The following is a 230,686-nucleotide window of genomic DNA, read 5'->3' as shown; positions in this document are numbered from 1 at the left end:
CAGCCGTACGTCTCCAAACGAAGATAGACAATGCCGGTGAGAAAACAGCCATCCGTGTAGAGACGGAAATTATTTCTCCGGAAGGTAAAGTTGTTACCCGCAAAGAGAATACAAGCCGCATCAATCACGGACAACCTTTTGAACAAAATTTTATTGTAAACGCGCCCGAACTCTGGTCGCCGGAAAGTCCGTCGCTTTACAAGGCTATCTCTAAAATTTATGCGGATGATAAACTGGTAGATACTTACACCACACGTTTCGGTATCCGCAGCATTGAATACATTGCTGACAAAGGGTTCTACCTGAACGGGAAGCACCGCAAATTTCAGGGTGTATGCAATCACCACGATTTAGGTCCGTTGGGCGCCGCTATCAATGTTGCAGCACTGCGTCATCAGCTTACGCTATTGAAAGATATGGGATGCGACGCGATCCGTACTTCTCATAATATGCCGACTCCCGAACTCGTTGCGTTGTGTGACGAAATGGGATTTATGATGATGATCGAACCGTTCGATGAATGGGATATCGCCAAATGTGAAAATGGTTATCACCGCTACTTCGATGAATGGGCGGAACGTGATATGATAAATATGCTTCATAATTACCGGAACAACCCTTGCGTCGTTATGTGGAGTATCGGCAACGAAGTACCGACTCAATGCAGTCCTGTCGGTTATAAAGTGGCCAAGTTCCTGCAGGATATCTGCCATCGTGAAGATCCTACCCGTCCTGTCACTTGCGGAATGGACCAAGTGACTTGTGTACTTGCCAACGGATTTGCAGCGATGATTGACATTCCGGGACTTAATTACCGTACGCAACGCTATCAGGAGTCATACGACCAACTCCCGCAGAATCTGATTCTGGGAAGTGAAACGGCTTCTACTGTCAGCTCACGCGGCGTATACAAGTTCCCGGTAGAGGATAAGAAAGGGGCAAAATATGAAGATCATCAATGCTCTTCATACGATGTGGAGGTTTGTCCCTGGTCGAATATTCCGGACGAGGACTTTGCATTAGCTGACGATCATCATTGGACCATCGGACAGTTCGTATGGACCGGATTCGATTATCTGGGCGAACCGTCACCATACGATACGGATTCATGGCCTAACCACAGTTCAATGTTTGGTATCATCGACCTTGCCAGTTTACCTAAAGACCGCTATTATCTTTACCGTAGCGTGTGGAACAAGAAAGCGGAAACCTTGCATATCCTGCCTCACTGGACCTGGCCGGGACGTGAAGGTGAAGTGACTCCCGTTTTTGTGTACACTAATTATCCTACTGCCGAATTGTTTATCAATGGCAAAAGTTATGGAAAACAAAGCAAGAATAATAGTTCGCTAAAGAACCGCTATCGTCTGATGTGGATGGATACAAAGTACGAACCAGGTGAAGTGAAAGTAGTAGCCTACGACAAAAACGGAAAAGCGGTAGCTGAAAAAGTAGTCCGTACTGCCGGAAAGCCTCATCACATCGAACTGGTAAGCAACCGTAACGAACTGACTGCAGATGGAAAAGACCTGGCTTATGTGACTGTTAAAGTAGTAGACAAAGACGGTAACCTCTGCCCTACCGATAATCGTCAGATAAATTTCTCGGTAAAGGGAACAGGTAAATATCGTGCTGCCGCCAATGGAGATCCGACGAACCTTGAACAATTCCATCTTCCGAAGATGCATGCTTTCAACGGTATGTTGACAGCTATTCTGCAAGCCGGTGAAACTGTCGGAGAGATTGTGTTTACAGCAAAAGCAAACGGAGTGAAAGCCGGAAATATTCGTATTCAGACGAAATAAGGCATACGCTTCAGCATATAACAAACCCACCGGATTTCTTCACTGAAAAGAAGTCCGATGGGTTTCTTCATACAACTATCTCTGAAACTTGCTCACTTGTGCTCAATAAAAGCGACGTTATAAGTACTCTAGCTAAATAGCTTTCCAGAAGGCCTGAAAATCACGATACCTGCCGTAGCAGACCAATTCGTCTCCTTCTTCCACTTTCTCATTTTCCGGTAATTCATTCTTCACATGAAGCTCGGTCAGAGAGATACCCAGGCAGTTGGTGACCTTATTCGCCCGTTTCAAGCCTATCATTTTTAAATGAAACTCTTCATCCAGGTTTAACTCATTCACAAAATATCCTACAAATTTCTCCGGAACCGTGAACTTCACCACATAATAATCCTGATCGATGCGGAATCCTTCCATGTTAGTACCGAAGTCGAGCAGTTGTACCAGGCTGCGGGCAGCATCTTCTTCCGGAGTCAGGATTCGTTCCAGATCAAAAGCTTCAAGCACTGCTTTATGTACGGCATCAATAGCACGGGCAAAAATACGGGGAACCTTTTTCTGCTTCAACAGGGCAACGACTCGTATCGACGCACCAAAATTCTCTCCAATCGCTACAATAACTATATCCACACTATTCAATGGCAACACTGATAATGATTGTTCGTCAGTGGCATCAATGACAAAAGCTGTAGCAACCTTATCTTTGATGGAGTCTACACGACTTTCGCTTATATCCGCACCTATAATTTCGTGCCCCAAGGCGGACAGTTCTTCCGCCAACACATGGCCGTAATTTCCTAAACCAATAATAATATACTTCATAGCTTTAGTTTATTATGATGTTATCACTCGGATAACGGTATTTTGTATTCTTTTTCTGTTTAACTATTCCTAGCATCAATGTTATTAACCCCACACGACCAATAAACATCAACAAAGACACCAATAGTTTGCTCGCGTCGCACAAATGAGGGGTCAGATTCAGACTGGAACCCACGGTACTAAGCGCAGAGACACATTCGAAAGTTAATGCCATAATGGAAACACCCGGTTCGAGTATGCTCAATGTAAAAATAAAAATGAATAAGACTCCCAATGACATGACTACTGTTGCATTGGAACGCCGGATTGAATCGTAAGACAATTCTCTGCCAAACACTTCCACTCGTTCAGTGCCACGCAATACGGCTACAAGATTCAGAACTACGACCGCAAAAGCATTCACTTTCACACCACCTGCCGTGGACTGTGATCCACCGCCCACCCACATCAGGAATAGATAAACCAACAATGTCTGCACACTCAATGATGCTAAGTCGACACTGCTGAAACCGGCTGTTCGCGGACAAGTGGCATTAAAGAAAGCTTGTGTCCACTTATCTGCCACAGGCATACCGGCAAAAGAACCATTCCACTCAAAAGCAGCAATAGCCAATGTGCCGATTAATAAAAGCAGAAAAGTCATGATTAACACGATTTTCGTATTCAGGTTATAGAGGTGCTGCATTTTATGCCGATCCAGTTTGCGGGTACGAATCAATTTCCAGAAACGACGGAGGTGATACAATACAATATCCTTGAAATTGACAAGGATGGGGAAACCGATACCACCAAAGATAATCAATAGAGAAACAGTAATAAACAGCCAATTGTGGTTAGTCATCACCATCGGATTTCCTAAATTGCCGGAAAGCGTAGAAAAACCCGCATTGCAAAAAGCTGAAATAGAATGGAAAGCAGCAAAACCCAACTCTCCTTCCAGGGTCATTCCCAACGTTCCGTGAATACTAAACCAAATCGAAACCATGCCGATCCCTTCAATCACTAAGGTGAAGCCTAATATATATAATAAAGTAGACAGCAAAGAACCTAATGAATTGGAACTAACCATATCACGCACAACAAGCTGATTGTAAATGGAGGTATTCCCCATAAAGAACATGGCGAAGAAACTGGTTAATGTCATCACTCCCAATCCGCCAATCTGAATCAACAGGATAATGACAACTAATCCCGAAGTGGTGAATGTAGTGGACACGTCTACCGGTACCAAGCCTGTAACGCATACGGCACTGGTAGCCGTAAATAAAGAGTCTACCCAGGTGATACCATTTACCGTGCAGCGCGGAAGCATCAACAAGCCTGCTCCAATCAGAATAATAGCCATAAAACTGACTGCCAATATCAAAGACGGATTGGTACGCCGTCCCAACAGACGCACCAGCCCATTAGACAGATTGAGGAAAGAAAGAACTAACAATAACAAAAGATGATAAAACTTCCCATGTAAGAATTCCCAAATATGCAGAATGGCTCCTTCTTCTTCCGGACGATGGAATATAACAGGTACTAAAGTGAGATATAACAACCCACTCAAGATCCAAGCTAATCGCCGGTATTGTTTTTTGGTATTCCGGTATTCCAGCGAGATATGTAAAGTTACATCAATCAGAAAGATGATCCAGACAGTTTTATACAATGTCTGTAAATTCGCCACTTCATCAATAGACAAGGGAAAGCCATGTTCATATACTACTCCGACAATCAATAATAATGACGCCAGATAGGTGAGTGCTTCTACCAGCCCTAACAAGATACGTACATAGGGTTTTAGCAGTTTATTCTGATACAATAAAAACTTATGATAAATCTTCATATCATCTTTTTTAACGGGGTCGTGCAAACTTAACTAAAATAACAATCAAATGCGATTCTTTGTTGACAAAATTTTCCGAATATTAAAAATTTGAGTACTTTTGGCAACAGAAAACTAAAAAACTACAATATTATGAGTGAAAAAAGAAAACGGTATATTCTACCGGAAGAAGAAATTCCACATTACTGGTACAACATTCAGGCTGATATGGTGAACAAGCCTATGCCTCCGTTGCACCCGGGAACCAAACAACCGCTGAAAGCAGAAGATTTATATCCGATTTTCGCAAAAGAGCTGTGTCATCAGGAGCTGAATCAGACGGATGCATGGATCGAAATACCGGAAGAAGTGCGTGAAATGTACAAGTACTATCGCAGCACTCCGCTGGTTCGTGCTTATGGTTTGGAAAAAGCACTCGGCACTCCGGCTCATATCTATTTTAAGAACGAAAGCGTAAGCCCTATCGGTTCGCATAAATTGAACTCTGCATTGGCACAAGCTTATTATTGCAAAGAAGAAGGGGTGACCAACATCACCACTGAAACCGGTGCCGGACAATGGGGAGCCGCTCTTTCTTACGCAGCCAAGGTTTTCGGCCTGGAAGCTGCCGTTTATCAGGTAAAAATCAGTTATGAACAAAAACCATACCGCCGCAGCATCATGCAGACTTTCGGAGCACAGGTCACTCCTTCTCCATCTATGTCTACCCGTGCCGGTAAGGATATTCTGACTAAACACCCCACTTATCAAGGTTCATTGGGAACTGCTATTTCGGAAGCTATCGAACTGGCACAAATGACTCCCAACTGTAAATATACGCTCGGTTCCGTACTTAGCCACGTGACTCTCCACCAGACTATTATCGGACTGGAAGCTGAAAAACAAATGGAAATGGCAGGCGAATATCCGGATATCGTGATCGGTTGTTTCGGAGGTGGTTCCAACTTCGGAGGTATCTCTTTCCCGTTCATGCGCCACACCATACAGGAAGGGAAAAAGACTCGTTTCGTTGCTGCCGAACCTGCTTCTTGTCCGAAACTGACACGTGGTAAGTTCCAGTATGACTTCGGTGATGAAGCCGGATATACTCCATTGCTGCCGATGTTCACTTTGGGACATAATTTTGCTCCTGCTCATATCCATGCCGGTGGGCTTCGTTATCACGGCGCAGGTGTAATCGTTTCACAGTTGCTCAAAGATAATCTGATGGAAGCGGTAGATATACAGCAACTGGAGTCTTTCGAAGCCGGTTGTCTGTTTGCGCAGTCTGAAGGTATTATTCCGGCTCCCGAATCCAGCCACGCTATTGCAGCGGCTATCCGCGAAGCTAACAAATGCAAGGAAACCGGAGAAGAAAAAGTGATTCTGTTCAATCTTTCGGGACATGGTCTGATCGATATGGCTTCTTATGACAAGTATTTGGCAGGTGATCTGGTGAATTATACATTGAATGACGAAGATATTCAGAAGAATTTAGACGAGATAGGAGATTTAGCTAAATAATAAATTACCTACCAGTTTCAAGTTTCACCACCGATTACACAGATTAACACAGATTTAATTGTAATTCGAAGATTGTCGATATAAAAATCCGTGCTAATCTGTATAATCGGTGGTATTTTTTCATTCCCTATATTTACTTTCTCTCTATTGAATACCTCCATATAAAAGATTTTGCTATCTTTGATGCCATTATTAATCTTATGAACTAATAATGAACAGCCTTAAAAAAACAACAATCTGTCTACTCTTTCTATGTATAGGGGTTAATTGCGTTTTTTCTGAAGTTCCGGAGCAAATTAACTTCTCTTATATTTCTATTAACGAAGGATTGTCACAAAGCACCGTATTTTCTATCGATCAGGACCAAAGAGGTAATATGTGGTTCGCGACCTATGATGGAGTAAACAAGTATGACGGGTATTCATTTACAGTTTATCAACATAATGAAGAGGATCCGAACAGTATTGCTAATGACATTTCACGAATCGTAAAAACTGACAGTCAGGGACGTGTCTGGATCGGTACGCGGGATGGTTTGTCATATTATGACGAAGAAAAAGACAAATTCAGAAATTTCTTCTACGAGAAAAAAGGCAAACGGCAACAAATCAATGGTATTGCAGAAATCTCACCGGAACAGTTGCTTATAAGCACACAAGAAGGTCTGACTATGTTCGATATTAAAGAATCACGATTCGTTGATGATTCTTTTAGTACCGCTATGCACAAGCTTATAGCTTCAGCTCTTTACAGACAGGGGGATATTATCTATATCGGTACCCCGGTTGACGGGCTTTACAGCTATTCCATTCCTCAAAAGAAACTGGAAAAAATTACTCCGATAACGGAAACGAAACAGATTCAGGCCATTTTGCAGCAATCTCCTACCCGTATATGGGTAGCTACCGAAGGAGCCGGTCTGCTTCTGCTCAATCCGAAAACGAAAGAGGTCAAGGCTTATCATCATTCTTCTTCCAATCCTAAAAGTATCAGTTCCAATTATATCCGCTCCCTGGCACTGGATTCGCAAAATCGCTTATGGATAGGAACGTTCAATGATCTAAACATTTATCATGAAGGAAGCGATTCTTTCGTTTCCTACAGTAGCAGTCCGGTAGAAAACGGCAGTTTGTCACAACGTTCGGTTCGCAGTATCTTTATGGATTCGCAAGGAGGTATGTGGCTTGGAACCTACTTCGGGGGATTGAACTATTACCATCCTATCCGCAACAGATTCAAGAATATCCAGCGTATTCCCTATAAGAATTCTCTAAGCGATAACGTAGTCAGCTGCATTACGGAAGATAAGGATAAGAACTTATGGATAGGAACGAATGATGGTGGTTTGAATCTGTATAATACAAAGACACAACAGTTTACGCACTATATCTTACAGGAAGACGAACGGGAAATCGGTATTGGTTCCAACAATATCAAAGCCGTATATGTAGATGAACAAAAATCACTTGTATATATAGGGACACATGCCGGCGGACTGACTGTCCTCCATCGAAACAGTGGAAAAATGGAAAGTTTCAATCAGCTGAACAGCCAGTTGGTGAATGAGAATGTATATGCTATTCTTCCTGACAAAGGAGGGAATCTCTTATTGGGGACATTAAGTGCTCTGGTTAGTTTTAACCCGGAAAAAAAGAGTTTTACCACCATTGATAAGGAAAAGGACGGTACTCCATTTACTTCACAACGAATCACAATCCTGTTCAGAGATTCCCATAAACGGCTTTGGGTCGGGGGTGAGGAAGGTATATCTGTCTTTCAGCAGGAAGGAATCGAGATAGAAAAGGTGCCTATTCTGCCGGAATCATCTGTAACAAAGACGTTTACCAATTGCATTTACGAGGCTGCCAACGGTATCATTTGGGTAGGTACGCGTGAAGGCTTCTACTGTTTTAATGAGAAAGAAAAGAAAATCAAACGATATACTACGGCTAACGGTTTGCCTAATAATGTGGTATATGGTATTCTGGAAGATACTTTCGGACGTCTTTGGGTAAGTACCAATCGTGGTATTTCCTGTTTCAATCCGGAAACAGAGAGGTTCCGTAATTTTACGGAATCCGACGGATTACAGAGTAATCAGTTTAATACTTCTTCGTTCTGTCGCACTTCGAGCGGTCAGATGTATTTCGGAGGTATCAACGGGATCACTACTTTCCGCCCGGAACTGTTGCTGGATAACCCTTATACGCCTCCGGTAGTTATCACTAAACTTCAACTGTTTAACAAGACAGTTCGCCCGGATGATGAAACCGGTATCCTGACTAAGAATATCAATGAGACAGAAAGTATCACCCTGAAATCATGGCAAACTGCTTTCACGATTGAATTTGTAGTATCCAATTATATTTCCGGACAACATAACACTTTCGCTTATAAACTGGAAGGATATGACAAAGAGTGGTATTATCTGACAGATAAACGTACTGTCTCCTACTCCAACCTACCACAAGGCACTTATCACTTTTTGGTAAAAGCTGCCAATAGTGACGGAAAATGGAATACTGTACCTACAATGTTGGAAATCATAGTTCTCCCTATCTGGTACAAGACCTGGTGGGCAATCATGATTTTCCTCGCCACTTTTATCGGGTTTATCACTTTCGTCTTCCGCTTCTTCTGGATGCGTAAGAGTATGGAAGCGGAACTGGAACTTGAACGCAGGGACAAGGAGCATCAAGAAGAAATCAACCAGATGAAGATGCGTTTCTTCATCAATATTTCGCACGAGCTTCGCACGCCATTAACTCTCATCTTAGCTCCTTTACAAGAAATAATCAATAAGATTAGTGATCGCTGGACTCGTAACCAACTGGAATATATCCAACGCAACGCCAATCGTCTGTTGCATCTTGTCAACCAGTTGATGGATTATCGCCGTGCCGAATTGGGAGTTTTCGAGCTGAAAGTAAAGAAAGAGAATGCGCATCAACTGATACAGGATAATTTCTTGTTCTACGATAAACTGGCACGCCACAAGAAGATTACTTATACTCTCCACTCCGAACTGGAAGAAAAAGAGGAACTTTTCGATCCGAATTATCTGGAACTGATCGTTAATAACCTGCTTTCAAATGCTTTCAAATATACAGAAAGCGGGCAAAGCATTACTGTTACGTTGAAAGAGGAAAACAATTGGCTGGTACTGCAAGTTAGTGATACTGGCATTGGTATCCCTATCAACAAACAGGGGAAAATATTCGAACGTTTCTATCAGATAGAGAGTGAGCATGTAGGAAGCGGCATCGGGCTGTCATTGGTACAGCGTTTGGTGGAACTGCATCACGGACGTATTGAGTTAGACAGTGAAGAAGGCAAAGGCAGTACTTTCTCTGTTTATCTGCCACAGGATATAAATATCTACAAACCTTCCGAATTAGCTTCTAATGACGCTAAAAATGAGGAGGACCAAGTTTATTCTACCAACTCGAAAGAGATGTATTTCATTGATACGGAAAAAGTAGAAAACGAAGCGATCGAAACCGGTGACAAGAAACGTGGTACGATTCTTATTGTAGAAGACAATAATGAAATCCGCCATTATCTCAGTAGCGGACTTTCCGAACTTTTCAATACATTGGAAGCCGGAAATGGTGAAGAAGCCCTGGAAAAGCTGAAAGAGAATGAAGTGGACATTATTGTGACTGATGTCATGATGCCTGTGATGGATGGTATCAAGCTATGCAAGAATGTGAAGCAGAATATCCGTACCTGTCACATTCCTGTGATTATCCTGTCTGCCAAAAGCGAAACCAAAGATCAGATGGAAGGTCTGCAAATGGGCGCGGATGATTATATCCCGAAACCGTTCTCTCTTGCCATACTGACTACGAAAATACAGAACATGATGCGCACCCGCAGGCGTATGCTTGAACGGTATTCCAAATCTCTGGAAGTGGAACCGGAAAAGATTACATTCAACGCCATGGACGAAGCTTTATTGAAACGTGCCGTAGCCATCGTAGAAAAGAATATGGATAATATTGAATTCTCCACCGACGAGTTCGCCAGAGAAATGAATATGAGCCGTTCTAATCTGCATCTCAAATTGAAAGCTATCACAGGTGAATCGACTATCGACTTTATACGTAAGATTCGTTTCAATGAAGCGGCAAAATTACTGAAGGACGGACGTTATACAGTAGCAGAGGTCAGTACGATGGTAGGATTCAACACACCGTCTTACTTTGCTACGAGTTTTAAAAAGTATTTCGGATGTTTGCCTACGGAGTATATCAAGAAAGCAAAGGGATAAATAAACAACCATAATGTATAAGACTGTACTTTTCTTATTGACGGATTTGAGCCAAAATATAATCTCTCCTGAAAATTAAAAAGTGAAAATCTGCTGTCATCTGTCACCTGTTTGCATTTAAATATTTGATTATAAGTATACTATAATGTGACAGCAAGCGGTGACAGCACGGTGACGGCATTTTTGCTGTCACCGAATAAAGTTCCAAGGTAGTTTCTCCTAATTGAAACTTTAGTTTCAACAAGAAGAAACTTTTGTTTCATAGGTAAAAAACTAAAGTTCCAAGCTGGTGAAACTTTTGTTTCAAGCCTTGAAACCGGAGTTTCTAAGGCAGGAAACAAAATGTTTCCCTACAGCTAAGAAATAGGAACAAGGTAGGTTGTGATTCTTAAGTAACGTAAGAGAGAGATTATGAGATTATATTTCGAATCATTCCGATTAGTTACACTTATCCTTCTTATTTCTCCAATCCACCATGATTCCCCCAATCATTATGGACTAAAATTCATCCAATAGAACACCTAAAAATGTACAAAACCAACGCTACAAATACAATTGGATTAGATTACATTATGATATATAAAAAGCCTGATATCAGATATATAACAGTCTTTTTAGACAGAAATGATATACGATTCAACAAATTTAATATCAAAAAAATCATTTTTGAACAAAGCTTGAACAAGACAGCTTAATGAATAGGAATAAACAGATTACATTTGCAAACAGTAAAATATAACTTTTAATAATTAAAACCTAATAAAAGCATGAAGAACATCTTCTTTATTACTTGTATGTTCACAGCCATCACTTTTACAGGATGTGTGGACGACGACGATGATTTATTATCTGGTGAAATTAGTTCTGGTGTAGAAATACTCCCAGAAAATAAGCCTAATGATGTCGTCGAGCCTAAACTCTTTGATATTATCAATCTCGATTACCCCGGATTGGAAAAGGTTAAATCTTTCTACGAAGCAGGCGAGCACTATTATGCAGCTCACGCACTATTAGAATATTATAGAAATAGAACGAATGTAACGAATCCGAACATCAATTTAATCAATCCCACAATCTCGGTAAAAGATCAACGTATTGCCGACCAAGCACTCGAATATCGTTTCTATGTCAGAGGTTTCTATGAAAGCATTGATGAAAACAAAGTTGAAACTTACTATTCTTTCTTTGATAACAACACAAAAAAAATAGACTGGACAGCTCATCAAGACACGGAAACTGATCAAGAATTTAGATATCAACGTCACCGTCACCAGTGGATGCTTCCTCAAGCGAAAGCATACCGTATCAGCAAAGATGAAAAATATATTCAGTCATGGATTGAAACATATAGTGATTGGTTGGCTACTTATCCATACGAACCAGGAACTCAATTTCCACCAGCAGGCGGTTCTGAAAACGATAAAGATTATGAATGGAAAGGACTACAAGTAGCCGAACGTGTACTTTCACAAATAGACATCATGGCATACTTTATCCATTCCCCCAACTTTACTCCAGAATGGTTGTCTACCTTTCTCACTGCATTTGAAAAAGAAGTTGAATGCATGCGTTTAAATTATTATCAAGAAGGAAATATTCTTTTAACTCAAGCACAGGCCGTAGCTACAGCAGGGATATTGATGCCAGAATTCAAAAATGCAGAACAATGGACAAATGAAGGATTACAGAAAGTAGGCGTACAATTGGATGAACAGTTCAATAATGACGGTGTACAATTTGAATTAGATTTAAGTTATCACATCGGTGCTGTCAGCGATTTCCGCTCTATTTATTTGTTGACGCAAGCAAATGATAAAATGAGTTTATTGCCCGGTAACTTCACCGATAAACTAAAAGCAGCGACGGAAGTTGTCATGAATACAATTTATCCAGACTACTCTCTCGACAACTTCAATGATACACGTTCAAGCTCATATGCAAAAAGTACCTTATTAAACAGATTGAAAGAATATGTAGCCATGTATCCGAATGATCAAGAATTATTATGGATGGCAACCGAAAGAAAGTCTGGGAAAGAACCCACACACCTGACACAATCTTATGATAATTCAGGATACTACATTCTACGTAATGGATGGAAAAAAGAATCGACTATGATGATTCTAAAAAACCACAATTATAAAGAATGGCACAGTCAACCAGATAATAATACATTCGGCCTCTATCACAATGGGCGTAATTTCTTCCCGGATGCAGGTGTATACGCTTACAGTGGTAACGACCGCACAAAATTCGCAGCAACTGTGAACCACAATACGCTAACCGTAATGAGTAAATCCATAGGCGGTGAACAAGGTGGAAAAGTTGAAGGAAAATTACTCAAATTAGAAACAAAAAACAATACAGATGTTCTTGTAACAGAAAACCCTTCTTTTGATAATGCAACTCATCGTAGAACTGTATTCTTTGTGGACAAGAAATTCTTTGTTATCGTTGACGAAGGCTATGGAAAAAATGCAAAAAGCCTGAAAACCAATTTAAATTTCCACATACTTGATGACGAAGAGACTCCGTCTGTATTTGAGCCACATACAACAGAACAGCCATATTGTCAAGCATATACAAATTTTGCAGACAACAAAAATATGCTAGCCAGAACATTTGCTGAAACCAAAATTCAAGAAAGCAAAAGCTTGTCATCAAGCCAAGCCACAGATATATCTAATGCGATGGGAACAATTTCCGGTTTACGTTTAGGCTACCAGATAACAGTTAACCAGCCAGCATCAAAAGACGATGTAACTATGGCAGCACGCTACATTTCCGTTATTTATCCTTTCGGAACGGAGGAAGATCGTAAAGCATTGGATATTGATGCCCAATTCACTGATAACGAGGACGGAACAGCAGGTATCTTCCATCCAGAAGGGGTATCCATCCAAGTAGCAGTAAATGGTACAAAATATACACTTTCTTCAAAATAAAATTAATAATCATATAATATGGAATCTAAGTTACTAAAAAACATTTCACAGTTTTTAGGTGCCTTGATGACAGTTGTATTAGTTATGACTTATACATCCTGTTCAGATGAGGATACCACTGACACTACCGGTTTTGCACTTTATTATTTAGGCATGACCGATATAGGCCCATCCATGAGTGGAATAATTTCAGAGCCTTCTTACAAAGGAAGCGTACCGTCTGACTTCACAATTACAGGTATCACATTAAATGGTGAGTCCTATACTGGCAATGACTTTATTATCAATAAAGAAACAGGCGCAATTGAAATCAACAGTGCAAAAGACACACCTGTTGGTTTATATAAGATATCAATATCATGCATGGCTGGTGGTTCATACCACGAATATAAGGATATTGTAGTAGTAAATATGATGAAGTCGGTCCCTGATGGCATTATAATAGAGCCCAATGAAATTCAAGTGGAGTACAGCATCGTTTCAGATGCAAAAAGCACAGAGGAGCTTCCTACTGCACAAGTAAAAACCGACGGTAATCATGTATCGATTACCAAATATGAAATTGCAAAAAGTGAAATATCATCATTCTTTAAAATCTCTCAAACTGGAGAAATTACTATTGTAAGAGGAAGCGATATCGCACCTGGTATCCACACTCTTTCTTTAAAACTGACTACAGGTGCATCCTCTGAAGATGAAGGTATCTTCGAAAATGCCTTAACGGTCAATATCACTTCCAAACCGCTAGGATTAACTTATGAGCAAAATGAAGGATTGATTGAAGTTGAATCACCTGAAGAACCAGAAACTACTTTCACAAGCGAAACACCTACTCTTAAAGGGTCATTAGAAAATATTACTTATTCGATCCAAAGCATTGAACCATCTACTGACAAAATAAAAATAGACCCGACAACCGGGGTTCTGTCTGTGGATAAGCATCATGGATTTGAGATAGGACAAAAGTATGTTATCTCAGTCAAAGTAGCCAACCAATTCGCACCTGATGGTATTTTATTTGAGGATATATATACCCTGAATGTAGTGAACCGAATTGTCCCAGTGGCAAACTTCGAATATCCAGCCATCTGTGAGATCTATGAATCATCTCCATTCACCGTTACACCTAATGAAGGATTGGAGGGTGATGCAATTACGTTCTCATTGAAAGATGACTTAAACAAACAGTTATCTATTGACAATAATGGAGTTGTGACTGCTAAGAAAGGACATAACATACCTGAAGGCAATTACACTGTCACAGTGATAGCATCGAATACTAAAAATTCAAAAGAAGCTTCATTTAATTTGAAAGTAAAGAATAATCCAAACAAGTTTACCTACATACGTTATGGTAACAATATAGGAGTAGATGATGCAACCAATGCAAATCAGTTTAGAATCACTGTAGATAAAGCAGCCAATGCTAATACAATTTTAAATAAATTTACAATTAATGCACCAAGCACCGATATTACAGGAAACAACGTACGTTGGAGCATTAGAAACGGAAGAAACTGTGACAAATTAGAAATTGACGAAAATGGTAAAATAACATTTAAGAATGCAGTTTGGTCTGTAGATAAAGACGGTTCCCCGGTAAATACTTCAGGTTTCTTCTTTGTAACAGCTACTGTTGGTGAAGATAAAGACTCTGAATTTTCATTGGAAGTACCTGTATTCATACATTATGATTTGGTTATTTCTGGTGTTCACGTATTGTATAACCCGTTTGTATTCCACGTAAATCCTAAAACGATTAGTAACAGTACTTATTCTGTTGCACCTAAAATCACAAGCAATGATTCTGAATTTGATGTATCCAAATTCACAATGGATTATAGACGTTCAGTCAATTATACAGCTCTAAGCGGTTCATTTACAAATGGTGATTCTAAAACCTCTAGCTTCTTGAATCCTCTTTGGGTTAAATATGTAGATGAGTCCGGTGTTAAAGGAGCAAATACCGGTTCCAGACACGCTATGTCCTATTATGCAAATATATCTGGTACTAATACCCTACATTATACATTAGGATATGCAGATCCTAGCAACGGGTTGGCATTTAAACTGAATCCGAACAAATGGGTTCTGAATGGAGAATACCCACATGGCATAGTAAGTTTCCAAATGACTATTAATAAAGAGAATAAAGATCCGCAATCAGGGCCAGGAGTATTCCCATTGACAATTTGGTTTGACCCTAACTTCTAAACACTAATTACGTAAAAAAAGAAATTATGTATAGCATAAACAATCTAATAAAATCAATAAGCATAAGAGGGTGGATTACCCTCTTAGCACTGATAATCACTGTCAGTGTACATGCTCAAGAATCTACACTTAAAGGTGTTATTGTAGACGAAACAAATACTCCTCTTATCGGAGCAACCATACAGGTAAAAGGCGGTTCCACAGGTGCAATTACCGATTTTGACGGCAATTTCACTTTAAAAGTAAAGAAAGGAGCTACTATTTCCATCTCTTATATCGGATATAAGACGCAAGAATTGAAATTCAATGGTCAGGGTTCTATCAATATAAAGATGGTTCCTGACAATCAAGCATTGGATGAAGTTGTGGTAGTTGGTTACGGTGCAATGAAACGCAGTGATTTGACAGGTTCCGTGGCTTCTGTAGCTGCTAAAGATATCGAAGGATTCCAAACAAGTTCAGTAGCAGGAGCACTGGGTGGTCAAATTGCCGGTGTTCAGATCACATCTACAGATGGTACACCAGGAGCTGGATTTAATATTAACATTCGTGGTGTAGGAAGTCTGACGGGAGATTCAAGCCCTCTTTATATTGTAGACGGCTTCCAAGTAGATGATATTGATCATTTATCAAATTCAGATATTGAATCAATCGAAGTGCTCAAAGACGCTTCATCATCTGCCATTTATGGTGCACGCGCTGCAAACGGTGTTGTAATGATTACAACAAAATCAGGGAAGAGCGGTAAGCCACAAATTAGTTATAACGGCTCGGCAAGCTATCGCAAAATCTCTAAAATGTTAGACGTATTGTCTCCATATGAATTTGTAAAGTTGCAAGGTGAAGTCAATACAGAGCTTTTAAAAAGCTACATTTCCGACAAAGAATACGATAATGACGGCAAATTTATGAAATATCGTTCGTTAGAAGATTATATTGGTGTAAATGGAGTAAACTGGCAAGAGGAAACATTCAATCCTACTTGGTCTCAAGACCATAATCTCTCTCTTAGAGGCGGTACTAATGACTCTCAATATAATGCAGCATTCTCACGATATGTAGAAAATGGTATTTTTAATAACAGTGGCTTTGATAAAACAACAGCCAAACTTCGTATCGATCAAAAAATCAGCAAAAGCGTGTCATTCAATGCTACTATCAACTATGCTTTAACTAACCGCAAAGGTGTTGGTACAACTGCCGATTCAGGTCGGTTCAATATGTTGGCTCAGATTCTTAGTGCACGCCCAACCGGCGGAAACAAACTAACTGATGAAGAGTTGTTGAATTCAGCTATCGACCCGGAAATGTTAGAAACGGGTGAAAGTCTGGCACAAGTTAATCCTGTAATGCAAACTCAATCGGTCACTAACAATAAACGTGCAGAAATGTGGTCGGGTAATGCATCTGTAAGCTGGCAAATTATCAAAGGACTTACTTTTAAAAGTGCTGGTACTTATAATACAACAAACAGCCGCACCAACATATTCTACAAGAATGGTTCTAAAGAAGCATATCGTAATGGTGAGCAACCATACGGACGCACAACCATGCAACGCGATGTACGCTGGACTAACTACAATACTTTATCTTGGAAACAAAAAATCAAGAAGCATAATTATGATGTTATGCTAGGTCATGAAGTTTCATACAAAAGTACAGAATATTTGCTGGGAGAAGCGATGGGATTCCCTTTTGACCAGATGGAAAATGACAATATGGGGATAGGTGCCACACCAAGTAAAGTTGAAAGTACTTATTACGATAAAACTTTATTATCATTTTATGCACGCGGAAATTACAACTATGACAACCGCTATTTATTTACGGCAACAGTACGTGCTGATGGTTCCACCGTGTTTTCTGCAAATAAGAAATGGGGCTTTTTCCCTTCTTTTTCTGCCGCATGGCGTGTGTCTGAAGAAGCATTCATGAAAGATATTCATTGGATTTCAAACTTCAAGGTTCGTTTAGGCTGGGGTACTGTAGGAAATGATAATATACCCAACTATTTATCACTGGATTTGTATGAAGCAAACAAATATGGTTTAGGTAATAGCAGCGTAACAGTATTGAATCCCAAACAACTTAGAAATAAAAACCTGAAATGGGAAGGCTCAAATACCATCAACTTGGGAGTTGATTTAGGATTTCTTGACAACCGTTTAAATGTTACAGCCGAATTCTTTATCAAGAACACCAAAGACCTATTGTTGTCTCAATCACTGGCACATATTACCGGATTTGATTCACAAATGCAAAATGTGGGAAAGATTCAGAATAAAGGTATTGAATTAAGTCTGAACAGCACCAATATTCAAACCAGAGATTTTACTTGGCAAACCAACTTCAATATTTCTTTCATCAGAAATACATTAAAGTCATTAGCGTCCGGAGTAGATTACATGCAGGCACGCTCTGGTTTCGACAGCAATTTTACCTCATACGATTATAGAGCTATTGTTGGTCAGTCTCTTGGTCTGATCTATGGATATGAGTTTGATGGAATCTATCAATATTCTGACTTTTATTCAGTTCCGGGTTCAAGCACATTGCAGTTGAAAGAGGGCGTAACAAGTAATCCGAGTCTTGGCAACAGATTAGCTCCGGGAGCAGTGAAATACAAAGATCAGGATGGTGACGGAGTAATTACGACCAATGACCGTACGGTTATCGGTAACGCTTTGCCTAAATGGTATGGAGGTATAACTAATACTTTCAACTATAAAGGTATTGATTTAAGTTTCATGCTTCAATTCAATTATGGCAATGATATTTATAATGCAACCCGCCTGTATGCAACCCAGACTAATACACAACGTAGAAACCAATTGGCAGAAGTAGCCGATCGGTGGAGTCCGACCAACGCATCGAACAAAGTACCTAGCTACAATGGGTATGTAGTTAATGACGTATACTCAAGATTTGTTGAAGATGGCTCGTTCCTACGCTTGAAGAATGTGACGTTAGGATATACACTTCCCCACAAATGGACTCGCAAGTTCCTCGTATCCAAACTTCGTATTTATGCTACGGGACAAAATCTATTTTGCTTGAACAACTACAGCGGATATGATCCAGAAGTTAGTACAGCCAGCAAGAGTCCGATGACTCCCGGACTGGACTGGGGTGCGTATCCTAAGAGCAAAGTATTTACATTTGGTGTTGATATACAATTCTAATTTACGAGAAAAATAATATGAAAAAGATAATATATTACATAGCAATGTCTATCCTGTGCATTCTACCATTTTCATGCTCGTTAGATGAAGAGGCAAGAAGCGAAATGGAAAAGAAAAACTACATGAATAATGCGAAAGAAGCAAAAGATGTTTTGCTGGGAGTATACCGCACAACTATTGAAGACGCAGCTTACGGATACCACTTGTCGCTCTTGTTCAACATGGGAACAGATATATCCCAGGGAGAAGGTTCCGATATAACCAATTATCGTATCATCGCTAATAATGCTTTCCCTACTACTCAAGTAGAAATTCAACAAACATGGCAAGTTCTCTACAAAGGTATCTACAGAGCAAACGATTTTTTGGAACGTATCAGTAGAAAAATTGATAATTACAATGATACAGATAAAAAATTAGCAACTCTTTATATTGCTGAAGCCAAAGCGCTAAGAGCTATGTTCTATTTCGAATTAGTACGTCGTTATGGACATATACCTTTGATTACTAATACAGAAATGTCCTATCAAGCTCCTACTACTTATACCCAAGCTAGTCCCGATAAAGTATATGAGTTTATTGAAGATGATCTTCTATATGCAAGTGAAGTTCTGCCATACGCTGTTGACGATCAACTTCGTGAAAGTACAGCATATCGTTTCAGTAAAGGGGCAGCACTTGGCCTCTTGGCTAAAGTATATGCTACATGGGCGGGATATCCTGTACAAAACACTGCAAAATGGGAAAATGCAGCTAAAACAGCCCGCATTCTCATAGAGTCAGGAAAGCACTCATTACTTCGTGATTATGACAAATTATGGGATAATACTTGCAGCGGTGTATGGGATCCGAGCGAAAGTTTAATAGAAATATCATTTTACTCTCCTACTGTGTCAGGCTCAGGAGACCCCGTGGGACGTATCGGTAAATGGAATGGAGTAAAAACTACATCAATCGCTGGTGTACGAGGTAGTTGTGCCGGAAATATGAAGGTGGTGCATACATTTGTACTTGATTGGAGAGACAGTAAAAACGCTAATGATAAACGTCGTGACTTATCAATTGCAAATTATAAATACGATGATGATTACATATTATGGGTGAAAAACAAAGATAAAGATACAGAAGAATCTGCCAAATTAAAAGATCAAGATCCTACTCAAGGACAAAAAGAAAAACAAAACTATACCCCCGCAAAATGGGATCTTATTAAACATCAAAAGACTGGCGGTATTATCAATAATGACAAATCAAATGCAAACTGGTATTTCTTACGCTATGCCGATGTACTACTTATTTACGCCGAAGCCTTAAATGAATGGAAACATGGTCCTACAACGGAAGCGTATGCAGCTATTAATGAGGTTCGTCGTCGTGGATTTGGATACCCAAGTAATACAGGTAGTTGCGATCTTTCAAACCTAAATGAAGAAAGTTTCCGTGAAGCCATCAGAAAAGAACGCGCTTATGAATTAGCTTTCGAAGGACACCGCCGAATGGACTTAGTACGTTGGGGCATTTATTATGAAACAATACAAAAGACGAATACCGCACTAGCTAATTGGTGGGATTCAGCAGATACCTACAGATATCTGTTGTACAAATATACAGAAAAGAACAAACATGAGTTATTGCCTATTCCACAACGAGAAAAAGACTTATGTATTCAATTTAAACAAAACCCAGGCTGGGGTAAATAAGTAATTTCTCTTTAAAATAAAAGGCTTAATCCTCTCCAATATGCCTTAATTAGGGCATATTGGAGAAAATTAAAACCTTTTTCAACAAAATCAAAACTTGAAAAGCAGAGTTCAAACTCCTTTTGGACAATCCTGCAACACAAAGTTAAGCCTTTCCACTACTTTTGCATCAGTTACAAAACTTCTAAAAACAATCACTTAAAATGAATAACATGAAAAAGAAACTTGTTCTCTTTGCTTCGGTTAGTATTGCACTTGCATCGTGCCAGACAACCCCAAAGGAAGACTACAGTTGGATAAAAAAAGGACTGGATGTAGCTTCTGCCCAATTACAACTTTCTGCAGAAGAGGTTAGTGGTACAGGAATGTTGCCACGCTCCATCCGTACCGGTTATGACATGGATTTCCTTTGCCGTCAGTTGGAAAGAGATTCATCAACATTCAAAGATTCACTACGCGCACAACCCACTGCTGACCAGCTAGGCAAACGTCGCCTCTGCAACGTTTATGACTGGACGAGTGGTTTCTTCCCCGGCTCATTGTGGTACGCATACGAACTGACAGGAAACGATACACTGAAGACTCAAGCCATCCAATATACAAATCTGCTGAATCCGGTACGCTATTATAAAGGTACGCATGATTTGGGATTCATGGTCAACTGCAGCTATGGCAACGCAGAACGTCTTTCACCCAACGACACCATTGCCGCTGTGATGAGAGAAACTGCCGATAACCTCTGCGGCCGTTTCAACGATTCTATCGGCGCTATCCGTTCATGGGATTTCGGAACATGGAACTTCCCGGTTATTATCGACAATATGATGAACCTCGATCTTCTGTTTAATGTAGCAAAAGCGACAGGTGACAATAAATACAAAGACATTGCTATCAAGCATGCTATGACTACCATGAACAATCACTTCCGCCCGGATTATACTTGCTGGCATGTAGTAAGCTACAACAACGACGGAACTGTTGAACGCAAGCAAACTCACCAAGGCAAGAATGACGATTCTTCATGGGCACGTGGTCAAGCATGGGCTGTATATGGCTACACAGCTTGCTACCGTGAAACAAACGACAGTACTTTCCTGAACTTCGCTATCAAAGTAGCTGATATGATTATGGATCGCGTTAAAACAGACGATGCTATCCCCTATTGGGATTATGATGCACCTGTGACTGAAGAAACTCCACGTGACGCTTCTGCCGCTTCTGTTACCGCTTCAGCATTGATCGAACTAAGCACCATGGTTCCCGACGGACAGAAATACCTGGATTATGCGGAAAAGATTCTGAAGAGTTTGTCAAGCGACGCATATCTTGCAAAAGTGGGTGACAACCAAGGATTCATTCTGATGCACTCTGTCGGTTCACTGCCCAACGGTTCTGAAATCGACACTCCACTGAACTATGCTGACTATTACTATCTGGAAGCATTGAAAAGATTCATGGAATTAAAGAAGTTGAGAGTTGAGCATGGAGAGTTGAGAATGATCCAATAATACAAAAGCAAGAGTGTTCTCAATCGTAAATAGTAAATCGTAAAATCGTAAATTATATCATGAATAAAACTTTAAAGTATATCGTTCTGCTGGCAATCGCTTGTTTTGTAGGCAAAGCTAGTGCCCAAGAACTGAAAAGCGAAGTATTTTCGCTTCTTAACCTGGACTATCCGGGATTGGAAAAAGTGAAAGCTTTGCATCAGGAAGGTAAAGATGAGGATGCTGCCAAAGCATTATTAGACTATTACCGTGCGCGTACCAATGTAAAAACTCCGGATATCAATCTGAACAAAGTGACTATCAGCAAAGAAGAACAGCAGTGGGCAGATGACGGATTGAAACATACATTCTTCGTACATAAAGGTTATCAGCCTTCTTACAACTACGGAGAAGACATCAACTGGCAATACTGGCCGGTGAAAGACAATGAACTCCGTTGGCAATTGCACCGCCACAAATGGTTCACTCCGATGGGAAAGGCTTATCGCATATCCGGTGACGAGAAATATGCTAAAGAATGGGCACATCAGTATATCGACTGGATTAAAAAGAATCCGTTGGTAAAGATGGACAAAAAAGAATATGAGCTGTTAAGTGATGGAAAAATCAAAGGTGAAATAGAAAACGTACGTTTCGCATGGCGCCCGCTGGAAGTTAGTAATCGCCTGCAGGACCAGACTTCACAGTTCCAGTTATTCCTTCCTTCTCCTTCTTTCACTCCGGACTTCCTGACAGAATTCCTGGTGAACTATCACAAACATGCTATACACATCCTTGCCAACTACTCTGATCAAGGTAACCACTTGCTGTTTGAAGCTCAACGTATGATCTACGCCGGTGCTTTCTTCCCTGAATTTAAAGATGCTCCGGCATGGAGAAAAAGCGGTATCGATATTCTGAACCGTGAAATTCATGTACAGGTATACGAAGACGGCGGACAATTCGAACTCGATCCACATTATCATCTGGCATCTATCAACATTTTCTGCAAAGCATTAGGTATTGCGGATGCGAACGGATTCCGTAAAGAATTCCCGCAGGATTACCTGGATACAATCGAAAGCATGATTATGTTCTATGCAAACATTTCTTTCCCTGATTATACCAATCCATGTTTCAGCGATGCTAAGTTGACAACAAAGAAAGAAATGGTGAAAAACTACAAAGCATGGGGTAAACTATTCCCGAAAAACCAAGCTATCAAATACTTCGCAACCGAAGGTAAAGAAGGCGCATTGCCGGATTATATGTCTAAAGGTTTTCAGAAAACTGGTTTCTTTGTATTCCGCAATTCATGGGGAATGGATGCCACTCAAATGGTAGTAAAAGCCGGCCCGAAAGGAGAATGGCACTGTCAGCCGGATAATGGTACATTCGAACTTTGGTTCAACGGCAAGAATTTGTTCCCGGATTCAGGTTCGTATGTATATGCAGGTGAAGGCGAAGTGATGGAACAACGCAACTGGCACCGTCAGACTTGTGTTCACAACACGGTAACGCTGAACAACAAAAACTTGGAAACTACAGAATCCGTTACTAGATTGTGGCAACCGGAAGGTACTATCCAAACTTTAGTGACCGAAAATCCTAGTTACAAAAACTTGAAACACCGTCGTTCCGTTTTCTTCGTTGACAACACTTACTTTGTCATTGTAGACGAAATGATCGGTAGCGCCAAAGGTTCCATCAATCTTCACTATCAAATGCCAAAAGGAGAAATTGCCAACAGCCGCGAAGACATGACGTTCCTGACACAATTTGAAGACGGCAGCAACATGAAACTGCAATGTTTCGGTCCCGACGGTATGTCGATGAAGAAAGAACCGGGTTGGTGCTCAACTGCTTATCGCAAACGTTACAAACGTATGAATGTATCTTTCAACGTGAAGAAAGACGGCGAAGAAGCTGTTCGTTACATCACAGTTATCTATCCAGTTAAGAAAAGCGCAGATGCCCCTAAATTTGCAGCTAAGTTCAAGAACAAAGCGTTCGATGAAAACGGACTGGAAGTAGAAGTGAAAGTAAACGGAAAGAAACAGTCATTAAAATACAAACTATAATAAAGCTGACTAAAAAGTCGGTCGCATCTCAATTTCTCCTCCTTCCGGAAGGAAGGGAATTGGAGATGCAACCGACTTTTTAGTCACTCTCCTTCATCATTATGGAAAACTATTACACCCCCTCTGCCCTACTCCTCCCACTAGCTGCACTAAGTCTCGCTTCCTGCGGCAATCAAAAGAAAGAAGAGACCAGACAACCGAACATCATCTTCATGATGACGGATGACCATACCACTCAAGCAATGTCCTGCTACGGAGGAAATTTGATTCAGACTCCTAACATGGACCGGATTGCCAACGAAGGTATCCGTTTTGACAACTGCTACGCTGTCAACGCTCTTTCAGGACCTTCACGTGCGTGCATCCTCACCGGTAAGTTCAGCCACGAGAATGGTTTTACCGATAACGCAAGTACGTTCAACGGAGATCAGCAGACATTCCCCAAACTGCTTCAACAAGCCGGATATCAGACTGCAATAATTGGTAAATGGCATCTTATCAGTGAACCGCAAGGATTCGATCATTGGAGCATCCTTAGCGGCCAACACGAACAAGGTGACTATTACGATCCTGATTTCTGGGAAAACGGGAAGCATATTGTAGAAAAAGGATACGCTACGGATATTATCACTGATAAAGCCATTGAATTCCTCGAAGGTCGCGACAAGAACAAGCCTTTCTGCATGATGTATCATCAGAAAGCTCCGCACCGCAACTGGATGCCTGCTCCCCGTCATCTGGGTATATTCAACAATACCACTTTCCCGGAACCAGCTAATCTGTTCGACGACTATGAAGGCCGCGGAAGAGCAGCCCGTGAACAGGATATGTCTATCGAACATACACTGACAAACGACTGGGACCTCAAATTGCTGACTCGTGAAGAAATGCTGAAAGATACCACCAACCGTCTTTACAGTGTATACAAACGTATGCCTGTTGAAGTTCAGGATAAATGGGACTCTGTATATGCCGGACGCATTGCCGAATACCGCAAAGGTGACCTGAAAGGCAAATCATTAATCAGCTGGAAATATCAGCAATATATGCGTGATTATCTGGCAACAGTTCTGGCAGTAGACGAAAATATCGGCCGCCTGCTGAATTATCTCGAAAAAATTGGTGAGCTGGACAACACAATCATTGTCTACACCTCCGACCAAGGTTTCTTCCTTGGCGAACATGGCTGGTTTGACAAACGCTTTATGTATGAAGAATGTCAACGCATGCCGCTTATTATCCGTTATCCGAAAGCAATTAAAGCAGGAAGTACCAGTAATGCCATCAGCATGAATGTGGACTTTGCTCCTACTTTCCTCGACTTTGCCGGAATAGAGATCCCATCAGATATCCAAGGAGCCTCCCTGAAACCCGTATTGGTGAATGAAGGCAAAACTCCTGCCGATTGGCGCAAAGCTGCTTATTATCATTACTACGAATACCCTGCTGAACATTCTGTGAAGCGTCATTATGGTATTCGCACACAAGACTTCAAATTGATTCATTTCTACAACGACATCGACGAATGGGAAATGTATGACATAAAAGCTGACCCAAGAGAAATGAACAATGTCTTCGACAAACCGGAATATGCTGAAAAGCAAAAAGAGCTGATGCAACTGCTTCAGGAAACTCAAAAACAGTATAAAGATACAGACCCGGATGAAAAGGAAAAGGTTCTTTTCAAAGGTGACAGAAGACTGATGAAAAATCGCTAAATGATTATTTTGCGGAGTGCGCTGAAAGGGCTTAATTATATAGCGTAGGGCAACGCCCTACGTAAAAACGACAATCTGAATTTGCGCCCTGAAAGGGCATAATTGTATACAGTTCTGCCCTTTCAGGGCTTGTGGCTGGTGTGCTTTTTTCGTAGGGCGTTGCCCTACGCTATATAATTAAGCCCTTTCAGGGCACCCCAATAAATATATAATTGTAAGAACCGATAAATTCTTATTTAACCGATAAATTCCCATTTATATAAATAAAGATTAACCAAAAACAATTATATCATGGATAGAAGAAAGTTTTTAAAAAACACAGGCTGGTCTTTCCTCGGACTGGCAGCTTCGGGCAGCTTGCTCGGTTCTTGCGCAGCAGGAAGCAAAGAGGCTAAGAAAATTATGCCATCAGCCAGCAACCTCAAAATGTATTGGGGCGACTTACACAACCACTGTAACATCACATACGGACACGGCGACATGCGCGATGCTTTTGAAGCAGCGAAAGGACAATTGGATTTTGTTAGTGTTACTCCTCATGCTATGTGGCCGGATATTCCCGGAGCAGATGATCCCCGCCTGAAATGGGTGATCGATTACCACACGGGAGCTTTCAAGCGTTTGCGTGAAGGCGGTTATGAGAAGTACGTAAAAATGACAAATGAGTATAACAAGGAAGGTGAATTCCTGACTTTTGTAGGATACGAAGCTCATAGCATGGAACATGGAGATCATGTTGCGCTGAACTATGATTTGGACGCACCACTTGTAGAATGTACTTCAATCGAGGACTGGAAAGAAAAAGCAAAAGGACATAAGGTATTCGTTACCCCGCACCACATGGGTTATCAGGGTGGTTATCGCGGTTACAACTGGAAATGCTTTACCGAAGGAGATATTACTCCATTCGTAGAAATGTATTCCCGTCACGGTCTGGCAGAAAGCGATCAGGGAGACTACCCCTATTTGCATGATATGGGACCACGCCAATGGGAAGGAACCATTCAATATGGTCTTGAATTGGGCAATAAGTTTGGTATCATGGCCTCCACCGACCAACATTCCGGTTATCCGGGAAGCTATGGAGACGGACGCATCGGTGTTTTGGCTCCGTCACTGACTCGCGATGCCATTTGGGAAGCTCTACGTACCCGTCATGTATGTGCCGCAACCGGTGATAAGATTATTATCGACTTCCGCCTCAACGATGCTTTCATGGGTGATGTAGTTCGCGGTAACAGCCGTCGTATCTATCTGAATGTCACAGGTGAAAGCTGTATCGACTACGTAGATATTGTAAAGAACGGGCAGATTTTAGCTCGTATGAACGGTCCGTTGACTCCCGTTGCTCCGGAAGGTGATACGGTACGTTGCAAAGTTAAAGTTGATTTTGGTTGGAATCGTGAAGAGAAATACGTACATTGGCAGGGCAAACTGTCGGTAGACAAAGGACAGATTCATAGTGTAACTCCTTGTTTCCGTGGCGCAGCATTCACTTCTCCGCAAGAAGGTGAAACTGAATTCCACACACATGTCAACCGTATTGTATCCGTTGGCAACAAGGAAACCGAACTGGATATGTACAGCAGCAAGAATCCGAATACGACTACAGCAGCCATGCAAGCTGTAATCCTTGATGTGGAAATGCCAAAAGACGGTAAGGTCATTGCCGAATTCAATGGCAAGAAGTTTGAACATACGTTGAGCGAGTTGCTTGAAGGTTCACGTTCACACTTCATGATCGGTTGGTTGAGCGAGGCTATTCTCTTCAATCGTGCCATGCCGGAAAGCTGTTTCACTCTGGAACATTACATGGAAGATAAAGAGCCGCAGCGGGATACGGATTACTACTATGTACGCGTTCGCCAACGTGACGGACAATGGGCTTGGAGTTCACCGATTTGGGCGGAAAGAGTGTAGTTTTTAAGTATTAAGTATCAAGTATTAAGTATTAACGTGGTATGGAGAAAGAATACGCTATAGGAATTGACCTTGGCGGAACTTCAGTAAAATACGCCCTTATTGATAATGAAGGCGTATTTTACTTTCAAGGGAAGTTACCGTCGAAAGCCGATGTTTCAGCAGAAGCTGTCATCGGACAGTTGGTTACTGCTATCAATGAAGTGAAAGCCTTTGCACAGGAAAAAGACTACAAAATTGATGGTATAGGAATCGGAACACCGGGCATTGTGGATGGTACGAACCGTATTGTTTTAGGAGGTGCGGAAAATATCAACGGCTGGGAAAACATTCACTTGGCAGACCGTATTGAAACGGAAACCGGACTTCCGGCTTTATTGGGAAATGATGCCAATCTGATGGGACTGGGAGAAACAATGTACGGAGCCGGTCAGGGAGCCACTCATGTTGTTTTCTTGACGGTAGGAACGGGTATTGGCGGTGCAGTAGTCATCGACGGCAAATTGTTCAACGGTTATGCCAACCGGGGAACGGAGCTGGGACACGTGCCTCTCATTGCCAATGGCGAACCGTGTGCTTGCGGTTCTGTCGGCTGTCTGGAACACTATGCTTCCACTTCTGCTTTGGTACGCCGCTTCAGTCAACGAATAATAGACGCAGGCATCTCCTACCCGAATGAAGAGATTAACGGTGAATTGATTGTCCGCCTTTATAAACAAGGAGATCCGATTGCAAAAATATCATTGGAAGAACACTGTGACTTTTTGGGACACGGAATTGCAGGCTTTATCAATATCTTCAGTCCGCAAAAGATTGTGATTGGTGGAGGACTCTCCGAAGCAGGAGACTTTTACATTCAGAAAGTAAGCGAAAAAGCACGTAGTTATGCCATCCCCGACTGTGCTGTGAATACTCAAATCATAGCTGCCGCTCTTGGAAACAAGGCCGGAAGTATTGGAGCTGCGTCACTTGTATTTACTCAATTATCTGCTCCAAACCTGATTAAATTATGAAAAAGAATTTAGGAATGTTGGCGCTGATTATGGCGTTCTGGTTCACCATTTCGTTTATTACTAATATTCTGGGACCACTTATTCCGGATATTATCCACAACTTCAATCTAAGTGACCTGGCGATGGCGGGATTTATCCCGACCTCTTTCTTCCTGGCATACGCCATCATGTCTATCCCTGCCGGATTACTGATTGACCGTTTCGGTGAAAAACCGGTATTATTCGGTGGCTTCCTGATGCCGTTTATCGGCACCATCCTGTTTGCCTGTATGCATACGTATCCGATGTTATTAGCTTCTTCTTTCATCATCGGATTAGGAATGGCCATGTTGCAAACTGTATTGAATCCGCTCCAGCGTACTGTAGGAGGAGAAGAAAACTATGCATTTATAGCCGAACTGGCACAATTCATGTTTGGCATCGCTTCTTTCCTAAGCCCTCTGGTATATACTTATCTGATTCGTGAACTTGACCCGGCAACCTACACAGCCGGTAAAGGTTTCTTTATCGACTTGTTGGCCGATATCACCCCACGGGAAATGCCATGGGTATCTCTTTACTGGGTATTTACCATCCTGTTGTTAGTCATGCTGATTGCTGTCGGTGTCTCCCGCTTTCCCAAGATCGAACTGAAAGAAGATGAGAAAAGCGGGTCTAAAGATTCATATCTGGCTTTGTTCAAACAGAAATATGTATGGTTGTTTTTCCTGGGGATTTTCTGCTACGTAAGCACGGAACAGGGAACTTCTATCTTTATGAGTACCTTCCTGGAACAATACCACGGAGTCAATCCGCAAACTGATGGTGCGCAAGCCGTGAGCTATTTCTGGGGATTGATGACAGCCGGCTGTCTCGTAGGTATGATTCTACTCAAGTTGATTGACAGCAAGCGATTGCTGCAAATCTCCGGAATCCTGACCATCATCCTATTATTATCGGCATTGTTCGGAAGCAAGGAAGTATCTATGATCGCTTTTCCTGCTGTCGGATTCAGTATTTCCATGATGTATTCCATCGTATTCTCATTGGCTTTGAACTCCGCTTCACAGCATCACGGTTCATTCGCCGGTATTTTATGTTCGGCAATCGTCGGTGGTGCCGGTGGTCCGATGATTGTGAGTACGTTGGCAGATGCAACATCACTCCGCACAGGTATGCTGTTTATCCTTGTTTTCGTAGGATACATCACCTTTATCGGTTTTTGGGCACGCCCACTGATTAATAACAAGACCGTTCGTCTGAAAGACTTGTTCAAACAACGTTGAACGCTGAACAACAAACGACGAATAAAAAAATGCAAAGTTATATGATGAAACAACGAATATCTATTTTTCTCTTGTTCACCATTCTGCTATCCGCCAACGGGTATGCGCAAAAAGGAATCATGCGCCTGACTCAACAGACTTTGATGCATGAGGTCCGCGAAACGCCTTCACCACTGGACGGGCAGCATATCACTGTCAATCCTCCTCGTTTCATGTGGCCGGACAAATTTCCTCACTTGGGGGCCGTATTGGACGGAGTGGAAGAAGAAGACTACAAACCGGAAGTGACTTACCGCATCCGGATTGCACGCGACCCGGAATTCAAATCGGAAGTGATAACCGCTGAAAGGAAATGGGCCTTTTTCAACCCATTCAAACTGTTTGAAAAAGGAAAATGGTATTGGCAATATGCCTACGTTGACAAAGACGGAAAAGAAGAATGGTCGCCCGTTTCTCATTTTCATATAGACGAGCATATACGTACATTCAACCCGCCTTCCCTACAAGAGGTGTTAGCCAAATTACCCAAGACGCATCCCCGCATCTTGCTTGATGCCGAAGATTGGGACAATATCATCGAACGGAACAAAAACAATCCGGAAGCACAGGCTTACATCCGGAAAGCCGATAAATGTCTGAATCATCCGCTGAAACATTTGGAAGAAGAAATTGATACGACCCAGGTTGTCAAGCTGACAAACATCGTTCAATATCGTTCCGCTCTGATTCGGGAAAGTCGTAAGATTGTAGACCGGGAAGAAGCGAATATCGAAGCCATGGTACGTGCTTACTTGCTAACGAAAAACGAGGTATACTACAAAGAAGGTATAAAGCGTCTTTCCGAAATTCTTTCATGGAAGAATAGTAAGTACTTTGCGGGAGATTTCAACCGTTCCACCATTCTGTCTATGAGTACTTCCGCGTATGACGCATGGTATAACCTGCTGACTCCGGATGAAAAGAAACTACTCTTAAGAACGATTCGTGAAAATGGAAAGAAATTCTATCATGAATATGTCAATCACTTAGAAAACCGTATTGCTGATAACCATGTTTGGCAAATGACTTTCCGTATCTTGAATATGGCTGCATTTGCTACGTATGGCGAACTGCCGATGGCTTCCACCTGGGTGGATTATTGCTACAATGAGTGGGTATCCCGTCTGCCGGGCCTCAACACGGATGGAGGTTGGCACAATGGCGATTCTTATTTTCAGGTCAATCTCCGCACATTGATTGAAGTTCCTGCTTTTTATTCCCGTATCAGCGGATTCGATTTCTTTGCTGATCCCTGGTATAACAACAATGCGTTCTACGTCATCTATCAACAGCCTCCATTCTCGAAATCCGCCGGGCAAGGAAACTCACATGAAAGTAAGCTGAAGCCAAACGGTACACGAGTTGGGTATGCAGATGCCTTGGCACGCGAATGTAACAATCCATGGGCAGCCGCTTATGTACGCACCATTTTGCAGAAAGAACCGGATATTATGGAAAAGACTTTCCTCGGAAAATCCGGAGACTTGACCTGGTATCGCTGCACAACAAAGAAAACGCTCCCCAAAGAAGGTCCTACTCTTGCAGAATTACCGATGGCAAAAGTATTCAATGAAACGGGAATCGGTACGATGAATACTTCTTTGGGAGATACAGACAAGAATGCAATGCTGTCGTTCCGTTCCAGTTCCTACGGTTCCACTTCCCATGCACTAGCCAATCAGAATGCTTTCAATACATTCTACGGAGGTAAAGCCATTTTTTATAGTAGCGGACATCGCACTGGTTTTACAGACGATCATTGTATGTACTCTTACCGTAATACTCGTGCGCACAACAGTATTTTGGTGAATGGAATGACGCAGAAGATCGGGACGGAAGGATATGGCTGGATTCCACGGTGGTATGAAGGAGAGAAAATCGCTTACATGGTAGGAGACGCTTCCAATGCTTATGGTAAAGTGACTTCTCCCCTATGGTTGAAACGTGGCGAATTATCCGGTACGCAATATACGCCCGAAAAAGGATGGGATGAGAACAAGCTGGATATGTTCCGCCGTCATATCATCCAATTGGGAACTACCGGAGTTTTTGTGATTTATGATGAACTGGAAGGAAAAGAAGCCGTCACATGGAGTTATCTTTTACATACCGTAGAACTGCCTATGGAAATACAGGAACTGACGGATGAAGTGAAAGTTATTGGTAAGAATAAAGCCGGGGGGGTCTCTGTTGCCCATCTTTTCAGTTCGGCAAAAACGGAACAAGCGATGGTAGATACTTTCTTCTGTGCGCCAACCAACTGGAAAAATGTGACGAACGCACAAGGGAAAGCGTTGAAATATCCTAATCACTGGCATTTCTCTTCTACAACAGTTCCGTGTAAAACCGCCCGTTTCCTGACAGTGATGGATACGCATGGAAAGAACCGCCCGGATATGCAGGTAGTTCGCAAAGGTAATACCATTCAGGTAGGCGACTGGACTATAACTTGTAACCTGACAGAAAAAGGGAAAGCCGCCATCTATGTAAGCAATAAAACGGAAAAAGTTTCTTTAAACTATGATGCCGGTAAAAAGGAAGGTGCAACGATAGTCACAGATCAGGTAAAAGGCAAACAGGTTAACAAAGTCCTGACAGACTATTTACCGGATTTTGAGATTTAATTTCTCCCCGCTTTAGATGAAGAAACATATACTCCTATAAAAACGTTATATTTGCAGAGTAAAATTAAATAAAGAAGTAACCATGAAATATATCGGAGCACATGTAAGCGCGTCCGGGGGCGTAGAGTTCGCCCCCGTTAATGCGCATGAAATAGGAGCAAATGCTTTTGCGTTATTTACCAAGAATCAACGCCAATGGGTAAGCAAACCTTTAACAGAAGAAAGTATCAGTCTCTTTAAAGAGAATTGCGAAAAATACGGTTTTCAGCCGGAATATATCCTGCCACATGACAGTTATCTTATCAACTTGGGACACCCGGAAGAAGAGGGACTTCAAAAAAGCCGTGCCGCTTTTCTGGATGAAATGCAACGTTGCGAACTGCTTGGATTGAAACTTTTAAATTTCCATCCAGGCAGTTCTCTCAACAAAATTTCAATAGAGGATTGCTTGTCGCTCATCGCAGAAAGCATTAATATCGCTTTAGAAAAAACAAAAGGCGTAACAGCCGTTATTGAGAACACTGCCGGACAAGGAAGTAATCTAGGAAGCGAATTCTGGCAACTGAAATATATCATCGACCGGGTAAACGACAAGAGCCGGGTGGGTGTTTGCCTCGATACCTGCCATACTTATACCGCCGGTTATGATATTGTCAATGAATATGATAAGGTATTTGATGAGTTTGACAAGGAAGTGGGATTCAATTACCTTCGAGGTATGCACTTGAATGATTCAAAAAAAGCACTGGGTACCCATGTAGACCGTCACGATAGTATTGGTGAAGGATTGATCGGAAAAGCATTTTTTGAAAGATTAATGCAAGATTCGAGATTCGATAATATGCCGTTGATATTAGAAACGCCGGATGAAAGTAAATGGAAAGAAGAAATTGCATGGTTAAAGAGCATGGAATAATGTTTTCACCACAGAGGACACGGAGGACACAAAGGTGAATTTGGTTTATGACTTACGGTTGTGACCCTAATTTTGATGCGTAATCCTCCTCTATAAAGTTGAAAAAACATGAAAACATCTGCCACCTGCAACCAGACGCGTGTAATGCACTAGTTGATAGATAGTTGGAGCGTGGCAGATACTGTTGCAGATAGGTTGCAGATCAAAGTATCTGCAACACAGTATAAGCCTTGCATAAGCCAATTCGCCAGGAGGGCAAAAGTTTATTGTATACATTAACCTCCCGTTTCCAGGCGGGGAACTGTCGTTTCCGGCATTAGAAATTACAGTTTCCACGGTAGGAAACGAGAGGTTCTAAGGCGGGACACTACAGTTTCTACGTAAGGATACTGTCGTTTCCCCGTAGAGACACTATCATTTCTCCATAGAGTCACCCCAATTATCCCATAGCTTTGCATAAAGGAATCAAGGCTTTTTCTTTGATTATATAACGTGTTGCAGATACTTTATCTGCAACCTATCTGCCACAGGTATCTGCAACGTTACAACTATCTATTAACTAGTGTATTACACGCGTTTCGTTGCAGGTGGCAGATGTTTTTATGTTTTTCAACTTTATAGTAGGAAAAACTTTCGTTCATTTCTGCACCGTTTCATTCTTTTTTATACTGTTCTGAATTTATACTGCCAACACCTATACTCAATAAATATTCGCCATACTCACTAAAGGTTCATACAGTTTCTCTATATCCTGTGAGTCCATCTCTATTTGGACCTGATCTCCAGGCATTAATGTCTGTCCTTTGGGAGACCAATTCTTACGGTCACGATGCACATTTATAATTACGCAACGTTCCGGTAAACGAAGTTCATCCACAATCTTGCCATCTAAATAAGACCCGCTCATTACTTCTACAGACAATGTATAACGGGGCTCTTCCTTAAAGGCAGGCGAATGAATCATATCATCATATAAAATTACATTGAACGGTTTTATCTGAAGCATTTCCGTAAAGTAATAGGTTAATCCACCTACAACAATGGAAGGATAAAAGACTTCCAAATGTCCCGTAATCTCGGTTATTAAGACAATAGCCGTCAGAGGTGTACGAATGACTGCTACAAGAAATGCCGACATACAAATCAACATGATATAACTGATATTCTCATAAGCAATCACACCCTGTTGAACCATAATCAATCCCACTATTTGCCCCAAAAGTCCTCCTGTCACCAGTGTAGGGATAAAACTTCCTCCCGGTAAACCCGAAGAAAAAGAAAAGGTACTAAAAACGAAATGCAGCAACATCATGCCGACAATCCAAAGAATATGTGTATCCGGATGCATGGCCTGTGATAGCAAGAACTGTTCCCCTCCTCCCGTCAGATTAAACTCGGCCATAGAAATCAAAAAAGCAATAAAAAGCAAATACAGCATCTTCACGTATTCAGGATGCTTAATAGCGGGATAAATACGTTTCATCTGAAGAGTAGTGACAGAAAAGAATTTTCCAAAAACAGAAACTACTGCCGCCAACAAAAGAAACAGTTTCACCTGCCCCCAAAAAGTCATTCCAGGCACAATGGCATCTATATGAAAATAAGGATTGATGGGAAAAATCCAACTGGCAACCCCGCCTGCCACGACTCCTGCCAAAAGCGTGGTAATGGCTGTTTTAGGTGCATCGAACCGCTCAATAGATTCGATAACCAACAATGAGGAAGCTAATGGGGCAGCAAAAGCAGCCGCCAATCCGGCACCTGCACCGGCAGACAATAATTGTTTCCGTTCGCCACTAAGCACCCTCCCCCATTTTGATACCAAATATCCGACATACGAACCTATCTGTACGGAAGGTCCTTCACGCCCCAAAGACAATCCGGTACTTAATGCAAGTATCCCACCCACAAACTTCGCAACCAATTCCAGAAAAGGATGCTTATAATCAACCCTCCCATTAATTACTCCACGTGTTTGCGGAATCCCCCCGCCGGTAATAAGCGGCATTTTCTTCACCAGCCAGGATACAAATACAAGTATTCCCCACATCAACAGGAAAAGAGGGATATACCAATACCACTTGGGATGAGAATCAAAAAAATCATGGCGGAGATTAAAGAAGAACTGTAACAGGTAATGATAAGGCACGGCAACAAGCCCCGTCAGTAATCCTACGAAGATACTGACAAAGTAAAGCCGCGCATCAATTAACTTCAATTTAAAGATTCGCCAACGGCCTTTATCCTTCAATCTACTAAAGAAATCAAACATTCGACAAAGTTTTCATTGTTTACGTACGACACAACAACAATCAAAACTCTATTGTGGTTTCAAGCAGACGAAAATTTAATCTTTAATTATCGCCCCATCATATTCAGACGAAGTATAGCGTGTACCATAAAGTATGAACCCAGTGCATTATAGTCTGTGTCGCGAATGGCAGTAGCAGTAATTGTGCGTATCATTGAAACGTCCTGACGGAGAATATCGTATATTTTGAAGCGGAGAAGTAATTGTTTCCGCTTCAGAAAAGCTTTCGACAACTGACAGTTCCACATCAGGTTTTCGCGGGCATAACCACTATAACCATAACCGGAACGTTGAAAACATGTAAGATCACTGAACAGTTCTATGTTCCACGGAAAATAATACTGCATTTCTGTTCCAAAACGATAATCATAAGTCTCCGTACGTGTCTCTTTTACATTATTATGGGAATTATTATAAAGTAACTCCGCACGGGCACTGATTTCCATTTTTTTTGTCCGGTAAGTTAATTGCAGGCGTTGGCGGGCTGTCAAATGTTTCACTGTGCTTTTCACAGGAGCTTCTTTGTTTATTGTGCTATATCCGTTCTGATTTCTGCATTGCAAATATGAATAAGTACGAAACCTCCAATTCCGGTTCTTAAAAGGAGTATTAAGAGAAAAAGACCCCATAATACGCCAGTTTCCGTTCATATTAAGGGGAGTAGTGGTCCGCACACCAGATTCACTGTCATAAGTCACCTGATTGGTAACACTATTAATAGTGTTCTCCGCCAAAACAGAAGCAACCATATTCCGTTGATGCTTGGCATTATATGAATTAAAGTTCAGCGTAAACGTATTCGTATAGGAAGGTTTCAATGAAGGATTACCAACCCTGATATTTAACGGATTGGTGCGGTCTGTTATCGGTTGAAGATCGCGTATATTGGGCTGGCGACTTTTCCCCCGATATACAATCTGCAAACGGGTACGCTTGGAGAACTTATAGCGGAAATTGACGGTAGGAGAAACATTAAAGACTGATTTTTCCAATGGTTCTTCCAACGATTCTTTTTTCTCTAAAAGAGAATGGCTGACAGACTTTTGGGGTTCAAAGTCAGCACCTATATTATAGTTGTATTTCTTCCGGGAAGTGCGGATAGCAAGATTAAACAGGTGATTGCTGTACTGATTCTCAAAACAGTTACTTGCGTCTTCGTCATAATCAGGAGCAAATTCTTCCGCCTTCTTATCCCAGTTATAAACAAACCGGTCGGAATTGTTAATCCGATGCTGATAACTGTAACGAAACTGAAGAAAATGAAGCCAGGGCAAAGGTTCCACGTACACCAGTTGTAGTCGGTAGTTATAACCGTCTACCTTATCTTCAATCCTTTGATTCTTAACATTCTTCGTATTATTCTTAAAGTAATGCGTAGTAGAAAGATTCGTTCTATCGGTTGAAGAAGCATTTGTTCCATAATCAACTTTCAAAGCGATGTTTCTTCCCATCCGGCTAAGTTTCCGGCTAAGCTGAAGCATCATGGTCATGTTATAAGAAGAGCTATGAGTGGTTCCGGATGATTTCCTTTCATTCAGCAATACGTCATTGCCCCACCCTTGCTGGAAGCCACTACTGCCTCTGTCATTAACAGCCGTACGATATTGAGGACGGAAAATCAATGTTGTAACGGAGTCCATTTTCCATTCTAAAAAAGCATTTGCTACGAGATTATCATTTCCCTGGCGATTGTGTCCGGTACTTTCAGTAATAGATTTGTCTTTACGAAGATAATTATCGACTGTAGTACGACTATCCTCCAGCCGGTCTGTTCCCACATATTGAATGTTCGACCGGAGTTTGACACGCTGCCAGTCATAAGTGACGTTCACTCCCAAAGAACGGGAAGTGGTCAGTCCTTTTTGAGTGCGAAGATTACCGGAGGAACTGGCAGATTCTCCTTGCATCTCCGAAAATCCCTGATTGTTTGTATTATTCAGATTCCCGATAACCGTCAATTGAGAGTTACTCCGGAAACGATTTAAAGTATTAGCTAGTTCATAACGGTCTTTGCTTCCATATCCGCCCATGAAATTCTCCATCCAGCCCCGTTTCATATTTTTCTTGACCGACAGGTCAAGAATCATTTCCTCTTCGCCATCATCAATACCAGTAAGACGGGCAAGATCGGACTGGCGTTCGTAAGCTTTCAGTTTCTCTACCATCTCTACAGGGAGATTTTTAAGTGCTGCCTTCGGGTCGTCGGAAAAGAACTCCTTCCCATCCACCAGAATCTTTTTCACTTCCTTTCCATGAATCAACAGTTTGCCATCCTCGTCTATTTCGCCGCCGGGAAGTTGTTTCACCAATTCTTCCAGCATAGAGCCTTCAGGAGTACGATAAGCCGAAGCATTAAAGACGGTAGTATCTCCTTCGGTCACAACCATCGGTGCTTGTCCCACAACAACGGTTTCTGTTAATGAAATGCTCTCCGGAGTCAAAGAAATATCGCCTAAAATCGGTGTTTTGTTATCTGTTGAAGCTGATATAGTCCGAAAAACAGGGGTATATCCGATATAAGAAATATGTAACAGAATGGATTTACTTTTAGGAATAACGACGGCTAACTGAAATTTGCCTTGTGCATCTGTTGCCCCACCCGCCAGTAAGGTACTATCCGGTAAAGCCAAAAGCCGGACCGTAGCAAACGGTACCGGCTGATTGGTTTCAGTTTCAATCACACGACCGGAAAAACGCTCTTTGCCGGACTGAGCAAAAACAGTCAAACTAATCAGTAACAAGACATAACAAGTAATCAAACGGTACTGAAAAGAATAAATATGGCTGCCTATGTTCAAATTGTGTTGATTTAGTAAAATAAAACTATAATAAAATAAACCTAATCTTTATTTCGGGGCTTGACGCGGAGCACGAGTTTTTTGTCCCTGGTGGTGTCCTTGTCCCGGTTTCTGACCTTTTCTGCGGTCAAATTCCTTTCTGAATTTATTAGCATTCATCTTTTCCTGCTGATAAATTTTCAAAATCTGTTTCTGCGAAAGTATCTTGCTGAATTCATTGTAATACTTTTCACGAATATCCAGCATTTTACGGCTTTGAGTAAACTGGTTCCGCAACATGGTTGCAATCTCGTCGTCAGTCATGGACGGACGTTCTTTCTTAGCATTAGCGTCTGTGCCTTGTGCTTTAGTTTTCTCTGTTCTCGCCTTATGAGTCATCATACGACATTCACGCAATTCTTTCAGATACTTCTCGTATACCGGAGTAAACTTAGCTGCCGTTGCATCATCCAACATCAACGTATTTACTATTTGTTTAGTCTGCATCTGCACCATTTGTTCTGGTGTAGGACGCTGTTTTTTTTGTTTGTTATCCGTATTCTGTGCAGACAAAGTCATCTGGCTTCCCATCAGGAGAACGGCCATAATTACATAAATAAATTTAGTCTTCATAATCTTCACGTTTAAAATAATTAATTGAGTTACTTAATTCAAAAATATATCATTTTCAGAGAAGCTGACGAGCTCTTCCAACTCCTCATCTGATAGTTCTTTAATCCATTTATCTACCGGTTCCGTACCATTGGCTAATACTTTCGAAGAAGACGACGTTACCTCATCTGCCTGTCGCAAAGACGGAACAAACAGAAATCCGACCCATACGGCTGCTATGGTAATCACCGTAGAAATAATCAGCTTCGTATGAGACTTCCGCTGTTGCTTCACTCCGGCACGTTCCATCACCTTTCGTTGCACGTCCTCGAAGAATCCATCGGGGGTACGGTAAGGTGTCCGTTTTCCAATATCATCAAAATCAAAATCCTTTTTCATCGTTCTATCTGTTTAATATATATTCCTTTATCTTCTCTTTCGCATAGTGGTAATTCACTTTTAGTGTATCCACTTTACTATCCAGTACACGGGCGATCTCTTCATATTCAAGTTCATCGTAATAACGCAAGTTGAATACCAGCCGTTGCTTTTCCGGCAGACTTAAAATAGCTTCCTGAAACTTTACTGCCAACTCATTCTCATAATCAATGTAATCGGAAGCCTTCAACTTGCCCATCAACTCTTCCTGAACATCTTCTGCGGAAACAACTCCCTCATCTTTACGTCCGTTAAGCAAGCGTAAACTCTCATTCGTTGCAATCCGGTAAATCCAGGTTGACAGCGAACTTTCTTCGCGAAACTGATCGATATGCCGGAATACCCGGATAAAGACTTCCTGAAGCACATCTTCCGCATCTTCATGAGATACAACCAGTCTACGGATATAATTATATATCGGCATCTGAAAAGAGTCCATCAGCATCTTGAATCCCCGGTCGCGATTCGAGGCACAAGCTTCACGAATTTTATTCTCGTTTATCATCAATTCTTTTTCTGAACTTTATTAGTTAGAACGCGGAAGGCAGGTGAAGTTAAATATGGGATTTGGTATTTTGCTTTTATTAACAAGAGAGGGAGAACTGGCGGAAATCATTGTCGGTATATACGATAGGAATAAACGCATGATTCCTGATGACGTTTTGATGAAGGTAGAAAATTATAGTGACGCTATATGCTCGGGATAGTGACGGCATCATTGTCTCATACCGTCACTATCTTTGCCGGATAGCGTCACTATGTTTTTTTAGTAGAAATACTCTATTTATAAGCTGTAAACAAGGAGATGATTACCAGAACTTATTGTGTTCCGCACTATATTCAAAGCCTGCGGCTTTCAACTGATTCACTAATTCATCCTTGTTCACATTCATATCTTCACAAAGTTCGTCAAGTGAAGAATAGCAATCGCGCAACTTCATATTGATGACGCTGAACAACATCATCGGATCTTTCGGTAATTCCATAACATACAATCTTTTAAACCGGGTGCAAAGGTACAGCAATCCCGTTGAATAGCAAAACAAATCAATCACCTATTTCTTCTATCTTCAAAGAGATTTTTTCTATTAGTTTGCTGATTTCTTCTTCCAATGGGATCACATTGAAGTCTTTCCAAAAGTTCTCATCGTATTTGAAATATGTGTCGGAGAAGATTGTACGAGTAGGCAATCTTTCTGTACGGGGAAACGCGACTACCTGTCCGGTTTCCACCTTGCAAGTAATCATCTCAAACCAGATATGAAGATCACGACTGCCAAACAGCATTTTTGTACGTTTCACTTTGAGATGAAGATCGCCCCGGATATGATGTATGTAATAAGTTCCTTGCCACGGTTTATAAGAAATGGTATATACCACTTTTTGAGGAATCATGCGTATGTTGCGTGCGCGCCTTTCGACGAACATACCCGCCGCATTTTTCACATATACAGGATGAACTTCCAGACGGGCTTGCAATAAGGCGCTCGTTTCAGAATCAAGGAATAGTTCTCCGCAAAAAAGAGGTTCACTGATTCCTTTTTTCTGTTCAAAATGCACCACATTTACAAACCGGTCTTCTAAAAATGTCACGCCCTCCGAAGTATAGGTATAAATGCTATTCTCTATATTGGGAATCAGGAATTCGGGCATATCTTTTATAATATCCATCTGGATACAAGCCTGAATACCCGACTTTACTTTTACCAATAAGCTATCTTTCGCTTCCACATTGCTTAGTCGACTCATTTTCAACAGCTTCACTTGATCTGGCACTGCTGAATGTGAGGATGTCTTATAAACCTTGAACACTGCTTCCGACAAGTTTTGAAATTTTTTTTCAACTGAACTCCTTCACGATAAAAGGTAGTCAGATACACGGGAGTATGCGAATAGTTCTGTTCCCTCCGTTCAATCATTTCCCGCAAAAGTTTCTTTGGTTCACTTCGACGAATCACTACTTCCTGCAAAGGAACCACTTTAGGTTCGAGACTAAGTATATTGTGCCGTCCAATCAACAAAGCAAACTCTATATCTTGTGAAAGATAACCTATATGAGAAAAGGTAATCGAATCGTTTTTTAAAGAATCGGGTAAGGACAGTTTAAAATCTCCATTCTGATTTGTTATGCTGCCGATAGATGTCCCCCTCACTCCAACAGTAGCTGAAGAGATGGGCACACCCGTCTCCTTATCCAGCAAAGTGCCGGTAATGGAAAAGTTAATAGGCTGCTTCGGAATGGAATCCTGTTGTATATGAATCTTTTTCTCCGAAGGGAGAGTAATCAGAATATGAGTACCAATCACTTGAAACTCCAAACCGGTATCTCCTACTATATCATACACTGCTTGGCGAATAGATCGTTCTCCTCCCTTTATCTTCACGACAGCATCATTATCAATGACTTTACTGTCATAAATAAACATATATCCCGACTGTTGGGAGACATTACCTAATAATGAATAAACAGTGCCTTTTGTCTTGGGAAGCCGAACTATCCGTTCCAATACATCGCCCCCATCCGCTCTCATCGTATCGACTACGAAAAAGAGTATGAATAGAATGGATAGATAGCGATAAGCCTGTTTCATTTTCTCAAGTTTAAATGAGTTTTATTCTGATAACAAAAGAATATCCCCTTGCTGGACACATTGCAGACCAAGTGCGCTAGCTATCAGAGTAGCTACGACTTCAGAAGACTCGTCAGAAAATTCAACCGTCAGTCTGCGTTCCTCCAATGCAGGTGAAGCCACTTGAATCTGCAAACTATCCGAATTCAGGTTCATCACTTTCAGAATGTTCGCCAAAGATTCATCTTTAAAACGTATGTGTTTAAAGAAACTCCCCCACTCTTCATTCTCTTTATCCGCATCGAGAACGACTAATCGTTGCGATTGCACCACTACTGCCTCTCCCGCTTTTACATAACATTCCTGATTTCCTTTTTTTAGAGTAACTTTCACAATCCCTCTTTGTACAGATAAGCGGAACGGAGCATGTTCATCGCTCTGTACACTGAAAGCGGTTCCCAAAACTTCAATTTTAGCTTGTTCCGTATCAATCCAAAAGGGTTGTCCCTGCTTCTTTGCTACGTCGAAGAAAGCATTTCCCTGCAAACTCACTTCCCGTTTATCAGCAATAAAATGCTTCGGATATAATAAGGAGGTTTCCTTTGCCAAAAGTACCACAGAACCGTCTTCAAGAGTCGTTGCCAAAGTGGAAATGCCTTGATTTTCCTGTGTAAGAAAATTCTGTGCCGGTTCTCTTTCAGAACCGGTCATCCAATACAAAGCTCCCCAGATGACGCCTATCAAAACGGCGGCAACTGCTCCGTATCTGATCCATAGTGAATGTTTGCGTATAGGACTTCTCTCATCAACTTTCGCAAGTAAACGGTCATTGTCCAGGCGATTATACAATCGGTTCCATGCCTGATCTGTCTTTATTTTATAAATTTCTGTTTTCATCACTTCATGTGAATATAAGTTTCAACTTCTTCTCGTAATGTCCGGAGGGCTTTTGTCATTTCAGCTTCTACTGTTTTTACTGAAAGAGAAAGCTGTGTCGCTATCTCCACATATTTCCGCCCCTCCAAACGGTGCATCTCAAAAATCTGTCGTCTGCGGACCGGCAGCTTTTCAAGAGTGTTATTTATGAATTTCTGTAATTCCTCATACTCCATCTGTTGATGAGGATCTGTCGACTGCTCCGGATTGGAAGTGTTCAATACTGCTTCACGGTATCTATTCCTAACTTCTTCGTGTTCACAATACTGCAAAGATTGATTGCGAGTCGCCCTGTACAGATAGCTCTTAACGGACTGGAAAATCTGTAAGCGCTCCCTTTCTTTCCAAAGTACATAGAAAAGCTCTTCCACAATTTCTTCCGCCACCGCCATCTGCCCGGTAATGCCTGCCGCATAACAGCAAAGAGGAAAATAGTAACGGCGAAAGAGTTCCTCAAACGCTTTTATATCACCTTCCTTTATCTTTTTTAGTATGAGCAGTTCATCCAGCATACTTGCTTTTCTTTATGATTGACCTCAAATATAAGAAAACTATCCCTGTTTCAATTCGATTGCTTTTTCAATTTATCCACTGCGTGCTCTAAAGATTCCGTAGGTTCGATAATATTGTAGTTTCCCCAAAAGTCAGGATTCCAGTATTCGTCTACCTTATCATAAAATATCTGATTCAGGCTAAAAGCTTCTTTGTTGGGTATATTCTCCAATACTCCTTCTTTTCTATCGGTCACTACCATTTCGGAAGCTACCGTATAGCTCGTGGAAAACAACTTCCGCTTCCAGTCACATTTAAAACGGATTGTGTTATGAATATAGTTCAGATACGTTTTTCCATCTACATCTTTATAAGTGACCAGATAAGAGAGTTCTTGCGGTTTGAATCTTAAACCGAGAGGTTTCTTATACAGAATTGCGGTAGTCGCCTTCGATTTATTCTGCATATCCAGACTCATTTCTATACGGGTGAATGACAACCGTTCACGATCGATATACAATTTACCGTATAATAAAGCGTACATGAGAATGACTTTCGGGCGGAAATTAATAACATACTGCATACGATTATCTATAAGCATGGATTCTGCCATCCAGAATTCGTAATTATTCAATTCTTCAAAATAGAGTAACGCTCCCTTGTTCTTCACGACATCCAAAGTGACGCCCAGATTAGGACCACCCACAACTTTGACAGCTAATGTGTCACTCGCTTTCTGACTAAGCAGACGACGTCCCTTCTCCACTCGCACTTTGTCATAGTTTATATTTCTATTGGTATAGGCTGTTTTGGACACATCGAGCACAGCTTCCGATATACCGATATATCGACGCCCTTTCTGTACGGTTTCCCGGTAAAATCCCGTCAGCATATCACGCTTATCACTATAATTTAAAGGGATCTTATTGATTGCTTTCTCTACAATCATACGTGGATTTTCGGCAAATACCACCACTTCATTCAACAGATTGGAATGAGGCGTCAGCCAAACTGTCAACATAGCAGCTGTTTCTTTCTCCAAAGAGATATGAGTATTTACATAACCGATATGTGAAATGTCCAGTTCACGCGGGGTTTCCGTTTTTTTTATCTTCAAAGCAAATTCTCCTTCCGCATTGGTCACAGTACCGATATTGCTACCATGCACCGATACATTTACGTTCTCCAGAGCTTTTTTATTTTGCTTGTCTTTCACCATACCAACGATCGTAAGATAATCTCCGGCATCTCCTTGCGCCCACACTGGAAAGCTACAAAGCAGCAAACAAACTGATAGCCATCCAACCAAGTGTTTTTCTACATTCTTCATACTGATGCTTTTTAAAGGTAAATAAATTGCGTTTCTACTAATAAGAGCGCTCAAACCGGAAATACCCTACAGCTTTTACAAAAAAAAGAAAAAGAAATCAGATTTCAATACCATATCCGGAAATTAATAGTAATTTTCCCGGCAAATTAATGATAAAAGCAATCGCCATGATACGCAAATTAGACAAGACCGAATACGCCCTGGCTGCATCGTTAGCATTGGAGGTATATATACAATGTGGAGCGGAAGACTTCGATGAAGAAGGTTTGAATTCATTTAAAAGCTTTATCTCCAGCGAGCAACTGATGAATGAATTAGTGATTTATGGTGCTTTTGAGGATAAGAATCTGGTCGGCATCATGGGGACAAAGCATGAAGGGAAACATCTTTCTTTATTCTTTATCCGAAAAAAGTACCAATGCAAAGGTATCGGCAAACAGTTATTCTGTTTCGCTATCAATGATTGTCCGGTAGATGAAATGACTGTTAATTCATCCACGTACGCTATTCCTTTTTATCAAAGTCTGGGATTTGAAAAGACTAAAGAGAAGCTATGTACTAACGGGATAACTTATACGCCAATGATATTCAAGAGGACAGTCAGAATCAGTTCCATCGCACCTTGTGGAATGGACTGCGCATTATGTTATGCTTTTCAAGATATAAAAAAGCCTTGCCCCGGTTGTAGAACCCAAACAGGAAAAATTCGGGAAAGTTGCCAAAACTGTATTATTTTCTCATGTGATAAGAAAAAGTATTATTGTTTTGAATGCACAAATTTCCCTTGCAAACGATTAAAAGCACTAGATGCAAGATACCAAAACAAATACAAAATGAGTATGATTATGAATCTTACATTCATAAAAGAACAGGGAGAAGAAAACTTCTTAATATGGCAAAATCATAAATACACCTGCCCCAAGTGCGGAAAACTGCGAACTGTGCATTACGACTACTGTATTCACTGTAAACAACAGAAGTTAACATAACTATAATGAATCCCTCCCGATAGAGCTACAATTATAATTGTTAATTATGCTTGTGAATATGTATTTCATATAAAAATAGTTTCTACCTTTGCGACCGTTATGATGAAGTACATATTCTGTATACTATTAGGCGTATTTCTGAATTGGGGATTCCATCTGATTTCCGATGAAGCACAGGAGGCATACCGGTTAGAAACCGGTAGTACCAGTATACAAACCTATACCAAATCATACACCTCCAAAACTAATATCATACAGCTGGATAAAGAACAGAAACTAGTCAAAACAAAAGAATACACCGGAAAGCAAGATTACAATAACGATAATGGCGTTTTAAATCCATTTTCTTTCCGACACCTCTCTCCTTTAAAGATACTACGATTCAATATTCCTTCTGTCACTATCCGTATACTAAGCTCTCTGAAGATTCAGCTTCCTCAAAACCAATGGACAGGTTTTTCATATTATACCAATCTTTTTAAATATTCTGATAGATATCATATCTATTCATTAGGTCACATACTCATTTAGCCATTTTATATTTTTTCCGGCATAAGACTATTCCAGTCTTTGATGCCTCACTTTCTGTTTGCGTCCTCCATTTAAGTGAAAAGAGTATTCACTATGGTCCGGAAGCCAATAACATTCTTTTTTTACCATAACAACCAAAGTATATAAAATGGACTTTTTATTGGATTTCATCCTTCATATCGATCAATATATGGTTATGATTGTGCGTGATTATCATGCCTGGACGTATGCCATTTTGTTTTTTATAATCTTCTGTGAAACCGGATTAGTGGTCACTCCTTTTCTTCCCGGTGATTCTCTACTCTTCGTTGCAGGAGCTATTTCTGCCTTACCTGACATGCCTATCAGTGTGCATATACTCGTTATCATTTTATTTGCCGCTGCCGTATTAGGCGATTCCTGCAATTACATGATCGGACATTTCTTCGGTCGAAAGCTTTTTAATAATCCCAATTCCAAGATATTCAAACAAAGCCATCTGGAGAAGACACACGAGTTTTATAAGAAATATGGTGGGAAAACAATTATTCTTGCCAGATTCGTCCCGATAGTACGCACGTTTGCTCCCTTCGTAGCAGGAATGGGAAAGATGAACTATTACTATTTTATGATGTATAATTTAGCGGGTGGTGCGGCTTGGGTCGGCATATTCTGCTACGCCGGTTATTTCTTCGGAGACCTTCCGTTTGTACAAGAGAACTTGAAACTGCTGATCGTTGCCATCATATTCATCTCTATATTGCCTGCAATCATAGAGGTAGTACGAGCCAAACTAAAGTCTTAAAACGCCAAACTATAATCTGTATTCATTTGTTACTAATATAAATAGAGAAGAAAAAACAATTTAAAGTTTTTACACTTATGAAAAATTCTTTTTTTAGCCGGTTTACTCCAAAGGAGCCCAAATTTTTCCCATTGCTGAAACAACTTTCAGAAGTGCTTTGTGAAGCATCCGTTGTTTTAACAGAAAGCTTGCAACATGACTCACCTACAGAACGTGCAGACTACTACAAGAAAATCAAAGAGCTGGAACGTGAAGGGGACAAACTGACGCATCGGATTTTTGATGAATTGGGCACTACATTCATCACTCCTTTCGACCGTGAAGATATTCATGACTTAGCTTCCTGCATGGATGATGTCATCGACGGAATAAATAGTTGTGCCAAACGAATCTCTATTTACAATCCCCGTCCTATCTCGGAGAACGGCAAAGAATTGAGCCGTTTGATTCAGGAAGAAGCGACCTACATCTGTAAAGCCATGGACGAACTTGAAACATTCCGTAAGAAACCGACTCTTCTCCGGGAATATTGCTCAAAATTACATGAAATCGAAAATCAGGCAGATGACGTATATGAATTCTTTATCACCAAGCTATTTGAAGAAGAAAAGGATTGCATTGAACTTATCAAAATTAAAGAAATCATGCATGAACTGGAGAAAACAACCGATGCCGCAGAGCATGTAGGCAAGATTCTGAAAAACCTGATTGTAAAGTACGCATAAAGTAAGCCGGAACACATGGAATTATTAGTGACTATCATTATTCTGGCTCTGATATTCGATTATATCAACGGCTTTCACGATGCAGCAAACTCAATAGCTACAATCGTATCTACCAGGGTGCTTACCCCCTTTCAAGCTGTACTATGGGCTGCTTTCTTCAATTTCGTTGCTTTTTTCATTGCCAAATACATTATAGGCGGATTCGGTATTGCCAACACAGTATCCAAAACGGTGGTAGAACAATATATCACTTTACCTATTATATTGGCAGGAGTAATAGCAGCCATCACCTGGAACCTGGTAACATGGTGGAAAGGTATCCCGTCTTCATCCTCACATACGCTTATCGGAGGATTTGCAGGAGCTGCCATTATGGCAAACGGGTTTGAAGCAATTCAACTTAATATCATTCTTAAAATTGCAGCTTTCATCTTTCTGGCTCCTTTTATCGGAATGGTGATTGCTTTCGGTTTCACTCTGTTTGTTCTTTACATCTGCCGGCGCGCACATCCTCATACAGCTGAAGTCTGGTTTAAGAGGTTGCAGCTCGTTTCTTCTGCTCTCTTCAGCGTCGGACATGGTTTGAATGATTCACAAAAAGTAATGGGTATCATTGCCGCTGCCATGATAGCCGCCCATTCTATGGGATTGGGTATGGGTATCAACAGCATCAATGACCTTCCCGACTGGGTTGCTTTTTCGTGCTTCACCGCCATCTCACTCGGCACCATGTCCGGAGGTTGGAAAATAGTAAAGACAATGGGAACCAAAATCACCAAAGTAACCCCATTGGAAGGAGTAATTGCCGAAACAGCCGGTGCTTTCACTCTCTACATTACGGAAATGCTGAAAATCCCCGTTAGTACTACACATACTATCACAGGTGCAATCATCGGAGTAGGTGCAACCAAACGCCTCTCTGCCGTTCGCTGGGGAATAACAAAAAGCCTCATGACTGCCTGGATTCTTACAATTCCGGTCAGTGGACTCCTGGCAGCAGCTATCTATTATATTGTTTCCTTCTTTTTATAGAGGAAAACAATATAATGAATAATTGACTGCCGACACTCTCGAAAAAGAAAAGAGCTGAACATCCATGTCCCTTGGCTCTTTTCTGTCTAACTATCAGGAAGAAAAAAATGAATAAATCCATCACTAAATGTCACATTTACCAACTTTGATTGCCGACCTTGCGCTGATATTAATATCGGCCAGTGTAATAACCTTGCTGTTCAAATGGATGAAACAACCTTTAGTCTTAGGTTACATCATTGCCGGATTACTAGCGGGGCCTTATATAAATATTTTCCCCACCGTGGGAGATATCGAAAATATCAATATATGGGCGGAAATAGGTGTTATTTTCCTGCTCTTCGCACTTGGACTGGAGTTTAGTTTTAAAAAGCTCATGAATGTAGGTTCCACAGCTTTTATCACGGCCACCACCGAAGTCGTCAGTATGTTGCTCATAGGTTTTCTGGTAGGACAATTATTAGGATGGGGCACGATGAATTCCATCTTTCTTGGGGGAATGTTGTCTATGTCGTCTACCACAATTATCATCAAGGCCTTTGATGATTTGGGGTTACGCAACCAGCGTTTCACGGGCATCGTATTCGGTACTCTGGTAGTGGAGGATTTGATTGCCATTTTAATGATGGTACTTCTTTCTACAATGGCAGTAAGTCAGGACTTTGTGGGTGAAGATTTATTGATTAGTGTTCTCAAAGTCGTTTTCTTTTTAATCCTGTGGTTTCTCATCGGTATTTTCGTTATTCCGGCTTTTCTTAAAAAAGCAAAGAAGCTGATGAATAATGAGACGCTTTTGATTGTTTCGATCGGTCTTTGTCTGGGAATGGTGGTATTGGCCACCTATACAGGCTTTTCAACGGCGTTAGGTGCATTTATCATGGGATCTATCCTTGCCGAAACCATCGAAGCCGAGCACATCGAACATATCATACAACCGGTAAAAGACCTCTTCGGAGCTATTTTTTTCGTATCAGTCGGTATGCTGGTGAATCCGGCTGTATTGGTAGAATATGCCTGGCCTGTTATCATCATTACTCTGGTTACCATTATCGGTAAAGCCATTTTCTCTTCATTTGGCGTACTCTTATCCGGAGAACCGCTAAATACTTCTATCAAATCCGGATTCAGCCTGGCACAAATTGGAGAGTTTGCTTTCATCATTGCCGGACTGGGTGTTTCGCTCAAAGTGCTCGATCCGTTTATTTCACCAATCATTGTGGCTGTATCTGTTATCACCACTTTCACGACTCCTTATTTTATCCGTTTGACCAATCCTTTTGCCGAATGGCTTTACAAAATATTGCCTACTAAAATACAGGAAACATTAGATCGTTATGCTTCCGGCAAGAAGACCATGAACCACGATAGTGACTGGAAGAAATTACTAAAAAACATGATTGGCAGGGTTATTATTTATAGCGTATTGCTCACTGCTATCTGGCTGCTGTCTATACAAATCATTTATCCCGCCATCAGTGAAATGTTTGCTCCTGTTACCCTATGGATTAATCTGGTGATGTGTCTGGGTACCCTTTTGCTTATGACTCCTTTTTTGTGGGCACTTATCTCCAACAAATACAACTCTTACGAATTATTCCTGAAGCTATGGAGAGATGAGAATTACAATCACGGACGACTGGTTTCTCTCGTTCTAGGCCGTGTATCTGTTGCTCTTTTCTTTATCACTAGCGTAGTTATCAGCTATTTCAAGCTGAACTGGGGAATAAGTGTGATCATTGCCATAGCTGTTGTGGCATTGATTCTTATTCTTAGGGAAGACCTCACGCAATATTCACGATTGGAAACGAGATTCCTAGCCAATCTTAACCGACGGGAAGAGGCTGCTAAAAAACGACACCCGCTAAAAACAAGTTTCAATAGCGAGTTCAATGACAAGGACCTTGATTTGACGTCTGTCGTAGTATCGCCTTATTCCGATTACATCGGCAAGTCTTTAGGAGAACTTTCATTCAGGCAAAATTTTGGAGTGAATGTGGTTGCAATCACGCGTGGTGATTTGAATATATACATTCCGAAAAGTTCTGAACCTATTTATCCGCAGGATAAACTGACTGTAGTCGGTACGGATATGCAATTGCAGGAGTTCAGAAATAGAATAGAAGATGTAAAAAACACAATAGATACGGACGCAGTGGATAAAAAGATGACTCTCCACTCTTTCACTGTAGATGATGAATTCCGTTTCTTAAATAAAACCATTGCGCAGTCTCATTTGGGAGAAAAGTACGATGGTATCGTTGTGGCTATTGAACGGAATGATGAATTGATTCCTTTGGATAAAGATACGGCTTTCCAATTAGGAGATCTCGTTTGGATTGTGGGTAACCGCGAGAAGATTAGAGACATACTGTAATAAAGTCCGGGGTCAAATAAATCACATTACATATAAAACAAAAGAGAGCTGTAAACATTTAATCTACAGCTCTCTTATTTTGATTTATTGTATATTCAGTGATCTTTACTTCACTTCCTCAAAATCAACAGTATCTCTGTATGAGCAACTTGCGTACACGTGTTGCAATTATATCGCAAATCCGAAAATAAGCATCCATAAGCAACCACAGCTCTTGACTGCAAAAATATAAAATTTTCCAATAAATATCGTGATATAAACGCATAATAATCAAAAGTATGGCACGAATTTAACAGAATCTCCACTTTTATCCTTACCTTTGTACATGATATTGGGGAACTATACCCTAACAATTATAAGGAAACGATGCAAATTCAAAACAATACATTGATAGCGGAATGCTCAGCTTACGATTTCAAGGAAATGTTGGAACGTAAGAAAGTGAAGTCATGGCTCAAATCCGTGTCGGCTTTTGCCAATACAGAAGGTGGCAGTCTGTTCTATGGAGTGAACGATGATGGAGTGATTGTAGGTTTGGAGAATCCACAATCCGATGCTGATTTTATCAGTGAAATGATGAAGGCACGACTTGACCCTGTGCCGGAAGTTCAGCTTATTCCGATAGAACACGAAGGGCATACCCTGCTTGAAGTGAAAGTAAAGGCAGGAACGCTTACACCTTATTACTATTATCAGGATGGGACACGTACCGCATATGTACGAGTTGGCAATGAAAGTGTAGAATGCAACTCCCAACAATTACTTTCGTTGGTATTAAAAGGCACGCACATGACATGGGATTCTCTTCCTACCCAAGTGGATGCCGGCAAACATTCTTTCATCATCCTTGCCAATACTTTCCGTGAGCAAACCCATCAAGAATGGAACGACAAGTATCTGGAATCATTCGGACTAGTAACTCCTGACGGCAAACTGACCAATGCAGGATTGCTGTTTGTGGATAATTGCACGGTATTTCAATCGCGTATTTTCTGCACCCGTTGGACTGGACTCTATAAGGATGATGCCATCAGTTCCGTAGAACATCGGGCTAACCTTGTGCTGCTCTTAAAATATGGTATGGATTTCATCAAAAACTATACCATGAGCGGCTGGGTGAAGATGCCAAACTATCGCCTTAACCTCCCCGACTATTCCGACCGTGCCATCTTTGAAGGACTGGTAAACCACCTTATCCATAGAGATTATACTATAATGGGCGGTGAAGTACATATCGACATTTATGATGACCGCGTAGAACTGGTATCACCTGGTGCTATGCTTGACGGTACACAAATTCAAGACCGTGACATATACAAAGTGCCGTCCATGCGTCGTAATCCTGTCATTGCAGATGTGTTCACACAGTTGGATTATATGGAGAAACGTGGTTCCGGTTTACGCAAAATGCGAGAGCTTACAGAGAAATTACCTAATTTCTTGCAAGGCAAAGAACCGCAATATCAAACGGAAGCGACCTCTTTCTACACCACGTTCTATAATTTGAACTGGAACGAAAGCGGAAGAATACCTGTAGAGGAAGTAGCCAACAGGGTAAATAGTACCCTCGAAAAGTACCCTGTAAACGAAGAAAGTTCGGTCGAAAAGTTCGGTGTAAACACAAAAGAGTTCGGTGTAAATGAAGAAAGTTCGGTCGAAAAGTTCGGTGTAAATGCGGATAAGTTCGGAGATACATCGGAAACACAGAAGAAAGTCAGTAAAACTGCACAAAAGATAATCGACCTCGTTATTTCAGATCCTTCAATCACAGCTGATAATATGGCCAACAAGATTGGTGTAACTAAACGCGCTATAGAGAAAAATATCAAGAGCCTTAGGGGTATGGGAATTTTGGTTCACGAAGGTTCAGACAAGGCTGGTTATTGGCGCATTATTGTTAAACCATAAACAGAACAACAAACCTATGGAGACCTCTTTCATACCACTCTTTGCAATCATAGCCGTTTTGATTATCGCCTTTTTGTTTGCCTCTTTGCCACAGGTAAACCATAAAACGCGATACCGAGTGCTTTATGCAATAGCCATTATCATGCTATTAGCTGTTATCCCTATTAGTGAATATATGGCTGGTGGCATACAAAACTCAAGTAACAATTATCTGCTTGTCCTAATATTCGATATTGCAGTAGGATATTTCTGTATGTACATTGCTGCTTTGCTAAAATTCAACGTTCTTAAACGAAAGAACCAAGCATTAGAAAACGCCTTGACAGAAAAGCAACAAGAAAATGTAGCAATCCTATTGGAGCATCAAAACGAAAAACAACAAGCACTCCGGCAAAGAGAGCTTGAATGGTTAGCTGGGAAAATAAAGATGTTTACCGAAGAAGAACAGGAAGCTATTCTTGCCAGTGCTCTATCATTTGCTGAACATGACTTGATAGTTGCTCCCTCAATAAGCATACAACCTAAAGAAACATGTAGTCAGCAAGAACTAATGTACTTTGTCTGCTCTGCTTTTTACAATATGGATAAAAGTCGTAGTGAAGTTGTGGGTTTCTTATATAAAGTTTTTCCTCTCTATTTTCCAGCAGGAGAAAGTGCATTGGCTAAAAAGATGCCGGGATTGGAAAAAGTAAAAGAGAGGAGAGAGAAAGAATGTAATTAGCGCATATTTTCAAACCATAGAATAGAATTAAAATGAATAATACACTTATAGATAATTCCATAGAAGCACTTTCAATGACAACAACATTGAGAAAATGCTTAGCCATTGATGGTATTAAAACAGTTAGTATTGCCACAGGCTATTGGGATATTCCCGGTTTAGCTATACTACAAGAAAATTTGAGGTCTTTCATTGAAAAAGAAGGAACAACGCTTCGTTTACTTATAGGAAAAGACCCTTATATATACGTAAATCAATTAAAGTCACCTAAATATAAAGATGCAAATTATCCGCTGGACTTCATAAAAACTGATATCCACGAACTTAATGTTACTGAGGAATATAAAGATGCTATACGTCTGCTTCTTGATTATTGTACGGAAAACAATGATTCAAAGATTCAGATTCGTGTATTTCGAAAAAATGAAAATGACGAAACTCAATTTTTACATTCTAAGTGTTACATCTTTGACGGAAAGTCAAACGGCATTGGTATTGGTATCGTGGGTAGTACAAATTTTACACAAAAAGGATTACAAGGTAACGCTGAATTAAACTATATTGAAACAGCTCCAAATCAAGTGTTATCGCTTGATGAAATACCTGGTAATAAATCTCATTTGATATGGTTTAATGAAAAATGGGAAATATCTGAACCTTGGAACAAACAATTCTTAGAACAAATCCTTAAATCTGCACCTATAACAGATGACGTGGAAAAAGAACGCAAAAGTGAACAACAATCATTCACTCCATACGAACTATATATCAAATTGCTACAAATTAAGTTTGGTGACATTGTAGACAAATCACTCGGACAACAGATAGAAACTTATCTGCCAGCGAACATCCACAAACTGGAATATCAAATAGAAGCTGTTAAGAGGTGTATCGGCATTATGCACGAACATGGTGGCTTTATGTTGGCAGATGTGGTGGGACTTGGCAAGACGATTATTGGTACGCTCATCATCAAGCGTTTCTTGTCCGTACCAGAAGACGATGGACGAGAACGTAAAGTATTGGTCATTACTCCTCCTGCCATTCAATCGGGTTGGAAGAAGACTATAGCCATGTTCGACAAAAATTCTGACGAGAAGATTGCGCCATACATTGACTTCATTACAACTGGACGCATCGGAAATGTTGCCGAAGATGAGAGCTGCGAAGATGACGATGACGACAGCCGCGATTCTGGCGATTTTGGTGGAACACTCCAAGAAAAGAATTATGGCTTTATTGTCATTGACGAAAGCCATAAGTTCCGCAACAGTGCCACATTGATGTACCAGTCTCTTGATGAACTGATACAGAAGATTTGTTCTAATACAGGGGTATATCCATACGTGGGTCTTCTTTCTGCCACACCGCAGAACAACCGACCAAACGACTTGAAGAATCAGATTTACCTTTTTGAGAGAAACCACAATGACAGTACATTGAAGAAGGCTGAAAGTGGTAATATCGAAAGGTTCTTTGCAGATGTCAACCGAGAATATGAATTGCTGATAGATAGAAGCAACGACATACCAGCAGATGAGCGCCGCCAACGCTTGGATGCCGTGTCAAAGAGACTGCGTGATTGCGTGTTAAGTGATATTCTAGAACGCCGAACAAGGACTGACGTTGAGAAATATTACAAGGATGATATGGAATCACAAGGCTTGATATTTCCAAAAATTGTTGGACCTAACAATCTTGAATACATCATGGATGACGAGTTGGCTCAACTGTTCTCTGATACTATGACAATCATTGCTCCAACGGAGGCAGAAAAGTTGCAGACTGACGAGTGGCTAAAATATTTCCGCTATCGTGCCATTGAATATTTTACTGACCCTGCCAACGAAAGAAAACATACAGGTCGAGGCAATCGTGGTGTCAACGACGTTGCCAAGCAGCTTGCAACCATCATGCAGATTCTTCTTGTGAAGCGTCTTGAAAGTTCGTTCACTGCTTTCACCCAATCCCTGTTGAACCTGCGACGTTACACAGAGAACATGATTAAGATGTGGGAGAACGACACAATTTTCGTTTGTCCGCAAATTGACGTGAACAAAGAACTTGACTATGAAGCCAAAACATTGAAACGTGGTAAACGTGTTTCGTTTAATGATTGTGTAGAAGACATCAGAGCCAAGATAACAAAATTGACGGAACAAGGGCGTAACGAGAAGGGACAGAATGCAGAATATAACCGCAAAGACTTCAAGGAGGAATACTATATCCAACTGAAAGAAGACTTCCGACTCATTTCTAATCTCTATGATCGATGGGCGAAAAACCCACAAGACCCGAAATTTGATGCTTTCAAAGAGAACATCAAGCCAGAATTGTTTAATCCACAAAAGAATACCTCTGGAAAATTGGTTATCTTCTCGGAAGCTATAAACACGGTACAATCGCTTGCGAGAGCGGTAAAGGCAAAGGGCTATAAGGCACTTGTCATTACTGCTGCCAATCGTGATGAGATGGAACATACGATTGAGGAAAATTTCGATGCCAATTACGAAGGTGTCTGGAAGGATGACTACAATGTTATCATTACAACAGAGGTCTTGGCTGAAGGTGTGAACCTCCACCGTGCCAATGTTATTCTGAACTATGATACTCCTTGGAACTCCACTCGCCTGATGCAGCGCATAGGTCGTGTAAACCGTATCGGCAGTAAAGAGCCTTTTGTCTATGTCTATAACTTCATGCCAAGTGCAGAAGGCGATGCGCAGATTCAGTTGGTTCGCAAGGCACATACCAAGTTACAATCCTTCCATGTCCTGTTTGGTGAAGACAGTAAGATTTTCTCGGAAGAGGAAAGTGTGGTACATTACGATATTGCCAAAGCTGTTGACGGTGAAGAATCACCTTTGCAGAAGTATGTATATGAACTGAAACAATACAAGGATACTCACCCTGAACGTTATCTGCAAATAGAACAAGCTGATAAAGACTGGCAGATAGCACAGGCTGCAAGTGGAACGGCATATTTCATAGTAAAAGCACCACACTCTGCAAGGCTTGCAATTAGAATACGTACAGAAGCCGAGGGTCTGTATAACGCCAAAATAATTTCTTTGCTTGAACTGCTTGAAGATATGCGTGTGAAAGAAAATGCCAAACGTGTTCCATTACCAGATAACTGGCGACAGCTTTCGGCAGAAGCCATAAAGACTTATAACCAATACTTTGTCCGCATCAACAAGTCAAGGGCTGGTGACAAGGCTACGGCTGCAAAAGAAATGTTGGTGAAAATTAACAACACACCTAGTTTATCACTACAATCCAAGATTTTGCTGAAAAATGCTCGTAAGTTTATTGACCGAGGAAGTTTTGATATTATCAAAAAAGTATTGGCTATTGGTCAAGAATTAGAAGAGCGGGGGTTACGTCTCTTTGCCATAGAGCAACAAGATATAGACGAGATTCTGGAGCGAGAAATCGGCAAACTCGTAGCCCATGTGGAAAGTAAACAAGGCGAAGCATCTATTGTATTAGGAACCATCAAGTAAACAAATACCCCCATGAATAAGGAGTCATTAAAAGAATATTTAAGCAGCCGATATCAAGGCTGGAGTTCGTTCCTCAACAATGTTATTTTTCCCATTTTCGGTGAAGATGACTTTGAGGATGGTTTTGAAACAGAGCTTTTGGAGAGTCAGCCCGAACGAAGACAACTGGCAGAAGCGACGGGAATACGCAGCATCAAGCAAGTTGGAATGATGTATGTTGGCGTTGAACCTTTACAGATTTTCGATGTGACAGTCAGCGACCGGGTTATGATGGAGCATAACCGTGTGAACATCCAGCGGCTCATCCGTGCTGTCATGGATCAATTCTCTTGTGCCTTCATGCTGTTCCATTACGAGGATGATACTCGTTGGGATTGGCGTTTCACCTATTGCCGAAAGAGTGGCAACAAAGAAGAATCCACCGACAGCAAACGCTATACGTTCCTGCTGGGGCCTGGTCAGTCATGCCGCACGGCAACTGACAACTTCATAGCTCTATACGACAAAAGGAATTCTCTTGAAATTAAAGACATCGAAAATGCATTCAACGTTGAAGCTCTTTCTAAAGAGTTCTTTGGGAAGTACAAGGCTCAATACGAAGCTTTTGTCAATTACATGGTTGACCCTACAAACGGAATGCGTCAACACTTCATTGATACAGGCTTTGACCATACGGGTATGGCTGCTGACAAAATTCGTGACCGTGAGGAAAAACCCATTCGTGACTATGTGAAGAAACTTCTTGGACGCATTGTGTTCCTGCACTTCCTCCAAAAGAAAGGCTGGCTTGGCGTTCCTGCAAGCAAGGAATGGGGCGAAGGCGATCGTGATTTCATGCTGAATATTTTCAAGAATGCAAATGAACGTCAAAAGGAAAACTTTCTTGATGACATATTAGAAGACTTGTTTACAGAAGGTTTAGACCGTAACCGTTCAGATCAGGGCGACCTTTACGACACAAAAGTAGAAGGCTTCCGCAACTGTCGTATTCCATATTTGAACGGCGGTCTGTTTGAACGTGACATTCTTGACAAGAAGCCCAGTCATTTTCCTGCCAGCTATTTTAATGGCCTGCTGACAATGCTCTCGCAGTACAACTTTACCATCGATGAAAATGACCCAAACGATGCAGAAGTGGGCGTTGACCCAGAAATGCTTGGACGCATCTTTGAAAACCTGCTGGAGGACAACAAGGATAAGGGTGCATTCTATACGCCGAAAGAGATTGTGCAGTACATGTGCCGAGAAAGCTTGATAGCATATCTGCAAACAGACATGAGGGAAGAAGACAAGGAGTGTATACGTCAGTTTGTGACAACTCACGATGCATCCCAGCTGGGCGAATTAAAGGAATACATTGATCAGAAACTGTACGATGTGAAGATATGCGACCCTGCAATTGGCTCTGGTGCTTTTCCAATGGGATTGCTGCGCGAACTGTTCTTCTGCCGTTCTGCTATTGAGCCAAACATTGTAGAGAATGCAGCTAACATTAAACGTCACATTATCCAAAACAACATTTATGGTGTTGACATTGAACGTGGAGCAGTGGATATAGCCCGACTTCGTTTCTGGCTCTCACTGATTGTTGACGAAAAGTCACCAGAGGCTCTGCCTAACCTTGATTTCAAGATTATGCAGGGGAATTCCCTTCTGGAGCAATATAAGGGTGTTGACCTTTCAACGATGACAGAAAAGAAAATAGGAGCTGGTGAAAGTCTAACTTTCTTTGATAGCATGTTAGATGTTTATCGCAAAAATCTACGCGACAAACTTACTGAATATTACGCTTGCCCTGAACATGACAAGAAAATGCAGCTGAGAAAGGACATTGCAGATATTGTAAAGCAGGAACTCGTTGAGCAAGGTATTCATATTGATTTTGAAGATATGGACTTGTCTGCAAACAGTCAGTTCTTCCTCTGGCATACCTGGTTCCATGATGTTTTCTCACGACCCTCAAAAGAGGGCTTCGATATTGTCATTGGCAATCCACCGTACGGTGCTAAAATTTCATCTATAGACAAAGCATGCTTCAAACATATATTTACATCTGCTCAAACTATACCTAATATACAAAAAGGATCTTTAGATACTTTTTCGCTTTTCATTGATTTAGGTTACCAAATATTACACACTAAAGGAAATGCAATCTTTATTGTTCCACTAAGTGTTACTGCTTCCGATGCAATGTCAGGACTTCATAGACTACTAATAAATCACTGTGACGAAATCTATGTCAGTTCATATGGAGACAGACCACGCCGTATATTTGAAAGTGCAGAACAACAAGTATCCATTATTAGTTTTAAAAAATCCAGCAACAAGGCCACAAGAATTATGACTACGCATATCAACAAACGCTATTCTGATGAATCTCTGTGGTTACTCTTAGATGACCTAAAGTTTGTAAATGCCCTTCATCATATTCGCAATGGGAGAATTCCAAAGATAGGCAATGAAATAGAATTAGGAATATTATGCAAATTAGAGCGTTGTGTCACAACAATAAAAGATGTGTATAAACGAGAAGGTTTACCTATTTATTACCGGAAGGCAGGTGGTAGGTACTATAAAATAATAACTAAGATTCCTACTCATTCTTCTGCAGAAGGGGAATTGAAAGTCAGAGAAAAATATCAAAGTCTTGTAGGAGCAGCCTTGTCAAGTAACCTTTTCTATTGGTTTTGGCTGATACACTCAGATTGGCATAACCTACGATCATCCGAATTAGAAATGTTTCCTATCCCATTCGAATCATTTTCAGATGAAGAACTTGATAAAATAAATACTTTATATGATACTTATCTTAATGATTTATATTCAAAGAGCCAGACAACTAAAACGGGACTGAAATGTTTTTTTGCAAGACAATCTAAAATGCATATTGATGCAATTGATAAATTTATTGGAGAAAAATATGGTTTATCTGAGATTGAAATAAAATTTTTAATCAATTATGACTATCAATATCGAAATGCTGAATAAGCATTAATTCTGAAAGGAAAGATTATGATAATTGGAGGGATTATCCTCCAATTATCATTCATTCTCCAGCCAACCTAAATTCTAATTCGTAATTTTTGATAAAATCGGTTTCCTCCTGCGTCAATCCGTATAGCGGACAGATGTAGTCATCTATCTCATCAATGATGGCTTTGGAGCGTACAATTTTGTATTCCTTGAATGAATCAACATTATAGGTGGACTCTCCAGAAGTTATTCTGATATTAGCTTTTGCCTCTATGTCAGAAAGATAACGAGAATACAACTTGTCAAGATAGTCAATATCCTCAGCTGAGAGCTGTGGAACTGTGAAATTCTCTATCTCGTATGTCTTCCAATTTAAATTATCAGAAAAGATCTGATAGAACCAAAATGACAAACTGCTACTGAGTATGCAGCCAACAGCATCTGCGATTTTGGAATTAGCGAAATAGATAGTTCTCTCTGCTGATGAACCGGTACTATAATTTGTTACGACTTTGAAATATCGCCCTCCTGCAAACCTATATATGATTGGACTCCCTGAAGTCTTGATAAGAGATCCTAACTTTGTATAGTTGAAGAGTTTGTTTAAGATGGTTTTCTCTATTTCAGAACCTATCTTTGGAATACGACCATAAAGTGTTTGCCCTTTCACATCAACAAATTGCAAATTATCAATGAGCCTTTGTAATTCAAACTCATTCCCTCTTCTGTGCATCTTGGTTGAGAAAAGATACTGACATGGCGTTTCAGTCTTCTTAAAAAGAAGTATCGAAGTGTTTACTACAGCGTTCTCAAAAACAGGCTTAGGACGTACTGCATACGATGATATGTATATGGTATCACAGTTTCCCATCAAAAGACGGTGTACGCCTGTTAGGGAATCACTTGATGTCAAGGATATTGGAACGATATAGGCAAAACTCCCATTCTTCCTAAGCAGATTGTATCCCAATTCTATGAATAGTGTATATGTATCAAGAGACCCCTTCTGTAATCCTCGGATGCTATTTGCCGTCACATAGGTATTCTTATAATACCTCTTTGTTTGGTTGTCGTATTTCGCTCCGTACGGTGGATTGCCAATGACAATATCGAAGCCCTTTTTTGAGGGTCGCTTCTGTAGTACATAGAAATCAATGATAGATACCATACTCTTCCCATCCTTCTTGTTGACAGTTTATAGGCAAATGAAGCCCCGTATAAACGAGATAACGATATAATGTAGTTTTTGATACTTTCAATCTTTTAGATATAACTGTTTTTTCTGTTCCTTTAGCCAATTCTTTTACAATATAATCGTGCTTGTTGGCACATTTGGGATTAAGTCTACAACGAAAGCCACGACAATGTCCGAGCATTGCCCCTTCTGCTTTTTTTCTCGCTAACGCCTCTTTTGTACGTTGACTGATAAGATTGCGTTCAATCTCAGCTGACAATCCGAAAGCAAAGGCAAGGACTTTACTTTGTATATCTTCCCCAAGTCTATAGTTATCTTTAATTGTCCATACCTTACATTCTTTTGTCATACAGATATTCAAGATTTCCATAATCATAAAAAGATTGCGTCCAAGACGTGAAAGCTCACTACAGATGATAATATCATCTTTGCGTACTTTACGCAGTAAACGTCCAAGCTGTCGTTTTGTGTAATTTTTCGTTCCACTAATAGTTTCTTCAATCCAATCGCCAATTGTCAACTCATTATTATTACAGAAATTACTTATCTCAAAACGTTGGTTTTCTACAGTTTGTTTGTCACTGCTTACTCTAATGTATCCGTAAATCATAACTCTTAAAATTATATTAATATACACCAATATAAAAAATTCCTTCACAATTGATTAAAATGTAAAGGGATAAATTGGAGCAAACAGTATATACGTAGAAGCATATACTAATTTTCCCCTTTTATTGCTATCTGCTTTTCTATCAAGTTCTGATTCTGTTCCTTCACTGCCCTATACATAGAATAATACGCAAAGCTCTCTTCCTTATACTTCATACTACTAACAGAAACAGCAACGGCCCATATCATAATAACGACAATGAAGACCATGACATATCGTAGCTTAATATGATAGCCATATATAAACAACCCACTGATATTAGGTGGAATAACGGTTACAGGGCTTTTCAATTCATTGATTTTTGCTAATATCTCATCCTGCCGTTTCAATATACATCGGGTATTAGTTTCGATAGTTATACGATTCTGATTGTAATCGCAAACGTGCCGATAAAGATATTCAAGAAGTTTGGACTTCTGCTTGAATAAATCAATGAGTTTCGGAAACCATAGCGAAAACGGCAATGTGTTAGGCTGCTGTTGCCAGATATGTTTCTTGATCACAGACAAGGCTTCATTCCAGCAAGTACAGAAACTTTTGGCAATTCCAGTATAAATGGTCTTTTCATCAAATTCCACTTTTACAGATTGTTCCGATTTAGAAACAGTGACATTCTGTTTTTCAATACACTCTTTCAGTTCACTGATACTTTGGCGCAAATTTGCAAGATTTGCAGCTATTACATCTTCTTTCATTATCTTCTACGTTTTGAAGGTTTATAAAAAGGTTCGCTTCTTTGGTTATCCTTGTCTTTATCATCCCGCCCGCCTTGTTCATTGTTGGTTCCTCCACCTCCACCGGGAGTTATGACTTGATGGGGTTGAATAATCAGTTCCGCAGCTACATCACCCAACATAGTGCAAAGGTTGTTGAAGCTCAAATCACGGTCAAGTTTAGAACCAGCAATGCTAAATTCATCCATACAAAAGGATATACCACGAATTTTATCAGAGTTCTCAGCATGATTAAAACGCATATCTATGCCCTGACCTTTGAGCGTACTAATAAAGTCATTCCAAGAACGAGAATTTACCTGCGCATCAAGAACTGAAGAACGAAGATTATACTTCCGTAATTGGTGAGGACGCAAACGACTTTTATTTCTGGCTTTACTATTTTTAGGGGCAAAGTAAAATCCATACTCTTTAGTCAAAGCACGACAAACTTTTGCATTGCATATTCTTTCATTGCTGTCAGAAATAAGATTGCCTTCATTGTCTATCCGATTGAATACCAAATGGCAATGAGGATGTTTCGTGTCGTGATGCCGGGCTATGATATATTGAGTATTACGAATCCCCATTTGTTCCATCCATTTCTTGGCAATCTCCACCATCAGCGCATCTCCTTCTTCATTATCGGGAAAACGGCTAATGTCTTGCGAAGAAAAAGCAAGTGATACGTGTTTCACCGGACTTTTTACTTTCGGGCGCATGGATGCTTGTATCTGAAAAAAATCAGCGATGGCTTTATTACTAATGGTGCAGACTCCTTCGTGTGCCAAAAGTGTGGCACTCTTTTTCTTGTTCTTTTGGTCATTGGCGTAATTCACTATTCCTCCAAAATCGGTTCTTGTTTTAATCTTTGCTATCATGGCAGTTGTTCTTCACTTGGGTGATGATTCTATTGACTTCTGATATGATTGAGAAGCATTGTTGCTTGACAGCTTCCAAACCATAAGTGTGCATCTGGTGGGCAATCTGATTGACATTATTGGCGATACCGGAAAGGTCACGAATAGCCGATACCATTTCAGGACTGATGCGTTGACAGACTTGACAATCCATTGCAGCCTGATGGCAAAATTCATTGACAGACAATCCAGCCTGCTCCGCTTTGGATTGGATATAAATGTAGTCGTTCTCGGTAAACATTACCCGAAAACATTTCGTGCGTTTCTGATAACTCGCCAACTTAGGGCGACCACCAAGTTTCTTATCCTTCATACTTATCTAAACTTTTATGTTCATAAATTGATTTTTTGAGAGTGGCTGTTCTATCCGCTTGCCGCATAGGTTTTAGTGACACTAAAACACAAACTTGCCACTCAAAAAATCTTCCTATATTTCCCTTGTTCTATTCGGCTTAGTTTGCCATCTTTGATAAAGGCTTCTATCCACTTGTTTGCCGTACTTCCATTCTCGCCCAAAGTTAAAACCGCCGCATCATAATCTTTCTTTGTGAAAGTGTCAGGCAACATATTATAAAGGGTGTTCCTTCGTGCATAAACGCCTGTCTCTTGCGAAACGGTATTGAATCGTTTAGACTGATTTCCTGACAAATTCTGATAAATGAATACGGCATGATAAAGCAGGGTGTCGCAAATACTCATGGCTACGGAATAGTCAAACTCATGGCAAACCAATTGTACAGTCTCGTCAGAAGAAGATTTGTGAATCACATTATCCAAATGTCGGACAACGGTCAACACCATCATTATACGATAAGCAATCAGTCCCATCCGTCTGACTACTCCTTGCATCTTGTTATCCACTTCGTCACAACATTCCTCATTCACCCGACTGAGATATTCAATAAAGTGTTCCTGTAAATCAGAGGGAAGAGAAAAGGAATAATTACCCTGCCGTACAAAATTCTCATGTAAATGGCAGAATTTATCTCCCAACAGTTTGAACATGGCATTCTTGGATTGGGAAATGTCGCTTGTGGCAAACACATTTCTTATACCTCGTTTGAAGCGGATAATATAGAAACAAAAGCGACTCATCAATCCGTTCTCTGCATCAGGTATCAATCTTCTTACCTGTTCTGGAGTTCCAGCCAAAGCTACCGATACTCTCGGATTGGCTACTTCACAATACTCTCTATCCTTACGCCTACTCAAACTTACCAATTCATGATGGAATGCCTTTCGCAACACATCGGAGTAATTGCCGTAGTCCGATTTCAAAGTCTGACTTAACGTGTCGCCCTCCGATTCAAACAGCAGCCCGATTCCGTCATTATCTCCTAATATCTTCAAGAAAGAGCTTGCGCTACTATTGGCTGGAATCACGAGCATACGCATGGGCGGTTCAGTTGGCATAGCCATTCCATCGGTTTTCTTACCTTTAATATATGTGTTCATTGCTTCTTTATATTCCTGTTCCAATCGTTTGGAAAGTTCATGCAAATGGCGGTTGATGGGGGCTACCAATTCACGGCATAGAGTCAATGCTCCTTTTCCCATACCGGCATCCGCTACAACAAACAGATAGAGGTTGGGATAAACAATGCGTTCATCGTACACGCCACAAACATTATGAAAGCATACCGACAAACACACAATAGCCCCGATTAATATCGTATCACGGTCATCTACCGAAATGGAATTATTGACAACCTCATTTAGAAAAGGAGGAAGATGCTCAAACACACATTCAGGAAATGTAGGAAGTTCTTCTTCTGATTTTATCCATTTACCCGTTTTACCATTTTGGATATTTGGCAAAATGGATAAATGCTCTTTGAAGAACGGAGCCAATGAGATTCCAGCTTGATTTGCCAAATGGAAGAAAGAACGGATAGTAATGCCTTGCCCTTTGGAGTGCAGACAATGCGTGTATTGTTTATCCGTTTCTTCCTTTTGATAGGTAGGGTAAAACCTGCTGATGCGGTGGTAATACTCCCGCCCGTTCTCTCCCAATCCATCCACAAGCGCAAAGCCCAACTCCACCCAATCTTTATAATGAGGGGCTATATCAATGGCACACTGTTCTATCTCCCGAACAACACTTTCCACATCATCCTCCACCTTATTATATATAGGGGCAATACTTGGTGTATGTGCCTGTTGTATTTCAGAAGGGACATTCTCCCAATCTTGGGCGGAAAATATTTTCTTCGACATCATCTTTGTATTTAGGGTTAATATATGCTTGTGGGTCGTAGGGTAAGAAGCATGAACGAGCCACATCACTGCCGGACATATCCACCAATGGCAAACCTGTCGCTTTGATACAGTTGGTAACAGCCTTGAAGTACCGGGAATGTTCCCAGCCTTTCAAATCAACAGGTATTATCCACTTCAATCCATTACCGGATGGACTGACAAATAACAGTTCTGTATCAAAATACTCATGGTTAAGTAATTGTTGCTTTAACCTCCCTATGTTATCCACATGATCGAAATCCAAACACATCAATCCTGAGTGCATAATCAGTTCCTTTTCATTCCGTTTTCGGAATAATCCCGAAAAAGTACAATAGTCAAAATGGGTGGCTTTGTACCTTTTGGCTTCGGGAGAGGACTGCATCTGCCGCAGGTTCTCGGTTTGTGGTTGGGCATAATGTCCGATGACATAACGATACACATCCACAATACCTATAGCCCTCATCGGTTCGATGTTTTGAATGGGCTTGCGAAAGAATGAAAAGCAATAGTCGGTCGTTTCCATCATCTGATAATCTTTTTAGATTCGACAAATCGTCTGGCTTCTTCCATTAAGTCATCTTGGGTCTTGTGCGATTTGTTCTTCAGCCAATCGTCAATCTCTGATTGCAGGAAAGCCAAAGCCTTGTTTATTTTATGTACGGGAATCTGTTTGGTTGACACCCATCCATAAACCGTTTGTTTGGCAGGATGTGATGGCAGATAAGCGCAAAGCTCATCTATATCCATCCACTTGGGTGAGTTACTTGCCTGTTTATGCTGCAAGGCATTCACTTTAGATTGCAGTACTTCTACGGACTCAATCAGGTAGGACAACGCATTCGGCATTTCCTCCAATGAATTTACTTTATAGGCCATTTTTTCTTCGTATTAAAATTTATGCCACAAAAGTATAGGGATGCTTATAGGTGCTAAATAGGTGCTTGACCGCCACCAATCAACCGCTCATTTACCACTGACAGATTTAAGTTTCATTAATACGAAAATTTATTGGGCAACATAATAAAAGGGGAATAAACGACTGTTTGGACTAACACATTCTTTACTGAACACCTCTATACTACAAAATACCCCTCAAAAAGTTGATGCTTCATGAGGGGTAAACGGTGGTAAGTATATGATTGGTATTACATAAGTCGTTGGTGCTCAATGGTGGATATAACCACCACAACCTATAAATCCAAATTTTCTATATGCAGTGTATTGGCGGCTTTCTCTTTTTGTTCGTTTACAATATGCGTATAAATCTGCGTGGTTTTGACGTTAGTATGTCCCATCAAAGACTTGATGGTGTATATGTCAACGCCATTTTCCAGCAACAGCGAAGCATAGCTATGCCGCCCACAATGGAAGGTGATGTGCTTCTTGATACCGGATGCTTCTATCCAGACTTTCAACGGGCGAGAAATCCAAGAGGCATCAGTCAATCCTTCAAAAACAAGTGCTTCATCATCGTCTGGACGTATGCCGCATAGTTGAAGTGCCTGTTGAATGACTGGCTTGTAATCGGGCCTTTTTGTCTTTTGCTGAATTACTACTGCTTGCCATGTACCTTTGCTTGTTTGCTGAATTTGTTTCCATTTCAAAGTTTGAATATCACTATGCCGCAATCCAGTGAGAATAGAGAACAAGAACGCACGTTTCAAAACATCATCCTTGCAAGGAGTATCAACCAACATTTGCACTTCATTCATGGTAAGCGCAACACGAGGCTTCTCTATGTTTGTTATTCCCTTTACTTTCGCGCTTATATCAACGGTCAGATATTCATCAATGAACGCCTGTTTCAGTCCGGCTTTAAGTATGGAAAAATAGGTTGATGCCGTGTTTTGTGAGATAGTACCTTTCTTATTCCCTCCCATTGGAGCACGGAGAAGGAACATCTTTATATCTTCAAGCAGTTTAACGGAAATCGCCTTGAATGGAATTGGTTGCCCTTGTGAATACATTTTCAATAATTCACCTACACGCCTCCAGTTGACTATAATCGAATCGGAACTATTGGGATGACGTGTGCTTATAATACGATTGAAATACTTGATAAAATCCTGTTCGCTCCGCTCATTCTGTGCAGCGATTTCGTTTTCCTTATCAGTGTATAGGATGGCACTATCGTATTCATGCTGCCGTAACTTCCGCACATTGTCGGCATAGATGCAAGCCTCTTGGTCTATCGTTGAACGGCATTGGATAATTCCATTCAAATCACGTTTAGGCTTATAGTTGAATGTTCCATCCGGCAAGATTCGTGCTATGGATGACTTATCCCAAATGGGTGTGGATATAGTTCTGTTGATAGATTCCACCACACGGCTTGCCCGTTTAGAACCTCGCTTATACACTGGGTATGACTCTATAATCAGATACCACTCTTCTTTATAATTCGACCTTCTGAGTTTGACGGTCACTTTGGTATTGGGTAATGCTTTCTTCATAACGACTTATACAATTTATCAATTTCAGATTTGGGAACATAAACATAGTTACCGATTTGGCGTGTAGGAATAGAATGACGGCGCATGTGCTTAAACACACTGCTGTCATTGATATGGAACTTCTTTGCGATCTCTCCGATGGTGTAACAATCTTTGGGTTCAAAGGACAATGCCTCCTTTTTTCTCTTTCTACTCCCTGCCTTTGTTTTGAAGTGTTCATCCATATACTGCCGACTAAGGCGTATCAGACGCTGACCAAAATTGTATGACGGTATCAAGCCTTGCCGTATCATACGATAAAGAACGTCTTTACTAATTCCGTAAATCAGCATAGCTTCCTTTACGGTTAGATACCCCTTACTGGATGGTATTCGTCTAATCAGTGCTTGGCGTATCGCTTCTTTCTCTTTTGCGATTTGTCTTTTCTTATACGCCCTCTTGGAACAAGCAGGGCAACAATACTTCGACACTAATGTCGGAGGAGTAAAGATTTTACCGCACTCCTCGCAACTTCTTTGAATGATGTAATTTCCTCTTGGCATATTCTTCTCGTTTTAAATGGTTTATATCAATTTAAGTTGTACCTTATCGCCAAATAAGACGTGTCGCAAACATGTCGCAAATAAGAGATAAAAAAGCCCATAGAAAACACATAGCAACCATGACCCCCATAAACGCAAAAAGCGTGCAACTCATTGAGCTGCACGCTTTTGCTTATTGTTTATTATCTGTATCCTTATCGGAATCATTTGACCTCCTCAAATATAAAGTATATTGATAATCAGTTAGTTACTGTTATCAAGATACAAATGATATGCAAATGTAAGTATAAAACCATATAGAAAAAGTACAAATGGACATTACTTTGTATGATAACATCCTTTTCTACAGATTAAGGGTTAACACAATGTTATACTACTGATATTCAGCATATTGAAGCTGTTCTTCCTTGCATTCAACAAAGAGTGTTAAATTATATTAAATCCTACAGGGCAATTATGATTCGTGCAAAGATAATATTTTGCAGTCAAAGGAAGAAAGACTTCTTGAACCACTTCTATGGTTCTATACTTCTGTTTCTGACGTAAGCTGACCCGTACGGTTTTCGGGTTTTAGACGGACATATATACAGTTTACTTTAGGTTAGCATATATATAAGAGCTAACCAAGGTAAACTAAAGTGTTTTTGTCCTGTAGATACTGCACTTTGTGGACTCTTTTCTCCTTTGACTGCAAAAACCTCTTATAGCCTTATCTCCACCTATAACGTCACTTCACACTGCTGTACCATGCAGTCTGCCATGTACCACCCCATCGGGCTTTGATAAGAATTGTGTTGCAAAGGTACCTGTCATGGCGTTCATCCTGCAAGGTCGGTGCCTGTGGTTTGTCCGTGAAATCTCCACGCTCTGATTGTGGCAGAGGTAGTATTTGACGGCAAAACCTTGCATTGATGAGCCATAACACCTTTTGGGGCAACATAATTCTTTAATCAATCCCGATGGTAGTTGGTTCTACATAAGGGAAGAAAATAAAAATTTTATCTTATGGCTAACATTTGCGACACTCAGTACAAGGTGACAGGCTCACGCAAAGCCGTGGCAGACCTTTGGAACACACTCCAAGAGTTGGAGGTGAACAGTAATAATGTGTATCTGTATCTCTTGGCAGAACACTATGGCATTGACTACGAGAAGAAAGGCATCTCGGTGAGAGGACACATCTATTGGGCAGAGTATGAGGAGAACGTGGAAGACGATTATGCCCTCTTGTCCTTTGACACCGAAAGTGCTTGGTCTTCATGCGACTTGTTCTTTGAGGAGGTGAACAAGGCACTTGGCGATGAACTTTCAATCAGTTGGCGAGAGGTTGAGCCAGGTTGCGACATCTTCTATACGCACGATGAGAACGACTTCTTCCCCGAAGAGTGCTACGTCACTGCATACGGAGAACTCTTTGAGGATTGTGAGGGTGCTTACTCCACCTTTGGTGATGCTATCAAGTTGTGGTGTGAGAAGACTGGTGTCTCACAGGACGGAAGAAGCGAACAGAAGATGATTGACTTCATCAATGAATACGAGTATGAGGCAGAGGACACGAATTTCTGCATCAATCCAATCACATTCGGCTAACAAGGAGGAACGGATATGGCAACGATAGACATGGAGCAGTTGGACGGCGTTGTAGGGTGTTTCTGCACCTTGCTTTATCCCCGAAGAGGTCAGACAGAGGGAACGATTGTCGAGGACTTGGGTTGTGAGGTCATTGTCCAGCTCATCAACGGCAAGGAAGTGACGGAGTACAAGGATGATGTTGTCATCTGTGAATAATCAGGAGAGAGTCTGTTGGCTATGTGGCTTGCAGACTCTTTCTTCCTTTGACTGCAAAAACTCTTTTAGGACAATCCTCCAATGAGGTTATGGCTGTTGTAACTGAAATACCTTGGGAGCAAGTTGTGCGGTTTGCTCACTTGCTCCAGTCCTGTTATAGAAGCGATGCTTCGACACCTGTATAGCGATACGTCGCCAAAGTCCCTTCGCCGTTTTAAGCGTCTCTGTACCTTGTTATAGGAATGGTCATTTCGCCTTTTGGTTTTACTCGTCTGTCTTTTGCGACTCTTCCTTGTCGGACACAGAACTTGGTCTTAGCATGATGACAGTGCTATCGCCAATCCTCTGATGTCTGTCCTCTTTTGGCTTGATGCCTCTATTGCTAAGCTGACCCTTAGGCTTGTCGTTCATCGTGCATCAGTGTTCATGCTCCTCACTCTTCTGATGATACAGCTGTAAGGTCGGATTTCCCGCTTCGTTTCTCCAGGCATACAGCCATAGCAGTGCCCCTGTCTGTTGCATACGGATTGCCTCCTTGCTTACAACCTTTGTTCCATTGTTTGGCCCCGTCTTTTTCTGAATTGAGCTATTTGAAAGCCACTTATTTTTACCATGCAAAGGTAGCGTGATGCTGCGAAGGACTTCCTCCTTCTTGTGTGGCCGCTATCGCTGTGACCAATAAAATAGTGCGTAATCTTCCTTTTTCTCCCTTACCGCCAACGACAAAAAGAGTATTGCGAACGATTTTCATGGTGCTTCCCACATGGTGCCACATCCCTGCTTTTGAATGCATGTAAAAATTAAGTTTCACTTTTAAATTCAATTCAAAATGAAAAAGATCGAGAACAACTTCACAGTTTCAGGTTTCGTAGGTAAGGATGCAGAAATCCGTCAGTTCGCAAACGCCAGCGTAGCACGCTTCTCGTTGGCAGTAGGCCGTCAGGAGAAGAACGGCGAGGAAACCAACCGCGTATCGGCTTTCATGAATATGGAGGCATGGCGCAAGAACGAGCACACCGAATCATTCGACAAGCTCACCAAGGGCACGTTGCTCACCGTCGAGGGTTTCTTCAAGCCAGAGGAGTGGACAGACAAGGATGGCGTGAAGCACTCCAGAATCATCATGGTTGCAACCAAGTTCTACGAGTGTCCCGACAAGGAGGAGACTCCTGCGGAAGAGCCGGCCAAGCCAGCAACCAAGAAAGGCAAGAAATAGCCTTTCCTCTCCATAACAAGGCGACCTTCGGGTCGCTTTTGTTTTGCTCAGGGACATCAATCTGCTGTTATAGCGTGTGATAATCTTCTCTAATAACAACCATGTGCATTTATTAACCATAACGGCAACGCCGTCTTCCTTTATTCTAACCACTTCGTCCCTCACCATTTGCGAAACGTCACCAAGATGGTTGGCATACAGATATTCCCGGCTGATGGCGACAAAGTCGCTATTAGCCAAGAAAGACAGTATGCCAAGGTCTGAACGCGAGAGGACTGCCATCTATGCCACAAGATGCCGAAGCCGAGGCTTCTGATAATTGTGTCCTTTACTGGCTATCCACTCGCCTTGATATTCAGACCGTCAATCTTGCGACAGCTTCACTACCCACCCACACCTGCTTTACTATTCTTCTTCTCTTTGACTGCAAAATATTTTCTGTTATAAGCGGTGGTTTCGTCCAAGTGCGTTGTATCGCTTCGCCCCACACCTTCAGAACGGCATTACTGTACGGACACCGCACGAATCCCATGTGACAGGCAGCCAACAATGTCACTATCAGAAACTGACACTTCTGATAACTGCCTTTATTGCTGTCTGGCTGTCCCATTATCGGGCTTCGGCAATGTCCGTGTAATGCCATTCTGCCCACCCATACCACCTTTACCACTAATCAACTGTTTTACAATTTCTCTTCTGCTATACAAGAGGCAGTTCTTGTCCACTCAGGCATATTGAATGTGGCAGACATGTCTGCTACGTCCAATCTGCCTCAGTGTCCTGCGGCAAGGACAAGGCACATTTGTCATGCTGACAGGAGTGCCCGATTTGTCCGTTGCGCAACTGTCTCTTCTTGCCTGATATACGTTACTATCTACTTCTAAATTATACTGCTTTGCCCCACGCCTTTGCGAAGCGTTACATGGTCTGTCGTCATACAGACATCCTTGGCTGATGGCAACACGTTGCTATTAGCCAAAGCTGACAGTATGCCGAAGTACCGACGCGAGAGAATTGTCTGTCCGTGCTACAAGCTATCAAGGCTGAAGCTTTGATGACTTGCATCCCGGTCAGCCAACACACTCGCTTTATGTCGGTACAGCAGACCTGCAAACACTTCACTGCCCACCCTTACTGTTTCAATCTTTCTTCTTACCTCTTTATATATAACACATCATTCCTCTTGCAGCCAATATCAATAATCTTCTTCCAATCAGCGCAGTGGTAGGCATATTTCCTGCAAAGTTAGCCGCGTCTGAGACAATCGTCAAATTCTGCTTGAGGTCTTGTGACTGTGAACAATCTTCCTTTTCCTCGGAAAAGAGTATTCTTCACACATAATTTGTCTTTATGTCTTTTCTTGCGGCTTGTGGGAGCAGAAAATATCCCTCCACAGGCTGAAAGGTCTCGAAAGGAGGGAAGAGAAAGAAACGGTTAAGCGAACGCAGAGGGAATTTATTCACTATGCTGAGCGTAAGTTTCTTCAACGTAGTTAAACAAGTCCAGCGACATGGGCGACAAACTTATTTGTATCACTAAAAATAGAAAGGCAATGAAGATTATCATCCTGCATGATGCTGACGCACGCATCGAGTATCTTGACGTAGCCGACCACCTTCTCGGCTCAGACATCGAGGAGTTCCTCACCAGACAGGGCTTCTCAGTGAACAACATCACATGGCTTGTCACATCGGCAGACCATATCCCAGTGGTTTACCACAAGTATGACATCGACTGCAAGACCGGCGAGGCAACCCACACCAAACGAGAGGCAGAACTGCAAGACCTCACTATCCACGGACAACTCCAGGCATTGCAGCACCGGGAGCAGGACGAGCTGAAAGCGGCTCTTCGCAAGTACGGCACGGAGGTGGACGGAGGCTTTGAGGTGCATTTCGAGGGAGAGCAGCCCATCGTGGCAGGTTATCTCTTTGACGAGCCTCGTGACATCGTCATAGACGCAGCACGTTTGGATGCCGACGGAAACTTGTCGCTTCTTGGAGAGGACAAGGAAGTGAGGGATGGACAATACGACATAGAGCCAAGCGACATATTTGGCGGTCAGTTGGACTATGTCACGTCGAGTATAGGTGCATGGATGAAGTAGGAGCATGTATGACCCAGTGCATCGTATATGACGAGACGACCAAGGAGAGCGAGACCTTTTGCTCATTGACCGCAGCCAAGAAGTGGATGCGAGAGCGCATCAAACAGAAGCATGAGGTAAGCGGACAGAAGTACAGAGTCTATTCCGACGGAGAGTTTGTTAATTGCGGCTCTATCAGTCTCACAGGCAGCAACAAGTCTTTTGTCGCCAATACAAGGCAGACGAAGAAAGGATATTAATAACAAGGTAACGGCAAGCCTAACCAACTTGCCACACATATATTGATATGGAAAAGCAAATATTGAGTTTTAATGACTTGCCATCAGCATTGTCATTAGTAATAAACAAGCTGGAGATTTTAGAAGAAAAGTTTTCCACACTAATGACTCAAATTCAGCCCGATAAGGGATTGGAATGGCTTAGTGTTTCCGAATTGAGTGAGTATCTCCCTACCCATCCAGTTGAACACACAATCTATTGTTGGACAAGCAATAAACAAATACCATTCCATAAGAAGGGGAAACGTATCATGTTCCTCAAATCTGAAATTGATGAGTGGATGCAAGATAACAAGAGTAGGTCACGAGCAGAAATTATGAATGAAGCAATAGCTTATGTTCAATCAACAAGAAAAGTCATTTAAATAACAAGGTAACGGCAAGTCTAACCAACTTGCCACTATAACATTTTCACATTATGATTTACACTCACACTATCGGACGCATCGGAGCAAAGGATTGCCGCGTCATCACAGGTACACACGGAACATTCATGGCTGTTGACATCGCAGTGGACGACTACAGTAAGGGCAAGCAAATCACCACTTGGGTAAGGGTGAAGAGCAGCAAGGAGAACCATATCCGTTTGGCTGAATACCTCACCAAGGGTCGTATGGTGCTTGTGGAAGGCACACTGACTTCTTCCATTTGGACAGACCGCAACGGAGAGAACCACATACAGCATAGCATCATAGCTGACTCCATCGCCTTTGTCAATGCAGGGAAGAAGGATGCAACCGACACACCTGCAACAAAGGCACGCAAGGCAGCCAAGGCAGAGGGCGAGGCTCCCGTACCGCCAGCCGATGCACCGCAGGACAAGAGCGAAGACCTTCCCTTCTGAGGGTAGTATCAACTGAGAGTAGTACGTACTAATCGTAGTAAATCCGCTTTTACTATGGTTAGTATGTACTATCAGTAGTAGAATAGTAAAGTAGTATTCACTAATAGTAGTATCATGTTATGACACAGATAATTGCAGTATTAAATCACAAGGGTGGTGTAGGGAAAAGTACGACCGCAGTAAGCCTTGCGGCAGCTCTGCAACTGAGTAAGAAGAACGTCTTGGCTATTGACATGGATGGACAAGCCAACCTCACGGAAGCCTTGGGATTGTCCATCGAGGAAGAACAGACAGTCTATGGCGCAATGTGTGGACAGTACACCTTGCCGTTGGTCAAGTTGCACAACGGCATCACCGTCTCACCCTCATGCCTTGACCTGTCTGCGGCTGAGTTAGAGCTTATCAGCGAGCCGGGACGGGAGCTTATCTTGAAGGGACTTATCACCAAAGCCATCGCCAAAGAGCATTTCGACTACATCATCATCGACTGTCCACCGTCATTGGGCTTGCTGACCTTGAATGCCCTCACCGCAGCCGACTACATCATCATCCCTGTTCAAGCGCAATACCTTGCCATGAGAGGTATGGCAAAGTTGATGGACATCATCCGCATCGTTCAGGAGCGGCTCAACTCCAACCTTAAAGTGGGCGGCATCGTCATCACCCAGTTCGATCGCCGCAAGACGTTGAACCGAAGCGTGAGGGAAATCGTCAATGACAGTTTTCACGAGAAGGTTTTCAAGACCGTCATCCGTGATAATGTGGCTTTGGCAGAAGCACCCATCAACGGCAAGACTATCTTTGAGTATAATCCCAAATCCAATGGTGCCAGTGATTATATGTCTTTGGCAAAAGAAGTGTTAAACTTAAAATAGCATAGCCATGAGCAAGAGCAGTATGTTGAAAGAGGGAATGAAAGGCGGTCTCAACGGACTCCTTTCTTCCACAAAGAAGCCGAGTAAGGAGCAGATAGTCACAGAAACTACACCAGCACCACCTGTGTCTGTTTCTGAGACTACCGAAGTGCCGGTGCATTGCAATTTCCTTATCAACAAGAGCATCCACACGAGGATGAAGTACCTCGCCATCAAGAAAGGGATGTCCTTGCGTGATATTGTCAATGAGGCAATGACAGAATACCTAAAGCGGCATGACACATGAGTGCCGCGCGGTATCATCGCCGAACAGACGATGATACCGCTATCTCTTCTATAAACAGACTTTACTATCCGTAGTATGGTAGTAAAAACTATTCGACTATTATACTATTCGTAGTCGATACTACTTTTAGAAAATACTATCCAACTCATTTTTAGGGCAATAGTTTTCTCTGCTTGTAGGACTGTCTCCATGCTGATAAAAGGCAATGTCGTTCCCTATTACAAGATTTTCTCTTTTTCCCTCATATCAACTATCGTCCTTCCCCATATACAGCTTCGCCCCACGCCATCCCGCCCGTTTCCTCTTTTACATAACAGATTTCTTTTCGCCTGCCTTGCCGCTGCGGATATTGTTTTGCAAAGGTAATGCTGGCGATTGTTCAAACACCAAATCGTCCATTGCATTTGACCGAAAAATCTTCCTCTGCGTGCAGAGCGTATTTTTCGCTCCCGATTTGGCTTTTTGATCGCCATCACTCTTGGAAAGCAAAAAATATCCCTTGGGCAGGCAGGAAAAGCCTCCGAAATAAGGGAAGAAAAAACATAAGAGCAATGGCACACAAGAATGACTATCAAATCCAAAAGCAGTTAGACAAGCCTCAGACTTGGTTCTGCAAATACTATCCCGCACGCATCCGCAATGTGGGTGAGAAGGAGATTGCCGACAGACAATTAGTGTTTGACTTCAAGGACGGAAGAGCCTACGAGGAAGTGGCGCAGCGCACCGCAGAGAATATGCTGACACTCTACGGCAAGGGTTGCGTGAACATCGTCTTCGCCCCCGTTCCAGCATCCACAAGCGAGAGCAACGAACTCCGCTACAAGGCTTTCTGCCACAGGGTGTGTGAATTGACAGGAGCGGAAAACGGCTACGAGCACGTGAGGGTATGCGGAGAGCGTAAGACCATCCACGATAACCGCAAGAACGAGGATGAAGTCCGCAAGGCGAATGTCGTTGAGTTTGATGAGCCGTTCTTCGACAACAAAATGGTGTTGGTCTTTGACGATGTGATAACCAAGGGTCTCAGCTATGCCAAGTATGCCAACCAACTCGAAAGGCTCGGGGCATGTGTTATTGGCGGTATGTTCCTCGCACGCACACATTATAAAGTAAGGTAAAGTATGACAAAGTACGACAAGGCAGTGTCCGTATGCTTCAGCGGACACCGCAGCGTACCTTTCGCCAAGCGGAGGGAGTTGAAGCAATGTCTCAAATCGGAGATAGCCAAGGCGTATGCCGACGGCTACCGGTATTTCTATTGTGGCATGGCAATGGGATTTGACCTGCTGGCGGCAGAAGCCGCCCTTTCGTTGCAATGCGAGTTGAAGGACTTGCAGGTGATAGCCGTTGTGCCGTTCCGTGGTCAGTCTGACCGGTGGAGCAAGGAAGAGCAAGCCAAGTATGATGCCATCCTGCGCATCGTGGATGACGTGGTCGTATTGAGCGAGCAATACTACAATGGCTGCCTTCTGAGGCGCAACGACTATATGGTCAACCGCAGTTCACGTCTCATAGCCTACTTCGATGGCAATCCCAAGGGCGGCACGTTCTACACCGTCAGAGAAGCCAAGAGGCAGGGATTGGACATAGTGAATCTTCATAATAGTGTATAACCCATAAAACAGAAAATGCTTATGGACGATATTGTTGCAATCATCGTTTGCTACTTCGTGTTCGGAGCTTTGGGCAATGTGCTCAGAGCTTTGTTCGGCGGAGAGAGACGAAACGACTTCCGCCGTGACCGCTAAGCGTCTTTAAACCAAGATACGCTGACAGCCATACGTCTGCACCTTACCCCAAAAAGATGCAGCGGATAATTGTGTCCGTAGGCAAGGATATTCAGATTCCTCACCTTAACATTTTGATAAAAATAAAGATACTGCTGCCTATATTTCAAGACAGCAGTATAAACCTTACTCTGCAGGTGCCCATTTGCAACGCACAGGAGAGACGATTGCACCCTCTGCTTTCAGCTGCTTCATGGCTGCATCTACCTCTTTGCGGTCGAGACCGCTGAGTTCTGCGATTTTACCTGCGTTGAGAGGCTGACCAGCCTCTTTCATTGTTGCCAATACTTTTTCTTTTGCGTCCATTGTTTTGATGATTTGATGTTTTGTTTATAATCTTGTTATTAACTCTTGTATTTTGTCTTCCCTTATAATCTTCGGTTGTGCCTTACCTGCCAGAACGAGAATTTTCTTCCCGTTTCTGTAGATGTGCAGCTGTCTGCTTCGTACCACTGCTGTCAAGGTCTCATCATCCTGCATGGCTTGCCATATAGGATAATACACACCTTCTGGTTCAAACAACTTCTTCTGAAGGTGTGAGCACATGTTGGTTGTATCTATTGTCATATCGTTACGTCATATCATTAACATGATTCTGCCAGCTTCTTTTGTGAACATTTCAGGGAAACGGCAGATTGTTGCATACACCTGCTTGCTTGTCACAGGCTGACCGTCCTTTCTCAGGTGCAGCCTATGACGATTGATGGCATCGGCAATCTGGTCGGTTGTCATGCCGCCATTTCGCTTTACCATCACATATACTATGGCTTCTTCTATCTTCATCCTTTATTCATCTGTTTTTCAATCCATGCCATCAATACGGCAACAGCATATTCCTGTTCTTCCTTGGTCAGTGCCCTGCCTGCTGAGATGTGATGCCACTTGAAGAAGCATCCCCGGCAACAACAGCCAGTGGCATGTTGAGCCAGGAAAACAGGATGCCCACGCATGGGAGTCTGCTTGCCGTCGTTCGGTATGACAGCCGGAGCAAGTCTTTTTGCCACAAAGTCCTCTGCGTGTTTTCGTATCGTCGGCAATCCCTTTTCCATTACATACTCCCTGTCTTGCTTGGACAGATGGAACCGGCTGCGAAAATCAGACTTTGCCAATCTCTCAAAGAGATTCGTCAGGTCATACTCTTTCTTATCACCAGGAACGCTTTCTTGCGGCTCTTCCTCTTGGAACAACGATGGATATATGTATTTCTGTGACATCATTATCTGTTGCTTCTGATTTCTAATGTTATATCCATATATGACCGCTTGCCGTCTATATAGTCTGCATAGAGTATTTCTTCGCTTCTGCCTTTCAGAATATGGCACTTACCGCACAGCTCACAGTTGTGCAGACATCTCCATTCATTCAGAACGTAATCCAAACGTTCCTCTCGTGTAGATGATTCAATAGAGGGTGTGCTCATAATCAGTGTCTCCCACAGCGTGGTCAATCAGTGCCTGAAACTCTTCTTCCGTATAGTCTTCTTCCCAACCATACGTTACGTCCTTTATGCCCAAAGTAAACCCTAATGCCTCAGAATAGGATATGCCAATTTCAGCTGCAAGGTCTCTTGCCGCTTGAAAAATCTGCTCTTCTTTGCTTAAGGGCAGTTGTTTCGCTTTCTTATGTTTTTTCTTTGGTTTCCCCATTTGAGTATATTCGTTTAATAATCAGCGTTGATGGGCATCTTGAAATTCCTGTATTTCTTTCGGAGTTCCTCATTTTGCGCCTTCATTTCCTCATACATATCATTCAGTGCGTCAGGAAATCCCCATCCACAAGGGCTTGCCCAACGAAGGCATTGCTTGATTCGGGAATCATACTTGTCCCAAAGGTCATAAAGCACGATGTGGCGCAATGTCTTGTCGAAATTACTCTCAACAGAATCATAGAATTGCTCCCACATGTCTCCATAGTCATAAGTGAACTGACAGGCATTCTCCATATAGAACACCATCAATTCTGCGACTGAATCTTCCGAAGGCTTCAGTTTCTTGAAGTCGGACAATGCCTTGCGGCACACTGAGAAGCGTGTCTTTGGCTCTCTGTTTCTGCTCGGATAGAACTCTTCCCGTATGATGTGCTTATACTCTTCCAGCTTCTGGCCCTCATTCGGCTCTGCATAGAAGTCAAGATATTCCTTTGCCTCTTTCCGTGCAGAATAAAGTTCCAATACCATTTTTATTATTTCACTCTTGTCCATGGACATGAGGACAGACTTTAATTTAGATTTTGACATTTCTGCTCTTTTATCTTAAAAACGGGTCAATCGTTGCCAGCAACTCTGATTTCTGCATCACACCGCTCGTCCTCCACAACACTTCGCCGCGTCTGAACAGCATCAATGTGGGCACAGACTGTATGCCATACTGACTTGCAGTCACCCCATACTTGTCCACATCTACCTTGATGATGCGGATTCTGTCACCCAACACTTCCTTCACCTGCTCAAGGATGGGGTGCATCATCTTGCATGGCTGGCACCAGGTGGCGAAGAAATCGACCAAGACAAGTTGGTCACTTGATATAACGTCTTTGAATGTTTCCATTACGATTTTCTGTAAAATTATGCTATTTTCTTTCCTGTTATCTTACAATACTGCCCTGCAAATGTTAAAATCGAGAAGAATTCAATGAAAAACCTTCGTTATTTCAAAGAATATTCGTACCTTTGCAGCGCTCATCTATAGATAGAAGGAGTTTCGAGACCCGGTTGCCTTTGATGCAATTCGGGTCTTGCGTTTTATAGTGGTGTCTGCAATCTCTTTTTCATCTTCTTTTCCAAAGCCTTTAGTCCATACTCTTTGTTAAGATGGTATGCTGTCAACAGATAGAATCCGTTGCTACGTTGTTGTTCCAAGACAATAACATACTTTTCCACTTTATCATAGATGTATGTTTTCTTGACCTTACGCTTTTTGCCGTCCCTCTCTTCTATGGTAAATACATCCAGATTGTCTGGTGTCAATTCTCTCACATGGTGATTTATCCAATGAAGCCTTTGTGAACGAGCCATCTCGAATACTCGCTTTGGATAAGTCGTACCGTCTTCGTTCTCAACCATGATTTCTTCACAGGTAAGATGCTTGAACAATCTTGCCATGTCAATCTCGCCATCTGTCTTTATAGGATAGATGCGCCACCCTCTGAATGAGAATTGACAGTTATCTTCTATATCACGCTTGAATATTGCATGAAGATCATGCTCTCTTTCTCGTTCACTGAGATATGCCAGTTCCAGCAGCTCAGGGTATTTCTTGATAATATTCAAACTGCTCATTGGCTATTTCAGTGCGATAAAAAACAAATTAAACTTCTTTCTAAATTTGGGAGTTGTGGTGTTGAGACTGATATTACTGTGTTTTTTTATCTTTTCAATCAGCTTCATTTTGGCTCTCACCCTTCCTTCAACTTCTCCCTTTTCATATCTAAGGTTGTAGTTGATGGCTCCCATTAGAACATCTGCCAATTGGATGAAGACACTTTCGTGTGAACGTATAAACTGAAACCTGCCAATGGAAGAGTTGTATTCCATTATTTTTCTGAGCCTCTCCAGCTTATCGCTACTGCATGTGTCCTTGATATCCATATATATGTTATATGTATAATCCATGTCCATCTTGTGATGCAGCAATTGGTAGTACATGCGAAAGTAGAAATCATTAAACGTATAGTCTTCTCGTTTCTCGTCAATCTGACTCTTGTCAACAACCACAGCCCTAAATTCCATGTCATTCATAAAGAACCAGTCTATAAGCTCTGCATAGACTTTATACGTGGCCTCGTGGACATTTGTCCATTTCAGCTCATCACTATAGCCGTGCTTCTTCTTAATATCTTTTATGGCATCTTTTGCCATGCGGATTTGTGTGTATGCTATACTTGTACATCCCAAAAGCATGTAGGGATGACCGTCATGCACCATGTGGGTGCTTTCATCACAGTAGATGTTGAATGTCTTATTCATTGTATCTGTTTTTTGTTTATTCTTTATTCCTTTTCTTCAGCGGTCCACTATGAGGTCCACGGTTCAGCGTCACACCATGCTTGTTGAGTATGCGGAACACGGAACTTCGGCTTGTGAAGCCGCTGATGGCAAAGATGTCATCTATGCTGTGCCCCTCGTTGTACATGTTCACGATATTCTTCTCACGCTCCAGTTTCGACAGTGCCCTTTCCGACTTCTTGGGCGGCCGGATATTCTGTTGCAGATGGATGATGTGTGCCGATGCCTTGCGCAGCACGGCACACTCCTCAGAGAGTGACCCGAACATACGGATGACCTGTGAGGGCTTGGTGTCGGGGAAAAGTTCGTCAAACGTATCGATGCGGTCTTGGATGGAGATGATGCGAACCACCTTCACACGGCAGTATTCTATGAATGTAGCCAGTTCACGGGTGCCACGCAGTGCGTTACTGAACCTCGACACCACCAGCTCGTCGCCGCGCTCCAGACTCGATATGAGCTGCTTCCACATCGGGCGCAGCCTCTCGTGTTCGGACAGTTCCTCTATCACCTGAACACAGCCGTATTGCTGCATCCAAGCCTTGTCTTCTGCATACTCTTCGCCATTGGTGGCGATAAAGATGTAACCTACTTTTGCCATACTGTTGTACGCTATTAAATGAAATCAAGTGCAAAGGTACACTATTTTTCCGAGAAACAATCATACTTGAACGAAAAATCATACTTAAACACGATAATTTGCCATTTTCTTTTCACTTGATTTCATTGAAAATCATACTCGCAAGTATGATGCACAAATAAGATTAAACTTACTGTCATTCTTGCAAATATATCGCTGAAACGCATTAACTTTGCACCGTCAATTTCAAAATCAGACTCAAAATAATGACAACAATGAAATATGAACCCCAACTTTTCAGAGGACAAACCAACCTCCATTGCATGAAGCAAATATTGCATAATGCAAAATCAAACTCGCATGGCGGTATCAGACTTGCCATTTGTATTGCCACTGCGTTTGCCGTAATCATGCTGACAGCATGTTCAGACGGAAACGGCACGAAGTCGTTCCATTCAAGCGATGAAGCCATCAGAGAGTATCATGGCTTTCTGACCACTCTTCGGCAGAGCGACAAGGTCACCATCCAATCGTTGGCAAAGACCATCAATGAATGGCGCGTGTTGAACGATTCCGTGACATCGTGCATCTCACGTGACACTGTCAGGAAAGCCCACTCATACCCGTTCACGGTATATCATGAGTTGAACGACTCCATCCACATCGAGCTGTGCCGTATGGCGATGTCTAAGCAACGCACCTTTCACGACCTGCTCTATCTCAGAGAACAGACCTCTTCCCATGTTGGTGATGAGGAACTACAGCAAGCCGTGAAGGAAGCACAGCCATTCTTCGCTTCCTTGGATAGCCTGCCTATATATAATAAAGGTGGTAAACAGGCGGTACTGAAGCGTTACCTGCTGTTCCTGCAAAAATCCGCCAAGCAAGGCATTCACGGCAAGGAAGACCTGCTCGCTTTCATCAAGGAAGAGCATTTGTATTTCAAATCCTTCCTGCAATACCTGCCGGATTTTGCTGACGATGACATCGGTGACATCAGACGAAACACCGAACACTGCTGTCGGGAGATACTCCGTGCCGCCGACCGCAAGGATTTGTCCCACAAGGATGCAATGATATACCTCTCCATGCGCACCAACCACCGTCTGCTGCGCAACGCACAAGCGGCTATCGAGGATCTGAATAGTGGCAGGGTAAAGGACGAGCACACCATGCACGCCTACCTCCTGATGATGATGCAGCCGTTCATGACGATGGATGACCTTTCCGTGAGCGTGCTCTCCGACAAGGACAAGGCAGACCTCTACAAAATAGCCGATGCGCTCCCCAAGGAGATGGACGGTCTGGCCAAGAAACTGCACCTCGACAAGCAACGCCTGTCGGATATGCCCATGCTCATGATGAAGATTTATGTCACAAGATTATAAACACCCCAAACAGAGAATACGATTATGTTAGAACAGTTTTGCGATGATTTCCTTGCCGTCGTGCCTTTGCAGTTGCCAGAACTGCTGGACAAGCGCAAGATGGAGAAGCCTGTCAAGTATGACGATTACGTGCTTCTTACTTTCCAGTTGAACACCCCTTTCACGATAGAGGAGGTGATGGATATGCTCGAAGACGAGATGGAAATGATAATCCTCTATCACCACATTCCAAGCCGTCATACGGAGTTCGGACACAGCTGCTGTGCCTATTCCAACCCTTCTTTCGGACGGATGTTCAAGGTCAACGGCTCCACAGATGAGCGTGGCATGGTCAGCCAGATAAAAGTGACCATCTATGACTCGCTGGAGCACATGTCGGCAGATGTATGCCTCGACCTCAGTCTGCATTGCAAGAACGGGTTCTTCAAATACATGAAGCCCAAGGAGGAAGTCCTGCTCGACTTCATTTGAAAGTTACATTTGCCAGATGACAGTCCTGTTCTACCGCAACAACGCTCCATTCTGTTGTCCACAACAAAGGCCAAAGTCATGCCACAAGCTCCCGACCATCTGATGAAGGAAACGCTTTACATGAAGATTATCCATCTTCTCGACCGTCACCGCACATGGCTGGAGATTGAGAGCATCGCCACTGTCCGCAACCACACGATAGTCAGGAACGGCAGAATGACCGACATCCTCAGCCGTGTGCTTGTGGTCAAGGCCATCCACCATCATTTCCCCTACACGAGAGGGCAAGTGTGGCAGATAGCCGAGTACGACTTGGAACAGGCTATCAAGAGCCTTCGGACAACCGACGGAGCTTTCCGTCAGAGAATAATCAAGGGAGAACTGACACTGGAGGATATGGAGCGTATCATATCCACTGCCACACACGGTGTCGTCCAGCCCGACCTGAGTCCACTTCCATTATTCACATGCTATACATATTATGACAAGTAAGATACTGTTTCTCATCCTGATGTCAGCGTTCTTCTTTGTGACGATGATTCTGCACAGAAGCCGCAGACAGTTTATGACACGGTTCTATCTGCGCATGACCGCGCTTGTGACAGCAAGGAAGCTCTACCGGTTGATGCTGCTCATCCTGCTGTACGTGTTCCACTTCCTCTACCTCTGTGTACACTATAACGACATAGGCGTAGTGGCTTCCACCATAGCGTTTGCCATATTCTTTGTCTTTATGGATGTGGAGAGGTGGCTACAGCGTCTGCACGAGGAGCGGACACCCTTCTGCATCGCCGCGTTGGCGGCAGTGGTGTTTGTCTTCACTCCTCATCTGTTCACGCTTGCTGTCACCATCTCCTTTGTCCTTCTGGCATCACTGTTCTATCCCTCGCGCATAGTCATATCGCTGTGGAAGAACAAGGCTGACCGCAAGATGCTCCTCGAAGACACAGAAATGCTCATCATATACTACTATTAAGTATCACCTGTATCATGCCGTTCCTTTTGTATAATGGAGCTGGCGACAAACAACAGTATTCACCAAACAGATTATTGAAATGAAGAAACAGAAACATAGAACGAGTTCCGGCAAGATGTCTGAACGGATGTCCCTGTTGGAGTTCTTGAAAGAGAGGTCCGGGATAAGGCTGTCGAAGCTCGAAGCCTACCTTGACCTTGTAGACAAGGCTTCTGTACAGTACATCCCCAAGGATCTGTGCAAGCAGGAGTTCAGCCTGTCCAACGGGCAGTTTGTAATCACCATTACCGAACTGGCAGGATGCTGGCATTGGCACCGCGCCACTGTCCGCACCTTCATCGAGCAGTTGGAGAAGATGAACCAGATTTCCGTCACCCGTCTCACGAAGAGCCAAATCATCACCATCCCGATGTTGGCTGAGACACCTGCCGTTTCTCCGATTGACGCAGCCTTGGATGTGTTCCGCCAGAAGATGTGTACCGCATTGGACGAATGGCGAAGCGGCAAGATGTCCGCATCGGCTTGCGCCTCGGAATGTGAACAACTCTACGAAGATGCAACAGAGGAAGTAGCCATTATCTTGCAGAAAGCCGACAATGGCAATTCAATTGGCAAGGTGCCATGCGGAAGAAACATTCCCGAATCTGTAGGACACGCCTTTTGTATGACTGCACTCACAGCTGTCTGCGAAGCCACCTTCCATCAGGTGCTTTCGCAGGAAACAGATAACGCCCTCGTTACCTCCCTTCTTCCCTTCTTTTACAAAGACCTGGGAGGAGACTGGCTCTCATTCATCGAGGCGGCAAAGGCAATATCAGAATTGGCATTGGATGGCAGCTCACCAGCCTTGCATCAGGAAAGCGCAGCCATCAAGTCACAGTTTCAGTCACTCTGCCGACCGTTCCTTGCCATTGTAGCCAACCAAGAGGGCTCCTGTCCATCAAAAGGCTGTATTAACCTCTAATAATCACCGTACAACGCTTCTTCTTTTCTACTGGCACAGTGTTTACACGTCTGCCATTGCTGTAAAATAATCGGGCTTGCCCGTTGGTCGGAAATGAGGGAATTTGGGTAGCCTAATACCCCTCTTGGTCTCCGACCATCGGGAGGCTGTCCTTACAAGCAGCAAGCTGGAGACAGGAGAGTTGTACACACATAAAAGGAAATAGGTTATGGCAACACCAAAACAGGTTATGGATTTCCGACCATCTAAGGGAATCACCACAGCACAGAGCAACGAGCACCAACGCCGTTGGACGGAAAAGGGTTGGGGATCCGCTGAATCAACAGGCAACTACGACCGCAGCCGTGAGCGGCTCAACTTCGAGGTTCGGGGCGGCAAGGTTTGTCCTATAGACAAGAGCCGAAGCATCCCGGAGCGCATGGCAGACATCCTGCGGAGCCGTGGAATCAAAGACCCCAACGAGGGACTGGCAGAGCCACGCTTCCGCACAGTGGTCAATTTCATCTTCGGAGGCTCACGAGAACGTATGACAGAATTGGCATTCGGTGACCAGAAGGTGAATCTCACTCACGGAGCGGACAATTCGCATCTAACCCGATGCAAGGACATTGAGGAATGGGCAAAGGATGTTTACCGCTTTGTTGCGGACAAATACGGTGAGGAGAACATCGTCGCTTTCATCTTACACTTGGACGAAACCAATCCGCACGTTCACTGCACCCTCTTGCCAATCAAGGACGGCAAGTTTGCATACAAACAGATATTCGCCGGAAAGGACAAGTACGAGTTTTCTGCCAGGATGAAAGCCCTGCACAGCGAATTTGCCGATGTCAACAAGCGTTGGGGCATGGAGCGCGGAACTTCCGTCTCAGAGACGGGAGCACGCCACCGCACCACCGAAGAATACCGCCGCCAGCTGTCAGAACAGTGCACCACCATTGAGCAGTCCGTCGCCACCCATCAGCGGACACTCGCCTCGCTCCAATCGGACATCCGTCTGGCAGAGCGGAGAGTAAAAGGACTCACCTCAATGGTCAACAACCTCTTGCAGGAGAAGGCTGAGAAGGAGGCGGCACTTGCTGAATTGCATCGGCAGATTCTTGCAGGTCACGACAATCCTGATGCTCTCCGTCAGCAAGTCCAAGAGCTGGAGCAGGAACTGTCCGCTATCCAGTCGAAACTGGACGACAAGCAGGAGAAGCTCTCAGAGGCTGACCGCAAGCTCGATGCCCTGCGTGAGGAGATGACCGCCATGAAGGAGCGCACGGAGGAGTTGCGGCAGGAGGCACACAGATATTCCGATACTATCCGACAAGGTGCGGACACCGTTCTCAGAAATGCCCTTCTCGAAAACATGGTCAGCGAGTTCTCCGAACGTGTGGCACGGCTTTCCAATGAGGGCAAGGACGTGTTTGACGGTTCCCTGCTTCAGGCCTTTGCGGAGAATGGAACGGAGGTGATGTACTGTGCCACGCTTCTATTCCTCGGCTACGTCGATGATGCCACCACCTTTGCCGAAGGTCATGGCGGTGGCGGCAGTTCGTCCGACCTCAAATGGGGACGTGACGATGACGAGGATGAACGCGCTTGGGCACGCCGTTGCATGATGAAAGCTGCACGCATGATGCGCCCCTCTTCCGGCAAAAGGAAGAAACGATAAGCGGCACTGTCACGTATCACCTGTTATAGTATTCACCAGATTAAATTGAACAACATGAGAAAAATACTTATTCTATCCCTTGGCTTCGCCCTTTCATTGGGTGCGCAAGCCAAAGACTATCACCGCACGGCGGACACCACCACCGTTGTATGCAGACTTTCGGCAGACGGTATGCTTCGTCCGCTTAAACCTTCCTACATGAAAGGGGCATTGGTAGCTTCGCCATGGACGGACAACTGGTTTGTCCAAGCGGCAGGAGGAACTACGGTCTTCCTCGGCAAACCGCTCGGATGCAACGACCTATTCGGTCGCATGAAACCGGCATTCTCCGTGTCGATCGGCAAATGGTTCACACCTTCCGTCGGCGGTCGTCTGAACTATGGCGGTATGCAGTTCAACGACTGCAACAACTCCTCGCAGGACTACCAGTACCTGCGTGCTGATTTCATGTGGAATGTCCTCGGCAACCTCTACAAGGACGATGTACACACTCTTGCCAGATGGAGTGTCATTCCATACGTGGGCGTGGGTATGCTGCACAACAAGGTGAATGCCCACAAGCCCTTTGCCATTTCCTACGGCATACAGGGGCAGTATCATCTCTCCCCACGCATTGCTGTTACGGCAGAGATAGGCAACATGACCACCATGCAGGATTTTGACGGCTATGGCAAGGCACACCGCCTTGGCGACCATCTGCTGTCCGCATCCCTCGGCCTCTCTGTCCGCATCGGCAAGACTGGCTGGAAGCGAGTGATAGACGCTCGCCCGTACATCGCACAGAACGAATGGCTTTCGGCATACGCCTCATCCCTTTCTGACAGCAACAGCCGCTATCACGCCCAGCACGATCGAGATTGTCAGACTCTGGAGCAGCTGCGCAAGATTCTTGCCATCGAGGGACTTCTGGACAAGTACGGCCACCTCTTTTCTGACGATGCCGCTTCTTCCGTCACAAATGGCTATCCTCGAAACGACTACAGCGGTCTCAACTCGCTGCGTGCAAGAATGAGAGACAAGTATGGTAATGGTCAAAAGACAAAGGTCATGGAGTCCGCCTCTTGTACAGAAGAATATGGCAATGCTGAAGGTGAGCCGGAAGACGATTACCTATCGCTCATCCACTCAGGAAAGGCTTGCATAGGTGCGCCCATCTATTTCTTCTTTGAACTTGGCACTGACAGGTTGCTCAACAGGTCACAGCTCGTCAATCTCGACGAAGTAGCACGCATCGCCAAGAAATATGGCTTGAAAGTTAAGGTCATCGGCGCTGCCGACAGTGCCACAGGCAGTGAAGCCATCAATGATAACCTCAGCCGTTCCCGTGCCAGATTCATTGCAGAGGAACTGATGAAACGTGGTATGGAAAATGGCACCATCTCTCAGATTTTCGATGGCGGCATTGACGATTACTCGCCCAATGAGGCGAACCGCCATACCAGAATCCTGCTGTATCTATAGCCAGACATACAGCTCCGAACAAGAGCACTAAAACTTTTTTTTCATTGATAAATTTTAGAAAGGGAGGGCTTGTCCGTGATGGATAGGCCCTCCCTTAATCATATATGTATTAACGCATATTCTATGCGCATATCTTTTTTTTATCCGTGTTTCTCAGTACTTGACCAGTCAAGCAGGAAGTCATATATACTCATTATCTGTATGCCGTTTTCGTCGCTCCACTGCTTGGTATGTTCTCCCACGATCAGCAGTTTGCGGAAAGAGTCATCTACAAGACGCAACGACCGTTTCTCCTGTTCCATCTTTTCTGCATCGGGCATACGCCACGCCGACTGGATGTAGATCCGCTCGCTCCCTTTGTTGCAGACAAAATCCACTTCCAATGTCACCCTCTGCTGCTTTCCTTCCGTATTCCTCACTCGATGATAGACGTTACCCACATCCACGAGCCATCCTCGCATACGCATCTCATTGTAGATGACGTTCTCCATGATATGTGTCGGCTCGCTCTGACGGAACGACAGAATAGCATTCCTCAGACCTACGTCCTGATAATAATACTTGGACAACGAACCTATGTATTTCCGTCCTTTGATGTCGAACCTTTCGGATTTTTCGATAAGGAAAGCATCCTGCATATATTCCAGATAAGCCGACACTGTCTTGTCGGTTATGCTCTGCACATTGCTTACGGACTTGAACGTATTGGCTATATTCAGTGCATTGACAGGTGCTCCTATACTGGATGCTACGGTCTTCGACAATTCTTCAAATTCAGGTCTCAGTTCTATGTTGTTCCGCTCGTAGATGTCACGTAGATATACCGTGCGATAAAGGCGACGCAGGAAATCAGCCTTCTTCTCATCCCCAACCTGTGTAAGTAGTTGCGGCAAACCTCCGTACAGTCTGTATTCAGCCCAACCGTCTTCTTTCGAACCATCATACACCGTCATGAACTCCTTGAAGGATAGTGGCCACACATGTATCTCGTCACCTCTGCCTCGGAATTCCGTCACCAGGTCAGAGGACAGGAAACGCGAGTTGGAGCCTGTGACATACACATCCGCCCCTTCGGTAACTGACAAGGAAGAGAGCACCTCTACAAAGTCTTCCACCTCCTGCACCTCGTCGATGATGATATAATAAGTCTCATAGTCAATCATCATCTTTTCCACCCAGTCCAACAGGTAGTCCGGGTTCTTGAACTCTCTGTTCTTCCTACTCTCCATGTCGATGACGAGAATATGGTCTTCTCTCACGCCCTCATCCAATAGATGCTGATGAAAGAGTTTCTTCAGAAGGAACGACTTGCCTGAACGTCGCAATCCTGTGATTATCTTTATGAGCCCGTTGTTCTTTGAACGGCTCAACTGTTCTATGTATCTATATCTGTTTACTATCATATTTTACGAAAAACTGTCACTTGTGACACTTTTTCGGAGGCAAAGTTATATATTTTATCCTAAATCAAAGAAAGAAATAAAGAAAAATGCACTAAAAATCAATGATTTTCCTGTTTTGTAGTGTCTATTCCACTTGCCGATGCCCATTTTTCTTTGCAAAGTTACTGCCCGGGCGAATGGTCAAGTACCGCCATGCTAACAGGCAGAGGACTGAACGACAGCTTTCCGCAAATCAAAGATTTGGGTATTTCATTAACTCCTCCGTCTGTTTTCTTGCCTTATCGCCCTCATTCCGCAGTCTTTTGATGCACGAAAAATCAGTTCCCGACAAGAGGAGCCGAAAGGCTTCAAAAGGAGGGAAGAAAAACAAGTTGAACAAATAATTTCTTTGCGTATGGAATTACACAGATTATCAGAAAACGAGCAGGCATTTGTCGAGTGCTTCTCACGGTTCGTAAACGGTCAGATGGGGTCAGCCGCCAAGGTAGGCAATGCCCTTGCAGATGACCATCGCTATCTTATCAACGAAAAGGGCAAGGTGGTGTTTGCCTTCTTGGAACGCCTTGCCAACGACTATCAAAAAGGTCGTTATGACCAGCGTGACGAGTGGGTGTGCCGATTGGCAGCAGAGGCCATCGAACACCTTGTAGAGAACAGAATGTATTACAGAACACTTAACAACGATTGACTATGGCAAGCAGATTGATTACACCCGTATTGGAGGAGATACTGAAATCCTATCCTCTGTATTCACAGGACGGCAAAGGCAAGGATGCCGTTTGTGTGGCAATATTCTTCATCGGACACGTCCGTTGGTTCGTACTTGAAGGACAGCCGGAAGGTAACGACACCACGTTGTTCACCATCGTATGCGGTCTGCATGAAACGGAGTATGGCTATACCTCCGTCAATGAAATGGAGAGCGTAAAGGTGGATGGCTCCAAATATGGAGTGGACGAGATATTTCAAGTGGAGCAGTTGGACGGCTTCAAGCCGGTGAAACTGAAGAGCATTCCAGACGAGGATTTACAAGCATTCCTTCATAATATGGAATGACCCCAAATTAAATCAGCCGCAGGGACATTACTCCTTGCGGCTGACTATTGTTAGTACCTACTATGAGTAGTAAAGCCTACGATTAGTATATACTACGATACTACTCTCATCTTCGGAAAGCGGACTTGGCAACGTGCTCCTCTTGTACCTCTTCCTTCTGGTACTCCTCCATGTCAAGCAGTTGCTCATACGCAGAGCTGATGTTTGCGTCCATAGAATGGTTGTGGCTGAAAGGGAAGGTATGCTTCACAGAGAGTCCTGCATTGGTCACAGTCCCCACATCCAGGCTATCCTTATCCTTGTTATATTGCAGGTTCAGCAAACCACCATTCGGCATTTGGAATATCGGCATTTTTCGCTGCGCCAATTCCGAAAACTCTTCGGCGGTCATCTCCCTCGCCACAGCCTTCACGTCCTCACTGGCACGTCCTATGCCATAGCGAGTGATATGGTCACGCACTTCTTGCTCCGTATGCTTCAGGAACACCTCATACGTACCGCCGACACTCCCGTTATAGACCACTGCAAAGTCCTTGTCCTCTATTAGCAGGTCATCGCCTCTGTTCTGGCACGGCTTCCTGTAGGTCTGCTCCTCGTCCATGCCGTTCCCGTCATAGTATTCCTTGGCAAGCGTCAGCAGTCCTTGATAGTCACCTTTCTCCTTTAGCTTATCCAGTTCCGATGTGTCATCCGTTGATTGGAGATAGGCGATGGAGGCATAATAGACGTTTTCTTTCGATTGTGAAGGCTCTGTCAGGCTTTTGTACTGGGCAAAAGCCTCCTGATAATTGGTGTCAAGGTCTTTGCCGTGGTCGTAAGGAACAGAGAGTTTCACTTCCAGACCGTTACTCGTCGGCACAGCAATCTTTACAGAGTCCTCCTTCTCATGATGCTGGATATATACAGCAGAACCATTATATGCCAAGACTGCATGGTCGCCGTCATCTATGGATAGATAACTTTTCCCTTGCCCGTTTTCCTGCTCAGCCTTTTTCTCCTGGTCTATCTCCATAGCAATCTTGTCGATATGCTGCGTGAGCATTGAGGTAGCTTTTTTCACATCGAGTAGCGTGGTCTTGATGAACTGCGGCGACTCCTTCAGCGAATCCAGCCAAGACTTCAAATAGGCAGCCGAATCTCCTTTCAGATGCTTTGTCATGCCATACCGCTGAGCGGTCAGCGCAGCCGTCAGTTCTGCCACCAGTTCCTCGCGTGCATACTCTGCCGAGCCGAAGGTAGCGGGCTTGATGCGGTCTAACTGTCCCTCCGCACCCGTGGAGTGTCCCATCTCGTGGAAAAGGTTCGAGTAGAAAGACTCCCCATCCTTGAACTGCCTTTTCTCAGGCATCACAATCTCATTCTTGCTGATGGAGAAATAGGCGGAATCACCGAACATCGGTTTGATGGGACATATCCAACGGTTGTCCGCTATCATCCTATCCACGGGTTCAAAGGCAAACTGCTCGTCCTTCTCTACCTTGGGCATCGAGTATTCCTGTTCCAGTTTCTCCCAAAACTCTGGTCTGACCTCCTTCAGGTTGGTCTGCGCCACATTGAAGACATGGTAAGTCTGAAGCTTTGGATATACATTGTACTTTTCGCGCTCTTCCTGAGAGAGCAGTTTGTAGTCCTCCCACTTGATGTGTTCCTTTGTTTCCTTATTGACCACCGTAAACGTGGTGAGCATCACGGGGAAAGAATGCTCACCTTTCAGTACTGACACACGGGGCTTCTGTTCCTCGTCTTTCTTGCCAGTTTTGTTAAACTGCTGTATGCGGTCGAAGGTACAGAAGCGAGGAATCTTGTAACCCTCCTTCTCGCAATGCAGGAGCAACATCATAGCGTTCATGCCATTATATTCTCGTCCGTTCAGGTTTTTCGGCCATTGCAACGCACCTTCAGTAAACCAGGGCTTTTTCCATCCGTCTTTGCCCGACAGCGACTGAATACGCTCAATCATCATATCGGCAAACAGGTCGAGTGCCTTGTCTTCGGCACTCGGACCTTCCTTAGCATAAGGCTTTCCCATAGTCAATTAACCATTATAGGGCTGCGGAACATATTCGCTCATTTCAGACACTCGGCAGGAGAAGTCCAGTTTGTCATTGAAGACACTGACAGACAATGCCCCTTTGATGTTCGCTTTCACGCCTGGTTGCAGCCATGCCTCGCATTTGCCATCGAATAGGAAGAAACTTACCCAGATGTATTCAAATCCGTCCTGTACTTTCTCTGCGCTGAAAGCGGAGAACTGGCAGTACGGCACACCATTCTTGTCCGTCTTGTCCTCAATGCTCTTGCCCACCTTGCCGCGGAACTCCATCACGCCCTTGATGCAGTCCTCTGCCTCGTCAGGCTGGTGGCTGATGCTGCTTGCCGACAGGTTGAAATAAAGGACATCGCCCCATTTTCTTGGTACCAATACACCGGCTACCTCAATGCGTTCGCCGATGTTGCAGCTGCCCACCTCCGTCAGTGTCCCATCTTTGATGACCGACACCTCGATGGTCTTGTTAATCCCGCTCTTCGCTGGAATGACTACGTTCATGGCAAAGCTCACGAATGCCTTGCCCTCCTTGTTCGTGCGGCAGGTCGCAGCCTTGCTGACCGTTCCGCACACTGTTACATTACATTTGATCATTGCTCGATACTATTTGAATTATACATATCCATCGTCCAAGTGAAATGTCTTAGCAATGACAATAATCTCTTTTCAATCATCATATACTAGCGCACGTATCAGTTCATAGACTATCCACGCTGCTATGATAAGTTGGAAGCCGAGATAGATGATGGCCACGGTCTGACCGAAAAGCCATTGGGTAAGCATGAAGTGTCCTGCCACAGCTACCATACCCACCAGCAATGTACACAGATGACTTGCTATCCTTTTCATTTCCTTTGCAGATTTTGTTGTTGACTCTCAGCCTCCATCCCTTGCTCGAAGTTCTGCGAAGCCTGCTGTGTCGCCACGATGCCTGTCACCATTCCCGCAATCTTCGTCCGTTTGCTTTCTTCCGACAGATTGGCATTGCCCAAAATGAGCGACAGGCGGTTCATCTCCGAGGAGGTCAGTTCACGGTCAATCTTCACCGTACCGCTCTCTGCATGAAGCACAGTCTTGCCGTTCTCACCCACAGTAATGGTGCATTGCCTCATGCCTGGAACAAGCGAGGTCAAATCTACGAGCCGGTTGGCTGCCATGGCAGAGATAAGTCCTTTTTGTCGTTCCTCATCATTGCTGTCAATCTGCGCTGCCAACATCATCAGCGACATGAAGGTGGTCATCGCCATGTCGAGTATAGGGTCATTCGTTCCCGAAATGCCCACGCCGCTGTCCTCCGAGGAAAGGATTTTCTTCATCCAGTCCTCCGACGAAACCTTCTGCTCCTGTGGCGCATTGCTCTTGTATTTTGCCAACAGGTCATTGCCGTTATGCAGGGCCTGTAGCTTGATGTTGCCTTTCTGTCCGATTTCTGCCAGATAAGCGGCTGGATCCATATCCCTTTTTGAGCCGTCAGCCGATACACTCTTCACTCCGAAATGCAGATGCTCGCCAGTGGTTCTGGTGCCGGTATTTCCCGACACCCCCAACTTCTGACTGGCATTAACCACGTCACCTACCTTTACTGCTATGTCAGACAGATGCAGGTAGGAGCATTGCACCTTGCTGCCATCCTCACGGCTGTATTCCACGGTGACGGATTTCCCTCCTGCCGTGTTCGCATTATGGTTCACCGCCACCACCTTGCCGCCGTTCTCCGTGGCCAACACCGCCTCATGGTTCGTCTTGATGTCAATGCCCTTGTGCATCTGCTGCTTGGTGGCATCCATCGGATCCTGGCGATTGCCGAAAGGCGAGGTGATGAAGAGAAACTCCTCTCGCTCCACAGGAAAGGAATACCCGGCAGACTGCGGTACATGGGCAGCAGGCATTTCTCTACGAGGATTATTCTCCACCCCGAACGACCGACCTTCTGCCCGCATCTCAGCCATCACCTCACTGTCATACTTGTCCAGTCCGTTGGCTTCAATGATGCGCTGCAGACTTGCAGCATAACCGCCGCCCGTGGCATAGCCGGCACGCTCAATGCCCTTCGTCCATCCCTTGTAGTCGTCAGGCGACAGCGTGAAGCACTGCGCATAACGCTTGTTCTGCTTCAGGAACTGCGAGTGATGCTCATAACTGTCACCCACGCTTTTGTACTTACAGAATTTCTCGTTGGGCCTATCATCCGTATAGACTCCATACTCTCCGCCATTCTTCAACCACGATGCCGTAGCCTTGATGCCAAAGTGGTTGTTGCATTCGCGCGACAGTTGGCTCTGTCCGTTGCTGCTCTCCAGTATGGCTTGCGCCAAGATGACGGAGGCAGGAATCCCATACATCCGCATCTGTTCTTTGGCTTCCTCCGCATATTGTGCGGCATACGCTGCGTTCTTTCCCATAAGCCTATCTCCTTAGACTGGTGTGTTGTTCTGTTTCTTGACTTTCCTGTGCCATCTGCTTTCCTGTCTCTTTTCCAGGTGACACCATCTCCGTAATTCCACGCTTCGATGATGTTGTCTGCTTCGGCATTTCCAACTGGTCACAGATGGCCACCCGTTCACCAGCACGAATGAGCTTCGGCAGATAGGTGTCGAGGGCATGATATGGGAATCCTGCCATTGCCAACGGCTTGCCTTCATCATCCTTGCGCCCATTGCTCTTTGTCAGCGTAATACCCAATATTTTGGATGCCTTCACCGCATCATCCTTGTAGGTCTCATAGAAGTCACCGCAGCGAAACAAAAGAATGGCATCAGGATGCTTCTTCTTCAAGTCAAGATATTGTTGGACAAGGGGAGAGACAGCAGCCTTGACAGCCTTTTCATCCTTCTTTTCTTCTTTCTTTTCCTCTTGTTTCTTCTCTTCCCTTTGTTCAGAGCTTTTATCTTCCTTAAGTACCACTTCCTTCTGTTCATCATGCTTATCGACAATTGCCGTCTCCGCTTGCTTCACCTCCGTCGCTTCTTCCTGCTTCTCTTGTGTACTTTGCTCGACATTGTTGTCTTTCTGCAATACATCAGCAAACAGCGAGGCGGCAAGGTTCTGCTTGTAGGAATCCCTGTCAGGAGCCACCCACAATCGTTGCCATTGTGACGGACTGACACTTCTCGGCTGCAACTTCTTGCCGTCAATAGTGGCTGCACACAGGCATTCGCCCGATTTGGCACGGAATACTGCCACACGCTGGATGCGGTTCAAATCAACCTCCTGCTCATTACCTCCGAAGATGTCCACCTTCAGGTCGGGTTTCGCCTCTGCCATAGCATAATACTTCTGTGCCAGTTCCTCACGCACACGCTCGATGTTGTCCATCGACTGCTTCAAGGTGGTGAAGAAATGATTGAGGTCTCCTTTGTCGGGATAGACGGCAAAGCCCTCCTTACCTTCGGGCTTGATGTACAATGCCCACCGCTCCTTGTCATCCTTTACCAACTGCACATTGTCGAAACCGATGTCACGGCTGTGGGTTACGGCCTCAGAAGCATCCAACGAGGATAGGTCTTCGATAGACCAGTTGCGCAGTCTTGATACCGTGATTTTCTTGTCGGCGAAATAACTGTCGTCGGGACGGAAGCCCAAGGCTCCGTCGGGATTGTAGAAACGCACGTTGTCATAACCCTCTTTCTGCAAGGCATTGGTGAAGCGTTGCTTGTTCATGCCCTTGATCTCGTTGTTCACCTCCAACGATGCACCCTGTGGCAGCACCACATCGGCGGTCTTGCTGGCATCATCACGCACGATGACCACAGTACGCTGCTCCTCGTTGGGATGCTGCTTGATTTCGTCTGCTACGAAGTAGTGGTTGGGCAACTGCACCTGTATCTGCGCCGTCTCTCGCTGATGCTGGTCGGTGGCATACTCCACCTTTTCACCCAGTTCGGCTTTCTTCAACACCTTCAGCGCACCGTTCACCTCACTCTCGATGGCATCAATCAGACAAGGGTCTTCCTTCAGTTCCCTCGTCCAATAGTCCACCATGCTAAGGCTGTCCTTTGACAGACGGGCAGGCAGTCCCAGTTCGAGCATCTTCACGCCCGAAGCTATCTCAGTGATGAGTCGTTCCTTCTTCACGGCATCCTCCGACGGGGCTTTGCCGTTCTTCATGACCATGCCCTCACGTGCCAACCGCTGCTGATGACCGGTGGCAGACACCAACTGACGCATCATCTCCTGTACATAGTCATTGTAGTGCTCGAAGTCACGCTGCCGTGGCAGGTAGATGACATCCTTCTCGGTGTCGTAGTGCGCCACACCCGTGCCGTCCTGACGTACATTCACGAGGTTGTCCTTCATCTTCTGAAGGAATCCGTTGACGCACCCATGCAGCTGCTTGTCCTCCTTGTCGCCATAACCTCTATCCTCCACCGTGCCATCCTTCTTCAATGCCGTAGTGTAGGCTGTTTCGTTAGCCATAGGCAGTAGCGTCTGGTCGATATTGAACAGCACACGGATCTCACGGTTTTTCACTCCCTTGTACTGCTGTTTGTCCTGTTCCGACAGTTCTGCGTATGCCTCCTTGGTGATGACATCGTCGGGATTGTTGCGGTTGACGTACTTATTCCAATTGTAATACAGGAACGGCACACCTTTCTCATGCTCCCTCACGCTCTCACCCCGTGCCTTCGCTTCGGAGAACTGCGTAAACAGATTGCTCTTGCAACCCTTGGCATCGGAGTCAAGGGCAAGGACAAGGGCATTGAACGGACTGACCGAAAAGCCCTTGGGATAGAGCTTCGGATAGAGTTTGCCGCTTGCATTCAACCAATGTCCCTTGGCATCCACCGCACTCGTCAGTGCCTCAGTGAGCAGCGACACCTGCTTCTCCGCCGTCCGCTTCTCAAATTCTGATTTCTCTTTCATGCTTTTATCTTTTTGTTTATCTCAATCACATTCTATAATTGGCTTACCAAGCCACCGTTCCCGACAATTTTGTTGTCGGGCTTCACTGTATTCCCCTCGGTCGCACCACGCTCTCCCGTGCCTGCTCTTCGTACTGCATTGCTGCCATCTGTCGCATCTGGTCGTTCTTGGCAAGTATGGCGTTAGCCAATGTATTCAGCGGCAATGCCCCCGACTGATGCGCCCCAATCACACTGTCAGGCAGTTGAATGGTACAAGGCACATGGTCAATGTTGGCAACGAGACACCGCCCTTGCAGCATCGGGTTGCTGATACGAGGATTGAGTGGTTCATCAGGATATTGGCGGTACTGAATGCGAGATGCAGCAGGACTAACTGTAGGTGCAATGCCTTCCTGCTGTTTCCTGCCCAGCACCTCATGTCCCGCTTTGTTGAGCAGATTGGCACCTCCCATACCCATCAACAGCATCTTCAGTATAGGATTCTTCACGAACATTCCAGCCACGATAGAGGCCAAAGGAAGGAGGCTATTGTCCATATTCAGCGATTTTGTCTTGCCAGTGAACAGTCCCACCAGTACATCGGGCAGCATCGCCAACACATAACCAAGGTTCTTGCCGATGTCTGAAAAGCCGTTCAGTCCAAAACTCTGCAACAGCCCGTCCCATCCATTTTCGTTTGTTTGTAAGGCTGTTTCCTCCTGCTGGACTACAGATGGTGTTGCCTCTTCAGTCGATGAATCAGGAGTTTCTTTCGGTTCTGCCTTCTTCTCCTTCTCAGCCTCTGCATCCAGTCTCGCCTTAACCTCCAGATACTCGTCTTCCTGTCCAGGCGCAACTATCAAGGGCACATCCTTGTACTTGCCTGTACGTTTGGTTGCTTCGTTTCTCTGAGGGTCAAGGAACGTACCTTTGTTCCAAGGAAAAGAGGTCTGCTCGGTTTGTTTCGTCCAATCCATAAAAGTGATATTGCTCGTGGGAATCTTGTTCTTGAAATGGCTGTTGGTAGCCTTGATATAGCTGTTCTCGTGGTTCTTGATGACTTTTGCCTGTTTGCGGAATGAGGCGAAGACGTTGGTGCCCGTACCGAAAACTCCCTTGCTGATACACTCCTCGACACAGACCTCTTGGCTGCTACCTTTCTTGCTTAGGTGCTCCATGCCGACATTCATCACCATATCGATACCGACAAACTTGGCGAAGGTTGCCCATGAGCCAATCCCTCCCATGGCCACGACATCGGCACCCGCTCCGGCTGCCCATCCCGCTGCCTTCTCTGTTCGAGAGGGCTTATAGGCTGCCTCTCCTTTGGCTTCTATCTCTGCGGCAAGGGGTGACTTGTTCAGTTCGTAGGGCAGACCGAACAGACTGCTTTGTGCCGCCTTGCGGATGATATAGTCGGCAGAAGATGTTGGCATACGGTCTTTCACCATTTTTTCTATCATCAGCTGCTCCATGCGGTGATCGATATAGGCGTATGCCAAATCACAACCGAGTTGTTTAGAGAGTGCATCGTACCGCTCTCGTCCTATCTCCGTCACCACCGCCTTGCGCCATTCCTCAGCCATCACGGCAAGGTCACGCTGCATATCCTTGTTGCCGACAATAGCCTCCTTGCACATCGCCAGATAGTCTTCGGTGGTCTTGCTGTTCCACTTGCCTGTAATCTTCAGCGTGGCGTATGGGTCATCACCAGGCATATTGGCAGTGGCCAATGAGCGTAGGATGCCAGCCGTACTGTTGGAGTAGGCTCGCATCTCGTCTGCCTGTCTGTTGGACAAGTCCCGTTGCACCCTGCCCATCACGGGGGCAAGGTGACACCCGAAGTAGTCGCCCATCAGACGCTCTATCTCTGCGAATCGCTGACTGTTCTTAACTGCCATATACCTTGTTTATATATTATACTGCTGTAATATCTGTTCCTTTGTCTGCTCGATGGCATTGTGATATATCTCCATCTGCTTAGGATAGTGTTCCTCCAACCATGCGTCCTTGTCCACTTGGCAGTGGATGAACTGCACGGCCATACGTTCCTCAATCTCCACGGAGGGTTCCCCCTCTTCCTTACCATTGAACCATGCCTTTGTCCACCATCTCACGCCAGCCCGGTCGGGATAGACGCTCACTATCCTCGGAATGTCGAAGCTCTGGATATCCACGTCCAAGTCGGCAAGAGGGTCGATGATGCCGTCATGCGTCAGGGCTTGCTCTTGGAGTTTTTTTTTAACACCTCGTCCATCGTGGAGAGATATACCTGATGTCGCATGGCAAGATAGTTGAGAAAGTCGGCAATGAGCAGGTTCTGCACCTTAGTCGCCAAAGGCATACAGCGGTTGCCGATGCCCAAGGGATTAGCCATGCTCGGCATGGTCTCGTAGAAATAATGCTTGCTCGCTCCCAACGAGAAGATGTTTCTCAACGACTGCTCCGTATGTTCGGGCAGAGAGTATGCTCCTTGTTGAAGGTCCTCGAAGTAGGAGGGAAGGAAGCGGAGCATCAATGCCTCTATCTCCTGACGGTCGGTGTCGTAGGGTGAAGGGATGTTCATGTCCAGTTCATTGATGCCCATTTGGGAATTGTGCTCCAATGCCTTGATATTGCCGTAGAGCATGGTGAGGAACTCCAACGGATTGATTTCCTCTCCGTCAAACCTCACCTCCATGTGCAGCAGGTCGCCACTGATGGCGATGGTCTGACCGGCCTTGACGCTTTGGGAGAAGTTGGCGAAAACATTGGAGAGATGCCTGTAAGTCACTTCGTATTTGCCGTAGCGGATGGTCTGGTAGATGCCATGCTCCGCGTCCGACCCAATGGCAGAGACGGTTCCCGTTGCCACCGCCGACAGCAGGTAATGGTTCACTGAGAAGTCTATGCCGTGATGGAAGAATGTTTCTCCCGTCACGGGATTTTTCTGCTCTCCGTAACCCAAGGACATCTGCACGTCCTGCTTTATAGGCTCCTCAAACGGCATACAGTAGCCGCTCGATGAGCGCAGTATCATTTCTTCTGTATATCTCATATCACTGTATATTGGTTATCGTTTCATCCCTCTGCTTTGGGTCTCTGCTTCTTTCATGTTCTGCCCATGTGAAGACGTACCGCCTCTGTTAGGCAGAGTTTGCGCCACCTTAGAATTGTTCCCGATGATCATCGCTCCAAGCAGGGCACCCGCAATCTTGCTCATCCAACCAAAGCGTCCGAATACCATGAAGGCGGCAGCCACCAGTCCGACGATGCTCATACCCGACACGTTGCCCTTGCCGATATTGCCAAAGAGATTGCCTATCATGTCGCATCCTACGCCTCCGAACATATTCCTAAAGAAATCACTGATGCCGCTGAACTGGGTGTCCATCTTTCCGGCTACAGTGTTCACCGCATCAACGGCTTCACCAGCCTTGCCCGTCAGACGTTGCACATCGTTGGCGGTTTGTGCCACCGCTTCCGTGGCATTCTCGCCGATGACAGCATCACCTACGATGCGTGCCACGCTCTTGTCTGTGGTCAGCTTCTCCCATGTCACATAGCCTGCGGCACTACCCACTGCGGCCGTCTGCATAGCCTTGCCGGCTCCCATAAGGGTGCGTTGCGGGTGGAGTGCCGCACTGCCTAAGGTCTTTCCAGTTACTCCGATGACATGGCCAGTACCTCGTGCCGCCTTGCCACCATATTTCAATAATGAACTCCAAAATCCCATATCTTATCGTTTTTTAATCACGGTTTGACTTCGTCTTCTTCTGTCACGACTCGGCATAGCTCGAACAAGTTCGGCTCTGCTCTCGCTGCTCCATCAGTTTACGTTCTTGCCCACCTGCTTCCACCGCCTCTTGGCAGCCGCTGCTATCTCGGCTTTGTTCGCTTTGGTGGGTCTTGCCCCTTCGTCTATCTCCATCCAAACATCGCCCATGGTGGTGTATTTCACCGCCCTCGTCAGTCGCTTCAACTGCTTGTTCATCTTCTTCAGTTTGGGTCGGATGCCGAAGACTATCTCCACACGCTCCTTCTCGGTCATCTTGTTGCCCGACAGGCATACCGTGCGTATGTCATTAACTATCTCGATGCTGTTCATAATCAGCTCGCGGTATATCTTGTTGCGCTTGGCTGACAGGGCTACGGCAAGTCCGTTGGCAGGATGGGCATCCAACTGCGCCACCAATCCACCCATATTGTCCACCAACTGACCTATCTCGTGATAGAAACCATATATCTGTGCGGCATAGCTGACGATGGAACGGAAGGAGTCCAGATAGTTGTTGAACTCCCGCTGCAGGTCGGTAGTGGCTTCCACTTCCTCCTTGGTCCAGATATGGCCGGTGGATTGTAGCAGCATCACTTTCTCCTGATTCTTCAGTTCTTTCTCCGCCTTGTTGGTGTACATCAGAATCATCCCCGCAAGAGTCGGGTCGTTCTGCGCCCGCACTCCTGCAAAAGATGATATAAACATAAAAATGGCAATTGATATGAAATACTTCATGACTGATTCCTTTATCGTTAATCACTGATGGTCATACGTCCTGCTCTGCGCCATCTGCTAAGGGCTTGGGTGGCTATCTCTCCATTGCTTCGGTCTATCATCCCTGCCGTCACGCCGTTCCACACATCGGTCATGGTGTAATATCGTATAGACAGATAAAGACGATGCAGCTTCTTGCTGAAGGCACTCAGCTTGTCGTTCAGTGCCCACAGCGTCTTGCTCCTTTCCGCACCAGTCAGCATGTTCTCTTTGCCTCCTTTGGCGACTGCATCTTTCAGCAGTGTGAAGACGGACACCAATTCCGTGGCGGTCTCCATATACAGGTTGTTCATCGAGAGGGTGGCAACGATGCCTTGCGGATTATTGTTGATGGCCTTGCGCATCTTACACAAGGTGATGAATATCTTCACTCCATCGTCGTACAGATAGGTACAGGCTTTGAGGGAAGAGGCATAACCACTGGCGGTTTTCAGATAACTGTTGTACTTCTTCTCCCATTCGTGTATCTTGGTGAACTCTGCGGCGATGGTATTCTGCAACAGGGCAGTCTTGGTCTGACCTTTGATTTCCTTCTCTATCTCACCGTTGATGGCTTCGTTGCCCTCTGCTAATGCCATCCATTCCAAAGGGTTGGCAGTCACAATCTGTGCATGGGCTGACGGCACGCTCAGTACCAATGCCACGACAATGAACCAAATCTTATCTATTCGTAATCTCATATACGCCCTTTCTTCGTTTGTTCGTTTCTACTCTTGTTCGTATCACACTCACCACGTCATAGCTGTTGCTGATGCCGGTCATTTCCAGTTTCGGTGTCGTTCTATCCATCGACAACACGGTCACGCTTTTCAGTCCGCATAACTGTTGTATCAATGTCTGATGCTCGGCAAAGTCCACCACTCGGTACAACTCCATGTAGTTCACGCTCCGCTGAAACACTCCGTGCTCACAGATGAGTTGCTCGCTCCCGATATGGTAGCGGATACTCCTCAGATAGATGAATCGGTAGAGTAAACAGAGGGAGAACAGGAGGCTGAAGACAAGCAACAGGGTACTATATGCACAACCGGGCAATCCTCCGATTAGGAGCATTGCCACGCACAACAGCAACAGAGGCAGTTCGTTGATGAAAAACTGTCCGATGCTGGGGCACAAGGTGATGATGCTATTATCTTCTTGTCTCATACGCTTCTATGATATGTGTTCTTTTCTTCTTTTTCCCTTTGTTTCTCTGCCTTGCCGGCTGCGATAAACTCGGCATAGTCGAAGGTATCTGGTTCGCCCTTGGCAATCAGTTCTGCTGATTTCTTGTTGAGCAGCGCATCGTTCCAGTCCTTGTAGCAACCCAATGGATGATAGGCTTGCACATGCTCGTGACGGAAGCCCATCTCTGCTGCCACCTTCCTGAAGTTTGCAACAAACTGCCGCCCTGCATCGTCCTTGTCAAAACCCAAATAGTGCCGTGCGTTGGGAGTAACGGACAGAAGTCCTCGCATCTGTCCCTCGGTGGGTGTGCCGCCCGTAGATACATACACCATCTTTACAGGATTTATCTGATACTCTGCCATGGCATCGTAGGCACTCTCAAACCATACAATTTCGCTTGCTTTATCCAACGGCTCGCCCGTGAGGTTGGCAATCCACAGTCCTTCACTGCTGTTGCTTCCTTCTGCCTTGCCCTTGTAACCGCCGCTACCGTCCATCTTCGGTCGTCCTCGTTCCTCAAAGCCCACAGTCTTGTCGGGTGTCTTGGGCAGTACAAGCGGAAAGGCAAGGTTGGCAAAGGTAAGTCCATCCGTCCGATGCTTAGTAGCCAGACAGAAATGCCGATGAAAAGCATACTGCGTATAGAGGTCGATGCCTCGGAACTTAAAATAGGGATAAAACCTTTTCTGCGTTTCCCTGTCCTGCGGATTGAACTTGTGGATGTCGTAGTCATTCAGGTTGAATGGCTTTCCGTCCTTTCTTGGTTCTGTAATCTTCGATGGTCTGTCCTCTATGGGTTGGTTGAGCAGTCGGTTGCAGACGAGGTTGACGAGTCGGTCAGGAGACATTCCCACCTTGTTCTCTGAAAACATTTCTGGATGCTCCTTGATGAACGAAATGACATTATACACCTTCTGCTGCGGTGGTTGGAAGCAACATTTCCCATTCTGCGTGACAATGAACTTATCACCACGCACCCGTCTGCCCTCACTGTCAGTACGCACATACGACGGATAACGCAAGCCATCTCTCTTGTTCAGATGATACCCTGCGTCCACCAGTACTTCCTGTATGCTCAACCTGTCCAGAAAGTCATCGTATGTCAGTTCACTACTCATTATAAATTATAAATTGTAAATTATACATTGTTAATATCCTCTCCTTATCTCCGTGGCAACATGATTTGCTTCTGCCTCAAAGTACCTTGCCGCAATCTCCTGTGGCGAATCCACTCCCGGTTTGAAGTAAGGACGTGGACCGCCATGATGCTCTGCATAGAACTCCGGGGCTGGATGGTGATGATGGTGGCTTATGTCATGCGCCACCTCTGCTGTAACGACTGCTCCTGCCGTCAGAGCCGCCAATATCTTCGTGCCCAGTCCGGCGTTGGTTTCGGGGCGTGTCTTCATATCCACTTCACTGAAAACCTTGGAGAAGAGTTTCATGCGATGGTAGTCATCCACCGCCAAGAACTTGTCGTAGTCCTTCTGCTTGATTTCGTGCGTGATGGCTTCTCCATTGATAATGGCGGTCATGCGATACTTATCTTCGCCTTTCTTATCTCCCTCCATCGGAGGCACTTTCTCCACCATGATGTCACCGACTTTCACTTCACGCCCATGCGCTCCCTCACGATACCAACCCTTGTTCTCATTAATCAAGGCAAGGTCTTCACCTCTCACCATGGCATCGCCTTGCAACACGTCACGTCTGACAGTCTCGTCCTCTTCCAACGGAAGCAACCGTTCCTCGTCTTGTTGCTGACGCTGCTGCAACTCCTGTTCAAGTTCGGGATGCAGATGCAGGTCGATGCGCTCCTTGCTATTCAGTGTGTCCATCAGGATTTTGTCAGCAAAGTCGTCCTTGATGATGCCATTCAGCAGTTCCAAGCGTTGAACGACGGGCACTTCCTTGATGGAGTTGGAGGTGAGTTTCTTCAGTTCCTCATCTGTCAGGTCATACACCATGTCGGCATTGACGCTGTTCGACTGAATGGTCAGCGTCTTCGCATTCTCATCAATGATGATGCCATGCGATGCCAGACACTCCTGCCACTTCTCATTGGTGAAATAGACAGGCGAGGTAATCAGTTCCTTATAAGGCTTGGCTGGCTCCGTGCTTCTCGTGCGGCTGATGGAAGGCATTATGATTCCCTCCAAATCTTTCAGCACATCCTGTTGCTGAGGGCTATAACTCTGTTGCTGTCCCTTATAATAGAACCCATAACCGCCGCTCTGCAATTCGCCAGGCTTCATTCTGCCGTCCCAACGTTCAGGCACAATCGGGGCTTCGGGGAAGAACAATCGTCCTCCAACTCTGCGAAGATGGAATCCCTCCTGACTGCGTGGTGTCCAACCTAAAAAGGGTGGTGGCATATCGATGCGCCCCATCCGTCCATACTCGCCGATACCAACACGATAGCCGTGCAGCCCCATAGCTACACGACCGTTGGCATTGCGTGCATGAACGAAGTTCTTGGGCATATAGAAGTCGTTGCCCACAATGCCCGTAAAGGTATTGTAGGCTAACTTGTTGGCATGATTCGTACCCCAGTCGGTCAGAGCCAACATCTGCTTCTCGGTGATGTTATAGGTAAGCAGCGGACTGTCATGCCCTTGCACCACAAGCTGATAGCCGCTGCCATTACTCACCACATGAGCCTGCATACCATTGCGCATGAGCAAGTCACGCATCTCTGGTTGCAGGTCCATCTGTTGGGGATTCGTATTCTTTCTTATCGCCATACTTATTCTTCACTCTTCATTCTTCACTCTTCATTTATCATGCTTCACCGTTCTCTATTGCCTTCTCCAGTTCCTCATCTTTGTGATGGACAAACTGCTCCGCACTCTCTTCACAAATGCAGAGTCCGTTGTTCAGACAATAGCTCTCATATTCTTCCTGCCATTCAGCAGAATGATGGTTGACATACTCCAACCAACCGTACTCGCCGCTCTGTATCTTCTCGACGAGCACATCCTCTGGATAATATTTATTTGATGCCATATACTTATTATATTATGTGTAGATTATTTGTGCATGGAAAAAGAGGCGCGGTTGCGCTCTCCATTCTTCTTCTGCTCATTCCAAAGTTCTTCCGTGTATTCCTCTTCAGGCACATAGTCAAGATTACCGTCATCGCCCATTACCCAACAGCCATAGCACCCGAAGGTGTATTTGTCCCACTCTCGCTTGGTGTTCTCCTTCCACTTCTGACTGTCGCCTTGATTAATCCTTATGCCGGTCTTATCGTTCAGGTCAATACCCACCGTCACCTGTTCGTCCTCCATGATGAGCGTGAGCGGCTCACCCTTCTGCATCACGGTCAGTTCTGCCGAACTCAGTTTCAGTTCATCCTTCAGCACCTCCAAGTTGCGCCCGATGACAGGCGTAGGTACCGACATCACCTGATTGGTCTCCGTGTCAATCTGCACGAAAGCCTTGCTGCTCCTGCCATCAGCATCCTTAACATCGGCAAGGATAGCCTTTCCAGCCAGCAAGTCCTCCTGCTGTTCCTGAGTAAAAGCCTCCAATGGTGATTTCTCCAACTGCGGATAGAAGACCACATCCACCTTGCCGTCCTCCATACGGACCAACGCAAATCGGGTGCGGCTCTTCAATGTCTCGCCCTCATCATTATTCACCTGAATGGGCAGCAACGGTGAACGTCGTCCCTGACCAATATCTTCCAACGCCCACATGGGCAGGTCTTCAATCTTCTCTTGTGTGAGACCAAAACGAGCCAGTGTCTGATAAGGCACCTCGCTCTCTTCAAATCGTACTTGCTTCATACTTTAACTTTGAATTTGAAATTAAACTCATGCAAAGTTATATACCTATTCAGAGACAAGCAGAATTGCATAAGATAATGCGTGTTATTTTTGACGATTATTATTATTTGAGTTTGATTTCTGCTCAAAAATCAAACTCGATTGCTATATTATGTTACAATCTTCTTGTCTTCCCTTTGTTCTTTATGCCAGTCAAAGAATTGCTTGTTACTTTTGCACCATGAAACGATTTCTACTCATCACAATAGCAGCAATATTCTGTTCATCAGCAACAGTATGCGCTCAGTTCAATACCGTCACACAGACTAAGGTACACCGCAAGGCTGTGCCAAAAACGACGCAGTCCGCAACATCCGAACAACTGCCTCCGTGCTCGCCGCATCAGCGGCGAGACTCTCTTGCCTTTGCCCCATTACAAACCCAAACGGAGCAGACCGACCGCCACACGGCACTTGTCAGTCCACTCCGTCATATCTCTGTCACCAGCCCTTTCGGCTACCGCAGAGACCCATTTACAAAAAGAAAAGCCCTACACAACGGGCTTGATTTGAAGGCAAATTACGAACCCACATACGCCATGATGCACGGCGAGGTCATCAAGGTAGGCAAGGACAAACGTTCAGGCCTCTATGTCACCCTCCGTCACGGCGACTTCACCGTCAGCTATTGCCACCTCTCCCAAACTCTCGTCACCAAAGGCACCCACGTCCGTCCCGGCATCATCATCGCGCTGACAGGCAACAGTGGTCGCAGTACTGGTCCCCACCTGCACCTCACACTCAAAGACACAAAAAAAGGACGAGCCATCGACCCGTCCATTCTTCTCAATCTTATCAAGCATCCACTCTAATAGAACGCCTTGTCTTTTGTCGTTCACATCACCCCTTCCGCATTGCAATAATGTCTTAAATATCTAATCCTCAACAATTTCTATTCTTGAAAAACAAGTGTTTTATTCACGAATATAATATGATTTCGTGAAAGATGTCATAAGATGATACTAATATCTATGCTATTTGTCAATAAAGAACCCGTTTCTATGCAGATATTCTGAAACGGTTAGTGTTCCAATCCCTATCTGCTCACACAACAAAGGAAGTTTCTTGAACAACTTACCGTCATTCTGCTGCCTTGTTTCCTCCGTCATTACTTGCATCTCTTCCAGATGGATAGCGTCCGAGTGTCGTACATTCAGTGCATAAATGATAATCTTAGCATCACCTGTTTTAAGGTATTCTTCCTTTTGCTCTATGTATTCTTCTTCAGTCAGTTCCTGCTTCTTCAGTCTTACACAGAAATTGTTGTCTATCATGTTGCTGAATCTCTCTGGGGCACATGGAAATAGATCCTTTGTCGGAATGACCAATTTCTTGTCTTTGAGGAAAGGCATCTTTTCAACTGCAATTCCTTTGGAGGTGCGTTTTGATTCATCCAGAATCACATCAAGTAGCATCAAATCCTTGCGGGAGAACGCCTCTTCCAGGAATGAGTACAACTGTCCGTCCTTATCCAAGGGAAGATAATTCTTGGCAATCATCACCAATGAGCATGTATCAACAACTATCGCCATAACTCCCTCTCAAAATTTGCTGGTTTGACATTGAGTCTCGAACAGAAAGTGGTCTCGTTGACCACTCCATTGAAATAGGCATATTGCATGGTTTTCAAGAATAGCGGAGAAATGATGGGCTTTGGTGTTCGCCCGCCTCTCTTCTCAGAGTTTTTCAACTTTTCCTGTTCCTCTCTTCTTCTGTATTCCTCTGCCAATTCACTCTTGACATTGCTGTAGCTCGAATAGCTGATTTTCCTGTCGATATACATCCTTGTATATAAGGCAAGACGGCTAATGTGCGTCCGTGCACTGATAGCCTTGAAGAGGTCAATGCAGTAGTCGTTACGGGAATCTACACATGCTATGTTAGCAAGTGTTTCTGCTTCTTGTCCCATAATGAACTGATATGCAAAATCATTGCACCATCTTTCGACATCACTGTATGAAGTCTGTGCCGAGATGTCCATCATGTCCACCGACTCCACTTCTTCAATCCCCAATAGACAATGCCCCAATTCATGCGCCAGAGTGAATATTTCTCGCTTGTAATGCTTATGATGCTTAAGCACTATCACATTGGGCTTAAGGTAAAAACCGTCAATGTTGGTTTTCTCTTTCTTGTTCCATGTCTCTATGTATTCAAAGACAAAAATGCCATGATCGGCGATTTTTTCTATCATCTTCACAAGAAACTGCCTATGATTGACAGTTTCCCCGGGATAAAAAAAATCTCTTGCACGTACGGCTACTGTCTTAGGGTCATCTTGTAGGGTGTAGTGTTCTATGTCAAACTTCACATCCAGTTGCGACAGTTTGTTGTATGCATCCAAAGCGTTTTTCAGACTCTCGAATCGGTTTACAGTACGGATCGACTCCAAGTTCAGCTCTGTTCCGAATGAGGTCTTGCGGAAGAAGATACTGCTGCTTGCATTGGTTGACAACTTAGAATAGTCTTGAAAGAAACTGACTTCTTTGTCGAATATCTCACCTATACGCTTCAACACCCCCAAATCAATAGAATCTCCACTGATGTCTGCGGCTCCTGTTATCCGTTTCCTGCCTTTGTTCAGAAGAGACAACAAGTCATCCACCGACATCTTGTATAATGCCAGCAGGTATTCTAAACGTTTCTTGTTAATCTCTACTTTCATATCAGCCTCGATTGAACTATTGTTGTTTTGATGCAAATGCTTAGGCACAATTTTGCGTTGCAAAATTACACATTTTCACTTAAATGGGCGAATTTTCATGCTGAATATCACTGGAATTTATGTTTATTTTGCTAAATCGCTACATTTTGCCACCAAAAAGACACAAAAATAGGACGAATCATCGACCCGTCCTTTTGTTTTTAGCCTTTTTCGTTCTAACCACAGCCTGCAATGTTATTCATCAACTGGTTCATCACTCGCATGTCTCATTTCGTAAACTGTCCATAAGGCTAACACACATTCAATGGCTATCACGGTAATGGCCGCAGTCATGCCCCACCAGTGGGCAATAAGCATAAAGATGCCAGCCTCAATGCACAACGCAAAGAGGATGGTAACAATAAGTGATAATATTCTATTCATTCTACGGTAACTGATTTAGCAAGGTTTCTTGGCTGGTCAACATTCCTATCCTTGTTGATGGCGATGTAATAGGCCAGCAACTGCAATGGGACGGAAACAACGAGAGGTGTAAGGCATTCGGGTACGTCGGGCACTTCAAGGCAATGGTCGGCGATGTCCTTCATTGCGTCATTGCCCTTGGTAATGATGGCGACAACCGTACCGCCACGCGCCTTCACCTGCCTTACATTACTGATTATCTTGTCATACAGCGAGTCCGTTGGAGCAATGACCACCGTGGGCATCTCGCTATCTACAAGTGCAATCGGTCCATGCTTCATTTCCGCAGCAGGATAACCCTCCGCATGGATATAGGATATTTCTTTCAGCTTCAACGCACCTTCAAGGGCGGTGGGGTAGTTGTACCCACGACCGAGATAAAGGAAGTTGCGGGCATAGGTGTATATCTTCGACAAGTTCTTGATTTTGTCAGCAAGTCCCAACACATCTTTTATATATAGGGGCATGTTCTTCAACTCCCGGACAATCCTCTCTACGGTTGCATCATCCACAGTACCACGCATCTGTCCCACGCAGAGGGCAAGCAGCATCAGCACCGTTACCTGTCCTGTAAAAGCCTTGGTAGAAGCCACACCTATCTCAGGTCCTACATGGATGTATGTCCCGGAATCCGTATTTCTTGGGATAGAGGCACCCACGACGTTGCAGATGCCATACACAAAAGCCCCCTTGCTCCGTGCCAACTGTATGGCGGCAACGGTTCCGAGCGGTCATACTTCCTTTGTAACTCCATACACTTCTCAAAGGAGAAGTCGGATGCCTCAAAAAGAGGCTGGATAAGGTGGGCGCATTCGTTCAGCAGTCCCTTGACGATGTGGATGTTCATCTCGTGGCAGTTTCGGCAAATTGCACTGTTGCAGTTGATATACCGATGACTGTTGATGAAGTCATCCACATAGCGGTCATACCGCTTGCCATTCAAAATCACATCCTGAAGATAGAGTTCTCTCGCTTCTAAGAGTAACTCAAACAATTCTTCTGCTACATCCTGTTCGGTAGCGAAGTGGGTCAGGTGTTGCTTCTCTTCAAAAAAAGAGAAGACTTTTTAATTTGTTTTTGCATACTAAATTACTTATTTATAAGTTTATGACGACTGAAATATAAAAATTACACAACATGGTTCAGTATTAGGTTATAATTCTTGTAAAGTTACATTCCTCCTCCCAACGCATGGTAAAGTTTAATTATACTTTGTATGCGTTCAAAACGAGTTTGTAACTGTTGCACTTCCGCTTCGAGAAGAGACTGTTTGGCGGTCAGCACTTCCAGATAGGTGGTATTGGAATGACGCATCAGCGATTCTGTCTTTCGCACAGCGTCGCATAATGTTTCAACCTGCCGAGCATTGATTTCAATTTGCGATTTTGCCGTCTGCCATGCGGTCAGAGCATCGTTCACTTCCTTTCCTGCGTTCAGTAATGATTGCCGGAACAACAGTTTGGCTTCTTCCTGACGGCTTTTGGCTATCTTCAAGTTGGCGATGTTTACGCCCCGGTTGAATAACGGCTGTGTCAGGGAACCGATGGCATTAAGTAACCATTGTCCGGGATTTACGATTACGCCACCGCCGTTATTAGTCCATCCAAGAATTCCCGAGAGGGTAATATTGGGATAGAAGGCGGCACGGGCCGCATTGGTGGCGTAGAATGCTTGCGCCAGTTCCATTTCAGCCTGACGCACGTCGGGACGGTTGGAAAGCAGTTGCAAAGGGACTCCGATCGAGACAGTATCGGGGAAAGCAGCCTCGGCCAGATCACTTCGTCCAATCGAGTGTGACGGCATGGCAAGTATCGCAGACAGGGCGTTTTCTGTTTCGGAAATACTCTTGCGTATGGATAACAGGGATGCTTCGAGTCGCATCACGTTCGCCTTTGCCTGCAATACGCCAGCCTCGTTTGATTTCCCCACTTTTTTCAACGCTTCAAGAGTGCGTACGGTAGTCCGCCAGTTCTCCAAAGTCCGGTTACTTATTGTCATTTGTGCGTCAAGCATGGCAAGGGTGTAGTAACTGTCTGCAATAGTGGCGACAAGCTGTGTCTGTACGGCCTGCCGGTAGGCACGGCTTCCTTGTAATGCGGCGGCTGCGCCACGCTTTGCCGCCGTAAGTTTGCCGAAGATGTCCAGTTCCCAGCTTGCCGACGCTCCCACATTATATGTCTTTGCCGTTGCTCCGTCATGTTTATTGGCATTACCTTCGGCAGTCAGTCCCAGTGATGGAAGATATGATAGTCTGGCAGTCATCAGGACGGCTTCTGCCGCTTCCACGCGTAACCGTGCCACATTGAGGTCTGCGTTCCGTTCAAGTCCGGTTTCAATCAAGGACTGGAGTTTCGGGTCGGTAAACATTTCCCGCCACGACAGGGACGCGATGGTCATTGTATCAATGTCCGCCGGCATGTCCCGATACAGATTCTCCGTTGAGAGGTCAGGGCGATGATACCGGCTGTATGTGCCACAGCCGGCAAGCATCCATCCCGACAATATGATATATATTACTGTCTTCTTCATTTAATTATGCTTAACACGTTCTTGGATATATTGGAATACAATAAACAATGACGGCACAAGGAACAACAGAGCCAAAGTACCTACAATCATTCCACCGATTACACCTGTGGCAAGCGAACGGCTGCCGTTGGCACCCACTCCGTGCGCCATCATCAGCGGGACAAGACCGAACACCATGGACAACACAGTCATCAATATGGGGCGCAGGCGGACTTTTGCCGCACTGTATGCCGCCTGTGCCAGCGTCATGCCTTCCGACCGCCGTTTACCGGCGTATTCGGTAAGCAGGATCGCTGTCTTGGCAAGCAGGCCTATAATCATGATAAGTCCGGTCTGCATGTAGATGTTGTTCTCCAGACCGAAGAGCCACGCAAACAGGAAACTGCCCATCAGTCCGCAAGGCACCGACAACAGAACCGCGAAGGGTATGAACACGCTCTCATACAAGGCGCACAGAATCAGATAGACCAGAACCATGCAGAGCAGGAATATAAGCGTGGCATTGTTGGTCGTCTTGCTTTCCTCACGCGAAATGCCGCCAAACTCGTATGTGTAATTTGACGGAAGCACTTCACGTGCCGTCTCGCCGATGGCTTCGAGCACCTGCCCCGAACTGTAGCCCTGAGCCGGAGACCCGCTAATCGAGATGGCGTTGAACAGGTTGAAACGGGTGAGGTCTGACGGGCCGTTGGTCTTGGTCAGGCGCACGAACCGGCTCAAAGGCGACATGCCGCCATCGGTGGCACGCACATACATGTGGTGCAGGGATTCCGCATTCACACGATATTCCGCCGGAGCCTGCATGGTCACATGGTAGAGCTTGGAGAACCGGTTGAAGTCGGAAACATATTGTCCGGTATAATAGCCCGACAATGTGGAAAGCACATCTGCGGGCGACACACCCGACTGTTCGCATTTGGCGGCATCGATATCCACCCAGTATTGCGGATAATCCGTGGCAAAGGAGGAATAGACTTCGCCGATTTCGGGTCGCTGCGACAAGGCTTCGACAAACTTGTCTGCCTCTTCCTTGAAGGCGGCGATGTTTCCGCCCGCCTTGTCCTGCAAATAAAGCTCGAAACCGTTTCCCATGCCGTACCCGGCAATCATCGGAGGCGACATGGCGAACACCGTGGCATCGGGAATATCCGAAGTGGCGGCATAAATCTTTCCGATGACATCATTGACCGACTGCCCCTCTCCCTTACGCTGCTCCCAGTCTTTGAGTGTCACGAAATACATCGCCTGCGAGGGACCGGAACCGCTGAAAGAGAAACCGGCGACCGCACCGCTGTATTCAATCTCGCCGATGCTGTCGAGACGGCTGTTGATACGCTCCATCACCTTACTTGTCTGAGCCATGGATGTGCCGGGCTTCGTGTTCATGCTCACCATGACCGTCCCGGTGTCCTCTTCGGGAATAAGTCCCGTCTTTGTGACATTGACCAGCAGCACCAGCAACCCGAAAGAAATGCCTATGATGCTCCACAACAGCCATCGGCGATGGATAATGAACATCACTCCACGTACATAGCGTCGGCTCAGACGGTCGAAGACGGCATTGAACGCTTTACGGAAACGGGCTGCAAAATTGTTCTTGGTGTTGCCCTGCTCATCGATATAGGGTTTCAGCAGCAGCGCGCAAAGTGCCGGTGAGAGTGTGAAGGCATTGACTGCCGAGATTCCCACGGCAACAGCCATCGTGATACCGAACTGCGTGTAGAACGCTCCCGAAGTCCCGCCCATCATGGCAACGGGGAAAAACACTGCCATAAAGATGATGGTAGAGGTCAGGATAGCCGACGAAACGCCTTTCATGGCATCATCAGCCGCGAGAACCGCAGACTGATAGCCCTCGTCGAACTTCGCCTGCACCGCTTCCACCACCACAATGGCATCATCGACCACAGTTCCGATGGCAAGCACAAGCGCGAACAGGGTGAGCAGGTTGACGGAGAAGCCGATCATGGACATCACGGCGAACGTACCGATAATGGAGACGAAAATGGATATCGTAGGAATAAGCGTGGACTTAATATCTTGCAAAAATACATATACCACCACGATAACCAGAAGTATCGCTTCAATAAGTGTCCGGATAACAGAATTGATGGAAGCATACAGGAACTTGTTGGTATCGGTAAGCACCACGAATTCCGTCCCTTCGGGCAAGTCCCGGCTGAGGTCGTCAAGCACTTCGTGAATCTCCTTGATGGTGCTTGAAGCATTGGACCCGGCTTTCTGGTTGATGAGCATCATGGCTGCCGGATGCCCGTTCACTTCGGAGGAATAGTTGTAGTATTCATCGCCCAGTTCCACATCGGCAACCTCCTTCAGCCGAAGCACATTGCCGCCCGGCAGTGACTTGATGACCAACTCACCGAACTCTTCCGCGCCGGACAAGCGTCCGCGGTATTTCATCGTGTATTCATTGGCGGTAGGATGATTGGCACCGAAGGAGCCGGTGGCGGCCTCGATGTTCTGTCGTGCGAGTACGGTGGATATGTCATCGGGGATAAGCCCGTATTGCGCCATCTTGTCGGGACGCAGCCAAAGTCGCATGCTGTAGTTGGAACCGAACATCTGTGCCTTTCCCACGCCGCTGATACGTTTCAGCCTCGGCTCGACATTGATTTTCACGTAATTGTTCAGGAAGGTCTGGTCGAAGCGGTCATCGGGCGAATAGAGCGCGAAAGTCATCAGTTCGGCATTCTGCTGCTTTTCAGTGGTGACACCGGTCTTGGTGGCTTCCGCCGGAAGCTGGCTCAGCGCGCCGTTCACGCGGTTCTGCACGTTTACCGCCGCCATGTCCGCGTTGGTTCCCTGCTTGAAATAGATGTTGATGGAAGCATCGCCCGTATTCGATGCCGTGGAAGTCATATAGGTCATGTCTTCCACGCCGTTGATGGCTTCTTCCAGAGGGGTTATCACTGCCTTCTGCACAGTTTCAGCGTTTGCTCCAGGATAAGTTGCGAATACGTTGATGGTCGGAGGTGCGATGTCGGGGTATTGTTCCACCGGCAAGGAAAACATGGAAATCATGCCCAACAGTACAATCACCACCGAGATAACGCCCGAAAACACCGGGCGGTCTATAAAAAATCGCAGGTTCATTTCGTTTCGTTTTTAGGGGTTATGCTCATGCCTTCTCTCACCAGTCCCACGCCTTCGGCGACAATGGTGTCACCGACCGAAAGACCTTCTTTTACGATAAACCGGTTGCCGTCGTTCAGGCGGTCCACCGTGAGATAGGCGGCTTCCGCCTGTCCGTTTTTCAGACGGTAAGCGATAATCTTGTCCTGCAGTTCCACGGTGGCGGTCATGGGAATGGTTACGGCCTCCGTTTTCGGGTTTTGAAGGATGACATTGCCGATGCTGCCACTCAACAGTTCGCGGTCGGGATTGGGGAACAGGGCTTTGATTTGTACCGTTCCGGTAACAGGATCCACCACGCCGCTTACGGTTTCAATACGTCCTTTCGCCTTGTACAGGCTGCCGTCGTTGAGTTGCAGGCCCACTTCCGGCATCCCGGCTATCATGCTGTCAATCGAGCCATAGCGAGCCAAATATCGCCGTAGCATATTCTCCGAAATGGAGAAATAGGCATACATCTCCGCATTGTCGGACACGACCGTGAAAGGCTGTGCCATATTGGGACCGACAAGCGCACCGATGCGATAGGGCAATGTGCCTACTACTCCGTTGCTCGGGCTTTTGATTTCCGTATAGGAGAGATTGTTGCGTGCATCCGATTCTTGTGCCTTTGCCTGTTCGAGCTCAGCACACGCCACTGCCAGTTGGTTCCGGGCGAGAGAAAGCTCGTAGTCGGATATGACCTTCTCGTCAAACAATGCCTGCTTGCCCCGCAGCTCGATTCTTGCCGTTTCCACTTTTGCCTGTGCCGCGCTGACATTGGCCTGCGCCGTGCGTAATGCCGCCCGATAGGGCACTTGGTCAATTACAGCCAATACTTGACCGGTCTTCACCCGTTCACCCTCTTTCACTTTCAGACGGATAATGCGCCCGGATATTTGCGGCAGGATGTCCACATCCTGCCGTCCGCGTATGGCGGCGGAATAGGACTCGGAGATTTCCACCGGACTTGCCGCGACCTTTATGACCCGATAACTCTGCACCGCATCCTGCTTGCCGTCCGCCTGCCTGCATCCGGTCGGCAGGAACAGCATGAGAGCAAATGCGGCGAAATTCGTGATAATGAATTGCTTGTTCATATTTTCTTCTTGTTTTGTATTAACCTTAATTCCGCAACACTTTGATTTAAATTAATTTATAAGTTCCTGAGCAACAAAAAGTTGCCCAGGATTTTGCCGTGTCAGATTTTTCACTTATCTTAGTGTTGCAATTAGAAAACAAGCGAAAATCGTAACAAGGCATGGCAAAGGTACAAATATAATGCCAGTCTTGTGTTCCATAGGCAGTAAAAACAGGATGTTCAACCGTAAAAACTAGCTTACCACCAGACTTCAGTATTCTATATATCTTTTTTACTAAAATCTCATAATCTGCTACATAGTGAAACGCAAGTGAACTTAATATTACATCAAAACTCTCCTCTGGGAATTCCACATCTTCTATAGCACAGCATTTATATTCAACCTGTGGAAAATGTGTTTTTTCTTTGGCTACCTCGAGCATTTTATGAGAAATATCAACACCTACAACAGAAGAAGCACCGTGTTCCATCGCATAAATACAGTGCCATCCATAGCCGCATCCTAAATCAAGCACACGCTTATCTTTAAAATCCGGCAGCAGCTTTCTCAATGTTTCCCATTCTCCTGCACCGGCTACAGGGTAAACGCATCAAACTTTTTACCTTTTAACATATAGATATTAATGTTGTATCTTATTGAATATTAACTATTTATATTTGCTTATGCCAAAAATATTTTGTATCTTTGTAAAGAATAATTAAACACTTAAAAGTTACAAAATGAGCATAATTAAATTATCTAAACAAATTCCAGACCCAAGAGTCACTGGACGAACTGTTCATAAAATGGAACATATTATCTATATTACCATAGCAGCAGTACTGGCTGGATGTCAAACATGGGATGATATTGCTGAGTTTGGAAGAACTAAGAAGGAGTTCTTCAAATCTCGTTTGGTAGGTTTGGAGCACATTCCAAGCCATGACACCTTCAATCGTTTCTTCTCTATATTTGACCCAAAGGGCTTTGAACAAATTTTTCGCGATTGGGTCAAGGAAATTGTTGGCGAGGTCAAAGGCATAGTAGCCATTGACGGCAAGTTAATGCGTGGCTCCAGCAAATGCGATTCAGAGCACACATTGGGCAAAGATGATTTTCGCATGTGGATTGTGTCGGCATGGTCTTCTGATAACAATATCTCTCTGGCTCAAGAGAAGGTGGGCGACAAGACTAACGAAATCACCGTTGTACCAAAGTTGCTTAGCGCAATAGACTTAAAAGACACCATTGTAACGATTGATGCCATGGGATGCCAAACCTCTATAACCAAGAAAATAAGAGAGGGAAACGGAGATTATATTATTGCATTGAAGAAAAATCAAAAGACAAGCTATGATTTTGCAAAGGATATCATAGCCGAATACACTGATCGTGACTATCAGGGTATAGTTTCAAAGCATACTTCCTTTGACAGAGGGCATGGCAGATTAGAAGAAAGGAAATGTATAGTGGTGAGTTATGGCAGCACTACTCAAAAAATGTTCAAGAACAAATTTGAAGGGCTAAAATCTATTGTTGGCATTCTGTCACGAAGAACTATCGTTTCAACAGGTGAAACTTCCGAGGAAAACAGGTACTACGTAACTTCCCTAGGAAATGAAAGGCCTGAGGGAATCGCCAATGCAATAAGAAAGCACTGGGGAATAGAGAATAATTTGCACTGGCAATTAGACTTTACCTTTAGAGAAGACGAAAGTAGAAAGGTGAAAAATGCAGCAAGGAACTTCTCTACTATTACTAAGATTGCTTTGTCCATCCTTAAAAAGGATAAAACGATCAAGGGAAGTCTCAACTTAAAAAGAATGAAAGCTGGCTGGGACGAAAATTACCTGTCAAAACTTTTGGAGGCGAACGCATTTTGATGCGTCCGCCCTGGCACCGGCTAGTCCCTGCTGTGAGCGACTCATTTGACTGTATTTTTGAAAAAATATATTATCATCATATTTGTTTTCTTTCATCTGAATTCCCCTTGTTTAAAAAGTTATTTATCTCCGTTGCAATTTTCTTCACTTCTTTATAAGGCTTCCCGGTCATATCATAGCATTCAAAAAGTGAAAGACCGAGTAATTCAAAAATATGATTAACCCTTTGGCGTATTTTTCAGGTTTATATTAAAAAGTTTCAAGCAGTTTTATAGCTTTCTTTTCGCCTATTCGAACGTGGTGGAAAGTACGCGAACATAAATTCCCGCGCCCCTATGCGCACGCAGTGCGCTCACGTGCCGAAGGCACATATCGCGCCAGAGGCATATCGCACGCGAATGAAATGTAGCGTATATCGCAAATCCGTGAGGATTTATATCGCTTTAGTTTGTCTGCTTCGTCAGACAAACTAAACTTTCCACGTGGCTGGAGAGGACAGAATGAATGTCATTTGAGTACGTCCGTTCTCGGAAACATATCCACTTCGCTTTTGGCACTATCGGTATACGGGAACATATCCAATCTCTCTCAGGAATGTATACCATACTTTTAAAAGGCAGAATAGCATTTTAACTAATGCTACCCTACCTATAACTAAACATTTACAGTTGCATGTGGCCTATTGTTTTTAGCCGTTAAATATTTTATAACTATTAAATAGCGATACAAATTGTTCGAAACTAATATTGTTTATATCATATATTCTCGCATATTTTAAAGCTTTATTAAATTGATTTTTTGTAAACAGTTTTTCATACTCTTTGTTAACCCATTTCATTACAAAAGTTTCATATTTTTTTCTCTCTTTAAATGCCATTTTTGCTGGCTTTCTTTTTAATACAATTAATGCGCTATCCACTTTAGGTTTTGGATGGAAATAATACCTGGGAATTTTTGCTAATATAGAAATATCTACCTCTGCCATTAACAGCAATGCTAGTGATCTGTTTGTATCTAATAACATTTTAGCAAAACCATATTCTACTATTAAATAACTTATTGTGGCTGAACTTTCAAAAACAATTTTTCGAATTATATTTGTGCTTATGTTGTAAGGTATGCTGCCAAATATTTTATATGGATTGTGGCTAGGAAATGTAAATTTTAGTATATCATCATTTACTATTTGATAGTTAGGATAATTTAAGAGCTTATTACGAGTTACCTCACATAATTTAGAATCAATTTCTATCGCCGTAACAAAATTACATCTCTTTACCAATTCAGCAGTAAAATGACCTTTCCCTGCACCTATTTCAAAGATGTTATCTTTTTCATCTAAACTTATGCAATTCATTATTTTTTCTATGTGATATTTTGAAGTAATAAAATTTTGACTATCTTTTATATTTACTTTGTTCATTATAACCCCTCCTTAATTTATTTCATTAACAAACAGTTTTTATGTTTTCATTTGGATATAGTTTTTTCTTATCTGGTCCTATCATAGGATACACCTCTCTTTCATACTTTTATATATTTTCTATCGTGTTTTATATGATTCATTATTTTGATACCATAGCAAAGCATCCTTTTCTAGTTGCTTTACAAATGCATCCTTACCAGTGCAGTAGCCTTCAATATCCTCCGAGAATCGATAAGCCAGCTCCATCTTTAATTCACCATACTCTAAAGCGATGTCTGGATGTGTACGCAGAAAGTCCCTTACTGCTATATGCCTATTAATATCTTTGTGATTGCTTTGCTCAAAAATATGAATCTGGTGTGTCCTGTTATCGCCGCCTTTGCGGAAATATCTACGTCCTTCAATACCAAACTCACCCATACACTCATAACCAATCGCTACAAATTCTTTGTTATGCTTATCAACCAAACTAATATTTGTCACTACGGGCATTATATCAATGATTGATTTAGCGGCTAACCCTTTGACTGCTGTACTGCCAATATGGTAAACCTCCACCAATATATCCTTCAATATATTCTTTATCTTCTGTGATTCATTTTCATACTCTACTTCCCAAAAGGGGTCGGTAAGCACTCAATTTAGGGCATCCCCCTTCGAAAGGGCACTTTTCAGTGCCCTAAACCGAGTTTTGTTAATTAATTAGTTTTGAATTTAACATTGGCTGGCAGCCAAAGTGATTTTGTCAGGAACCATGTTAACATAATCCCTGCACCCGTTAAAGATATTTTTGAAAAAAGTTCCGATGAAGTTCCAGATAGAACTGCCATGAAGCTTTACCGTTCCTATCACACTGTGATAAGTTGCTGCCATCTCTGCACCGGCATCACTACCATAATGAAGTGAATTGTTGCGTTGAGTGGTCAGCTTTCGAATGGTTCGCTCAGCCAGGTTGTTGTCTATCGGTAATTCACCATCATCCAGGTAAGCAAAGATCTCTTTCCAGAACCGGTTCAGATAATTGAGAGCTTCTTTATAATACCGGCTTCTAAATTCTGAATCCTTTGACTGTTCACTATCTAACAAACTGCGCAGCTCTATTAGGAGTTCCTTCGTTTCCAAGCTTTGCCTTTCTTGAAACCTTTCCTTGGGAGTTAATCCGGCATCATCGTATTTACGCTCCCTCATAAAGAACTCCTTTAAAATTTCGGAAAAGCGTTCTGCAGTCGGTTCACCACCCTGATTGGAAGCCTTGACAAACTTGTTCTTGGCATGAGACATACAAACCTGGTGGACAGTATCTTTAAACCGGGCTGATTTCAGCTCATTGCCGATAAATACATAAGCATTGTATCCGTCGGACATTATACTCTTCAATTCTGCATCGCCCAAAAAGTCTGTAAGTACATCACGACCACGCGAGCCATTCTCATAGAAGAAAATGGCTGTTTTCCGGGCCTTGTTGACCAGAACCCAAATGTAGCACTTCTTATAGTGATCGTATTTACGCACTTTACACCAGGTCTCGTCGCAGTTCACAATCGAATCTTTTTCCAAAGCTATAGACTTCAATACACAAACCAGTTCGTCCAGGTATGTCTTACCTTTCTTAAGCCAGTTGCGCAACGTGTTTTTAGAAATGGTCATGCCCATATCTGTCAGCCATTGGTGAAGAAGACCAAAAGTCACATTCTTTACATAAACTTCATAGGCGATAGCCTGCAGAAATTCAGGAGTGGCCCTAGTGCCTTCAAAACTGGTTACTACATCCGGATGGCCTTCAGAAGGGAAATAGCCCCACTTCGGCTTTTTACCAGGCTCTGCATAATGAACCATCTCAAAACATTCTTCCGTAAGGAAAGTACGGAAACTGAACACCCGTACCATTCTCCTTTCAATGATCCGACCGGGAACCTTTGTCAAATCGGAAGGATGCTCTGTCGCTTCTCCGGCTACCCCCATCGTTTTATAACCGTCAGGGCGATTGGACAAGTCACGGTCTTTCCCGGAAGGCTCTTTTAACTCTTGGGATGGAACATGACCAACCGAATCCGTGCGAAGCGTATCATCGGTTCCATCATAATCATCCTTCTCCTTCCGGCGGTCTGAATCACTTGTTTTAGCTTTAGATTGTATCTTTTGACGTCTATCACCAAAACGTTCCTGATTGGCGTAATCAAGTTTTTCCTGAAGTGATTTTATCTTACGTTCAGCCGATTTGCGAAGTTTATGCTCTTCTGACAACCGATTCTCAAGGTCAACATGTTTCGATTGCATGGATGACATCTGATCCTTCAGTTCTTTCATCTGAGCCATAAAATCCTCCAAAACAAGCCTCATGGCATCACCTGTCAACCTGAGATCCTGATTTTGCTCAGCAAGGTATTGTATGTATCGGTCTTTCTGATCCTCTGCCATACCTGCACTATAATTTATAGGGTTGCGTGAGTAGGTTTCCCGACTCAACAACTCTCGTTTTGTTGTAATTATATCTTGCAGATCGATCATACTTAAACCTTTGACTTACAGCATTAAAGGTAATAAAATAATCGCAAAACCGCAAGTGGATAAATAGATTGATTATCTGATTTTTAATGTTTTAACTATAGGATTCTCAAGAATCAAAACCACGTCCTTCCAGGCAATCCGATAAACAGTATCTGCCCCATTTCGCTCAACTTTCATGAACTGATAACCGGCAACAAACTTCTTTTCAAACAGACTATATGAACGATTATCAAATGAAAACATACGGACTATTCTGCGATTGCGAGACATGACTATAAAGACATCCCCATCTCTGGGTTCCCGGTGAAGCCGTTCACGAATGATAGACAACACACGGCTGTGCTTACAACGCATATCGGTGAAATCACGGACATAATAAAAATGATTCAGACCGGTAACACTCAGCATAACCCCTCCAGTTTCTCTACCATACGAACCAAATCCGGGTAGCTTAAATTCTTTTGGAACAAATGCAAGCCATTGCTGATACGAATCTCAACCCAAATACGAACAGGGTGATCAGTTCTGCCTGGTGATACCGGTTGAGGTTGATCAATGGCACCGGATTGTTCCTCATGACCGATTACAGGAGCACCATCAACCTGGACTTCAACTACTTTTTTCCGGGTATCCCTGTACCATTTCTGAAAGATGTTATAAGGAACTTTGTTCTTAACACAAAACGATTGGAGAGATTCTCCATGAGGCAAAGCCTCGGTCTGGTACTGAAAGTAAAACCTTTCAAGATCTTCACTGCTATACATAAATCCTAAAATTTTTGTTCGCAGCGAAGATAGAGATTTCAATTATGAGCCAATTTTTGACTGCTTACTCATCAACAAGAGACATCGTCGAATTTTACAACAAGCGTGGGGGCAAAGAGCGTATATTCGATGATATGAACAACGGATTCGGCTGGAACAGGCTCCCCAAGTCGTTCATGTCAGAGAACACCGTATTCCTTCTGCTTACGGCATTGATACACAATTTCTATAAGACCATCATTAGCAAGCTTGACACCAAGGCTTTCGGGCTCAAGGAAACGAGTCGCATAAAGGCTTTTGTCTTCAGATTCATCTCCGTACCTGCCAAGTGGATCTTGACTGCAAGGCAATACGTGCTGAATATCTACACAGAGAACCGAGCTTATGCAAAACCCTTCAAAACTGGATTCGGATAAAGTCCGTTCCTTATGGTTTTAATCTGCGTATTGCCTCAAGTCGCATTGTGGGGTAAGGGGAAGGTATGCACAAATCGGACAAAATTCACGCTCATACTATCATGATGAATAGTGTTCAAGCTCTTTACTGCAATTGAGATTGCCATTGAGATTGCTTGCGGATTTTAGGGTAATAATAAAATGGTATGAGTACGCCCAAAGTAGCGAAGGCAAGCATGGCATAGAGATACTGGTGGAACCAGATGAAGGTCATCCCGTAGAACAGGAAGGCAATGCTGCACAGCCCAGAGGCCAGTCCGTCGATGCCGTCGATGAGGTTGATGGCATTGATGATGAAAACCGTAACGAAAACGGTGAGAGGGATGCTAATCCACGACGGCATGGAATGGATGAACAGCATTCCGTGAAGGTCGGACAGTTCCACTCCGCCAGCCACCAGCATGATGCCGCAGACTATCTGGATAAAGAACTTGGCACGGTAGCGCACACCGATAAGGTCATCGGCAATGCCGACAAGGTACAACATGATGATGGCGCAGAAGGCGTATGCCAATGGCAACGCTTCTGCGCCTATTTCCTTAAGCAGCTCATCATGTCCGGTTGAGACATTGACCGCCAAAAGCAGGACAAAGGAGAAGAACACTACGGGCTTGAAGGCCATACCGCCAAGGCGAGGCACTACACACTGATGTATCTTCCGCTCGTCCGGCTCGTCGAACAGTCGCCTGCGGAAGGCGATGAGCAGAATCTGCGGTATCACGATTCCTGCGAAAAACACGCACAGGAAGAATACCGACAGGATGTTGACAATCCAAATTAAACTCATTCTCTATCTAACTTTAATAGGCCGTTTGTGTCGGTCTGTCCTGTACTAATCCCTCTGTATCAATCAATTCGGGGGGGGTAATTCGTGTTTCCATAATCTCAGTCTATGATTTGAATATATTCCGGCTTCACCTCAGCTGAAACCGCCAGTAGGTCGGGAATAATGACGACAAGCTGCCGACCTCTCTTTTTTGCCACTTTTATGAAGTAGCCCTCCACCTGGTCGAACGGTCCGCCATGTACCCTTACTCTTTTACCTTTTTCAATGTTGATTTTATCTTTTTCCTTGTTGATTTCGCTGATTTTGTAGAAGTGTACCTCTTCATCTGCCTGCTTGCACACCTTGATGAAGTTGGTCATGTCTTCATCAGGTACAGTCAGATAGACAAGTTCTCCGCCACTTTTCCATGTGACAAACTGTAGGTCGTAATAATAATTGTGTTTGAAATCAACAATCTTCTGATGACTTGCATGCACAAACACCAGACTATGGATGACGGGTACCATGAAAAAGACTTTCTTGCCCTTGACAGTGCGAAGGACTTTCTGCTTGGGTATGAAATACTCTAAGCCATACGTTTCATTAGAGAGCCGATCTTCGGCAGTATTCTCGTTCTTGTAGGCCCGCATGACATACCACAGTATCTTATCCTTGTCCAATACATTCACCATACTGTTTTGACATGTGTTTTTTGAGAAAAGAACGTACTCATGGTTCATCCCGATATGCGTATCGGTCTGTATATCAGCAACTTTCTATGTGTTTCAACTACAATAGTCATCTATTCTCATCTTTCTGAGTCCACCCCCTGCAAAGCCCCTCTTTACGACATAAAAATTCGGTCGGAAAAGGTATGCAAAAGATGTTTCTCTCTTTAAGAGAAATATCGTTTTGCTAAACAGTTGATATTGAGGTATCATTTTATCGTAAAAGACATATTTGCTCAACAATTGCTTGACGGAAATCAACAAATTTTAGCATTTTTGTAAAAAAGTCGCTATATAATTTGGTGAATTGGAGTTATTTTCATATTTTTGCATCCCGAAGAGTTTCTCTTAAAGAGAGAAACACCTTTTTGCTCAACAATCCCCGACTTTTTTATTATAGTTGCGGTATCACACCGCAATACAATAGTTATAAATATTGAAATAAAGGTGCAGTGAGACGCTGCACCTCCTAAAGAGAATTGATGATGAGATTGTTGGCGTTGTCAACGACAGAGGTGTCCAATGAGGAGAGGTATATCTGTGTGGTTTTCTCGGAGTCATGCCCCAATGCCTCGCTGATAGTAGATACGGGCACGTTCTTGCTCTTGGCTATGCTTGCCCAGGAGTGGCGGGCTACGTAGGTGGTCAGGGGTACGGACAGGCCTATCATTTCTCCGATTTTCTTCAACTGCTTGGTGATACGGCTATAGGCATTCTTGTACTGTCTCCAGAATATGGCTCCCTCTCCTTTTGCTATAGGGAGCAGGTAGGGAGAATCATCTGTTTTGTACTTCGCCACTATCTCCTGCATGGCAGGTTCCCATTTGATGTGCAACTGTTGTGAGGTCTTCTGACGGCGGTAAATGAGCGTACTGCCATGCAGATTGCTTGGTGTAAGTTGTGCCATATCGATGAACGACATCCCACGGGTATAGAAACTGAACAGGAACATATCCCTTGCAAGCTCCAAACGGGGGTTCAGACTCAAGTCCAGCTCTTTCAGTTGCTTGATGATTTCCAAGGGGAGTGCCCGCTTGACGGTCTTGTCGATGCCGGTATATACATGCTTGAACGGTGAGGAAGAGATGACCAGTCCGTCATCTACGGCATGATTGTAGATGGTGCGCAGGTTGCGGATGTAGAAAGAGGTGGTGTTGCGGCACAGTCCGCTGTCTTTCAGCCACTGTTCATAGCCTTGTATCGTTGTCCCATCGACTTCCTCCAATGGCACATCGCCTCCTTTCAGGTAACGCTGGAGGCTGTTGAGGGTGGTTTTGTACCTTGCTACCATCCGCTTCTTGCCGATGCGTCTCAGTTTTTCGTTCAACTCCAGCGTATAGCCGATAATGCCATGTAATTCTTTTCCCTCATGGAAGTTGTCAACGACGGTGTCTGCTGTATATGACTGCCCTTCCTTGTCCAACCGTGCAATGACCAACAGCAGTTTCTTCCTGTCAGCATCCAATGTATCTTTCAAGGAAAGAAGATAGGCTTGACGTTGTGGAGTGACGGAAGTTGGCAAAATGATGTTTGAATGGTCCGCATCCCACTCTGAGGAATAGATTCTGTACTCTGTATGGATCTGACGTGCCACACGATTGTGTATCACCTGATAATACAGGCGACCCTCTTTCTCTTGAACAGATGATGTTCTGAACTTTAATTTGATGGATGCCATAATGCTCTGACTTTAACATTGAAATTGCAATTATTACCTTTATATATAATATAAGTGACAGACAAACAGGTATAGGAGGGATGGTGCCTCACCGCTCGGCATACAACAGCTGATATTCCACCCACCTCCGTTTCCTAATGGATGCCACTGCTTTTCCCCTCCATTTGCAATAGCTCAGATAGAGTGGCAGGATGTCCCTGTCGCCACGTTCCAATCGGGTGAGCAGGGACGCTTTCGGGTATCGTCCATTGCCTAACAACTTGGCTGGTCCAATCTGGTACGAGAGGGTGGCAAGCAGATAAGCATCCCTGCCATAACGGGCATATAGGCGCAGGTGCCGGAGGAGGTCTGTCCGTAACAGCAAATCTGCACGCTGACGTGTCAGTGTTTTCGGGAAACGCTCTCCCTTCTGTAGCTGGTGACCATAGCCCACATAGCCCGGTGTGGTCTTTGGGTCGTGCCAACCCTCGAAGTGTTTGGTAATGGCTACCATCCGTTCAAACAGTGCCCTGTCAATGGTTTGGCTTTGACAGGGCACGCTACAGATGGCCAACATGCTCAATAGTACGATGATGTATCTTCTCATTACATTATTTTATATAGGAGGTGCGATGTCTCACCGCACTCTAATCAATATCACTACATCATAGTGCGGAACTGCTGAATCTCTTTAATCATGGCTTTCACGTCCTCCCCAACCTGAACGAAGTTCTTGTAGAGGATGCGCTCTCGCTCTTCTTTCGACTTGAACTTATAGAACTTAGGGAGAGGGACATACTCCGATTCCTCCTTCTTTATTTCCGTCATATCGAAGTCGGTCTTGCAGTAGAACTTGGATGTCTTGAACTCCTCGCTCTCCTGGATGTTCATGCTTCCGTTCATCCCGGTCTTGGTGACTACGAAGTCACGGGCGGTCTGTCCACATATCCAACCTGTGGGCATATCGGAGATTTTGCTTGCAGGCACCAGGCTGTCCATATTCTCATTGAGGTTGATGGAGGTCTTGTCACGGTCGATGGTCACGCCCTTTTTGAGTTGCACTACTTTACCGAAGATGTCACTCGACAGCCATTCGAGGGTTTCCTTGGCTCTTGCCGAACCGCTCACCACATTGCCCACGGTGGTGATGATTTTCTGCATACCCACCTTGCCATAATCGGCTTCCAACTGCGGAAGTTCCTGAAAGCCAAGTGCCACGCTCACCTTGTTGCTTCGGGCTGTGCCTATCAGTCGGTCTATCTTGTGGAAATACAAGGTCGGCAACTCATCGACGATGATGCTGACAGGAACGTTCTTGCCCTGTCCTGTATTCACCCTCGTTACAAGGCGGTTGAGAATCAAGGCATTCAGTGCACCGATGATGCTCTCCATCTCGGGGTCGTTGGCAATGAGCAGATAACTTGGATTCTTCGGGTCACTGACCTTCAGGTCGAAGTCATCGCCGTCCTTGTGGAATATCCAGTAAGATTCCTTGGTGGCGAGACGGGAGGTATAGACACGTAGCGTGCCAATCATACCTTCCAACTGCTCCATGGCTTTGTTGGCAAAGGCAGTCTGGAACGGGCCAAGCAAGGGGGCTACCTCGTTGTCGGTCTGAAGTACCTCGAAGATGGTCTGATAACTCTCATTGAGGAACGATAGGATATGTGGCATGTCGCTGTACTTGCCCAACCAATAAGCGGGCTGCACCTCCGCGCCCGAATGGTCGAACACCCGTCCTGTGGGTATCAGCCTTTTCGTCTTTGGGTCTTCACGCCGCTCGGCAATCAGCATCTTTCCGTCCTTGTCGTAGGGCTCCTTGCCGTAGTTGCAGAAGAAATAGATGCAGGCGGCAAGGAAGTTGACGGCAGAGGTCTGGAAGAACTGGTCGCTGCCACCGCCGCCTTCCTTCTTGCCTTTTTGCAGGGATTCAAGCAGGGTCTCGGCGGTCTCGCTCGCTGCGGCAAGGTTGTTGATGTACTTCAACTGGATGGGGTTCACACGGCGCGAATACTCCACATCCACAAAGTTGATGATGTTGAACTTCATGCCATGGGGCATCTTGCTGTCCTTGGCATTCTTGTTCTTCAAGTAATGATAGTAGAGTTTGGTGGCGAGAGTGGGAAACTTATAGTCGTACACCACCATGGCAAAGCCCTTCTCGCTGTGCTGCCTGATAAACGGCTCGATGATGGAGAAGGTCTTACCAGAACCAGGAGTACCCACAACCCATGTGCCACGGAACGGATTGACGATGTTCACCCATCCCTTGCGGAACTTGCCCTTGTAATAATAGCGCATAGGGATGTTCACGCTGTACTTGTTCTCCTGCAACTCCCTGCATTGCTCAAAGCTCTCATTCTCGAAGTTGAAGCGGTCTTTCAGCAGCCCTTCCTTCAGGAACTTAGAGATATTGTCGAGGGCGATATGCACCAATACGACACCGACGATGGAAGTGAGCATATAGAGCCAAGTGTTCAAACGGAGGGTATAGAAACAGGGCATTATCGAATGACCGAACAGCCATACGGACTGCACAATCAGCAGCACTCCCGACAGCAGCGGATAGAGCACCTGCCTGCGAGCGTCAAACTCCAGATGCTTCTTGTTGCGCGTTCCCACACAGGTGATACATATCAGCAGGAACGTAGCCACCTTGCTATACACGAGGTTGCCGTCATGGTAAATCATCCACCGCTTGATGCGAGTGTGGATATCCGTCACTACGCCGCCCAAGAAGTCCAACTGCTCCGGCTCCAGTGCGTAGGCGAAGAACTCCATCAGGATGGAGACATAAATCACCGCCCTGAATATCTTGTAAAAACCCTGTAACTCTTTGCTTTCTTCCATTTACTTTACGATGATGTTGGGTGATAATGAGAAAAGATGAAGGATGCCACGGTGGACACCCTCCAATCCTCTTATGAGTTTTATTCGTAGCCGTTGATGGTCTTCTCAGACTCTACTGTCCACGGAGAAATAGTTGCAGATATGACCTCCAAGGTGTTGCGTACAGGCTTCAATGAATAGCTGTAGGAATGACCCGCTTTCCACGTGTCGTTTGTGAGGAATACGAAGTTCTCCCCATTGCTGAGTTGCAATGTCATGTCTGGCATAACCTGTGCAGGAACATAAAGCGTATATTCCATGTGGTCACTTTGTGGGTCGCCGAAATAATAGGTCGTCACCGACTCGTCACTGCATTCTACCTTTCCGGTCTTGATGTTGAAAGTACCGCTGTCAAAATAACCGACGAACGTGAGTAGGCTTCCTGCAAAATCATTGGTGGTGAAACCGTATTCTGGTGAGGTATAGACCTTGATGATGACACGCACCATCTGATGGGTGAAGTTCAATGTAAGGCTCGGATTGGCGTATGATGCCGCTCCACTGGCAAACAGAAAATCATTGACCTTCTGCTCACTCTGTACAGCTGCCTCCGGCACTTGGAACTCTATGAGGTCGTTGGTAGGATTTGCCGTATAGGGATAGTAGGCATTGAAGGTGTGAGTGTCTGTGTCCGTGAAAAACACCTTGTTGGCTGACACAAACTGATTCGTGCCGCCGCTTCGGGTGAACTTCATATTGTTGATCATCCCTGTGGAAGAGATGCCAATCATATCATTGAGTTCCCACTGGTTGTCAACGGCTCGTGTGGAAACGGCAGGTTGCAGCATCTCCAGATTGGTGAATACCTGAAGCTGCTTGGTTGATGTGCTGTCGGTCACGACCACAGAACCTCCGCCACCGGGCAGGTAAATCTCATTGACGATGTCTTGGTCACAGGACGTGAGGAGCATGGCTCCAAGTCCCAACATTAGAAACAAATTCTTTTTCATGCTTTTTCTTTTTTAATTGTTGTACTTTGATGATGATACGGGTGATACTCGATGTCTGTATATGGGCTAATCCATAATCGTGATGATGGGTCTCGCCTTATGCGGCTGCCACTTGGGAGTCTCCTGTATGGCACCGCTTCCCAGTGAGTAAAGCCATGCCTTGGCGGTCGCTTGTCCTTCTACCTCCGTTGAAGTCCAATACCAACAGTCATCATCCTCATCGGGGATAGGTGTGCCGCCGCATTTCAGGATGTATGGGTTGATGATGTCCTTGGCATGATAGAGCAGACGCATCTGTGCCACACTGGGGATATAGGCACTTTGCCCGTAACGCCACATGTCGAAGACACGCTCAGCCAAAGGCGACTTCACATCGGTCGTGCCATAAAGGGCAAAAGTGTTCTTGTTGCCGTCGTAGGCGGTGAGGTCACAGGATGTGTCCTGTTCCACACCGATACTGTCAGCAAAGGCTTCGGGAGCGATGTCCCACAGATAGACGGCATATCCGTTTCCCTCCATTTCTTCCCTCTGATTGACGTTGAACACCACTGCAATGGCTTGCTTGCACGATTGCTCGTAGGTTTCGTAGGGCATCACCTTGCCGTCAGTGGTCAAGATATGGGTGACCTTCATGGCTGTGTCGGGAAAGTCCTGATGCTCGTCACAGGCAGTCAGCAACACCGTTGCCGCAACTGCCAAGATTGAAAACAGTTTCTTCATACGCATAGTCATTTTACAGGAAGTTTCACACCCAGGACAATACCCGTTCTGAACAGGTCTTCACCCTTGATCATCACATCGGTCTTCACCTGCCAGAAGAGCTTCCAGCCGTGTCTGAGTGTATAGTTTTGCTCATAGCCGAGGTGGATGCCACCCAAGAACCTGTCAGTATCGCTACCTGCCGATGCTCCTATGCGCATGTTGCCATGGTGGTTGCGTCCTCTTGCCACACAGGGCTTATAGGCAAAGCCGAAACCATAACTGCGGTAGTTGTTCCAAAAACTCTCAGGACAGACATGACCGCACGATGCGCACTCGTTCCACTTGATATATCCGTTTGCAAAATACTCCCACGCATTGTGGTACTTCGTCTCATACTCGTAGGACAGCGTCACGTCCAGTCCTCGCTCATACAGGCATCCGAACCCCAAGGATATGCGGTCGCTATTCTGCTGCGCCATTGCCGGAGTCATGCTTGCCATAAAACAGATGACAACGAGTAAGGTATGCACAAGCCAATTCCTCACTCCTAATTCCTCATTCCTAATTCTCATTATTCCTCCTCCAACAGTATATGGTTAAACGAATCGGCAGACAGCACATCCTCATAGTCGATGCTGAGCGAGATGGTGCGTCCACTTATCTGTTTTTCCGACAGCTCGATGGTCAGCACCTTGTCGTTGGGGAAGGTCATCTTCTTCACCACAATCACGTTGCGATAGCCATACTTGAAGGTCTTCGCATCGTCCAACACAAGAGATGGGGTCAGTTCCACTATCTGCGCATTGGTAGCCTTGCTCTGCTTCTTGTCCGATAGTTTGATGCGCATCTCGTCGATGTCGAAGCGGATGTTGGTCTTGTTCTCCACGGAGAAGTCGATGAAGAAATATTCGCCCACGCTGTAGATGTTGTTCAGGCGCATTACCATGCGGTGCATCTTCGTCGCCACGTTGCGGTATTTGGCAGACGATGACCATATCTGACGTGCATACTTGGTCATGTCGGCAGTGGACAGGCTTACAGCGGGATTGTTGTAGGCATTGCGCTCCGAGCATTCTATTTCCTTATCGGTTACTGCCTCCTGCATCCTCGTGGTATAGAGCAGTGCATACTGCGTGCGGTAGCGTTCCGTCACGATTGTCACTATCGCCAACACCTCACCGTCGGCATACACGTTGTCCTTCGGCTTCAGGCGGATGGTGTTGTTGATGGGTTGGTCGCCCACCACCTTGTCTGTGGATATATCGACAAAGCGGATGGGTTCGGAGGCGGTGATGACGGTGGTCACTTGGTCGTTGACCGTCAGCTGCTCCATCTCCATGTAGGTGGTCTGCGCCTTGGCTGAAAGCACGCTCAGCGAAAGCAATGCACAGACATTCATTTTCTGAAAACAATTCATATTAGTTGATTTTTTGATGTTTATACTCTATGAGCCACCGTTCCCGACAATTCCGTTGTCGGGCAGTGTCTATTTCCTTTTCTCTTTCCCATTTACAAGGTAAACAAACGTCCCATACTTCAGCTTCACTTTGTTCTTCTTGATAGCCTTGCTGATGGCATTGCTTGTCTTCTGGTAGGCATTGGTCACGGCTTGCATTCCCCATTGCGAGAAACTGTTGTTCGCTCCACTCTGGTCGATGTTCATGTTGCTCTGCATAGCACCGCTCGCCACATCTTTCGTGGTCTCACGGAACTGGCTGCCGGGGACATACAGTCCCTCCAGTCCGTCCGTGTCATAAAGCGAAAGCGAAACCTTTATCAGCTCGTCATCCACAAGGATGGAGTTGATGCTACCCTTCACTCGCTGCGAACCGAAACCGCTCATGGTGGCATAGAGGTACGACCCTTTCTTCACCACGGTCTCACCAATCTCAATATCGTCCAACAGTCTCAGCCGCACCCTCGACCCGTCCGTAGCCTTCACGTCCTCGTCAATGATGGCCTTGATGAGCTTTGGCTCATGCTCGTTCTGCGTCAGGGTGTTGAAATAGTCCGAAGTCACCTTCACCTTCTTCACCACCTCCTGTGCCTTGTCCTCCTCGTCCAGTGCCTTCACCGCCTTGCTGTCCTCGGCAATCTGACCTTTCACCTCAATCTGCTCCTTGGGAGGCCCAGCCTGTGTGGTATCCTGGGCCACGGGGGCAACTGCCGCCTGTCCTCTCAGCCTCGCTTCGGCGAGTGCCTTGTTGAGTGCTTCGAGTGCTTCCGCTTCTCGCGCCTTGGCATCGGCCACTTCGGCTGCATCGTCCTTCTCTTCTGCCTGACGGACGAGTTCCGCAAGGTCTTCTTCTGTGTACTTGGATTCATACGCTTCTTTCTCTTCTTCGTTGTCACGCTCAATGTTATCAACAGCCGAATAGTCTGCTATGCGACCATACGACTTCGCCATGTTCTCATACTTGCCACCGATGCCGTCACCATTCTTAATCTGCGCTCCGGGCAGGTTGGGGTTCAGAAACTCGGTGGTCTGCAGGTTCTTGTCCTGCGTTTCCGCCACCTCCGTATTGAACATGTCAAAGACAAAATAGCCTGTGGCAATCAACGGGATGTACACGATGGCTGGCAGCATGTACTTCGGCTGACGGAAGTTTATCTTATCTGTTATTCTCATCGCTGTCTGATTTTGATGTTACTGACTTGTCTCGATTCTCCTCGTTGGTTCGATGCGTCACGGGAGGAGTGATGCAATGGGCTGCATTCATCATCTGCTTCATGCGCCCTTCCTGCCGCTCGATGGCACTTGCAGCCTCCGTCCGATGACCGTAATACCGCACCATCCTGTAGATGTTGATGCCGAAGCACGTGGCGACAAAGCCGAAGACGATGACGAGAAACAGCGTCTTGTGGGCATTGGCAAAGCCTTGCACCTTAGCCGCCGCACGGTCTATCCTCGCGGTCTTGGCAAACTTGCGCCCTGCCGCCACCTCCTTCTCATACCGCTTCTTGTACTTGGGGTCGTTCTTGTCGGGCATATCCTCGCCCACAAGCATCCGTCTGATTCCTTTTACACTCATACCGCTAGGATATTAGAAGTTTGACTTCGACTTCTGCTCAATATCCTTGTTGAGCAAGGTTCTCCAGTTCGTGATGAGCAGTCCATGAGGATTGTTCTCCGTCCTCGGCACGCGCTTCACCTGTCCCGCCGTCACCAATTCACGCATCAGAATATTGCTCCTTCGCTCTATCCTTTGCCTACCGTAGTAGGTGAACTCCATCTTCTCCTTGTTGAACTTGATGCTGTCGCAAAAGATGCTGAACACGGCACTCGTACCCATGATATTGTTGTAAAAGCCCTTTTCCTTCAGCGTATTGTACTGCGCCAAACCAGTTTCATCGACCAAATACATCGCCTTCTCCATCGAATAGCGGATGTACTTGTCATCGGGAGCAAGCGTAAAGAAGTAATGGTGGAACATCTCGATATGGCTCTTTGCCTCCACATCCAGCGTTTCCTCCATCGTGGTGCGGTTCACCAGTATGGGCACGTTGCCGTCCAATACATACACCTTTTGCTGCGCGTCCGTCACCATGCAGCGCGCCGTCCAGATGCTCGACACCGAGATGATGATGCAGCCCATGAGGAACGCAGAGCAGATGATGCCCACCAGCTTGATTTTGTTTTCTAAGTTCTTGATTACCATACGTTACTGCTTGTTTGAGGTCTGATTTCTCTTCATTCTCACATATTCACGGTGCAGGATGGTGTATATGTCCTTCTCAACTTCTTCCACCAGTTTGGCGTAATACTTGATGCAAGCCTCTACGTAGATGCCTTCGTATTTCAGTTGGATCCACACCCACCAGATGTCACGTTCACGTCTCCGTCGATTTCTGTAGATTTTGGCACGATGCAAGCGATAACTCAGGTAATCTACCATAGGCACTACATACTCGTCGTTATCCTCAAAGCCTTCTGCCATCTCCTCATACTGTGGGTCGATGTAGTTGTTTTCGGAATTGAAAAACTCTTCCTTTGCACGCTTGTTGGCAAACGCCATGAATTTCTCATCTTTGAGCCAACGCTCAATTTCATTTTTTGCTTTCATTTTTCTTGATGGTTACTTTTATTTGTTTCAATAGGAGGTGCGGTGACTCACCGCACACTCACATGTTATCTCATCACGGTCGCCATGGTTCCCGTAGCCGTCATCTTGGCTTGTTGTGCCACGCCCTCGCCGAAGTTTCGGGTTGAGAAGGCGGTGTCGCCCTCTGGTATCATCCATGCCGCAAGGTCGGGCACGAGGTTCAGGCATTTCAACGCCACGATGCTCGCTGCCATCAGATAGCCTGCCGAGAAGAACGAGTTTTGCAGATAGGCTGCCATCGTCTGCTCACTGGCGGTGATGGCCGTCAGGTTCTCTACCTGTATGCAGAGCACAATATCAAACAGCAACAGGACGTAGAAACCGACGAAGTAGAGCATGGCTCCGTAGAAATGAACTGTCAAATAACGGGTTAGCCACTTCGCCCACGCTCCTTCCCACTTGGGCAGCAACGAAAATGCCCATTGTATTGGACCGAATATAGTGAGCATTCCGAGCAATATCTGCTGACAGTATATCGTCGCCCACCAACCGATGCGGAACACGATCAGGGCTATCAGCATCACTATCTTGTCGATGCCCACCACGGCCCCTGCCGTCAGTGAGGTGAACCACAGTTTGCTGGCATCCTTCTCCATGTTGGTCACTTCGTCCACGCCCGTCTGCTCCATCGTCGCCTCTATCAGGTTGGGGTCTGATGTGCCCTTATGCGCCACGTCTGCCTGTGCCTGGAGGTCAGTGTACATCGAGTCCCTGACATATACCAACTGCTGCACCTCCTCAAACTTGTCGGAAATTTGGGTCGCCTCTGCCTCATAGAGGTCGTGGGTGTAACTGCCGATGCAATTGGGAATATAGGATAGAAAATCCAATACGCACCAGCTGCTGCCGCTGTTGGTCATGCCTGTGTCAGCAGGTGGGTACCACCAACAGAGGATGATGCTCACCACCAAGGGCTTGAACAGTTTCATCACGTCCAACGGTTCGTTCTTCACCATCATCTTGTAGGCCATGCTTGCCGCCACGATGATAGAGAACAGTGCCGCCAATGCCATACACATTTGGAGGATCCACCAGAACGGCCCTTGTGAGCCTGTGAAGGTGGCATCGGTCAGGAACTCGTTGGTCTGGAATATCACATCGTCAATCTCCTCTTCGAGGATGTTGATGCCGAAATCGCTGAGTATGTTGTCTGCCATCAGTGCCTGGTTCTATTGTTGATAATCTCTTTGATAAACTCTATGCCTTTCGGTGTCCATGACAGATAGAAGTGGTAGAAGCAGCGCATCCTGCCTGTGACATATACCGCAATGCCCTTGTCCTGAAGGTCTTCACGCAGTTTCCACATTCCATATTCCTTGGTGATGATGCCTTCCTCTTTGAGGGTCTTCACAATCTTGCCGTAGTAACTTCCGACATATTTGTGAAGCTTTGACATTGAAACTACCTCTAAATCAGATGGCATATAATGCTCATCAACGATGGGTGTCCTGCCGATAACGCTGATTCGCTTCGGCATCCTTGACATCTCCAACTGCCACTTGCCGTTTTTCCTCTTGGCGGCATAGAGACGTAACTGTATTTTTGATATTGATTCCATAGCTATTTCTTTATTTTATGTTCTTTCGATAACAGGAATGACTCCCACGCTCTTCAGTTTCTCATAGAGGAAGCGGCGACCTTTCTGTGTCCATTTGGTGTTCATGCGCACATCCTCCGTACCGTCCTTGTGTTTAATGAGGTAGGTCTCGCTGGTCACATAACCGCAGTCCTTGTAGTCGGCATACAGAATCCACTGCTTGCCACGCTGATACTGGATGTTCATCTCCTTCAGACGTCGGTTGAAGCGGATGGACGACTCGCCATAGTCCTGTGCTATCTGTGTGACCAGGACACTGCTCTTCGTGGCAAGGATGATGTCAAGGTAACTCACCTTGTCCTTCATCTCCGTCACCTCCTGTTGCAGGTCATCCACCTTGGATCCCAACTCAACGATGCGTGTCCTTTGGTGTTCACACTCCTGTTCGACAAGCAGACGCTTTTGTCGTTCTTCCTTCAGATTGACTGCTAACCGTATCAGGAAGTCTGGCTCTGCCAATGCCTTCTCGATGGTCTGCTGTGTCATATAGGCACCATGCTTGCGGATAGAGGGGAGCACCTCCGATGTCACCCACTTGCGGAAACGTTTGGCTTCGGGTTTGCGACTGTCAAGGATGACATCATACAGTCCGTCTTCATTGATAAAGTTTGTAACCTGTTCTCTTCCAAGACTATCCGAGATGGGGTACTTTGAAAGTACATCATCCGAAAGTCGTTGTACCAACTTGCTGGTTTTTAGTCCAAGAACTCTTGCCACATCAGCCAAACAGAACAAGGGTTGCTCTGGTGTTCCTGTGGTTCGGACTGCTCCAAATTCCTCGTTGTTGAAAATCTGAATATCGTTCATATCTCTATGCTGTTTTGTGATTATTTCTTCTCTTCCCTTATTTCTATCTGTTCACACTTTCTTCACCCTCACCGCTGTTGGCATCATCGCCGTCAGTGCCTGTCGAGCTCCTCACGCCCTTCATGTTTTCCTGCCAACGGCTCTTGGCATCGCTGATGATGCTGCCTTTATGTACTACACGGTCGTTGGTGGCTGCCAAGAGGGCGGTAGTCTGGCTTTGGGTGTTGAGCTGCACAAGGTATTTCAGTAGTGTCTCGTTCTGTGTCGTCAGGTCGGCATAGATGCTAAGATACTGCCGCTTTCTCTGTGCATTGGGCATATAGGCATCCTTGGTGGCTTTCACGGCACACTGGTACATATTGTACAGTTCCTCCCACCGACGCTTGTCGTTGATGGTGCCTCCTGTAGGGATGATATGGTCTATGTTCGCCTTCATCTTGTCCAACTGACCGTTGATCTTGCTGCTTTCGGCAAGCCAGGCGAGGTCTATCTGTCGGTCGGCTACGTTCAAGGCTTCCACCTCAGCACGCTTGGTGAGGGCAGAGTCTATCTTCTCCGCATCATCTACTTGGTTGTAGAGGTTGATGCCGGCAAGAGTGCGGAAACCTAACTTGTTCTTCTCTGCCGCTGTCTTCTTATAGTTGTTATGTAACAGCCAATAATAGAACTCAGGGGTGAGAGAACCGCCACCTGTCTCCATCACCGTTATCTGGTTCTGCTTGGAGGAGTCGTGGTTGTAGGTCACGCTCTGGGCTGTGGCTTTGATGGTGGTTGCTACCGCCATGATGAGTATCATTGTCTTCTTCATGTCCGTTCTTCTTTTGTTTACAATCCGTCAATAGTCAAGTTTTCCTGCCACTTTCCATCGGCTGAAGGCATCTTCCAGTATCTCTTCCTTCGTCCTCGTCCGATACACCTTCTCCTTCCAATAGCCCATGCGCAGCTGCACATACCGCCATGTCTGGAAGTAGGCTTGGTTCAGATGTTTTTCTATCAGGTCCAACGAATTGTTGATATTGTCCAACACCATCAGCAGGTCGGAAGTTGAACAGGCTGCCGCTCCTGTGGCATACAACACGAGGTCGTTGACGCTATGGTAGAGTTGGCTTCCTTCGTTGTATATGTTGTCGATGGCTTTCTTGTTGATGCTGATGAGCATCGTGTCAGCCAGTTCGATGTGTTTCCGCTTGATGACCTTATCATTGAAGTCCTCCAACAGGTTCTTGTAGTCACTGATGCGGTCGCTCACCGTCTGGTAGGTGCTCTTCACGTTCAGCACCGTGCGCAACGACTGGTACATCACATCGATGATGTCGAAGGCCCGGGTGTATTTGTCCAAATCCACATTCAGTTCCTTGTATTTGCCCACCTCTTCACTGCTGTATTCATGCAGCAGTTGATTGCTGTACTCCAAAGTGCTGCGTGCCAGCAAGAGGCTGCGCTGCTTCTTGTGGTCGTTGATGTATGCTTCCACCGATACCGCATCGAATCCCCATTGCGCCAAGGCTGTATTGGGGAAGAGGGTAATCAGCAGGAGAGCTATGATGATGGTATGTCTCATTCTCCGTTCCTCCCTCAGTTTTCGTTCTCGTTATCTTCACCATTCCCTCTGTTAGGGTCTGCATTCTCTCTCCATCGCTCGTAGCACTCTTCAATGAGTGTCCTTCTGCGACCTTGGTCTGCGTCGATTGAAGGAAGAATGTCCTTCAGCACGTCAATGATGCTGCGCTTGTAGTGCATCATTTTTTCTAATGATACCAAGTCGGCGTAAATCTTGGTGATACGGCTATCTACTTCACGGGCTATCTCCAGACGGTCGCTCGACCAGAGCAGGTGTATTACATCGTCATTGTCGGCGGTCTGGGTTGCCTCGCTCTTGGCATATTCTGTGGTGATGCTGCACGACGGGAACTCCTGGGCTATCTCCGAGATACGGCTGTTCACCTGCCTCGTCTTCTCCTCGTCAGAGGCATTCGGGTCAAGGGTCAGCACATCCACCACCTGTGTGTCGGTGTATTCCGAGGTCAGCTCCCACGATATTTGCAGTATCGCACGGTGTATCTTGATGCCAAGGAAGTACTTGGGCTTCCTTGCAATGGACAGTGTCGCCTTGAAGGTGATAATGCCGTTGATGTTGGGCATGGTGGCAGTTCGGACGTAGGTGTAGCCGTTCCACGAACCGGCACCTTGCCACGTGAGATTGTAGGCTGACTTCACATCCTGCATGATGGCAGGGATGCGGTAGTAGTCATCGGTGGAGGTGGCATTGTCGTTAGCCGCCTCGCTCTTGGCATTCTGTATGTCTGCCAACTGCTGCTGCCATGTCGCCAATTCCTTCTTCAGGTTGTCTATCTTCGTCTTGTTGACATTATGTTGCTGCCGCAAGGCAGGGGCTTCCTCCACAGAGGCATTGGCTATCTGCGTGAGCAGGTTCCTGTTCTCTGTCTCCAACTGGCTTATCTGCGCCTCCAACAGGGCTATCTTGCTATTCGCCTCACGTTCCTTCTCGTCCAGTTCCGATAGGTCGAGATTATTTTCTGATACGCTTGTCCTCATGGCGCATTCCTTGCTGTGGGCATTGAGCGAACCGCCGCACTCACGGCACTTGTACTGCGTGCTGCCCTGTCCGAGGGTGACACCGTCCGAACAGGTGACGCTGATGGTCACGCTCTCCACGCCCTTCAGTTTGGCGGCATCGGTGGCTTGATAGTAACGGCGTGCGTCACTGCCGATGTAATAGACATAGCCCTCCTCGTTGTCGTTATACTCCGAGAGACGTGCCTGCAACTGACGCTTGAAGGTATTCAAGTCCATGCTGTAGGAGTCGAAGACATCCTCATACACCTCTTCCACGTTGTTCCAGCTCTTGGTAACGTGTATCTCGTAGGCGTAGGCCTTCTTGGTCTGCTTGCCGCCACGGCTGATGATGTACGACGACATCCAATAGTTCATCGTATAGGTGAAGCCGTCGCTCTGGGCGTTGAGCTGCTGCACACGGCTGCGGCTCCATCCGGCATGGTTCTCCGAGTTGGCCAGTATCTGCTCTCGCTGCGTGCTGTTAGGGTAGAAGTTGGGGTCGGAGGTGTTGATACGATACCAATGGTCACCGTTCAGAATACTGTTGTCATCGGTCGGCGGATAGTAGTCACAGAGGCTTACGCTGCCTTGGTCTCGTCGGGCAATGTACCAACGCTGTGTATAGTAGTTGCCCTGCGTCTCGCTCAGATAGTCTGTCATCCACGAGGTGATGTTGTAGTTGGAGAGGTCGAAGAGGGCTGCCACGTTGTCCTCGCCACCCACCAGACTAAGGAGTGTGCTGCCGATGCCGTTCTCTGCCTGTTCATAGAGGTCATGGTAGTTGTCATAGATGTCGATGATTTTACTCACCTTGCCATTGAAAAGGTCGTTGAAGGCACTCTGCTGCAAGAGTGCGCCTGATGCCCCGTTGATACCTGCCGTCGCCAACGATGCTCCCATATTGTAAAGCGTCTCGATGTCGGCGGTGAGGTTCTCCACGGTGAAGTTGCCGGGCACACTGGCGATGTCATCCAACAGCTGCTGCCAATCTACATTGCCTATCTCCGAGAGTTTGAGGATGGCGGCTATCTCTTGGTTGATTTCCAAGAACTGAATGTCGGCAAAGGTCAAGCTACTGTTGGTCACGACACTCTCAAACTGCATACACAGCGACTTTGTGTCGGCGCATATCTTCATCAGGTAACTGCCCCAGTAGAGGGCGGTCTGCGGACTTTTCAGCATCATTCCTGCCACCGTCCATATCTTGGGCATAATCTTGTTCGCCACCATATTGTGGATGCGGCGGTAATAGTAGTTCTCCGTGCTACTGCTCCAAATGCCGAGGTCGGTGAATGCCTTGCGCTCCAAGAACTTGGCAGCGAAGATGCCGGCAGTGGCAACCTCTGCGGCATTGTAGTGCTTCAAGATTTCGCCCACCTGCTCGTTATAATAGCTCTCTGCCATAGCTCCAGCACCGAATGCGGCAGCCATGGCGGCAACGATCTGCTTGTCGTAGTTCACGCTGTAATACTGCGCATGAACCCTTCCCACGACAAGTGTAAGACACATATATATTATAATAAGGTATAAACGTCTCATTGCTTCACTACTTTACGTTTTTACTACTTTCAGTTTCTACTATTCCACTACTTTACTACTTGTAGTATTTACTATTGGTAGTATTCACTACTAATCGTATTTACTACTAATCGTAAATACTACCCAGCCACCGTTCCCGAAAGTTTTGCTTTCGGGCATCTGGGCTTTACGTCTATTCCGGGATTTCCGTTTCCATCAATCAGCCCCCGTGCTCGCCGTGTCAGCGGCGAGTGGCTCCATCGTCCGTCAAATTGAGCACATGCCCCGCCTCATTGACCTTCTGCGCAAATGCCAACGACTTCCCGATGCCACTGGCATCCCAATCTCTGCAATACCGCTCGATAGCCTCCTGATGTCTGCACTTCAGTTCATGCTTATAGAGTTTCAATGCCTCCTTCTCAGCTCGCTCGGTGGTGTAGGTCATATAGCACTCGTGCGGCTCCTCCACACCATACACTCCGCTCGTCGATCCACGTCGGATAAACACCTCACGGAAGAAACTTCTTCCCTCCTTGTTATCCAAGCGGTTGACAGTGAATATCTTCTTGCAATCCACATCCGTCAATCCTAATATCGCCTTGATCTCGTCGAATCGCTCACGAAATTTGCTTTGGTCGAGCAGCATCACCACGTCGGAGTTGTTGATGATGGCTTCCTTCACGATGGGACTGCCGATGATGTCCTGTATCTCCTGTGTCACTACGCCCACGCTCGCCCAGAACTTTCGGGCTGTCTTGTATAGGTACTTGATGTACTCGGCCATCAGCGGCGAGGCGATGGCTTTCCATGCCTCCTCGATGACAAGGCACTTGCGGTTCTTCTTCAGGCGCATCTTCTGCAGGAACACGTCCATGATGATGAGCGTCACGATGGGGAAGAGCTGCTTGTTCTCCTTGATGGCATCCACCTCGAAGACGATGAAGGTCTCGTCGAACAAGGTGCTATCCACGTTCTCGTTGAGAATCTTGTCGTACTTGCCGCCACGGTAGAAGTTTTGGAGCATATAGGCGAAGTTGTCGCAGTCGATGGTGGTGATGTTGTTCTCGATGCAGATCTGGTCGAGACGCTCACAGGCGAACTCATAGAATGAGTCGAAGGAGAGGGTCTTCACGCTCAATGCCATGCGCCGTTCCTCCAGTCCCTTGATGAGTTTCTCCACCTTGTCGTGTATCTGCGTCAGCTCCGTGCCGCGCCGCTTCTCCATGGTGGAGAGGTTTTTTCTCAGTGTCTCCTTCTGTGAGGAAGGATAGGGCTGCACACCGTTGAAATAGAAATCGTAATACTCCGTCACCAACTGCTCCACGACACGGAACTCCAGTTCGGGTATCTGCGTCTCCGAGCCTTTCCATATCAGCAGTATCAGGTTCTTCAGGAAGTCTATCTTCTCAATGTTCAGCTCCCGCTTGCTGATGTTGAAGGGGTTCATGGTGATGGGCTTGTCCTCCGTATAGGCGATGTACTTGCCGCCCACATACTCGCAGAGTCCCTCATACGAGTTACCCGTATCGACCATGACGATGTCGGTGTTCTGCTCCCACAACTGACGCACCACGCTGTTCATGTGGAACGACTTGCCGCTGCCCGAAGGACCCAAACAAAAAAAGTTCGAGTTGTCGGTCAGCTTCTCCTTTCCCTCCTTTCCTGTGATGTCGATGGCTACGGGCACACCTTGGCGGTCGGTATAGTATATCTTCAGCGGGGTGTCCTCATTATGCACGATGCGCTCCTTGTACATCAGACAGGTGGCGGCATCGCCGAGGGTGAGGAATCGGTCGTAGTCGGCATTCATGCCATAGCAGTTGCCGGGGAAAGAGTTGACGAACAGCTCCAACTGGTTGTAGGCCCGCTTGCTGATGTGGATGCCCATGCGCGAGAAGGAGTTTTCGAGATGGTTGGTGCATTTCTGTATGTCGGTGTCGCCGCTCACTGCCACCACGAGGTTGTAGTGGGTATAGACGAGCTGCTTGCTCTCACGGGCTATCACCTCCTGCACACGCTTGATGTCCTCTACAGCCATCAGGTTGCTGGGGTTGGGCATGGAGGCATGGCGGTTTTTCTTCTTGTCGAGTAGGGCAAGCTCACGCTTCTGGTTGGGCACGAACACCATCTGGTTGAACACCACGCAGTCGGCTCCGGGCACGCTATCGACGATGCTCACGAGATCAACGGGCATACTGGTGTTGTTCACCTCGATATTTGCGTAGGGACGGATGACCGACGGCAAGTTGGCATAATCCACATCCACAAGGCTATACACCTTGCAGCTACGGTCCCCCATGCCGATGGTCTCGTCATCGACCTTGAAGTTGGTCATCGACACCACCTTGTCACGGAAGTTCATGGAGAAGAAACGGTCCACATACTCGCAGGCTTCCGTTTTGCCGAGGAATCGGGACTTCACGCCGGCATCCCTCAGCTGGTCGTGCACCTTGCGTATCTTCACCAAGAAGTCACGCCATTTCTTGTTGTCGAACGACATCAGACGGCTCTTCTTGTTCTCCTGTGTGATGGTGAGGTAGCAGACGCTGTCGGTAAAGGGTCTGCCGTTGAAATAGCGGAAGTAACTCTCGCTCAGGAACTCATGATTTCCACCGTTCTCTTCCTTGAATGCCTTCCTCACAAACACGTCCTGCTTGTGCAGCGCATAGCCTTCGCCCAAGGTCTGGGCAAGGGCGGCGAAGAGGTGGGTGAACTCATAGTAGGCCTCGATGTTGGCGGAATACTTCTGCACAGGGTTCTCCATCTTCAGAACAGCGGAGTATTCGCCCGTCTTGGTATAGAGCACGCCGATGCCATCCACTTCCTCGATGGAGAAGTAGATGTCCTGGAAGATGCGCTTGCGCTTCCCTCCCGTGCCGAATGCCTTGACACTGATGGCCATGCCCACGCAGATGGCTGAGAATATGAGTATGATGTATAGGGTCATTGTTCTTTTTCTTTTTTAATCGCAAAAAGGCGGGCGCACCCTCATGCGTGATGCCCCCACCTCCATTCACTTACAATCATTGATAGCTTTCCACTTGGACATAATGGATTCTCTTTTTTGTTTTACACTTTCTTTGAATAGGCATAGATGAATATGCCGTTGTCACTCTTCTTGCTGTGCAAGCCCTTGCGCTGCTTCATGACGATGAGAACGCCACCGACAGCTACGGCGAGGACTAGCAGCACGAGTCCTGCCACGAAACCGAAGATGCAGTAGCCGAGGATGAAACCCGCAACGGCTCCTCCTGCGGTGGCTGCCGCCCAGTAGATGTAGCGTCCCTGCAACCCGAAGAACTCCAATGGACGTTGCAGTCCCTTGAAAATGGGATAATCCGGAAAACGCTCTTGCTTTGTATCTGCCATAACTGTCAGTGTTTTAACGTTCTACATACTCACAATCTCACGCTGCGTTTAACCTCCAATGCCGAAGAACAGAGGCAGTGCCTGGGCTGCTGCAATGAGGAAAATACATGCGCCGACGACCATCATGATCTTCTTCTTGACGTCCTGTTCCTCGTTGTGTGGGCTAAGCACCCAGCGCCATACCCACCTTGCGGTGGGCGGTTTCCGAGTACTCGCCCCCAAACCGTACTTACATGTCTCCATGTATACGGCTTTCCATTAGTAACATTACTCTTTACCATAGTTCTGAATCATAGAGTTGCAGTCCTCACAGACAACCAGTGTCTTGCGATGTCTTTTGAGCATCAGTTTCTCCCACTCATTATTGCCTTTCAGCTTGGTGAGAGTCCTCACATGATGCATGACTACTTTTCCTTCCTTACCACATAGTTCACATCTGCCATCCTTCAACCTTTCCACAAGGCTCGGATATGGCACGTACATGGTCTGTGGCAGTTTGTCATAGTCAACATCGAACTGAGCATTTCTCTTTTTGAAACCCTCATTGTAGAAGACTCTGTATTTCTGCTTTCCCTTGGCATCGTTGTACGGAATGACAAAGTCCTTGTCCTTCTGATACTTCTGGCGAACTTTCCTTGCGGAAGTGTTCAGTTTCCAGCCAAGTGTCTTGAACATACTCATCTTCATAATGAAGGCGAAAGATGCACATTCTTTGGACACGTTTGCAGCAAGTGAATAGTAGTTGTAAAGTCCTCTGGTTTCCGCATTGTATTGGGCAAGAATATCTTCGGGCTTCATTGGAGTCATATATCTGCGAGGCTTTGACCACCAAATGTCTTTGCCATCAATGTTTCTGACCTCCAACGCGTTGTACTCAGTGAGCTTCTTTTGTATCACAGCCGAGTTAAGGGTTAACACCACTGCGCCGTTGAAGTCTCTTTTGAGAACTCCGTCCTTATTCCTTTTCACTGCGTCTGACTTTCTGATGAAGATTTCATATCCAAGGAATTTCGCCTTGTCTTGTGCGTGTGTTATCAAAGTTTTCTCATCAGACAATTCAAGTTTGAGTTGTTCTCTCATGAATTGGGTGATGTCCGCTTTGATGGTCTCGCATTCAGACTTGCTTCCGATAACCGATATAAGGAAATCGTCCGCATACCTTACATACTGCATTCTTCTAAAGTCCGCATCCATTGCATCCTTGTGAGGAGTGGACAGCATCTGTTTGCTCAGTTGGGCAATTTCATACAGATAGCTTTTCCGTATCTGCTCATCGGATGTTTTCTGCAACTTCTTTTTCAGCCAGTTCTTCTTATTGTTCAAACGCCAGTATTCGGGATTGATGCTGCGTCTGTCACCTTTGCGGAATTTGGCTGCGTACTCCTTGATGTACTTGTCGAACTTGTCAAGGTAGATGTTAGCCAGCATGGGGCTGATTATTCCACCTTGCGGAGTTCCTGAGTACGTCTTGTTGTACTTCCAGTCCTCCACATACCCTGCATTGAGGAATTTACGGATAAGTCTGAGGAAGCGTTCATCTGATATGCGTTCACGAAGAATGCTAATCAGTACGTTGTGGTCTATGTTGTCAAAGAAGCCTTTGATGTCTCCCTCGATAAACCACTTTGCTCCCGCAAAAGACTTCTGTATCATACCCAATGCCGTGTGGCAGCTTCGATGCGGTCGGAAACCATGTGAAGTGCCTTCAAAATGACCTTCATAAATAGCTTCAAGCAGCAGTCTAACTACCTCCTGCACCAATTTGTCCTCGAATGAGGGAATACCGAGCGGACGTTTCTTGCCGTTCTTCTTCGGTATGTACACTCTGCGTGCAGGGTGGGGTTGGTAACTTTCGTCCTTTAAGGACACAATCAATCTTTCAATCCTTTCAAGACTCATCTCATCGATGGTCTTGCCGTCAGTTCCGGGTGTCATGTTGCCTTGCTTCGCATAGATGCGTTGGTAGGCTACAGCGAACATCTCTTCACTGAACAGATACCGATACAGTCGCTCGTATTTATAATCCGAACTTTGACTGTGGTCACTTAGAGCTTTTAATACTCTTTCTGATTTTTCCATACGTCTTACACGTTTTCAAAATTTGTATTAAAACATTACTAACTGTTCCCCTTCGCCATGTACAAGGCATTACCTTGCTCGGACTACTATGGGAACTCCGTTACCATATTGGATATTCAGAGCCAAAGCCCATAGCCACTTTCATGGCTTTCCAACTTAGGTAATCTCCGTTTAGCTGTATGATAACTATTAGCACGACAGATTGTCGGATACGACTTCCGCCCTTTTCTCCGCTTACTGCGGTTGCGTTGTGGCTGGTTCTTTGCTATAACACCAATGACGTTGTCTTAGTGCCACAATGCGACGTTTGTAAAAGCCTTCCGTCGCAGCTACATCTTTTGCCGCTGGGCTATCGTTCAATCAGTATGGACTTTATCCTCATATCTGTCTTTCTCCCTCGCAATTCAGTCGCAGTCTGGCTTTTGACTGACTTATTGCTTTCCCAAAGTGCTATTTTCACCTTTAGGTTTCCCCTCGGGCTTATTTGGGTGGAAGTAGATCACTTGAACCCTGACCTATCCTCTTGCTAAAGAGGAATTTATCATGCAACCATTACGGACGCACTCATGGCGATGTAAACGCTTATGGCTCCGACAATTGCAACGACACCTGCAATGGCATAGCAGAGCTTCACCACGATAGGTACATACTTGGCAATCTCCTCCGTCACTGTGGTAAGCGCGGTCGTTCCTGCCGAGTAGTCGCCGGCTGCGTTCTGTGCCATTGCTGCGGTGGTGCCGACAAGCAACATCAGGGCGAGCGTTTTCATGCGCTGTGAAGAGAAGAATCCCTTCACCTTCTTGTTAATCCTTTCAAACATTCTTTTTACCTTTTAATTTGTTACACTTTGAGTTATCTTATCTCGTATCACCTGTATCTCAAATCTGATAACCGAAGAAAGCGGGGAAGACGATGGTCGCTCCTATGAGGAACAGGCAGGCTCCCACCAGCATCATGATGTTCTTCTTCACTCCTTCTTCGCCCGTATTCATCTTTATATATATCTGCAAGGCGCTGACTATGACCACGATGCCCGCCACTGCATAGCACAGATAAACGATATAGAGCATCATCGTCACGGCATAGTCATGGGCACTCGCAAGTGCGTCCGCTCCCCAGCTGTAGTCCACGTTGCCACACTTAGCACTGGCCAGAGCTGGGGTTAAAGCGGCATATAATGATAGAAATGCACTTCTTGTTTTTGACATCATATCTCATTATTGAGTGATTCCACCTTGACCATGTCACGTCCATTGTGACGAAGACCGCGGGCGATGATGGTGTTGTTCAATTCTTCCGAATACATGGGGTCGGAATAGGTGGTATTCACTTCCTCCATCTTCTTCTCGATTGCGCTTTGTATCTTTTCAAGCACATGAGGCTTGCTCTCTTCCGCAGTGGCGGCTGCCTCCTCTGTAGGCTCTGCAAGCTGCTTCTCCTCGTAGGCTGTCTCATATTGGTTGTCGCCTACGCTGAAACCACCGTCGCTCTCGCTGACCGCTATCGACTCTTCCTCGTCGGTCATGTCACTGACATCAAACGACTCGCCCTGTGACTTCTCGTCCTTGGGCTTTCCGTACAGATCCTGCACGATGATGACCGTATAGTAGATGACATAGATTATGGTCACGACAATGGCGAATATTACAAATGACTTCATATTTTCAAGTTTGATTTTACTATGGTTTGGCTTATTGCCGATGCAAAGGAACTACCTTTTCTTCAATCTTAAACCGAAATGACTTTCCGCGGAGCCAAATCTTAACTCTAATTTTGATTACACTCGCAATCATACTCAAAAATCAAACTCGAAAGGCACAAAAAAAGCCCTTCCGATAGGGAAGAGCTTGTAAAGAGGGTGGATGAAAAAAATGTGGATGGCTATATGGTCAGGTACTTGCCATGGGAGAAGTCCTGATGTTCGTTAGAGAAAACATAGCCCAACTGGTTGGACAAGCATTGGGTGTTGCCTATCCTGGCATCGATGTTGGTGTGCGAATGTCCGTATATCCAATAGTCTATGCCGCTATCGGTGATATAGTCCTCCAACTCTACGGTGAACGCCACGTTTGCCTTGCTGCCTTGAAACTTTGGGTGGAGCATACGGAACGATGGTACATGATGGGTGACAACAATCTTATGGGCTGCTTGCGAATATGCCACTGCATCCTTGATAAAGGTGAGGCAACGTTCATGCTCAGCATTGAATTGGGCATGGGTCATCAGCTCACCTTTATATAATATACGGCGGAAGTCGCTTATCACTTGCTCGGTGAAGTAAGCGTCCTCCAAAGGAATCCTCGACCAAAGGGTGGAGAGGATGATGTCGGTGTCGCCAATCCTCGCAATACCGTTGTAGTGGCTGAATACATTGGGACGTACCTCCAAGAGATAGCCGTCGGGCAGTGTCGCCACATCATAATATTTGTAGAACTCATGGTTGCCCATGCAGCAATGCACCTCCTTGTAGTTCTCCGATGCCCAGTCCCAAAAGGGATGCTTGGAGTAGTTGTCATCGCCGAGATAGCCGATGTCGCCGGCAAGCAGCAGTATGTCGCCCGTCACCTCCAAGGGGTGGGCTTTCAGATACCGCCAATTGTCGGCAAACTCCAGATGCAGGTCGGATGCGTATTGTATCTTCATATTGGTCATGCTTCTATAAACAATTCATCCAGTTGATCTAACAGTCCGGTCACAAATGCCTCGTCTTGACCGAGTGACTTTGACAATGGTTCTGCGAGAGTTGACCAGTCGGCTCTGATGGAGGCGACAAACTCCCTTATACATGCCACTATTGAAGCAGGAGCCTCAATGTTGTCCTCAGTCATTATGACCACATTTTTCAGGATGTCCGAACGGTGCTTCTTGATGTCTTTGGTGTTCACATGCTTGCCGTCCCGCTTGTCTGCCATGAGATTTAGGTAGGCTCTTGCCTTCAGTGCTATCAAGGCAGCGGAATTGGCATGGCGTATGCCATCAGTCAGTTGGCTGTGTGCGATAGTAAAGTGATAGTAATCATCGTCCATGATGATGGCACTAAGACTCGACACATCTTCATCGGTCGGGATAGGTTCTATGACAAATCCCTTTGGCTCTCCAAGCACGTCGGGGTGGCGTGACAGCAGTTCTATCATCTCGGGATAGCCGTCTTTACCATCAAGGAAACGATACATTTCATACCTTGGTGGCTCACCAGCCTCCTGTTTCCTCTTTTCAGGTCGATAGCCAGCCTCCCGCACAAACTGCCAGAAGCGATTGGCGAAAGCCTCGGTCATGTTCTCTACGATGACTATCATGTCGATGTCGTGTGTGGCGCGTGGACGCACCACGGTATTGGTCATGGTGATGTCACAGGCTGCTCCGCCTATCACCACATAGTTTTCTGAGTATTCCGCAAATGCTTCACGGAACTTGACTAATCCTTCCATTTCTGTTCACTGATTATTCGTTCTACTTCTTTTTCTACTCTCGGATCATCATCATCTCTCAACGAAAGGACAAGGGAAAGGCGATCAACCCACTGGCTTTTGTCGCCCATTTTGCTGACAACAGGGTATTTCCATACCTCTATGATATAGTTGCCGTCATAGATGTTGGGATTCTCCATGACATCAGCCGACTTGACGGCACGATATTCCTTGCTTGTCATCATTATCATCTCTTCCCGGTCACGATTAAGCATGGAATAATGTGCCAGGGCATTGATGCCGCATACGGGGTATTCCGCATCCAAGCGTATGTCATCGCAAAAGATGCGGTTCTCCACAGGTGACAGCAAGACGTTCTGAGCCTTGTCCCACAGTTCCTTGCCCTTCAACTCGAAGTGTACCACCTTGCTGCGCTGTCCGTTCTGAATCTTTTGACACAGTCCTACATCTTCAAGACAGGTGACACCCAACGTGACGCTTTCGTAAGAATATGGAAGCAACGGTGCAATATCCCTTGGCGACATTCCTTCAATACTGCCCACCTGTAGGTGATAGAGTAGTATGTATTGCGCCACAGGGGTCAATACTTCGGCAATCTTCCTGTTGCTTGTCTTCTCCAATGCTATGATGCCTGGCAGATGGGCATATTCCTCGGACATGACAAAGAAGACTCCTTTGTCTGCCAGTCTGTGTCGCTCGTAGGTGGGTCCGGGCGCAAGGATAAACACCGCAGGCAGTCCCAGGGCTTCGGTCAACCGCTTGCCCGTGATGGCGCAAGTCCGTGGAGAGGGATTGCCCTTCTTGGGCTCAACGAACAGCAGGGGCGTGCCTTGGTATGTGCCATCATAGAAACGGTATGAGAGTTTCTCGCCAACCGTGATGCCTTTCAGGCTTTCCTTGGCACGAGGTTCCACCTCAAAGCGTCTGCCCAATATCCTTATTTCTTTTTTCAATTCCATTCTGCTACATTTTAATAATGTATTAAAACGATGCAAAAATAAGGATAATAATTGAGAATCAAGCATGTTTGGGCGAAAAAGTGCAGATTTGATATGTAATTTCAATGCATTTGAGCCATTTTTGCATCAAATGATGGTGTTTTCGTCTTTATAATGTCATTCAGATGCCGTTCGTTTCTTCCTCATCAGATAGTCGTTGACATCCTTGTAGTCGGCATATCTGAAGGACTCGTCCGTCACCCTGTACTCGAATACATTGCTGATGCTCTCAACCGTCTTGCGTCCTGCCTGGTCGTTGTCGAGGAAGCAATGGATGTGGGTGTAACGGTCAAGGTAATGCAATGCCTGTTTGAGGTTGGCGACTGAGTTCAGTATCATATAGTCGCAAGGGCTTTCAACGACAAACCATCGGTCTTGCTGTTTAACGAGGGTCATATAAGCAAGGAAGTCCATGAAGCCCTCAAAGACCAGACAACCGTTTTGCCACTCGTTGAACGTATGGGCAAGCAGGGTGATGTCCTTATGCCCGATGCAGCCCTTGAAATAGGGATTGCGCACCTCATGTCCTTCACTCAGATTGCCAAAGGCAATGCCATAGTAATGTTTTTGCTCAACCTTGTAGTGTATCTCCCTGCAATACATCCTGCCAATGGTGATGTCTATCCGTCGGCTACTGAAATAGGACAGCAGAGAATGGTTGCTCAGTGGGAGCAGCTTCACATCGTTCATCTTGGTTGTCGTGTATTCCTTGGCTGCGATAGCGGTCTCGATTGCCTTATCCACAGTGGCAATACTCTTGGACGCAAGGTAGGCAAGGGCATCGGAAACGGATTGTTTGTTATACATACGCTTTACCAGCTCCACAAGGTCACCGCCCTCCTTAATGGCGTAGTCGTACCACAGGTTCTCCTTCTTGCTGACCTTGAACGATGCGGTCTTCTCGTCCCTGAAGGGTGACAGATACCAGTAGGCATTGCCCTTCTTCTTTTTCAGCGTTACATTCTCCTTGTCTAAGAAGTCTATAATGCTCAGTTTCTTCGATTGTTCAATATTCATTGTACTTTCATTTGTTCGGTTTTACTTTGTCCATGGAAACAGTTTACTTTACCCTTTCTCCTATATAGGCACACCCGTAAACTAAACCATTTGCTAAACTACTTTTCCGCTTCCCAATTCAGCCTCCGATTTCGGTTTACTTTGGCCTTATTTCTTATATATAGGTACGGACGTAAACTAAACTGGTTTCTGAACTGTTTTTATTCCTCTTCATGGAACAGGTCAATCTCGGCAGGTGTATATCCGAAATAGTAATGATTATCCCGCTTCACTATGAGCTTTTGCTCGTTAATCAGGTATTTCAGCATTTTGATGATGACGCTTCTGCCACGCTTAAAGCCAATGTCTGCATAGGCTTGCGTTAATTCCTCCACCATGCGATCGAATCCTTTGATAGGTTTCTCCTTGAATGCAGCCGTCAGCGCCTCGTTATGCTGTTCGGATGTCAAGTCTTGGTAAGTAAACCTTGACGGTTGCTTGTCACCTTCTTCCTTCTCCGGCGTGTGCTCGACAATCTCTGGCAACCCTTCCTCATTGACTGTAAAGGCAAACGGCTTGAACTCCTTCTCACGGATGTGCATCGCCTTCACCTCGCTGATGTCGGGATTGGTGGTGCTCTTGGTGATGACAAGCACCGTCTCTGCCTTGTTGTTCATCTCCGTACCGATATGCCCGCGCACGTTATTGTCGCCCTTGTTCTGATGCAATACGCAATGGATGTGCAGGTCATACTTTGATGACCATTCCATCATCTTGTTGATGACCTCGACCGATTCTCCCGCATTGTTGATGTCGAGAAGCAGGTCTCTGATTCCGTCGATGATGACCAGTCCATAGCTTTGGTCTTGGGCAAGCGCATAGTCTATGACCTCTATCCTGACGGAGGGCGTGTACTCTCTCAGACAGATAAAGTCAAGGTTCTCGTTGTCGATGCTTGTAGGTAGACCAGCGAGCTTCAGGATGCGCTCCAGCACATTATGGCAGTGATAGCGGCTCTGCTCCGTATCTACATACAGTATCTTGCGTTTCCCCTCTGGCAGACTGGCGCGATAGTTCAGTACCTTGCCGTTGGCGAGGGAAGCGGCTACCAAGGCAGACACGTTGAAGGTCTTTTTCGCCTTTGCCTTACCAGTAGAAGCACTGAAGTTGCCCAATGTGGCTATGCTGGAATTATCAACCCATATAATCTGAGGAGGTGTTTTATAAGTATCTGTTGCCTTTATCAACGATTCGCTCAATATGCGATTGAGACGCTGTACTCCTTCCTCTTTTGAGTTAGGCTGTACATGTTTGTTATTTTCTTCCATTTTCATTCTTTCGGATTATCAATTTCTATTTTCGTTACCATTCCAATGACCTCTTGTTTGTTTTGGAGCAGCCACTTGTCGATTTCTTCTCTATTAAAATACAGCATTTTTCCCCTTGGCTTATAGTGTGGAACTTCTTTTGCGGCTGTAAGTTTGTATAGCAGGCTTTCAGAAACACCAATATACTTACATGCTTCGTCAAACCCCAAGACGGTTTTGGTCTGCTTGACCATCTTCTCCAATTCCTCGATTCGCTCTATTAGTTTGTCAATAGGTCCCAAAGCCTCCAAACTGTCTTCTATTGCGACAATTCGCTCATAGAGTCTAAAATGTCTTTCATTCATGTGTCACGTACCTTAATTAAATTGTTTACAGACAGTAGCACGGTTATATTAGCCGTCTATTCTTTCTTTGTGTAGATAGTACATATTCCTCTGCTTCTCTTTGAATCTCGTTCTTCGATTTGCCCTTGGTTCCTTGAAGCCATTCATCTATCTCAGATTTGAGGAACATGATGCGTTTGCCTCTCTTGTGAAACGGTATTTCCCGATTGCTTGTCCAGCAATATATGGTATGCTCTACCGGATGTGTTGGGAGATAAGCACATAATTCAGCAACCGTAAACCATGTTTCTTCTTTTTCTGATTGAACAAGTTCATATATACCATCAATCTTGTCTTCTAATGATGACAGCTTTTTCAGTACCCCCGTTATAGCGTTGGGAATATCTTCAAATCTTATACTATTTTCTTCCATGCTAATTATTTTTTATGATTTTTGATGCAAAGTTATGGGGAGACTGTCACTAAATAGAAAAAGTAACGTGATAGTAAGGCAGTATCAACCAAACTATCACGTTTTTACTTTCATTTAGCAGAATTATTGTGATTTATTCCTCTCTTAATATCTGTTCGATGGATTTGCAGATGGCATATTGACTTGCTGTCATGGAAACGTTTCTTCTTATCCTTGAAAGAGAAGAGGAAAGACAACTTGAAGTTATGAATTTCTCTGTTCCATCCTTTTTGATACTGGTTAAGAAGCGACCTTCTCCCATGACATATTGCCAATTATTGTTTATCAAATGGTATTGAGCCATAGCGTCAAACAGTACGGCTACATTACGTACATTCTTTACACGGATAGATGCGTCCAAGTCGCACTTGAATAGGCGACACAACTCGCTACGCACATCACTGTTGTCGGCAAAATCAAATATGTCGTGACTTTGGACAAGTTCTACCAACAAATCCATCTGTCTGTCTGACAATTGGCATCCCAAAGTGAGGATGGACGATTTCTTTCGGGTAAGGATTGGCAGACCAGTACCCACATGTTGAAGAAACAACTCAATAAGTTCCTGCTTGGAATAATCTTCTTTTTTCTTGATTATTGACACACACTTAGAGTCTCTAAACAAAGTACCAATAATGCCAATTGCCATCTGTCGCGAGTTCTTACAACGTGCACAATCACAGTCAATATATTGGTGACTGCGCTCAAATAGTTCTATGAAGTACTCTGTCTTCATATGATTCTTTTCAGCTTGAAGATACCAACTTCTTGCGATCTCAAACAACTCATACAGTTCTCTGTAGAAGTCTTCTGTACACTCCACATGTTTGTGGACACGCTTGCTCTCTTCAAAAAGAGAGAAGCCAAAAAAGGCTGTCTTTTTTCATTTTTATCTGTTTATTGTTATAAATGTTTGGTTTCCACGAAAGGTTAAAGTGCCAAAACAATAGCATCATTACATAGAATGTTGAAAATGAAAGGCACTAAAAACCACCTGTACAATAAAGGACTTATTGATACAAGTGGTCTTCTATACTAAGTGCTTACAAATGATAATCACTATTCATCTATGTCCAACTTAAAAGCTTCTGTAGCTTCATCTTTCTTCTTGTCAATTACTTTTGCGTAGATTTGCGTGGTTTTTACATTGGTATGCCCTAACATTTTGCTTACGGTATATATGTCTGTACCGTTAGCCAATTGTAACGTTGCATAGGTGTGGCGGAAGCAATGAAAGGTGATGTGCTTGGTAATCCCTGATGCTTTTACCCACCGTTCCAAAGGCCTAGATATCCATGAAGGGTCAGGCAGTCCGGCAAACACCAACAGTTCTCCGTCTTTCTTGCGCTCACCGCAAAGCTTGTATGCCTGTGGCGATATAGGCATGTATTCAACGCCCTTAGTCTTCTGCTGAGTGAAATTGAGACGGTACCCACCATTGTATTCTTCAACCTCTGACCATTTAAGCTTTTGAATATCGCTATGTCGCATTCCTGTCAGTGCAGAGAACAAGGCTGCCCGTTTTAGTATATCATCACACGGAGTCTTTGCCAATATATTAAGTTCTTCCAGTGACAGATACTCTCTTCGAGCACTCTGAAACATGATATTTTTAGCCTTGGCAGCAATATCACAATTCAGATAGCCATCCACGAAAGCTTGTTTGAGTGCCGCCTTGAAGATAGAGAAGTACGTCGATGCCGTATTCCTTGAAATAGTTCCTTTCTTAGAACCACCCTGCGGTGCCTTTATCAAGAAGGAACGGAATGCCTCAATATACTTCATGTCAATCTGCGAGAACTGTATGTAGTCACACTTGGCAAACATTGACAACAGTGTGTGCAATCTGCGCCAGTTGACAACTATCGATTCTGACGCAGTTTCCTCTCTTTCTTTGATTAACTTCTCAATATACTCCAGAACATTGCATTTTGAGCGTTCGCTTTGTTCTGCCATTTCCATTTGCTGGTCAGTAAAGAGAGCCATGTTGTCGTACTCTTTTTGACGCAGGACTCGAACGCCATCCGCATAAAGGCAAGTTTCCATATCTTGCTTGGATTTACACTGAATAACGCCATTGTCATCTCGCTTGGGCTTGTACTTTATTCTACCAGCAACGGCTCGCTCGCTTCGTCGTTTATCCCATATAGGGGTAGTAATAGACCTCCTGAGATATTCACGCACTCGTTTGGGTTTGTCATTTCCCGTCTCATAAACAGGATAAGCTTCAAGATAGATGAACCACTCATCTCTCCACTCACTTTTCTTTAATTTGACGGAGACTTTAGTATAATCTAATCTTTTCATAATGGTTTTATATCTTTATAAAGTTTGTCTATTGATTCCTTGTGAGCATACACATAATTACCGATTTGCCGGGTCGGTATTGAGTATTTTCGTATATGAGCATACACGGTGCTGTCATCCAGATGAAATTTCTTGGAAATCTCACCTATTGTATAGCAATCCTCTGGTTCCATGCGGTACATGGTAACTGGTTTCCTTGGCTTGGTGTCAAGCGGAGACTGTCTTAACGGAAACAGATTCATTAGTTCTCCTTTGCATACAAGTCGTATTCCTTTCTCTGGCTCAATGAAGGAAATCTTTTTCATGTAGATGAGCCTATAAATGGTTGAGCGGCTTGCACCAAACATAGCATACGCTTCCGTTATGCTGATATACTCTTTAGACTTGGGCATATTGCTTACAATCTTGTCCAGTTCAAGTTGGCGTTTTTCTTCATCATGCTTACGCTTCCACGCCACCTTGGAGCATTTGGGTGAACAATACCAGGACTCCAAAGTCCTTGCGAAGAACTCTTCTCCGCACACAGGACATTTCCGTACTATCTTATACTTTGCTACTGCCATAATTCATTCATTTTGTAGTTCTTAATATCTATTCTTCTCATCATATCTACTTTTTCTTACAGGTACAAATAAGGTACAGATGTTTATAATAATAACGCAAAGATAGCAATATTATTGTGTACGGCCAAAAACAAGAAAAGCGTGTAACTCATTGAGCTACACGCTTTCCATTTGATATTGTATTCTTATTTCTCTATGTGCTTATTTCACTTCCTCAAAGTCAGCATCCTGAACATTATCCCCGTGCTTGCTATTATCTTGCTGACCAGCACCACCGTTCATATCAGGACCAGCCTGTGCACCACCCTGTGCGTACATTTCAGCACTTGCAGCCTGGAAGGCAGTATTGATTTCTGCCATAGCAGTATCGATAGCAGCCAAGTCCTGTGCTTTGTGAGCATCTTTCAATTTCTGCAAAGCAGCTTCAATCGGAGCTTTCTTATCAGCAGGCAACTTATCACCTAATTCCTTCAACTGATTTTCAGTCTGGAAGATTACGCTGTCAGCCTGGTTCAGTTTATCGATTTTTTCACGTTCTTTCTTATCTGCTTCAGCATTAGCTTCAGCTTCAGCCTTCATCTTTTCGATTTCTTCCTTGCTCAAACCGCTGGATGCTTCGATACGGATAGCTTGTTCTTTACCGGTAGCCTTATCTTTAGCAGATACTTTCAAGATACCGTTCGCATCGATATCGAATGTAACCTCAATTTGAGGAACACCACGACGAGCCGGAGCAATACCAGACAAATTGAACTGACCGATTGATTTATTCTGGGCAGCCATCGGACGTTCTCCCTGCAATACATGAATCGTAACTTCACTTTGATTATCAGCAGCAGTAGAGAATGTTTCACTCTTACGAGCCGGAATGGTAGTGTTAGCATCGATCAACTTAGTCATTACACCACCCAGTGTTTCGATACCCATTGACAGCGGAGTAACATCCAACAATACTACACCTTTGATTTCGTCTGTCAAAACAGCACCCTGCACAGCAGCACCAATAGCTACCACTTCATCCGGATTCACACCTTTAGAAGGAGCCTTGCCGAAGAAATCTTCTACCAACTTCTGAACAGCCGGAATACGTGAAGAACCACCAACAAGGATTACTTCATCAATATCAGCATTGTTCAAACCTGCATCGCTCATTGCTTTCTTACATGGTTCAAGACAAGCCTGGATCAATTCGTGAGCCAGAGATTCGAATTTTGCACGAGTCAAAGTCTTCACCAAGTGCTTAGGCACACCACCTACCGGCATGATATACGGCAAGTTGATTTCTGTACTTGTAGAAGAAGAAAGTTCAATCTTAGCTTTTTCAGCAGCTTCTTTCAGACGTTGCAAAGCCATCGGATCCTGAGTCAAGTCAGCACCTTCATCGTTTTTGAATTCCTGTACCAACCAGTTGATGATTACCTGGTCGAAGTCGTCACCACCAAGGTGAGTATCACCGTTTGTAGAAAGTACTTCAAATACACCACCACCAAATTCGAGGATAGAGATATCGAATGTACCACCACCAAGGTCGAATACAGCAATCTTCATATCTTTGTGAGCCTTATCCAGACCGTAAGCAAGAGCTGCGGCTGTCGGTTCGTTTACAATACGTTTTACTTCCAGACCGGCAATCTGTCCGGCTTCTTTTGTAGCCTGACGTTGAGAGTCGGAGAAATAAGCAGGAACGGTGATGACTGCTTCTGTTACTTCCTGTCCAAGGTAGTCTTCGGCAGTCTTCTTCATTTTCTGAAGAATCATTGCAGAGATTTCCTGCGGAGTATACAGACGTCCGTCGATGTCAACACGCGGAGTGTTGTTGTCACCTTTCACTACTTTATAAGGAACACGAGTCACTTCTTTTTGTACCTGATCCCAATTTTCACCCATGAAACGTTTGATAGAGAAGATTGTACGTGTAGGGTTCGTAATAGCCTGACGTTTTGCAGGATCACCCACTTTACGTTCGCCACCATCAACGAAAGCGACAACAGAAGGAGTTGTACGCTTACCTTCACTGTTTGCAATTACTACAGGTTCGTTACCTTCGAATACGGCAACACAAGAGTTTGTAGTTCCTAAGTCAATACCAATAATTTTTCCCATGATCGTTATTTTTTTATTTATTATTTATTCAATGATTTCTTTTTGTCCGGTTGTTTCTCTGCTCTTATCAGGGAGCTTCGCCGCGAACGGACGCTTATTAAAAAGCAAACCGTGTGCCAAAAGGAAATTATACGAATGCATGACATAATATCTGCCAAAAAGACAGTTTTAATAAATAAACACTGCTGACATAGTCATATTCAAAGCCAATCAACAACTGTTTCTTTAAACAAATACAGGCGACTCTGGTTCGATAAAGGAAAAAAAATATGCCTGTATCGTCAAGTGCGACACAGGCATATCCTATTATATATAACTCTTCTTTATTACTTTTCCAGCACGATGACCAATGCACCGTTTGCGTCATACAAACCAATGCCACCACCGGACAACACATCGAATGATTTCACTTCATTGATAGCTTTCAGCACCTTACCTTCTGTTTCCATATCAGGACAAGCCATCATTGTGCTTGCTACTCCCGGGAAAGAAATAGATTTGGCATTACTTGTACTGGTTTCAAAACCACCATTAATCAAATTACATCCGGCATTGCCATGAATGGTCTTTTTCTTCACATCAAAAGCAATGAAAGGTTGTTTTTCCATACCGGAAGGAATTGCCTCACCATTCACTTCTTTAATTTTCCATTCTCCATTTAAAACTGAAAGTTTCACATCAGCCTCCTTCTTTTGTAGAACGACAACCGGACGGTTGGACGAATTGCAAAGATACATCTTATCTTTACCTGCCTTCTTGTATCCTTTTACTTGCGCAAAAGCATTCAATACATTATTTTCAGTAGTCATATCCGGACACATCATTCGGGTACTAGCCATCCCTGTAAGTTCAAGGCTTCCCGGCTTCGCATTTACATCGAAACTGCCCATCATACGATTACATCCGCTATTGCCGGACACACGACCGGTCGCTGTATCAAAAGCGATAAAAGGAAGGGTTCTACTTTCGCCCGGAGCAATTTTCGAGCCGTTGACTTCTATGATATTCCATTCACCATTGATAGATGACAGGGGGATTGCCTTCTCAACCGAACGGCACGAAGACATTGCAAGTGCTGCACCAGCCATGCAAATTGAAACAAATACTTTCTTCATATTGTTATAACGTTTAAGTTAAAATCGGGGGCAAAGATATCAAAAAGATTGGAAAATAACATCCAATACAACATAAAATATATACATTTGCCAGTAGATATACAACAAACGAACAATTTACATAGTTCACTTAAAGTAAACAAATATGAGAATAATTGTCCTGTCTTTAATTCTATTCTGTTGTGGCACGTGTCCTATCACAGCTCAAAGTGATTACATTGTCACTACTCCTTCCACGCAGGAAATCCCTGTAGGTGAAGAAGAACAATTCATCAAGAATAACTTTCCACTGCAACCGCTGTGTAAATGGACACCCGGAATGAAGTTTATGTTTGTTCCTTCTACACGGAACATGTTCCTTCCTACTCTTTCCAGCTACGACACCGACAAAGGAATAGACAACAGCCTGCTGAAGCACAAGATTCTCACTTTCACGGGAACAAAAGAGAAGGCTCAAAATATATCAACCGGAACTAACTATTCCACTCGCTTCGTATTCGAATGTGAGGGAGAAAAATATTATTATGACATAAAGAACATGAGGCTGGACGAGATTTGCGAGAAGGCTCCCCGTGCCGGTATCAATGGATTGGTTTATCTGAAAGATGTAGATACTGCCAAAGAATTGTTAGTAGGAAAAACAGTCTATATACAATCTGAAAGTGCCCGGGTAGACGACGCCAACAATTATTCCGGCTATCGGGATATAGCAATTCCTGTCAATACGGAAGCTACAATTACCGCTATTGGAGTAGGCAGTCAGGCATATCCAGTGAAAATCGTATTCAAAGATACACAGGGACATTCTTATTATCTGGAAGTCGCTCTCTCGCGAACGAACTCCGGCATGGACCTGAATGATTTTCAAGGCGAAAAGAGAATGAAATATTTTTCAAATGCATTCAGTTTCACTAACAAGAGTCTGGGTACTATTGAAAGCCTGAAAAATAAATACTTGGGAATGACCGTTTATCCTAAAAAGATGCTGCCGGCCAAAAGAATCGTATCTTTTGAAGATAAGCAGACCGAATCACGTGTTCACTTGCCCCGATATACGGTTCTGCAAATAAAAGAGATTAAATTATCTCCCCCCGGCAGCCTGGCCACCCTGTCATTAACGGACAGGGACGGGGCAATCTATGAATTGGAAACAGATCTGAAATATGACGTGATTGTCAAAAATGATAATTATATCGAAGATTTTTTCGGATTCGAGGATATACATAAGAAATATCCGGGCATTACAGAAAAACGTTGGCAGATTATCTCCCGGGGAGATTTGGAGGCAGGGATGAGTACGGTAGAATGTCGTTTGTCCATTGGTGATCCGATAGAAATCGAGCTGAAAAAAGGCAGTCGTTTCGAAACTTGGTTCTACAATGGCAAAACGCTGGAATTCGAAAACGGAACCTTGCAACGTTACAAATAAAAAGGAGTAGCTGCGCAATGATTATCTGAAAATAATCACGTATATTTGCCAAACCAATAAATCATAAATTATAATTCATTAAATACAGAAATGGGTAGAGTTCTTATTATTGGTGCAGGCGGTGTTGGCACTGTCGTTGCACACAAAGTGGCACAAAATGCCGATGTATTTACAGATATCATGATTGCCAGTCGTACGAAAGAGAAATGCGATAAAATCGTCGAGGCAATAGGTAACCCCAATATAAAAACAGCTAAAGTTGACGCAGACAATGTAGAGGAGCTGGTAGCCTTATTCAACGATTTCAAACCCGAAATGGTGATTAATGTGGCTCTCCCTTATCAGGATCTGACGATTATGGAAGCTTGTCTGAAAGCCGGAGTGAACTATCTGGACACCGCCAACTATGAGCCGAAAGATGAAGCCCATTTTGAATACAGCTGGCAGTGGGCTTATCACGATCGTTTCAAAGAAGCAGGTCTGACAGCTATCCTCGGCTGCGGATTCGACCCGGGAGTAAGCGGTATCTATACTGCTTATGCAGCTAAACATTATTTTGATGAGATTCAATATCTGGACATTGTAGACTGCAATGCAGGTAACCATCATAAGGCTTTTGCTACAAACTTCAATCCGGAGATCAACATTCGCGAGATTACACAAAACGGACGCTATTATGAAAATGGCAAATGGGTAACTACCGGTCCGCTGGAAATCCATAAAGACCTGACATACCCGAACATCGGTCCGCGTGACTCTTATCTTCTTTATCACGAAGAACTGGAATCTTTGGTGAAACATTATCCGACTATCAAACGTGCACGTTTCTGGATGACTTTCGGACAGGAGTATTTAACTCATTTACGCGTTATCCAAAACATCGGTATGGCACGAATCGACGAGGTTGATTACAACGGAATGAAGATTGTACCATTGCAATTCTTGAAGGCTGTATTGCCTAACCCGCAGGATTTAGGAGAAAACTACGAAGGAGAAACTTCTATCGGTTGCCGTATCCGTGGTCTGAAAGATGGTAAGGAACGTACTTACTATGTATACAACAACTGTAGTCACCAGGAAGCTTATCAGGAAACCGGTATGCAGGGAGTAAGCTACACCACCGGAGTTCCGGCAATGATTGGAGCCATGATGTTCTTCAAAGGCGAATGGAACCGTCCGGGTGTAAACAATGTAGAAGAATTCAATCCGGATCCGTTCATGGAACAACTCAATAAGCAAGGTCTTCCCTGGCATGAAGAGTTCGACAAGGATTTGGAATTATAAGCGTACACCTATTCATTAAAAGAAAGTTATGATAAACGTAGGAGATAAAGCACCGGAAGTCTTAGGTATCAATGAGAAAGGCGAAGAAATCCGTTTAAGTGCTTATAAAGGGAAAAAAATTGTGTTGTACTTCTACCCAAAGGACAGTACATCAGGTTGCACCGCACAAGCGTGTAACCTGCGCGACAACTATTCCGAACTACGTAAAGCCGGCTATGAAGTAATCGGTGTCAGCGTAGACAATGAAAAGTCGCACCAGAAATTCATCGAAAAGAACAATCTTCCTTTCACTCTGATTGCTGACACTGACAAAAAGCTAGTAGAAGAATTTGGAGTATGGGGAGAAAAGAAACTGTACGGACGTGCTTACATGGGTACTTTCCGCACTACTTTCCTGATTAATGAAGAGGGAATCGTAGAACGGATTATCACTCCCAAAGAAGTGAAGACCAAAGAACATGCCTCACAGATTTTAAATCAATAACTCCATTAATTATATAAGAATAAGGTATGGCAAAAAAAGACGAACTTAATTTTGAAACAGATAATAAAATGGCATCAAGCGAAAAACTAAAAGCCTTACAGGCTGCCATGGAAAAGATAGAAAAGAGCTTCGGTAAAGGTTCTATCATGAAAATGGGTGATGATAGTGTTGAACAAGTAGAAGTGATCCCGACAGGCTCTATTGCCCTGAACGTGGCACTTGGCGTTGGAGGTTACCCTAGAGGTAGAATCATCGAAATCTATGGCCCGGAGTCTTCCGGTAAGACAACATTGGCTATCCACGCCATTGCTGAAGCACAAAAGGCCGGCGGTATCGCTGCTTTTATTGATGCCGAACACGCTTTCGACCGTTTCTACGCATCTAAACTGGGCGTAAATATCGATGATCTTTATATCTCTCAACCGGATAACGGAGAGCAGGCGTTGGAGATTGCGGAACAACTGATTCGTTCTTCTGCTATTGACATCATCGTTATTGACTCTGTAGCCGCACTGACTCCTAAAGCGGAAATCGAAGGCGACATGGGTGATAACAAAGTAGGCCTTCAGGCACGTTTGATGTCGCAGGCTCTTCGTAAGTTGACAGCTGCTGTGAGCAAGACACGTACTACTTGTATTTTCATCAACCAGTTGCGTGAGAAGATCGGTGTTATGTTCGGTAACCCGGAAACAACAACCGGTGGTAACGCTTTGAAGTTCTACGCTTCTGTACGTCTGGATATCCGTGGTAGCCAACCGATCAAAGATGGCGAAGAGATTCTCGGTAAACTGACTAAGGTGAAAGTGGTGAAGAATAAAGTAGCACCTCCTTTCCGCAAAGCAGAATTTGACATCATGTTCGGTGAAGGCATCTCCCATTCCGGAGAAATCATCGACTTGGGTGCTGACCTGGGAATCATCAAGAAGAGCGGTTCATGGTATAGCTACAACGACACTAAGTTAGGACAAGGACGTGATGCCGCCAAACAATGCATCATGGATAATCCTGAACTAGCTGAAGAACTGGAAGGATTAATCTTTGAAGAATTGAAGAAGAAATAATTTGCTTTAATTCTGCTTTATCCACAGACTAAAACTGAATAAACAAAGGTGGGAGAAAATCGTTTACTACGATCATTCTCCCACCTTTTTCTCTTTTATATAATTCTCTCTTTTTTCCTCTTATACAAAATAAATGTATGCCAATGTGCTCAAGCTGATTATTACCCAAAGCAAAATCCCTTGAACCAAAGGCTTTATTCCAACTGCTTTCAATACATCAATAGAAAGAGAAGCACCGATGAAAAACATGGTAATCGTCAGAGTTTTACGGGCAATACCGTTAATAGCCGCTCCCAATTGTGGTACTCCATCCAGCAAATAAGTGTTTACTACCAATGCCAACACGAAGAAGAAGATAAACCATGGAATACTTATCTTTTGTCCTTTGCTCTTGAAAATAAAGGAAGTAGCAAAAGCCATCGGGATAATCCAAAGCGCACGGGTCAGTTTAATAGTGGTTGCCACTTTCAATGCTTCTTCGCCATAAGCAGCTCCTGCACCTACTACAGAACTGGTATCATGAATGGCAATAGCTGCCCATGTTCCAAACTGTTGTTGATCCATATTCAATGCATGACCAATGGCAGGAAAAATGAAAAGTGCAATAGCGTTCAAGATAAAGATTGTACCTAATGCCACAGACATTTCACTGTCCTTCGCTTTCAACACTGGTCCCACTGCTGCGATAGCACTACCACCACAGATAGCGGTTCCCGAACTGATAAGATAAGCTGTATTACGGTCGATCTTGAACAACTTACGTCCGATAAACCAACCTATTACCAAGGTTCCGATCACTGAAATGACCGTAAACTCCATGCCTTCCTTACCGGAAGCTAAAGCAGAATGAAGATTCATACCAAATCCCAATCCTACAACTGAATATTGCAACAGATATTTAGAGGTTTTCTTATTAAACTTTGGATGCGCTTGTCCACAAGTCAATGCAAAAATAAGTCCGAGGAACAAAGCAACCGGAGGAGTTACCCAAGCCGACCATGCTTCCAATCCTGGAATATAGTCTAAAAAAAGAAAGAAAGTCAGAGTAGAAAGCAGTGCAACATAAATCATTTTATTATTTGCCTGCAAAGTTTTTGTAGCTGTTGAAATCATATCTTTTTATCTTTAATTGTTTTCCGGGTGCAAAGGTACGGTAAACAATCAAGACCCGCCAATAGTTTCTAATTATGCATTATAACTTTTAATTATAAGCATACGCTTCCCTACAACTACTCTTACACTGTTATAATGTCTTTCCCAAAAGGTGATAATGCCAAAGCTGCCAATTTAAAGTGCTGTAAGCCAAAAGGAATACCAATGATAGTAATACATAATATAGCCCCGAAAACCAAATGGGACAGACAGATCCAAATGCCACCCAAAAATATCCACAGGATATTCATCAATATATAAAGGCAACCGCCAGAGCGATTCCCACTTCTTACTTCTTTACCGAAAGGCCACAAAGCAAGTCCTGCCAGTTTCAAGGTTTGCATACCAAACGGAATACCAATAATGGTAAGCATCATCAATATGCTTGAGATGAGGTATTCAACAGCAGTAAAGATACCACCAAGCAACAACCACAATAAATTCATTAAACAGCCCATATATAAATTGTATTAGTTATTTTTCCAATTTTCTTTTTGTTGTCTCATCCACTTTACCCTGATGTCACTTATTCTCTAGCATTATCATCCATTTCCAAATGGGAATCACCTCTATTATAAAACCATCCTGTTCCACCGTACGTTCTTCATTACGAGTCACAATTTGTAACTTCTCCGCCTTTAAGAACTTTGCTGTTTTCAAAAGCCCATTTACTTCACGAGTAAAAGTTTGAGTATCAGAAATATTATATGATGCTTGAACAAGCCATTTCTGATCAGGGATATAAAAATCAACTTCTACATTTTGATTATAGAAATATAGCTCCTTTCCAACCATTCTATATAAAGAGACAGCTACTAAATTCTCCAACAACAAAGTTTCCGGATTAAAGATAAACAGATTCAAAATGCCATTATCAATAAAATAGTATTTCCGGTTACTCTCTCTTTCCGCAAAACGAGCTGCATAATTTTCAATACTGAATATCAGCCAAGTTTCTTCCAAATATCCCACATAGTCAATAACTGTTCGCACCCCCACGCTCTCTCCCGCTGAAGATACTATATTTTTAAGTCGATTGTAAGAAGAAGGTTGCATGACACTTTCCGCAAGTTTTTTCACCAACAAACTCATCGAATCCGAATTACGTAGCGCATAACGGACCACTAGATCACCAAAAAATATTTTCTGATAAAGCCCGCTCAACCAAGAACGTTTATCTTTAAATGCAATCAATTCCGGAAATCCTCCATTATAAAAATAAGCATCAAAAGTGCGCACCACTTCATTACGTAAACTTGGAGTATAAAGCCAGTTTGTTTTTAATATTATATCCTGCGAAAGAAGAAACTCACGAAAAGAATACGGATATACCTCCTGAATAAGAAAACGCCCGCCTAATGTCGTAGCAATCTCACTACTCAACATCTTCGCATTACTTCCAGTCACATATACACGATATTTTTTATCTACCAACCGACGAACGAACTTTTCCCACCCGTCTACAACTTGTATCTCATCCAAGAAGAAAATAGGCTGATAGGAAAAAGTCTCTTCGTATGCCAATTTTATATCATCCAACTCTACTGATTTCAAGCCGATAAAACGTTCATCTTCAAAGTTGATATATAGTATTTCTTCTATCTTATGCCCTTTTTTCAGAAGTTGGTGTATCCGCTGATACATCAAATAGGATTTTCCGGCCCGGCGAATACCTAAAAATACATAATTACCTGCATCCTCAAAAGTGAAAGGACGTTCCATAAATGTTATATCTTTGACAAACTCTTGATTTTCACCAATTATTTGCTTTATTTGTTCCTTGTCCATATCCGGTATTGTTCTATATATAAAATACAAATATAGTATTTTTGTTTCGTATACAAAACAAAAATACGTTGTAATTCGTCTCACAAATGGTTTACCGGTTTTTATTGGTGGCAGAAATCAACCAATTGTTCACTATATAATATAAGGTCGGTCATCAAACTGACAAATTATCCATTACAGCAAAAAAATGCCACCCAAAGAGGTTGTTTTATCAGATTAAGTCGCGGATTTAAGGTTAAGTTATACTGGAAGTAACTCTATGAGATAGGCAAAGAGAATATGAATATGGGGAATTACTTACTAACAGTCGTTGAGAAATTAACCGTAGTCCTCATAGCTAACATAATCGCTTCTCCTACCAATGCCACATTTACTAACAAATAATGCCTATCTTCATTCCATACACATGTGCTACCTGCTATTTCGGCAGTTTTCAGAATTTTCTTTCGTGTGACGGAGTCTCCAAAATAAGTTGCACTTCCTACAGCAAAAGCAGTTCCTGACGGACTTAAGCCAAACAAAATAGGTCCAGCATCTATATCAAACCCCAATATAGGAGAATAGTTGTGATACTCATTCAATCCGAATATCGGTGATTCTTTTATGAAATACTTTTTTAACAGTTCATACTGAGACTTCGCAAAATTATCATCTATAAGTACCAAATAATAACAATTAAGAGCCGAATAAGCTCCTTTGACATCCATATCTTCTATGATTCCTGTCAGTTCTGACAGACATGACACCAACAATCCGGTATTTTTATCAAGCCATTCCGTTTGAGCTTTATGAATCCACCGATTCACTATTGTCGAATATTTCCCGTTATAATACTTTGAATATTCTGACAATGCCACTATCGCAACAAGCATATCCGGAACATATATGTATTCTCCCGGATATGTCGAACAATTCAAAATATCACTTGCTTTTATTCTACGACTCATCGTTTTACACAATGAATGATATAACTCGTTATATTTATCATCACCGCCAACCTTTTTATAATTGCCAATCATCCAAGCAAGATGACTCAAATAAGAAATATAACTATTATCACCATCTAAATTCTCCAAAGGATCTTCTCCCCATCTTAACGTATCATACCATCTGATTTCAGGCGAAAGCACTATCGAAATAAGACTATCAATTTGTACAATGGAACCCTCTTTCGTTTCAGGATAAAGCAACGAGATATTAGAGAGTGATTTGGCTAACATGGAACATGAATACAAAGTTCACTCTCCTTGGAATTGATCGCCAATAGCCGTTGGCATTTCATTAATCAATGTTTGTGGTTCTGTTACTATTTTTTATTAAATAGTTGCATCTTTGAAGAATGTCCGTTCTTTCTTTGTCAAAAGATTCTATATCACTATCAAAATGACGCACCATACTACCTTTACAACAACAAATATTACAAACAAGATGCATATATAGATAAAACAACCCATATTGCTAAATATACGTTTCTTCATCTTTCCGAATTACTAGAACCTTTCACCCTAATCCGTTCTTTTTCCTCTTTATCAATCAAAAGTATCCCCCATCGTATTTTCAAGCAGAATCTTCAAACGTTCCAGCCAAGATGTTCCATTCGATGGAGTCACGATAGGGTCAACGTGCATCGGTTCTGAATCAGAATCAAAATCAGTTTCTGGTTCAGGTTCAGGCATTGGTTCAGGTTCTAGTTTTGAATCTTCGACAGAAGGAACTTTCTTTTTCTTGCCATAATAGTACTCCATCAATTCGTTCAATCTTTCCTGTTTTACATCATCATTTTTTTTATTCGGCAACTCTACATCTACCCGGTCAAATCCTGTAGCAATAATAGTGACCTTTACATCTTCTCCTAATGTATTATCGCGATACAATCCCCACAAAACCTCAATGTCAGAAGACAAACTATCCATAAAATTGTTCACGTCAGTGATTTCAGACATTGTTACTGGACAATCATCACAAGAGTAAATAATGTAAAGCAGTTTCTGTGATTTCTCTATATCTACATTATCCAGCAAAGGAGATTTTAACGCTTCATACATTGCCTTCTCCAACCGATGTTCCCCACTTGCTCTTCCAGTCGACATAATAGCACTACCTCCGTCTTTCATCACTGTATGTACATCACAAAAGTCTCGATTTACAATCCCTTTGATAGTAATAATCTCGGCAATGCTTTTTGTTGCAACCGTCAGCACTTCATCTGCTTTAGAAAAACCTTGTTCGACAGTGGTAATTCCATCATCATAAATATCTCTCAAACGCTCATTATTAATTACAAGTAAAGCATCTACATTCTCCCGCATCATTTCTACCCCTTGCAACGCTTTTTGAATCCGAACTTTTTTTTCAAATGCAAACGGAATAGTCACAATCCCGACCGTAAGTTTTCCCATTTCCTTAGCTATACCAGCAATAACGGGTCCTGCTCCTGTCCCTGTACCACCTCCCATTCCAGCGGTCACAAAGACCATTTCCGTTTCATCATCAAACAAACGTCTAAGTTCTCCTATGCTCTCTTCGGCTGCTTGTTTCCCCTTTTCAGGTTTGCCTCCTACGCCCAATCCTTCCTCTCCAAGTTGAATACGAACTGGCACACTCGAACGTACCAACGCTTGACTATCCGTATTGCACACCGCAAAAGAGACATCACACACTCCTTGTTTATACATATTCTCTACAGCGTTTCCGCCACCTCCCCCCCACACCTATCACTTTAATAAGATTGGCCGAACGGTCTTGTGGTATATCAAATTCTATGATTGTATCCATTTTTATGTTCATTAATTATATGTTCGAAAAAACTTCTATTTTAATTTGTCATTCTTATGTAAGGTTTAACTACATCAATGCTCCAAGCATAATTCAAATTAGCTTGCGAACCATCATAAAATGTCCCAGATGTGATGCCTACGACTTCCCCATATTCATTAATTAGAGCTCCTCCACTACTTCCATGATCTATAAGTGCACTAATTTGCATCAGATTCCGCTCACGCCATTGTGACACTTCTCCTGAAGAAAAAGTATTTTCAAGTCCTCGTGGACTACCTATTGCAAAAACTTTCTCCCCCACACTCGGTTTACTATTTGCAATAGGAATATAATTCGTATTATTACAATCAACTTTAAAAAGAATAAAATCACTATCTGAACTTTTGTGTATTACTGTTGCCACCTTATAAACAACATCACTTCCTGTTAATTTTATCTGTTCGATTCCCATCCCTGTACCTTCAAACACATGATAATTGCTTACTGCCAGCCCATGCGCATTTATAAAAAAGCCGGACCCTTGATAAGTATTTCTTCCGTCAGATGTAAAAACCATAAAAACAGCTGAGTTGTATTTTCGAAATACCTCCGTCCCTTCCATCCTGTTTCCTTTACGCTCAATTCTTTTAACAGGAATATCATCCTCCCTATCTTTTTTAGGTTGAATGATTTCTCTTTTATTATTCAACCCTATCACTTTTTTATCGCTTTTTCTTTCACCATGCCCTGACTTATGTGCACAAGAACAAACTAATAAAGCCATAAACAATCCAATACTATATTTACTTATCATTTTCAAATATATTTTTAGGGAGTATATGAATCAAAAATCTTTGATTAGAGATTTCGTTCTTTTCTCTCATTGAGTTCGTTTTCAAACGTCCGTCCCCACTTCCTGATATTTGGATTTCGCAATTATCTCCAAAATTCAATTCCCTATCGTACCAATACCTTATCAGCCCCAATGCTCGTTGATAACTTAATTCATAATTAAACAAATAATTATCTTTAGATGCTTGCCCCTCAACGATTAGAATATATTTATTCTCATGATTACGTTTCAAAAAGGATTCAACTTCTTTACCTGCCTGATATAAATCCTCCAGACATTTCTCTTTATCAGCAACGTCTATTTTAGTAATATCACTAATACCAACAGGATAAGAGACCGCAATATTTAGTACATATTTCTTTGAATCAGATCGATAAGTAAAATATTTACGGTTCAAATCTTTAGTCGATTGCTCTACTTTTTTTATTTCTGCTAATTGACGTTCAGTAACTTCCATACGTTTATGTAACAGAACAATTACCAAAATAAAAAGCACAAGCATTATAAAAAAAAGACTTGTCATCAAATCCGAATAACTCGTCCAAAAAAATGATTCTTTCTTTTGAGACATAAATTCCTCCTTATCAATGTTATGGATTTAATGATCTCGTATTGCTTATCGTATCATTATGCACATCTACACTATCTTTTCCGACTATTGCATAATCGTCTTTTTTAACCTGTTCCATATCAGGTTTCTCTCCTATATTATTATCTACCAGTTCCTTTTCTGTGGCTGTTTGAGGAATCATATTATATACAGTATTAATTACGCAGGCTAGAGCCATTACTATTATGCAAATTACTATAACCCAATTAATCCAAGAAGGAAATACTTGGAGAGAAACACTGTTCTTTCCTTTTCCATCATCAGCACGTTCCATAGAATGAGCCACTTTATCCATACCTTGCGATATTTCTTTCGCCAACGAACTATTCGATTGTTCCATTTTATTAAATAAATTATCCAATTGAACAGGTATATTTGCTATTGGCTCCAAATTCTTCATTAGCATCGAGTTCTGTTGCATTTGACTATTGAATTGAGCTTTCATTTGTTTGTTAAAATCCTTGAACGATGTAATATTTTCACTAATATATTCATGAAATCTCCCTTTAATGTCATTATTCAATTCTTCAAAAGCCTCTTTTTCCTCCTGCAATATTCTTTTGAATGTTTCTGATTGAGTGACAAAATGTTTATTCAACTCCTCAACGTTAGCAACTGTAGAATCTCTCATTACGCTCAAAGCTTCTTTTAAAGCAACATCTGCATCTGCCGTATCTTTTGCTATTTCCGCTTTATGACGCATGAAGAATTGTTGTATTTCCTCAAGAACATGTAACCTATTGCTCTCCTGCTGAAACAAAGCTGTAAAAGTATTTATTGCATCTGTATAACCATGAATATTATCAAGATATGAATTAAACAGTTCCAATTTATCAGTGCACTGCTGTAATTCCTCTAAAACCCTAACATTAGCTTTTGCCATTTTCATGACATCCATGTCGTGCACTGTTTGTATAATCTTAGATTGAATCTTATATGCATCATTAACCTTAATAAGGGTGCCTTTAAGGTCGGATGTATTCTCGGCAAAAGTCCTGTTAAAAATATTTAGATTCTTAACTAATCTATTCAAAGCATCTGATGTATCCGAGGGGAGTTCCGGCAACAAGCGAGATTGCATCCAAGCTAAAAAAGTACTTTTGCCATTCTCCTCCTTCAATTTACAGCTTTTGAATAACAAAGAATTAATAGTAGTCAACATAATACCACATATACTAGCTGCCATGGCCCAAGCTACTCCCGCCAACAATTCATTTATTCCGGAAGCAGCCAAGTTATCCATTTCCTCTTTTGATATATTCAAGGAAAGTTCACCACCCAAAAGATAAATCAATGCTCCAGAGGATATCAACGGTATTAAGCCTAAAATCACACCGGCCATCGTTCCTGCAAGCCCGCAATACAGAGGAATAGGAGTTTGCGTACTTATGTCATTCTCCACCGAATCACAATGCCGGTCTGCTGCATCTTTCAACAAATGAAAATCAATAACAGAACCCGAATTATTACTCAAATATTTATTGATTGACAATTTTATTGAGCTAAAAATCCTGTTACCACTCCCCTCTATACCACACACAAAACCGGTCTCTTCATTTTTATCAATACGCCAAGATGACTCAAATTTAAAAACATCTTTAAATTCGTACATACGATACAAATTGAGTACAAAAAACAATATTTGTACACAAATAATTGCAAATACCACTATAGGCACTATAATACTCATATCCTATCTTTTTAATTTTATCTCTACAGGAGATTCAACCTTCCAAAGGTCATCTTTTTTAGTCACTTTGCCTCTCGCTATTACATAAAACGAAGAAGCGTCAGACAACGAAACCTCGTCATCCTTATAATCCACAGCCTTTTCTATTCCATCAATAGAACGGATACGATTCAAATTTACAGGTTCAAACTCTGCTTCCGTTTCAGTGTCATTATACCAGGCCTTAAAACGGCACTCATCTTGATTAGAAGTATATACATCGTTGAAAAAACCTTCTCCTTTTACCATACCAAAGTATCCGATTTTAGTAGGTTTAACTTCTTTGGGCATTACTTCTTTAGATACTACCATTTTAGGTTGTTCCTGAACAACACGACATTGATTATCATCTACCTTATTTTTAATATTCGATAATTCGGTCATAAGTTTAAACTGTTCATTTTTGAGTTGTCCTAATTCTTTCTCTATAAGTCTAACCTTCGCTTCCTTTCCGTTGTTAGATTTTGTTTTTTCAAATCCCCTTACTTTATCACTAATACGTCGAATATCTTCTTTCAAAAAATGATATTTCTTTTTCATCCATACAACGAATAGTAAAACGAATAGCAAAGCAGATATAAAAACAGAAAACATTGCAGTACCAATCAACCACCAATAACTTATCCCTTTTTCATCCTTCTTAAGATTGCGTATTTCGGCATTAAGATTAGATATTTCAACATTTTGATTTTCTATTTTTTCTTTTAAATTTTCTATACATTTTCCTAATGAATCTGTTTTAGAACTCACTATATCATTAACAGAAGCTATAACCTGACTTTCTTTAATCGAAGATGAATCGGTAGCCTGCTTAGCTTCACACCCCACAATGCATAAACAAAATGAGAATAAAAACAATACTACATAACTTTTCATATTCTATTTTTCTATATTATTTTGCAATGATTCATATATTGCCTGCGAAAGAACATTTAAAACGCCTTTTATCGGATAGAAAAAGAATGTTTCTTCTATTCTGTCCTGCCCTTCTGCTTCCTCTCTACGTTGAGCTATTCCTTTCTCCAAGAAAGTTGAAATGTCTTTATAACAAACATCTTTAGCTATATTCAACGAACTTAGAGTTACGCCAAAGTTTTCATCAAAATTAAAAACGCCATTCATTGTATTCAAAGCAAAATCAAAGAATTTGCGCACCGCCTCAACCGTATTCCGGATATAATCATCATCAACCTGATCATAAGTATCTGACTCATCTACAAACCCGCTACCACATCCTTTGAATACAATAATCTTATCACGCTCATTATTCTCTTTAAAACCTATTATTCCTCCTTTACAAGTAACTTCCTTAGGATTAGCATTTTTATCCAAGCCTAAGATATCCAATTCACCCACATATTTTTCGCCTGTCACTTCTTCGAATATCAATTTTGTATATTTTGCTAACAGCATACGATCAGTAGACACCACCTTAATTACTTTACTTCCATTTCCACTAAAGGTTATATGCCGGGGCAACGATAGTTTCTTCACTTTAACAATATTGGCAATATGATATATAATGGAAGTATAAAACAATATAAATACAATTTTAAACTCTTCGTCTTCTTGCAACATATAATTAAAGTCAATCAATTTAGAATCAATCCCTCTAATCATTGAATTATCTTTCAATGAAAATAAGAAGGATGCCAAATTTGCAGGATTTGCATTATTAGGACTCTTAAAGATGCGTTCCAGTTCATTTAGTCCTTTATCTTTAATCAATTGAAGTATACTATCCTTACTCCAATCGATAATACCATTATTTTTATTCAAATCAGAGAAAGGATCTTCAAACAGTGCATTGGAAGCAAATTTAAAAGAAGTTACAAACTGTATTTCCTTATTTTTAGCAAATGCAATATCCGTAGTACCTCCCCCAATATCAACATTGACCAAATTAGTGGCACTAGCATATCTTCTAAAAAAGTATTGTATTGGAGCTGCTGACTCTGTCATACAATTAGTAGAGCCTTTTCCAAAATATTTTTCATAAGACGTGTTCCAAGTCTGTTGCAACCTTCGCAATCTTTTAGGAGCCATACTAATGGGATAAAACCAAATAATTTTAGTTTGTTTCAGATTTCCATTATTCAATAGGAGTTTATTCCTAATCATTAACATCAAACATTCAATATATGACTCAATAACACGCTGTTCATTGCCTCTTCCCCACTTAATATTGTATTTAATGTTATTATATGGTAGATCATGACGCTTTTCATAGGTCAATGGTATATTAATTAATTCATAAGGTTTCACCACTCCCGTCCAATCTATAGTTTTAGAGCAGGATAATACTGTCCGTGTCGGTAACTTGAAATCCCCCTCCCCCAGTGCTTCCGGTAAGAAATCTTTTTCTATCAACTGTTTTTCCCAAATCAAGTCATCCTGCGCTTGCATTCCTTTCACCAAAGAAGGCACGAATATTTCACATATTTGGCTATCCTTTTTATCAAAGCCAAAAACTTCAGGAAATTCTCCTTCTTTACAATATTCGATATGAGTGTTGGATGTGCCTAAATCAATAGCAAACTCATACGCATCAATATCCTTCTGAACTTTATATTTAGGAATCAGTACCCCACAGAAACCATTTTTATCACTTACTTGAATATAATCAAAATTGCTCTTTTCTATGGTATATATTTCAGCTTTACCTGTTTCACAGTCACTCTCATTCCGACATGATGGCTTTGCAACAGAATTAATCTTATCAGCACCATTAAAGAATTCCATTTTAAAATTTCTCGAATACGTACAAATACAAGAAACCGTATAATAAGCATCTTCCGGATTAGTAAACCGAACAATAGGCATAATCAATCCGGTGAAATCAAATTCAACCATTCCGCCTTCATTTTTCTCGATGTTGGCGTTTCTCAATTTATAATAAATTCTGCTATATTCTATATATGAAACACCAGCATTCCCTACAATCGGTACTCTCAATATTGCCCTAACCGAACCACCAGCCACCATTTGCATCTCAAACATAGGCTTCCCATCGGATAAAGGAGTCTGTAAATCCGAAACACTAAAATATCTAAAGAATAAAGTCTTGAGCGGCAATAAATAAGATAATTTAGGTTCATCAATCATTATATTGCCACCATAAAAACTATTCTTATTCAATGTATGTGGAACTCTAATTATGGTATCTTCCAAGAAATCACTAATGGTTAAATAAGGAGCTTGAACACCATCGAATGGAAGAATACGTTTATTCAAATCTATCACCTCAGCCACATAAGGAGCTACATTGCTTTTTCCCCATTTCCCTGTTGTATATTGCAGCCTACTATATTTATTTCCTGCTTCCACCGGCAATACCAAAGGAAGAATACCTTCCATCGAATTATTATTCAAACGTATCGCAAAATCACTCTCTCTTGTTACCGGTTTATTCAACTTCTTAAATAAAACATATCCAAGCACTTCTACCGAATTATTCTGTTGGTCGGAAACAACATCAATTGTAGAAAACAGTTCACCGCTTGCTGCTGTCAGATTATTTAATTCGTTTTTTTGCTTTGTATCTGTAATAGCTTTAAAAGTCAGATTCAAATATGTTTCCAATTCAGGAAAAAGAGTTGAAAAATAAGGGATAACTTTACGTAGGGTAAACCATGCTTTTACATATTCAAAGTCCCTCTTATACAATGGCTGAAAGTCCAAATCGAACGGTTTGTCTTCTGCAAAATATATATCATTGATATAATCTAATTTATTTGCAGAACTGAAAAACAATGTCGCAGGAGAAGTCGCACCAATAATATTCAATTCGTCAGGTCCATCAATATAATTAAGTAAATATATGTTTTGCAATTTATCGAAATTATATGTTTTTGAGTCCGATTTCATGTATTTACGTAAAGCATCCGCAAGATATAGATGACCATTACTGCCATTATTTTCCAATGAGCTAATCATTATAGAAGGATCCCAAGTCAGAATCTCTATTTTATTCTTATACTTATCTATATTGAAGAAAATCTCACCAATATCCAATGCATCTGAAACCATTTTATGAAAAATAGTCTTTCCATCAAGTTCCGGTTTCTTAGTTTTTTTGTCTAATTTGCATACTTCCTTAAAAGCCGTTTTTACCAAATCAATACGAGCAAAAGGAGAAGGTATAGAAGTTATTTCATTCTTTGCAGAAGCTCCATCCGGGTCGTCAATAGTATCTCTATTTGCCGAATTGTATGGGAAAGAAGGGGTTTCGTTCCAACCAGTATAAGTACTTGTTCCCTCTTTATATAATCTAAAAACCTTTGACATATCAATTACATTTTAAATTTGTCCTTCACTAACGTTCTTGTACCTATATAAAACATCTCCAAAAACTTATTCTTCTGCCCTTTACTCTTACATTTTTTCACAGAAGAATTAAGTCGACCGATAATTAAATCATAATTAGAATACATACTCATGATTTTGACCGGGTTAACTCCAGTAACCAATTCAAAAGGTTTATCGCCAGTATTTAGATTAAATAAATCCAACGAGCGTTTATTTCCTTTCATTTCTTTAAGCCACTCATAATATTTAACCAACAGATTTCTTAATTCTGACATAAATGTACTATCATACAAATCTTCAAAGTTTCCATTATTGGCATTAAAAGCAGTAGAACTAAAATAGTCAAATTTGTTATCCAAACAGTTGGTCATCAAAATAAACTGCGTTAGTGGAGCAAACAACAAATGCTTTTGAGTATCGTAAAATGAATTAAATGACACAACATCTTCTATATCTTTCAATCCAAGTTCTTTATTTACTGTATTCGGATGTTGTTTATTACTAAAATCCACAATAGCAGTAGCAGCCAAAAATTCAATTAGATGTGCGTCATTTTCTTGCGCAGTACCTCCTTCATGATTGTCATAAGTATTAGTTATATCATCCGCAAGATAATATAAAGCATCTATTGACCCATTTTTACTAATATTATTCTCATAATAAGCCAATGCCGATTTTGTTTTTGAAATAAATGTTGATGAATCTATCTCGCTTGCATCATCACTTTTCAGCTTAAAATACGGAAGAATTGTTATAGCTCCAATTTCCGCATTATTAATTAAATCATGATTCGAAAACGAGTCTCCAGTTCTCAACGTTTTCAACAACAACGGGAAACCACTGGCTCCAGTTCCACCGAAAATAGAACTAATAATAAATATTTTATCGTCAACTTCAAATGAATTTGCAAAATCTTCAAAATCCACTGACTTGACTATCTGATTCAGTACAACACTACCAATATTGGGATTGCCTTTAAATCCTACATCCATTGACGAATTCAAGTTCTTGTCTGAAAATAAGATTTTCATCATTGCTTTATTAGCCTTATCCATTGAAGGCAAATCAATGAATTGCTGAAAAGTCTTATCATCAGTGTCATGTATTCTTAAAGTGTAATTGCCTAATACTTGAGAAAGCTCTTTTCGAAAAAACATGTTTTCATCTTCATCTGAGAACTGCAATTCCGAACGTACAGCACGATAAGTATTCATCAAAGTAACCGTACGGGTTAAGTCCGCATTTGATACATCCGGATCTATTATTATAGGTACTATCTCATTGGCTCCAATCTTAACTCCGGCCGCCAACATCATTGTAAAAGAACGAAGCACCCTTGAACCTGTTCCTCCTATTCCAAAAACATACAGTTTAGACATAAAATATTTACTTTACAAATGGTGCTGCCGAAACATTAGTACTCCACCATTTAATGATACATGAAATTATAAAAAAGACCAATACTGATAACATCATATTTGAAATTCCAAAACAGATGCAATTCGAACTATCAATATCCAAAGGAATTTCTTGATTTGTCAACGGACATATAGTATGCATTTTTCCTGCATAGTAGTCAGCAAGTACCCATTGCCATCCTAAAAATCCATTAATCAATGCATTAATTATAAGAAAGATAAGCCATCCCCACCAATGATTTAGTTGCGGATGATTTACAACATAATAAAAGAATACGGACATCGCAAATGTAATTCCAAACATCCACAAACCGACGCCTATAAACAGATTTGCAGTTTGCACAGGAGAAGCCAATCCCCACATATAATCTGCAAGCACTAACCCAAAGAAATCTTCAAACCAGCAATAAATACTTCCAAAAAATTGTCCCATAAGAATACCTTTCTATTTTTTACTAATTAGTCGCCCCTTAGAATGTGCTTTTACGCCTAATAATCAACATATTAATATATAAATTGCTTTGATATATCTGCAAGTTTTTGTATCTTTATGGTTGAAAACTTGCAGATTATTATGATAAACAAGACCACCCCTCAGCCCTCCTTGTTCAGCTCTTTGACAGACCAGCTGAATCCCAGGCATCCCTTATACCTGCTTGCCAATAAGATAGACTGGCGCCGTTTTGAAGAAGCTTTCTCCCCGCTATACTGTGCCGTCAACGGTCGTCCGGCCAAACCCATCCGCCTGATGTGCGGACTTCTGATTCTTAAGCACGTGCGTAACCTGTCCGATGAATCGGTTGTTGAACAATGGAGCGAGAATGCTTATTACCAGTACTTTTGCGGTATGTTGGAATTCACGCCTTCCTATCCCTGCAATGCAAGCGAACTGGTACACTTCCGTAAGCGTGTCGGAGAAAATGGCATGGAACTGATTCTGTCAGAAAGTATCCGCGTCAATCAGGAGGACGACGGCCCGGACCATCACTGCACGGCCTTCATCGATTCCACGGTACAGGAAAAGAACGTGACTTATCCCACGGATGCGAAGTTGCATAAAAAGATAGTCCGCAAAGTGTTGTCTGTCGTAAAATCCTTAGGGCTTCCTTTGCGCCAGAGCTATACCTTTGTCCTCAAGAAGATCTACCGTGACCAGCGTTTCCGTAACCACCCCAAGAACCGTGGCAAGGCCCTGAAAGCGGACAAGCGGCTGCGCACCATTGCGGGAAGGCTTGTCAGGGAACTGAGGCGCAACCTGAAAGAAAACCACGGCTACGACTCCCTGCTCGACCTCTTTGAGCGGGTGCTTTCACAGAAGCGCAATTCTCCCGGGAAAATCTATTCCCTGCATGAACCGGAGGTGCAGTGTATCAGCAAGGGGAAAGAACATAAGAAATACGAGTTCGGCAACAAGGTTTCAATCGTCCGCTCAATTACCGGTGTCATACTGGGTGCCAAGTCTTTCCGGAATGAATATGACGGGCATACCATTGAAGAATCCCTCAGGCAGGTGGAACGCATTACCGGAAAGAAGATCAGGAAGTTGGCCGGGGACAGGGGGTACAGAGGAAAGAAAGAGGTGGGCGGCACCGGGATACTGATACCCGATGTTCCAAACAGGAAAGACAGTTATTACACACGCAAGAAGAAACATAAGCTATTCTGCAAGCGTGCAGGAATAGAGCCGACTATCGGGCATTTGAAATCAGACTTTCGTTTAGGACGCAACTTTTATAAAGGTGTGTTCGGGGATGTTGTCAATCTGCTCTTAGCCGCAGCAGCGTACAACTTCAAAAGAGCCATGAGGGTTCTTTGGCTACTTGTTGAAAAAATCTGCGGGACACTGTTTTCTTGCAATATCCCGCAGATGAGTACTTTTTAAGGGACGACTAATTACAAATTTAATTTCAGCTAATTCTTTATTACTTTTATAGGCATCAGCCACTCCTTGTATTATATATTTTATACCTGTTGTTTTATCCATATTCTTTATGACCTCTCTTCCCAAATTATCATTAGCATTTTCTAACCAATCAGGTTTTTCCAATGAAACTAAAGATAATTTTTCACCAACAGAATTCACGCTTTCCCGATCAATCGCAACCGTCAACAGATGAGTGTAAAAAGACTCTTTTGCAGATATTCTATCGATTCGTTCTATATTAACAAAAGAATTTAGTTTCCCATAATTTCCCATGTTACAAATTGTCTGTTCATCTTGTAATGTGACAGACATATTGGCCTTTATCAGAAACCTGTATTTCCCATCAGAATCAAGGTTACATATACAAGTATTACCTTTTTTAATTCCTGCCTTATTAGCTATCTCAAAAGGAATCTCACTTGGAGTGGAATAAGCAAAATAATTCTTTACTCCATGCTGTATCTCCGATAAAGGAACATTCTTGTTCAACCGAGACAGATGATTTTTATTACCTATCACCCATATATAATAAGGTCGCCTTGCATCTTTCAAAAACTCTTTTCCATGAGCGTAATAATACCATCCATTGAAAGATGATTCCAATCTTAATATTTCAACGCTTAAATCCTTACATCTATTCAATTGTTTTATAAATGCGTTTTGTATATCAATTTGTCTATTTATAAAAAATTTAGAAGCATCTCCTCCTGGAATATCAAGAATACAATCGGACACAAATACTGACACAATATTATCATCAGTATCTGACAATATTTTCTCAAACATATCTGCAATATCAGAACTGCCGGTATTGCCACCTACACTATGAAAAGAAATAGGGGTTAAATCTCTGATGAAATTTCTAAGTTCCTTTTTAGAAGGAATTATTTGAGAATTAATATAATTCAATTCTGTGCTATCGGAAAAGCTACTTAACCTACTAATATACCCATAAATAGCATCTTTCAACTCAGATCCATCGTACATAAAGCCATCCATACTTCCAGAATTCTCTACATAAACTCTCAATAGAGGCTTTTCTACTTCATTCAATTTTAACTGTTCACATTTTATCTCTATTTTATTATCTCCACAACTCCATATGCAAAATAATACAATAGATACTATGCCAACTAATAACATACTTAATAGATTAGTCTGCAAAAACAATGGTCGTGTTTTTTGACTCATAAATATTCTATGTTGTCCGCAGACTCCCCAAACTAGACGGTTCGTAAATGAAAAAGACATACTATTATAAAGAAAAAGCGCGGGAATCTGTACCTGTCACTCGTCCCACACTTCGAGGCCTTCGCATTGCCCATCACCGTCTGAACGAGCAACGCAGAAGCCCACGCCGATATGTATAACAACCAATATATCTTTTCAATTGAAAAGATATATCAGAAAATAGTAGCATATCCCGCAGCCATCTACCGTTGCTTTGTTTTTGACGATGATTCAAAAGTTGCGAAGTTTCGAAGTGTCAAAGACAAAGCGTTTAGTAAACGCCTTTCTTTATATAATACATCTCCCACACCACCCTGACCTCACGAATTGAGGTATCGGCGTGAGAAACATTGCAAAACTATGAAAATAAAATTAAATATCCTACTTTATATCAACATTTTCACTCAACGCCTCTACATTCAAACACTCTCCTTCGCCATCATATCGATTTCTTTCGTACATTCTTACATACCAACCTACCGCCAACCTCATAAGAAGCAGTACTTCACCTCCAGTCTATTAACGAATAACTTCCATTTTATTAATTATAAACTTCCTTTTATCAAATAGAAAACTTATCTTTGTCTAATTATAAACTATAAATGCAAGCTTTGATTATAAAAACAAAAGCTTCATTTTTATAATTGCAAGCTTCATTTATAAAAACAGAACTTGCGATTATAGTTTATGATTAATCAAAAGGAACTTTTGGATTAGGAGAAAAGAAGTTTGCACTTAATGCAGAAGAAGTTTTCTCTTAATAGACAAGAACCAATCTATTAATACTTTAAACCAAAGAATGTATGGCACGTTACATCATGGAAGAGATGCCCGACCTCCAAAAAACAGGCAAAAGAATGGCTCAGTTGTAATTCTTGGGGGATTAAGTTTAGTCAATTCCCTTCATGCATATACCTTTGCTAGCCTAAAAAGGAAGAAGCTCATATCCACTACTCCTCTAAATGATGCCCTAAATGCTTTGATTTTAGCATTAAATGCTTCCGCTGCTGCATTTGTACTCCTGTTCACAAAGAAGTTCAGAATCCTTTCATAATGATTCTCAATAGAGTTTGCTACTGTTGTGAATGTATCGTATCCATATTCTTCAATCTTATTATACCATAGTGCCAGCTTTGCTCTTGCTACATCCTTGTCATAGTTTGTGGAAAAGATCTTTCCCAACTCCAATGAGTAGTAATATACGTGCTTAATATCTTCAAACTGCTTGAAAAGTAATTCTGCCCTGATTTTCTGACTCTTGGTCCATTTATCAGGTGATTTAAATAATAAATATCTGCTTCTGGCCAATAATTGCCTGAGTGTATCTCCGTTTTCGAGTTCTTCTGCTTTATATACTTCCCCCTTCTCTTTTGCCGCTTTCATAGCTTTATTCTCCTCTTTTATCACTTGCCATCTATATGTAATGCGCAACTCTTGTACAGCTTCGTATACAAGTTTTTGTACATGAAACCTATCAATCACCTGCATGGCACGTGGAAAGCACGTTTTGGCAATCTTTTGCATGCTCCCGGCCATATCCAGTGTAATTTCTTTGACCTGATTACGCAGCTCCTGTGGCATCTTTGTAAGTACCGCAATGATATCATCGGTTTTAGTGCCCTGAATTACAGCTATAATAGAACCTTTCCTACCTCGCTTATCTCTATTTATTAAGATGGTATAAAGATCTCCCTTACTTAAAGCCGTTTCGTCAATACATAGGTGATAACCCATATTCTTTGGATAAAGGATATACTCTTGGGCATGTGCTCTCTGATCCCAATTCTGGAAGTCACTCAGGTGGTCTTTATATTGGCTTTGAAGCTGTTTGCCATCCATACAGTAATGCTCAGCTACACTTTGGCAGCTAACGGCGTGATTATCTAAGTAATTCTTTTAAAAAAGCACCGAACTCAGCGGTTATGCGAGTACCGGTGGCTACCAAACTCCAGTCACGACTATATGTCTGCCCAGTGGATGGATCTTCCCAGCGACGACGCTTGATACGTAAATAAACGGCTTTACCACGGATAGGGAAGTCCTGAACTTCAATCTCAGGGAGGAAACCTTTTGAGTGAAGATGGAGATCAGAGTACTCAGCAGGAATAGTGGCTTTCTCCTCTAAATAAAGAATAAAGCAAGTATCCTGAGAAACATGATTGACTAGGGTAAAGTAATCAAGGATTCCTGAAGGCAAGAACAAGCTTAAAGAAGCAACAGGATCAATCGTTTGGGAAGAGGATGTTTTCATGATGCAAAAATAAGAATTTTAACGCAATCCCCCAAGGTTTCAGACTGAGCCAAAAGAATTACTTATCCGAAGTTTGCACGGATAGACAATGCAAGTATAAAAGAGTTGGCGCGACGGGTGGGCGATGTCAGCGGCTTCAGTGCCGGAGACATAGAAGGCGTACTGCTTCAGACAGCTATTGAAATGGCACACCTGATGGCAGAGGGACGTTCGGTAAAGATAGACGGAATAGGTACATTCACTCCGTCGCTCACCTTAGGCAGAGATAAGGAACGGGAAGATGCGAAAGAAGGTGGAAAACACCGCAACGCACAAAGTATTTTTATAGGAGGCGTCAATTTCCGGGTAGACAGGGAAATGGTAAGAAATATCAGCGAAAGATGCCGGTTGGAAAGAGCTCCTTGGAAAAAGCAAAAATCCTCGAATAAATTCACACCGGAACAACGACTAACATTAGCACTAAAATATCTCGATGAATATCCTTTCCTGACCGTTCGGGAATATCAGAAACTAACCGGATTGCTACAAACAGCAGCCACCAACGAACTGAGAAAATGGGGACATCAACCCGATTCGGGAATAGAAATCACCGGAAGAGGAACACATAGGGTATATACAAAGAAGAAAATAGTCGAAGAAGGGCAATAATAGTATGAGAAATGACTTAAAAAAGTATGAGAAATAACTGTTTTTAAGGCTTATTTCACCCGGAAATGATGAGAAATGCGATTTATTAAAAACATTTCTCATACTATAATACTCTGATTATATGCTGATTAATGCAAAACCATGAGAATATGAGAAATAAAAACGTTTTTCTTGGTTCTTCGTCAAATTTGGTGGTACTTCTTCTATTGTGAATAAATAATCTTCGCTCTCAGTAGTTTAATTCCTGCCCTATTGTACATCTGTCTTTTTACCGCTTTAATTTTATTCACTGTCCCCTCCAGTAATCCGTTACTGAAGGGGATATCAATAGCTGCCTGTACTGCCTCCCAGTCTTTTTCAATACCATATGCAAAGTTCGTCAGTGCCATATTCCGTGTTGCCTTCGCTTTTTCAATCCACTTTCTAATATCCTTATCATAAGTGTTCCCATTAATCATATCTCTGAAATTCTGACACACGCTTAAAAGTTCTTTAATCTGCGGTGAGGACTTATACAGTTCCGCTAGTTTAGGATTATCCGATTCTCCCTTTAGAATGTATTTGCGTATCTGATTCTGTGAAACTCTCTGTGTTTTACTTCCGTTTTCAATGCTCTCATTATGCTCCTTGACTTCTTTCCTCTTTTGTTGATACATTTTTCGCAAGCTGGATGTTATCCTTCCAATAAGTGCGCCACTGATTTTACTTCCCATTTTTTGTGCCAATATATTTCGGGTAATACAGCCCGCACTAATGATTGTAGCCAGTTCGGATACATATTTAAGAGCTGTCTTCTGTTGCTCATTCAAGTATGCCCCTATTCTCCTGTTGTGAATGAGCTTATAAATGTAGCGACTTTTCTTGCCTAAATGTGCGGCTGTCTGCTCAATGGTCATCCCCTGCATTTTTAAGTTCAGGCTTTCCCTGTATATCTTCAATTTTTCTCTGTGTCGGACATCTCCCATGTTAAATATGTCCTGAAGAATTAACGAAGAAGCCGTGTCTCTGTCAGGATATTCGTATTTGAGCTTTTGCTTAGTCTGACGAATCATTTTCTCTATTTCCGGTATCATTGTGTCCGTCATATTCTTGGTTAGATGGAACCGGTCGCAGATTTGTGTAACACCAGGGATTATTCTGTTTATAGCCTCTGTGAAACATCTTCCACGGTCTCTCGTTATATATTGTATTTGAGGATTCCGGGCGAGCCAGTTATCAAGCGCTTCTCCGCTTCTATCCTCTAACAAAGCAATAGGCATGTGTGTCATCTGGTCTACGACCACACTCATATAATCCTTACCTTTTTTATAGGCAAAATCATCAATACCTACATAAATACTTTTATTATGCATAGGATTATGTTGCCCGCACTGTTGTAGGATGCGTAAGCAGGAAGAGCTACTGGCCGTTATATGGAACAGCTGCAAAAGAGAAGAGGCCTTTCGGGAAGTAAGTTCCAAGCTTATCGATCTGATGCGTTCCTCAACAAGATAGCTCCGTCTACCATACCGACGAGCCAGAAAAGACAACGGTTCGCAGAATATTTTTTGCGGACAAGAAACATTGTCACAATAATATTTACCAACCTTTATGACTAACTCCAAAGTATGACCGTAAACTTCAAGATCCTGAATATGACGGGAGTAGTAACTGTGCAATCGGTGACTGAAATGTCCGCAATAAGGACAGGAAGCCCCCTTGCCAGCCGTATGTAAAAAGACCGTCAATGAGCCAACAGCTTCAGAGATACCATCTTGTTGCAGATTATCGTAGCCAAGACTGAATCTGAAATCATGGAATAATCCCCTATTTGTAGGAGTATTTTCTTTTTTTGATGTATATTTGTACGTTGTAGATATGACTTGTTGCATTGTAACTCTTAATGATGTGGTGTCTTTAAAGTTACTAAAAAGCAAACATATCTACAACTTTTAATAGGATTAAGAAAGAAGAAGACAGTTGAAATAAAAAAGAGATTACCACCAAATTTGACGAAGAACCTTTTTCTTGGTTCTTCGTCAAATTTGGTGGTACTTCTTCTATTGTGAATAAAGAATCTTGGCTCTCAGTAGTTTGCTTCCTGCCCTATTGTACATCTGCCTTTTTACCGCTTTAATTTTATTCACTGTCCCCTCCAGTAATCCGTTACTGAAGGGGATATCAATAGCTGCCTGTACTGCCTCCCAGTCTTTTTCAATACCATATGCAAAGTTCGTCAGTGCCATATTCCGTGTTGCCTTCGCTTTTTCAATCCACTTTCTAATATCCTTATCATAAGTGTTCCCATTAATCATATCTCTGAAATTCTGACACACGCTTAAGAGTTCTTTAATCTGTGGTGAGGACTTATATAGTTCCGCTAGTTTAGGATTATCCGATTCTCCCTTTAGAATGTATTTGCGTATCTGATTCTGTGAAACTCTCTGTGTTTTACTTCCGTTTTCAATGCTCTCATTATGCTCCTTGACTTCCTTCCTCTTTTGTTGATACATTTTTCGCAAGCTGGATGTTATCCTTCCAATAAGTGCGCCACTGATTTTACTCCCCATTTTTTGTGCCAATATTTTTCGGGTAATACAGCCCGCACTAATGATTGTAGCCAGTTCGGATACATATTTAAGAGCTGTCTTCTGTTGCTCATTCAAGTATGCCCCTATTCTCCTGTTGTGAATGAGCTTATAAATGTAGCGACTTTTCTTGCCCAAATGCGCGGCTGTCTGCTCAATGGTCATCCCCTGCATTTTTAAGTTCAGGCTTTCCCTGTATATCTTCAATTTTTCTCTGTGTCGGACATCTCCCATGTTAAATATGTCCTGAAGAATTAACGAAGAAGCCGTGTCTCTGTCAGGATATTCGTATTTGAGCTTTTGCTTGGTCTGACGAATCATTTTCTCTATTTCCGGTATCATCGTGTCCGTCATATTCTTGGTTAGATGGAACCGGTCGCAGATTTGTGTAACACCAGGGATTATTCTGTTTATAGCCTCTGTGAAACATCTTCCACGGTCTCTCGTTATATATTGTATTTGAGGATTCCGGGTGAGCCAGTTATCAAGCGCTTCTCCGTTTCTATCCTCTAACAAAGCAATAGGCATGTGTGTCATCTGGTCTACGACCACACTCATATAATCCTTACCTTTTTTATAGGCAAAATCATCAATACCTACATAAATACTTTTATTATGCATAGGATTATGTTGCCCGCACTGTTGTAGGATGCGTAAGCAGGAAGAGCTACTGGCCGTTATATGGAACAGCTGCAAAAGAGAAGAGGCCTTTCGGGAAGTAAGTTCCAAGCTTATCGATCTGATGCGTTCCTCAACAAGATAGCTCCGTCTACCATACCGACGAGCCAGAAAAGACAACGGTTCGCAGAATATTTTTCGCGGACAAGAAACATTTTCGCAATAATATTTGCCAACCTTTATGACTAACTCCAAAGTATGACCGTAAACTTCAAGATCCTGAATATGACGGGAGTAATAACTGTGTAATCGGTGACTGAAATGTCCGCAATAAGGACAGGAAGCCCCCTTGCCAGCCGTATGTAAAAAGACCGTCAATGAACCAACAGCTTCAGAGATACCATCTTGTTGCAGATTATCGTAGCCAGGACTGAATCTGAAATCATGGAATAATCCCCTATTTGTAGGAGGATTTTCTTTTTTTGATGTATATTTGTACGTTGTAGATATGGCTTGTTGCATTGTAACTCTTAATGATGTGGTGTCTTTAAAGTTACTAAAAAGCAAACATATCTACAACTTTTTATAGGATTAAGAAAGAAGAAGAGGAAAACCATCGAAATAAAAAAGAGATTACCACCAAATTTGACGAAGAACCGTTTTCTTTTCTAGTAGAAGAATAATCCCTGACGTTAAAAACTGCGTTTATAATTAGATAAAAAATAAGCGCAAAAGAATGGAATATCCATTTCAAAAAAACTATCTTTGGTAATTAATTGTTTGGAAAACAAGAAGAAACAATCTGAAAAAGTTATGGGAACAATAAAAGGAATTCCTTATGGTATGTCCAATTTTGAGGATGTAATCACGCAAAACCGCTATTATGTGGATAAAACAATGTATATCCCCATGTTGGAAGATCAAGCCAACTATCTGATATTCATCCGTCCGAGACGCTTCGGCAAGAGCCTGCTACTAAGCATGCTTCGTTCATATTATGACCTTTCACAGAAAGATAAATTCCAGCAACTTTTCGGGAATCTCTGGATCGGACAAAATACAACTCCGCTTCAAGGCAAATATCAGATGCTTTATCTTGACTTTTCCAAGATTGGCGGCAACATTGATGAACTGCCGCAAAGATTTGATTCGTATAGCGCAGTGCAACTGGATGGCTTTCTGAACCGTTATCGTGAATACTACACGGATGAGTTTATTGAACGCTTCAGCACAGCGGAAAAAGGGATTGATAAACTGCATATACTAGACGATGAAGCACGCCGTCAAGGGTATCCCCTATACCTTATTATAGATGAGTATGACAATTTCACAAATGTCGTACTCAACGAGAAAGGAAATGAGATATACCACGCCATCACCCATGCCAGCGGATTCTACAGAGATACCTTCAAGAATTATAAAGGAATGTTCGACCGTATATTCATGATTGGGGTCAGCCCCGTAACTTTGGACGACTTGTCAAGCGGATATAACATAGGTTGGAACATCAGCACTAATCCACTGTTTAATCAAATGCTGGGATTTTCTGAAGAAGACGTACGTACTATGCTCCGATATTATCAGGAAGCAGGGCAGTTACAAGGAGACATTGAAGAAATGATTCAGGAGATGAAGCCATGGTATGATAATTATTGTTTTGCTCGCCAAAGTCTAAAGTCAGATCCTAAAATGTTTAATTGCGACATGGTACTCTATTACCTACGTAATCGAATTCAGTTAGGAGAATCTCCTGAACAGATGATTGATCCTAATACCCGTACGGACTACAATAAGATGAAAAAACTGATTCAACTTGACCGTCTTGACGGTAACCGCAAAGGTGTTATCAAACGAATTGCCGAAGAAGGGAAAATCATGACTAACCTATACCAGTCTTTTTCTGCCGACCAAATTACGAATCCGGAAATATTCCCCAGCCTATTATTTTATTATGGTATGCTAACTATCATCGGAACACGTGGAAATCTGACTATCCTGGGAATTCCCAACACGAATGTCCGTAAACAATATTATGAATATATCCTGGAAGAATATCAAAATCACCATTATATCAACCTGATAGATATAGAGATTCTATTCAATGATATGGCTTTTGACGGACAATGGCGACCGGCATTGGAATTCATAGCCAAAGCTTATAAGGAGAATACTTCCGTACGCAGCAGCATTGAGGGCGAACGTAACATTCAGGGATTCTTCACCGCTTACCTTAGCGTGAACGCCTACTACCTCACAATGCCTGAAGTAGAACTGAATCACGGCTTTTGCGATATGTTTCTGATGCCCGATCTGCAACGTTACGCAGAAGTAGCGCATAGCTATATCTTGGAATTAAAATATCTGCCGAAAGAAAAATACGACACCCAAGGCACCGCACAATGGCAGGAAGCCGTAGAACAAATTCATGGTTATGCTGCCGGTCCGAAAGTTCGCCAACTATGTCAGGGAACTCAACTTCACTGCATTGTCATACAATTCTGCGGCTGGGAATTAGTCCGTATGGAAGAGGTTTGATTACAAACTCTTACTGTGATGCCCGGCAAATCGCATGAAAGCTTGAGATAAACCTCCCTCCTGCCCTTGCAGTTGCACAAAATTAAACTCGCGCTGCATGGGCATTCCTTTTATCTCAACCACACGAAAATTACCGGCAACCAGTTCCTTATAAACAGAACGGATAGAAACAATTCCCATACAATCTGTATGTTCCCAAAAAAGCTTGATGCTCTCCGTACTACCGAGATACATCAATACATTCAAAGAAGAAAGTTTTAAATTATGGCGTAACAGGGAACGCTCAAACACATCCAACGTTCCTGAACCTCTCTCCCGCAAAACTAAGGGGATATTTGGCAAATCTTCCGGAGCGATCTCATCCGAAACAGCCAATTTACTATGGGTATGAACCACAGCAACCAGTTCGTCTTGCAAAAATGGAGTATACTTCAGATTAGGCAAACGGAAGATACCTTCAACCAATCCCAAATCAATCCGATGTTCTTGTAAAGCAGCTTCCACTCCCCGAGAATTTCCATTAATCAAAGAAAGATTGATCTGTGGAAACTTGGCTATAAAATCCGCCAACAAAGGAGGAAGTACATATTGCGCAATCGTAGTACTGGCACCCAGTTTCAGTTCGCCGATATATTCATTATGCAACAAATGCATCTCATATTCCAGCTGTTTATAATCGTCCAAAATCTTTTCGCTATGTTTCAATAATAGTTCTCCGGACTTAGTCAACGAGATCTTACTGCCCTGACGATCGAACAAACGAGTCTGATAATAAGCTTCCAGTTCCTGAATGTGCTTAGTGATAGCAGGCTGACTGACAAACAGCTCTTGCGAAGCCTTCGTGAAACTTAAATTCTTCGCCACGCTCTGAAATACTTTTAAACGAAAATCGGACATGGAAAATAGTGATTAACTTATTAGTGATTAGCGATTAATGACTGAAATGGGTAGCTATGGCTATAATTCATCGGCTCTGATTCCCAATGCCTGCATGACAGGAAAAGCCAACATATCCCATTTATAAGCTACCGGAGTATCCGGTTCGTTCATTCGGAATTGGACAATCTCCTTGCCCTGTACTTCATTCAAAGCATCAGTCACTTTCTTTCCATATTCTTCATTGAAAGATACCAGAATCATTTTTTTCACATCGGCCGAATCGGCTACAATGGATAATAAGTCTAAAAACAAGTCCTCTCTCGACACCATCCCTTCCGACGGAACACTAGCAAACGAATATTCTCCATAAGGGCTTTGAAAAGCAACTCCATTCAACTCTTTCTCCAAGTCAGAAGGCTGGCAATGCGCAAGATTACCTGACTCTTTATCATAAACAAAAAGAAACTGCACTTCATTTTTTCCTTCCGCAGTCCCAGCATCCAAAGTCAAATAGGTAGTCAACATCGAAAGATCGATCTCTTGTAAAGAACGTTGCAAAGTCTCTTCGAAGTATCTCTTCATATCCGTAATTACGAAATTCAGGAAAGCGGCATCAATCAGCACCACTGTTTCCGATAATTTTATTTGTGGTTTATCATTCATATCATTAGTCATCAATTAGAAAACAGATTTACTCTCTACTATAGGACAAAGATAAACTTTCTTATCTTCTCCGGAAAGAATATTTTAAAAAAAGAGAAATTATCAGGCTATTACTCAATAAAGAGGCGTACCTTTGGAGAAAATTGACAAATTTATTAAATGGCACGATAATGAATAAAAAAAAGAACCAAACTTCGATTGATCTCGATGCGATTATGACCGAAGTATTAAACTTGTTTACACCTGAAGAACAACAGGAAGTGATAGATATATTAAGCAATAACGGATTAGAAAAAATCTACCAACAAATGGAAGAAGCTTTCTATCACTATCAACATCCGGACTATAGCTCGGAAGCAACCCCCATTGCAGCTTACCTGCAAAGGCTTTGGGATATGCAGACATGCAAAGACTACCCATCTGACGAGTTTAAAAAAGATTGCACGACAGTACCCGCTGCCGAATTAGAAAAAGATTTGCGCAACTTTATCCTACATCTATTCATCCATTATCAAGGACCTCTCGAAAACGCAAAAGAAGAAGACAGACCTTTTAAGTTATGGTATATCTACTGGGCGATGGAACATTACCGAATGGAATCTTCTTTAAATATCATCTTGGAAATAATGCGGCAAAGTCCGACTTTCCTCGCTTCCTACTGCCACCTCGTACAGGATGAAGCCACCATTGCCATCATTTACCAACTCGGGCAGCACCAATTGCCTTTGCTACTTAGTTTCATGAATGAAGACGGAATCGCTCCTTTCGGAAAAGAAGATATTTGTAGTGCTGTCGCACAAATTGCCATAACCAACCCTGAACGAAGATTGGAAATTATTAACTGGTTCTGCCAATTATTGAATTCTTATTACGATCAGTTTGAGCGTGGGGAAGATAATAATATCGCGATAATTGACTATATCACAAATACGTTGATGAATATCCGTGCCATAGAAACGTTGCCTATATTGGAAAAAATCTATAAACGATTCAAAATCCCCAATACATTAACGAGAAGAGGAATCAAAGAGATAAAAAAAGAAATGCCACACGCAGAACTGAAGGGATTGGAGGTGGACAGTATGGAAGAACTAATGAACTTATTGAATGAGTTCTTTGCCTTCAATGAGAATAATGAATTTGATGATAACGAATTTGATGAAGAATACGATGACGAGTTTGACGATGATGAATACGACGAATCTTTCTACATTGAAGAACAAACCTCTAAAAAGCTCAATATAAAAATTTCTTTGATTAATTCCGACCCGGAAATATATCGTATAGTGGAAGTTCCTTCCAACATCCGTCTGGAAAATTTTGCGGATGTCATAAATACCGCAATGGGGTGGGAAGGCTATCACTTGCATCTGTTTCAAAAAGGGAAAACAATATATACAGCCGATGAATACGGTGATGATCTTTTGTTTGATCCCAATAATACAGTCAACTCCTACTCTCTCTCTTTAGGAGAGATCCTTACCCGAAAAGGCTCACATATTAAATATGAATATGATTTCGGAGATAGTTGGGTGCATCGGATTACTCTGGAATCGCAACAAGCATATAAAAAGGACGAAACACAAGGCATCTTTCTCATAGACGGAGCAAATGCATGTCCACCCGAAGATTGCGGAGGAATATATGGTTACCAAGAGATGTTGGAGGCATTAAAACAACCACACTCAAAAGCTGCAAAAGAATATCGGGAATGGTTGGGAAAGAATTTCAACGCACACAAATTTAATGCGAAAAAAGTAGAAAGAGAGCTTAGAGACTTCCCGATAAGAATCTTCTAACAATTGTTTCTCCACAGAATAGTAAACTTCATTGAAAACCCATCTTATTCTGAAGCCCATCCTATTCTGTGGAGTATATGGTAAATTCGTCAGTCATATCTAGATAAAAAAGGTCATTTTGTCCTTTAACTCCTTAATACTCATGCTATTTTGTCATATTTTTATACTTGGCAAATCTTTTGAGCCCCTTTAGGTGTTATTAAAAACGTGAAATAAGAAAGGAGAACAAAGATATGAACTTTAACAATTTTACCATTAAATCTCAAGAAGCGGTACAGGAGGCCGTAAACCTGGTACAAAGCCGGGGACAACAAGCCATTGAACCTGTCCACATCATGCAGGGAGTAATGAAAGTAGGCGAAAACGTCACTAATTTCATCTTCCAAAAACTTGGTATGAATGGACAGCAAGTAGCTCTCGTGGTCGACAAGCAAATCGACTCCCTGCCGAAAGTATCCGGCGGAGAACCGTATCTAAGTCGTGAATCCAACGAAGTTTTGCAGAAAGCAACACAGTATTCTAAAGAAATGGGCGACGAGTTTGTTTCATTAGAGCCTATCATACTGGCATTGCTGACTGTTAAGAGTACCGTCTCCACGATCTTGAAAGATGCCGGTATGACGGAAAAAGAATTGCGCAACGCTATCAGCGAATTGAGAAAAGGAGAAAAGGTTACATCACAATCCAGTGAAGATACTTATCAATCATTGGAAAAGTATGCTATCAACCTGAACGAAGCTGCCCGTAGCGGAAAACTGGATCCCGTAATCGGACGTGATGAAGAAATCCGCCGAGTATTACAGATATTGAGCCGCCGTACAAAGAACAACCCGATTCTGATTGGTGAACCGGGTACCGGTAAAACGGCTATTGTAGAAGGTTTGGCACATCGTATTCTTCGCGGAGACGTGCCCGAAAACCTGAAGAACAAACAAGTTTATTCACTGGATATGGGAGCACTGGTTGCCGGCGCAAAGTACAAAGGTGAATTTGAAGAACGATTGAAATCAGTTGTCAATGAGGTGAAGAAATCAGAAGGTGATATTATTCTGTTCATTGATGAGATTCACACGCTGGTAGGTGCCGGAAAAGGTGAAGGTGCCATGGATGCCGCCAACATTCTAAAGCCCGCCTTAGCTCGTGGAGAACTACGTTCCATCGGAGCAACAACCCTTGACGAGTATCAAAAATACTTCGAAAAGGATAAAGCATTGGAGCGTCGTTTCCAAATCGTGCAAGTGGACGAACCGGATAACTTGAGTACCATTTCCATCCTTCGCGGATTGAAAGAACGTTACGAGAACCATCATCACGTACGTATCAAAGACGACGCAATCATTGCAGCTGTCGAATTGAGTAGCCGTTACATCACCGACCGTTTCCTGCCGGATAAAGCCATTGACCTGATGGACGAAGCCGCAGCCAAACTACGTATGGAGGTAGATTCCGTTCCTGAAGAACTGGATGAGATTTCCCGTAAAATCAAGCAGCTGGAAATTGAACGCGAGGCTATCAAACGTGAAAACGATAAACCGAAACTGGAAATTATCGGTAAGGAACTTGCCGAGCTCAAAGAACAGGAAAAGTCCTTTAAAGCTAAATGGCAAAGTGAGAAAACGCTGATGGATAAAATCCAGCAGAACAAGGTTGAGATAGAGAATCTTAAATTTGAAGCAGAAAAAGCCGAACGTGAAGGCGATTATGGTAAAGTAGCCGAAATCCGTTATGGTAAACTTCAGGCTTTGGATAAAGAAATAGAAGATACTCAAAAGCAACTGCGTGATATGCAAGGCGATAAAGCCATGATTAAGGAGGAGGTAGACGCTGAAGATATTGCTGATGTTGTTTCCCGCTGGACTGGTATTCCTGTCAGCAAGATGCTGCAAAGTGAAAAAGATAAACTGTTGCACTTGGAAGAGGAACTTCATCAACGTGTAATTGGTCAGGACGAAGCGATTGAAGCGGTGGCAGATGCTGTGCGCCGTAGCCGTGCCGGATTACAAGATCCGAAACGTCCGATCGGGTCATTTATCTTCCTGGGAACCACCGGCGTAGGTAAGACCGAATTAGCAAAGGCATTGGCAGAGTTCCTGTTTGATGACGAAACGATGATGACTCGTATCGACATGAGTGAGTATCAGGAAAAGCATAGTGTCTCCCGTCTGGTCGGAGCGCCTCCGGGATATGTTGGATACGATGAGGGCGGTCAGTTGACAGAAGCTATACGGCGGAAACCTTACTCTGTTGTTTTGTTTGACGAAATAGAAAAGGCTCATCCGGATGTCTTCAATATTCTGTTGCAGGTATTGGATGACGGACGACTGACTGACAATAAAGGAAGGGTGGTCAACTTCAAAAATACCATTATCATCATGACTTCAAATATGGGCAGTTCTTATATACAAAGTCAGATGGAGAAGTTGCATGGTTCCAATAAGGAAGAAGTAATCGAAGAAACGAAGAAGGAAGTGATGAATATGTTGAAAAAGACAATTCGTCCGGAATTCCTGAACCGTATTGATGAAACGATTATGTTCTTACCATTGAACGAAAAAGAAATCAAGCAAATCGTACTTTTACAAATTAAGGGAGTACAGAAAATGCTTGCCGAAAACGGAGTGGAACTGCAATTGGCAGAAGGAGCATTGAACTTCTTATCGCAAGTGGGTTATGATCCTGAATTTGGAGCTCGTCCGGTGAAGAGGGCTATTCAACGCTATCTGCTGAATGATCTATCCAAGAAGTTACTATCACAGGAAGTCGACCGAAGCAAAGCAATTATCGTTGATGCTGACGGAGACGGATTGGTATTCAGAAATTAAAAGTCATCATTCAAATAGAATGGGGCTGTCTAACAAGTCTCTAAAATTGAAAATCACTCCTATCAGAGTTTGTTTGAACTCTGATAGGGGTGAAATCGTTAAAAAGAAACTTGTTAGGCAGCCCTTTTTTATATTCCTAAATATGTAATTCGCCGAACTTCCGGTTGGCAATTCGGATGACTCATCACCAAAACATAAGTGCCCGGTTGGGGTATTTCCATAGTCAATGAAGGCAAAGCAAATTTATGTTTGCCTCTTAGTTCTCCCTGTGAATCGTAAAGGAATACCATTGTACCTGCCAACAAACCTGTCAGGCATAATGTCCCTTTTTCATTGTCCAAACGGACGTTTACTTCTTTATTTGTTATTGTCTCCATACCCAACATTAAAAAACGTTATTCAGCATCCACGAGCTATATTCCCAAGAATGGTGAACAGCGACAAAGATACATAAAAAGCATCATTATTTACAATATAAGTAGAAGATATTTATTATTGCAAAAGATTACCCAAATAATACTAATTTTTTCCTAAACCCACAAGTGTTTATATAAAAAAACATGATAACCACCTTAAATGATTATCATGTTCTTTATTCCTATTAAATAAACTATACAGATTACTCTGCAACTTCTTCTTCCTTAATCTCTCCTTCCGGTTTGAATTCTGTAATTCCATTAGATATTAAGATGTTATACCAAGCAACCAATTTCTTAATATCGGCTACATATACACGTTCACGATCAAAATTAGGTAATACTTCAGCCAAGTATTCACGCAATTGTTCGGGAGTCGCTTTTTTCGGATCGATAGAAGCCTGCGCTGATTTTTCTTTCTCTTTTATTGACTCCAACACATCATACAAAGGAACTTCTGCATCGTCCGTGTACATTGCGATATCTGCCAAAGAGATAATTTTTTCATTACCATAAGCAGGGAAACGTTTCTTTTCAGCATTGACTGATTCAACAATCAACATATTTTTTCCTTGCGAAATAAGTTTGTATAATCCCGGTTTACCTGAGATAGACAAGATAGTCTTCAACATAGTATATATCCTTTTATTTATTAATTATTTTTTTGCGGAGCAAAGGTAATGATTATTTTTAGATAGCAAAGAAATAAGCTCTAAAACCTGTGGAATTAACGGTGTTTCATCATCATTCACTATCACGAAATCGGCATGACTTCTCTTTACTTCATCACTCATTTGAGCTTCGATACGCTTCATCACCAGTTCTCTTGACGAACAGTCCCGCTTTACAGCACGTTCCACTCTCACTTCCAGCGGCGCATATACCATAACCAGAAAATCAACTTCATCCTTAAAACCAGCCTCCACCAGTATTGCAGACTCCATACCCACCAGCAGTTCACTTTTCAACCGGGCAGCCCATTGTCGGAAATCTTCTTTCACTTGCGGATGAATAATCTCATTCACTTTCCGCACATGATCCTGATGACCGAACATATAAGAAGCCAACAAAGAACGATTCAACTCTCCACCCTGAAACACATCCTGACCAACCAGATCACAAAGCCCCCGGCGAATCACCGGATCTGTCTGTGTGATTCGCTTTGCTTCTATATCTGATATATAGACAGGGATTCCCATTATTCCGAGTAGTCTGGAAACAACACTTTTTCCACTACCAATACCACCGGTTATGCCAATCTTAATCGCCATTAGAAGTAATTTGTTCTATCAGGAAGTCCACTTGCTCGGGAACAATACGTATTTGATTTATTCCACTTGGAAACGATTTCAATTTAACCGTATATTTATCAGAGCCAAGCTTCAGCAATTCTTCATAAGAAATATTGATGATAAAATCGCTTGCTTTTATACTGCGGAACCGTTTTAACCCCACTTGAAAAGTAATCTGAACTTTGGAAGGAAAAGTACGTAACACCTTATCTGCCGGAAAATTAACTCCATGTAATGGCACTTCGACCGTTTTCTCCGTATAAATATCCACCGGGAAAGTCATTTCTACTGAAGCCGGAACAAACTTCACTCCTCTTTCAGAAGTCAGCGGAATTCGTCGCCGGGTTGTATCGGATATATTCTCCAAAGTTATATTTTGAGTATATGCAGTTGTTATAGTATCCAAAATTCCTTCCGGAGCATAAACCAATACAGAGTCCGGCTTACAAATGGTGTCAGATACATAATATTGAAGTCCAGCTGTCACTTTCCCCTGAAAACGAACAGGAACCAGCTTGGACTTTCCTTCGGAATAGATATATTCTAATGTATCCGGCTTGATCGATAGGATTTTGGAGGATACATTCAGTTGGCTTAATATTTTTTTCTCAAAGTCGGAAGCATAAATTTTCACATGATTATCTTTTCCTTTATAATCAAGAAAACCTAGATTGACCGGAAAGAAACTTTTCCCCAACATATAATTGAGAAGCACTGTTCCTTTATCTTTCACTCTGACACGAAGTTCGGAAGGAGGTTCCGAAGTCAACACTACATTGTTAGGAAGATCTTTCATTCGCACCGGGATAGAAAACTCCGCTTCATAATCATTATTGAGCGTCTGAAGCAACCAGAATCCACCGGCTATCAGGAAGAAAAATAAAAAAATTAAGAACTCTCTGCTCTTATCACTGAGCAGAAAATCCTTAATTTTCTTAGATAGTTTTAAATATGTATATTTTATATTCCTACGATCAAACATAGGCATTTATTTACCAACTATTTATTTAGACTGATTGCTAGCCGCTGAAGCATCAGCGAATATAGAATTCTTGTCTATTTTAATCTTTACATTAGAAGCAATCTCAAGTACTATATAGTCGTCAGTAATTTCCTTGATTGTTCCGTGGATACCACCTGCAGTAATCACATTCTGATTTACCTGAAGAGATTTACGGAAATTAGCTATTTCTTTCTGCTTCTTATTTTGAGGACGGATCATAAAGAAATACATGATAACAAACATAGCTATCAGCATGATCCACATCATACTTCCACCTCCGGCAGCACCGGCAGGAGCTTGCAATAATACAGTCAATACGTTCATAAATAATCTGTTTTAGTTTCTACTATATGGACAAAGGTATCAGTTTTTAGTCAACTTACCTTCTTTTTTTAATTGATTAACTATTCCATCCAGCGTACCGTTGATAAAGCTACCGCTTTTAGCTGTGCTATACAACTTCGCAATCTCTACATATTCATTTAACGAAACACTGACCGGAATGTTCGGGAAACTAAGAATTTCTGCTAATGCAGTCTGCATAATGATTACATCCATAAATGCGATGCGGTCCAAATCCCAGTTTTTTGTATTCTCACTCACCAAATGACGGTAATAGTCAGAATTCAAAATGGTGCGACGGAACAGACGACGTGCAAACTCCTGATCTTCGTCATCCTTAAATTCCGGAAGCAGTTCCTGGTTGGCACCCTTCTTTTCATCAAAGCGTTTGATTGTTTTCAAGACGAACGTGTCTACAATTTCTTTATCATCATTCCAGTACAGACTCTGGTCTTCCAATACCTGGTCAAGAGAATCATTATTAAAGATGTATGTCTTATAGATTTTTCTCCACAGTTCACGATCAGCTTCGTATGAGTTGTCATCAGAAGCCATATAATCTTTATAGATATCGGTTTCTACAATTTTCTCATAAAGCTCTTTGATAAAATCCTGGTCGTTTGTCCAGGTTCTTTTCTGATTAGCTATAAACTCCGTCAATTGTTTATTGACTTCCAATTGAGCAATAAACTTGTTATCTACGAACTTCCTGTTGGGATACAATTCCTCTGTCGTAGGTGCCAATTTAGCTTTTGCCGCATCAATACGTTTTTGTGCATACTCTGTCAATGCTATCATCAGCATTAACAAATAGTTGTAAAGGTCATACGCCTTTGAAAGACTAAAGAATAACTCTTTCTCCGCTGAGTCTAGATTTTTGCTGCCATTCTGATAATAGGCATATACTATCTGTATAATCTTAAGACGAATAAGAACTCTGTTGATCATAATTCAAATTAATACTGTTGTTATTGAACTGCAAAAGTAGATATTTTTAATGAGTTTCCACTAATAAATCACATTTTTTAATGCAGTATTTGATTCTCTGCGCTTTTTCTTTTGACAGTTTAAAAAAAATATCCAATTTTGAAGCCGATTATAAACGGACCGAAAGATATGGAAGATTTAAAAAAGAAAATGAGCGCAGACATGAATGATAAGGAGATCGTATTCTCCAAGTCCATTAAGGCAGGTAAACGCATCTATTACCTCGACGTAAAAAAGAATCGTAAAGATGAAATGTTCCTGGCTATTACAGAGAGCAAAAAAGTGATAACGGGAGAAGGCGATGATTCTCAAGTTAGTTTCGAGAAACACAAAATCTTCCTATATAGGGAAGACTTTCAGAAGTTTATGGCAGGACTCGAAGAAGCAGTCAATTTCATTGAGTGCAGCGACGCAAACGAATATATCGCCCGCCTGAACATCGAAGCTGATGAAGAAAATGAACGGAAAGCAATCGAAGAAGCCCGGGAAAACAAATTGGAGAGCGAAATTAAGATTGATATTGACTTTTAAGAAAGTAACTCTTTGATATTTCAAAAAAAAGATGTACTTTTGCACCGCTTTTTTGCAACATCGTGTGATAATCCACATCGTGTGATGGTGAATTAAGCAAACTAACTTAATTTAGAGTAACACAAATTTTTAAAGAAATGAAATCAATTGAAGTAAAAGGAACTGCAAGAACAATTGCAGAACGCTCTTCAGAACAAGCAAGAGCTTTGAAAGAAATTCGTAAAAACGGTGGTGTACCTTGTGTACTTTACGGAGGTAATGAAGTAGTTCACTTCACAGTGACTAACGAAGGACTTCGTAACTTGGTTTATACTCCGCACATCTACGTTGTAGACCTGATTATCGATGGCAAAAAAGTAAACGCTATCCTGAAAGATATTCAGTTCCACCCGGTAAAAGATACTATCCTACACGTTGACTTCTATCAAATTGACGAAGCTAAACCTATCGTAATGGAAGTTCCTGTACAATTGGAAGGTCTTGCAGAAGGTGTGAAAGCCGGTGGTAAACTTGCACTGCAGATGCGTAAGATCAAAGTGAAAGCTTTGTACAATGTAATTCCTGAAAAGTTGACCGTTAACGTTTCTCACCTGGGCTTGGGTAAGACTGTTAAAGTTGGCGAATTGAGCTTCGAAGGTCTTGAACTGATTAGTGCAAAAGAAGCCGTTGTATGTGCTGTTAAGTTGACTCGTGCAGCAAGAGGTGCAGCAGCAGCCGCTGGTAAGTAATTGAGATTATCCCTGTAAAGAGATATACTTCAAACGCAGATTAATGCAGATTAAAGCAGATGTTCAGTCTGCATTAATTTGTATTAATCTGCGTTTCTCTTTCTATATTAATGAACTGTTTTACGGAAATACGATGATAAAATACTTAGTTGTCGGACTGGGAAACATTGGTCCCGAATATCATGAAACGCGACATAATATCGGATTCATGACAGTAGAAGCATTGGCTAGAATCAATAACGCTCCTCCTTTTATGGATGGACGATATGGATTCACTACCAGCTTTTCTATCAAAGGACGCCAGTTGATTTTGCTTAAGCCATCGACTTTTATGAACCTAAGCGGACTGGCCGTTCGCTATTGGATGCAGAAAGAAAATATTCCATTAGAAAATGTACTGATCGTAGTAGATGATCTGGCTCTTCCCTTTGGAACTTTACGCCTGAAGGGAAAAGGGAGTGATGCAGGACATAATGGATTGAAGCATATCGCCGCTATTCTGGGCACTCAAAACTATGCCCGCCTGCGATTTGGTATCGGAAATGATTTTCCACGTGGCGGACAGGTTGATTATGTACTCGGACACTTCACTGACGAAGATTGGAAAACAATGGATGAAAGACTGGAGATGGCAGGGGAAATTATAAAAAGTTTCTGTCTCGCCGGTATTGACATCACGATGAACCAGTTCAATAAAAAATAATAGACTAGTCCTATAAAAATAAAGATAGCAATGAACGGTTAGCGATAAATGACAACGTCAACTGATACTAACCAACGAATTGCTTATCACTAAACAACTAACTAAAATGGCCGAAGCAAGAATAGATAAATGGATGTGGGCTGTCCGCATCTTCAAGACACGTACGATTGCAGCAGAAGCCTGCAAAAAAGGACGTATTACCATCAACGGTTCTCTAGCCAAAGCTGCCCGTATGATAAAACCGGGAGACGTTATTCAGGTGAAGAAACCGCCTATCACTTATTCATTCAAGGTATTACAAACTATTGAAAAACGTGTGGGAGCCAAACTTGTATCGGAAATGATGGAAAACGTAACTACTCCCGATCAATACGAACTGCTTGAAATGAGTAAAATCAGCGGATTCGTAGACCGTGCACGTGGAACCGGACGTCCGACCAAGAAAGATCGTCGGGAACTGGAAGAATTTACAACTCCGGAGTTCATGGATGATTTCGACTTTGATTTCGATTTTGACAGTGAAGAATAATAAATGGGAATTTAGCGGTTAAATGAGAATTTATCGGTTAGGCTGAAAGCCTTACAATTATATATTTATTGGGGGTGCCCTGAAAGGGCTTAATTATATAGCGTAGGGCAACGCCCTACGAAAAAAACACACCAGCCACAAGCCCTGAAAGGGCGGAACTGTATACAATTATGCCCTTTCAGGGCGCAAATTCAGATTACCGTTTTTTCGTAGGGCGTTGCCCTACGCTGTATAATTAAGCCCTTTCAGGGCACCCCGCAAAATTTACCGTTTATAGGTTTGCCTTAACAGCATCAATCAATTCCTGATATTCTGCATCAGTCAGATAAACCTTTCCCGGGTTCATTTGGAATATACCTCCATAATCAGGTCCATCCACATATTTAGGTGCTAAATGAAAATGCAAATGAGACAATTTATCCGAGTAAGCACCATAATTAATCTTTTCCGGCTGGAAAGCTTTTTGCATGGCACGAGTGACACGCGCTACATCTGCCATAAAAGCATTACGATCTTCATCACTCAATTCATTCAAATCGTTCACATGGTCTTTATAAGAAACAAGACAACGTCCACGGTAGGTTTGTTCCTTAAACAAAAACACACGTGACACACTCAATTGCGCAATCTCAATCATCAGATTATGCAGCGTTTCATTGTTCTGGCAATACAGACATTCTTTCGGATCACTCTTCATGATATTATTATTTTAAGTTTTTATCGTTGCAAAAATAAGTATTCCATTCTTATCCTGCTTGTACTTTTTCGTTTTTTTGATCGACTAATTGGTACACATCCTCTTTTTCGCCTACCACCCAAACAACATCGCCTTCTTCGAGTGGAGCATTTACATCAGGAACCATCAGTGTACCGTCTTCACTTTCAACACCGGCTATCATACAATGATATTTGTCGCGGATACCCGATTCACGAATTGTTTTACCCAGAAAAACAGAATCACTGTCAATGATAAACTGCTTCAAAGCCATCTCGCTCTTTTCATAGACCTCCCAGTCTATCTTCGCTCCGTTTTGCATCGCCTCATTAAACACACTTAATTGTTCATCTGTACCTATCACCTGTATCTTATCCATCGGAAACAGGCGGACAGAACCACCGGGGATATTAATCCTCCTCTTTCCACGAAGAATAGAAGCAACATGAACTCCAAACTTCTTCCCCAGATTCAGCTCCATCAATGTCTTTCCCGCCCAACTGGATTCACCCGGAATTTCCATATCGGCAAGATGCAAATCATGCGACAACAAACGACCGGCATACTCCGGCTTTTTCTCTCCCAGATACTCTGCACGTACATCTCTGGAACGGAGATTCTGAAAGAAACGACGTTCAATCAATATCGATTGCTTCTTCAAACGGCGAGACCATACCATCAACAATACAACAAGTACAGCCACTCCAATAATCAATCCGATAGACGCCTTAAATAATCCGGAAATAACAAAGATAACAAAAAGTGCCGCTATCATAATACGAATCACGATTGTCGATACCAGCGGTGCGCGGTTGGCACGGCTGTCATGCCATAAGGTCATAAACTCAACCGAATGATTTTTCTTCACCATAATGGCACGCAAGAAAGGAGCAATACACAGAATGATAAATACCGCTCCCAACAATGATGCCCAGAAATGAGGCAGATTCTCTTTAAAGAATGGCACGACAAAACGAAAAGAAAGTGCAATAATCGACATACTGACAATTGAATAAACAACTGTTATACGTACCATTGACAAGATTAGCTTCTTCCACAAATTCTCGTGATTCAGAGCTGTTTGCGAACCGGAAGAATAACGCATCATTATTTTTTTCCATGATTCCGGAAGATGAGCATCCACAAAAGTAGAAGCCGGCTCGGCAAAACGAATCATATAAGGAGTCAGGAAAGTAGTAATCACAGAAACCGCTACCACTATCGGATACAGAAAGTCACTCGTTACATGCAAAGAGACTCCCAAAGAAGCAATAATAAACGCAAATTCGCCGATCTGCGTTAAACTAAAGCCGCATTGCATAGCCGTCTTTAAAGGCTTTCCGGAGAGAATAACACCGAATGTACCAAAAACGGCCTGTCCCAAGATAACAGCCAAAGTAATAACTATAATAGGTACGGCATATTCTACAATCATTGCAGGATCCACCATCATACCGACCGATACGAAAAAGATAGCTCCAAAAAGATCCTTTACCGGTTTCACCAGCCGGTCTATGGATTCCGCCTCGATTGTTTCCGCCAGAATAGATCCCATTATAAATGCACCAAATGCAGCAGAAAATCCTGTATGAGCCGCCATCACTACCATACCGAAACAAAGTGCCAACGACACAATAAGCAGAGTCTCCTCTCCCATCAATTTCCGGCAGCGTTTCAAGAATTCAGGAATCAGATAGATACCGACAACAAACCACAGAATAAGGAAAAACAATAATTTCCCGATACTCTCCAACATCTCGGTACCTTCAAAATGTTGGCTTACCGCCATAGTGGAAAGCATCACCATTAATACAATAGCCAAAATATCTTCCAAAATCAAGATACTCAACACAAGTCCGGTGAACTGCTTCTTCCTTAATCCTAAATCATCAAAAGCTTTATAAATAATAGTAGTAGACGACATCGCAATCATACCGCCCAAGAACAGACTGTCCATCCTGTGCCAGCCGAAACCCATGCCGACTCCTATTCCCAACAAAATCATACAAAAGATGATGGTACAGGCAGCAATGATGGCAGAACCACCCACCTTGACAATCTTCTTAAAACTAAATTCCAAACCAAGAGCAAACAGCAAGAAAATAACACCAATATCCGCCCAAGTCTTAATATTGGCAGTATCCATCACTGAAGGAGTATACGGCATATGCGGACTTGCCAGAAATCCGGCAACTACATATCCCAAGACCAGAGGTTGTTTCAACTTCTTAAACAACAAAGTCATAACACCGGCACAAATCAATATAAGTGCGAGGTCAGCTATAAGAGTAGGTAATTGAGACATTATTTTATCGTATTTGATGACAAAATTATATTATTTCTATGGGATAAACAACATATTTACGAATATGTTTTGCAATAACCATCATAAAATAAGTTAGCCCCGGATAGAGTCGTAACTTATCCGGGGCTATACACAATAACAAGCTTATTTTTTACTTTCTAAAAGGCGGTTTCACTACCACAGCTTTCAATTTCCGACCACGCATATCGATACAGATTTCCGTACCCACCTTACTATATTCCGGTTTCACATATCCCATACCGATACCAATCTTACGGGTAGGCGACATCGTACCGGAGGTCACCACTCCCACTTTCTCGCCTTCATCATTCACCAGTTCATAGCCATGACGGGGAATTCCGCGATCAACCATTTCAAAGCCAACCAGTTTACGGGTAACACCTTCCGCTTTCTGTTTTTCCAGCATCGGACGGTTGACAAAATCCTTGCCCTCCACAAACTTAGTGATCCATCCCAATCCGGCTTCTATCGGAGAAGTCGTATCATCCAGATCATTGCCATACAGACAGAAGCCCATTTCCAACCGGAGCGTATCACGGGCACCCAAACCGATAGGTTTAATGCCATACTCTTCACCAGCTTCAAAAATAGCCTTCCATATAGAATCAGCCGCAGACGGATAGAAATAAAGCTCAAAACCTCCCGCACCGGTATAACCCGTATTGGAGATAATCACATTCTCTTCACTTGCAAACGTTCCAACCTTAAATGTATAATAAGGAATAGTAGCAAGATCAATATCCGTCAACTTTTGCAGAACCGAAATAGCCTTCGGACCCTGTATAGCAAGTTGAGCTATGTTATCCGACGAATTTTCCAACTCGGCTCCCTCCGTATTGTGAGAAACACACCAGTTCCAGTCTTTTTCCATATTGGAAGCATTCACCACCAACATGTATTTTTCCGGTTCATACTGATAAACCAGCAAATCATCTACAATCCCCCCATCCTCATTCGGAAAACAAGTATATTGTATTTTACCCGGAGCCAGTGCCGCCACATTGTTAGATGTTATTTTCTGCAGAAAGGCCAACGCTTGCGGTCCTTTCACCCAAAATTCTCCCATGTGCGATACATCAAATACACCGACACCTTGACAAACAGTTATGTGTTCATCAATGATACCGGAGTATTCAATAGGCATATTATAACCTGCAAACTCGTGCATTTTAGCACCAAGTGCTATATGTTTCTCTGTAAACGGAGTGGTTTTCATTATTTTAAAGTATTAAGTTTTAAGTATCAGGTATTAAGTATTACCGGAGCTTACCGTCTTTTTATTTGGAAGCCACCAGTTCTGCTATTTTTACGATCACTTTCATTGCTTTCTCCATATTCTGGATAGGCACAAATTCGTAACGACCGTGGAAATTCAGACCACCGGCAAAGATATTCGGACAAGGCAATCCCTTAAAAGAAAGCTGCGCACCATCCGTACCTCCACGAATCGGTTTTACATTCGGTTTCACACCCACGGCTTCCATAGCTGCAAAAGCAGTATCGATGATGTGCATTACCGGTTCTATTTTCTCACGCATATTATAATACTGGTCGCGCAGTTCGAGTGTCGCAGTACCAGCTCCATATTCAGCGTTCATTTGAGCTACCAGACGTTCTATCTCTTTTTTACGGTTCTCAAATTTTGCACGGTCATGATCGCGGATGATATAAGACACAGTGCTTTGCTCCACATCCCCCTGAATACCAATCAAATGATAGAATCCTTCATAGCCGGTCGTATGTTCTGGTCTTTCCTGTGAGGGAAGCATCGTAATAAACTGATTGGCAAGATAGATAGAGTTAATCATCTTATCCTTGGCATATCCCGGATGCACATTACGTCCTTTAAAGGTTATTTTTGCGGCAGCAGCATTAAAGTTCTCAAACTCCAACTCCCCTACTTCACCTCCATCCATCGTATATCCCCATTCACAACCGAATTTCTCTACATCGAATTTATGAGCACCTTCACCGATTTCTTCGTCAGGATTGAAGCCGATACGGATTTTACCGTGTTTGATTTCGGGATGTTCCTTCAGATAAACCATCGCTGATACAATTTCCGCGATACCGGCTTTGTCGTCGGCACCGAGCAACGTTTTTCCGTTGGTTACAATCAAGTCTTCTCCCTTATGATCCAGCAATTCCGGGAATTGTGATGGAGAAAGGACTACATTCTCTTCAGCACAAAGCACAATATCCGAACCGTCATACTTTTCCACAATGCGCGGAGTGACATCTTTACCCGTCATATCAGGACTTGTATCCATGTGGGCAATAAACCCGATAGTGGGTACTTCTTTATTTATATTGGCAGGAAGTGTAGCAAAAAGATAGCCATGCTCATCCAAAGTAATATCTTCCAATCCCAAAGATTCCAACTCTTTTTTCAAGTATTCAGCAAAAATCATCTGCTTCGGAGTACTTGGAGTAAGCCCTGTCGATTCATCAGATTGTGTATCGAAGCTTACATACTTTAAAAATCTGTCTACTAAAGTCATATTGTTTTAATTACAAGTTACTAATTACAATTTACAAATTGATAGTTTATAGTGCCGTAAAGGTAAAAAAAGAGCCGTGAATTACAAAGCAATTCACGGCTCTTTTTATTGTATACTTTTATCCGGATACTTAAATATCCTATTTGACTACTTTAAAAATGGCTGCTACCATCAAAGCAATGTGTACAAACCTTGCATTTAGGTAATCCGATAGCCTCAATCAGCGTTTCCAGTGTATTAAACTTCAATGAACTGAGACCGAAACGCTCTGCAATAATACTAACCATCTTATCGTATTCCGGAGAACCGGTAGTAGCATATTTCTCCAGGTTCTTATTCTCATCCCCTTCCAGTTCCTTGATAATACGACGGGTAATCAACTCCAATGCATTTTTAGAAGCCGAAAAACCAACAAACGGACAAGCATAAATCAATGGCGGACAAGCGATACGCATGTGCACCTCCTTTGCTCCGTAATCATACAGAATCTTCACATTGTCACGTAATTGAGTTCCCCGCACGATTGAATCGTCACAGAACAACAAACGTTTATTTTGCAGCATGGCACGGTTGGGAATCAACTTCATCTTAGCAACAAGCGAACGCATCTCCTGATTGCTCGGAGTGAAGCTACGAGGCCATGTCGGTGTATATTTTGAAATAGCACGATGGTAAGGAACCCCCTTTCCTTCGGCATATCCTAAAGCCATACCCACTCCCGAATCAGGAATACCGCAAGCACAATCCACTTCCGATTCATCTGTCTGTCCCATTTTCAATCCGCTGGTGAAACGCACTTCCTCTACATTCTTTCCTTCATAACAAGAAGTCGGGAAACCGTAGTACACCCACAAAAACGAGCAAATCTGCATATCCTCATTGGGCTTGCGAAGCTGGTCAACATGATCGTCATACATACGGACAATCTCACCGGGACCTAAATATCTCTCAATCTCATAATCCAGATTCGGAAAACTGGACGATTCGCTCGTTGCAGCATAAGCACCGTCTTTCCTTCCAATCACCACCGGAGTACGTCCCCATCGGTCACGGGCAGCGATGATACTACCATCTTCCGTCAGAAGCAACATCGAACAAGAACCCTTAATGTGCTTAAACACATTTTCGATACCTTCCACAAAAGTTCTGCCTTGTATAATAAGTAATGCGATAAGTTCCGTCTGGTTGGTGTTGCTCGAACTAAGTTCGGCGAAGTGCATGTTTTGACTGAGAAGTTCTTCTTCCAATTCCTGGATATTGACTATTTTAGCGACTGTGACAATGGCGAAGCGCCCGAGGTGAGAATTGATGATGATAGGTTGTGCGTCTGTGTCGCTAATGATGCCGATGCCGGCGTTTCCTTTGAATTTGTCCAGTTCTCCTTCAAACTTGGTTCGGAAATAAGTACTTTCCAAATTGTGAATGGAGCGTATAAAACCTTTTTCCTCACTGTATGTTGCGAGTCCTCCTCGCTTGGTACCCAGATGTGAGTTATAATCTGTGCCGTAGAATAAATCAGTCACGCAGCTAGTTTTCGAGACTGTTCCGAAAAAACCTCCCATGTTGTTCTCTTTATTGATGATGTTTTAAAAAAGATGGCGCAAAAGTACAAAAAAGAATTCGTCCTATAAAAAAAGCGCTCCGCAAAGTTTTAGTTTTCTTTGCGAAGCACAACTAATATTTATTAAAAAGCGGGGAATCCGGAAACAATCTTTTTACCGGAATCTTATTTCCATTTCTTGATCGTTTTCAAGTCAGCGGGAGTTGCTTCAATCAAACTTACTGCAAATCCTCCGCTACGTGCCAGCTTCACAGACATCTTATTCTTGTTTGTAACAAGTCCTTTTTTTATCTGGTAAGAAGTAGGATTCTTTTCAAAATCCGCCTCCTTTCCGTCAGCATAAAGAGTAGCTACATATTGTTTTCCCGGTTCGAGAAAATCAAGTGTAAAAGCAGAAGTACGGGGATTCTCATCGGTGATACCACCTACAAACCAGTTATCAGTACCTTTTGCCTTACGTGCTACGGTAATATAATCTCCCGGTTCCGCTTCCAGATACTTGCTGTCATCCCAATCAACGGCTACATCCTTGATAAATTGAAATGCATCCATGTGACGTTCGTAACTCTCCGGAAGGTCGGCTGCCATTTGCAAAGGACTGTACATCGTTACATAAAGTGCCAACTGTTTTGCCAAAGTTGTACGTACAAAACTGTGGTCGCCTGACAGGAAAGAAAGTTTTGTATCAAAGATACCCGGTGTATAATCCATCGGTCCACCAATCTGACGGGTGAAAGGAAGCAAGGTGGTATGGAACGGCTTATTCCCTGCAAAGGCTTCATATTCCGTGCCACGAGCCGATTCATTACCGATCAGATTCGGATATGTGCGACATAATCCTGTCGGACGGGTTGCTTCGTGAGCATTTACACAGATCTTATATTCGGCCGCTTTTTCCACCGCATATAAATAATGATTGTTCATCCACTGTCCGTAATGATGTTCTCCACGCGGAATAATATTACCTACATACCCGCTCTTCACAGCATTGTATCCGTTATCTATCATAAACTGATAGGCTTTATCAAGATGGCGCTCGTAGTTACGTACAGAAGCGGAAGTCTCGTGATGCATCATCAGCTTCACTCCTTTTTCCTTTGCATACGCATTGAGCATCTTCACGTCAAAATCAGGATACGGAGTTACGAAATCAAAGACATAATCCTTCGAATTTCCGAACCAGTCTTCCCAGCCTTCATTCCAGCCTTCCACTAAGATCTGGTCGAATCCATGCTCTGAAGCAAAGTCAATGTAACGCTTCACTTTGTCATTATTGGCTGCATGACGCCCGCTCGGTTTTGTTTGGGAATAATCCGTCTGTCCCAGTTTCACAGAATAAACATCATCCGTGTACGACCAGGAACTTTTTCCGGTAATCATTTCCCACCACACACCGATGTATTTCACCGGCTTAATCCAGGAAACATCTTCGTAGGCACAAGGTTCATTCAAGTTCAAAGTCAATTTGGAAGCCAGAATATCACGAGCATCATCACTGACAATCACCGTGCGCCAGGGTGAACGGCAAGGCGTTTGCATATAACCTTTATCCCCTTTTGCATCAGGAGTCAGCCATGATTCAAAAATCAGGTTCTGATCGTCAAGGTTCAGATGCATACAAGAATAATCAACCAAAGCCGCTTCATGCAGATTGATATACAACCCGTCGGCTGTCTTCATTTGCAAAGATGTCTGCACACCTGTTGGTGAAAAAGGAGTTTGAGAAGCATTTGGAGTAATTGCCCCTTGCAACAATCCGCGAATCTCTGAAAGCTTGGATTCGGTATAGTCATATTCCTGCGTATCATAATCGCCTGGAATCCAGAATGCCGTATGATCGCCGGCCATAGCAAACTGCGAATGTTCTTCTTTTATAACGAAGTAATTCAGATTCTTTTGCTGCGGGAACTCATAGCGGAACCCCAAGCCATCATTATAAAGACGAAAACAAATAATCAGATTACGATCTTGCGCCTTTTGATTCAGGGTAACAGCCATTTCATTATAATGGTTGCGGATCGATTTCACCTCTCCCCACACCGGTTCCCATGTTTCATCAAAAGCAGAAGTTTTAATATCGGCCAGAGTGAATCCATTCATCAGTCCGGGATCATTTTTCAATTCCAGTCCCAGTTTCGAAGGTTTAATCACCTCTTTTCCTTTATAAGAGAGTTCATACACCGGTTCTCCTTGCATGTTGACAGAGAAATTAAGTTTTAATTGTCCGTCAGGAGAAGTGATACTTTCGGCCTTTGCTGATGTGCCGAAGAAAAAAGAGAGCAACAGGCAGACCCATATTGCAGTTCCTATTTTCATGTTCTTCATGATATAAATGAGTTAGTTAATAATCGTATGGCAAAGATAGACAGGAAATCCAAGTAGTGTTTTTCTTTATAAAGAAAATATAGAGGAATACAGATTCAAAAACGAAATAAGTACTTAATAATAAAACAGATAACACATTTTGTCTCCCCCCCCAAAATATAGTGTCTATGGTGATTAAATTAAAAGGATTAAATATGAATATTGCATAATCTTTCTATATTTGCAGATTATTATCTCAATCACATCAACAAACATTTTATTATTTATATGACACAACACCTTAGTTTATCCCGGAGGCTTCCAACAATTCGAAAAGGATTTTGAAGCCGCCTACAAATAATATCAATCTTTCAATCAAATGAGTAAAGAAGTTATCTATATCTTTATCGGTGGAGGAACTGGTAGTGCACTACGTTATTTTATCCAGTTGTTAATGCACGAACGAATCGTCCCTTATCATTTTCCATGGGCCACTTTCACGGTCAATCTTCTCGGCAGTTTTCTCATCGGTCTGTTCTATGCTCTTTCAGAGCGATTCCACCTTCCGTTCGAGGTCCGTTTGTTTCTGACAACGGGTTTATGTGGAGGTTTCACAACGTTCTCTACTTTCTCCAGTGATGGCGTAGGTCTGCTGAAAGGAGAATTTTACGGAGCATTTGTTCTATATACATTATTAAGTATAGGAATAGGATTAGCCGCAACGTTAGCCGGCGGATATGTGGGAAAACAGATTTAATAATTCGAATATAAATCCTACCTTTACGGCATGATTAAAAGAAACCCAACCAAACCCGTCCGCGTTGTTCCTCCCATGATGGAAGAACAGGAAGTCAGTACTATTACCCTACAGGAATGGCTCGACAGAGAAGAAACCGTCTCTCATCTTTTATTCTGCAAAGGAAAAGAAGAAGGCATCGACAAATCTTACAAAAGTTTCAAAAACTGCACCTTTCAGCATCAGACATTCAGCGAATGTAAATTCCGTTCCTCTCAACTGAGCGATGTCAGGTTCGAGAACTGCGACCTATCCAACATTTCTTTTGCTGAAAGTTCGCTCTACCGGGTAGAATTCATTTCCTGCAAACTATTGGGTACCAATTTATCGGAAACAACGATGAATCACGTCTTGCTGCATGACTGCAACGCAGGTTATATCAATCTGGCTATGAGTAAAATGAACCAGGTACGTTTTGCACACAGCCAGCTCCGCAACGGAAGTCTGAACGACTGCCGTTTTTCATCCGTCGCATTTGAGAGTTGCGATCTCGTAGAAGCCGATTTTTCACACGCTCCGCTTCGCGGAATAGATTTGCGCACTTCCCGTATCAGCGGAATCACGCTTAACATCAGCGATCTGAAAGGGGCTGTCATCACTTCCCTGCAAGCAATGGATTTGCTTCCACTGTTAGGGGTTATTATCGAAGATTAAAATCCTGCAAATTCACCCCGCCGCACTCAAACAAAAAGCATCGTCCCGTTGTTATAGTATAAGGTCGGACTAACGACATATAGGGAATAGGCACAAAAAGAATACCTATTTATAGTGATTTCTCACTCCCCGTCAAGTCCGTACTTTTGCAGAAATCTTATTCAAAAACAATAGAAACGATGAAAATTGAAAAAATTGTAGCTCGAGAAATTCTCGATTCAAGAGGTAACCCCACAGTAGAAGTTGACGTAGTATTGGAATCCGGCATTATGGGACGTGCATCTGTGCCGTCAGGTGCTTCCACAGGTGAACACGAAGCATTGGAACTTCGCGATGGTGACAAACAGCGCTATGGTGGAAAAGGAGTACAAAAAGCGGTTGATAATGTAAATAAAATCATCGCTCCGAAACTGATTGGTATGTCTTCACTCAATCAGAGAGGTATCGACTACACAATGCTGGCATTGGACGGCACTAAGACTAAATCGAATTTAGGTGCTAACGCTATTCTCGGTGTATCTCTTGCCGTAGCTAAAGCTGCTGCCAACTATCTGGATCTTCCTCTATACCGCTATATCGGTGGAACAAATACGTATGTAATGCCTGTACCGATGATGAACATCATCAACGGTGGTTCACATAGCGATGCTCCGATCGCATTCCAGGAATTTATGATCCGTCCCGTAGGTGCTCCTTCTTTCAGAGAAGGTCTGCGCATGGGTGCTGAAGTATTCCACGCTTTAAAGAAAGTCTTGAAAGACCGTGGCCTTAGCACTGCTGTAGGTGATGAAGGTGGTTTCGCACCTAACCTCGAAGGTACGGAAGATGCTTTGAATTCTATTCTGGCCGCTATCAAAGCAGCAGGATACGAACCGGGCAAAGACGTTATGATCGGTATGGACTGTGCTTCTTCCGAATTCTACCACGATGGTATTTACGATTATACCAAGTTTGAAGGTGAAAAAGGTAAGAAACGCACTTCCGCAGAACAAGTTGACTATCTGGAAGAACTAATCAACAAATTCCCTATCGACTCTATCGAAGACGGTATGAACGAAAACGACTGGGAAGGCTGGAAAAAGCTGACCGAACGCATCGGCAACCGTTGCCAGTTGGTAGGTGACGACCTGTTCGTAACCAACGTAGATTTCCTTGCAATGGGTATCGAAAAAGGCTGTGCCAACTCTATCCTGATTAAAGTAAACCAAATCGGTTCGCTGACAGAAACACTGAACGCTATCGAAATGGCTCACCGTCATGGATACACTACTGTTACTTCTCACCGTTCGGGTGAAACAGAAGATGCTACTATCGCCGATATCGCAGTAGCTACTAACAGCGGACAGATCAAGACAGGTTCTTTAAGCCGCTCAGACCGTATGGCTAAATACAATCAGTTACTCCGCATTGAAGAGGAACTGGGAGATTTGGCTGTATATGGTTACAAGAGAATTAAATAATTCAATATTCTCTTACTTGAATAATTCATCCCCGGACAATTAGATTATCCGGGGATTTTTACATATTAACCATTCACTAAATCTTTTTGCATTGTAAGAAAACTAGCTTCACTAAGCATCAATAAATATCTCCAATATTTTGCGAATTGAATTAATAAGGCTACATTTGCAACGTCTAACATATTAACAGACGGTGGGGAAACCTGCCTACTATCGCAGCGAGCATTTTTATGTTCGTATGTGAACTCTTATATGGGCGGTTTCGTCCCCCCATAGAGAGTGTTAATGCACCTCTAAACCTGCCGTCGGTATGTTAGACAATGGGACAGGCGAAACCGCTTTTTTATTAGCACTTCTTCCTCTCCCATCAATCTATTATTCATCTTTTAAATTCTAATGATTATGGAAAACAGTCAATTAAAAGACTTACAGGAAGAGGTTTCAGAAGCTACGAAACAGTATATCCTGACTACATTCAATTCTGAAAATGGAATGAAAACGTATTATTTGCAGATGTCAAACATAATACGCTCTGCGCACATTAATCCTCCCATTGACACCGAATACAACAGTTTAAAAAAGCTAAGCAAAAAGCTCAAGCAATATTGTACTTTCATTCAAACACTTGGCGAACATGAATGGGACAAGGGAATAGCCGATATTCAGAAAGCATTAGGCATTTATCTAATGCAAAATAACATCGAAAGTAAAGAACGCAAACAAACGAACCAAGAAATTGCCTCTCAACTGCAATTCATCGTTTTTCTCTCCGGGAATATAAATATCATCAAGCAACTTCATGGAATATTGCAACGCCATTTATCCAATGTGATGCTTTTACTCAGCTCCTATCCTGAGCATAATATACAAGAATGAATAACAATAATGAATCAAAAAGAAACTGTAAATCTTTGCTTTTCTTAAAAATGGGATATTACAACAATTAGGGAACTGTGTATTTCGATAATATGCGAATATATATAAAAAAGCATCCAGACTAATACCTGAATGCTTTTTTCTTGGATTTGTTATATATCCTTTTTTGAGCCTCTTGTCGGATTCGAACCAACGACCCCGAGATTACAAATCACGTGCTCTGGCCAACTGAGCTAAAGAGGCGGGTGGGTAAGCTATCTATATCGCGCCGCTACAACCAACTACCTTTGCTGCGATCAAGCCCTGGAGGATTCGAAGGGAGCTGGCCGTATAGGACTTACCCGTTTTGCGGTTGCAAAGGTAGACATTTTTATGTATTCTGCAATAGCTGCAGACAACTTTTTTACTAACAAAAGACTAACAGGCTACATTTCAGGCAATTAAAATTGCAAAAAAATATTCAGACAGCAACTTCCTCTGCTTTATTAACTTTAACAACCAGATTTCCCCTACCAACCGATATTATTTGTACCTTTGTGCGCAATTTATAAATGAAGATGACAGAGAACAGAAGCTATTTACAAAAATATGCCATGCATTTTGGCACGTATATGGGAATCTACTGGATATTGAAGTTCATATTATTTCCGCTGGGATTCCACATACCTTTCCTTTCGCTCTTATTTGTAATCCTGACATTATCCGTACCTTTCATCGGATATCACTATGCGAAAATGTACCGGGATAAGATTTGCGGAGGAAGTATCCAATTTTCACATGCCATGCTCTTTACCATATTTATGTATATGTTTGCTTCTCTGCTGGTAGCTGTGGCTCACTACGCCTATTTCCAATTCATCGATCATGGATTTATCATCAACTCTTACATCCAGTTGTGGGACGAACTGATGACCAACACCCCGGCTCTGATAGAAAACAAAGAAGTTATAAAAGAAACAATAGATACCGCCCGTTCACTTACTTCCATCAATATCACCATGCAACTATTGTCATGGGATGTATTTTGGGGAAGTATCCTGGCCATTCCCACCGCATTGATGGTAATGAAAAAGGCCAAACCGGAAAATGACGGAGTGTCTCAATCGTAATTTATAATTCGTAAGTAATTAGTAATAAAAAAATGGATATATCAGTTGTAATCCCATTATTCAATGAAGAAGAGTCACTACCCGAACTCTATGCTTGGATAGAACGGGTAATGCAAGCCAACGGATTCTCATTCGAAGTGATTTTCGTTAACGATGGAAGTACCGACCATTCATGGGAAGTGATCGAAAAGTTTAAAGCTCAATCGGAACATGTAAAAGGTATCAAATTCCGCCGTAACTACGGTAAATCACCTGCACTCTACTGTGGATTCGCTGAAGCGGAAGGAAACGTAGTCATAACGATGGATGCGGACCTACAAGATAGCCCAGACGAAATCCCCGAACTTTACCGGATGATTACAAAGGATGGCTACGACCTGGTATCCGGCTGGAAGCAAAAGAGATATGATCCAATTTCAAAGACACTGCCCACCAAGTTGTTTAATGCTACTGCCCGCAAAGTATCAGGCATCAAAAACCTGCACGACTTCAACTGCGGATTGAAAGCCTATCGCAAAGAGGTCGTAAAACATATCGAAGTGTACGGTGAGATGCATCGTTATATACCTTATTTGGCAAAGAACGCCGGATTCAAGAAAATCGGTGAAAAGGTGGTACACCACCAGGCGCGTAAATACGGCACAACAAAATTCGGACTGAACCGTTTCGTAAACGGGTATCTGGATTTACTCTCTCTTTGGTTCCTCTCCAGATTCGGCATCAAGCCGATGCATTTCTTCGGACTGTTGGGATCATTGATGTTTCTGATAGGAATGATTTCTGTCATCATCGTAGGTGCCAGTAAACTATATGCCATGTACAACGGTCTCCCCTACCGACTGGTGACCGACTCTCCCTATTTCTATTTGTCACTTACGGCAATGATTATAGGTACGCAATTATTCTTAGCCGGATTCCTTGGCGAACTCATCTCGCGCAATGCACCGGAACGGAATAACTATCAGATAGAAAAGAAAATTTGATTCACATTCAATAAACTGACTATGAAGAATTTAATTCGTATCTTTCTCATATTGACTATCATTGGCGGTGCAGTCAGCTTACACAGTGCCTGCTCGGATGAGAACGATTGCTCATTGGCAGGACGTCCGATGATGTACTGCACAATATATACCATTAATCCGGATAACCCTACTATTGCATTAAAAGACACGCTTGATTCATTAACAATCACAGCATTAGGCACCGACTCTATCATTCTGAACAATGAAAAGAATGTGCATACCCTGATGTTACCACTACGATACACAAGTGACACTACTGTGTTCATATTCAGATACGATCCCAAACGTAGAGAAAAAGATTTTGACACATTATACATTGTACAACAAAATACTCCTTATTTCCAGTCCATGGAATGTGGTTATATGATGAAACAAAATATAATCAGCGCTAAATTTGGAAAACCGGGAAGACCGGGTAACCCTCCTCCCTATGGCAACGGGCAGCCGGACCAGATAGATTCTCTTCATATAAAAAATAAAGAAGCCAATACAAATGAAATCGAGAACTTGCAGATATTCTATAATTATCGGCCAGAACGCACACCTGATGAAACGACTAATTAGTCTGCTTCTGCTCTTTTGCATTGGGCTTCCGTTGCTGGCACAACAGCAACGTCCGGCGCAAACGCCCAAAAGAGATCAGAAGAAAAAAGAGGTTGCCGAGATAGATACCATTCCGCTCTACAATGGTACGTATGTCGGTGTGGATTTATATGGCGTTGGAAGCAAGCTGCTGGGAGGCGACTTTATGAGTTCTGAAGTCAGCGTAGCCGTTAACCTCAAGAATAAATTCATCCCTACTATTGAGTTTGGTATGGGAGGAACAGATACCTGGAGCGAAACAGGCATACACTATAAGAGCAAAATGGCCCCATTCTTCCGAATCGGTGTGGACTACAACACCATGGCAAAGAAAAAAGAGAAGAATAGCTACTTGTATGCAGGACTTCGCTATGCATTCAGTTCATTTAAATATGATGTTTCCACAATGCCGGCAGATGATCCTATCTGGGGAGATGTAATAGGTAACCCCAGTTTGGAAGACGGTTATTGGGGAGGAAGTGTGCCATTCAGCCATCTGGGTATGAAAGGATCGGTGCAATGGCTGGAAATCGTTTTAGGCGTCAAAGTACGTATTTACAAAAACTTCAACATGGGGTGGTCGGTACGTATGAAATACAAAACCAAAGCATCTACCGGAGAATATGGAGACCCATGGTACGTGCCCGGTTACGGAAAGTTTAAATCAAATAACATGGGAATCACTTATTCCCTTATTTATAAATTGCCTCTTTAGAATACAATGACAGGACTAGAGATTTGGCTGCTTGCAATAGGTCTGGCGATGGATTGTTTCGCTGTCTCAATTGCAAGCGGTATTATTTTGAAACGTACCCGTTGGAAACCCATGCTAATCATGGCTTTTGCTTTCGGCTTTTTTCAGGCAATCATGCCATTTATCGGATGGATGTGTGCAAAGACATTCAGTCATCTTATAGAAAGTGTAGACCATTGGATTGCTTTCGCGATCCTTGCCTTCTTAGGCGGACGAATGATTTTAGAATCTTTCAAAGAAGAAGAATGTTGTAAACTGTTCAATCCGGCAAATCCGAAAGTGGTATTGACTATGGCAATAGCCACAAGTATTGATGCATTGGCAATCGGCATTTCCTTTGCCTTTCTGGGAGTTCAGGACTATACCGAAATCCTTCCTCCTATCAGCATCATCGGGTTTGTTTCATTTGTCATGTCACTCATCGGTCTGATCTTTGGTATCCAATGTGGCTGCGGCATCGCCCGGAAACTGAAAGCAGAGTTATGGGGAGGTATCATTCTAGTCATTATCGGACTAAAGATATTAATTGAACATTTATTTCTTCAATAAAACGAGTTTTCTTATCAAATAGAAGAGCGTATGAAAACAAAAAAAAGTTTCCTTTGGCTGGCTTTCCTGATTTTGGCAACTATCTGGATATTAGTCAGACATAATCAACAAGTTGGCTATTACAGTGTCAAAGGTTTGGTGTTTGGGACAGTATATAAAATTACTTATCAGCATGACGGTGACTTAAAACCGGAAATAGAAGCTGAACTAAAACGCTTCGACCAATCTTTATCGCCATTCAATGACAGTTCTGTTATCAGTCGCGTCAACCGCAATGAAGAGCTGGTGACTGATAGTTTTTTCCAGAAATGCTTCCATCGCTCGATGGAAATTTCCCGCGAGACAAAGGGTGCTTTCGACATTACAGTAGCCCCTCTTGCCAATGCTTGGGGATTCGGTTTCAAAAAAGGTGCTTTTCCTGATTCATTAATGATAGACAGTCTGTTACAAATCACCGGATATGAAAAAGTGAAAATGGATAACGGCAAAGTTATCAAACAGGATCCTCGTACTATGTTAAGTTGTAGTGCCGTGGCCAAAGGGTATTCGGTAGACGTAATTGCACAACTGCTCGACCGTAAGGGAATAAAAAACTATATGGTAGATATAGGCGGCGAGGTGGTAGTGAAAGGGAAAAATCCTTCCAAAGGCTTATGGCGCATTGGAATCAATAAGCCCATCGACGATTCACTGGCCGTAAACCAAGACTTACAGACAATTCTTGAGATAACAGATTTAGGCTTGGCTACTTCCGGAAACTATCGCAATTATTATTATAAGGATGGGAAGAAATACGCCCATACGATTGACCCTAGAACTGGCTATCCGGTACAACACAATATCTTGTCCTCTACGGTAATCGCCAAAGACTGTATGACTGCCGACGCCCTTGCCACCGCCTTCATGGTGATGGGACTGGAAGAAGCGGAAGCTTTCTGCAAAGCGGATACAACGATTGACGCCTACTTTATTTATAGTGGAGAAAATGGAGAGTTCAAGACTTATTATACGGAGGGAATGAAAAAATACATAACTACTCCGTAATATATATATATATATATATTATACAAACAGAGGTTCTACTTGAGTAAAACAGAACCTCTATTCAATTGGCAAATATCTATTTCATAAACACGAAATACACTGCTGCAATCAGACAAATAAATGCAGCCAGATGATTCCAATGTAAAGCCTCACCTTTAAAGAAGATGGTAGTGAACACTGTAAAAATAACAAGTGTTATTACCTCTTGAATGACTTTTAGTTGCATCAATGAAAACGGGCCTCCATTGCCTATAAAGCCAATGCGATTGGCCGGTATCTGACAGGAATATTCAAAAAAGGCGATCGCCCAGCTGAACGCAATCACACCGATCAGCGGAAGAGCTGCGAACCAACTGTACTCCTGTTTCATCTTTAAATGTCCGTACCAAGCAAATGTCATAAAGACATTAGATACAATCAGTAACAAAATGGTATAGAATCCTTTCATAACAATCTATTCAAATTAATCTATTTTATCTGGTAATAATTCCTCCTGTACATTAGTCATACTGCTCCAAAGGCTATAACGAGCTTCCGGGTTCATCGCTTCCAACTGCCGTAAAATTCCTTTCATATCACTCCGGCTGGACTGCGATTCATAAGGACAATTCTTCACTTGCTTCTGATAATGACGCAAAGCTGCCAATTCTACCAAATCAGCTTCATGGACCAGACACATCGGACGAATAATTGTCATATCAAACTTCTTCATCATCAACCGGGGCGGCATTGTACTGAAAGCTCCCTGATAAGTGATATTCATCAATAAAGTTTCCAAAATATCATCCATATGGTGACCGAGAGCGATTTTATTGCATCCGTGTTCCTTGGCAACTGTGAACAGGGCTTTCCGACGGTTCCATGAACAGAGGAAGCAGGGAGATTTACGTGTGTCGGTAGCAGGATCAAAAGCTGTCTCATACTGCACAAAGGGAACTCCATACGTCTCACAGTGCGCTTTCAAATATTCCGTATCACTCTGATAAGGAATATTCTTCATCACTACATGGACGGCAACGACAGAAAAGCGAGGTTTATAGATACGTGCGCGTCTCCCCAACAGTTCCACAAGCGCCAACGAATCTTTTCCTCCCGATAGTCCGATAAGGATTTTGTCTCCTTCTTCTATCAATCCATATTGCACCACTCCTTTGCTAAACCGCCGTTCAATGCGGCGAATGGTTTTCTCTTCTTCCGTAAATTGTGTCATATCTTTAAAAATCGGCTGCAAAAGTAAGCGAAAAGAATGATTTAAAGAAGAATTAACATAATAGAATCACTGAAAAAGGGTTTATTTCTAATAAATTTGTACTTTTGAACAATTGATAAATGGACCGGTGCCCGAAAGCAGCGATGTTTTCAATCTACCCGTCACTCATAAACGCTCAAAACGATGAAAGGAAAATATATTCTATTTTTAATTTGCAGCCTCTTCCTTTGCGAAGTCTCTGCACAAACGTTGGAACAGGCACGCACCTTATTTACCAAAGGTGAGTACGAACAAGCCAAACCAGTTTTTAAGAAGTATACTAAATCACAACCGTCGAACGGGAATTATAATTATTGGTATGGCGTATGTTGCCTGAAAACCGGAGAGGCGGAAGAGGCGGTGAAACCTCTTGAAATAGCGGTAAAGAAACGTATCACCGGTGGACAACTCTATTTGGGACAAGCATATAATGAGACGTACCGCTTTGAAGACGCAGTGAACTGCTTTGAAGAATACATCGCAGACTTAAGTAAACGCAAGAAACCGACGGAAGAAGCGGAGAAACTTCTGGAGAAAAGCAAATCTGACCTTCGTATGTTGAAGGGGGTTGAGGAAGTATGTATCATCGACAGTTTCGTTGTGGACAAAGCAACTTTCCTGAACGCTTACAAGATCAGCGAAGAATCGGGCAAACTGTTTACTTTCAATGAATTCTTCAAGACAGAAGGAGATCATCCGGGAACTGTTTATGAAACAGAAATCGGAAATAAAATTTATTATAGCGAAAAGGGCGAGAAAGGTAATCTTGATATCTTTTCAAAGAACAAGTTGTTGAATGAATGGAGTGACGGACGTCCGTTACCGGGTAGTATCAATGCTTCCGGGAATGCGAATTATCCGTTTGTTCTATCGGATGGAGTCACCGTTTATTACGCCAGCGATGGCGAGGGATTGGGTGGCTATGATATTTTTGTCACTCGCTACAACACGAATACCGACACTTATCTTGTTCCGGAAAATGTGGGTATGCCGTTCAACTCGCCGTACAACGATTATATGTACGTCATCGATGAATACAACAACCTCGGATGGTTTGCTTCCGACCGTTTCCAACCGGAAGGAAAGGTATGTATTTATGTATTCATCCCTAACACTTCCAAACAGACTTATAATTATGAAGCAATGGAGCAGCAAGAGATCATTCGTCTGGCACAGATTCATTCGCTGAAAGAAACCTGGACGGATAAACAAGCGGTTACCGAAGCACTGCAACGATTGAAAGCTGCTATCAGTCATAAGCCCAAAGAACGCCGTGCCATGGACTTTGAGTTTGTCATTGACGACCATACGACTTACTATCTGATGAGCGACTTTAAATCCGCAAAAGCCAAGACACTTTTCCAACGCTATCAGCAGATGGAAAAAGACTATTATCAACAAGAAGAAAAGCTGAACGGCCTTCGTCAACAATATGCCGGTGCCAACCAACAGGGAAAAGCCAAAATGGCTCCTGCCATTCTCGACCTCGAAAAGCGGATACTGCAAATGTCCGAAGAACTCGATGCTCTCGAAGTGAATGTACGTAATGCAGAAAAAACAAAATAAATAATAACTCTGAACTATGGATATACTCATTATCGCCGTTCTCATTATTGCCGCAGTCATACTGTTTCTGGTAGAACTGTTCGTCATCCCGGGCATTAGTCTGGCCGGAATTTCTGCATTGGTTTGCATCCTGTATGCCAACTACTATGCATTCACCAATTTAGGTATGGCAGGAGGATTTGTCACTCTTGGCATATCAACGGTTGCCTGTATCGGATCACTGATTTGGTTTATGCGATCGAAAATGCTGGACAAACTGGCGTTGAAAAAAGATATCGATTCAAAAGTAGACCGTAGCGCAGAAGATAGCGTCAAAGTGGGTGATATAGGAATCAGTACTACCCGCCTGGCACAAATCGGTTATGCCGAGATTAACGGAAAAATTGTAGAGGTAAAGTCAATAGACGGGTTCCTCAATGAGAAGACTCCGATAATCGTAAGCCGGATCACCGACGGTACAATCATGGTTGAGAAACACAAAGAATAATATTCACTTAATAAAAACATCAATGGAATCATCTTTCTACTTGCCTATCTTTCTGATAGCCGGAGGTATTATCTTCTTGATAATATTTTTCCATTACGTGCCGTTCTTCCTTTGGTTGTCGGCTAAAGTTTCGGGAGTTAACATCTCGCTGATACAACTATTCTTAATGCGTATACGTAACGTTCCGCCGTATATCATCGTTCCGGGAATGATCGAAGCCCACAAAGCCGGTCTGAAAAATATCACCCGCGACGAACTGGAAGCCCATTATCTGGCTGGCGGACACGTAGAAAAGGTAGTTCACGCCTTAGTATCGGCATCGAAAGCCAACATCGAATTGCCTTTCCAGATGGCTACTGCTATCGACCTGGCAGGACGTGACGTATTCGAAGCTGTACAGATGTCTGTAAACCCGAAAGTGATTGATACTCCTCCTGTAACGGCTGTTGCGAAAGACGGTATCCAGTTGATAGCTAAGGCTCGTGTTACAGTACGTGCCAATATCCGCCAGCTGGTCGGTGGTGCAGGTGAAGATACGATCCTTGCCCGTGTAGGTGAAGGTATCGTTTCGTCTATCGGTTCTTCTGAAAACCATAAATCGGTATTGGAGAATCCGGATTCTATCTCTAAACTTGTACTTCGTAAAGGTCTGGACGCAGGAACTGCTTTCGAGATTCTGTCTATTGATATTGCGGACATCGACATAGGTAAGAACATCGGTGCGGCTCTGCAAATCGATCAGGCTAATGCAGATAAGAATATTGCACAGGCAAAAGCTGAAGAGCGCCGTGCTATGGCAGTAGCTTCCGAACAGGAAATGAAAGCAAAAGCACAGGAAGCTCGTGCCAAAGTGATCGAAGCAGAAGCAGAAGTTCCTAAAGCAATGGCTGAAGCTTTCCGCAGTGGAAACTTAGGCATCATGGATTATTATCGCATGAAGAATATCGAAGCTGATACTTCCATGCGTGAGAATATCGCCAAGCCGACAACAGGCAATGCTGGCAATCAGCCATTGAGCAAATAATCGTTCACAAACGCCGGAATCCGATTTTATTTCAGTCGTAAGACGTTCTCCCCTTTCCTATGGAAAAAGAAAGAGACTTCTTCTGAACTTAAATCCGGTTCCGGCGTTTCTATTTATAGATACAATCCTATTATAAAACTAAAACCTTTCAATGACATGAAAAAGTACTTTCCATCCTCTGAATTGATAATCAATGAAGACGGTTCAGTATTCCATCTTCACGTAAAACCCGAATGGTTGGCAGATAAAGTAATCCTGGTAGGTGACCCCGGACGTGTAGCACTCGTAGCTTCTCATTTCGAAAACAAAGAATGTGAAGTGGAAAGCCGCGAATTCAAAACCATCACGGGTACTTACAAAGGTAAACGGATTACGGTAGTCTCTACAGGAATCGGTTGCGATAACATCGACATCGTAATGAATGAATTAGATGCACTCGCCAATATCAACTTTGTCACCCGTGAAGAAAAGGATCAGTTCCGCCAACTGGAATTAGTGCGTATCGGCACATGTGGCGGTCTACAACCCAATACGCCTGTCGGAACTTTTGTATGTTCGCAAAAGTCCATCGGTTTCGACGGGTTACTGAATTTCTATGCCGGGCGTAATGCCGTATGCGATTTGCCTTTCGAACGTGCTTTCCTCAATCACATGGGTTGGTCGGGAAATATGTGCGCTCCTGCTCCTTACGTCATTGATGCCAGTGAAGAATTGATCGACCGGATCGCCAAAGATGACATGGTACGTGGAGTGACAATCGCTGCCGGAGGTTTCTTCGGTCCTCAAGGACGTGAACTTCGTATCCCGTTAGCAGACCCGAAACAGAATGATAAGATTGAAGCGTTCGAATATAAAGGTTACAAAATTACCAACTTCGAAATGGAAAGTTCGGCTTTGGCAGGCCTTAGCCGATTGATGGGACACAAGGCAATGACCGTCTGCATGGTGATAGCCAACCGACTTATCAAAGAGGCCAACACCGGATATAAGAATACAATCGATACGCTGATTAAGACAGTACTTGACAGGATATAAATCTATATTCAGGAGAGTTAAATTGTAATCGAAAGAATAAAATTGCAATTAAAAGAATGTATAACGGCTTGAATCTTTCACTGATAATATGTATAGATTCAAGCCATTGTTTTTTTATTAATAACCAATCGTAAATCTCTCCTGGTGGTGTTTCGGATATTCCAGTTCATCAATCATGGCGGCGGCATAATCTTCAACAGAGATATGGCTGTTTCCTACAATATCTACAATCATATCATCTTTTCCCAACCGATAACGTCCTGTACGTACTCCCGGACGCATATCCGCTGCCGGAGAGAAAAATACCCAGTCTATTTCTTTTTCTTTCTTTAAAAAGTTCAGATAAAACTCTCCTAGAGCTTTCACTCCCGGCAATATATTTTCGGGTACTTCACCGGAATCCATCAGACGCAAGCCCGGAGCGATAAACAAAGAACCGGCACCGCCCACCATCAAAAAACGATTAACACCCGCTTTCTTCACTCCATCAATAATGGTCAGATAAACTTTGATTGTTTCATCGTATATATCAGGATTATTCCATCCCGGATTGAATGCACTAATAACAGCATCTGCACCCTTACAAACGGCAGCCACTTCATCAAGCGCGGAGACATCGGCTTTCACCACTTTCAGATTTTCATTCTCTATCTTTATCTTTTCCGGATGACGAACCACTGCCGTAACCTCGAAACCACGATTCAATGCTTCATTCAGAAGGGCAGAGCCCACAAAGCCGCTTGCCCCGATAAGGACTATCTTTTTCACTTTCTCCATATTCTAATATATTATAATGTTACTACTAT

210 protein-coding genes, 1 tRNA gene and 7 pseudogenes (1 of these 218 cut by a window edge) are annotated in these 230,686 nt (G+C 43.2%); 76 read left to right on the top strand and 142 right to left on the bottom strand.

Features of this window, described 5'->3' with window-relative positions:
- A protein-coding gene (gene galB / locus INE92_RS02080) for a beta-galactosidase GalB (protein WP_195436462.1) crosses the window boundary here: on the top strand, positions 1–1,805 show its 3' portion. It extends 643 nt beyond the left edge of the window; 1,805 of the gene's 2,448 nt are visible here — the last part of the coding sequence; its start codon lies beyond the left edge, outside the window; the stop codon is at positions 1,803–1,805.
- A 132-nt stretch (positions 1,806–1,937) separates the two neighbouring features.
- Here galB and INE92_RS02075 read toward each other — a convergent pair whose 3' ends face one another.
- Positions 1,938–2,624, bottom strand: a complete 687-nt coding sequence (locus INE92_RS02075) for a potassium channel family protein (RefSeq protein WP_008021453.1) — start codon at positions 2,622–2,624, stop codon at positions 1,938–1,940.
- A gap of 4 nt (positions 2,625–2,628) precedes the next feature.
- The gene (locus INE92_RS02070) at positions 2,629–4,458 is read right to left on the bottom strand and encodes a TrkH family potassium uptake protein (protein ID WP_008770827.1); all 1,830 of its coding nucleotides are present in this window, start codon (positions 4,456–4,458) and stop codon (positions 2,629–2,631) included.
- 132 nt (positions 4,459–4,590) lie between these two features.
- On the opposite strand from INE92_RS02070, the gene INE92_RS02065 reads away from it, so the two are divergent.
- The 14 genes from INE92_RS02065 to nfo all read left to right on the top strand — a co-directional run bounded on the left by INE92_RS02065 (position 4,591) and on the right by nfo (position 33,338).
- A complete protein-coding gene (locus INE92_RS02065; protein WP_004316593.1) occupies positions 4,591–5,961 on the top strand; it encodes a TrpB-like pyridoxal phosphate-dependent enzyme in 1,371 nt (456 codons plus the stop codon).
- Between the two features lie 211 nt (positions 5,962–6,172).
- A complete protein-coding gene (locus INE92_RS02060; protein WP_195436461.1) occupies positions 6,173–10,234 on the top strand; it encodes a hybrid sensor histidine kinase/response regulator transcription factor in 4,062 nt (1,353 codons plus the stop codon).
- 767 nt (positions 10,235–11,001) lie between these two features.
- Positions 11,002–13,179, top strand: coding sequence for a heparin-sulfate lyase HepC (hepC, locus tag INE92_RS02055; protein ID WP_195436460.1), 2,178 nt, complete (start codon positions 11,002–11,004; stop codon positions 13,177–13,179).
- 18 nt (positions 13,180–13,197) lie between these two features.
- Positions 13,198–15,393: a surface glycan-binding family protein gene (locus tag INE92_RS02050; protein ID WP_055235957.1), complete on the top strand. Its 2,196-nt coding sequence runs from the start codon at positions 13,198–13,200 to the stop codon at positions 15,391–15,393.
- Between the two features lie 26 nt (positions 15,394–15,419).
- Complete coding sequence (locus INE92_RS02045) at positions 15,420–18,575, top strand: SusC/RagA family TonB-linked outer membrane protein (protein WP_195436458.1); 3,156 nt, start codon at positions 15,420–15,422, stop codon at positions 18,573–18,575.
- A gap of 17 nt (positions 18,576–18,592) precedes the next feature.
- Positions 18,593–20,275, top strand: coding sequence for a RagB/SusD family nutrient uptake outer membrane protein (locus INE92_RS02040; protein ID WP_055235959.1), 1,683 nt, complete (start codon positions 18,593–18,595; stop codon positions 20,273–20,275).
- A 203-nt stretch (positions 20,276–20,478) separates the two neighbouring features.
- The gene (locus INE92_RS02035) at positions 20,479–21,783 is read left to right on the top strand and encodes a DUF4995 domain-containing protein (protein WP_151921741.1); all 1,305 of its coding nucleotides are present in this window, start codon (positions 20,479–20,481) and stop codon (positions 21,781–21,783) included.
- A 59-nt stretch (positions 21,784–21,842) separates the two neighbouring features.
- Positions 21,843–23,843 (top strand): heparin-sulfate lyase HepC, encoded by a 2,001-nt coding sequence (gene hepC, locus INE92_RS02030; protein ID WP_015532597.1) that lies wholly within the window; start codon positions 21,843–21,845, stop codon positions 23,841–23,843.
- A 101-nt stretch (positions 23,844–23,944) separates the two neighbouring features.
- A complete protein-coding gene (locus INE92_RS02025; RefSeq protein WP_055235962.1) occupies positions 23,945–25,561 on the top strand; it encodes a sulfatase family protein in 1,617 nt (538 codons plus the stop codon).
- Positions 25,562–25,852: 291 nt separating this feature from the next.
- Complete coding sequence (locus INE92_RS02020; protein WP_195436457.1) at positions 25,853–27,481, top strand: PHP domain-containing protein; 1,629 nt, start codon at positions 25,853–25,855, stop codon at positions 27,479–27,481.
- A 41-nt stretch (positions 27,482–27,522) separates the two neighbouring features.
- Positions 27,523–28,494, top strand: coding sequence for an ROK family protein (locus INE92_RS02015; RefSeq protein ID WP_195436456.1), 972 nt, complete (start codon positions 27,523–27,525; stop codon positions 28,492–28,494).
- Positions 28,491–29,759, top strand: a complete 1,269-nt coding sequence (locus INE92_RS02010) for a sugar MFS transporter (protein WP_195436455.1) — start codon at positions 28,491–28,493, stop codon at positions 29,757–29,759. Before INE92_RS02015 ends, INE92_RS02010 begins: the two co-directional genes overlap by 4 nt.
- 41 nt (positions 29,760–29,800) lie before the next feature.
- Positions 29,801–32,422, top strand: a complete 2,622-nt coding sequence (locus tag INE92_RS02005) for a DUF4962 domain-containing protein (protein ID WP_195436454.1) — start codon at positions 29,801–29,803, stop codon at positions 32,420–32,422.
- 82 nt (positions 32,423–32,504) lie between these two features.
- Entirely contained in the window at positions 32,505–33,338 is an 834-nt protein-coding gene (gene nfo, locus INE92_RS02000; RefSeq protein ID WP_008021424.1) for a deoxyribonuclease IV, read from the top strand.
- 700 nt (positions 33,339–34,038) lie between these two features.
- Here the strand turns inward: nfo and INE92_RS01995 are convergent.
- The 10 genes and pseudogenes from INE92_RS01995 to INE92_RS01950 all read right to left on the bottom strand — a co-directional run bounded on the left by INE92_RS01995 (position 34,039) and on the right by INE92_RS01950 (position 44,804).
- Positions 34,039–35,610, bottom strand: coding sequence for a ClC family H(+)/Cl(-) exchange transporter (locus INE92_RS01995; RefSeq protein WP_195436453.1), 1,572 nt, complete (start codon positions 35,608–35,610; stop codon positions 34,039–34,041).
- 86 nt (positions 35,611–35,696) lie between these two features.
- Positions 35,697–38,447, bottom strand: a complete 2,751-nt coding sequence (locus tag INE92_RS01990) for a TonB-dependent receptor (RefSeq protein ID WP_195436452.1) — start codon at positions 38,445–38,447, stop codon at positions 35,697–35,699.
- Positions 38,448–38,495: 48 nt separating this feature from the next.
- On the bottom strand, positions 38,496–39,059 hold the full coding sequence (locus INE92_RS01985; protein WP_117811416.1) for a hypothetical protein: 564 nt from the start codon (positions 39,057–39,059) through the stop codon (positions 38,496–38,498).
- A 33-nt stretch (positions 39,060–39,092) separates the two neighbouring features.
- Entirely contained in the window at positions 39,093–39,437 is a 345-nt protein-coding gene (locus INE92_RS01980; protein WP_151934617.1) for a hypothetical protein, read from the bottom strand.
- A 4-nt stretch (positions 39,438–39,441) separates the two neighbouring features.
- A complete protein-coding gene (locus INE92_RS01975; RefSeq protein ID WP_195436451.1) occupies positions 39,442–39,981 on the bottom strand; it encodes an RNA polymerase sigma factor in 540 nt (179 codons plus the stop codon).
- A 304-nt stretch (positions 39,982–40,285) separates the two neighbouring features.
- Positions 40,286–40,462: a DUF4250 domain-containing protein gene (locus tag INE92_RS01970; RefSeq protein WP_004316890.1), complete on the bottom strand. Its 177-nt coding sequence runs from the start codon at positions 40,460–40,462 to the stop codon at positions 40,286–40,288.
- Positions 40,463–40,523: 61 nt separating this feature from the next.
- Positions 40,524–42,067: pseudogene (locus tag INE92_RS01965) on the bottom strand (carboxypeptidase-like regulatory domain-containing protein).
- A 21-nt stretch (positions 42,068–42,088) separates the two neighbouring features.
- A complete protein-coding gene (locus INE92_RS01960; protein WP_195436450.1) occupies positions 42,089–42,943 on the bottom strand; it encodes a FecR family protein in 855 nt (284 codons plus the stop codon).
- The gene (locus tag INE92_RS01955; RefSeq protein ID WP_004316893.1) at positions 42,943–43,494 is read right to left on the bottom strand and encodes an RNA polymerase sigma-70 factor; all 552 of its coding nucleotides are present in this window, start codon (positions 43,492–43,494) and stop codon (positions 42,943–42,945) included. Before INE92_RS01955 ends, INE92_RS01960 begins: the two co-directional genes overlap by 1 nt.
- Positions 43,495–43,544: 50 nt before the next feature.
- Complete coding sequence (locus INE92_RS01950; RefSeq protein WP_195436449.1) at positions 43,545–44,804, bottom strand: carboxypeptidase-like regulatory domain-containing protein; 1,260 nt, start codon at positions 44,802–44,804, stop codon at positions 43,545–43,547.
- A 167-nt stretch (positions 44,805–44,971) separates the two neighbouring features.
- Between INE92_RS01950 and INE92_RS01945 the strand changes: the two genes are divergently transcribed.
- The 10 genes from INE92_RS01945 (at position 44,972) to INE92_RS01900 (ending at position 60,362) form a co-directional block, all read left to right on the top strand.
- On the top strand, positions 44,972–45,793 hold the full coding sequence (locus tag INE92_RS01945) for a GNAT family N-acetyltransferase (RefSeq protein WP_055235977.1): 822 nt from the start codon (positions 44,972–44,974) through the stop codon (positions 45,791–45,793).
- A 99-nt stretch (positions 45,794–45,892) separates the two neighbouring features.
- Complete coding sequence (locus INE92_RS01940; RefSeq protein WP_009040725.1) at positions 45,893–46,324, top strand: hypothetical protein; 432 nt, start codon at positions 45,893–45,895, stop codon at positions 46,322–46,324.
- 148 nt (positions 46,325–46,472) lie between these two features.
- Entirely contained in the window at positions 46,473–47,108 is a 636-nt protein-coding gene (locus INE92_RS01935) for a DedA family protein (RefSeq protein WP_004316898.1), read from the top strand.
- Positions 47,109–47,185: 77 nt separating this feature from the next.
- The gene (locus INE92_RS01930; RefSeq protein ID WP_134993008.1) at positions 47,186–47,833 is read left to right on the top strand and encodes a DUF47 domain-containing protein; all 648 of its coding nucleotides are present in this window, start codon (positions 47,186–47,188) and stop codon (positions 47,831–47,833) included.
- Between the two features lie 15 nt (positions 47,834–47,848).
- On the top strand, positions 47,849–48,865 hold the full coding sequence (locus INE92_RS01925; RefSeq protein WP_015532585.1) for an inorganic phosphate transporter: 1,017 nt from the start codon (positions 47,849–47,851) through the stop codon (positions 48,863–48,865).
- 127 nt (positions 48,866–48,992) lie between these two features.
- Positions 48,993–51,239 carry a cation:proton antiporter gene (locus INE92_RS01920; RefSeq protein WP_195436448.1) on the top strand — a complete coding sequence of 749 codons (2,247 nt, stop codon included), beginning with the start codon at positions 48,993–48,995 and terminating at the stop codon, positions 51,237–51,239.
- 366 nt (positions 51,240–51,605) lie between these two features.
- Positions 51,606–53,147 (top strand): RNA-binding domain-containing protein, encoded by a 1,542-nt coding sequence (locus tag INE92_RS01915; protein ID WP_005818839.1) that lies wholly within the window; start codon positions 51,606–51,608, stop codon positions 53,145–53,147.
- A gap of 16 nt (positions 53,148–53,163) precedes the next feature.
- Positions 53,164–53,868 (top strand): hypothetical protein, encoded by a 705-nt coding sequence (locus INE92_RS01910; protein WP_005818837.1) that lies wholly within the window; start codon positions 53,164–53,166, stop codon positions 53,866–53,868.
- A gap of 32 nt (positions 53,869–53,900) precedes the next feature.
- The gene (locus INE92_RS01905) at positions 53,901–57,374 is read left to right on the top strand and encodes a helicase-related protein (protein ID WP_004312793.1); all 3,474 of its coding nucleotides are present in this window, start codon (positions 53,901–53,903) and stop codon (positions 57,372–57,374) included.
- A 12-nt stretch (positions 57,375–57,386) separates the two neighbouring features.
- Complete coding sequence (locus INE92_RS01900; RefSeq protein ID WP_011109348.1) at positions 57,387–60,362, top strand: Eco57I restriction-modification methylase domain-containing protein; 2,976 nt, start codon at positions 57,387–57,389, stop codon at positions 60,360–60,362.
- Between the two features lie 58 nt (positions 60,363–60,420).
- Here the strand turns inward: INE92_RS01900 and INE92_RS01895 are convergent, their stop codons facing one another.
- The 11 genes from INE92_RS01895 to INE92_RS01845 all read right to left on the bottom strand — a co-directional run bounded on the left by INE92_RS01895 (position 60,421) and on the right by INE92_RS01845 (position 70,021).
- Positions 60,421–61,515 carry an Eco57I restriction-modification methylase domain-containing protein gene (locus INE92_RS01895; RefSeq protein WP_080691282.1) on the bottom strand — a complete coding sequence of 365 codons (1,095 nt, stop codon included), beginning with the start codon at positions 61,513–61,515 and terminating at the stop codon, positions 60,421–60,423.
- Positions 61,499–62,152, bottom strand: a complete 654-nt coding sequence (locus INE92_RS01890) for a master DNA invertase Mpi family serine-type recombinase (protein ID WP_005818830.1) — start codon at positions 62,150–62,152, stop codon at positions 61,499–61,501. Before INE92_RS01890 ends, INE92_RS01895 begins: the two co-directional genes overlap by 17 nt.
- Before the next feature lie 107 nt (positions 62,153–62,259).
- Positions 62,260–62,907: a hypothetical protein gene (locus INE92_RS01885; RefSeq protein ID WP_004313932.1), complete on the bottom strand. Its 648-nt coding sequence runs from the start codon at positions 62,905–62,907 to the stop codon at positions 62,260–62,262.
- Positions 62,907–63,806 (bottom strand): relaxase/mobilization nuclease domain-containing protein, encoded by a 900-nt coding sequence (locus INE92_RS01880; RefSeq protein ID WP_061448680.1) that lies wholly within the window; start codon positions 63,804–63,806, stop codon positions 62,907–62,909. The genes INE92_RS01885 and INE92_RS01880 overlap by 1 nt, the downstream gene beginning before the upstream one ends.
- Entirely contained in the window at positions 63,790–64,158 is a 369-nt protein-coding gene (locus INE92_RS01875; RefSeq protein WP_004313937.1) for a MobC family plasmid mobilization relaxosome protein, read from the bottom strand. Before INE92_RS01875 ends, INE92_RS01880 begins: the two co-directional genes overlap by 17 nt.
- A gap of 101 nt (positions 64,159–64,259) precedes the next feature.
- A complete protein-coding gene (locus tag INE92_RS01870; RefSeq protein ID WP_004313939.1) occupies positions 64,260–66,062 on the bottom strand; it encodes a DUF3987 domain-containing protein in 1,803 nt (600 codons plus the stop codon).
- Positions 66,013–66,612 (bottom strand): BT4734/BF3469 family protein, encoded by a 600-nt coding sequence (locus INE92_RS01865; RefSeq protein WP_004313940.1) that lies wholly within the window; start codon positions 66,610–66,612, stop codon positions 66,013–66,015. The genes INE92_RS01870 and INE92_RS01865 overlap by 50 nt, the downstream gene beginning before the upstream one ends.
- The gene (gene mads1, locus INE92_RS01860; RefSeq protein WP_004313943.1) at positions 66,609–66,962 is read right to left on the bottom strand and encodes a methylation-associated defense system helix-turn-helix domain-containing protein MAD1; all 354 of its coding nucleotides are present in this window, start codon (positions 66,960–66,962) and stop codon (positions 66,609–66,611) included. Before mads1 ends, INE92_RS01865 begins: the two co-directional genes overlap by 4 nt.
- A 314-nt stretch (positions 66,963–67,276) precedes the next feature.
- Positions 67,277–68,539: a site-specific integrase gene (locus INE92_RS01855; protein WP_005818825.1), complete on the bottom strand. Its 1,263-nt coding sequence runs from the start codon at positions 68,537–68,539 to the stop codon at positions 67,277–67,279.
- Positions 68,536–69,081, bottom strand: a complete 546-nt coding sequence (locus INE92_RS01850; RefSeq protein ID WP_005818824.1) for a helix-turn-helix domain-containing protein — start codon at positions 69,079–69,081, stop codon at positions 68,536–68,538. Before INE92_RS01850 ends, INE92_RS01855 begins: the two co-directional genes overlap by 4 nt.
- Before the next feature lie 727 nt (positions 69,082–69,808).
- Positions 69,809–70,021 carry a hypothetical protein gene (locus INE92_RS01845; RefSeq protein ID WP_007837487.1) on the bottom strand — a complete coding sequence of 71 codons (213 nt, stop codon included), beginning with the start codon at positions 70,019–70,021 and terminating at the stop codon, positions 69,809–69,811.
- A 65-nt stretch (positions 70,022–70,086) separates the two neighbouring features.
- Between INE92_RS01845 and INE92_RS01840 the strand changes: the two genes are divergently transcribed.
- Together INE92_RS01840 and INE92_RS01835 are read left to right on the top strand one after the other, a co-directional pair.
- A complete protein-coding gene (locus INE92_RS01840; protein WP_005816332.1) occupies positions 70,087–70,671 on the top strand; it encodes a hypothetical protein in 585 nt (194 codons plus the stop codon).
- 15 nt (positions 70,672–70,686) lie between these two features.
- A complete protein-coding gene (locus INE92_RS01835; protein WP_004319908.1) occupies positions 70,687–70,869 on the top strand; it encodes a hypothetical protein in 183 nt (60 codons plus the stop codon).
- Positions 70,870–71,476: 607 nt separating this feature from the next.
- On the opposite strand, the gene INE92_RS01830 is transcribed toward INE92_RS01835, so the two are convergent.
- Positions 71,477–71,620: a hypothetical protein gene (locus INE92_RS01830; protein WP_007897403.1), complete on the bottom strand. Its 144-nt coding sequence runs from the start codon at positions 71,618–71,620 to the stop codon at positions 71,477–71,479.
- A 78-nt stretch (positions 71,621–71,698) separates the two neighbouring features.
- Between INE92_RS01830 and INE92_RS01825 the strand changes: the two genes are divergently transcribed.
- A complete protein-coding gene (locus tag INE92_RS01825; protein ID WP_004319910.1) occupies positions 71,699–72,085 on the top strand; it encodes a single-stranded DNA-binding protein in 387 nt (128 codons plus the stop codon).
- Positions 72,086–72,440: 355 nt separating this feature from the next.
- Here the strand turns inward: INE92_RS01825 and INE92_RS01820 are convergent, their stop codons facing one another.
- Entirely contained in the window at positions 72,441–72,755 is a 315-nt protein-coding gene (locus INE92_RS01820; RefSeq protein ID WP_224204806.1) for a hypothetical protein, read from the bottom strand.
- Between the two features lie 882 nt (positions 72,756–73,637).
- Here INE92_RS01820 and INE92_RS01815 point away from each other — a divergent pair.
- The 6 genes from INE92_RS01815 (at position 73,638) to INE92_RS01790 (ending at position 76,475) form a co-directional block, all read left to right on the top strand.
- Entirely contained in the window at positions 73,638–74,192 is a 555-nt protein-coding gene (locus INE92_RS01815) for a hypothetical protein (RefSeq protein WP_005816324.1), read from the top strand.
- Positions 74,180–74,431, top strand: a complete 252-nt coding sequence (locus tag INE92_RS01810) for a hypothetical protein (protein ID WP_007837480.1) — start codon at positions 74,180–74,182, stop codon at positions 74,429–74,431. Before INE92_RS01815 ends, INE92_RS01810 begins: the two co-directional genes overlap by 13 nt.
- A gap of 47 nt (positions 74,432–74,478) precedes the next feature.
- Positions 74,479–74,835 carry a helix-turn-helix domain-containing protein gene (locus tag INE92_RS01805; RefSeq protein ID WP_007837478.1) on the top strand — a complete coding sequence of 119 codons (357 nt, stop codon included), beginning with the start codon at positions 74,479–74,481 and terminating at the stop codon, positions 74,833–74,835.
- Positions 74,836–74,888: 53 nt separating this feature from the next.
- Positions 74,889–75,314 (top strand): single-stranded DNA-binding protein, encoded by a 426-nt coding sequence (locus INE92_RS01800; RefSeq protein ID WP_005816321.1) that lies wholly within the window; start codon positions 74,889–74,891, stop codon positions 75,312–75,314.
- Positions 75,315–75,433: 119 nt separating this feature from the next.
- Positions 75,434–76,189 carry a ParA family protein gene (locus INE92_RS01795; protein ID WP_005816319.1) on the top strand — a complete coding sequence of 252 codons (756 nt, stop codon included), beginning with the start codon at positions 75,434–75,436 and terminating at the stop codon, positions 76,187–76,189.
- A gap of 7 nt (positions 76,190–76,196) precedes the next feature.
- Positions 76,197–76,475 carry a plasmid partition protein ParG gene (locus INE92_RS01790; RefSeq protein WP_005816317.1) on the top strand — a complete coding sequence of 93 codons (279 nt, stop codon included), beginning with the start codon at positions 76,197–76,199 and terminating at the stop codon, positions 76,473–76,475.
- 306 nt (positions 76,476–76,781) lie between these two features.
- On the opposite strand, the gene INE92_RS01785 is transcribed toward INE92_RS01790, so the two are convergent.
- Positions 76,782–77,033, bottom strand: a complete 252-nt coding sequence (locus tag INE92_RS01785; protein ID WP_225494525.1) for a hypothetical protein — start codon at positions 77,031–77,033, stop codon at positions 76,782–76,784.
- Here INE92_RS01785 and INE92_RS01780 point away from each other — a divergent pair.
- Together INE92_RS01780 and INE92_RS01775 are read left to right on the top strand one after the other, a co-directional pair.
- Entirely contained in the window at positions 77,027–77,593 is a 567-nt protein-coding gene (locus tag INE92_RS01780) for a hypothetical protein (protein WP_005816315.1), read from the top strand. The genes INE92_RS01785 and INE92_RS01780 overlap by 7 nt on opposite strands.
- 3 nt (positions 77,594–77,596) lie before the next feature.
- Complete coding sequence (locus tag INE92_RS01775) at positions 77,597–78,088, top strand: SLOG family protein (protein WP_005816313.1); 492 nt, start codon at positions 77,597–77,599, stop codon at positions 78,086–78,088.
- A 300-nt stretch (positions 78,089–78,388) separates the two neighbouring features.
- Here INE92_RS01775 and INE92_RS01770 read toward each other — a convergent pair whose 3' ends face one another.
- The 11 genes from INE92_RS01770 to INE92_RS01720 form a co-directional block, all read right to left on the bottom strand.
- A complete protein-coding gene (locus tag INE92_RS01770) occupies positions 78,389–78,568 on the bottom strand; it encodes a transcriptional regulator (RefSeq protein WP_005816310.1) in 180 nt (59 codons plus the stop codon).
- 24 nt (positions 78,569–78,592) lie between these two features.
- Positions 78,593–78,829 carry a hypothetical protein gene (locus tag INE92_RS01765; RefSeq protein WP_005816304.1) on the bottom strand — a complete coding sequence of 79 codons (237 nt, stop codon included), beginning with the start codon at positions 78,827–78,829 and terminating at the stop codon, positions 78,593–78,595.
- Positions 78,830–78,838: 9 nt separating this feature from the next.
- Positions 78,839–79,045, bottom strand: coding sequence for a hypothetical protein (locus INE92_RS01760; protein ID WP_005816302.1), 207 nt, complete (start codon positions 79,043–79,045; stop codon positions 78,839–78,841).
- On the bottom strand, positions 79,042–79,479 hold the full coding sequence (locus INE92_RS01755) for a DUF4186 domain-containing protein (RefSeq protein WP_005816300.1): 438 nt from the start codon (positions 79,477–79,479) through the stop codon (positions 79,042–79,044). Before INE92_RS01755 ends, INE92_RS01760 begins: the two co-directional genes overlap by 4 nt.
- Complete coding sequence (locus INE92_RS01750) at positions 79,479–79,682, bottom strand: hypothetical protein (protein ID WP_008144459.1); 204 nt, start codon at positions 79,680–79,682, stop codon at positions 79,479–79,481. The genes INE92_RS01755 and INE92_RS01750 overlap by 1 nt, the downstream gene beginning before the upstream one ends.
- Positions 79,663–79,908, bottom strand: coding sequence for a hypothetical protein (locus INE92_RS01745; protein WP_005816298.1), 246 nt, complete (start codon positions 79,906–79,908; stop codon positions 79,663–79,665). Before INE92_RS01745 ends, INE92_RS01750 begins: the two co-directional genes overlap by 20 nt.
- A 14-nt stretch (positions 79,909–79,922) precedes the next feature.
- Entirely contained in the window at positions 79,923–80,498 is a 576-nt protein-coding gene (locus INE92_RS01740; RefSeq protein WP_007837469.1) for a DUF6155 family protein, read from the bottom strand.
- A gap of 10 nt (positions 80,499–80,508) precedes the next feature.
- Positions 80,509–80,808: a thioredoxin gene (gene trxA / locus INE92_RS01735; RefSeq protein WP_005816294.1), complete on the bottom strand. Its 300-nt coding sequence runs from the start codon at positions 80,806–80,808 to the stop codon at positions 80,509–80,511.
- A gap of 194 nt (positions 80,809–81,002) precedes the next feature.
- On the bottom strand, positions 81,003–81,539 hold the full coding sequence (locus tag INE92_RS01730; RefSeq protein ID WP_005816292.1) for a hypothetical protein: 537 nt from the start codon (positions 81,537–81,539) through the stop codon (positions 81,003–81,005).
- A gap of 3 nt (positions 81,540–81,542) precedes the next feature.
- On the bottom strand, positions 81,543–82,226 hold the full coding sequence (locus INE92_RS01725) for a DUF3800 domain-containing protein (RefSeq protein ID WP_005816290.1): 684 nt from the start codon (positions 82,224–82,226) through the stop codon (positions 81,543–81,545).
- 16 nt (positions 82,227–82,242) lie between these two features.
- On the bottom strand, positions 82,243–82,866 hold the full coding sequence (locus INE92_RS01720) for a recombinase family protein (RefSeq protein ID WP_005816288.1): 624 nt from the start codon (positions 82,864–82,866) through the stop codon (positions 82,243–82,245).
- Between the two features lie 254 nt (positions 82,867–83,120).
- Between INE92_RS01720 and INE92_RS01715 the strand changes: the two genes are divergently transcribed.
- From INE92_RS01715 to INE92_RS01685, 7 genes are all read left to right on the top strand, one after another.
- Positions 83,121–84,233, top strand: a complete 1,113-nt coding sequence (locus INE92_RS01715) for a hypothetical protein (RefSeq protein WP_211420645.1) — start codon at positions 83,121–83,123, stop codon at positions 84,231–84,233.
- 24 nt (positions 84,234–84,257) lie between these two features.
- Positions 84,258–84,704 (top strand): hypothetical protein, encoded by a 447-nt coding sequence (locus tag INE92_RS01710; protein WP_004319947.1) that lies wholly within the window; start codon positions 84,258–84,260, stop codon positions 84,702–84,704.
- A 78-nt stretch (positions 84,705–84,782) separates the two neighbouring features.
- A complete protein-coding gene (locus INE92_RS01705) occupies positions 84,783–85,196 on the top strand; it encodes a hypothetical protein (RefSeq protein ID WP_211420644.1) in 414 nt (137 codons plus the stop codon).
- On the top strand, positions 85,186–85,680 hold the full coding sequence (locus INE92_RS01700) for a hypothetical protein (protein WP_005816282.1): 495 nt from the start codon (positions 85,186–85,188) through the stop codon (positions 85,678–85,680). The genes INE92_RS01705 and INE92_RS01700 overlap by 11 nt, the downstream gene beginning before the upstream one ends.
- Before the next feature lie 79 nt (positions 85,681–85,759).
- Positions 85,760–86,644 (top strand): hypothetical protein, encoded by an 885-nt coding sequence (locus INE92_RS01695; RefSeq protein WP_005816280.1) that lies wholly within the window; start codon positions 85,760–85,762, stop codon positions 86,642–86,644.
- A gap of 208 nt (positions 86,645–86,852) precedes the next feature.
- Positions 86,853–88,304, top strand: a complete 1,452-nt coding sequence (gene mobV, locus INE92_RS01690; RefSeq protein WP_005816278.1) for a MobV family relaxase — start codon at positions 86,853–86,855, stop codon at positions 88,302–88,304.
- 54 nt (positions 88,305–88,358) lie between these two features.
- Positions 88,359–89,765 (top strand): OmpA family protein, encoded by a 1,407-nt coding sequence (locus INE92_RS01685; RefSeq protein ID WP_005816276.1) that lies wholly within the window; start codon positions 88,359–88,361, stop codon positions 89,763–89,765.
- A 140-nt stretch (positions 89,766–89,905) separates the two neighbouring features.
- Here INE92_RS01685 and INE92_RS01680 read toward each other — a convergent pair whose 3' ends face one another.
- On the bottom strand, positions 89,906–91,168 hold the full coding sequence (locus INE92_RS01680) for an ATP-binding protein (protein WP_005816273.1): 1,263 nt from the start codon (positions 91,166–91,168) through the stop codon (positions 89,906–89,908).
- A gap of 394 nt (positions 91,169–91,562) precedes the next feature.
- Here INE92_RS01680 and INE92_RS01675 point away from each other — a divergent pair, with 394 nt between their 5' ends.
- Complete coding sequence (locus tag INE92_RS01675) at positions 91,563–91,856, top strand: hypothetical protein (protein WP_005816271.1); 294 nt, start codon at positions 91,563–91,565, stop codon at positions 91,854–91,856.
- 2 nt (positions 91,857–91,858) lie between these two features.
- Complete coding sequence (locus INE92_RS01670; protein WP_005816269.1) at positions 91,859–92,224, top strand: DUF2958 domain-containing protein; 366 nt, start codon at positions 91,859–91,861, stop codon at positions 92,222–92,224.
- 106 nt (positions 92,225–92,330) lie between these two features.
- On the opposite strand, the gene INE92_RS01665 is transcribed toward INE92_RS01670, so the two are convergent.
- The 16 genes from INE92_RS01665 to INE92_RS01590 all read right to left on the bottom strand — a co-directional run bounded on the left by INE92_RS01665 (position 92,331) and on the right by INE92_RS01590 (position 108,604).
- A complete protein-coding gene (locus INE92_RS01665) occupies positions 92,331–94,253 on the bottom strand; it encodes a zincin-like metallopeptidase domain-containing protein (RefSeq protein ID WP_005816267.1) in 1,923 nt (640 codons plus the stop codon).
- Positions 94,254–94,259: 6 nt separating this feature from the next.
- A complete protein-coding gene (locus INE92_RS01660; RefSeq protein ID WP_005816265.1) occupies positions 94,260–94,865 on the bottom strand; it encodes a hypothetical protein in 606 nt (201 codons plus the stop codon).
- Positions 94,866–94,937: 72 nt separating this feature from the next.
- On the bottom strand, positions 94,938–95,120 hold the full coding sequence (locus INE92_RS01655) for a hypothetical protein (protein ID WP_005816263.1): 183 nt from the start codon (positions 95,118–95,120) through the stop codon (positions 94,938–94,940).
- Positions 95,117–96,673 carry a glucosaminidase domain-containing protein gene (locus INE92_RS01650; RefSeq protein ID WP_005816260.1) on the bottom strand — a complete coding sequence of 519 codons (1,557 nt, stop codon included), beginning with the start codon at positions 96,671–96,673 and terminating at the stop codon, positions 95,117–95,119. The genes INE92_RS01655 and INE92_RS01650 overlap by 4 nt, the downstream gene beginning before the upstream one ends.
- A 4-nt stretch (positions 96,674–96,677) precedes the next feature.
- Positions 96,678–99,134: a MutS N-terminal domain-containing protein gene (locus INE92_RS01645; RefSeq protein ID WP_005816257.1), complete on the bottom strand. Its 2,457-nt coding sequence runs from the start codon at positions 99,132–99,134 to the stop codon at positions 96,678–96,680.
- An 82-nt stretch (positions 99,135–99,216) separates the two neighbouring features.
- Entirely contained in the window at positions 99,217–101,016 is a 1,800-nt protein-coding gene (locus INE92_RS01640; protein ID WP_005816255.1) for a hypothetical protein, read from the bottom strand.
- Between the two features lie 9 nt (positions 101,017–101,025).
- Positions 101,026–101,298 (bottom strand): hypothetical protein, encoded by a 273-nt coding sequence (locus tag INE92_RS01635; protein ID WP_007897422.1) that lies wholly within the window; start codon positions 101,296–101,298, stop codon positions 101,026–101,028.
- 32 nt (positions 101,299–101,330) lie between these two features.
- On the bottom strand, positions 101,331–102,152 hold the full coding sequence (locus tag INE92_RS01630; protein WP_005816253.1) for a M23 family metallopeptidase: 822 nt from the start codon (positions 102,150–102,152) through the stop codon (positions 101,331–101,333).
- 15 nt (positions 102,153–102,167) lie between these two features.
- A complete protein-coding gene (locus INE92_RS01625) occupies positions 102,168–102,830 on the bottom strand; it encodes a hypothetical protein (RefSeq protein WP_005816251.1) in 663 nt (220 codons plus the stop codon).
- A gap of 93 nt (positions 102,831–102,923) precedes the next feature.
- On the bottom strand, positions 102,924–103,607 hold the full coding sequence (locus tag INE92_RS01620; protein ID WP_005816248.1) for a hypothetical protein: 684 nt from the start codon (positions 103,605–103,607) through the stop codon (positions 102,924–102,926).
- 17 nt (positions 103,608–103,624) lie between these two features.
- On the bottom strand, positions 103,625–104,326 hold the full coding sequence (locus INE92_RS01615; protein ID WP_005816246.1) for a hypothetical protein: 702 nt from the start codon (positions 104,324–104,326) through the stop codon (positions 103,625–103,627).
- A complete protein-coding gene (locus INE92_RS01610; RefSeq protein WP_005816244.1) occupies positions 104,307–104,792 on the bottom strand; it encodes a PH domain-containing protein in 486 nt (161 codons plus the stop codon). Before INE92_RS01610 ends, INE92_RS01615 begins: the two co-directional genes overlap by 20 nt.
- The gene (locus INE92_RS01605) at positions 104,789–105,931 is read right to left on the bottom strand and encodes a toprim domain-containing protein (RefSeq protein WP_005816242.1); all 1,143 of its coding nucleotides are present in this window, start codon (positions 105,929–105,931) and stop codon (positions 104,789–104,791) included. The genes INE92_RS01610 and INE92_RS01605 overlap by 4 nt, the downstream gene beginning before the upstream one ends.
- 30 nt (positions 105,932–105,961) lie before the next feature.
- Positions 105,962–107,557: a hypothetical protein gene (locus tag INE92_RS01600; protein ID WP_005816239.1), complete on the bottom strand. Its 1,596-nt coding sequence runs from the start codon at positions 107,555–107,557 to the stop codon at positions 105,962–105,964.
- A gap of 37 nt (positions 107,558–107,594) precedes the next feature.
- The gene (locus INE92_RS01595; RefSeq protein WP_005816237.1) at positions 107,595–107,819 is read right to left on the bottom strand and encodes a hypothetical protein; all 225 of its coding nucleotides are present in this window, start codon (positions 107,817–107,819) and stop codon (positions 107,595–107,597) included.
- 23 nt (positions 107,820–107,842) lie between these two features.
- Complete coding sequence (locus INE92_RS01590) at positions 107,843–108,604, bottom strand: DUF4099 domain-containing protein (protein ID WP_005816235.1); 762 nt, start codon at positions 108,602–108,604, stop codon at positions 107,843–107,845.
- 220 nt (positions 108,605–108,824) lie between these two features.
- Here INE92_RS01590 and INE92_RS01585 point away from each other — a divergent pair, with 220 nt between their 5' ends.
- Positions 108,825–109,454, top strand: coding sequence for a M23 family metallopeptidase (locus INE92_RS01585; protein WP_007837448.1), 630 nt, complete (start codon positions 108,825–108,827; stop codon positions 109,452–109,454).
- 162 nt (positions 109,455–109,616) lie between these two features.
- On the opposite strand, the gene INE92_RS01580 is transcribed toward INE92_RS01585, so the two are convergent.
- From INE92_RS01580 to INE92_RS01540, 9 genes and pseudogenes are all read right to left on the bottom strand, one after another.
- Positions 109,617–110,174, bottom strand: coding sequence for a DUF4411 family protein (locus tag INE92_RS01580; protein WP_005816230.1), 558 nt, complete (start codon positions 110,172–110,174; stop codon positions 109,617–109,619).
- Positions 110,165–111,307 (bottom strand): ImmA/IrrE family metallo-endopeptidase, encoded by a 1,143-nt coding sequence (locus INE92_RS01575; RefSeq protein WP_007897423.1) that lies wholly within the window; start codon positions 111,305–111,307, stop codon positions 110,165–110,167. The genes INE92_RS01580 and INE92_RS01575 overlap by 10 nt, the downstream gene beginning before the upstream one ends.
- Positions 111,308–111,541: 234 nt before the next feature.
- Entirely contained in the window at positions 111,542–111,730 is a 189-nt protein-coding gene (locus INE92_RS01570; RefSeq protein ID WP_005816226.1) for a hypothetical protein, read from the bottom strand.
- A pseudogene (locus INE92_RS01565) lies at positions 111,727–112,491 on the bottom strand (SIS domain-containing protein); the annotation flags it as partial. The gene INE92_RS01570 and the pseudogene INE92_RS01565, both read right to left, overlap by 4 nt.
- A pseudogene (locus INE92_RS26835) lies at positions 112,488–112,802 on the bottom strand (hypothetical protein); the annotation flags it as partial. The pseudogenes INE92_RS26835 and INE92_RS01565, both read right to left, overlap by 4 nt.
- A 137-nt stretch (positions 112,803–112,939) precedes the next feature.
- Entirely contained in the window at positions 112,940–114,298 is a 1,359-nt protein-coding gene (locus tag INE92_RS01555) for an efflux transporter outer membrane subunit (RefSeq protein WP_005816221.1), read from the bottom strand.
- Positions 114,299–117,412: an efflux RND transporter permease subunit gene (locus INE92_RS01550; protein WP_009291789.1), complete on the bottom strand. Its 3,114-nt coding sequence runs from the start codon at positions 117,410–117,412 to the stop codon at positions 114,299–114,301.
- Positions 117,409–118,530 (bottom strand): efflux RND transporter periplasmic adaptor subunit, encoded by a 1,122-nt coding sequence (locus tag INE92_RS01545; protein ID WP_005816213.1) that lies wholly within the window; start codon positions 118,528–118,530, stop codon positions 117,409–117,411. The genes INE92_RS01550 and INE92_RS01545 overlap by 4 nt, the downstream gene beginning before the upstream one ends.
- Before the next feature lie 46 nt (positions 118,531–118,576).
- A complete protein-coding gene (locus INE92_RS01540; RefSeq protein WP_443925060.1) occupies positions 118,577–119,083 on the bottom strand; it encodes a class I SAM-dependent methyltransferase in 507 nt (168 codons plus the stop codon).
- A gap of 169 nt (positions 119,084–119,252) precedes the next feature.
- Between INE92_RS01540 and INE92_RS01535 the strand changes: the two genes are divergently transcribed.
- Positions 119,253–120,395, top strand: coding sequence for an ISAs1 family transposase (locus tag INE92_RS01535; RefSeq protein ID WP_211421283.1), 1,143 nt, complete (start codon positions 119,253–119,255; stop codon positions 120,393–120,395).
- 12 nt (positions 120,396–120,407) lie between these two features.
- On the opposite strand, the pseudogene INE92_RS01530 reads toward INE92_RS01535, so the two are convergent.
- The 6 genes and pseudogenes from INE92_RS01530 to INE92_RS01500 all read right to left on the bottom strand — a co-directional run.
- Positions 120,408–120,491: pseudogene (locus tag INE92_RS01530) on the bottom strand (class I SAM-dependent methyltransferase); the annotation flags it as partial.
- Positions 120,492–121,083: 592 nt separating this feature from the next.
- On the bottom strand, positions 121,084–121,818 hold the full coding sequence (erm(G), locus tag INE92_RS01520; RefSeq protein WP_008021360.1) for a 23S rRNA (adenine(2058)-N(6))-methyltransferase Erm(G): 735 nt from the start codon (positions 121,816–121,818) through the stop codon (positions 121,084–121,086).
- Between the two features lie 120 nt (positions 121,819–121,938).
- Positions 121,939–122,457: a GrpB family protein gene (locus INE92_RS01515; protein ID WP_211420642.1), complete on the bottom strand. Its 519-nt coding sequence runs from the start codon at positions 122,455–122,457 to the stop codon at positions 121,939–121,941.
- Positions 122,458–122,535: 78 nt separating this feature from the next.
- Positions 122,536–124,329, bottom strand: coding sequence for an IS66 family transposase (tnpC, locus tag INE92_RS01510; protein WP_032951975.1), 1,794 nt, complete (start codon positions 124,327–124,329; stop codon positions 122,536–122,538).
- Positions 124,330–124,401: 72 nt separating this feature from the next.
- Entirely contained in the window at positions 124,402–124,737 is a 336-nt protein-coding gene (gene tnpB / locus INE92_RS01505; protein ID WP_008782597.1) for an IS66 family insertion sequence element accessory protein TnpB, read from the bottom strand.
- A complete protein-coding gene (locus tag INE92_RS01500) occupies positions 124,731–125,093 on the bottom strand; it encodes a hypothetical protein (protein ID WP_008781475.1) in 363 nt (120 codons plus the stop codon). Before INE92_RS01500 ends, tnpB begins: the two co-directional genes overlap by 7 nt.
- A 68-nt stretch (positions 125,094–125,161) precedes the next feature.
- Between INE92_RS01500 and INE92_RS01495 the strand changes: the two are divergent.
- A pseudogene (locus tag INE92_RS01495) lies at positions 125,162–125,509 on the top strand (transposase); the annotation flags it as partial.
- Between the two features lie 169 nt (positions 125,510–125,678).
- Here INE92_RS01495 and INE92_RS01490 read toward each other — a convergent pair.
- The 38 genes and pseudogenes from INE92_RS01490 to INE92_RS01305 all read right to left on the bottom strand — a co-directional run.
- Positions 125,679–126,335, bottom strand: a pseudogene (locus INE92_RS01490) (MraY family glycosyltransferase); the annotation flags it as partial.
- A gap of 98 nt (positions 126,336–126,433) precedes the next feature.
- Positions 126,434–127,006, bottom strand: a complete 573-nt coding sequence (locus INE92_RS01485) for a UpxY family transcription antiterminator (protein WP_008021340.1) — start codon at positions 127,004–127,006, stop codon at positions 126,434–126,436.
- A gap of 505 nt (positions 127,007–127,511) precedes the next feature.
- Positions 127,512–128,720, bottom strand: a complete 1,209-nt coding sequence (locus INE92_RS01480) for a putative resistance-associated DNA invertase (RefSeq protein ID WP_005816149.1) — start codon at positions 128,718–128,720, stop codon at positions 127,512–127,514.
- 88 nt (positions 128,721–128,808) lie between these two features.
- Positions 128,809–129,306, bottom strand: a complete 498-nt coding sequence (locus INE92_RS01475) for a lysozyme family protein (RefSeq protein WP_005816141.1) — start codon at positions 129,304–129,306, stop codon at positions 128,809–128,811.
- Between the two features lie 53 nt (positions 129,307–129,359).
- On the bottom strand, positions 129,360–131,549 hold the full coding sequence (locus INE92_RS01470) for a type IV secretory system conjugative DNA transfer family protein (RefSeq protein ID WP_005816140.1): 2,190 nt from the start codon (positions 131,547–131,549) through the stop codon (positions 129,360–129,362).
- 80 nt (positions 131,550–131,629) lie between these two features.
- Positions 131,630–132,538 carry a fimbrillin family protein gene (locus INE92_RS01465; protein ID WP_005816138.1) on the bottom strand — a complete coding sequence of 303 codons (909 nt, stop codon included), beginning with the start codon at positions 132,536–132,538 and terminating at the stop codon, positions 131,630–131,632.
- A 66-nt stretch (positions 132,539–132,604) separates the two neighbouring features.
- Positions 132,605–133,258 (bottom strand): Lcl C-terminal domain-containing protein, encoded by a 654-nt coding sequence (locus INE92_RS01460; RefSeq protein ID WP_005816136.1) that lies wholly within the window; start codon positions 133,256–133,258, stop codon positions 132,605–132,607.
- An 8-nt stretch (positions 133,259–133,266) separates the two neighbouring features.
- Positions 133,267–133,740, bottom strand: coding sequence for a hypothetical protein (locus INE92_RS01455; RefSeq protein ID WP_425285375.1), 474 nt, complete (start codon positions 133,738–133,740; stop codon positions 133,267–133,269).
- A 71-nt stretch (positions 133,741–133,811) separates the two neighbouring features.
- Positions 133,812–134,657 (bottom strand): conjugative transposon protein TraN, encoded by an 846-nt coding sequence (gene traN, locus INE92_RS01450; RefSeq protein WP_005816133.1) that lies wholly within the window; start codon positions 134,655–134,657, stop codon positions 133,812–133,814.
- Positions 134,658–134,726: 69 nt separating this feature from the next.
- Positions 134,727–135,869, bottom strand: coding sequence for a conjugative transposon protein TraM (traM, locus tag INE92_RS01445; RefSeq protein WP_005816128.1), 1,143 nt, complete (start codon positions 135,867–135,869; stop codon positions 134,727–134,729).
- On the bottom strand, positions 135,853–136,272 hold the full coding sequence (locus INE92_RS01440; RefSeq protein ID WP_005816127.1) for a hypothetical protein: 420 nt from the start codon (positions 136,270–136,272) through the stop codon (positions 135,853–135,855). The genes traM and INE92_RS01440 overlap by 17 nt, the downstream gene beginning before the upstream one ends.
- A 12-nt stretch (positions 136,273–136,284) precedes the next feature.
- Positions 136,285–136,899, bottom strand: a complete 615-nt coding sequence (gene traK, locus INE92_RS01435) for a conjugative transposon protein TraK (protein WP_005816126.1) — start codon at positions 136,897–136,899, stop codon at positions 136,285–136,287.
- Between the two features lie 3 nt (positions 136,900–136,902).
- Entirely contained in the window at positions 136,903–137,304 is a 402-nt protein-coding gene (locus INE92_RS01430) for a hypothetical protein (protein WP_005816123.1), read from the bottom strand.
- 65 nt (positions 137,305–137,369) lie between these two features.
- Positions 137,370–138,500, bottom strand: a complete 1,131-nt coding sequence (locus INE92_RS01425; protein WP_005816122.1) for a hypothetical protein — start codon at positions 138,498–138,500, stop codon at positions 137,370–137,372.
- The gene (locus INE92_RS01420; protein ID WP_005816121.1) at positions 138,500–138,901 is read right to left on the bottom strand and encodes a hypothetical protein; all 402 of its coding nucleotides are present in this window, start codon (positions 138,899–138,901) and stop codon (positions 138,500–138,502) included. The genes INE92_RS01425 and INE92_RS01420 overlap by 1 nt, the downstream gene beginning before the upstream one ends.
- A gap of 15 nt (positions 138,902–138,916) precedes the next feature.
- The gene (locus INE92_RS01415) at positions 138,917–139,747 is read right to left on the bottom strand and encodes a phage antirepressor (RefSeq protein ID WP_005816120.1); all 831 of its coding nucleotides are present in this window, start codon (positions 139,745–139,747) and stop codon (positions 138,917–138,919) included.
- A gap of 43 nt (positions 139,748–139,790) precedes the next feature.
- Positions 139,791–140,555, bottom strand: a complete 765-nt coding sequence (locus tag INE92_RS01410; protein ID WP_005816119.1) for a DUF5045 domain-containing protein — start codon at positions 140,553–140,555, stop codon at positions 139,791–139,793.
- A gap of 27 nt (positions 140,556–140,582) precedes the next feature.
- Positions 140,583–141,308, bottom strand: a complete 726-nt coding sequence (locus tag INE92_RS01405; RefSeq protein WP_005816118.1) for a hypothetical protein — start codon at positions 141,306–141,308, stop codon at positions 140,583–140,585.
- A 14-nt stretch (positions 141,309–141,322) separates the two neighbouring features.
- Positions 141,323–143,863, bottom strand: a complete 2,541-nt coding sequence (locus INE92_RS01400; protein ID WP_005816117.1) for a hypothetical protein — start codon at positions 143,861–143,863, stop codon at positions 141,323–141,325.
- Positions 143,864–144,083: 220 nt separating this feature from the next.
- The gene (locus INE92_RS01395; RefSeq protein ID WP_008021336.1) at positions 144,084–146,789 is read right to left on the bottom strand and encodes a TraG family conjugative transposon ATPase; all 2,706 of its coding nucleotides are present in this window, start codon (positions 146,787–146,789) and stop codon (positions 144,084–144,086) included.
- Positions 146,790–146,911: 122 nt separating this feature from the next.
- The gene (locus INE92_RS01390) at positions 146,912–147,211 is read right to left on the bottom strand and encodes a DUF4133 domain-containing protein (RefSeq protein ID WP_005816074.1); all 300 of its coding nucleotides are present in this window, start codon (positions 147,209–147,211) and stop codon (positions 146,912–146,914) included.
- Positions 147,212–147,259: 48 nt separating this feature from the next.
- A complete protein-coding gene (locus INE92_RS27070; protein WP_121765382.1) occupies positions 147,260–147,454 on the bottom strand; it encodes a DUF4134 family protein in 195 nt (64 codons plus the stop codon).
- A 24-nt stretch (positions 147,455–147,478) separates the two neighbouring features.
- Positions 147,479–149,290 (bottom strand): reverse transcriptase/maturase family protein, encoded by a 1,812-nt coding sequence (locus INE92_RS01380; RefSeq protein ID WP_004289323.1) that lies wholly within the window; start codon positions 149,288–149,290, stop codon positions 147,479–147,481.
- Positions 149,291–149,852: 562 nt separating this feature from the next.
- Positions 149,853–150,110 (bottom strand): annotated as a pseudogene (locus INE92_RS01375) (DUF4134 family protein); the annotation flags it as partial.
- A 58-nt stretch (positions 150,111–150,168) separates the two neighbouring features.
- Positions 150,169–150,501 carry a DUF4134 domain-containing protein gene (locus INE92_RS01370; RefSeq protein ID WP_005812854.1) on the bottom strand — a complete coding sequence of 111 codons (333 nt, stop codon included), beginning with the start codon at positions 150,499–150,501 and terminating at the stop codon, positions 150,169–150,171.
- Positions 150,498–150,881, bottom strand: coding sequence for a hypothetical protein (locus INE92_RS01365; RefSeq protein WP_232305833.1), 384 nt, complete (start codon positions 150,879–150,881; stop codon positions 150,498–150,500). The genes INE92_RS01370 and INE92_RS01365 overlap by 4 nt, the downstream gene beginning before the upstream one ends.
- A 290-nt stretch (positions 150,882–151,171) precedes the next feature.
- Positions 151,172–151,942 carry a metallophosphoesterase gene (locus INE92_RS01360; protein ID WP_007837351.1) on the bottom strand — a complete coding sequence of 257 codons (771 nt, stop codon included), beginning with the start codon at positions 151,940–151,942 and terminating at the stop codon, positions 151,172–151,174.
- A complete protein-coding gene (locus INE92_RS01355; RefSeq protein ID WP_227191525.1) occupies positions 151,939–152,586 on the bottom strand; it encodes a hypothetical protein in 648 nt (215 codons plus the stop codon). The genes INE92_RS01360 and INE92_RS01355 overlap by 4 nt, the downstream gene beginning before the upstream one ends.
- Before the next feature lie 119 nt (positions 152,587–152,705).
- Positions 152,706–153,677: a hypothetical protein gene (locus tag INE92_RS01350; RefSeq protein ID WP_005812863.1), complete on the bottom strand. Its 972-nt coding sequence runs from the start codon at positions 153,675–153,677 to the stop codon at positions 152,706–152,708.
- A 156-nt stretch (positions 153,678–153,833) separates the two neighbouring features.
- Positions 153,834–154,733 (bottom strand): toprim domain-containing protein, encoded by a 900-nt coding sequence (locus INE92_RS01345; RefSeq protein ID WP_005812865.1) that lies wholly within the window; start codon positions 154,731–154,733, stop codon positions 153,834–153,836.
- A gap of 200 nt (positions 154,734–154,933) precedes the next feature.
- Entirely contained in the window at positions 154,934–156,040 is a 1,107-nt protein-coding gene (locus tag INE92_RS01340; RefSeq protein WP_005812867.1) for an AAA family ATPase, read from the bottom strand.
- A 2-nt stretch (positions 156,041–156,042) separates the two neighbouring features.
- On the bottom strand, positions 156,043–156,384 hold the full coding sequence (locus INE92_RS01335; RefSeq protein ID WP_005812869.1) for a helix-turn-helix transcriptional regulator: 342 nt from the start codon (positions 156,382–156,384) through the stop codon (positions 156,043–156,045).
- Positions 156,385–156,427: 43 nt separating this feature from the next.
- Positions 156,428–156,796 (bottom strand): helix-turn-helix domain-containing protein, encoded by a 369-nt coding sequence (locus INE92_RS01330; protein ID WP_004320284.1) that lies wholly within the window; start codon positions 156,794–156,796, stop codon positions 156,428–156,430.
- A 133-nt stretch (positions 156,797–156,929) separates the two neighbouring features.
- Complete coding sequence (locus INE92_RS01325) at positions 156,930–157,571, bottom strand: hypothetical protein (protein WP_005812872.1); 642 nt, start codon at positions 157,569–157,571, stop codon at positions 156,930–156,932.
- Between the two features lie 323 nt (positions 157,572–157,894).
- Entirely contained in the window at positions 157,895–159,142 is a 1,248-nt protein-coding gene (locus INE92_RS01320; protein WP_005812874.1) for a site-specific integrase, read from the bottom strand.
- Positions 159,139–159,705, bottom strand: a complete 567-nt coding sequence (locus INE92_RS01315; RefSeq protein ID WP_005812876.1) for a hypothetical protein — start codon at positions 159,703–159,705, stop codon at positions 159,139–159,141. Before INE92_RS01315 ends, INE92_RS01320 begins: the two co-directional genes overlap by 4 nt.
- 201 nt (positions 159,706–159,906) lie before the next feature.
- On the bottom strand, positions 159,907–161,808 hold the full coding sequence (dnaK, locus tag INE92_RS01310; RefSeq protein ID WP_074635601.1) for a molecular chaperone DnaK: 1,902 nt from the start codon (positions 161,806–161,808) through the stop codon (positions 159,907–159,909).
- Between the two features lie 326 nt (positions 161,809–162,134).
- Positions 162,135–162,923: an META domain-containing protein gene (locus tag INE92_RS01305; RefSeq protein WP_004312512.1), complete on the bottom strand. Its 789-nt coding sequence runs from the start codon at positions 162,921–162,923 to the stop codon at positions 162,135–162,137.
- Positions 162,924–163,068: 145 nt separating this feature from the next.
- On the opposite strand from INE92_RS01305, the gene INE92_RS01300 reads away from it, so the two are divergent.
- The 4 genes from INE92_RS01300 (at position 163,069) to recA (ending at position 167,181) form a co-directional block, all read left to right on the top strand.
- The gene (locus INE92_RS01300; RefSeq protein ID WP_195436731.1) at positions 163,069–164,352 is read left to right on the top strand and encodes a hypothetical protein; all 1,284 of its coding nucleotides are present in this window, start codon (positions 163,069–163,071) and stop codon (positions 164,350–164,352) included.
- A 90-nt stretch (positions 164,353–164,442) separates the two neighbouring features.
- A complete protein-coding gene (locus tag INE92_RS01295; protein ID WP_004312514.1) occupies positions 164,443–165,636 on the top strand; it encodes a saccharopine dehydrogenase family protein in 1,194 nt (397 codons plus the stop codon).
- A gap of 28 nt (positions 165,637–165,664) precedes the next feature.
- The gene (gene bcp / locus INE92_RS01290) at positions 165,665–166,120 is read left to right on the top strand and encodes a thioredoxin-dependent thiol peroxidase (RefSeq protein WP_004312515.1); all 456 of its coding nucleotides are present in this window, start codon (positions 165,665–165,667) and stop codon (positions 166,118–166,120) included.
- Between the two features lie 26 nt (positions 166,121–166,146).
- Complete coding sequence (recA, locus tag INE92_RS01285) at positions 166,147–167,181, top strand: recombinase RecA (RefSeq protein ID WP_004312516.1); 1,035 nt, start codon at positions 166,147–166,149, stop codon at positions 167,179–167,181.
- A 120-nt stretch (positions 167,182–167,301) separates the two neighbouring features.
- Here the strand turns inward: recA and INE92_RS01280 are convergent, their stop codons facing one another.
- From INE92_RS01280 to INE92_RS01225, 12 genes are all read right to left on the bottom strand, one after another.
- Positions 167,302–168,294: a YeiH family protein gene (locus INE92_RS01280; RefSeq protein WP_004312517.1), complete on the bottom strand. Its 993-nt coding sequence runs from the start codon at positions 168,292–168,294 to the stop codon at positions 167,302–167,304.
- Between the two features lie 122 nt (positions 168,295–168,416).
- The gene (locus INE92_RS01275; RefSeq protein WP_008021320.1) at positions 168,417–168,791 is read right to left on the bottom strand and encodes a YccF domain-containing protein; all 375 of its coding nucleotides are present in this window, start codon (positions 168,789–168,791) and stop codon (positions 168,417–168,419) included.
- A gap of 64 nt (positions 168,792–168,855) precedes the next feature.
- Positions 168,856–170,121, bottom strand: a complete 1,266-nt coding sequence (locus INE92_RS01270) for an ATP-binding protein (protein ID WP_195436730.1) — start codon at positions 170,119–170,121, stop codon at positions 168,856–168,858.
- Positions 170,122–170,414: 293 nt separating this feature from the next.
- Positions 170,415–171,341, bottom strand: a complete 927-nt coding sequence (locus tag INE92_RS01265) for a hypothetical protein (RefSeq protein WP_195436729.1) — start codon at positions 171,339–171,341, stop codon at positions 170,415–170,417.
- Positions 171,342–171,650: 309 nt separating this feature from the next.
- A complete protein-coding gene (locus tag INE92_RS01260) occupies positions 171,651–172,796 on the bottom strand; it encodes a cell division protein FtsZ (RefSeq protein WP_229097071.1) in 1,146 nt (381 codons plus the stop codon).
- A gap of 140 nt (positions 172,797–172,936) precedes the next feature.
- Positions 172,937–173,692: a S1C family serine protease gene (locus INE92_RS01255; protein ID WP_195436728.1), complete on the bottom strand. Its 756-nt coding sequence runs from the start codon at positions 173,690–173,692 to the stop codon at positions 172,937–172,939.
- Positions 173,682–174,188: a hypothetical protein gene (locus INE92_RS01250; protein ID WP_229097067.1), complete on the bottom strand. Its 507-nt coding sequence runs from the start codon at positions 174,186–174,188 to the stop codon at positions 173,682–173,684. The genes INE92_RS01255 and INE92_RS01250 overlap by 11 nt, the downstream gene beginning before the upstream one ends.
- 133 nt (positions 174,189–174,321) lie before the next feature.
- Positions 174,322–176,031 (bottom strand): hypothetical protein, encoded by a 1,710-nt coding sequence (locus INE92_RS01245; RefSeq protein ID WP_195436726.1) that lies wholly within the window; start codon positions 176,029–176,031, stop codon positions 174,322–174,324.
- A gap of 3 nt (positions 176,032–176,034) precedes the next feature.
- Complete coding sequence (locus INE92_RS01240; RefSeq protein WP_195436725.1) at positions 176,035–176,946, bottom strand: V-type ATP synthase subunit I domain-containing protein; 912 nt, start codon at positions 176,944–176,946, stop codon at positions 176,035–176,037.
- A gap of 3 nt (positions 176,947–176,949) precedes the next feature.
- Complete coding sequence (locus INE92_RS01235; RefSeq protein WP_195436724.1) at positions 176,950–180,357, bottom strand: hypothetical protein; 3,408 nt, start codon at positions 180,355–180,357, stop codon at positions 176,950–176,952.
- Between the two features lie 5 nt (positions 180,358–180,362).
- Positions 180,363–181,757, bottom strand: coding sequence for a hypothetical protein (locus INE92_RS01230; RefSeq protein WP_195436723.1), 1,395 nt, complete (start codon positions 181,755–181,757; stop codon positions 180,363–180,365).
- A gap of 7 nt (positions 181,758–181,764) precedes the next feature.
- Positions 181,765–182,229 (bottom strand): hypothetical protein, encoded by a 465-nt coding sequence (locus tag INE92_RS01225; protein ID WP_195436722.1) that lies wholly within the window; start codon positions 182,227–182,229, stop codon positions 181,765–181,767.
- A 141-nt stretch (positions 182,230–182,370) separates the two neighbouring features.
- On the opposite strand from INE92_RS01225, the gene INE92_RS01220 reads away from it, so the two are divergent.
- Complete coding sequence (locus INE92_RS01220) at positions 182,371–183,678, top strand: IS5 family transposase (RefSeq protein ID WP_008771523.1); 1,308 nt, start codon at positions 182,371–182,373, stop codon at positions 183,676–183,678.
- Here INE92_RS01220 and INE92_RS01215 read toward each other — a convergent pair.
- Entirely contained in the window at positions 183,613–184,911 is a 1,299-nt protein-coding gene (locus INE92_RS01215) for a hypothetical protein (protein ID WP_203462759.1), read from the bottom strand. The two genes, INE92_RS01220 and INE92_RS01215, sit on opposite strands and share 66 nt — an antisense overlap.
- A gap of 47 nt (positions 184,912–184,958) precedes the next feature.
- On the opposite strand from INE92_RS01215, the gene INE92_RS27065 reads away from it, so the two are divergent.
- Positions 184,959–185,090, top strand: a complete 132-nt coding sequence (locus tag INE92_RS27065; RefSeq protein ID WP_257421842.1) for a hypothetical protein — start codon at positions 184,959–184,961, stop codon at positions 185,088–185,090.
- Positions 185,091–185,853: 763 nt separating this feature from the next.
- On the opposite strand, the gene INE92_RS01210 is transcribed toward INE92_RS27065, so the two are convergent.
- Both INE92_RS01210 and INE92_RS01205 read right to left on the bottom strand, forming a co-directional pair.
- Positions 185,854–186,789 (bottom strand): ISAon1 family transposase, encoded by a 936-nt coding sequence (locus INE92_RS01210; RefSeq protein ID WP_008025715.1) that lies wholly within the window; start codon positions 186,787–186,789, stop codon positions 185,854–185,856.
- Positions 186,790–186,829: 40 nt separating this feature from the next.
- Positions 186,830–187,201: an ISAon1 family transposase N-terminal region protein gene (locus INE92_RS01205; protein ID WP_008640050.1), complete on the bottom strand. Its 372-nt coding sequence runs from the start codon at positions 187,199–187,201 to the stop codon at positions 186,830–186,832.
- A gap of 57 nt (positions 187,202–187,258) precedes the next feature.
- Here INE92_RS01205 and INE92_RS01200 point away from each other — a divergent pair, with 57 nt between their 5' ends.
- A complete protein-coding gene (locus INE92_RS01200; protein ID WP_212702058.1) occupies positions 187,259–187,849 on the top strand; it encodes an HU family DNA-binding protein in 591 nt (196 codons plus the stop codon).
- Between the two features lie 203 nt (positions 187,850–188,052).
- Here INE92_RS01200 and INE92_RS01195 read toward each other — a convergent pair whose 3' ends face one another.
- Together INE92_RS01195 and INE92_RS01190 are read right to left on the bottom strand one after the other, a co-directional pair.
- Positions 188,053–189,720 (bottom strand): ISL3 family transposase, encoded by a 1,668-nt coding sequence (locus INE92_RS01195; protein WP_074911576.1) that lies wholly within the window; start codon positions 189,718–189,720, stop codon positions 188,053–188,055.
- Between the two features lie 168 nt (positions 189,721–189,888).
- The gene (locus INE92_RS01190) at positions 189,889–191,556 is read right to left on the bottom strand and encodes an ISL3 family transposase (RefSeq protein WP_087321590.1); all 1,668 of its coding nucleotides are present in this window, start codon (positions 191,554–191,556) and stop codon (positions 189,889–189,891) included.
- A 291-nt stretch (positions 191,557–191,847) separates the two neighbouring features.
- Here INE92_RS01190 and INE92_RS01185 point away from each other — a divergent pair, with 291 nt between their 5' ends.
- On the top strand, positions 191,848–193,569 hold the full coding sequence (locus tag INE92_RS01185) for an ATP-binding protein (RefSeq protein WP_195436783.1): 1,722 nt from the start codon (positions 191,848–191,850) through the stop codon (positions 193,567–193,569).
- Here the strand turns inward: INE92_RS01185 and INE92_RS01180 are convergent, their stop codons facing one another.
- Both INE92_RS01180 and INE92_RS01175 read right to left on the bottom strand, forming a co-directional pair.
- Positions 193,570–194,466 (bottom strand): LysR substrate-binding domain-containing protein, encoded by an 897-nt coding sequence (locus INE92_RS01180; RefSeq protein WP_151937951.1) that lies wholly within the window; start codon positions 194,464–194,466, stop codon positions 193,570–193,572.
- Between the two features lie 60 nt (positions 194,467–194,526).
- Positions 194,527–195,111, bottom strand: a complete 585-nt coding sequence (locus tag INE92_RS01175; protein WP_195436784.1) for a DUF6621 family protein — start codon at positions 195,109–195,111, stop codon at positions 194,527–194,529.
- A 170-nt stretch (positions 195,112–195,281) separates the two neighbouring features.
- On the opposite strand from INE92_RS01175, the gene INE92_RS01170 reads away from it, so the two are divergent.
- Both INE92_RS01170 and clpB read left to right on the top strand, forming a co-directional pair.
- On the top strand, positions 195,282–196,910 hold the full coding sequence (locus INE92_RS01170) for a plasmid pRiA4b ORF-3 family protein (RefSeq protein ID WP_195436785.1): 1,629 nt from the start codon (positions 195,282–195,284) through the stop codon (positions 196,908–196,910).
- A gap of 233 nt (positions 196,911–197,143) precedes the next feature.
- Complete coding sequence (gene clpB, locus INE92_RS01165; protein WP_151928221.1) at positions 197,144–199,732, top strand: ATP-dependent chaperone ClpB; 2,589 nt, start codon at positions 197,144–197,146, stop codon at positions 199,730–199,732.
- 128 nt (positions 199,733–199,860) lie between these two features.
- Here the strand turns inward: clpB and INE92_RS01160 are convergent, their stop codons facing one another.
- The 6 genes from INE92_RS01160 to nusB all read right to left on the bottom strand — a co-directional run bounded on the left by INE92_RS01160 (position 199,861) and on the right by nusB (position 203,733).
- Positions 199,861–200,118: a hypothetical protein gene (locus INE92_RS01160; protein WP_004313966.1), complete on the bottom strand. Its 258-nt coding sequence runs from the start codon at positions 200,116–200,118 to the stop codon at positions 199,861–199,863.
- 233 nt (positions 200,119–200,351) lie between these two features.
- A complete protein-coding gene (locus tag INE92_RS01155) occupies positions 200,352–200,780 on the bottom strand; it encodes a DUF5606 family protein (protein ID WP_004313967.1) in 429 nt (142 codons plus the stop codon).
- A gap of 24 nt (positions 200,781–200,804) precedes the next feature.
- On the bottom strand, positions 200,805–201,419 hold the full coding sequence (coaE, locus tag INE92_RS01150; protein WP_008644446.1) for a dephospho-CoA kinase: 615 nt from the start codon (positions 201,417–201,419) through the stop codon (positions 200,805–200,807).
- Entirely contained in the window at positions 201,409–202,422 is a 1,014-nt protein-coding gene (locus INE92_RS01145; protein WP_004313972.1) for a CdaR family protein, read from the bottom strand. The genes coaE and INE92_RS01145 overlap by 11 nt, the downstream gene beginning before the upstream one ends.
- A gap of 21 nt (positions 202,423–202,443) precedes the next feature.
- Entirely contained in the window at positions 202,444–202,767 is a 324-nt protein-coding gene (yajC, locus tag INE92_RS01140) for a preprotein translocase subunit YajC (protein ID WP_004302063.1), read from the bottom strand.
- Positions 202,768–202,806: 39 nt separating this feature from the next.
- Positions 202,807–203,733, bottom strand: a complete 927-nt coding sequence (nusB, locus tag INE92_RS01135) for a transcription antitermination factor NusB (RefSeq protein ID WP_004313974.1) — start codon at positions 203,731–203,733, stop codon at positions 202,807–202,809.
- A gap of 168 nt (positions 203,734–203,901) precedes the next feature.
- Here nusB and INE92_RS01130 point away from each other — a divergent pair, with 168 nt between their 5' ends.
- From INE92_RS01130 to INE92_RS01115, 4 genes are all read left to right on the top strand, one after another.
- Entirely contained in the window at positions 203,902–204,303 is a 402-nt protein-coding gene (locus tag INE92_RS01130; RefSeq protein ID WP_004309787.1) for a PUR family DNA/RNA-binding protein, read from the top strand.
- 137 nt (positions 204,304–204,440) lie between these two features.
- Positions 204,441–205,031 (top strand): 50S ribosomal protein L25/general stress protein Ctc, encoded by a 591-nt coding sequence (locus INE92_RS01125; RefSeq protein WP_004309786.1) that lies wholly within the window; start codon positions 204,441–204,443, stop codon positions 205,029–205,031.
- A 136-nt stretch (positions 205,032–205,167) separates the two neighbouring features.
- A complete protein-coding gene (gene pth, locus INE92_RS01120; RefSeq protein WP_032811507.1) occupies positions 205,168–205,734 on the top strand; it encodes an aminoacyl-tRNA hydrolase in 567 nt (188 codons plus the stop codon).
- A 106-nt stretch (positions 205,735–205,840) separates the two neighbouring features.
- Positions 205,841–206,263 (top strand): RNA-binding S4 domain-containing protein, encoded by a 423-nt coding sequence (locus INE92_RS01115; RefSeq protein ID WP_008021285.1) that lies wholly within the window; start codon positions 205,841–205,843, stop codon positions 206,261–206,263.
- 271 nt (positions 206,264–206,534) lie between these two features.
- Here INE92_RS01115 and INE92_RS01110 read toward each other — a convergent pair whose 3' ends face one another.
- From INE92_RS01110 to INE92_RS01085, 6 genes are all read right to left on the bottom strand, one after another.
- On the bottom strand, positions 206,535–206,960 hold the full coding sequence (locus INE92_RS01110) for an HIT family protein (protein WP_004302057.1): 426 nt from the start codon (positions 206,958–206,960) through the stop codon (positions 206,535–206,537).
- Positions 206,961–207,009: 49 nt separating this feature from the next.
- Complete coding sequence (locus INE92_RS01105; RefSeq protein ID WP_008644441.1) at positions 207,010–209,283, bottom strand: cation:proton antiporter; 2,274 nt, start codon at positions 209,281–209,283, stop codon at positions 207,010–207,012.
- A gap of 151 nt (positions 209,284–209,434) precedes the next feature.
- Positions 209,435–210,520 carry a glycine cleavage system aminomethyltransferase GcvT gene (gene gcvT / locus INE92_RS01100; RefSeq protein WP_004302054.1) on the bottom strand — a complete coding sequence of 362 codons (1,086 nt, stop codon included), beginning with the start codon at positions 210,518–210,520 and terminating at the stop codon, positions 209,435–209,437.
- Positions 210,521–210,581: 61 nt separating this feature from the next.
- The gene (pepT, locus tag INE92_RS01095; RefSeq protein ID WP_004302053.1) at positions 210,582–211,805 is read right to left on the bottom strand and encodes a peptidase T; all 1,224 of its coding nucleotides are present in this window, start codon (positions 211,803–211,805) and stop codon (positions 210,582–210,584) included.
- A gap of 152 nt (positions 211,806–211,957) precedes the next feature.
- Positions 211,958–213,367: an amidophosphoribosyltransferase gene (locus tag INE92_RS01090; protein WP_004302052.1), complete on the bottom strand. Its 1,410-nt coding sequence runs from the start codon at positions 213,365–213,367 to the stop codon at positions 211,958–211,960.
- A gap of 164 nt (positions 213,368–213,531) precedes the next feature.
- Positions 213,532–215,691: a glycoside hydrolase family 97 protein gene (locus tag INE92_RS01085; protein WP_004325317.1), complete on the bottom strand. Its 2,160-nt coding sequence runs from the start codon at positions 215,689–215,691 to the stop codon at positions 213,532–213,534.
- A 358-nt stretch (positions 215,692–216,049) separates the two neighbouring features.
- Between INE92_RS01085 and crcB the strand changes: the two genes are divergently transcribed.
- The 4 genes from crcB to INE92_RS01065 all read left to right on the top strand — a co-directional run bounded on the left by crcB (position 216,050) and on the right by INE92_RS01065 (position 219,456).
- Positions 216,050–216,427, top strand: a complete 378-nt coding sequence (gene crcB / locus INE92_RS01080) for a fluoride efflux transporter CrcB (RefSeq protein WP_004309778.1) — start codon at positions 216,050–216,052, stop codon at positions 216,425–216,427.
- Between the two features lie 30 nt (positions 216,428–216,457).
- Complete coding sequence (locus INE92_RS01075; RefSeq protein WP_008644437.1) at positions 216,458–217,120, top strand: pentapeptide repeat-containing protein; 663 nt, start codon at positions 216,458–216,460, stop codon at positions 217,118–217,120.
- Between the two features lie 179 nt (positions 217,121–217,299).
- A complete protein-coding gene (gene eno, locus INE92_RS01070) occupies positions 217,300–218,580 on the top strand; it encodes a phosphopyruvate hydratase (protein WP_004302046.1) in 1,281 nt (426 codons plus the stop codon).
- A gap of 402 nt (positions 218,581–218,982) precedes the next feature.
- Entirely contained in the window at positions 218,983–219,456 is a 474-nt protein-coding gene (locus INE92_RS01065; protein WP_008644435.1) for a hypothetical protein, read from the top strand.
- 169 nt (positions 219,457–219,625) lie between these two features.
- On the opposite strand, the gene INE92_RS01060 is transcribed toward INE92_RS01065, so the two are convergent.
- Positions 219,626–219,699 (bottom strand) — tRNA-Thr (locus INE92_RS01060).
- A gap of 308 nt (positions 219,700–220,007) precedes the next feature.
- On the opposite strand from INE92_RS01060, the gene INE92_RS01055 reads away from it, so the two are divergent.
- From INE92_RS01055 to INE92_RS01030, 6 genes are read left to right on the top strand one after another with little or no spacing between them, the layout of a single operon-like run.
- Positions 220,008–220,565, top strand: a complete 558-nt coding sequence (locus INE92_RS01055; protein ID WP_015532571.1) for a DUF4199 domain-containing protein — start codon at positions 220,008–220,010, stop codon at positions 220,563–220,565.
- A 32-nt stretch (positions 220,566–220,597) separates the two neighbouring features.
- Positions 220,598–221,548 (top strand): glycosyltransferase family 2 protein, encoded by a 951-nt coding sequence (locus tag INE92_RS01050; protein ID WP_004309773.1) that lies wholly within the window; start codon positions 220,598–220,600, stop codon positions 221,546–221,548.
- A gap of 21 nt (positions 221,549–221,569) precedes the next feature.
- Positions 221,570–222,154, top strand: a complete 585-nt coding sequence (locus INE92_RS01045; protein WP_004309772.1) for a DUF6452 family protein — start codon at positions 221,570–221,572, stop codon at positions 222,152–222,154.
- On the top strand, positions 222,138–222,887 hold the full coding sequence (locus tag INE92_RS01040; protein ID WP_004309771.1) for a DUF6048 family protein: 750 nt from the start codon (positions 222,138–222,140) through the stop codon (positions 222,885–222,887). Before INE92_RS01045 ends, INE92_RS01040 begins: the two co-directional genes overlap by 17 nt.
- A 6-nt stretch (positions 222,888–222,893) precedes the next feature.
- On the top strand, positions 222,894–223,475 hold the full coding sequence (locus INE92_RS01035; RefSeq protein WP_004302038.1) for a manganese efflux pump MntP: 582 nt from the start codon (positions 222,894–222,896) through the stop codon (positions 223,473–223,475).
- Between the two features lie 30 nt (positions 223,476–223,505).
- Positions 223,506–224,519, top strand: a complete 1,014-nt coding sequence (locus tag INE92_RS01030) for an FAD:protein FMN transferase (RefSeq protein ID WP_004309770.1) — start codon at positions 223,506–223,508, stop codon at positions 224,517–224,519.
- Positions 224,520–224,595: 76 nt separating this feature from the next.
- Here INE92_RS01030 and INE92_RS01025 read toward each other — a convergent pair whose 3' ends face one another.
- Together INE92_RS01025 and INE92_RS01020 are read right to left on the bottom strand one after the other, a co-directional pair.
- Positions 224,596–224,967, bottom strand: coding sequence for a DMT family protein (locus INE92_RS01025; protein ID WP_004302024.1), 372 nt, complete (start codon positions 224,965–224,967; stop codon positions 224,596–224,598).
- Between the two features lie 15 nt (positions 224,968–224,982).
- Positions 224,983–225,729 (bottom strand): ATP-binding protein, encoded by a 747-nt coding sequence (locus INE92_RS01020; RefSeq protein WP_004304890.1) that lies wholly within the window; start codon positions 225,727–225,729, stop codon positions 224,983–224,985.
- A 183-nt stretch (positions 225,730–225,912) separates the two neighbouring features.
- On the opposite strand from INE92_RS01020, the gene INE92_RS01015 reads away from it, so the two are divergent.
- The 4 genes from INE92_RS01015 to INE92_RS01000 all read left to right on the top strand — a co-directional run bounded on the left by INE92_RS01015 (position 225,913) and on the right by INE92_RS01000 (position 229,880).
- Positions 225,913–227,334, top strand: a complete 1,422-nt coding sequence (locus INE92_RS01015) for a tetratricopeptide repeat protein (RefSeq protein WP_004304888.1) — start codon at positions 225,913–225,915, stop codon at positions 227,332–227,334.
- Between the two features lie 16 nt (positions 227,335–227,350).
- The gene (locus INE92_RS01010) at positions 227,351–227,821 is read left to right on the top strand and encodes an NfeD family protein (RefSeq protein ID WP_004309768.1); all 471 of its coding nucleotides are present in this window, start codon (positions 227,351–227,353) and stop codon (positions 227,819–227,821) included.
- Between the two features lie 22 nt (positions 227,822–227,843).
- Positions 227,844–228,845, top strand: coding sequence for a flotillin-like protein FloA (gene floA, locus INE92_RS01005; protein ID WP_004304885.1), 1,002 nt, complete (start codon positions 227,844–227,846; stop codon positions 228,843–228,845).
- Between the two features lie 156 nt (positions 228,846–229,001).
- Positions 229,002–229,880 (top strand): nucleoside phosphorylase, encoded by an 879-nt coding sequence (locus INE92_RS01000; protein ID WP_008644427.1) that lies wholly within the window; start codon positions 229,002–229,004, stop codon positions 229,878–229,880.
- A gap of 117 nt (positions 229,881–229,997) precedes the next feature.
- On the opposite strand, the gene INE92_RS00995 is transcribed toward INE92_RS01000, so the two are convergent.
- Positions 229,998–230,657 carry an NAD(P)-dependent oxidoreductase gene (locus INE92_RS00995; RefSeq protein WP_004302018.1) on the bottom strand — a complete coding sequence of 220 codons (660 nt, stop codon included), beginning with the start codon at positions 230,655–230,657 and terminating at the stop codon, positions 229,998–230,000.
- Between the last annotated feature and the right edge of the window lie 29 nt (positions 230,658–230,686).

The organism is Bacteroides xylanisolvens (genome assembly GCF_018289135.1).
Lineage (GTDB): Bacteria > Bacteroidota > Bacteroidia > Bacteroidales > Bacteroidaceae > Bacteroides > Bacteroides xylanisolvens.
The sequence above is the reverse complement of the archived record's forward strand: the minus strand, read 5'-3'. Positions and strand labels throughout refer to the sequence as shown.

Coding starts and splice junctions, on each gene's coding strand:
- INE92_RS02075 (WP_008021453.1), bottom strand. CDS start 2,624: ATGAAGTATATTATTATTGGTTTAGGAAATTACGGCCATGTGTTGGCG.
- INE92_RS02070 (WP_008770827.1), bottom strand. CDS start 4,458: ATGAAGATTTATCATAAGTTTTTATTGTATCAGAATAAACTGCTAAAA.
- INE92_RS02065 (WP_004316593.1), top strand. CDS start 4,591: ATGAGTGAAAAAAGAAAACGGTATATTCTACCGGAAGAAGAAATTCCA.
- INE92_RS02060 (WP_195436461.1), top strand. CDS start 6,173: ATGAACAGCCTTAAAAAAACAACAATCTGTCTACTCTTTCTATGTATA.
- hepC (WP_195436460.1), top strand. CDS start 11,002: ATGAAGAACATCTTCTTTATTACTTGTATGTTCACAGCCATCACTTTT.
- INE92_RS02050 (WP_055235957.1), top strand. CDS start 13,198: ATGGAATCTAAGTTACTAAAAAACATTTCACAGTTTTTAGGTGCCTTG.
- INE92_RS02045 (WP_195436458.1), top strand. CDS start 15,420: ATGTATAGCATAAACAATCTAATAAAATCAATAAGCATAAGAGGGTGG.
- INE92_RS02040 (WP_055235959.1), top strand. CDS start 18,593: ATGAAAAAGATAATATATTACATAGCAATGTCTATCCTGTGCATTCTA.
- INE92_RS02035 (WP_151921741.1), top strand. CDS start 20,479: ATGAATAACATGAAAAAGAAACTTGTTCTCTTTGCTTCGGTTAGTATT.
- hepC (WP_015532597.1), top strand. CDS start 21,843: ATGAATAAAACTTTAAAGTATATCGTTCTGCTGGCAATCGCTTGTTTT.
- INE92_RS02025 (WP_055235962.1), top strand. CDS start 23,945: ATGGAAAACTATTACACCCCCTCTGCCCTACTCCTCCCACTAGCTGCA.
- INE92_RS02020 (WP_195436457.1), top strand. CDS start 25,853: ATGGATAGAAGAAAGTTTTTAAAAAACACAGGCTGGTCTTTCCTCGGA.
- INE92_RS02015 (WP_195436456.1), top strand. CDS start 27,523: ATGGAGAAAGAATACGCTATAGGAATTGACCTTGGCGGAACTTCAGTA.
- INE92_RS02010 (WP_195436455.1), top strand. CDS start 28,491: ATGAAAAAGAATTTAGGAATGTTGGCGCTGATTATGGCGTTCTGGTTC.
- INE92_RS02005 (WP_195436454.1), top strand. CDS start 29,801: ATGATGAAACAACGAATATCTATTTTTCTCTTGTTCACCATTCTGCTA.
- nfo (WP_008021424.1), top strand. CDS start 32,505: ATGAAATATATCGGAGCACATGTAAGCGCGTCCGGGGGCGTAGAGTTC.
- INE92_RS01995 (WP_195436453.1), bottom strand. CDS start 35,610: ATGTTTGATTTCTTTAGTAGATTGAAGGATAAAGGCCGTTGGCGAATC.
- INE92_RS01985 (WP_117811416.1), bottom strand. CDS start 39,059: ATGAAGACTAAATTTATTTATGTAATTATGGCCGTTCTCCTGATGGGA.
- INE92_RS01980 (WP_151934617.1), bottom strand. CDS start 39,437: ATGAAAAAGGATTTTGATTTTGATGATATTGGAAAACGGACACCTTAC.
- INE92_RS01975 (WP_195436451.1), bottom strand. CDS start 39,981: ATGATAAACGAGAATAAAATTCGTGAAGCTTGTGCCTCGAATCGCGAC.
- INE92_RS01970 (WP_004316890.1), bottom strand. CDS start 40,462: ATGGAATTACCGAAAGATCCGATGATGTTGTTCAGCGTCATCAATATG.
- INE92_RS01960 (WP_195436450.1), bottom strand. CDS start 42,943: ATGAAAACAGAAATTTATAAAATAAAGACAGATCAGGCATGGAACCGA.
- INE92_RS01955 (WP_004316893.1), bottom strand. CDS start 43,494: ATGCTGGATGAACTGCTCATACTAAAAAAGATAAAGGAAGGTGATATA.
- INE92_RS01950 (WP_195436449.1), bottom strand. CDS start 44,804: ATGAAGAATGTAGAAAAACACTTGGTTGGATGGCTATCAGTTTGTTTG.
- INE92_RS01945 (WP_055235977.1), top strand. CDS start 44,972: ATGATACGCAAATTAGACAAGACCGAATACGCCCTGGCTGCATCGTTA.
- INE92_RS01940 (WP_009040725.1), top strand. CDS start 45,893: ATGATGAAGTACATATTCTGTATACTATTAGGCGTATTTCTGAATTGG.
- INE92_RS01935 (WP_004316898.1), top strand. CDS start 46,473: ATGGACTTTTTATTGGATTTCATCCTTCATATCGATCAATATATGGTT.
- INE92_RS01930 (WP_134993008.1), top strand. CDS start 47,186: ATGAAAAATTCTTTTTTTAGCCGGTTTACTCCAAAGGAGCCCAAATTT.
- INE92_RS01925 (WP_015532585.1), top strand. CDS start 47,849: ATGGAATTATTAGTGACTATCATTATTCTGGCTCTGATATTCGATTAT.
- INE92_RS01920 (WP_195436448.1), top strand. CDS start 48,993: ATGTCACATTTACCAACTTTGATTGCCGACCTTGCGCTGATATTAATA.
- INE92_RS01915 (WP_005818839.1), top strand. CDS start 51,606: ATGCAAATTCAAAACAATACATTGATAGCGGAATGCTCAGCTTACGAT.
- INE92_RS01910 (WP_005818837.1), top strand. CDS start 53,164: ATGGAGACCTCTTTCATACCACTCTTTGCAATCATAGCCGTTTTGATT.
- INE92_RS01905 (WP_004312793.1), top strand. CDS start 53,901: ATGAATAATACACTTATAGATAATTCCATAGAAGCACTTTCAATGACA.
- INE92_RS01900 (WP_011109348.1), top strand. CDS start 57,387: ATGAATAAGGAGTCATTAAAAGAATATTTAAGCAGCCGATATCAAGGC.
- INE92_RS01895 (WP_080691282.1), bottom strand. CDS start 61,515: ATGGTATCTATCATTGATTTCTATGTACTACAGAAGCGACCCTCAAAA.
- INE92_RS01890 (WP_005818830.1), bottom strand. CDS start 62,152: ATGATTTACGGATACATTAGAGTAAGCAGTGACAAACAAACTGTAGAA.
- INE92_RS01885 (WP_004313932.1), bottom strand. CDS start 62,907: ATGAAAGAAGATGTAATAGCTGCAAATCTTGCAAATTTGCGCCAAAGT.
- INE92_RS01880 (WP_061448680.1), bottom strand. CDS start 63,806: ATGATAGCAAAGATTAAAACAAGAACCGATTTTGGAGGAATAGTGAAT.
- INE92_RS01875 (WP_004313937.1), bottom strand. CDS start 64,158: ATGAAGGATAAGAAACTTGGTGGTCGCCCTAAGTTGGCGAGTTATCAG.
- INE92_RS01870 (WP_004313939.1), bottom strand. CDS start 66,062: ATGTCGAAGAAAATATTTTCCGCCCAAGATTGGGAGAATGTCCCTTCT.
- INE92_RS01865 (WP_004313940.1), bottom strand. CDS start 66,612: ATGATGGAAACGACCGACTATTGCTTTTCATTCTTTCGCAAGCCCATT.
- mads1 (WP_004313943.1), bottom strand. CDS start 66,962: ATGGCCTATAAAGTAAATTCATTGGAGGAAATGCCGAATGCGTTGTCC.
- INE92_RS01855 (WP_005818825.1), bottom strand. CDS start 68,539: ATGAAGAAAGCATTACCCAATACCAAAGTGACCGTCAAACTCAGAAGG.
- INE92_RS01850 (WP_005818824.1), bottom strand. CDS start 69,081: ATGCCAAGAGGAAATTACATCATTCAAAGAAGTTGCGAGGAGTGCGGT.
- INE92_RS01845 (WP_007837487.1), bottom strand. CDS start 70,021: ATGTTGCCCCAAAAGGTGTTATGGCTCATCAATGCAAGGTTTTGCCGT.
- INE92_RS01840 (WP_005816332.1), top strand. CDS start 70,087: ATGGCTAACATTTGCGACACTCAGTACAAGGTGACAGGCTCACGCAAA.
- INE92_RS01835 (WP_004319908.1), top strand. CDS start 70,687: ATGGCAACGATAGACATGGAGCAGTTGGACGGCGTTGTAGGGTGTTTC.
- INE92_RS01830 (WP_007897403.1), bottom strand. CDS start 71,620: ATGAAAATCGTTCGCAATACTCTTTTTGTCGTTGGCGGTAAGGGAGAA.
- INE92_RS01825 (WP_004319910.1), top strand. CDS start 71,699: ATGAAAAAGATCGAGAACAACTTCACAGTTTCAGGTTTCGTAGGTAAG.
- INE92_RS01815 (WP_005816324.1), top strand. CDS start 73,638: ATGAAGATTATCATCCTGCATGATGCTGACGCACGCATCGAGTATCTT.
- INE92_RS01810 (WP_007837480.1), top strand. CDS start 74,180: ATGGATGAAGTAGGAGCATGTATGACCCAGTGCATCGTATATGACGAG.
- INE92_RS01805 (WP_007837478.1), top strand. CDS start 74,479: ATGGAAAAGCAAATATTGAGTTTTAATGACTTGCCATCAGCATTGTCA.
- INE92_RS01800 (WP_005816321.1), top strand. CDS start 74,889: ATGATTTACACTCACACTATCGGACGCATCGGAGCAAAGGATTGCCGC.
- INE92_RS01795 (WP_005816319.1), top strand. CDS start 75,434: ATGACACAGATAATTGCAGTATTAAATCACAAGGGTGGTGTAGGGAAA.
- INE92_RS01790 (WP_005816317.1), top strand. CDS start 76,197: ATGAGCAAGAGCAGTATGTTGAAAGAGGGAATGAAAGGCGGTCTCAAC.
- INE92_RS01780 (WP_005816315.1), top strand. CDS start 77,027: ATGGCACACAAGAATGACTATCAAATCCAAAAGCAGTTAGACAAGCCT.
- INE92_RS01775 (WP_005816313.1), top strand. CDS start 77,597: ATGACAAAGTACGACAAGGCAGTGTCCGTATGCTTCAGCGGACACCGC.
- INE92_RS01770 (WP_005816310.1), bottom strand. CDS start 78,568: ATGGACGCAAAAGAAAAAGTATTGGCAACAATGAAAGAGGCTGGTCAG.
- INE92_RS01765 (WP_005816304.1), bottom strand. CDS start 78,829: ATGACAATAGATACAACCAACATGTGCTCACACCTTCAGAAGAAGTTG.
- INE92_RS01760 (WP_005816302.1), bottom strand. CDS start 79,045: ATGAAGATAGAAGAAGCCATAGTATATGTGATGGTAAAGCGAAATGGC.
- INE92_RS01755 (WP_005816300.1), bottom strand. CDS start 79,479: ATGATGTCACAGAAATACATATATCCATCGTTGTTCCAAGAGGAAGAG.
- INE92_RS01750 (WP_008144459.1), bottom strand. CDS start 79,682: ATGAGCACACCCTCTATTGAATCATCTACACGAGAGGAACGTTTGGAT.
- INE92_RS01745 (WP_005816298.1), bottom strand. CDS start 79,908: ATGGGGAAACCAAAGAAAAAACATAAGAAAGCGAAACAACTGCCCTTA.
- INE92_RS01740 (WP_007837469.1), bottom strand. CDS start 80,498: ATGTCAAAATCTAAATTAAAGTCTGTCCTCATGTCCATGGACAAGAGT.
- trxA (WP_005816294.1), bottom strand. CDS start 80,808: ATGGAAACATTCAAAGACGTTATATCAAGTGACCAACTTGTCTTGGTC.
- INE92_RS01730 (WP_005816292.1), bottom strand. CDS start 81,539: ATGAGCAGTTTGAATATTATCAAGAAATACCCTGAGCTGCTGGAACTG.
- INE92_RS01725 (WP_005816290.1), bottom strand. CDS start 82,226: ATGAATAAGACATTCAACATCTACTGTGATGAAAGCACCCACATGGTG.
- INE92_RS01720 (WP_005816288.1), bottom strand. CDS start 82,866: ATGGCAAAAGTAGGTTACATCTTTATCGCCACCAATGGCGAAGAGTAT.
- INE92_RS01715 (WP_211420645.1), top strand. CDS start 83,121: ATGAAATATGAACCCCAACTTTTCAGAGGACAAACCAACCTCCATTGC.
- INE92_RS01710 (WP_004319947.1), top strand. CDS start 84,258: ATGTTAGAACAGTTTTGCGATGATTTCCTTGCCGTCGTGCCTTTGCAG.
- INE92_RS01705 (WP_211420644.1), top strand. CDS start 84,783: ATGCCACAAGCTCCCGACCATCTGATGAAGGAAACGCTTTACATGAAG.
- INE92_RS01700 (WP_005816282.1), top strand. CDS start 85,186: ATGACAAGTAAGATACTGTTTCTCATCCTGATGTCAGCGTTCTTCTTT.
- INE92_RS01695 (WP_005816280.1), top strand. CDS start 85,760: ATGAAGAAACAGAAACATAGAACGAGTTCCGGCAAGATGTCTGAACGG.
- mobV (WP_005816278.1), top strand. CDS start 86,853: ATGGCAACACCAAAACAGGTTATGGATTTCCGACCATCTAAGGGAATC.
- INE92_RS01685 (WP_005816276.1), top strand. CDS start 88,359: ATGAGAAAAATACTTATTCTATCCCTTGGCTTCGCCCTTTCATTGGGT.
- INE92_RS01680 (WP_005816273.1), bottom strand. CDS start 91,168: ATGATAGTAAACAGATATAGATACATAGAACAGTTGAGCCGTTCAAAG.
- INE92_RS01675 (WP_005816271.1), top strand. CDS start 91,563: ATGGAATTACACAGATTATCAGAAAACGAGCAGGCATTTGTCGAGTGC.
- INE92_RS01670 (WP_005816269.1), top strand. CDS start 91,859: ATGGCAAGCAGATTGATTACACCCGTATTGGAGGAGATACTGAAATCC.
- INE92_RS01665 (WP_005816267.1), bottom strand. CDS start 94,253: ATGGGAAAGCCTTATGCTAAGGAAGGTCCGAGTGCCGAAGACAAGGCA.
- INE92_RS01660 (WP_005816265.1), bottom strand. CDS start 94,865: ATGATCAAATGTAATGTAACAGTGTGCGGAACGGTCAGCAAGGCTGCG.
- INE92_RS01655 (WP_005816263.1), bottom strand. CDS start 95,120: ATGAAAAGGATAGCAAGTCATCTGTGTACATTGCTGGTGGGTATGGTA.
- INE92_RS01650 (WP_005816260.1), bottom strand. CDS start 96,673: ATGGGAAAGAACGCAGCGTATGCCGCACAATATGCGGAGGAAGCCAAA.
- INE92_RS01645 (WP_005816257.1), bottom strand. CDS start 99,134: ATGAAAGAGAAATCAGAATTTGAGAAGCGGACGGCGGAGAAGCAGGTG.
- INE92_RS01640 (WP_005816255.1), bottom strand. CDS start 101,016: ATGGCAGTTAAGAACAGTCAGCGATTCGCAGAGATAGAGCGTCTGATG.
- INE92_RS01630 (WP_005816253.1), bottom strand. CDS start 102,152: ATGAGATATACAGAAGAAATGATACTGCGCTCATCGAGCGGCTACTGT.
- INE92_RS01625 (WP_005816251.1), bottom strand. CDS start 102,830: ATGGGATTTTGGAGTTCATTATTGAAATATGGTGGCAAGGCGGCACGA.
- INE92_RS01620 (WP_005816248.1), bottom strand. CDS start 103,607: ATGAAGTATTTCATATCAATTGCCATTTTTATGTTTATATCATCTTTT.
- INE92_RS01615 (WP_005816246.1), bottom strand. CDS start 104,326: ATGAGATTACGAATAGATAAGATTTGGTTCATTGTCGTGGCATTGGTA.
- INE92_RS01610 (WP_005816244.1), bottom strand. CDS start 104,792: ATGAGACAAGAAGATAATAGCATCATCACCTTGTGCCCCAGCATCGGA.
- INE92_RS01605 (WP_005816242.1), bottom strand. CDS start 105,931: ATGAGTAGTGAACTGACATACGATGACTTTCTGGACAGGTTGAGCATA.
- INE92_RS01600 (WP_005816239.1), bottom strand. CDS start 107,557: ATGGCGATAAGAAAGAATACGAATCCCCAACAGATGGACCTGCAACCA.
- INE92_RS01595 (WP_005816237.1), bottom strand. CDS start 107,819: ATGGCATCAAATAAATATTATCCAGAGGATGTGCTCGTCGAGAAGATA.
- INE92_RS01590 (WP_005816235.1), bottom strand. CDS start 108,604: ATGAAGCAAGTACGATTTGAAGAGAGCGAGGTGCCTTATCAGACACTG.
- INE92_RS01585 (WP_007837448.1), top strand. CDS start 108,825: ATGAAACGATTTCTACTCATCACAATAGCAGCAATATTCTGTTCATCA.
- INE92_RS01580 (WP_005816230.1), bottom strand. CDS start 110,174: ATGGCGATAGTTGTTGATACATGCTCATTGGTGATGATTGCCAAGAAT.
- INE92_RS01575 (WP_007897423.1), bottom strand. CDS start 111,307: ATGAAAGTAGAGATTAACAAGAAACGTTTAGAATACCTGCTGGCATTA.
- INE92_RS01570 (WP_005816226.1), bottom strand. CDS start 111,730: ATGAATAGAATATTATCACTTATTGTTACCATCCTCTTTGCGTTGTGC.
- INE92_RS01555 (WP_005816221.1), bottom strand. CDS start 114,298: ATGAAGAAGACAGTAATATATATCATATTGTCGGGATGGATGCTTGCC.
- INE92_RS01550 (WP_009291789.1), bottom strand. CDS start 117,412: ATGAACCTGCGATTTTTTATAGACCGCCCGGTGTTTTCGGGCGTTATC.
- INE92_RS01545 (WP_005816213.1), bottom strand. CDS start 118,530: ATGAACAAGCAATTCATTATCACGAATTTCGCCGCATTTGCTCTCATG.
- INE92_RS01535 (WP_211421283.1), top strand. CDS start 119,253: ATGAGCATAATTAAATTATCTAAACAAATTCCAGACCCAAGAGTCACT.
- tnpC (WP_032951975.1), bottom strand. CDS start 124,329: ATGATCGATCTGCAAGATATAATTACAACAAAACGAGAGTTGTTGAGT.
- tnpB (WP_008782597.1), bottom strand. CDS start 124,737: ATGCTGAGTGTTACCGGTCTGAATCATTTTTATTATGTCCGTGATTTC.
- INE92_RS01500 (WP_008781475.1), bottom strand. CDS start 125,093: ATGTATAGCAGTGAAGATCTTGAAAGGTTTTACTTTCAGTACCAGACC.
- INE92_RS01485 (WP_008021340.1), bottom strand. CDS start 127,006: ATGGTGAATGTATTGGACAAGGATAAGATACTGTGGTATGTCATGCGG.
- INE92_RS01480 (WP_005816149.1), bottom strand. CDS start 128,720: ATGGCATCCATCAAATTAAAGTTCAGAACATCATCTGTTCAAGAGAAA.
- INE92_RS01475 (WP_005816141.1), bottom strand. CDS start 129,306: ATGAGAAGATACATCATCGTACTATTGAGCATGTTGGCCATCTGTAGC.
- INE92_RS01470 (WP_005816140.1), bottom strand. CDS start 131,549: ATGGAAGAAAGCAAAGAGTTACAGGGTTTTTACAAGATATTCAGGGCG.
- INE92_RS01465 (WP_005816138.1), bottom strand. CDS start 132,538: ATGAAAAAGAATTTGTTTCTAATGTTGGGACTTGGAGCCATGCTCCTC.
- INE92_RS01460 (WP_005816136.1), bottom strand. CDS start 133,258: ATGAAGAAACTGTTTTCAATCTTGGCAGTTGCGGCAACGGTGTTGCTG.
- INE92_RS01455 (WP_425285375.1), bottom strand. CDS start 133,740: ATGGCAAGCATGACTCCGGCAATGGCGCAGCAGAATAGCGACCGCATA.
- traN (WP_005816133.1), bottom strand. CDS start 134,657: ATGAATTGTTTTCAGAAAATGAATGTCTGTGCATTGCTTTCGCTGAGC.
- traM (WP_005816128.1), bottom strand. CDS start 135,869: ATGAGAATAACAGATAAGATAAACTTCCGTCAGCCGAAGTACATGCTG.
- INE92_RS01440 (WP_005816127.1), bottom strand. CDS start 136,272: ATGAGTGTAAAAGGAATCAGACGGATGCTTGTGGGCGAGGATATGCCC.
- traK (WP_005816126.1), bottom strand. CDS start 136,899: ATGGTAATCAAGAACTTAGAAAACAAAATCAAGCTGGTGGGCATCATC.
- INE92_RS01430 (WP_005816123.1), bottom strand. CDS start 137,304: ATGAAAGCAAAAAATGAAATTGAGCGTTGGCTCAAAGATGAGAAATTC.
- INE92_RS01425 (WP_005816122.1), bottom strand. CDS start 138,500: ATGGCAGACAACATACTCAGCGATTTCGGCATCAACATCCTCGAAGAG.
- INE92_RS01420 (WP_005816121.1), bottom strand. CDS start 138,901: ATGGAATCAATATCAAAAATACAGTTACGTCTCTATGCCGCCAAGAGG.
- INE92_RS01415 (WP_005816120.1), bottom strand. CDS start 139,747: ATGAACGATATTCAGATTTTCAACAACGAGGAATTTGGAGCAGTCCGA.
- INE92_RS01410 (WP_005816119.1), bottom strand. CDS start 140,555: ATGAAGAAGACAATGATACTCATCATGGCGGTAGCAACCACCATCAAA.
- INE92_RS01405 (WP_005816118.1), bottom strand. CDS start 141,308: ATGAGACATACCATCATCATAGCTCTCCTGCTGATTACCCTCTTCCCC.
- INE92_RS01400 (WP_005816117.1), bottom strand. CDS start 143,863: ATGAGACGTTTATACCTTATTATAATATATATGTGTCTTACACTTGTC.
- INE92_RS01395 (WP_008021336.1), bottom strand. CDS start 146,789: ATGACCCTATACATCATACTCATATTCTCAGCCATCTGCGTGGGCATG.
- INE92_RS01390 (WP_005816074.1), bottom strand. CDS start 147,211: ATGGCAGATACAAAGCAAGAGCGTTTTCCGGATTATCCCATTTTCAAG.
- INE92_RS27070 (WP_121765382.1), bottom strand. CDS start 147,454: ATGGAGACATGTAAGTACGGTTTGGGGGCGAGTACTCGGAAACCGCCC.
- INE92_RS01380 (WP_004289323.1), bottom strand. CDS start 149,290: ATGGAAAAATCAGAAAGAGTATTAAAAGCTCTAAGTGACCACAGTCAA.
- INE92_RS01370 (WP_005812854.1), bottom strand. CDS start 150,501: ATGATGTCAAAAACAAGAAGTGCATTTCTATCATTATATGCCGCTTTA.
- INE92_RS01360 (WP_007837351.1), bottom strand. CDS start 151,942: ATGACCAATATGAAGATACAATACGCATCCGACCTGCATCTGGAGTTT.
- INE92_RS01355 (WP_227191525.1), bottom strand. CDS start 152,586: ATGATAGTCATCGTAGAGAACATGACCGAGGCTTTCGCCAATCGCTTC.
- INE92_RS01350 (WP_005812863.1), bottom strand. CDS start 153,677: ATGGAATTGAAAAAAGAAATAAGGATATTGGGCAGACGCTTTGAGGTG.
- INE92_RS01345 (WP_005812865.1), bottom strand. CDS start 154,733: ATGAATATTGAACAATCGAAGAAACTGAGCATTATAGACTTCTTAGAC.
- INE92_RS01340 (WP_005812867.1), bottom strand. CDS start 156,040: ATGGAAGAAAATAACAAACATGTACAGCCTAACTCAAAAGAGGAAGGA.
- INE92_RS01335 (WP_005812869.1), bottom strand. CDS start 156,384: ATGAATGAAAGACATTTTAGACTCTATGAGCGAATTGTCGCAATAGAA.
- INE92_RS01330 (WP_004320284.1), bottom strand. CDS start 156,796: ATGGAAGAAAATAGTATAAGATTTGAAGATATTCCCAACGCTATAACG.
- INE92_RS01325 (WP_005812872.1), bottom strand. CDS start 157,571: ATGAAGACAGAGTACTTCATAGAACTATTTGAGCGCAGTCACCAATAT.
- INE92_RS01320 (WP_005812874.1), bottom strand. CDS start 159,142: ATGAAAAGATTAGATTATACTAAAGTCTCCGTCAAATTAAAGAAAAGT.
- INE92_RS01315 (WP_005812876.1), bottom strand. CDS start 159,705: ATGGCAGTAGCAAAGTATAAGATAGTACGGAAATGTCCTGTGTGCGGA.
- dnaK (WP_074635601.1), bottom strand. CDS start 161,808: ATGGGAAAAATTATTGGTATTGACTTAGGAACTACAAACTCTTGTGTT.
- INE92_RS01305 (WP_004312512.1), bottom strand. CDS start 162,923: ATGAAGAAAGTATTTGTTTCAATTTGCATGGCTGGTGCAGCACTTGCA.
- INE92_RS01300 (WP_195436731.1), top strand. CDS start 163,069: ATGAGAATAATTGTCCTGTCTTTAATTCTATTCTGTTGTGGCACGTGT.
- INE92_RS01295 (WP_004312514.1), top strand. CDS start 164,443: ATGGGTAGAGTTCTTATTATTGGTGCAGGCGGTGTTGGCACTGTCGTT.
- bcp (WP_004312515.1), top strand. CDS start 165,665: ATGATAAACGTAGGAGATAAAGCACCGGAAGTCTTAGGTATCAATGAG.
- recA (WP_004312516.1), top strand. CDS start 166,147: ATGGCAAAAAAAGACGAACTTAATTTTGAAACAGATAATAAAATGGCA.
- INE92_RS01280 (WP_004312517.1), bottom strand. CDS start 168,294: ATGATTTCAACAGCTACAAAAACTTTGCAGGCAAATAATAAAATGATT.
- INE92_RS01275 (WP_008021320.1), bottom strand. CDS start 168,791: ATGGGCTGTTTAATGAATTTATTGTGGTTGTTGCTTGGTGGTATCTTT.
- INE92_RS01270 (WP_195436730.1), bottom strand. CDS start 170,121: ATGGACAAGGAACAAATAAAGCAAATAATTGGTGAAAATCAAGAGTTT.
- INE92_RS01265 (WP_195436729.1), bottom strand. CDS start 171,341: ATGTTAGCCAAATCACTCTCTAATATCTCGTTGCTTTATCCTGAAACG.
- INE92_RS01260 (WP_229097071.1), bottom strand. CDS start 172,796: ATGTATAAACAAGGAGTGTGTGATGTCTCTTTTGCGGTGTGCAATACG.
- INE92_RS01255 (WP_195436728.1), bottom strand. CDS start 173,692: ATGATAAGTAAATATAGTATTGGATTGTTTATGGCTTTATTAGTTTGT.
- INE92_RS01250 (WP_229097067.1), bottom strand. CDS start 174,188: ATGGAAGTTACTGAACGTCAATTAGCAGAAATAAAAAAAGTAGAGCAA.
- INE92_RS01245 (WP_195436726.1), bottom strand. CDS start 176,031: ATGAGTATTATAGTGCCTATAGTGGTATTTGCAATTATTTGTGTACAA.
- INE92_RS01240 (WP_195436725.1), bottom strand. CDS start 176,946: ATGAAAAGTTATGTAGTATTGTTTTTATTCTCATTTTGTTTATGCATT.
- INE92_RS01235 (WP_195436724.1), bottom strand. CDS start 180,357: ATGTCAAAGGTTTTTAGATTATATAAAGAGGGAACAAGTACTTATACT.
- INE92_RS01230 (WP_195436723.1), bottom strand. CDS start 181,757: ATGTCTAAACTGTATGTTTTTGGAATAGGAGGAACAGGTTCAAGGGTG.
- INE92_RS01225 (WP_195436722.1), bottom strand. CDS start 182,229: ATGGGACAATTTTTTGGAAGTATTTATTGCTGGTTTGAAGATTTCTTT.
- INE92_RS01220 (WP_008771523.1), top strand. CDS start 182,371: ATGATAAACAAGACCACCCCTCAGCCCTCCTTGTTCAGCTCTTTGACA.
- INE92_RS01215 (WP_203462759.1), bottom strand. CDS start 184,911: ATGAGTCAAAAAACACGACCATTGTTTTTGCAGACTAATCTATTAAGT.
- INE92_RS27065 (WP_257421842.1), top strand. CDS start 184,959: ATGAAAAAGACATACTATTATAAAGAAAAAGCGCGGGAATCTGTACCT.
- INE92_RS01210 (WP_008025715.1), bottom strand. CDS start 186,789: ATGGATGGCAAACAGCTTCAAAGCCAATATAAAGACCACCTGAGTGAC.
- INE92_RS01205 (WP_008640050.1), bottom strand. CDS start 187,201: ATGAAAACATCCTCTTCCCAAACGATTGATCCTGTTGCTTCTTTAAGC.
- INE92_RS01195 (WP_074911576.1), bottom strand. CDS start 189,720: ATGCAACAAGTCATATCTACAACGTACAAATATACATCAAAAAAAGAA.
- INE92_RS01190 (WP_087321590.1), bottom strand. CDS start 191,556: ATGCAACAAGCCATATCTACAACGTACAAATATACATCAAAAAAAGAA.
- INE92_RS01185 (WP_195436783.1), top strand. CDS start 191,848: ATGGGAACAATAAAAGGAATTCCTTATGGTATGTCCAATTTTGAGGAT.
- INE92_RS01180 (WP_151937951.1), bottom strand. CDS start 194,466: ATGTCCGATTTTCGTTTAAAAGTATTTCAGAGCGTGGCGAAGAATTTA.
- INE92_RS01175 (WP_195436784.1), bottom strand. CDS start 195,111: ATGAATGATAAACCACAAATAAAATTATCGGAAACAGTGGTGCTGATT.
- INE92_RS01170 (WP_195436785.1), top strand. CDS start 195,282: ATGAATAAAAAAAAGAACCAAACTTCGATTGATCTCGATGCGATTATG.
- clpB (WP_151928221.1), top strand. CDS start 197,144: ATGAACTTTAACAATTTTACCATTAAATCTCAAGAAGCGGTACAGGAG.
- INE92_RS01160 (WP_004313966.1), bottom strand. CDS start 200,118: ATGTTGGGTATGGAGACAATAACAAATAAAGAAGTAAACGTCCGTTTG.
- INE92_RS01155 (WP_004313967.1), bottom strand. CDS start 200,780: ATGTTGAAGACTATCTTGTCTATCTCAGGTAAACCGGGATTATACAAA.
- coaE (WP_008644446.1), bottom strand. CDS start 201,419: ATGGCGATTAAGATTGGCATAACCGGTGGTATTGGTAGTGGAAAAAGT.
- INE92_RS01145 (WP_004313972.1), bottom strand. CDS start 202,422: ATGTTTGATCGTAGGAATATAAAATATACATATTTAAAACTATCTAAG.
- yajC (WP_004302063.1), bottom strand. CDS start 202,767: ATGAACGTATTGACTGTATTATTGCAAGCTCCTGCCGGTGCTGCCGGA.
- nusB (WP_004313974.1), bottom strand. CDS start 203,733: ATGATCAACAGAGTTCTTATTCGTCTTAAGATTATACAGATAGTATAT.
- INE92_RS01130 (WP_004309787.1), top strand. CDS start 203,902: ATGGAAGATTTAAAAAAGAAAATGAGCGCAGACATGAATGATAAGGAG.
- INE92_RS01125 (WP_004309786.1), top strand. CDS start 204,441: ATGAAATCAATTGAAGTAAAAGGAACTGCAAGAACAATTGCAGAACGC.
- INE92_RS01115 (WP_008021285.1), top strand. CDS start 205,841: ATGGCCGAAGCAAGAATAGATAAATGGATGTGGGCTGTCCGCATCTTC.
- INE92_RS01110 (WP_004302057.1), bottom strand. CDS start 206,960: ATGAAGAGTGATCCGAAAGAATGTCTGTATTGCCAGAACAATGAAACG.
- INE92_RS01105 (WP_008644441.1), bottom strand. CDS start 209,283: ATGTCTCAATTACCTACTCTTATAGCTGACCTCGCACTTATATTGATT.
- gcvT (WP_004302054.1), bottom strand. CDS start 210,520: ATGAAAACCACTCCGTTTACAGAGAAACATATAGCACTTGGTGCTAAA.
- pepT (WP_004302053.1), bottom strand. CDS start 211,805: ATGACTTTAGTAGACAGATTTTTAAAGTATGTAAGCTTCGATACACAA.
- INE92_RS01090 (WP_004302052.1), bottom strand. CDS start 213,367: ATGGGAGGTTTTTTCGGAACAGTCTCGAAAACTAGCTGCGTGACTGAT.
- INE92_RS01085 (WP_004325317.1), bottom strand. CDS start 215,691: ATGAAGAACATGAAAATAGGAACTGCAATATGGGTCTGCCTGTTGCTC.
- crcB (WP_004309778.1), top strand. CDS start 216,050: ATGAGTAAAGAAGTTATCTATATCTTTATCGGTGGAGGAACTGGTAGT.
- INE92_RS01075 (WP_008644437.1), top strand. CDS start 216,458: ATGATTAAAAGAAACCCAACCAAACCCGTCCGCGTTGTTCCTCCCATG.
- eno (WP_004302046.1), top strand. CDS start 217,300: ATGAAAATTGAAAAAATTGTAGCTCGAGAAATTCTCGATTCAAGAGGT.
- INE92_RS01065 (WP_008644435.1), top strand. CDS start 218,983: ATGGAAAACAGTCAATTAAAAGACTTACAGGAAGAGGTTTCAGAAGCT.
- INE92_RS01055 (WP_015532571.1), top strand. CDS start 220,008: ATGAAGATGACAGAGAACAGAAGCTATTTACAAAAATATGCCATGCAT.
- INE92_RS01050 (WP_004309773.1), top strand. CDS start 220,598: ATGGATATATCAGTTGTAATCCCATTATTCAATGAAGAAGAGTCACTA.
- INE92_RS01045 (WP_004309772.1), top strand. CDS start 221,570: ATGAAGAATTTAATTCGTATCTTTCTCATATTGACTATCATTGGCGGT.
- INE92_RS01040 (WP_004309771.1), top strand. CDS start 222,138: ATGAAACGACTAATTAGTCTGCTTCTGCTCTTTTGCATTGGGCTTCCG.
- INE92_RS01035 (WP_004302038.1), top strand. CDS start 222,894: ATGACAGGACTAGAGATTTGGCTGCTTGCAATAGGTCTGGCGATGGAT.
- INE92_RS01030 (WP_004309770.1), top strand. CDS start 223,506: ATGAAAACAAAAAAAAGTTTCCTTTGGCTGGCTTTCCTGATTTTGGCA.
- INE92_RS01025 (WP_004302024.1), bottom strand. CDS start 224,967: ATGAAAGGATTCTATACCATTTTGTTACTGATTGTATCTAATGTCTTT.
- INE92_RS01020 (WP_004304890.1), bottom strand. CDS start 225,729: ATGACACAATTTACGGAAGAAGAGAAAACCATTCGCCGCATTGAACGG.
- INE92_RS01015 (WP_004304888.1), top strand. CDS start 225,913: ATGAAAGGAAAATATATTCTATTTTTAATTTGCAGCCTCTTCCTTTGC.
- INE92_RS01010 (WP_004309768.1), top strand. CDS start 227,351: ATGGATATACTCATTATCGCCGTTCTCATTATTGCCGCAGTCATACTG.
- floA (WP_004304885.1), top strand. CDS start 227,844: ATGGAATCATCTTTCTACTTGCCTATCTTTCTGATAGCCGGAGGTATT.
- INE92_RS01000 (WP_008644427.1), top strand. CDS start 229,002: ATGAAAAAGTACTTTCCATCCTCTGAATTGATAATCAATGAAGACGGT.
- INE92_RS00995 (WP_004302018.1), bottom strand. CDS start 230,657: ATGGAGAAAGTGAAAAAGATAGTCCTTATCGGGGCAAGCGGCTTTGTG.